This is a genomic window from Streptomyces sp. V4I2, from assembly GCF_030817655.1.
Lineage (GTDB): Bacteria > Actinomycetota > Actinomycetes > Streptomycetales > Streptomycetaceae > Streptomyces > Streptomyces plumbiresistens.
Genome location: NZ_JAUSZM010000003.1, coordinates 4,806,151 through 5,033,162, shown reverse-complemented (window position 1 = coordinate 5,033,162; position 227,012 = coordinate 4,806,151). Strand labels below are relative to the sequence as shown.

The 227,012-nt window shown below is 70.1% G+C and carries 203 protein-coding genes, 1 tRNA gene and 18 pseudogenes (2 of these 222 only partly in view); 114 read left to right on the top strand and 108 right to left on the bottom strand.

The genetic code is table 11. The annotated features are described in order from the left end of the window. The 5 genes from QFZ76_RS23655 to QFZ76_RS23635 form a co-directional block, all read left to right on the top strand. A protein-coding gene (locus QFZ76_RS23655) for a biotin carboxylase N-terminal domain-containing protein (RefSeq protein ID WP_307675628.1) crosses the window boundary here: on the top strand, nt 1-414 show its 3' portion. It extends 1,428 nt beyond the left edge of the window; only the last 414 of its 1,842 coding nucleotides appear in the window; the start codon falls outside the window, past its left edge; it ends in the stop codon at nt 412-414. A 106-nt stretch (nt 415-520) separates the two neighbouring features. Continuing rightward, nucleotides 521-1,687: an acyl-CoA dehydrogenase family protein gene (locus QFZ76_RS23650; RefSeq protein ID WP_307675627.1), complete on the top strand. Its 1,167-nt coding sequence runs from the start codon at nt 521-523 to the stop codon at nt 1,685-1,687. A gap of 57 nt (nt 1,688-1,744) precedes the next feature. Next, entirely contained in the window at nt 1,745-3,313 is a 1,569-nt protein-coding gene (locus QFZ76_RS23645; protein ID WP_307675626.1) for a 4-coumarate--CoA ligase family protein, read from the top strand. After that, nucleotides 3,310-4,053, top strand: a complete 744-nt coding sequence (locus QFZ76_RS23640) for an enoyl-CoA hydratase family protein (RefSeq protein WP_307675625.1) — start codon at nt 3,310-3,312, stop codon at nt 4,051-4,053. Before QFZ76_RS23645 ends, QFZ76_RS23640 begins: the two co-directional genes overlap by 4 nt. Beyond that, nucleotides 4,041-4,661: a TetR/AcrR family transcriptional regulator gene (locus QFZ76_RS23635; protein WP_307675624.1), complete on the top strand. Its 621-nt coding sequence runs from the start codon at nt 4,041-4,043 to the stop codon at nt 4,659-4,661. The genes QFZ76_RS23640 and QFZ76_RS23635 overlap by 13 nt, the downstream gene beginning before the upstream one ends. A gap of 68 nt (nt 4,662-4,729) precedes the next feature. On the opposite strand, the gene pdxH is transcribed toward QFZ76_RS23635, so the two are convergent. Further along, entirely contained in the window at nt 4,730-5,359 is a 630-nt protein-coding gene (gene pdxH, locus QFZ76_RS23630; RefSeq protein WP_307680109.1) for a pyridoxamine 5'-phosphate oxidase, read from the bottom strand. Nucleotides 5,360-5,700: 341 nt separating this feature from the next. Here pdxH and QFZ76_RS23625 point away from each other — a divergent pair, with 341 nt between their 5' ends. The 3 genes from QFZ76_RS23625 (at nt 5,701) to QFZ76_RS23615 (ending at nt 9,147) form a co-directional block, all read left to right on the top strand. Beyond that, on the top strand, nt 5,701-6,801 hold the full coding sequence (locus tag QFZ76_RS23625) for a citrate synthase 2 (RefSeq protein WP_266437786.1): 1,101 nt from the start codon (nt 5,701-5,703) through the stop codon (nt 6,799-6,801). A gap of 323 nt (nt 6,802-7,124) precedes the next feature. Next, entirely contained in the window at nt 7,125-7,577 is a 453-nt protein-coding gene (locus tag QFZ76_RS23620) for a GNAT family N-acetyltransferase (RefSeq protein ID WP_307680108.1), read from the top strand. A 151-nt stretch (nt 7,578-7,728) separates the two neighbouring features. Then, the gene (locus QFZ76_RS23615) at nt 7,729-9,147 is read left to right on the top strand and encodes a PAS domain-containing protein (protein ID WP_307675623.1); all 1,419 of its coding nucleotides are present in this window, start codon (nt 7,729-7,731) and stop codon (nt 9,145-9,147) included. A 76-nt stretch (nt 9,148-9,223) separates the two neighbouring features. Here QFZ76_RS23615 and QFZ76_RS23610 read toward each other — a convergent pair whose 3' ends face one another. Next, nucleotides 9,224-9,979: an SIS domain-containing protein gene (locus QFZ76_RS23610; RefSeq protein WP_307675622.1), complete on the bottom strand. Its 756-nt coding sequence runs from the start codon at nt 9,977-9,979 to the stop codon at nt 9,224-9,226. Nucleotides 9,980-10,218: 239 nt separating this feature from the next. On the opposite strand from QFZ76_RS23610, the gene QFZ76_RS23605 reads away from it, so the two are divergent. Together QFZ76_RS23605 and QFZ76_RS23600 are read left to right on the top strand one after the other, a co-directional pair. After that, nucleotides 10,219-10,911 (top strand): metal-dependent transcriptional regulator, encoded by a 693-nt coding sequence (locus tag QFZ76_RS23605; protein ID WP_266437798.1) that lies wholly within the window; start codon nt 10,219-10,221, stop codon nt 10,909-10,911. A 626-nt stretch (nt 10,912-11,537) separates the two neighbouring features. Then, nucleotides 11,538-12,473, top strand: coding sequence for an alpha/beta fold hydrolase (locus tag QFZ76_RS23600; RefSeq protein WP_307675621.1), 936 nt, complete (start codon nt 11,538-11,540; stop codon nt 12,471-12,473). A 260-nt stretch (nt 12,474-12,733) separates the two neighbouring features. Here the strand turns inward: QFZ76_RS23600 and QFZ76_RS23595 are convergent, their stop codons facing one another. The 3 genes from QFZ76_RS23595 to QFZ76_RS23585 all read right to left on the bottom strand — a co-directional run bounded on the left by QFZ76_RS23595 (nt 12,734) and on the right by QFZ76_RS23585 (nt 15,900). Further along, nucleotides 12,734-14,332 (bottom strand): transporter, encoded by a 1,599-nt coding sequence (locus QFZ76_RS23595; protein ID WP_307675620.1) that lies wholly within the window; start codon nt 14,330-14,332, stop codon nt 12,734-12,736. Then, nucleotides 14,329-15,123: an ABC transporter ATP-binding protein gene (locus QFZ76_RS23590; protein ID WP_307675619.1), complete on the bottom strand. Its 795-nt coding sequence runs from the start codon at nt 15,121-15,123 to the stop codon at nt 14,329-14,331. The genes QFZ76_RS23595 and QFZ76_RS23590 overlap by 4 nt, the downstream gene beginning before the upstream one ends. A 114-nt stretch (nt 15,124-15,237) precedes the next feature. After that, the gene (locus QFZ76_RS23585) at nt 15,238-15,900 is read right to left on the bottom strand and encodes a bifunctional DNA primase/polymerase (protein ID WP_307675618.1); all 663 of its coding nucleotides are present in this window, start codon (nt 15,898-15,900) and stop codon (nt 15,238-15,240) included. A 284-nt stretch (nt 15,901-16,184) separates the two neighbouring features. Between QFZ76_RS23585 and QFZ76_RS23580 the strand changes: the two genes are divergently transcribed. Together QFZ76_RS23580 and QFZ76_RS23575 are read left to right on the top strand one after the other, a co-directional pair. Continuing rightward, the gene (locus tag QFZ76_RS23580) at nt 16,185-17,570 is read left to right on the top strand and encodes a transcriptional regulator (RefSeq protein WP_307675617.1); all 1,386 of its coding nucleotides are present in this window, start codon (nt 16,185-16,187) and stop codon (nt 17,568-17,570) included. 224 nt (nt 17,571-17,794) lie between these two features. Further along, complete coding sequence (locus QFZ76_RS23575) at nt 17,795-19,876, top strand: hypothetical protein (RefSeq protein ID WP_307675616.1); 2,082 nt, start codon at nt 17,795-17,797, stop codon at nt 19,874-19,876. A 13-nt stretch (nt 19,877-19,889) separates the two neighbouring features. Here QFZ76_RS23575 and QFZ76_RS23570 read toward each other — a convergent pair whose 3' ends face one another. Further along, nucleotides 19,890-21,197, bottom strand: coding sequence for an ABC transporter substrate-binding protein (locus QFZ76_RS23570; protein WP_307675615.1), 1,308 nt, complete (start codon nt 21,195-21,197; stop codon nt 19,890-19,892). Between the two features lie 117 nt (nt 21,198-21,314). Here QFZ76_RS23570 and QFZ76_RS23565 point away from each other — a divergent pair, with 117 nt between their 5' ends. Further along, nucleotides 21,315-21,815, top strand: a complete 501-nt coding sequence (locus tag QFZ76_RS23565) for a hypothetical protein (RefSeq protein ID WP_307675614.1) — start codon at nt 21,315-21,317, stop codon at nt 21,813-21,815. A 47-nt stretch (nt 21,816-21,862) separates the two neighbouring features. Further along, a complete protein-coding gene (purU, locus tag QFZ76_RS23560) occupies nt 21,863-22,744 on the top strand; it encodes a formyltetrahydrofolate deformylase (protein ID WP_307675613.1) in 882 nt (293 codons plus the stop codon). Between the two features lie 164 nt (nt 22,745-22,908). On the opposite strand, the gene QFZ76_RS23555 is transcribed toward purU, so the two are convergent. Both QFZ76_RS23555 and QFZ76_RS23550 read right to left on the bottom strand, forming a co-directional pair. Then, nucleotides 22,909-24,333 (bottom strand): maleylpyruvate isomerase N-terminal domain-containing protein, encoded by a 1,425-nt coding sequence (locus QFZ76_RS23555; RefSeq protein ID WP_307675612.1) that lies wholly within the window; start codon nt 24,331-24,333, stop codon nt 22,909-22,911. Further along, nucleotides 24,330-24,911: a sigma-70 family RNA polymerase sigma factor gene (locus QFZ76_RS23550; RefSeq protein ID WP_307675611.1), complete on the bottom strand. Its 582-nt coding sequence runs from the start codon at nt 24,909-24,911 to the stop codon at nt 24,330-24,332. Before QFZ76_RS23550 ends, QFZ76_RS23555 begins: the two co-directional genes overlap by 4 nt. 362 nt (nt 24,912-25,273) lie before the next feature. Between QFZ76_RS23550 and QFZ76_RS23545 the strand changes: the two genes are divergently transcribed. After that, nucleotides 25,274-25,654: an STAS domain-containing protein gene (locus QFZ76_RS23545; RefSeq protein WP_307675610.1), complete on the top strand. Its 381-nt coding sequence runs from the start codon at nt 25,274-25,276 to the stop codon at nt 25,652-25,654. Between the two features lie 150 nt (nt 25,655-25,804). Continuing rightward, the gene (locus tag QFZ76_RS23540) at nt 25,805-26,317 is read left to right on the top strand and encodes an EF-hand domain-containing protein (RefSeq protein WP_307675609.1); all 513 of its coding nucleotides are present in this window, start codon (nt 25,805-25,807) and stop codon (nt 26,315-26,317) included. Between the two features lie 27 nt (nt 26,318-26,344). On the opposite strand, the gene QFZ76_RS23535 is transcribed toward QFZ76_RS23540, so the two are convergent. Next, nucleotides 26,345-27,853: a class I adenylate-forming enzyme family protein gene (locus QFZ76_RS23535; protein WP_307675608.1), complete on the bottom strand. Its 1,509-nt coding sequence runs from the start codon at nt 27,851-27,853 to the stop codon at nt 26,345-26,347. A 143-nt stretch (nt 27,854-27,996) separates the two neighbouring features. Here QFZ76_RS23535 and QFZ76_RS23530 point away from each other — a divergent pair, with 143 nt between their 5' ends. From QFZ76_RS23530 to QFZ76_RS23520, 3 genes are all read left to right on the top strand, one after another. Beyond that, nucleotides 27,997-29,151 (top strand): acyl-CoA dehydrogenase, encoded by a 1,155-nt coding sequence (locus tag QFZ76_RS23530; RefSeq protein WP_307675607.1) that lies wholly within the window; start codon nt 27,997-27,999, stop codon nt 29,149-29,151. 1 nt (nt 29,152) lies between these two features. Beyond that, nucleotides 29,153-30,016: an acyl-CoA dehydrogenase family protein gene (locus QFZ76_RS23525; RefSeq protein WP_307675606.1), complete on the top strand. Its 864-nt coding sequence runs from the start codon at nt 29,153-29,155 to the stop codon at nt 30,014-30,016. A gap of 517 nt (nt 30,017-30,533) precedes the next feature. Next, entirely contained in the window at nt 30,534-30,995 is a 462-nt protein-coding gene (locus tag QFZ76_RS23520) for an ATP-binding protein (RefSeq protein ID WP_307680107.1), read from the top strand. Nucleotides 30,996-31,457: 462 nt separating this feature from the next. Here QFZ76_RS23520 and QFZ76_RS23515 read toward each other — a convergent pair whose 3' ends face one another. After that, a complete protein-coding gene (locus tag QFZ76_RS23515) occupies nt 31,458-32,384 on the bottom strand; it encodes a cyclase family protein (protein ID WP_307675605.1) in 927 nt (308 codons plus the stop codon). Nucleotides 32,385-32,467: 83 nt separating this feature from the next. On the opposite strand from QFZ76_RS23515, the gene QFZ76_RS23510 reads away from it, so the two are divergent. The 4 genes from QFZ76_RS23510 (at nt 32,468) to QFZ76_RS23495 (ending at nt 37,097) form a co-directional block, all read left to right on the top strand. Next, nucleotides 32,468-33,382, top strand: coding sequence for an SDR family NAD(P)-dependent oxidoreductase (locus QFZ76_RS23510; protein ID WP_307675604.1), 915 nt, complete (start codon nt 32,468-32,470; stop codon nt 33,380-33,382). 105 nt (nt 33,383-33,487) lie between these two features. After that, nucleotides 33,488-34,654, top strand: coding sequence for an acyl-CoA dehydrogenase family protein (locus QFZ76_RS23505; protein WP_307675603.1), 1,167 nt, complete (start codon nt 33,488-33,490; stop codon nt 34,652-34,654). Next, nucleotides 34,654-35,703, top strand: coding sequence for a Zn-dependent alcohol dehydrogenase (locus QFZ76_RS23500; RefSeq protein WP_307675602.1), 1,050 nt, complete (start codon nt 34,654-34,656; stop codon nt 35,701-35,703). The genes QFZ76_RS23505 and QFZ76_RS23500 overlap by 1 nt, the downstream gene beginning before the upstream one ends. A gap of 107 nt (nt 35,704-35,810) precedes the next feature. Beyond that, entirely contained in the window at nt 35,811-37,097 is a 1,287-nt protein-coding gene (locus QFZ76_RS23495; RefSeq protein WP_307675601.1) for an MFS transporter, read from the top strand. Here the strand turns inward: QFZ76_RS23495 and QFZ76_RS23490 are convergent. Next, a complete protein-coding gene (locus QFZ76_RS23490) occupies nt 36,981-38,024 on the bottom strand; it encodes a GlxA family transcriptional regulator (protein ID WP_307675600.1) in 1,044 nt (347 codons plus the stop codon). The genes QFZ76_RS23495 and QFZ76_RS23490 overlap by 117 nt on opposite strands. 71 nt (nt 38,025-38,095) lie before the next feature. Here QFZ76_RS23490 and QFZ76_RS23485 point away from each other — a divergent pair, with 71 nt between their 5' ends. Together QFZ76_RS23485 and QFZ76_RS23480 are read left to right on the top strand one after the other, a co-directional pair. Next, on the top strand, nt 38,096-39,397 hold the full coding sequence (locus QFZ76_RS23485; protein ID WP_307675599.1) for an MFS transporter: 1,302 nt from the start codon (nt 38,096-38,098) through the stop codon (nt 39,395-39,397). Nucleotides 39,398-39,475: 78 nt separating this feature from the next. Continuing rightward, a pseudogene (locus tag QFZ76_RS23480) lies at nt 39,476-40,036 on the top strand (methyltransferase); the annotation flags it as partial. A gap of 10 nt (nt 40,037-40,046) precedes the next feature. On the opposite strand, the gene QFZ76_RS23475 reads toward QFZ76_RS23480, so the two are convergent. The 7 genes and pseudogenes from QFZ76_RS23475 to QFZ76_RS23445 all read right to left on the bottom strand — a co-directional run bounded on the left by QFZ76_RS23475 (nt 40,047) and on the right by QFZ76_RS23445 (nt 48,632). After that, the gene (locus QFZ76_RS23475) at nt 40,047-40,685 is read right to left on the bottom strand and encodes a flavin reductase family protein (protein WP_307680106.1); all 639 of its coding nucleotides are present in this window, start codon (nt 40,683-40,685) and stop codon (nt 40,047-40,049) included. A 47-nt stretch (nt 40,686-40,732) separates the two neighbouring features. Further along, complete coding sequence (locus QFZ76_RS23470) at nt 40,733-41,572, bottom strand: enoyl-CoA hydratase/isomerase family protein (protein WP_307675598.1); 840 nt, start codon at nt 41,570-41,572, stop codon at nt 40,733-40,735. A 7-nt stretch (nt 41,573-41,579) separates the two neighbouring features. Further along, nucleotides 41,580-43,805, bottom strand: coding sequence for an acetate--CoA ligase family protein (locus QFZ76_RS23465; protein ID WP_307675597.1), 2,226 nt, complete (start codon nt 43,803-43,805; stop codon nt 41,580-41,582). Nucleotides 43,806-43,909: 104 nt separating this feature from the next. After that, nucleotides 43,910-45,400 carry an FAD-dependent oxidoreductase gene (locus tag QFZ76_RS23460; RefSeq protein WP_307675596.1) on the bottom strand — a complete coding sequence of 497 codons (1,491 nt, stop codon included), beginning with the start codon at nt 45,398-45,400 and terminating at the stop codon, nt 43,910-43,912. 209 nt (nt 45,401-45,609) lie between these two features. Next, nucleotides 45,610-46,836 (bottom strand): NAD(P)/FAD-dependent oxidoreductase, encoded by a 1,227-nt coding sequence (locus tag QFZ76_RS23455; RefSeq protein ID WP_307675595.1) that lies wholly within the window; start codon nt 46,834-46,836, stop codon nt 45,610-45,612. A 67-nt stretch (nt 46,837-46,903) separates the two neighbouring features. Then, a pseudogene (locus tag QFZ76_RS23450) lies at nt 46,904-47,747 on the bottom strand (Tat pathway signal sequence domain protein); the annotation flags it as partial. Nucleotides 47,748-48,254: 507 nt separating this feature from the next. After that, a complete protein-coding gene (locus QFZ76_RS23445) occupies nt 48,255-48,632 on the bottom strand; it encodes a hypothetical protein (protein WP_307675594.1) in 378 nt (125 codons plus the stop codon). A 126-nt stretch (nt 48,633-48,758) separates the two neighbouring features. Here QFZ76_RS23445 and QFZ76_RS23440 point away from each other — a divergent pair, with 126 nt between their 5' ends. The 4 genes from QFZ76_RS23440 to QFZ76_RS23425 all read left to right on the top strand — a co-directional run bounded on the left by QFZ76_RS23440 (nt 48,759) and on the right by QFZ76_RS23425 (nt 51,505). Next, complete coding sequence (locus QFZ76_RS23440; protein WP_266437873.1) at nt 48,759-49,208, top strand: DoxX family membrane protein; 450 nt, start codon at nt 48,759-48,761, stop codon at nt 49,206-49,208. Further along, nucleotides 49,205-49,600: a Zn-ribbon domain-containing OB-fold protein gene (locus QFZ76_RS23435; RefSeq protein WP_307675593.1), complete on the top strand. Its 396-nt coding sequence runs from the start codon at nt 49,205-49,207 to the stop codon at nt 49,598-49,600. Before QFZ76_RS23440 ends, QFZ76_RS23435 begins: the two co-directional genes overlap by 4 nt. A gap of 269 nt (nt 49,601-49,869) precedes the next feature. Further along, the gene (locus tag QFZ76_RS23430) at nt 49,870-50,487 is read left to right on the top strand and encodes a GNAT family N-acetyltransferase (RefSeq protein ID WP_307675592.1); all 618 of its coding nucleotides are present in this window, start codon (nt 49,870-49,872) and stop codon (nt 50,485-50,487) included. A 61-nt stretch (nt 50,488-50,548) separates the two neighbouring features. Beyond that, complete coding sequence (locus QFZ76_RS23425) at nt 50,549-51,505, top strand: GNAT family N-acetyltransferase (RefSeq protein WP_307675591.1); 957 nt, start codon at nt 50,549-50,551, stop codon at nt 51,503-51,505. A gap of 36 nt (nt 51,506-51,541) precedes the next feature. Here QFZ76_RS23425 and QFZ76_RS23420 read toward each other — a convergent pair whose 3' ends face one another. The 3 genes from QFZ76_RS23420 to QFZ76_RS23410 all read right to left on the bottom strand — a co-directional run bounded on the left by QFZ76_RS23420 (nt 51,542) and on the right by QFZ76_RS23410 (nt 53,941). Then, nucleotides 51,542-52,207, bottom strand: a complete 666-nt coding sequence (locus tag QFZ76_RS23420) for a pyridoxal 5'-phosphate synthase (protein WP_307675590.1) — start codon at nt 52,205-52,207, stop codon at nt 51,542-51,544. Nucleotides 52,208-52,232: 25 nt separating this feature from the next. Further along, nucleotides 52,233-52,658: a pyridoxamine 5'-phosphate oxidase family protein gene (locus QFZ76_RS23415; protein ID WP_307675589.1), complete on the bottom strand. Its 426-nt coding sequence runs from the start codon at nt 52,656-52,658 to the stop codon at nt 52,233-52,235. A gap of 104 nt (nt 52,659-52,762) precedes the next feature. Then, nucleotides 52,763-53,941: an acetyl-CoA acetyltransferase gene (locus QFZ76_RS23410; RefSeq protein ID WP_307675588.1), complete on the bottom strand. Its 1,179-nt coding sequence runs from the start codon at nt 53,939-53,941 to the stop codon at nt 52,763-52,765. 156 nt (nt 53,942-54,097) lie between these two features. On the opposite strand from QFZ76_RS23410, the gene QFZ76_RS23405 reads away from it, so the two are divergent. Together QFZ76_RS23405 and QFZ76_RS23400 are read left to right on the top strand one after the other, a co-directional pair. Further along, nucleotides 54,098-55,282 (top strand): acyl-CoA dehydrogenase family protein, encoded by a 1,185-nt coding sequence (locus QFZ76_RS23405; RefSeq protein WP_307675587.1) that lies wholly within the window; start codon nt 54,098-54,100, stop codon nt 55,280-55,282. Continuing rightward, nucleotides 55,279-55,785: a nitroreductase family deazaflavin-dependent oxidoreductase gene (locus QFZ76_RS23400; protein ID WP_307675586.1), complete on the top strand. Its 507-nt coding sequence runs from the start codon at nt 55,279-55,281 to the stop codon at nt 55,783-55,785. The genes QFZ76_RS23405 and QFZ76_RS23400 overlap by 4 nt, the downstream gene beginning before the upstream one ends. Before the next feature lie 22 nt (nt 55,786-55,807). On the opposite strand, the gene QFZ76_RS23395 is transcribed toward QFZ76_RS23400, so the two are convergent. Continuing rightward, a complete protein-coding gene (locus QFZ76_RS23395; RefSeq protein ID WP_373464343.1) occupies nt 55,808-55,969 on the bottom strand; it encodes a hypothetical protein in 162 nt (53 codons plus the stop codon). Between the two features lie 122 nt (nt 55,970-56,091). After that, nucleotides 56,092-56,740: pseudogene (locus QFZ76_RS23390) on the bottom strand (TetR family transcriptional regulator). A 122-nt stretch (nt 56,741-56,862) separates the two neighbouring features. Here QFZ76_RS23390 and QFZ76_RS23385 point away from each other — a divergent pair. From QFZ76_RS23385 to QFZ76_RS23375, 3 genes are all read left to right on the top strand, one after another. Continuing rightward, nucleotides 56,863-57,615: a VOC family protein gene (locus QFZ76_RS23385; RefSeq protein ID WP_307675585.1), complete on the top strand. Its 753-nt coding sequence runs from the start codon at nt 56,863-56,865 to the stop codon at nt 57,613-57,615. Between the two features lie 154 nt (nt 57,616-57,769). Further along, complete coding sequence (locus tag QFZ76_RS23380; protein WP_307675584.1) at nt 57,770-60,139, top strand: PQQ-binding-like beta-propeller repeat protein; 2,370 nt, start codon at nt 57,770-57,772, stop codon at nt 60,137-60,139. Between the two features lie 47 nt (nt 60,140-60,186). After that, entirely contained in the window at nt 60,187-60,729 is a 543-nt protein-coding gene (locus tag QFZ76_RS23375) for a hypothetical protein (RefSeq protein ID WP_307675583.1), read from the top strand. Nucleotides 60,730-60,756: 27 nt separating this feature from the next. Here QFZ76_RS23375 and QFZ76_RS23370 read toward each other — a convergent pair whose 3' ends face one another. The 3 genes from QFZ76_RS23370 to QFZ76_RS23360 all read right to left on the bottom strand — a co-directional run bounded on the left by QFZ76_RS23370 (nt 60,757) and on the right by QFZ76_RS23360 (nt 63,208). Continuing rightward, nucleotides 60,757-61,548 (bottom strand): enoyl-CoA hydratase/isomerase family protein, encoded by a 792-nt coding sequence (locus tag QFZ76_RS23370; RefSeq protein ID WP_307675582.1) that lies wholly within the window; start codon nt 61,546-61,548, stop codon nt 60,757-60,759. Beyond that, the gene (locus QFZ76_RS23365) at nt 61,527-61,946 is read right to left on the bottom strand and encodes a Zn-ribbon domain-containing OB-fold protein (protein ID WP_307675581.1); all 420 of its coding nucleotides are present in this window, start codon (nt 61,944-61,946) and stop codon (nt 61,527-61,529) included. Before QFZ76_RS23365 ends, QFZ76_RS23370 begins: the two co-directional genes overlap by 22 nt. 80 nt (nt 61,947-62,026) lie before the next feature. Beyond that, nucleotides 62,027-63,208, bottom strand: a complete 1,182-nt coding sequence (locus QFZ76_RS23360; protein ID WP_307675580.1) for a lipid-transfer protein — start codon at nt 63,206-63,208, stop codon at nt 62,027-62,029. Nucleotides 63,209-63,304: 96 nt separating this feature from the next. On the opposite strand from QFZ76_RS23360, the gene QFZ76_RS23355 reads away from it, so the two are divergent. After that, the gene (locus QFZ76_RS23355; RefSeq protein ID WP_307675579.1) at nt 63,305-64,924 is read left to right on the top strand and encodes a FadD3 family acyl-CoA ligase; all 1,620 of its coding nucleotides are present in this window, start codon (nt 63,305-63,307) and stop codon (nt 64,922-64,924) included. A 107-nt stretch (nt 64,925-65,031) separates the two neighbouring features. Next, nucleotides 65,032-65,925, top strand: a pseudogene (locus tag QFZ76_RS51835) (alpha/beta fold hydrolase). Between the two features lie 1,056 nt (nt 65,926-66,981). Here the strand turns inward: QFZ76_RS51835 and QFZ76_RS23340 are convergent. From QFZ76_RS23340 to QFZ76_RS23330, 3 genes and pseudogenes are all read right to left on the bottom strand, one after another. Then, entirely contained in the window at nt 66,982-67,326 is a 345-nt protein-coding gene (locus QFZ76_RS23340) for a hypothetical protein (protein ID WP_307675576.1), read from the bottom strand. Nucleotides 67,327-68,045: 719 nt separating this feature from the next. Next, nucleotides 68,046-68,249 carry a DUF397 domain-containing protein gene (locus QFZ76_RS23335; protein ID WP_307675575.1) on the bottom strand — a complete coding sequence of 68 codons (204 nt, stop codon included), beginning with the start codon at nt 68,247-68,249 and terminating at the stop codon, nt 68,046-68,048. Then, nucleotides 68,230-69,082, bottom strand: a pseudogene (locus tag QFZ76_RS23330) (helix-turn-helix domain-containing protein). The gene QFZ76_RS23335 and the pseudogene QFZ76_RS23330 overlap by 20 nt, the downstream one beginning before the upstream one ends. A gap of 116 nt (nt 69,083-69,198) precedes the next feature. Here QFZ76_RS23330 and QFZ76_RS23325 point away from each other — a divergent pair. From QFZ76_RS23325 to QFZ76_RS23315, 3 genes are read left to right on the top strand one after another with little or no spacing between them, the layout of a single operon-like run. Then, the gene (locus QFZ76_RS23325) at nt 69,199-69,813 is read left to right on the top strand and encodes an ATP-binding protein (protein WP_307675574.1); all 615 of its coding nucleotides are present in this window, start codon (nt 69,199-69,201) and stop codon (nt 69,811-69,813) included. Between the two features lie 32 nt (nt 69,814-69,845). After that, nucleotides 69,846-70,082 carry a hypothetical protein gene (locus QFZ76_RS23320; protein ID WP_307675573.1) on the top strand — a complete coding sequence of 79 codons (237 nt, stop codon included), beginning with the start codon at nt 69,846-69,848 and terminating at the stop codon, nt 70,080-70,082. After that, nucleotides 70,079-70,450, top strand: a complete 372-nt coding sequence (locus tag QFZ76_RS23315; RefSeq protein ID WP_307675572.1) for a fic family toxin-antitoxin system, toxin component — start codon at nt 70,079-70,081, stop codon at nt 70,448-70,450. Before QFZ76_RS23320 ends, QFZ76_RS23315 begins: the two co-directional genes overlap by 4 nt. 123 nt (nt 70,451-70,573) lie before the next feature. Here the strand turns inward: QFZ76_RS23315 and QFZ76_RS23310 are convergent, their stop codons facing one another. From QFZ76_RS23310 to QFZ76_RS23300, 3 genes are all read right to left on the bottom strand, one after another. After that, nucleotides 70,574-70,747, bottom strand: a complete 174-nt coding sequence (locus QFZ76_RS23310) for a hypothetical protein (protein ID WP_307675571.1) — start codon at nt 70,745-70,747, stop codon at nt 70,574-70,576. 189 nt (nt 70,748-70,936) lie between these two features. Beyond that, complete coding sequence (locus tag QFZ76_RS23305) at nt 70,937-71,122, bottom strand: hypothetical protein (protein ID WP_307675570.1); 186 nt, start codon at nt 71,120-71,122, stop codon at nt 70,937-70,939. Between the two features lie 202 nt (nt 71,123-71,324). Then, nucleotides 71,325-74,285: a BTAD domain-containing putative transcriptional regulator gene (locus tag QFZ76_RS23300; protein WP_307675569.1), complete on the bottom strand. Its 2,961-nt coding sequence runs from the start codon at nt 74,283-74,285 to the stop codon at nt 71,325-71,327. Nucleotides 74,286-74,503: 218 nt separating this feature from the next. Between QFZ76_RS23300 and QFZ76_RS23295 the strand changes: the two genes are divergently transcribed. The 7 genes from QFZ76_RS23295 to QFZ76_RS51830 all read left to right on the top strand — a co-directional run bounded on the left by QFZ76_RS23295 (nt 74,504) and on the right by QFZ76_RS51830 (nt 82,656). Further along, nucleotides 74,504-75,742, top strand: coding sequence for an amidohydrolase family protein (locus QFZ76_RS23295; protein WP_307675568.1), 1,239 nt, complete (start codon nt 74,504-74,506; stop codon nt 75,740-75,742). After that, the gene (locus QFZ76_RS23290; protein ID WP_307675567.1) at nt 75,739-76,653 is read left to right on the top strand and encodes a TIGR03619 family F420-dependent LLM class oxidoreductase; all 915 of its coding nucleotides are present in this window, start codon (nt 75,739-75,741) and stop codon (nt 76,651-76,653) included. The genes QFZ76_RS23295 and QFZ76_RS23290 overlap by 4 nt, the downstream gene beginning before the upstream one ends. 13 nt (nt 76,654-76,666) lie before the next feature. Next, the gene (locus QFZ76_RS23285; RefSeq protein ID WP_307675566.1) at nt 76,667-77,413 is read left to right on the top strand and encodes an SDR family NAD(P)-dependent oxidoreductase; all 747 of its coding nucleotides are present in this window, start codon (nt 76,667-76,669) and stop codon (nt 77,411-77,413) included. Between the two features lie 134 nt (nt 77,414-77,547). Further along, complete coding sequence (locus QFZ76_RS23280) at nt 77,548-78,666, top strand: LLM class flavin-dependent oxidoreductase (RefSeq protein WP_373464342.1); 1,119 nt, start codon at nt 77,548-77,550, stop codon at nt 78,664-78,666. A 120-nt stretch (nt 78,667-78,786) separates the two neighbouring features. Further along, nucleotides 78,787-80,517: an amidohydrolase family protein gene (locus QFZ76_RS23275; protein WP_307675564.1), complete on the top strand. Its 1,731-nt coding sequence runs from the start codon at nt 78,787-78,789 to the stop codon at nt 80,515-80,517. After that, entirely contained in the window at nt 80,514-81,968 is a 1,455-nt protein-coding gene (locus tag QFZ76_RS23270) for an aldehyde dehydrogenase family protein (RefSeq protein ID WP_307675563.1), read from the top strand. The genes QFZ76_RS23275 and QFZ76_RS23270 overlap by 4 nt, the downstream gene beginning before the upstream one ends. Then, nucleotides 81,928-82,656, top strand: coding sequence for an ATP-binding protein (locus tag QFZ76_RS51830; RefSeq protein ID WP_373464341.1), 729 nt, complete (start codon nt 81,928-81,930; stop codon nt 82,654-82,656). The genes QFZ76_RS23270 and QFZ76_RS51830 overlap by 41 nt, the downstream gene beginning before the upstream one ends. On the opposite strand, the gene QFZ76_RS23265 is transcribed toward QFZ76_RS51830, so the two are convergent. Beyond that, the gene (locus QFZ76_RS23265) at nt 82,589-82,984 is read right to left on the bottom strand and encodes a nitroreductase/quinone reductase family protein (RefSeq protein WP_307675562.1); all 396 of its coding nucleotides are present in this window, start codon (nt 82,982-82,984) and stop codon (nt 82,589-82,591) included. The genes QFZ76_RS51830 and QFZ76_RS23265 overlap by 68 nt on opposite strands. A gap of 104 nt (nt 82,985-83,088) precedes the next feature. On the opposite strand from QFZ76_RS23265, the gene QFZ76_RS23260 reads away from it, so the two are divergent. From QFZ76_RS23260 to tnpB, 3 genes are all read left to right on the top strand, one after another. Further along, the gene (locus tag QFZ76_RS23260) at nt 83,089-83,937 is read left to right on the top strand and encodes an endonuclease/exonuclease/phosphatase family protein (protein ID WP_307675561.1); all 849 of its coding nucleotides are present in this window, start codon (nt 83,089-83,091) and stop codon (nt 83,935-83,937) included. A 219-nt stretch (nt 83,938-84,156) separates the two neighbouring features. Beyond that, the gene (locus tag QFZ76_RS23255) at nt 84,157-84,309 is read left to right on the top strand and encodes a hypothetical protein (protein ID WP_307675560.1); all 153 of its coding nucleotides are present in this window, start codon (nt 84,157-84,159) and stop codon (nt 84,307-84,309) included. A 231-nt stretch (nt 84,310-84,540) separates the two neighbouring features. Further along, entirely contained in the window at nt 84,541-85,989 is a 1,449-nt protein-coding gene (tnpB, locus tag QFZ76_RS23250) for an IS607 family element RNA-guided endonuclease TnpB (RefSeq protein WP_307675559.1), read from the top strand. A 96-nt stretch (nt 85,990-86,085) separates the two neighbouring features. On the opposite strand, the gene QFZ76_RS23245 is transcribed toward tnpB, so the two are convergent. Then, a complete protein-coding gene (locus QFZ76_RS23245; RefSeq protein ID WP_307675558.1) occupies nt 86,086-86,295 on the bottom strand; it encodes a hypothetical protein in 210 nt (69 codons plus the stop codon). A gap of 72 nt (nt 86,296-86,367) precedes the next feature. Between QFZ76_RS23245 and QFZ76_RS23240 the strand changes: the two genes are divergently transcribed. After that, nucleotides 86,368-86,865, top strand: a complete 498-nt coding sequence (locus tag QFZ76_RS23240) for a protease inhibitor I42 family protein (protein WP_307675557.1) — start codon at nt 86,368-86,370, stop codon at nt 86,863-86,865. 13 nt (nt 86,866-86,878) lie between these two features. Continuing rightward, nucleotides 86,879-87,307 carry a hypothetical protein gene (locus tag QFZ76_RS23235; protein ID WP_307675556.1) on the top strand — a complete coding sequence of 143 codons (429 nt, stop codon included), beginning with the start codon at nt 86,879-86,881 and terminating at the stop codon, nt 87,305-87,307. Nucleotides 87,308-87,321: 14 nt separating this feature from the next. On the opposite strand, the gene QFZ76_RS23230 is transcribed toward QFZ76_RS23235, so the two are convergent. Further along, nucleotides 87,322-88,854 (bottom strand): CehA/McbA family metallohydrolase, encoded by a 1,533-nt coding sequence (locus tag QFZ76_RS23230; RefSeq protein WP_307675555.1) that lies wholly within the window; start codon nt 88,852-88,854, stop codon nt 87,322-87,324. Between the two features lie 156 nt (nt 88,855-89,010). On the opposite strand from QFZ76_RS23230, the gene QFZ76_RS23225 reads away from it, so the two are divergent. From QFZ76_RS23225 to QFZ76_RS23210, 4 genes and pseudogenes are all read left to right on the top strand, one after another. Then, nucleotides 89,011-89,889, top strand: a complete 879-nt coding sequence (locus tag QFZ76_RS23225; RefSeq protein ID WP_307675554.1) for an LLM class F420-dependent oxidoreductase — start codon at nt 89,011-89,013, stop codon at nt 89,887-89,889. Nucleotides 89,890-89,958: 69 nt separating this feature from the next. Further along, on the top strand, nt 89,959-92,544 hold the full coding sequence (locus tag QFZ76_RS23220; RefSeq protein ID WP_307675553.1) for a bifunctional FO biosynthesis protein CofGH: 2,586 nt from the start codon (nt 89,959-89,961) through the stop codon (nt 92,542-92,544). Between the two features lie 71 nt (nt 92,545-92,615). Then, nucleotides 92,616-92,801: pseudogene (locus tag QFZ76_RS23215) on the top strand (DUF4231 domain-containing protein); the annotation flags it as partial. An 8-nt stretch (nt 92,802-92,809) separates the two neighbouring features. After that, a complete protein-coding gene (locus QFZ76_RS23210) occupies nt 92,810-93,376 on the top strand; it encodes a hypothetical protein (RefSeq protein WP_266437980.1) in 567 nt (188 codons plus the stop codon). Here QFZ76_RS23210 and QFZ76_RS23205 read toward each other — a convergent pair. The 3 genes from QFZ76_RS23205 to QFZ76_RS23195 form a co-directional block, all read right to left on the bottom strand. Continuing rightward, nucleotides 93,369-93,881 carry a DUF2165 domain-containing protein gene (locus tag QFZ76_RS23205; RefSeq protein ID WP_307675552.1) on the bottom strand — a complete coding sequence of 171 codons (513 nt, stop codon included), beginning with the start codon at nt 93,879-93,881 and terminating at the stop codon, nt 93,369-93,371. The two genes, QFZ76_RS23210 and QFZ76_RS23205, sit on opposite strands and share 8 nt — an antisense overlap. 117 nt (nt 93,882-93,998) lie before the next feature. Beyond that, nucleotides 93,999-94,352 (bottom strand): hypothetical protein, encoded by a 354-nt coding sequence (locus QFZ76_RS23200; RefSeq protein WP_307675551.1) that lies wholly within the window; start codon nt 94,350-94,352, stop codon nt 93,999-94,001. Beyond that, entirely contained in the window at nt 94,349-94,810 is a 462-nt protein-coding gene (locus QFZ76_RS23195; RefSeq protein WP_307675550.1) for a prevent-host-death family protein, read from the bottom strand. The genes QFZ76_RS23200 and QFZ76_RS23195 overlap by 4 nt, the downstream gene beginning before the upstream one ends. A gap of 108 nt (nt 94,811-94,918) precedes the next feature. Between QFZ76_RS23195 and QFZ76_RS23190 the strand changes: the two genes are divergently transcribed. After that, a complete protein-coding gene (locus tag QFZ76_RS23190) occupies nt 94,919-97,642 on the top strand; it encodes a tetratricopeptide repeat protein (protein WP_307675549.1) in 2,724 nt (907 codons plus the stop codon). Between the two features lie 3 nt (nt 97,643-97,645). Here the strand turns inward: QFZ76_RS23190 and QFZ76_RS23185 are convergent, their stop codons facing one another. Beyond that, on the bottom strand, nt 97,646-97,831 hold the full coding sequence (locus QFZ76_RS23185) for a DUF397 domain-containing protein (RefSeq protein ID WP_307675548.1): 186 nt from the start codon (nt 97,829-97,831) through the stop codon (nt 97,646-97,648). Beyond that, nucleotides 97,828-98,640: a helix-turn-helix transcriptional regulator gene (locus QFZ76_RS23180; RefSeq protein WP_307675547.1), complete on the bottom strand. Its 813-nt coding sequence runs from the start codon at nt 98,638-98,640 to the stop codon at nt 97,828-97,830. Before QFZ76_RS23180 ends, QFZ76_RS23185 begins: the two co-directional genes overlap by 4 nt. 116 nt (nt 98,641-98,756) lie before the next feature. On the opposite strand from QFZ76_RS23180, the gene QFZ76_RS23175 reads away from it, so the two are divergent. From QFZ76_RS23175 to QFZ76_RS23160, 3 genes are all read left to right on the top strand, one after another. After that, complete coding sequence (locus QFZ76_RS23175) at nt 98,757-99,188, top strand: ATP-binding protein (protein ID WP_307675546.1); 432 nt, start codon at nt 98,757-98,759, stop codon at nt 99,186-99,188. A 299-nt stretch (nt 99,189-99,487) separates the two neighbouring features. Continuing rightward, nucleotides 99,488-99,835 (top strand): DUF6247 family protein, encoded by a 348-nt coding sequence (locus QFZ76_RS23165; protein ID WP_307675545.1) that lies wholly within the window; start codon nt 99,488-99,490, stop codon nt 99,833-99,835. 164 nt (nt 99,836-99,999) lie between these two features. Continuing rightward, nucleotides 100,000-101,115, top strand: a complete 1,116-nt coding sequence (locus tag QFZ76_RS23160) for an ADP-ribosylglycohydrolase family protein (RefSeq protein WP_307675544.1) — start codon at nt 100,000-100,002, stop codon at nt 101,113-101,115. Between the two features lie 2 nt (nt 101,116-101,117). On the opposite strand, the gene QFZ76_RS23155 is transcribed toward QFZ76_RS23160, so the two are convergent. Together QFZ76_RS23155 and QFZ76_RS23150 are read right to left on the bottom strand one after the other, a co-directional pair. Beyond that, the gene (locus QFZ76_RS23155; RefSeq protein ID WP_307675543.1) at nt 101,118-102,695 is read right to left on the bottom strand and encodes a sodium:solute symporter family protein; all 1,578 of its coding nucleotides are present in this window, start codon (nt 102,693-102,695) and stop codon (nt 101,118-101,120) included. Nucleotides 102,696-102,856: 161 nt separating this feature from the next. Then, nucleotides 102,857-103,642 carry an SDR family oxidoreductase gene (locus tag QFZ76_RS23150; protein ID WP_307675542.1) on the bottom strand — a complete coding sequence of 262 codons (786 nt, stop codon included), beginning with the start codon at nt 103,640-103,642 and terminating at the stop codon, nt 102,857-102,859. 93 nt (nt 103,643-103,735) lie between these two features. Between QFZ76_RS23150 and QFZ76_RS23145 the strand changes: the two genes are divergently transcribed. Both QFZ76_RS23145 and QFZ76_RS23140 read left to right on the top strand, forming a co-directional pair. Then, complete coding sequence (locus QFZ76_RS23145; protein ID WP_307675541.1) at nt 103,736-104,575, top strand: hypothetical protein; 840 nt, start codon at nt 103,736-103,738, stop codon at nt 104,573-104,575. A 184-nt stretch (nt 104,576-104,759) separates the two neighbouring features. Further along, entirely contained in the window at nt 104,760-105,980 is a 1,221-nt protein-coding gene (locus QFZ76_RS23140) for a transposase (RefSeq protein ID WP_307675540.1), read from the top strand. Nucleotides 105,981-106,014: 34 nt separating this feature from the next. Here QFZ76_RS23140 and QFZ76_RS23135 read toward each other — a convergent pair whose 3' ends face one another. Together QFZ76_RS23135 and QFZ76_RS23130 are read right to left on the bottom strand one after the other, a co-directional pair. Beyond that, on the bottom strand, nt 106,015-107,916 hold the full coding sequence (locus QFZ76_RS23135) for an MFS transporter (RefSeq protein ID WP_307675539.1): 1,902 nt from the start codon (nt 107,914-107,916) through the stop codon (nt 106,015-106,017). 151 nt (nt 107,917-108,067) lie between these two features. Continuing rightward, a complete protein-coding gene (locus QFZ76_RS23130) occupies nt 108,068-111,052 on the bottom strand; it encodes a D-alanyl-D-alanine carboxypeptidase (RefSeq protein WP_307675538.1) in 2,985 nt (994 codons plus the stop codon). Between the two features lie 228 nt (nt 111,053-111,280). Here QFZ76_RS23130 and QFZ76_RS23125 point away from each other — a divergent pair, with 228 nt between their 5' ends. The 3 genes from QFZ76_RS23125 to QFZ76_RS23115 all read left to right on the top strand — a co-directional run bounded on the left by QFZ76_RS23125 (nt 111,281) and on the right by QFZ76_RS23115 (nt 113,605). Next, entirely contained in the window at nt 111,281-112,036 is a 756-nt protein-coding gene (locus QFZ76_RS23125) for a GPP34 family phosphoprotein (RefSeq protein WP_266438006.1), read from the top strand. A gap of 298 nt (nt 112,037-112,334) precedes the next feature. Next, nucleotides 112,335-113,192 carry a helix-turn-helix transcriptional regulator gene (locus tag QFZ76_RS23120; RefSeq protein WP_053747518.1) on the top strand — a complete coding sequence of 286 codons (858 nt, stop codon included), beginning with the start codon at nt 112,335-112,337 and terminating at the stop codon, nt 113,190-113,192. 221 nt (nt 113,193-113,413) lie between these two features. After that, nucleotides 113,414-113,605, top strand: a complete 192-nt coding sequence (locus QFZ76_RS23115) for a DUF397 domain-containing protein (protein ID WP_217243132.1) — start codon at nt 113,414-113,416, stop codon at nt 113,603-113,605. Between the two features lie 147 nt (nt 113,606-113,752). Here QFZ76_RS23115 and QFZ76_RS23110 read toward each other — a convergent pair whose 3' ends face one another. Both QFZ76_RS23110 and QFZ76_RS23105 read right to left on the bottom strand, forming a co-directional pair. Beyond that, nucleotides 113,753-114,619, bottom strand: coding sequence for a MerR family transcriptional regulator (locus QFZ76_RS23110; RefSeq protein ID WP_307675537.1), 867 nt, complete (start codon nt 114,617-114,619; stop codon nt 113,753-113,755). Nucleotides 114,620-114,709: 90 nt separating this feature from the next. Beyond that, on the bottom strand, nt 114,710-115,222 hold the full coding sequence (locus tag QFZ76_RS23105) for a glutathione peroxidase (RefSeq protein WP_307675536.1): 513 nt from the start codon (nt 115,220-115,222) through the stop codon (nt 114,710-114,712). 94 nt (nt 115,223-115,316) lie between these two features. Here QFZ76_RS23105 and QFZ76_RS23100 point away from each other — a divergent pair, with 94 nt between their 5' ends. The 6 genes from QFZ76_RS23100 (at nt 115,317) to QFZ76_RS23075 (ending at nt 122,424) form a co-directional block, all read left to right on the top strand. Continuing rightward, entirely contained in the window at nt 115,317-116,096 is a 780-nt protein-coding gene (locus QFZ76_RS23100) for a hypothetical protein (protein WP_307675535.1), read from the top strand. A gap of 144 nt (nt 116,097-116,240) precedes the next feature. Continuing rightward, nucleotides 116,241-117,386 carry a GNAT family N-acetyltransferase gene (locus QFZ76_RS23095; protein WP_307675534.1) on the top strand — a complete coding sequence of 382 codons (1,146 nt, stop codon included), beginning with the start codon at nt 116,241-116,243 and terminating at the stop codon, nt 117,384-117,386. Between the two features lie 137 nt (nt 117,387-117,523). Further along, nucleotides 117,524-118,726, top strand: coding sequence for a DegT/DnrJ/EryC1/StrS family aminotransferase (locus QFZ76_RS23090; protein WP_373464340.1), 1,203 nt, complete (start codon nt 117,524-117,526; stop codon nt 118,724-118,726). Between the two features lie 328 nt (nt 118,727-119,054). Beyond that, complete coding sequence (locus QFZ76_RS23085; RefSeq protein ID WP_307675532.1) at nt 119,055-119,498, top strand: helix-turn-helix transcriptional regulator; 444 nt, start codon at nt 119,055-119,057, stop codon at nt 119,496-119,498. Between the two features lie 10 nt (nt 119,499-119,508). After that, nucleotides 119,509-119,922: a VOC family protein gene (locus QFZ76_RS23080; RefSeq protein ID WP_307675531.1), complete on the top strand. Its 414-nt coding sequence runs from the start codon at nt 119,509-119,511 to the stop codon at nt 119,920-119,922. 108 nt (nt 119,923-120,030) lie between these two features. Next, a complete protein-coding gene (locus QFZ76_RS23075) occupies nt 120,031-122,424 on the top strand; it encodes an excinuclease ABC subunit UvrA (RefSeq protein WP_307675530.1) in 2,394 nt (797 codons plus the stop codon). 92 nt (nt 122,425-122,516) lie between these two features. On the opposite strand, the pseudogene QFZ76_RS23070 reads toward QFZ76_RS23075, so the two are convergent. Together QFZ76_RS23070 and QFZ76_RS23065 are read right to left on the bottom strand one after the other, a co-directional pair. After that, nucleotides 122,517-122,714 (bottom strand): annotated as a pseudogene (locus QFZ76_RS23070) (1,4-beta-xylanase); the annotation flags it as partial. A gap of 40 nt (nt 122,715-122,754) precedes the next feature. After that, nucleotides 122,755-122,979 (bottom strand): cold-shock protein, encoded by a 225-nt coding sequence (locus QFZ76_RS23065; RefSeq protein WP_307675529.1) that lies wholly within the window; start codon nt 122,977-122,979, stop codon nt 122,755-122,757. 994 nt (nt 122,980-123,973) lie between these two features. Here QFZ76_RS23065 and QFZ76_RS23060 point away from each other — a divergent pair. From QFZ76_RS23060 to QFZ76_RS23035, 6 genes are all read left to right on the top strand, one after another. Beyond that, nucleotides 123,974-125,197, top strand: coding sequence for an ice-binding family protein (locus QFZ76_RS23060; RefSeq protein ID WP_307675528.1), 1,224 nt, complete (start codon nt 123,974-123,976; stop codon nt 125,195-125,197). A gap of 95 nt (nt 125,198-125,292) precedes the next feature. After that, a complete protein-coding gene (locus QFZ76_RS23055) occupies nt 125,293-126,066 on the top strand; it encodes a DUF5819 family protein (protein ID WP_307675527.1) in 774 nt (257 codons plus the stop codon). Further along, nucleotides 126,056-127,171: an HTTM domain-containing protein gene (locus QFZ76_RS23050; RefSeq protein ID WP_373464339.1), complete on the top strand. Its 1,116-nt coding sequence runs from the start codon at nt 126,056-126,058 to the stop codon at nt 127,169-127,171. Before QFZ76_RS23055 ends, QFZ76_RS23050 begins: the two co-directional genes overlap by 11 nt. A gap of 718 nt (nt 127,172-127,889) precedes the next feature. Further along, the gene (locus QFZ76_RS23045; RefSeq protein WP_307675526.1) at nt 127,890-128,168 is read left to right on the top strand and encodes a hypothetical protein; all 279 of its coding nucleotides are present in this window, start codon (nt 127,890-127,892) and stop codon (nt 128,166-128,168) included. A gap of 32 nt (nt 128,169-128,200) precedes the next feature. Continuing rightward, a complete protein-coding gene (locus tag QFZ76_RS23040; protein ID WP_307675525.1) occupies nt 128,201-128,563 on the top strand; it encodes an ANTAR domain-containing protein in 363 nt (120 codons plus the stop codon). Nucleotides 128,564-128,664: 101 nt separating this feature from the next. Next, on the top strand, nt 128,665-129,015 hold the full coding sequence (locus QFZ76_RS23035) for an ANTAR domain-containing protein (protein ID WP_307675524.1): 351 nt from the start codon (nt 128,665-128,667) through the stop codon (nt 129,013-129,015). Between the two features lie 21 nt (nt 129,016-129,036). Here QFZ76_RS23035 and QFZ76_RS23030 read toward each other — a convergent pair whose 3' ends face one another. Further along, nucleotides 129,037-129,681 (bottom strand): hypothetical protein, encoded by a 645-nt coding sequence (locus QFZ76_RS23030; protein WP_307675523.1) that lies wholly within the window; start codon nt 129,679-129,681, stop codon nt 129,037-129,039. 414 nt (nt 129,682-130,095) lie between these two features. On the opposite strand from QFZ76_RS23030, the gene QFZ76_RS23025 reads away from it, so the two are divergent. Beyond that, a complete protein-coding gene (locus QFZ76_RS23025) occupies nt 130,096-130,914 on the top strand; it encodes a SigB/SigF/SigG family RNA polymerase sigma factor (protein ID WP_307675522.1) in 819 nt (272 codons plus the stop codon). Between the two features lie 92 nt (nt 130,915-131,006). Here the strand turns inward: QFZ76_RS23025 and QFZ76_RS23020 are convergent, their stop codons facing one another. The 4 genes from QFZ76_RS23020 to QFZ76_RS23005 form a co-directional block, all read right to left on the bottom strand. Continuing rightward, nucleotides 131,007-131,723 (bottom strand): GAF and ANTAR domain-containing protein, encoded by a 717-nt coding sequence (locus QFZ76_RS23020; protein WP_307675521.1) that lies wholly within the window; start codon nt 131,721-131,723, stop codon nt 131,007-131,009. Nucleotides 131,724-131,802: 79 nt separating this feature from the next. After that, the gene (locus tag QFZ76_RS23015) at nt 131,803-132,564 is read right to left on the bottom strand and encodes a GAF and ANTAR domain-containing protein (RefSeq protein WP_307675520.1); all 762 of its coding nucleotides are present in this window, start codon (nt 132,562-132,564) and stop codon (nt 131,803-131,805) included. Between the two features lie 205 nt (nt 132,565-132,769). Beyond that, the gene (locus QFZ76_RS23010) at nt 132,770-132,952 is read right to left on the bottom strand and encodes a hypothetical protein (RefSeq protein ID WP_266438053.1); all 183 of its coding nucleotides are present in this window, start codon (nt 132,950-132,952) and stop codon (nt 132,770-132,772) included. Nucleotides 132,953-133,105: 153 nt separating this feature from the next. Continuing rightward, entirely contained in the window at nt 133,106-135,478 is a 2,373-nt protein-coding gene (locus QFZ76_RS23005) for a hypothetical protein (RefSeq protein ID WP_307675519.1), read from the bottom strand. Between the two features lie 95 nt (nt 135,479-135,573). Between QFZ76_RS23005 and QFZ76_RS23000 the strand changes: the two genes are divergently transcribed. The 3 genes and pseudogenes from QFZ76_RS23000 to QFZ76_RS22990 all read left to right on the top strand — a co-directional run bounded on the left by QFZ76_RS23000 (nt 135,574) and on the right by QFZ76_RS22990 (nt 136,908). Beyond that, a complete protein-coding gene (locus QFZ76_RS23000; RefSeq protein ID WP_307675518.1) occupies nt 135,574-135,996 on the top strand; it encodes a WXG100 family type VII secretion target in 423 nt (140 codons plus the stop codon). A gap of 164 nt (nt 135,997-136,160) precedes the next feature. Beyond that, nucleotides 136,161-136,469 (top strand): annotated as a pseudogene (locus tag QFZ76_RS22995) (GNAT family N-acetyltransferase); the annotation flags it as partial. A 4-nt stretch (nt 136,470-136,473) separates the two neighbouring features. Further along, nucleotides 136,474-136,908 carry an alpha/beta hydrolase gene (locus QFZ76_RS22990; RefSeq protein ID WP_373464338.1) on the top strand — a complete coding sequence of 145 codons (435 nt, stop codon included), beginning with the start codon at nt 136,474-136,476 and terminating at the stop codon, nt 136,906-136,908. 96 nt (nt 136,909-137,004) lie between these two features. On the opposite strand, the gene QFZ76_RS22985 is transcribed toward QFZ76_RS22990, so the two are convergent. From QFZ76_RS22985 to QFZ76_RS22940, 10 genes and pseudogenes are all read right to left on the bottom strand, one after another. Further along, nucleotides 137,005-137,490 carry a hypothetical protein gene (locus QFZ76_RS22985; protein ID WP_307675516.1) on the bottom strand — a complete coding sequence of 162 codons (486 nt, stop codon included), beginning with the start codon at nt 137,488-137,490 and terminating at the stop codon, nt 137,005-137,007. 30 nt (nt 137,491-137,520) lie between these two features. Next, complete coding sequence (locus tag QFZ76_RS22980) at nt 137,521-137,988, bottom strand: SHOCT domain-containing protein (RefSeq protein WP_307675515.1); 468 nt, start codon at nt 137,986-137,988, stop codon at nt 137,521-137,523. 174 nt (nt 137,989-138,162) lie between these two features. Next, entirely contained in the window at nt 138,163-138,609 is a 447-nt protein-coding gene (locus QFZ76_RS22975; RefSeq protein WP_307675514.1) for a hypothetical protein, read from the bottom strand. A 421-nt stretch (nt 138,610-139,030) separates the two neighbouring features. Next, a pseudogene (locus tag QFZ76_RS22970) lies at nt 139,031-139,675 on the bottom strand (hypothetical protein); the annotation flags it as partial. A gap of 3 nt (nt 139,676-139,678) precedes the next feature. Beyond that, nucleotides 139,679-139,876, bottom strand: coding sequence for a hypothetical protein (locus QFZ76_RS22965; protein WP_266438090.1), 198 nt, complete (start codon nt 139,874-139,876; stop codon nt 139,679-139,681). Between the two features lie 153 nt (nt 139,877-140,029). Next, the gene (locus QFZ76_RS22960; protein ID WP_307675513.1) at nt 140,030-141,658 is read right to left on the bottom strand and encodes an MFS transporter; all 1,629 of its coding nucleotides are present in this window, start codon (nt 141,656-141,658) and stop codon (nt 140,030-140,032) included. A 110-nt stretch (nt 141,659-141,768) separates the two neighbouring features. After that, complete coding sequence (locus QFZ76_RS22955) at nt 141,769-142,263, bottom strand: hypothetical protein (protein ID WP_307675512.1); 495 nt, start codon at nt 142,261-142,263, stop codon at nt 141,769-141,771. A gap of 254 nt (nt 142,264-142,517) precedes the next feature. Further along, nucleotides 142,518-145,208 carry a LuxR C-terminal-related transcriptional regulator gene (locus tag QFZ76_RS22950; protein ID WP_373464337.1) on the bottom strand — a complete coding sequence of 897 codons (2,691 nt, stop codon included), beginning with the start codon at nt 145,206-145,208 and terminating at the stop codon, nt 142,518-142,520. A gap of 149 nt (nt 145,209-145,357) precedes the next feature. Next, a complete protein-coding gene (locus QFZ76_RS22945) occupies nt 145,358-146,794 on the bottom strand; it encodes a DUF2252 domain-containing protein (protein ID WP_307675511.1) in 1,437 nt (478 codons plus the stop codon). Between the two features lie 36 nt (nt 146,795-146,830). After that, on the bottom strand, nt 146,831-147,157 hold the full coding sequence (locus QFZ76_RS22940) for a carboxymuconolactone decarboxylase family protein (RefSeq protein WP_307675510.1): 327 nt from the start codon (nt 147,155-147,157) through the stop codon (nt 146,831-146,833). Between the two features lie 319 nt (nt 147,158-147,476). On the opposite strand from QFZ76_RS22940, the gene QFZ76_RS22935 reads away from it, so the two are divergent. Further along, a complete protein-coding gene (locus QFZ76_RS22935; protein ID WP_307675509.1) occupies nt 147,477-147,845 on the top strand; it encodes an amphi-Trp domain-containing protein in 369 nt (122 codons plus the stop codon). A gap of 359 nt (nt 147,846-148,204) precedes the next feature. Here QFZ76_RS22935 and QFZ76_RS51825 read toward each other — a convergent pair. Next, nucleotides 148,205-148,312: pseudogene (locus QFZ76_RS51825) on the bottom strand (4'-phosphopantetheinyl transferase superfamily protein); the annotation flags it as partial. Nucleotides 148,313-148,555: 243 nt separating this feature from the next. After that, nucleotides 148,556-148,702 (bottom strand): hypothetical protein, encoded by a 147-nt coding sequence (locus QFZ76_RS22930; protein WP_307675508.1) that lies wholly within the window; start codon nt 148,700-148,702, stop codon nt 148,556-148,558. 204 nt (nt 148,703-148,906) lie between these two features. Between QFZ76_RS22930 and QFZ76_RS22925 the strand changes: the two genes are divergently transcribed. Next, nucleotides 148,907-149,278 carry a hypothetical protein gene (locus QFZ76_RS22925; protein WP_307675507.1) on the top strand — a complete coding sequence of 124 codons (372 nt, stop codon included), beginning with the start codon at nt 148,907-148,909 and terminating at the stop codon, nt 149,276-149,278. Between the two features lie 397 nt (nt 149,279-149,675). Here the strand turns inward: QFZ76_RS22925 and QFZ76_RS22920 are convergent, their stop codons facing one another. Both QFZ76_RS22920 and QFZ76_RS22915 read right to left on the bottom strand, forming a co-directional pair. After that, nucleotides 149,676-150,242: a Uma2 family endonuclease gene (locus QFZ76_RS22920; RefSeq protein ID WP_307675506.1), complete on the bottom strand. Its 567-nt coding sequence runs from the start codon at nt 150,240-150,242 to the stop codon at nt 149,676-149,678. Nucleotides 150,243-150,911: 669 nt separating this feature from the next. After that, the gene (locus tag QFZ76_RS22915) at nt 150,912-151,295 is read right to left on the bottom strand and encodes a hypothetical protein (RefSeq protein ID WP_307675505.1); all 384 of its coding nucleotides are present in this window, start codon (nt 151,293-151,295) and stop codon (nt 150,912-150,914) included. A gap of 266 nt (nt 151,296-151,561) precedes the next feature. Between QFZ76_RS22915 and QFZ76_RS22910 the strand changes: the two genes are divergently transcribed. Both QFZ76_RS22910 and QFZ76_RS22905 read left to right on the top strand, forming a co-directional pair. Further along, nucleotides 151,562-152,338, top strand: coding sequence for an aminoglycoside phosphotransferase family protein (locus tag QFZ76_RS22910; RefSeq protein WP_307675504.1), 777 nt, complete (start codon nt 151,562-151,564; stop codon nt 152,336-152,338). A 121-nt stretch (nt 152,339-152,459) separates the two neighbouring features. Then, complete coding sequence (locus QFZ76_RS22905; protein WP_307675503.1) at nt 152,460-154,046, top strand: oxidoreductase; 1,587 nt, start codon at nt 152,460-152,462, stop codon at nt 154,044-154,046. Between the two features lie 136 nt (nt 154,047-154,182). On the opposite strand, the gene QFZ76_RS22900 is transcribed toward QFZ76_RS22905, so the two are convergent. From QFZ76_RS22900 to QFZ76_RS22885, 4 genes are all read right to left on the bottom strand, one after another. Then, nucleotides 154,183-154,258, bottom strand: a tRNA-Arg gene (locus tag QFZ76_RS22900). Nucleotides 154,259-154,468: 210 nt separating this feature from the next. Then, nucleotides 154,469-155,959, bottom strand: coding sequence for a hypothetical protein (locus QFZ76_RS22895; RefSeq protein ID WP_307675502.1), 1,491 nt, complete (start codon nt 155,957-155,959; stop codon nt 154,469-154,471). Further along, nucleotides 155,959-156,882 (bottom strand): hypothetical protein, encoded by a 924-nt coding sequence (locus QFZ76_RS22890; protein WP_307675501.1) that lies wholly within the window; start codon nt 156,880-156,882, stop codon nt 155,959-155,961. The genes QFZ76_RS22895 and QFZ76_RS22890 overlap by 1 nt, the downstream gene beginning before the upstream one ends. Before the next feature lie 244 nt (nt 156,883-157,126). Then, nucleotides 157,127-158,191, bottom strand: coding sequence for a hypothetical protein (locus QFZ76_RS22885; protein ID WP_307675500.1), 1,065 nt, complete (start codon nt 158,189-158,191; stop codon nt 157,127-157,129). 458 nt (nt 158,192-158,649) lie between these two features. On the opposite strand from QFZ76_RS22885, the gene QFZ76_RS22880 reads away from it, so the two are divergent. Further along, entirely contained in the window at nt 158,650-159,018 is a 369-nt protein-coding gene (locus tag QFZ76_RS22880; RefSeq protein ID WP_307675499.1) for a helix-turn-helix transcriptional regulator, read from the top strand. Nucleotides 159,019-159,029: 11 nt separating this feature from the next. On the opposite strand, the pseudogene QFZ76_RS22875 reads toward QFZ76_RS22880, so the two are convergent. Both QFZ76_RS22875 and QFZ76_RS22870 read right to left on the bottom strand, forming a co-directional pair. Beyond that, nucleotides 159,030-159,166 (bottom strand): annotated as a pseudogene (locus QFZ76_RS22875) (DNA-binding response regulator); the annotation flags it as partial. Nucleotides 159,167-159,194: 28 nt separating this feature from the next. Further along, entirely contained in the window at nt 159,195-159,809 is a 615-nt protein-coding gene (locus QFZ76_RS22870) for a transposase (RefSeq protein ID WP_307675498.1), read from the bottom strand. Between QFZ76_RS22870 and QFZ76_RS22865 the strand changes: the two genes are divergently transcribed. After that, on the top strand, nt 159,801-161,387 hold the full coding sequence (locus QFZ76_RS22865) for an alpha-L-fucosidase (protein ID WP_307675497.1): 1,587 nt from the start codon (nt 159,801-159,803) through the stop codon (nt 161,385-161,387). The genes QFZ76_RS22870 and QFZ76_RS22865 overlap by 9 nt on opposite strands. A 77-nt stretch (nt 161,388-161,464) precedes the next feature. Here QFZ76_RS22865 and QFZ76_RS22860 read toward each other — a convergent pair whose 3' ends face one another. After that, complete coding sequence (locus QFZ76_RS22860) at nt 161,465-161,686, bottom strand: hypothetical protein (RefSeq protein WP_307675496.1); 222 nt, start codon at nt 161,684-161,686, stop codon at nt 161,465-161,467. A 703-nt stretch (nt 161,687-162,389) separates the two neighbouring features. Between QFZ76_RS22860 and QFZ76_RS22855 the strand changes: the two genes are divergently transcribed. The 3 genes from QFZ76_RS22855 to QFZ76_RS22845 all read left to right on the top strand — a co-directional run bounded on the left by QFZ76_RS22855 (nt 162,390) and on the right by QFZ76_RS22845 (nt 167,962). Further along, on the top strand, nt 162,390-164,342 hold the full coding sequence (locus QFZ76_RS22855) for an alpha-L-fucosidase (RefSeq protein WP_307675495.1): 1,953 nt from the start codon (nt 162,390-162,392) through the stop codon (nt 164,340-164,342). Nucleotides 164,343-164,796: 454 nt separating this feature from the next. Continuing rightward, nucleotides 164,797-166,437 (top strand): GDSL-type esterase/lipase family protein, encoded by a 1,641-nt coding sequence (locus tag QFZ76_RS22850; protein WP_307675494.1) that lies wholly within the window; start codon nt 164,797-164,799, stop codon nt 166,435-166,437. Between the two features lie 154 nt (nt 166,438-166,591). Continuing rightward, the gene (locus tag QFZ76_RS22845) at nt 166,592-167,962 is read left to right on the top strand and encodes a glycoside hydrolase family 43 protein (protein ID WP_307675493.1); all 1,371 of its coding nucleotides are present in this window, start codon (nt 166,592-166,594) and stop codon (nt 167,960-167,962) included. 286 nt (nt 167,963-168,248) lie between these two features. Here QFZ76_RS22845 and QFZ76_RS22840 read toward each other — a convergent pair whose 3' ends face one another. The 12 genes and pseudogenes from QFZ76_RS22840 to QFZ76_RS51810 form a co-directional block, all read right to left on the bottom strand. After that, nucleotides 168,249-168,671, bottom strand: a complete 423-nt coding sequence (locus QFZ76_RS22840) for a hypothetical protein (protein ID WP_307675492.1) — start codon at nt 168,669-168,671, stop codon at nt 168,249-168,251. A gap of 89 nt (nt 168,672-168,760) precedes the next feature. Continuing rightward, on the bottom strand, nt 168,761-169,012 hold the full coding sequence (locus tag QFZ76_RS22835; RefSeq protein ID WP_307675491.1) for an IS3 family transposase: 252 nt from the start codon (nt 169,010-169,012) through the stop codon (nt 168,761-168,763). Next, a complete protein-coding gene (locus QFZ76_RS22830; protein ID WP_307675490.1) occupies nt 169,009-170,121 on the bottom strand; it encodes an IS110 family transposase in 1,113 nt (370 codons plus the stop codon). The genes QFZ76_RS22835 and QFZ76_RS22830 overlap by 4 nt, the downstream gene beginning before the upstream one ends. Before the next feature lie 186 nt (nt 170,122-170,307). Then, nucleotides 170,308-170,898 (bottom strand): annotated as a pseudogene (locus QFZ76_RS22825) (IS3 family transposase); the annotation flags it as partial. 128 nt (nt 170,899-171,026) lie between these two features. Then, nucleotides 171,027-171,326 (bottom strand): transposase, encoded by a 300-nt coding sequence (locus tag QFZ76_RS22820; RefSeq protein ID WP_307675489.1) that lies wholly within the window; start codon nt 171,324-171,326, stop codon nt 171,027-171,029. A 203-nt stretch (nt 171,327-171,529) separates the two neighbouring features. Further along, nucleotides 171,530-171,736: pseudogene (locus QFZ76_RS22810) on the bottom strand (XRE family transcriptional regulator); the annotation flags it as partial. Nucleotides 171,737-171,916: 180 nt separating this feature from the next. After that, on the bottom strand, nt 171,917-173,056 hold the full coding sequence (locus QFZ76_RS22805; protein WP_307675488.1) for an ABC transporter substrate-binding protein: 1,140 nt from the start codon (nt 173,054-173,056) through the stop codon (nt 171,917-171,919). Nucleotides 173,057-173,174: 118 nt separating this feature from the next. Then, a complete protein-coding gene (locus tag QFZ76_RS22800) occupies nt 173,175-173,354 on the bottom strand; it encodes a hypothetical protein (protein WP_280883510.1) in 180 nt (59 codons plus the stop codon). Nucleotides 173,355-174,128: 774 nt separating this feature from the next. Next, nucleotides 174,129-177,254, bottom strand: coding sequence for a S8 family serine peptidase (locus tag QFZ76_RS22795; RefSeq protein WP_307675487.1), 3,126 nt, complete (start codon nt 177,252-177,254; stop codon nt 174,129-174,131). Nucleotides 177,255-177,469: 215 nt separating this feature from the next. Beyond that, nucleotides 177,470-177,607: a hypothetical protein gene (locus QFZ76_RS51820; RefSeq protein ID WP_373464583.1), complete on the bottom strand. Its 138-nt coding sequence runs from the start codon at nt 177,605-177,607 to the stop codon at nt 177,470-177,472. A 49-nt stretch (nt 177,608-177,656) separates the two neighbouring features. Continuing rightward, a pseudogene (locus QFZ76_RS51815) lies at nt 177,657-177,923 on the bottom strand (transposase); the annotation flags it as partial. A gap of 50 nt (nt 177,924-177,973) precedes the next feature. Continuing rightward, nucleotides 177,974-178,456 carry an IS5 family transposase gene (locus tag QFZ76_RS51810; protein ID WP_373464336.1) on the bottom strand — a complete coding sequence of 161 codons (483 nt, stop codon included), beginning with the start codon at nt 178,454-178,456 and terminating at the stop codon, nt 177,974-177,976. Nucleotides 178,457-178,603: 147 nt separating this feature from the next. Here QFZ76_RS51810 and QFZ76_RS22785 point away from each other — a divergent pair, with 147 nt between their 5' ends. Next, a complete protein-coding gene (locus tag QFZ76_RS22785) occupies nt 178,604-178,846 on the top strand; it encodes a hypothetical protein (protein WP_307675486.1) in 243 nt (80 codons plus the stop codon). Between the two features lie 94 nt (nt 178,847-178,940). Here QFZ76_RS22785 and QFZ76_RS22780 read toward each other — a convergent pair whose 3' ends face one another. Genes QFZ76_RS22780 through QFZ76_RS22740 form a run of 9 tightly spaced genes read right to left on the bottom strand, consistent with a single transcriptional unit; the run spans nt 178,941 to nt 187,004 of the window. Then, nucleotides 178,941-179,603, bottom strand: a complete 663-nt coding sequence (locus tag QFZ76_RS22780; protein ID WP_307675485.1) for an LUD domain-containing protein — start codon at nt 179,601-179,603, stop codon at nt 178,941-178,943. Further along, complete coding sequence (locus QFZ76_RS22775) at nt 179,600-181,132, bottom strand: LutB/LldF family L-lactate oxidation iron-sulfur protein (RefSeq protein WP_307675484.1); 1,533 nt, start codon at nt 181,130-181,132, stop codon at nt 179,600-179,602. The genes QFZ76_RS22780 and QFZ76_RS22775 overlap by 4 nt, the downstream gene beginning before the upstream one ends. Continuing rightward, a complete protein-coding gene (locus QFZ76_RS22770) occupies nt 181,129-181,869 on the bottom strand; it encodes a (Fe-S)-binding protein (RefSeq protein ID WP_307675483.1) in 741 nt (246 codons plus the stop codon). The genes QFZ76_RS22775 and QFZ76_RS22770 overlap by 4 nt, the downstream gene beginning before the upstream one ends. Next, complete coding sequence (locus QFZ76_RS22765; protein ID WP_307675482.1) at nt 181,860-182,738, bottom strand: amidohydrolase; 879 nt, start codon at nt 182,736-182,738, stop codon at nt 181,860-181,862. Before QFZ76_RS22765 ends, QFZ76_RS22770 begins: the two co-directional genes overlap by 10 nt. Before the next feature lie 5 nt (nt 182,739-182,743). Next, nucleotides 182,744-183,055 carry an L-rhamnose mutarotase gene (locus QFZ76_RS22760; RefSeq protein ID WP_307675481.1) on the bottom strand — a complete coding sequence of 104 codons (312 nt, stop codon included), beginning with the start codon at nt 183,053-183,055 and terminating at the stop codon, nt 182,744-182,746. After that, a complete protein-coding gene (locus QFZ76_RS22755; RefSeq protein ID WP_307675480.1) occupies nt 183,052-184,050 on the bottom strand; it encodes an aldo/keto reductase in 999 nt (332 codons plus the stop codon). Before QFZ76_RS22755 ends, QFZ76_RS22760 begins: the two co-directional genes overlap by 4 nt. Then, nucleotides 184,047-184,805, bottom strand: a complete 759-nt coding sequence (locus QFZ76_RS22750; protein WP_307675479.1) for an SDR family NAD(P)-dependent oxidoreductase — start codon at nt 184,803-184,805, stop codon at nt 184,047-184,049. The genes QFZ76_RS22755 and QFZ76_RS22750 overlap by 4 nt, the downstream gene beginning before the upstream one ends. After that, on the bottom strand, nt 184,802-186,139 hold the full coding sequence (locus tag QFZ76_RS22745) for an enolase C-terminal domain-like protein (protein WP_307675478.1): 1,338 nt from the start codon (nt 186,137-186,139) through the stop codon (nt 184,802-184,804). The genes QFZ76_RS22750 and QFZ76_RS22745 overlap by 4 nt, the downstream gene beginning before the upstream one ends. Before the next feature lie 13 nt (nt 186,140-186,152). Further along, nucleotides 186,153-187,004: a fumarylacetoacetate hydrolase family protein gene (locus QFZ76_RS22740; protein WP_307675477.1), complete on the bottom strand. Its 852-nt coding sequence runs from the start codon at nt 187,002-187,004 to the stop codon at nt 186,153-186,155. 840 nt (nt 187,005-187,844) lie between these two features. Here QFZ76_RS22740 and QFZ76_RS22735 point away from each other — a divergent pair. From QFZ76_RS22735 to QFZ76_RS22715, 5 genes are all read left to right on the top strand, one after another. Continuing rightward, nucleotides 187,845-188,900 (top strand): sugar ABC transporter substrate-binding protein, encoded by a 1,056-nt coding sequence (locus tag QFZ76_RS22735; RefSeq protein ID WP_307675476.1) that lies wholly within the window; start codon nt 187,845-187,847, stop codon nt 188,898-188,900. Between the two features lie 98 nt (nt 188,901-188,998). Next, nucleotides 188,999-190,591, top strand: a complete 1,593-nt coding sequence (locus QFZ76_RS22730) for a sugar ABC transporter ATP-binding protein (RefSeq protein ID WP_307675475.1) — start codon at nt 188,999-189,001, stop codon at nt 190,589-190,591. 2 nt (nt 190,592-190,593) lie between these two features. Further along, complete coding sequence (locus QFZ76_RS22725) at nt 190,594-191,637, top strand: ABC transporter permease (RefSeq protein WP_307675474.1); 1,044 nt, start codon at nt 190,594-190,596, stop codon at nt 191,635-191,637. Between the two features lie 83 nt (nt 191,638-191,720). Next, nucleotides 191,721-192,425, top strand: coding sequence for a FadR/GntR family transcriptional regulator (locus tag QFZ76_RS22720; protein ID WP_307680103.1), 705 nt, complete (start codon nt 191,721-191,723; stop codon nt 192,423-192,425). A 375-nt stretch (nt 192,426-192,800) separates the two neighbouring features. After that, entirely contained in the window at nt 192,801-195,806 is a 3,006-nt protein-coding gene (locus QFZ76_RS22715) for a hypothetical protein (protein ID WP_307675473.1), read from the top strand. A 770-nt stretch (nt 195,807-196,576) separates the two neighbouring features. Here the strand turns inward: QFZ76_RS22715 and QFZ76_RS22710 are convergent. Then, on the bottom strand, nt 196,577-197,584 hold the full coding sequence (locus QFZ76_RS22710) for a LacI family DNA-binding transcriptional regulator (protein WP_307675472.1): 1,008 nt from the start codon (nt 197,582-197,584) through the stop codon (nt 196,577-196,579). Between the two features lie 355 nt (nt 197,585-197,939). Here QFZ76_RS22710 and QFZ76_RS22705 point away from each other — a divergent pair, with 355 nt between their 5' ends. The 11 genes and pseudogenes from QFZ76_RS22705 (at nt 197,940) to QFZ76_RS22660 (ending at nt 210,033) form a co-directional block, all read left to right on the top strand. Next, on the top strand, nt 197,940-199,208 hold the full coding sequence (locus QFZ76_RS22705; protein WP_307675471.1) for an ABC transporter substrate-binding protein: 1,269 nt from the start codon (nt 197,940-197,942) through the stop codon (nt 199,206-199,208). An 86-nt stretch (nt 199,209-199,294) separates the two neighbouring features. Further along, nucleotides 199,295-200,167, top strand: a complete 873-nt coding sequence (locus tag QFZ76_RS22700) for a carbohydrate ABC transporter permease (RefSeq protein WP_307675470.1) — start codon at nt 199,295-199,297, stop codon at nt 200,165-200,167. A gap of 34 nt (nt 200,168-200,201) precedes the next feature. Continuing rightward, the gene (locus tag QFZ76_RS22695; RefSeq protein ID WP_307675469.1) at nt 200,202-201,143 is read left to right on the top strand and encodes a carbohydrate ABC transporter permease; all 942 of its coding nucleotides are present in this window, start codon (nt 200,202-200,204) and stop codon (nt 201,141-201,143) included. A 40-nt stretch (nt 201,144-201,183) separates the two neighbouring features. Beyond that, a complete protein-coding gene (locus QFZ76_RS22690) occupies nt 201,184-202,041 on the top strand; it encodes a glycoside hydrolase family 43 protein (RefSeq protein ID WP_307675468.1) in 858 nt (285 codons plus the stop codon). A gap of 109 nt (nt 202,042-202,150) precedes the next feature. Then, complete coding sequence (locus QFZ76_RS22685; protein WP_307675467.1) at nt 202,151-204,625, top strand: carbohydrate binding domain-containing protein; 2,475 nt, start codon at nt 202,151-202,153, stop codon at nt 204,623-204,625. 244 nt (nt 204,626-204,869) lie between these two features. After that, nucleotides 204,870-206,195, top strand: a complete 1,326-nt coding sequence (locus tag QFZ76_RS22680; RefSeq protein ID WP_307675466.1) for an alpha-L-fucosidase — start codon at nt 204,870-204,872, stop codon at nt 206,193-206,195. A 29-nt stretch (nt 206,196-206,224) separates the two neighbouring features. Next, nucleotides 206,225-206,722 (top strand): annotated as a pseudogene (locus tag QFZ76_RS51805) (TIM-barrel domain-containing protein); the annotation flags it as partial. Nucleotides 206,723-206,847: 125 nt separating this feature from the next. Then, a complete protein-coding gene (locus QFZ76_RS51800) occupies nt 206,848-207,003 on the top strand; it encodes a hypothetical protein (protein WP_373464533.1) in 156 nt (51 codons plus the stop codon). 76 nt (nt 207,004-207,079) lie between these two features. After that, complete coding sequence (locus QFZ76_RS22670) at nt 207,080-208,219, top strand: IS5 family transposase (protein ID WP_307675464.1); 1,140 nt, start codon at nt 207,080-207,082, stop codon at nt 208,217-208,219. Nucleotides 208,220-208,436: 217 nt separating this feature from the next. After that, nucleotides 208,437-208,973 (top strand): helix-turn-helix domain-containing protein, encoded by a 537-nt coding sequence (locus tag QFZ76_RS22665; protein ID WP_307675463.1) that lies wholly within the window; start codon nt 208,437-208,439, stop codon nt 208,971-208,973. Nucleotides 208,974-209,049: 76 nt separating this feature from the next. Continuing rightward, entirely contained in the window at nt 209,050-210,033 is a 984-nt protein-coding gene (locus QFZ76_RS22660) for a helix-turn-helix domain-containing protein (protein WP_307675462.1), read from the top strand. Here QFZ76_RS22660 and QFZ76_RS22655 read toward each other — a convergent pair. The 3 genes from QFZ76_RS22655 to QFZ76_RS22645 form a co-directional block, all read right to left on the bottom strand. Further along, nucleotides 210,012-211,265 (bottom strand): acyl-CoA dehydrogenase family protein, encoded by a 1,254-nt coding sequence (locus tag QFZ76_RS22655; RefSeq protein WP_307675461.1) that lies wholly within the window; start codon nt 211,263-211,265, stop codon nt 210,012-210,014. The two genes, QFZ76_RS22660 and QFZ76_RS22655, sit on opposite strands and share 22 nt — an antisense overlap. A gap of 181 nt (nt 211,266-211,446) precedes the next feature. Next, nucleotides 211,447-211,728 carry an aldehyde dehydrogenase family protein gene (locus tag QFZ76_RS22650; RefSeq protein WP_307675460.1) on the bottom strand — a complete coding sequence of 94 codons (282 nt, stop codon included), beginning with the start codon at nt 211,726-211,728 and terminating at the stop codon, nt 211,447-211,449. A 221-nt stretch (nt 211,729-211,949) separates the two neighbouring features. Next, nucleotides 211,950-212,174, bottom strand: a complete 225-nt coding sequence (locus tag QFZ76_RS22645; protein WP_307675459.1) for a hypothetical protein — start codon at nt 212,172-212,174, stop codon at nt 211,950-211,952. 121 nt (nt 212,175-212,295) lie between these two features. Between QFZ76_RS22645 and QFZ76_RS22640 the strand changes: the two genes are divergently transcribed. Further along, a protein-coding gene (locus tag QFZ76_RS22640; RefSeq protein ID WP_373464335.1) for an IS5 family transposase occupies nt 212,296-213,281 on the top strand; the annotation gives its coding sequence in 2 pieces (ribosomal slippage) (nt 212,296-212,703 and nt 212,706-213,281; 984 coding nt in all). 140 nt (nt 213,282-213,421) lie between these two features. Here the strand turns inward: QFZ76_RS22640 and QFZ76_RS22635 are convergent. Together QFZ76_RS22635 and QFZ76_RS22630 are read right to left on the bottom strand one after the other, a co-directional pair. Beyond that, on the bottom strand, nt 213,422-213,790 hold the full coding sequence (locus tag QFZ76_RS22635) for a hypothetical protein (protein WP_307675458.1): 369 nt from the start codon (nt 213,788-213,790) through the stop codon (nt 213,422-213,424). Between the two features lie 112 nt (nt 213,791-213,902). Beyond that, nucleotides 213,903-215,549, bottom strand: coding sequence for a ricin-type beta-trefoil lectin domain protein (locus QFZ76_RS22630; RefSeq protein WP_307675457.1), 1,647 nt, complete (start codon nt 215,547-215,549; stop codon nt 213,903-213,905). 625 nt (nt 215,550-216,174) lie between these two features. On the opposite strand from QFZ76_RS22630, the gene QFZ76_RS22625 reads away from it, so the two are divergent. After that, entirely contained in the window at nt 216,175-216,480 is a 306-nt protein-coding gene (locus QFZ76_RS22625) for a winged helix-turn-helix transcriptional regulator (protein ID WP_307675456.1), read from the top strand. A gap of 41 nt (nt 216,481-216,521) precedes the next feature. Here the strand turns inward: QFZ76_RS22625 and QFZ76_RS22620 are convergent, their stop codons facing one another. Beyond that, on the bottom strand, nt 216,522-217,301 hold the full coding sequence (locus QFZ76_RS22620; RefSeq protein ID WP_307675455.1) for a radical SAM protein: 780 nt from the start codon (nt 217,299-217,301) through the stop codon (nt 216,522-216,524). Nucleotides 217,302-217,818: 517 nt separating this feature from the next. On the opposite strand from QFZ76_RS22620, the gene QFZ76_RS22615 reads away from it, so the two are divergent. Next, nucleotides 217,819-218,133 (top strand): tetratricopeptide repeat protein, encoded by a 315-nt coding sequence (locus QFZ76_RS22615; protein WP_307675454.1) that lies wholly within the window; start codon nt 217,819-217,821, stop codon nt 218,131-218,133. Between the two features lie 115 nt (nt 218,134-218,248). Here QFZ76_RS22615 and QFZ76_RS22610 read toward each other — a convergent pair. Continuing rightward, nucleotides 218,249-218,716, bottom strand: a pseudogene (locus QFZ76_RS22610) (transposase); the annotation flags it as partial. Between the two features lie 351 nt (nt 218,717-219,067). Between QFZ76_RS22610 and QFZ76_RS22605 the strand changes: the two are divergent. Continuing rightward, nucleotides 219,068-219,271 carry a hypothetical protein gene (locus QFZ76_RS22605; RefSeq protein ID WP_373464334.1) on the top strand — a complete coding sequence of 68 codons (204 nt, stop codon included), beginning with the start codon at nt 219,068-219,070 and terminating at the stop codon, nt 219,269-219,271. 353 nt (nt 219,272-219,624) lie between these two features. Here QFZ76_RS22605 and QFZ76_RS22600 read toward each other — a convergent pair whose 3' ends face one another. Then, a complete protein-coding gene (locus tag QFZ76_RS22600) occupies nt 219,625-221,055 on the bottom strand; it encodes a family 43 glycosylhydrolase (RefSeq protein ID WP_373464532.1) in 1,431 nt (476 codons plus the stop codon). A 418-nt stretch (nt 221,056-221,473) separates the two neighbouring features. Here QFZ76_RS22600 and QFZ76_RS22595 point away from each other — a divergent pair, with 418 nt between their 5' ends. Continuing rightward, the gene (locus QFZ76_RS22595) at nt 221,474-221,746 is read left to right on the top strand and encodes a hypothetical protein (protein ID WP_307675452.1); all 273 of its coding nucleotides are present in this window, start codon (nt 221,474-221,476) and stop codon (nt 221,744-221,746) included. A 164-nt stretch (nt 221,747-221,910) separates the two neighbouring features. On the opposite strand, the gene QFZ76_RS22590 is transcribed toward QFZ76_RS22595, so the two are convergent. Further along, nucleotides 221,911-222,354 carry a hypothetical protein gene (locus QFZ76_RS22590; RefSeq protein WP_307675451.1) on the bottom strand — a complete coding sequence of 148 codons (444 nt, stop codon included), beginning with the start codon at nt 222,352-222,354 and terminating at the stop codon, nt 221,911-221,913. A gap of 296 nt (nt 222,355-222,650) precedes the next feature. On the opposite strand from QFZ76_RS22590, the pseudogene QFZ76_RS22585 reads away from it, so the two are divergent. Continuing rightward, nucleotides 222,651-222,794, top strand: a pseudogene (locus QFZ76_RS22585) (PQQ-binding-like beta-propeller repeat protein); the annotation flags it as partial. A 158-nt stretch (nt 222,795-222,952) separates the two neighbouring features. On the opposite strand, the gene QFZ76_RS22580 reads toward QFZ76_RS22585, so the two are convergent. Both QFZ76_RS22580 and QFZ76_RS51795 read right to left on the bottom strand, forming a co-directional pair. Then, on the bottom strand, nt 222,953-223,297 hold the full coding sequence (locus QFZ76_RS22580; RefSeq protein ID WP_307675449.1) for a hypothetical protein: 345 nt from the start codon (nt 223,295-223,297) through the stop codon (nt 222,953-222,955). Then, complete coding sequence (locus QFZ76_RS51795; protein ID WP_373464531.1) at nt 223,294-223,413, bottom strand: winged helix-turn-helix domain-containing protein; 120 nt, start codon at nt 223,411-223,413, stop codon at nt 223,294-223,296. Before QFZ76_RS51795 ends, QFZ76_RS22580 begins: the two co-directional genes overlap by 4 nt. 433 nt (nt 223,414-223,846) lie before the next feature. On the opposite strand from QFZ76_RS51795, the gene QFZ76_RS22575 reads away from it, so the two are divergent. Beyond that, the gene (locus QFZ76_RS22575; RefSeq protein ID WP_307675448.1) at nt 223,847-225,289 is read left to right on the top strand and encodes a non-reducing end alpha-L-arabinofuranosidase family hydrolase; all 1,443 of its coding nucleotides are present in this window, start codon (nt 223,847-223,849) and stop codon (nt 225,287-225,289) included. A 239-nt stretch (nt 225,290-225,528) separates the two neighbouring features. Here QFZ76_RS22575 and QFZ76_RS22570 read toward each other — a convergent pair. Continuing rightward, nucleotides 225,529-226,694, bottom strand: a protein-coding gene (locus QFZ76_RS22570) for an IS3 family transposase (RefSeq protein WP_307675447.1) whose coding sequence is annotated in 2 segments (ribosomal slippage) — nt 225,529-226,430 and nt 226,430-226,694 — 1,167 coding nt in all. Because the reading frame shifts where the segments join, the coding sequence is not laid out codon by codon here. A gap of 62 nt (nt 226,695-226,756) precedes the next feature. Here QFZ76_RS22570 and QFZ76_RS22565 point away from each other — a divergent pair. After that, nucleotides 226,757-227,012 (top strand): annotated as a pseudogene (locus tag QFZ76_RS22565) (IS701 family transposase) (its annotated part continues 326 nt past the right edge of the window); the annotation flags it as partial.

Below are 227,012 nucleotides of genomic sequence, written 5' to 3'. Positions count from 1 at the left end.
CGGCACACCCGGGCGGGCCTGGAGGCGGACGGGGTACGGGTCGTCCACGCCGACGCGCGTCTCGTCGTACTCGAAGTGGACGGCGTACAGCGCAGGTTCGAGGTCGCGCGGTACGGCGACGAGCTGCACGTCAACGCCACCCGACTCACCGCCCTGCCCCGCTTCCCCGACCCGACGACCCAGCACGCGCCGGGCTCCCTCCTGGCCCCCATGCCGGGCACGGTCGTCAGGGTCGCCGAGGGGGCGGTCGTAGGGGCGACCGTGCAGGCCGGAGAGCCGCTGTTGTGGCTGGAGGCGATGAAGATGGAGCACAAGGTCGTGGCGCCACGGACAGGGACGCTGGCTGCCTTGCAGGCCGTTCCCGGTCAGCAGGTAACGGTGGGCCTATTGCTGGCGGTAGTCCGGGACACCTAGGGGCGCGGGGCTGCATCGAATATGCGGCTCCGCCGCGTGAGCGCGACCAGCCACAACCAGCCCGCACCCGCCAAACGGCAGAACCCCCCTCCCCCTGAGGAGCCGCATGACCACCCTCATCGAATCCGAGGAACACCAGGCCCTACGAGAAGCAGTAGCCGCCCTCGGCAAGCGCTACGGCCGCGACTACATCGCCACCGTCATCGCCGAAAACCGCCACCCCCAGGAACTCTGGCTGGAGGCAGCCAAGCTGGGCTACCTCGGCGTCAACCTGCCGGAGGCATACGGAGGTGGAGGCGGCGGCATCGCCGAACTCTCCATCGTCCTCGAAGAACTCGGCGCAGCCGGCTGCCCCCTCCTCATGATGGTCGTCTCCCCGGCGATCTGCGGCACAGTGATCGCCCGCTTCGGAACAGAGGCTCAGAAGCTCACATGGCTGCCGGCGCTGGCGTCCGGCACCCGCACCATGGCCTTCGGCATCACAGAACCCGACGCCGGCTCCAACAGCCACCGCATCACCACCACCGCCCGCCGCGACCCGGACACCGGAGACTGGCTCCTCACCGGCCGCAAAGTCTTCATCTCAGGCGTCGACATCGCCGACGCCACCCTCATAGTCGGCCGCACGGAAGACTCCCGCACCGGCCGCCTCAAGCCCTGCCTCTTCATCGTCCCCCGCGACACACCCGGCTTCACCCGCCACCGCATCGACATGGAACTCACCGCCGCGGAGAAGCAGTTCGAGCTCACCCTCGACGACGTACGCCTCCCCGCGGACGCCCTCGTGGGCGACGAGGACGCCGGCCTCCTGCAGCTCTTCGCCGGCCTCAACCCCGAACGCATCATGACGGCCGCCTTCGCGATCGGCATGGGCCGCTACGCGCTCACGCAGGCGATCACGTACGCCCGCGACCGCACCGTCTGGAGCACCCCCATCGGCGCCCACCAGGCCGTCGCCCACCCCCTCGCCCAGGCCCACATCGACCTCGAACTGGCCCGCCTGATGATGCAGAAGGCGGCCCACCTCTACGACGCGGGAGACGACGCGGGCGCAGGCGAGGCCGCCAACATGGCCAAGTACGCGGCAGGAGAGGCCTGCGTGAAGGCCGTCGACCAAGCGGTCCACACGCTCGGCGGAAACGGCCTCACCCGCGAATTCGGGCTCGGTTCGTTGATAACGGCCGCCCGCGTGGCTCGTATTGCTCCGGTGAGCCGGGAGATGATTCTCAACTACGTCTCCCACCAGACCCTGGGCCTGCCCAAGTCGTACTGACCGGCAGCGACCGGCAGCGACCGGCAGCGACCGGCACGTGTCGCGCGAGGAGGAACCATGTTCCGCAGCGAGTACGCAGACGTCCCGCCCGTAGAACTCCCCATCCACGAAGCGGTGCTCGGCCGGGCCGCCGAGTTCGGTGACGCGCCCGCCCTGATCGACGGCAACGACGGCACCACACTCACCTACAGCCAGCTCGACCACTTCCACCGGCGGATCGCCGCCGCCCTCGCCGAGACGGGCGTCAGCAAGGGCGACGTCCTCGCCCTGCACAGCCCCAACACGATCGCCTTCCCGACCGCGTTCTACGCCGCCACGCGCGCGGGGGCGTCCGTCACGACCGTGCACCCGCTCGCCACACCGGAGGAGTTCGCCAAGCAGCTCACCGACTCCGCGGCCCGCTGGATCGTCACCGTGTCCCCCCTCCTGGAGACCGCCCGCAGGGCCGCCGAACTCGCCGGCGGCGTCCGCGAGATCTTCGTCTGCGACAGCGCACCAGGACACCGCTCGCTCCTCGACATGCTGGCGTCGACGGCCCCCGAACCGCAGCTCGACATCGACCCCGCCGAGGACGTGGCGGCCCTCCCGTACTCGTCGGGCACGACCGGCATGCCCAAGGGCGTGATGCTCACGCACCGCCAGATCGCCACCAACCTCGCCCAGCTCGAACCCACCATGGGCGCCGGCCCCGGCGACCGCATCCTCGCCGTCCTGCCCTTCTTCCACATCTACGGCCTCACCGCCCTCATGAACGGGCCCCTGCGCACCGGCGCCACCGTCGTCGTCCTGCCCCGCTTCGACCTCGAGACCTTCCTCGCGGCCATCCAGAACCACCGCATCACCGGCCTGTACGTCGCCCCGCCGATCGTCCTCGCCCTCGCCAAGCACCCCGCGGTCGCCCAGTACGACCTGTCGTCCCTGCGGTACATCATCAGCGCCGCCGCCCCCCTGGACGCCAAGCTCGCCGCCGCCTGCTCGCAACGGCTCGGCCTGCCGCCCGTCGGGCAGGCCTACGGCATGACCGAACTCTCCCCGGGCACCCACGTCGTCCCCCTCGACGCCATGAACGAGGCGCCCCCAGGGACCGTCGGCAAGCTCATCGCCGGCACCGAGATGCGGATCGTCTCCCTCGACGACCCCGACAAGGACCTCGGCATCGACGAGTCCGGCGAGATCCTCATCCGCGGCCCCCAGGTCATGAAGGGCTACCTCGGCCGCCCCGACGCCACCGCCCAGATGATCGACCCCGACGGCTGGCTGCACACCGGGGACGTCGGCCACGTCGACGCAGGAGGCTGGCTGTTCGTCGTCGACCGCGTCAAGGAACTCATCAAATACAAGGGCTTCCAGGTCGCCCCCGCCGAACTCGAAGCCCTCCTCCTCACCCACCCCGGCATCGCCGACGCCGCCGTCATCGGCGCCTACAACGACGACGGCAACGAGGTCCCGCACGCCTACGTGGTCCGCCAGCCGACCGCCACCGACCTCTCCGAAGGCGAGGTCATGATGTACGTCGCCGAACACGTCGCCCCCTACAAGCGCGTCCGCCACGTCACCTTCATCGACGGCGTCCCGCGCGCCGCCTCCGGCAAGATCCTGCGCCGACAACTCAGGGAGCGGACGTGACCGCCCTGGTCCACCCCACGCACGAACGCGGCATCACCACCCTCACCCTCGACTCGCCGCACAACCGCAACGCCCTGTCCGCCTCTCTCGTGCACGAACTCACCGACGCCCTGAAACGAGCCGGCAAGGACGACGACGTACGCGCCGTCGTCCTCACCCACACCGGCACCACCTTCAGCGCGGGCGCCGACCTGCGCGAACCGCCCCAGCCCAAGGCCCTCGTCGCCCTGCTGAGGCAGATCGTCAAACTCCGCAAACCCGTCGTGGCCCGCGTCACCGGCCACGTACGGGCCGGCGGCCTCGGCCTGCTCGGCGCCTGCGACATCGCCGCCGCCTCCGACACCGCCACCTTCGCCTTCACCGAAGTCCGCATCGGAGTCGCCCCCGCGCTGATCTCCCTCCCCCTCCTGCACCGCGTCGACCCCCGCGCCCTCGCCCGCTACTACCTCACCGGCGAGACCTTCGACGCCACCGAGGCCGCCCGCATCGGCCTCCTCTCGGCCGCCGGCGACCACACCGACGTCGACGAGGTCCTCGCCCCCGTCCTCGACGGACTGCGGCGAGCCGCCCCACGCGCCCTCGCCGAGACGAAACGGCTGCTCACGGCTAAGGTGCTGGAGGCCTTCGACCTGGACGCGGGCGAACTCGCCAGGCTCTCCGCCCGCCTGTTCGCCGCGGCCGACGCCCGCGAGGGCATGACGGCCTTCCTCGAACGACGGGATCCCACATGGGTGGTGTGAACACGGTCGACCGTGCACCCGGCGACCGCGTCCCCAAGCAGGACCGCAGCCGGGCCACCCGACAGCGCCTCCTGGCAGCCGCCGTGGCCTGCCTCGCCGAACACGGCTGGGCGGGCTCCACGGTCGCCGTCGTCGCCGAACGCGCCGGAGTCTCCCGCGGCGCCGCCCAACACCACTTCCCGACCCGCGAGGACCTCTTCACCGCCGCCGTCGAATACGTCGCCGAGGAACGCTCCACGGCCCTGCGCGCACTGTTCCCCGAGGGCACGGCCGCGGACGACCGCCGGGCCGTCGTAACAGCCCTCGTCGACCTCTACACCGGCCCCCTGTTCCGCGCCGCACTCCACCTGTGGGTCGCCGCGTCGAACGAGGACCAACTACGGCCACGGGTGACGGAACTGGAAGCCCGCGTCGGCCGCGAGACCCACCGGATCGCGGTGGACCTCCTGGGCGCCGACGAGTCCCGGCCGGGCGTACGCGAGACGGTCCAGGGCCTGCTCGACATGGCCCGGGGACTGGGACTGGCGAACCTGCTGACCGACGACACCGGGCGCCGGGAGCGGGTCGTGACGCAGTGGGCGAGCCTGCTGGACGCGGCGCTGGACTGAGGCGTTGTCAGTGGTGCCGACTGCTGTGGATCTGTCGGCCCCCGGCTCGCGGCCCTCCGCCTCCGCCCTCAGGGACTCAGCCGCTCCACCCGCCAGCTCCCGTCCGCCTCCGCCACGTACCGCAGCCGGTCGTGCAACCGGTTCTCGCGGCCCTGCCAGAACTCCACCGCCTGCGGAGCCACCCGGAACCCGCCCCAGTTCGGCGGCACCGGCACCTGCTCGCCCTCCGGATACCGCGCGGCCAGCTCCGCGTACGTCGCGTCCAGGTCCGTGCGGTCCGCGATCACCGAGGACTGCGCGCTCGCCCACGCACCGAGCTGGGAGCCGTGCGGGCGGCTGCGGAAGTACGCGGCGGTCTCGTCACGCCCGGTACGCCGCGCCACGCCCGTGACGATGACCTGGCGGGCCATCGCATGCCACGGGAACAGCAGCGAGACGTACGGGTTCTCCGCCAGCTCACCGGCCTTGCGGGATCCGTAGTTCGTGTAGAAGACGAAGCCCTGCTCGTCGAAGTGCTTCAGCAGCACCGTGCGGGAACTGGGCCGGCCCTCGGCATCCGCCGTGGAGACGATCATGGCGTTCGGCTCGAAAAGACGCCCCTCGATCGCGGCCTCCTTGAACCACCGCGCGAACTGCTCGACGGGCGTCGCGGCCAGGTCGGCCTCGGCGAGCCCCTCGGCGCGGTACTGCTTACGCATGGAGGCGGGATCGAGGGCGGCGTCTCGGTCGGTCACGCCGTCATCCTGCCGTATGAGGGAGCCACGGTGGGCACGGTGGTCTCCATCACTGCGTGGCACTCAGTGCCGCGATCCCTCCCCAAGGATGGCACTCGGGGATATCGTGCTGATGCCGTTCCGGTTGGATGACCGCCGACCGCACGGGGCATCACAGAGATACCGCCCAGGACCGCGAGTTCTCGGAGACGAACCGCGGAGCCATGGAACGGACGCACACCCACCGCCTGACACGACGTGGTAGCCGCACCCCACAACAGCCGCAGTACAACTCATCCGTCGCACACATCACGAGGAGCCGCCTGATGTCCGACTTCGTACCCGGACTCGAAGGAGTCGTCGCGTTCGAGACGGAGATCGCCGAACCCGACAAGGAAGGCGGCGCACTCCGGTACCGGGGCGTCGACATCGAGGACCTCGTCGGGCACGTCTCGTTCGGCAACGTCTGGGGGCTGCTCGTCGACGGCGCCTTCAACCCCGGCCTGCCGCCCGCCGAGCCGTTCCCGATCCCCGTGCACTCCGGCGACATCCGCGTCGACGTCCAGTCCGCACTCGCCATGCTCGCACCGGTCTGGGGCCTCAAACCCCTCCTCGACATCGACGAGGAACGCGCCCGCGAGGACCTCGCCCGAGCCGCCGTCATGGCCCTCTCCTACGTCGCCCAGTCCGCGCGCGGCCAGGGCCGGGCCATGGTCCCGCAACGGGAGATCGACAAGGCACAGTCCGTCGTCGAACGCTTCATGATCCGCTGGCGCGGCGAGCCCGACCCCAAGCACGTGGCCGCGGTCGACGCGTACTGGACCTCAGCGGCCGAACACGGCATGAACGCCTCCACCTTCACGGCCCGCGTCATCGCCTCGACAGGCGCCGACGTCGCAGCCGCGCTGTCCGGCGCCGTGGGAGCCATGTCCGGCCCGCTGCACGGCGGCGCCCCCTCCCGCGTCCTCGGCATGATCGAGGAGATCGAACGCACCGGCGACGCCGAGGCCTACGTCAAGCGGGCCCTCGACAAGGGCGAACGCCTGATGGGCTTCGGCCACCGCGTCTACCGCGCCGAAGACCCGCGCGCCCGCGTCCTGCGCCGCACCGCCCGCGAACTCGGCGCCCCACGCTTCGAGATCGCCGAAGCCCTGGAAAAGGCGGCCCTGGCGGAACTGCACGCCCGCCGCCCCGACCGGGTCCTCGCCACGAACGTCGAGTTCTGGGCCGCCATCGTCCTCGACTTCGCCGAGGTCCCCGCCCACATGTTCACCTCGATGTTCACCTGCGCCCGCACGGCGGGTTGGTCGGCCCACATCCTGGAACAAAAGCGCACCGGCCGCCTGGTCCGCCCCTCCGCCCGCTACATCGGCCCCGGCACCCGCGACCCGCGCGAGATCGAGGGCTACGGCGACATCGTGCGCTGAGCAGCTCCGAGAACGCAGACGACCCGCGAGCTCGGGTCTCTCCGCCTGAGCGGAGAAGCCGGCCGGACGTACCGGCGAGCTCGCGGGTCGGGTGACTGCATTTGGATTGGGCCGGCTGCGTGTATCTCGCACACGCTGGTCCGGCACCGCACTCGGTGTGGTGACGGGCCGCTAGCCCGCAGCCACCTCACGCGTCCGGTTCTCATACATCTGCCGAACCACCTCCCTTCTCGTGTAGCCCACACACTAAGAACCGCTCGACGCGCGATCAACCAGTTTTTTCGGAAAGAATCGGGTCCCTGGCGCGGAGGGGAGCGGTAGTGGTGACTGACCTGCGGATACAGCCGGTCGACGGAGACGTCATGCTCGAGCAGTGGCGGCATGTGCACAACGTGATCGTGCCGCCCGCTGCGATGGGGCTCGATGAGGTGCGGGAGCGCAGCGGGCGCTATCGGCTGGAGAACGCGTATCTCGGGGATGTGCTCGTCGGGTGTTCGACCGTGCGGCCGCCGGAGGGGGAAGAGGGCGTGGCGACCGTCATCGCGCGCGTGCTGCCCGAGTTTCGGGGGCGTGGGTTTGGGGGCGCGGTGTATGAGAAGGGGCTCGAGTGTGCGCGTGGGCTGGGGGCTCGGGTGATCGAGACGTGTGTGCTGGCCGTCAATGAGGACGGGCTGCGGTTTGCCCTGGGGCGTGGGTTTGTCGAGGTGGAGCGGTATGTGCTGGAGGGGGAGACTGAGGTGTGGGTGGATCTGAGGCTTGCGCCGGTTGAGGCGTAGGACCGGCGTACTCCTCGGATTTCCGGCGCACAACGATTCCTTCAATCTTGTGGGAACTCGGTGTGTGCTGCGTCACGTTCCAGTTAGATGATTGCTAGTGAGCGAACCGACGTGCCGTACGTGCGGACGCGGCAGCCTGCAGGGGGTCCAGGTGAGTGCTTCCCGGCGTAGTGGGACCACCGACGAGATCGGGCCGGACGAGCCCGAGCGGGACGGTCCGGAGGGTTCGGACGGCTCCGACGGCTCGGATCTGCTGGCCGCGCTGCTCGACGGGATGGACGCGGCGTTGTGCGCGTTCGACGCGGACGGAGTGGTGACCCACTGGAATCGCGAGGCCGAGCGGATTCTCGGCTGGACCGCGGACGAGGCAGTGGGCCGGCACGGATTTGCCGGCTGGGCCGTGCGCGCCGCCGACGCCGAGGAGGTGGAGGGGCGGCTGCTGTCCGCGATGCACGCTCCCGGGCGGCAGGTGCACGAGTTCGCGTTGCTGACGAAGGACGGCGGGCGGGTGCTCGTACGGACGCAGTCGGCGGCCGTGCGCGGGCCGGACGGGAAGCCCGCGGGGTTGTACTGCGCCTTCAGCGAGGTGCACGCGCAGATCGATCTGGAGCGGTCCATCGCGCTGAGCGAGGCGTTGTTCGAGGACGCGAGCTGGGGTGTCGTGCTCGTCGACGCCGATCTGCGGCCGGCCGTCGTCAACGCGCATGCGGCGCGGGCGCTGGGTGTCGGGCGTACGTCGGTGCTGGGGCGGCCTCTCGGGGATCTGCTCGCTCAGGGTGTCGAGGAACTCGAGAGTGCGCTCACGCATGTGCTGGCGGAGGGTGCGCCGCCGGCGCCCGCCGAGATCTGGGTGAGCGTGCGTACGCCGGACGGTGAGCAGCGGCGCTGCTGGCGCTGTGGGTTCGTGCGGCTGGCGTCGCCGCTCGCAGAGGAGCCCGTGCCGTTGGGCGTGGGCTGGCTGTTCCAGGACGTGACGGAGGCCAAGCAGGGCGAGCAGGAGGCGTCGCTGCTGCGGTTCCGTACGAACCAGTTGCACCGGGCGGCCCGGGCTGCCGCGGAGTGTGAGGACCCGCGGGAGGCGGCCGCCGTCCACCTGGACTTCGCGCTCGCCGGGTTCGCGGACCATGCGCTGATCGACCGGGTCGCGGGTGGTGCGGTGGCGGACGGGGTGGCGACGGACTCCGTACGGCTGGTGCGGGTCGCGGCGACGCCCTCCGGGGCGCCGGGGCCGAGTCTGCTGACCGGGCGGGCGGGGCTGCCGGTGCGGTACGCGGAGGGGCATCCGGCGTTGCAGTGCGTGGAGCGGATCGGGTCGGTGCGGGCGAGTGTGGGGGCCGCCGTGCGGGCGGAGGAGGCCCAGGAGTGGGCTGAGGCTCGGCAGTGGCCCTCGGACGCGGTGCACGCGCTGTGTGCGGTGCTGCGGAGCCGGGGGCGGACGTTCGGGGTGGTGACGTTTCTGCGGGGGGCCGGGCGGAGTCAGTTCGAGCGGCAGGACGCGGTGTACGCGGAGGATGTGGCGGTTCGGATCGGGTCCGCGTTGGATTTGGCGGAGGTGTTGGGGCGCGAGTAGAGCCGCCGCGTTCACCCGTGCCGCCCGTGCCACCCGTGCCGCCCATGGGGCCCAGGTCTTCAAGGCACTGTCGGTCCTAATGCCGGTAGAAGATCCGCTCCCCGTACTTCTCGAACACCTGCCCGTTCCATTCATGGCCGCCGTCCACGTTCCCCGACCGCAGGAGCGGCGGCTCGATGCCCCGGTCGGCCAGGCTTGCCGCCGCGGTGGCCATGACGGCCTGGAGGATGGCGGACGTGACGACCGTGGAGGCCGGGGCGAAGGGGGCGGGGATGGTGTCGAGGGTGAGTTCCGCGTCGCCGGTGGCGATCTTCGAGTCGAGGACGATGTCGCAGTGGTCCTTGAGGTAGGTGCCGGAGTGGTGCCGGGACGTCGTCTCGGTGGCGTAGGCCACCGATGTCACGCCGATGACCTTCAGGCCCAGGTCGCGGGCGTGCAGGGCCATCTCGACGGGGAGGGCGTTGCGGCCGGAGAGGGAGATGATCACGAGGGCGTCGCCGGCGCGGGCCGGGGAGCAGTCGAGGACGGCGCTCGCGAGGCCGTCGACGCGCTCCAGGGCGGAGCCGAGCGTGGCGGGCATGACGTCGACGCCGACGACACCGGGGACGGCCAGCAGGTTCATCAGGGCGAGGCCGCCGGCGCGGTAGACGACGTCCTGCGCGGCGAGGGAGGAGTGACCGGCGCCGAAGGCGAAGAGCCGGCCGCCGGAGGCGACGGTGTCGGCGAGGAGCAGGCCGGCCGCCTCGATGTTGCCGGCCTCCTCGTCCTGGACCCGCCGGAGCAGGCCGATCGCGGCGTCGAAGAACTGACCGGCCGGCTTGCTGTCGCTCATGCGGGCCCCTTCGGAGCGTCGGAGTCTGTGTAGCGTCGGCGTCTGTGCCGCGGATCACGGTGCGGTCTGGACCAGTGGGATGTCAATACGGCCGCTGCGAACCGTGCGAACCGCCCTGTAACCGCTTGGTTTCAACGGCGCGGCACGCTTGTCAGTGGTATCCGGCAGAATTGATGCCAGGGCCAGCGCACAAGCCGGGAAGCTGTCGTGCTTCCGGCAGATCTCATCAAGGGGCACGTATGTCCGGACTGATCGACACCACGGAGATGTATCTCCGCACCATCCTCGAGCTGGAGGAGGAAGGTGTGGTCCCCATGCGCGCCCGGATCGCCGAGCGGCTCGATCAGAGCGGGCCGACGGTCAGCCAGACGGTGGCGCGGATGGAGCGTGACGGCCTCGTGTCCGTCGCCAGCGACCGCCACCTGGAGTTCACGGATGAGGGTCGCCGGCTCGCCACGCGCGTGATGCGCAAGCACCGGCTCGCTGAGTGCCTGCTCGTCGACGTGATCGGTCTGGAGTGGGAGCAGGTGCACGCGGAGGCGTGTCGCTGGGAGCACGTGATGAGCGAGGCCGTCGAGCGGCGGGTGCTCGAGCTGCTGCGCCACCCCACCGAGTCGCCGTACGGCAACCCGATCCCGGGCCTGGAGGAGCTGGGCGAGAAGGACGGCGCCGACCCGTTCCTGGACGAGGGCATGGTGTCGCTCGCCGATCTCGACCCGGGCATCGAGGGCAAGACGGTCGTGGTGCGCCGGATCGGCGAGCCGATCCAGACGGACGCGCAGTTGATGTACACGCTGCGCCGGGCGGGCGTGCAGCCCGGTTCGGTGGTGAGCGTGACGGAGTCGGCGGGCGGCGTGCTGGTGGGCAGTGGCGGCGAGGCGGCGGAGCTGGAGGCGGACGTGGCGTCGCACGTGTTCGTGGCCAAGCGCTGAGTAGTTGCTGGGCGGTTCGGCGGTACGACCGACTCCGGCGGCCACCGTCTCAACTGCCGAGATCGCTGGGGCAGTTGTGGTCTGTCGCAGGCCTCTCGGCGATCTCGTCGAATCCAAGATTCACTGTGCCGAATCGCAGCGCTCGGACGCTTCCCGTGCGAGGCTGTCGCGTGAGGCATATGACCTGAGGGTTCTTGGCCGCGGTCCGGCAGCGATGCCGTGTCCGGCCGGGGAGGGGGCGGGAAGATGTGCCGCAGTCGTGTGGATGGCCCCGGCGCCTTGCGGCGCCGGGGCCTGTCCTCCCCTGTGCTGACCCGGAGCCCCGAGCTCTCAGGGTCATCCCCTTCGGACCGTTTTCCCCGAGCGGTCCGCCTCCCGCTGAAGATCTCCCCTCGGCGGCGCCGATCATTCCTTGAGTGTGGTCACTCGAACGAGGGGTGTTGTCGGCGAGTGCGGCATTTTCGAATAGGTATTCGATAGTCTGCGGTGACGCATCACGTGGAACCTGCGCTTCAGGGGTGTGGGGCAGGTACGAAATACACGTCAGGCAGGACGCGGTTCACAGGACCCGCCGCCTAGAGCGGGAGCGAGCGGTCCGAGCGGAGCTAGGGGGGTGCCAGGACCAAATGGCGCGACGCATCGACGTGACCGGGGCGGGCGGCGTACGGCTCGCCGCCTGGGAGTTCGGCGACCCTCCCAAGACCGACCCGGCGAAAGACGTACAGAAACAGGCCGTACCGAAGCAGGGCGTGCCCCCGCAGTCCGGGCCCGGGGAGGCCGAGCGGGTTCCCGGCGTGTTGTTATTGCACGGCCTGATGGGTCGTGCCTCGCACTGGGCGTCCACCGCCCGCTGGCTCTCCGAGCGGCACCGAGCCGTCGCCCTCGACCAGCGCGGCCACGGCCAGAGCGACAAGCCCCCACCAGCGTCCTACACGCGTGAGGCGTACGTCGAGGACGCCGAGGCGGCTCTGGAACAGCTCGGGCTCGGGCCGGCCGTCCTGATCGGCCACGCGATGGGAGCCCTGACCGCCTGGCAGCTCGCCGCCAAGCGCCCCGACCTGGTCCGCGGGGTGATCATCTGCGACATGCGGGCCTCCGCGCTCGGCGCCGCCTCGCAGCGCGAGTGGGAGGACTGGTTCAAGGCCTGGCCCATGCCCTTCGCCACGCTCGCCGACGTCCGTAAGTGGTTCGGCGAGGACGATCCCTGGGTGGAGCGCCCGAACGCGGCCCGCGGCGAGTTCTACGCCGAGGTCATGCAGGAGTCCCCCGACGGCTGGCGCCCCGTCTTCGAGCCGGAGCAGATGCTCGAGTCCCGCGAGACCTGGGTGTACGACGCCCACTGGGAGGAGCTCGCGCAGGTGCAGTGTTCCGCCCTGGTCGTCCGCGGTCTCGACGGGGAGCTGGGCCGCGCCGAGGCCCAGGAGATGGTCCGCGTGCTGCCCCGCGGCCAGTACGCGGAGGTGGCCGACGCCGGCCACCTCGTGCACTACGACCAGCCGGACGCCTGGCGGGGCGCGGTGGAGCCGTTCCTGGACACGGTCCTCGCGGACGTCACCGGCTGAAACCGGCCCCAGGGCCTCGCCCCAGGACCGGGCCCCAAGGCCCGGCGGGCCGGCGGCTACGGCGGTGGGGGTCTGCGCGGTGTGCCGAGTGCGGGTGCTCGGGGGCTGGTCGCGCAGTTCCCCGCGCCCCTGAGGGTGCGGCCGATGCCAGTCTGTCGGGCACCGCCCAAGGGCCCGCCCAAGGGTCCCGCCCCCGGCTCCGCCCAAGCCCCGCCTCCGCCCCCGGGCTCCGCCAAAGCCCCGCCTCCGCCCCGCCAAGCTCACCCCTTGCTGACCGCCGTAAGAATCTCCGGCAGCTGTCGAGCCGTGCGCGGGGCGGCCATTCGCAGCCCCGCCACCGTGATCGCCGTCCCGTAGACCGCCCCCACCGGCAGCAGCAGCCAGCTCCACTTGTCGCCGCCCTCGCTGACGTTCAGCCAGATCGTGCCGGCGATGACGGGGGCGCACAGCAGGGCCGACGAGACCATGCCGCCGAGGATGGCCATGAAGGCGAGCCCGGACTGCCCGGGGGCCACGTTCTTGTAGCCCTCCTGCGGGATGGAGTACGGGAAGCGCGCGGACGTCCACGCCCCGGTCGCCAGCATCGCCCCGAGCAGCGCGAAGGACAGCCCGAGCACCTCGGGCAGCTTCGGCCAGTCGCCCAGCAGCGCGGTCGTCAGGACGGTCACGAGGGTGGCGTACGGCAGGGTGATCACCAGCAGGGCCAGCGCGCGGGCGCGCAGCTCGACGTAGGCGTCCCGGGTCGAGGAGATCGTCATCGCGACCATCCAGAACGCGGAGGTGTCCTGCCCGAACTGGTTGTACATCTGCACGCCGAGCATCCCGGCGGCGAAGCAGGCGAAGTAGATCGAGCCGCTGCCCTGCAAGGCGTTGAACACCGGCACGATCAGGCCGATGGCCAGGGACGTCACCCAGGCGGCCTTGGTCTTCGGGTCGCGCCACACATAGCGCAGGCTGCGTTCCATGACCGTGCCGGTGCGGCCGGCGGGCAGCAGCCGGGACAGGCCGGTGGAGGTCCGCTCGCGGGCGCCGGAGTCGGTGGCCTGGAGTGTGGAGCCGTCCGGCGCGGTCATCAGCCGGGTCAGATGCCGCGACCACCAGGCGATCAGTGCCACCAGGGCGGCGGCGGTCAGGGCGAGCTGGAGGACGGCGATGCCGTACGACCCCTCGCTCGCGGAGTCCGCCGCCCCGATCGCCGACGCGGGCGGCACCCACTTCAGCACGTCGGCCGGACCGTCCAGCTGGCCAAGGCCGCTCGAACCCAGCCGCTGCGCACCGAAGTTGACGACCTGCGCGCCGATCGCGATGACCAGCCCGCTCAGCACCGCCAGATCCCGGCCCTTGCGGCTGGTCAGCAGCCGGAGGTTGGCGGCGGCGACGGCCCGTGCGAGCGCCACGCAGACAAGGAGCGCGAGGACGACACCGACGACGCCGACGACGTACGCCACACCCCCGTGCGCGACCGACACGACGGCCCCGGCGAGCATGCACAGCGTGAACAGCGGTCCGATGCCGACCAGAGAGGCCGCGAGCAGCGCCCGGACCAGTGGACGGGGCCGCAGCGGCAGCATCACCAGGCGGGTGGGGTCGAGGGTCTCGTCGCCGCCGGGGAAGAACAGCGGCATCACCGCCCAGCCCGCCGCCAGCACCGCGACCAGCAGCACCACCACGGAGGCGGCGTGTTCGTGCCCGCGCAGCGCGATCAGGCCGAGCAGCTGCACCGCGGAGACGAGGAGCACGGCGACGACCGAGGCGACGTAGGCGGCCCGCCGGCCACTGGACTGCCGCAGCCCGTTGCGCAGCAGGGACAGCTTCAGCCGTACGACGACAGGAGTGATGGAGACCGCGGTGCCGCTCATCGGGTCGCCCCGCCGCCCAGCCAGTCGAGGTGGGAGCCGGTGTCGCGGGCGTTCGCGCCGACGAGTTCCAGGAACGCCTGTTGCAGGGTGGGAGCGTCGCCGCGGACCTCGGCGAGCGTGCCCTGGGCGCGGATGCGGCCCGCGGCCAGCACCGCCACCCAGTCGCACAGCGACTCGACGAGCTCCATGACGTGGGAGGAGAAGACGACGGTCGCGCCGGAGGCGGTGTAGCGCTCCAGCACGCCCCGGATGGTCTGCGCGGACACCGGGTCGACGCCCTCGAACGGCTCGTCAAGAAAGAGCACTTCGGGGTTGTGGAGCAGCGCGGCCGCGAGCCCGATCTTCTTGCGCATGCCGGTCGAGTAGTCGACGACGAGCTTGTGCTGCGCGCCGGCCAGGTCAAGGACGTCGAGGAGCTGGGTGACCCGCTTGTCGACCTCGGCACCGGGCAGCCCGCGCAACCGCCCCGAGTAGGCGAGCAGTTCGCGCCCCGACAGCCGCTCGAACAGCCGCAGTCCCTCCGGCAGCACCCCGATCCGCGCCTTCACCTCCACCGGATCCCGCCAGACGTCATGCCCGACGACCTCGACGGACCCCTGGTCGGGCCGCAGCAACCCGGTGATTATGGAGAGAGTGGTGGTCTTCCCGGCACCGTTGGGCCCGACGAGCCCGATGAATTTCCCGGCGGGCAGATCCAGATCGATCCCGGCCACGGCGACCTGCTGCCCGAACCGCTTCCAGAGCCCCCGCACACGTACGGCCGCTGCACCCGTCTCTGCTCCCGACGTCATGGATGCACCCTACGGTGGAGCAAGGCCGCCAAGGGGCGCGGGACTGTGCCTGATATGCATATGCGGCTCCGCCGCGCAGGCGCGAGCAACCACCAACGACCTGTGGCCGCGAAACTACCGATCCCGCCCACACGCATAGGCGAGCGGCGAGATCAGCTCCTCCGCATCGGGAAGCCACCGGTTGGCGGGGGTGGGCCGACAGGCCCACTGCACGGCCCCCCGCGTCCCGAACCGGCTGGGCGGCCCCGCCACGTACGCACCTTCACCGAGCGCCGTCAGATCGAGCGAGGACGGTGACCAACCGAGCTTCCGTACAAGCTCGGGCACCTTCACGGAGGCACCGGGCAGCACGAAGAACTGCATCCGCCGGTCAGGAGTGAGGGTCACCGGACCCAGCGTCAGTTCCATCCGCTCCATGCGCGCCAGCGCGAGAAACCCCGCGGTCTCGGGCACGTCGATCGCGTCGAACGTACGCCCCGTCGGCAACAGAATCGACGCCGTCGGCTGCTTCTGCCACATCCGGCGCGCAACGGTCGCACTGCCGGTCGCCTGCGTCTCCCAGTCCGCCCGCGCCGGGTGCGCTCCGGGCACGGCGCACGCGGCGTCGCCGCACGAGCAGCGCTGCACCCCGTCGACGGCTTCCAGCCAGGTGCCGGGGAAGACGTCCCAGTGGCGCTCCTCGGCGTAGCGTACGGCTGTGTCCAGCAGCGATTCCCCGCGCTGCCTCGGAATCTGAACGGCTTCGGTGCCCGCGATCGTCTCTTCCACGCTGAACACAACTCCCGCGTCCACCTGGAGTTACGGGCGTCGCGCGCGCGGGGGAGGAGCATCCGTTCCGCATCTGGGGCGCATGGATGCATGTGTGGGGGCGCGCAGGAGGAAGCAGGGCGTGAGCTGGGTAGCCAGGTGTGGGGGCGGCACCCGCCTTTACCCCGGCAATCCTCGCATGTCTCGCATTTTCGCTGTGTCGGCGGGGCATTGATCTTCACGGCCGGATCTTTTCGGTGGAAGACACGTCAACTCGGTGCGTGGGCAGGCACCGCAGCCACAGGGGGTACGCCATGGCCGCAAGGCCTCTCGTCGCGCGGCAGCCGAACGAACGGCTGCAGGCGCTCATCCAGGAAGCGGGTTGCTCCAACGCGGGGCTCGCCCGCCGGGTCAACATGTGCGGCGCCGAGCACGGTCTCGACCTGCGGTACGACAAGACGTCCGTGGCGCGCTGGCTGCGCGGACAGCAGCCACGCGGCCGCGCCCCGGCGATCATCGCGGAGGCGCTGGGCCGCAAACTCGGCCGTACGGTCACGATCGACGAGATCGGCATGGCCAACGGCAAGAACCTCGCCTCGGGCGTGGGCCTCCAGTTCTCGCCGACGGTACTGGGAGCCATCGAGCAGGTGTGTGAGCTGTGGCGCAGTGACGTGGGCCGCCGGGACTTCCTGTCCGGCTCCTCCGTCGCCGCGTCCGCGCTGGTCGAACCGAGCCGCGACTGGCTGATCTCCTCGCCCGACGCGCAGGTGGCGCGTTCGGCGGGGCCACGGGTGGGGCAGTCCGACGTGGCGGCCGTGGGCGCGATGACCCAGGCGCTGTGCGACCTGGACCACCAGTACGGCAGCGGGCACGTACGCCCGGTCGTCGTGCACTACCTCAACAGTGTCGTGTCCGGGCTGCTGGCAGGCTCCTACCGGGAGGCGGTCGGCCGCGACCTGTTCGCCGCCGTGGCCCGGCTCACCGAACTCGCCGGCTACATGGCCGTCGACACCGGCCAGCCCGGCCTCGCCCAGCGCTACTACATCCAGGCCCTGCGGCTCGCGCAGGCGGCCGGCGACCGTGGCTACGGCGGGTACGTTCTCGCCGCCTCCATGAGCCACCTCGCCGCGCAGCTCGGAAACCCGCGTGAGATCGCGCAGTTGGCGCGGGCGGCGCAGGAGGGGGCGCGCGGGCGCGTGACTCCGCGCGCGGAGTCGATGTTCTGCGCGGCGGTGGCACGCGGGCACGCGTTGATGGGCGACGCGCGGGCGGCCCAGGTGGCGTCCGGGCGGGCGGTGAGCGCGCTGGAGCAGGCCGACCCGGCCGCCGGGGACGACCCGGCGTGGATCGCCCACTTCGACGAGGCCTACCTCGCCGACGAGTTGGCGCACTGCCACCGGGACCTGGGACAGGCCGAGGCGGCGGCGCGGTGCGCGCAGGAGTCGCTGGACGGGCACCCCGGGTCGCGGGCCCGCCGCAGGGCCATCGGCTATGTGCTGCTGGCCTCCGCGCAGGTGCAGCAGCGGGAGATCGAGCAGGCCTGCAACACCGGCATGAAAGCAGTGGAGTTGCTGGAGACCCTCCGCTCCAACCGGGGCGCCGAGTACCTCGACGACTTCCAGCAGCGGCTGGAGCCGTACCGGGACGAGGCAGTGGTAAGGGAGTTCGGGGCGCGCCTCGACCTCCAGGCGGCGGCCTGAAAGCGCGGGGTACGAGGGCGTGAACGGCAGGGAAACGAAGGCGCCGGAGGCGGAGAGGGGTCATATATAGCGGATGGGGGACCGGTTCTGTCACCGTGCGCATGGTGATCTGTTACCGCGGTCACAGGGACGCAGGTCACGTCATGAGCTGCGTGGCACCCGGCTCGGGGGACCCGGTAGCGTGAGCCGACGATTCCGAAGTTCCCCCATTCGTAGGAGTCCCGGTGACGCAGAGTGGACAGGGCGAGGAGCCCTCGCCGCGCGAGGCGCGCGAAGGCATCGTGCTGCCCTCCGACGGCGGGGAACCCCTGCTGCCGGGAATGACGGGCGGGTACGGCGGAAACGGCGAACACGGCGGCGGGCAGAGCGGCTACGGCGGCGGGCAGGGCGGACAGAGCGGACAGAGCGGCTACGGCGGTTCGCAGACCGGCGCCGGACACCACGCGCCGACGCCCGGCGAGGCTTCCGGTCCGGCCGGCGGTCAGGCCTGGGGCACGCCGTGGGGCCCCGAGCAGCACCAGGCCCCGGCCCCGCCGCCGGGCCAGGGCTGGAGCACGCCCGACCAGTCGTGGGGCGCCCCCGAACAGCCCTGGGGCGCACAGGGCGGCACGCCGCAGGGCACCCAGGGGTACGGCGCTGACGCGTACGGCTCTCCCACGCCGCCGCCGGGCCAGTACGGCTCGGCGGGCGCCGACGCCTACGGTTCTCCGGGCGGGGGGACGCCTCAGTCGTCCGCCGGCGCCTACGGTTCTTCGCCTGCTGGGCATGGTGGCGGTCAGGGTGCTTCCCCGTCGGCCGACGCCTATGGTTCTTCGGCCGGGGGCACGCCTCAGTCGTCCGCCGGCGCCTACGGTTCTTCGGCCTCGGGGACGGCTCAGCCGCCCGCCGGCGCCTACGGCTCCGACGCGTACGGCTCTCCTGCCGCCGCGGCATCCCTGCCGCACGCCGACTCTTACGGCCCTCCCGCCGCCGGGTCGCCTCTCCCGCCCGCACAGGGTGCCTCCGCGCCGCCCGCCGACCCGTACGGCTCTCCCGGTGCCTCCGCGCCCCTGCCGCCCGCAGGGCAGGGCTCCCCGAGCCCCGCCCTCCCGGCGCCGGGGCACGGCATGCCCAACGCCCCCCTCCCGCCCGTCCTGCACGGTGGCGGCGGTCATGCCGCCCCTCTGCCGCCTGCCGACGAAGGCGCCACCCAGTACCTCCCGCCCGTCCCGGCCGCCGCCGACGAGGGGGCGACGCAGTACATCCCGCCGGTGGGCCCCGGGGCGTTGCCGCCCGAGGTGCCTGCCGAGTCGTCCGGCGAGTCGACGCAGTTCCTGGGCCGCGCCGCGCAGGGCGGCGGCAGCCACCGCGCCGGAGCGGGACCTCAGCACGCCGCCGGTCCGATGCCGTCCGCCGGTCCGATGCCGCCCGCTTCCGGCCCCGACGCCGAGGCCACGCAGTACATAGCGCCCGTGCCCGGACAGACGGGCGGGGACCGGCAGCCGCCCGCCGAGTTCGACAACCTCTTCCGCAGCGGGCCCGGCGGCGCGGCCCCGGCCGGGGCGACCCAGCAGCTCCCGCGTTTCGAGCAGCCCGGCGCCCAGCCGCCGTACGGGCAGTCCGCGCAGCCGCCCTACGCCGGTCCGCCCCAGGCCGCTGCGTACGACGACGGAGGCGACGGCGGCCGGCGAGGCGGCCGTTCCGGCTCCAGGGTGCCGCTGATCGCCGCCGTCGGGATCGGCATCGCCGTCCTCGGTATCGGCGCGGGTGCGCTGCTCGCCGGTGGCGGGAGCGACGACCAGACCGACAAGAACCAGACCGTCTCCGCGACGGCCCCCGCGACCGACGCGTCGGCCTCGCCGTCGGCGGACCCGGCCAAGGAACAGGCCGTCGCGCTGGACAAGCTGCTGGCGGACAGCGGAGACAGCCGTACCACGGTGATCAACGCGGTGGCCAGTGTGAGGACGTGCAAGAGCCTCGGCCAGGCCGCCAAGGACCTGCGGGCCGCGGCCCAGCAGCGCACCGACCTCGTCACCCGGCTCTCCGGCCTCGCGGTCGACAAGCTGCCCGCCAACGCTCAGTTGACCGACGCCCTCACCAAGGCGTGGAAGGCGTCCGCGGCGGCCGACAACCACTACGCGGCCTGGGCGGACCAGGCGGCCGGCAAGAAGGGCTGCAAGAAGGGCCAGGCGGTCGTGACCGGCCAGACCCAGGCCGGCAACCGGGCGAGCGGCACGGCCAGCACCGAGAAGACCAGGGCCGCCCGGCTGTGGAACGCGATCGCGAAGACGTACGGCCTGACGGAGCGCCAACCGACCCAGCTGTGAACCGGACCCGCGGTCAGTTCAGGTCGGCGTTCTTCAACGTGTTCGTCACGTCGGTGAAGCCCTTCTTCGCCGACACCAGCCGCCCGTTCCGTACGACCTGCAGGGTCACGTCGGTGTTGACCAGGCGTGGGAAGCCGACGGAGGCGAGTTCGGCCTGGAACTCCCAGCGGAGTGTCGGCGTCAGACCGTCGGTGTCGACCTCGAGCCCGTCGTCCAGGGCCCGGCGCACGGCGTCGGCCCTGATCTCTCCGTCGCCCAGGGACTCGACGGCCGCCTTGAACGCCGTGTAGGCGATCCAGGTCGTCTGCACACCGGCGTCCGCGGGGTCGATCCGGTTGTCGCCGAAGGCCTTCTCGCTGATGACCTTCTTCATGGTGTCCCAGCGCGGATCGGTCTCCACGGGGTACCAGCCGGTGATGTACGACCCCTCGTACGGCCCGGACTGTCCGCCGGAGGCGTCGATCACCGTCTGGTCGACGCTGCCGAGGACCGTGCCGGTGCGTACCCCCGGGTAGTCCTCGCGGGCGCGGCGGAAGGAGTCCATGAAGGTGCCGGTGCGGTCGCCGATCGAGGGGACCACGCACCCGTTCTTCTCGGGGTCGGTGGTGATGCTCTCCAGCGCCTCTTCCGACTTCTCCGAGTACTCGGTGGCGTCCTCGGCCGCCCGCAGGTCCTCCGCGGCCTCGTGGCCGCCCGCCGTCAGACCGGAGTCGAGCAGCACCGGCAGTTCGTCGCCGGCGATGGTGTCGGGCCGGATGAGGGCCACGGGTCCGCAGTTCGGGGCGAGGGCCTTGCCGAGGCCGGCCAGGAGGGTGGGGGCGCCGCCGTTCACGGGGTAGGACAGGGGGCTGGTGAACTCGTCGGTGGTGACGCCGTAGCCGCCTATGTAGGGGATGCCCTCGCCCTCCAGGGGCGGGAAGAAGGAGTCGCTGTGCTGGCTGTAGGAGCCGACGACCGCGACGACGCCCTCCTTGACCGCGCGCCGGGCGCACTTCGCCGCGGCCACGCTGTCGTTGCGGTCGTTGCAGGTCAGGACGGTGAGCTTGCGGCCGTTGATGCCGCCCTTGGCGTTGATCCAGCGGGCGTAGGCCTGCGCGAAGGCGGGCATGCCGGGTTTGTTGGTGGCGTCGGTGTTCTGCGGTGCCCAGGTCATCACCTTGATCGGGTCGTCCCCGGAGCCCTCCGTGGCACCGGGGACGACCCCGCAACCGGCCGTCAGTGACGCGCACGCCACCAGGGCCCCCGAGGCGAGGGCGGTGGCTCTGCCCGGCCGGGTGAACATGGGGAGGAAGGTGCTGCGGATGGGTCGCCTGCCGCTCATGGGCACACACACTTCCGTCACACCGCTAACCTGGGCGTGACCCTTGGTTGTGCGACGGTGACGCGCAGGTGAACAGCGGGGTGGAGTGAGGCCCCCGAGGGGGAGAACGTACGATCGATGACCGTGCAAGGTTCGGAGAACTCTTCCCGTCACGGCCGTCGCTCGTCCACCATGGGCGGCATGCCACAGAACGACATGCCGTGGTGGCGCTGGCGCAGCAATGTGCGCTCCGCGCTGCACATGCTCTCCGATCCGGTCTTCCAGCAGAACGTCTGGCTGGCCGGCGTCGACGGGTACGGGGACGTCACCGACGCCGTGTACCGCCTGGTCGAGGACACCTGGCTGGACAACTGGTCCGCCGAGAAGTACGTCGGCACGATCTTCCGGGACTCCCAGGAGGCGGCCCTCGTCGACACCGCCGTCCTGCGCGTGCTGCGGATCATGCACCAGGTCGGGCCGGACGCCCCGGTCTCCGTCTACGTCGAGCACGAGGGCTGGCCGGACGCGGTGCGGGCGGCGCGGGACGCGCACGTCCGGATGGCGGCGGCCGACGGGGAGGACCCGGACACACCGCCGAGCACGCTCGAGGTACTGCGGATCCTGACCCGGTCTGCGTAGCGAGACGGCGGGACGGCCCCGGCGCCGGATATGCGACCCTGTGCTGCATGAACGCGCAGTCCAGCCGAGCCGCCGCTCCCACCGACCAGTACGTCCTCACCCTCTCCTGCCCCGACAAGCAGGGCATCGTGCACGCCGTGTCGAGCTACCTCTTCATGACCGGCTGCAACATCGAGGACAGTCAGCAGTTCGGCGACCACGACACCGGACTGTTCTTCATGCGGGTCCACTTCTCGGCGGAGGCGCCGGTGACCGTGGACAAACTGCGGGCGAGCTTCGCGGCGATCGGTGACGCCTTCCACATGGACTGGCAGATCAACGGGGCCGACGACAAGATGCGCATCGTGCTGATGGTCAGCAAGTTCGGGCACTGCCTGAACGACCTGCTCTTCCGCACCCGGATCGGCGCGCTGCCGGTGGAGATCGCCGCCGTGGTGTCCAACCACACGGACTTCGCCGAACTCGTGGGGTCGTACGACATCCCCTTCCACCACATCCCGGTGACGAAGGACACGAAGGCGGAGGCCGAGGCGCGGCTGCTCGAGCTCGTGCGCGAGGAGAACGTCGAGCTGGTCGTCCTCGCCCGCTACATGCAGGTGCTCTCCGACGACCTGTGCAAGCAGCTCAACGGCCGGATCATCAACATCCACCACTCCTTCCTGCCGAGCTTCAAGGGCGCGAAGCCGTACCACCAGGCGCACGCGCGCGGGGTGAAGCTGATCGGCGCGACCGCGCACTATGTGACGGCGGATCTGGACGAGGGGCCGATCATCGAGCAGGAGGTCGAGCGGGTGGGACACGACGTGACGCCGGACCAGCTCGTCGCGATCGGGCGCGATGTGGAGTGCCAGGCGCTGGCGCGGGCCGTGAAGTGGCATGCGGAGCGGCGGATTCTGCTGAACGGGCGGCGGACGGTCGTGTTCGCCTAGGAGCTCGGGGGGTTCTGTTGTCGGGCGGCTGCGGGTAGTCGTGGGCTGGTCGCGCAGTACCCCGCGCCCCTTAAGTACGTGCAGTGGACGCCCCTACAGGGGCGCGGGAACTGCGCGACCAGCCCCCACGCACCCGCACCCGCCAGCGAATCCACAACCCGCCCCTACATTCGGCTCAAGCTCGCCGCCGCGAACAGTACGTCCCTGATCGCCTCCCGATCACCCAGCTGCCCCGCCGCCGCCTCCGTCGGAGACACATGGCCCGCGGCCAGGCGGCAGAACTCCACGCCGTCCAGGGCGACATGGGCGATCTCGTGGTCGGCGGAGCCGATCGCGGCGGGGGAGTCCAGCGGGATCAGCCACTCGCCGCCGCCGTGGCCCTCGATTTCGAGGCGCAGGGTGCGGCCGGGCTCGCCGGCCGGTACGAGGTGTCGGCCGTGGGCCGGTGAAGCGAGCCCGGTCCGGCGGCGTACCGCCAGTGCGGTGGGCAGCATGCGGGCCGCGAGGTCGATCATGCGGTTGAGGTGGCGCGGGGAGGGCGGGCCGTACGGGTAGTCCACCGCGTCGGCGATGTCCTCCGCGTGCACCCAGCACTCGAAGGCGCGGTCCAGCATCGCGTCGTGCAGCGGCAGCTCGAAGACGCCGTACGGGACGGCCAGCCGGCCGGCGCCGCCGCCGGTGAAGGACACCGTGCGCACCAGGTCGTGGCTCTGTTCCCGCCAGGGCACGCGCACCGACCGGGTCGGCGGGAAGTGCGAGGCCCGCCAGTACGCCTCGGTCCGCGCGGTCGGTGTCGGTGCTTCGGCGGTGACCTCGCCCAGCGGGTCGTCGAGACCGAGGGCGATCGCGACCAGCCCGTCGACGGTGAGCAGGTGGGCGATGACCCCGGCGACGGTGGTACGACGGCTCGTCGCCTCGTCGGCCTCGAACCAGCGCAGCCGCACGGGCCGGTGCCATTCGGCGTCGCCAATGTCCTGGAGCAGGGCGTCCAGGCGGGCCGTCTCGGCGTCGTACGGCGTCGCCCAGGCGGGCACCGGGATGCGTGGCGGGCGCCGGTCGAGGCAGCTCTCCAGGACGCGGGTGCGCAGGCCGGGGTCCAGGTCGAGGCTCTCCGGGCGTTGCAGGAGGCCGACCGCCTCGCGCAGGCGCAGGGCCTCGTCCGCGCAACTGCCGCAGTCGCCGAGGTGGTCCTCGACGGCCAGCGTCTCCTCCGCCGAGCAGGCGGCGAGTGCCCACGCCCCGAGGAGCGCCTTCAGGACGTGGTGCTCCAGGACGAGCGGCGGGGCGGGCGGGGGCGGCTCCTCCGGTGCGGGCAGCGGGCGGTCGCCGTCCTCGACGGAGGAGCGGGGCATGGGTATGCGGGGTGACCGGCCGGGGTCGGGGCCGGGGGTGGGGCCGTTGCCGGGACCGTCGCCGGAGCCGCCGTACCCGCCCCGGTCGTGGCTGTTGTCGGCGTCCATGTCGTCGTCGGGCTTGCGGGAGCCGTCGTACTCCTCCTGGCCCTCCTCGCCTTCCTGCCCGGTCTCTCCCTCGTCCCCGTCAGGCTCGTCCTGCTCGTCGTGCGCCTCGAACCGGCCCGCTCCGCTCATGCCGCACCCCCGTATCCGGGTGGCGAGCCGGGTGTTCCGGCGTCGTGGGCGGTGGAGAGGAGTTGCAGGCCGAGGCGGAGCCGGCGGCGGGCCTCGTCCTCGGTGACGTCGAGGTCGGCGGCGGTCTGGCGATAGTCGCGGCGCTGGAAGTAGGCGAGCTCCAGGGCGGCGCGCAGGGGCGCGGGCATGGACTGCACGATGTAGTCGGCGCGGGCGGCGACCGAGGCGTGGCGGACCTTGCGCTCCAGGTCCTCGGTGGTGCCGTGGCCCTCCTGGGTCAGCGCGGCGGTCTCGGTGGCGCGCAGCCGCTGCACGGCGAGGCGGTGGGTCAGGGTGGCGACCCAGGTGCGCAGGGGGCCCTGCTTGGGGTCGTAGGCGTCGGGGTTTTCCCAGACGTGGGCGAAGACCTCGCGGGTGATGCCGTCGGCGGCGCGTTCGTCGCCGAGGACGCGGTGGGCGAGGCCGTGCACGAGGGAGGCGAAACGGTCGTAGAGCTCGCCGAGGGCGGCCGCCTCACCGCGTGCGAGCCGCTGCTGCATCTTGCGGTCCCAGCGGGGCGGTGCGTCCTTCTTCGCCATGCGGCCCCCTCAGCCTGCCCGTGTCCCGGCATGTGTTCCGGCATGTGTCCCTGTCAAGCCTGCGCCCACCGTCTCCTTGAATGTAGTCGGCACCTCGGACCGTGCACGCCCCTTTGTTCCATTGCGCGCCCCCTGGGGGCCGCGAGGTGGTAGTGGATCTCGACGCGTACGGTCCTCGAATGCGGCGCCTACCCACACACCGCGCGATCAGACCTGATCGAACAGGATCGAATGCGGCGGAAACAAGCCTATTTTGAATTGTTTCCGTTTTCGGGCCCGCGTTTCAGGGAACGGCCGCTGGGCAGCCGCGCTGCAAGGAAGCGTAAGAACAGCTTCCGTTTGCTTTCCGGCGAGCGAAGGGCATGGTGGTGGCGTTCAATGTGACCGGTGGTGGGCAGGGCGAGTGGGCCGTGCTCAGGGTGTCGGGCGAGCTGGATCTGGTGACGTCGCCGGTGCTGCGTCAGCGGGTGCACGACGTGATCGCCGAGGGCGGTCACAGCATCGTCCTCGACCTCTCCGAGGTCTTCTTCTGCGACTCCAGCGGCGTCGGCGTCCTCATAGCCTCCCGCCGCCTCATGCGCTCCTGCCAGGGCCGGCTCCGCCTGATCCTCCCGGCCCACGGCGCGGAGGACGGCTCGCACGTCAACCGGGTCCTCGGCGCACTGGGCGTCCGCCGCCTCTTCGACGTCCATCCGGACCTTGAGTCGGCCGTGGCCGAGGAGGCCGACCCGCTCTCGGCGTGAGCCCCGGCAGGCTGTCGCTCTGAAACACCGTTGTCCCGGAATTCCCCCGGTCTTGGCACAAGCGTCGCTTTTCCGCGCCCGGAGGGCCTGCCGCGTCGTACGCTCCGTGCCAGAGCAACCCCGACCTCACGTAAGGCGGCACGACACGACATGGTCAGCAGCGAGTACGAGCGCAGGATCGCCGCCCGGTTCGCCACCTTCGACCAGGACGGCAACGGCTACATCGACCGCGCGGACTTCAACGTGGCGGCCAAGGCGCTGCTCACGGAGTTCGGCACGGCGGCCCGGTCCGACAAGGGGCAGGCCCTGTATCTCGGTGCCGAGGCGTTCTGGCAGGGCATGGCCGGCATAGCGGACCGCGACGGCGACCAGCGCATCACCCGGGAGGAGTTCGTGGGCGGCGCGGTCAAGCGCCTGCGCGACAACCCCGAGGGCTTCGCCGAGATCGCCCGGCCCTTCCTGCACGCGGCGCTCGCCGTCGCCGACCCGGACGGGGACGGCGCGGCCACCGTCGAGGACACCGCGCGCGTGCTCGGCATCCTGGGCGTCCCCCAGGAGGTCGCCCGGGCCGCCGCGACCGCGCTCGACACGGACGGCGACGGCAGGATCGGCGAGACCGAGATCGTGACGGCCTTCGCGCGGTACTTCACCGTCCCCGAGTGACCGCGGCCGCACGCCTGTGAAGGGCCCTCATCCCACCGTGCCCGCATAGCGCTCCCGCAGCTTGTACTTGAGCACCTTCCGCAGTGTCTCGCCGCGCGGAAGGGCGTCCACGACCTCCAGCCGCTCCGGCAGCTTGTGTGTCGACAGTCCTTCCGCACGCAGGTACGAGGTCACCGCCGCCAGGGTCAACTTCTCGGCGCCGGGCGGCTGTTCCACCACCGCGCACACCAGCTCCCCGCGCTCCGCGTCCGGCAGGCCGATGACGGCCACGTCCCCGACGCCCGGATGCCGGTGCAGCAGGTCCTCGATCTCCTTCGCCGAGACGTTCTCGCCCTTGCGGATGATGACGTCCTTGAGCCGGCCGGTGAGGACCAGATGGCCGGTGCCGGTCAGCCGCCCGAGGTCCCCGGTGCGCAGGAACCCCTCCTCGTCGAAGGCCTCGGCGGTCTGCGCCGGGTCCAGGTAGCGCCGGCACACGGCCTCGCCCCGCAACCGCACCTCCCCGTCCACGATCCGTATCTCCATCCCCTCGGGCGGCCGCCCCTCCGTCGTCGCCAGCATCTCGGCCGTGTCGTCGGGCGCTCCCATCGTGATCATCGGCACCTCGGTCATGCCGTACCCGTGGGTCAGCTGCACGCCCATCTCCCGTACGACGGCGTGGTACAGCTCCGGCGGCCTGGGCGCCCCGCCGCCCGCGAGCAGCCGCAGGGACGGAACGACCGGGACGCCCGGCTGCTTGCGCTGCTCGGCGAGGAACATCGAGTAGAACGCCGTCGATCCGCCCGCGATCGTCACCCCGTGCCTGCGACAGCCCTCCAGCGCGTCCGGCAGCGCGAACTGCTCGAACATCACCGCCGGGAAGCCGTACAGGAGCAGCATCACCAGGTAGTCCGGGCCGCCGATATGGGCGTACGGGAAGGCGATCGAGCCGACGTCGGACGCGGTGGGCCGCAGCGCGTGGGCGAGGCAGGAGCCGCCCGCGATCAGGGAACGGTCCGTGTGCAGCACGCCCTTGGGGGACGAGGTGGTGCCCGAGGTCCAGTAGATCCAGCGGACCGAGGTGCCCTCGGCGGGCGGCGCGGGCAGGACGGACGGGTCGCCGTCGGGCAGGCGGTCGTACGCCTCGATGATCCCCTTGGCACCGAGCCGCCGTGCCATCTCCGTGTGGTCGAAACCGCGCCACTCGCCCGGCACCGCGAAGTACTCCGCCTTCGACTCGCGCAGCGCGAAGGCGACCTCGCGGTCCCGGTAGAACGGGATGACCGGGCTCTGTACGGCGCCCAGGCGGGCCAGCGCGAAGGACAGCAGGGCCGTCTCGATGCGGGTGGGCAACTGCCAGGCGACGACCGTGCCGGGGCGTACGCCGAGGTCGTACAGGCCCGCTGCGACCCGCTCGGCCCGGTTGCGCAGCTCTCCGAAGCTCAGCGCGCGCTCCTCCTGGAGGAGGACCGGACGGTCGGGGGTGAGGTCGGCGCGGCGGGTGACCAGGTCCCAGAGGGTGCGGGCGGAGCTGAGCGCGCGGGCGGTGTCGTTCACAACGGCCCCCTGTGTAGCTGACGGACAGTCAGATGGTGGGCAGAGCGTAGGGCCGGGCGCCTTGTCGGTCCAGGGGTGCGGGGCTAGCCTTCCCGGGAGCCAGATCTGATGGAACGTCAGATACATGCCTTAGGGGGCTGCTCGTGGATCTCGCGTACTCGCCCGAAGAGGAGGAGTTCCGGGCGCGGTTGAGGGAGTGGCTGGCGAAGGCGCTGCCCACGCTGCCGCCGAAGCCGTCGCCCGACGACTGGCCCGGGCGCCGCGCCTACGACCTCGGCTGGCAGCGCATGCTCCACGACGCCGGGTACGCCGGTCTGCACTGGCCCGTCGACGCGGGCGGCCAGGGCGCCACCCCGACCCGGCAGCTGATCTTCCTGGAGGAGACCGAGAACGCCGGCGCACCCTATGTGGGCGCCAACTTCGTCGGACTGCTGCACGCCGGACCGACGATCGCCGCCGAAGGGACGCCCGGGCAGCGGGCACGCTGGCTGCCGCCCGTGCTGCGCGGCGAGGAGGTCTGGTGCCAGGGCTTCAGCGAACCGGACGCCGGGAGCGACCTCGCGGCGCTGCGCACGCGCGCGTGCCGGGACGGCGACGACTACGTGGTGACCGGCTCCAAGATCTGGACCTCGCACGCCGAAGTCGCCGACTGGTGCGAACTGCTGGTCCGGACCGACCCGGACGCGCCCAAGCACCGGGGCATCACCTGGCTCGCCCTGCCGATGGACGCCCCGGGCATCACCGTACGGCCGCTCAGAACGCTCGCCGGGTCCGCGGAGTTCGCCGAGGTGTTCCTCGACGAGGTGCGGGTGCCGGTCGCCAACCGGGTCGGCGACGAGAACGACGGCTGGCGCGTGACCATGGTGACGCTGTCCTTCGAACGCGGCACGGCCTTCGTGGGCGAGGTGGTCGCCTGTCGCCGCGTGCTGGGCGAACTCGCCCGGACGGCACGCGAGAACGGGCGCTGGGACGATCCGGTGCTCCGGCGGCGGCTGGGCCGGCTCAATGCCGAGTTCCGCGCCCTGTGGCGGCTGACGCAGTGGAACGTGAGCGAGGCGGAGGCGAGCGGCGGCGTACCGGGCGTGGGCGGCTCGGTCTTCAAGCTGCGGTACTCGCACGCCCGCCAGGAGCTGTACGACGCCGCCGCCGACGTCCTCGGCCCCGACTGTCTCGACCTGGACCGGGAGTGGACCCTCGACCGGCTGTCCTCGCTGTCCTACACCATCGCGGCCGGGACCTCGCAGATCCAGCGGAACATCGTGGCCGAGCGGATCCTCGGGCTGCCGAAGGGACGATGACATGCGCTTCCGGCTGACCGAGGACCAGCGGGCCTTGCGGGACGGCGTACGAGGGCTGCTGACACGCCGCTTCGACCGCGAGGCGCTGTGGGCGGCCGTAGCGGCGCCGGGACTGGACCGCGTCCTGTGGCGGGAGCTCGGCGCGGCCGGGTTCTTCGCGCTGCGGCTGCCGGAGGCCGACGGCGGCGTCGGACTCGGGCTTCCCGAGGCGGTGTTGGCCTTCGAGGAGGCGGGCCGGGTGCTGCTGCCCGGGCCGCTGGTGGCCACGCATCTCGCGGCGGGGGCCGTGCCGGGGGCGGCGACCGGGGAGACGGTCGTGGCCGCCGTCGACGGAGGGCTGGTGGAGTGGCTGGCGGAGGCGGACGTCGTACGAGGGGAGGCTGCCGGTGCCGTACCGCTGCGGTCGGTGGATCCGCTGACGCCGCTGCACCGGGTGGCCGCGGTGGGCTCGCCGGACTCGGTCGCCGTCCTCCTCACCGCGGCGGAGCAGCTGGGCACCGCCACGCGCGCGTGCGAGCTGGCCGTGCAACACGCCCGGACCCGTGAGCAGTTCGGGCAGCCGATCGGGGCCTTCCAGGCGGTCAAGCATCTGTGCGCCGAGATGCTGGTGCGGGCGGAGACGGCCCGGGCCGCGGTGTACGCGGCGGCCGTTACCACCGACCCGGTGGACATCGCGGCGGCCCGGCTGCTCGCCGACGAGGCCGCCGTGCACGGCACCCGGGACTGCCTCCAGGTACACGGAGGGATGGGGTTCACCTGGGAGAGCGAGGTTCACCTGCATCTGAAACGTGCCTGGGTGCGGTCCCAGCGTGGCAGTGCGAACACGGAGAGTGAGGAAATCCTCGCGGCCGATCTGGCGGGCTGAAGGGCGGAAAGGCGAGTGTGCTGGGATATCGCCGGGGCCGCCCGGACGGATGTCGCGGATTGTGGCATACCGGAATCACGGAGCGTTGATATCGGGTTGTGTCCTAGGTGTGACTCGTCACGTCCCGGAGTCGGAGTGCCGCTCCGGTACCTTGTGTGAGATGCGAATGGTTCCGAGCACGAGCCATGCCGGAGTTGCCTTGGAGGCGGCTCCGGATCCGGCGGTGCGCGCCGCTGTTCGCAGGGCAGAAAGGCCGTCGGCCTCTGCTTGTTCGACTTCCCCCGACGAGCGTCGCACAGTATCCCGCACGGGTACTCCTTCGCGCTGGAATATGCCCGAAGCGCTTGTTGGGGTGACTGTACGTCAACCATGCTGTCTCATAAGGGATTCACGTTCCGTGACCCCGGCTTTGGCCATTGTTGTGGCCACGCAAAAAATGGCTACGATCGTGGCCCTCGTGAGGCGCGAGGCTATGTGTCCGCCGGTTCGGATGGTGTGAGCGGTGCAGGTGCTTCAAGTGCAGCTGGAGATCCGGCCCGACCCCGCCGAGGTGGGGCGAGCCCGAAGGTGGGCCCGCTCGCGCCTTGCCGGGTCCGGCATAGGGGACGACGAGTCGCTCGCGGAGACCCTGATCCTGCTCGTCTCCGAACTCGTCACCAACGCCGTGGTCCACACCGGCTGTCCGGCCGTGCTGCGACTGTCCCTGCCGCCCGTCGAGGCGGAGTCGGCCACCGTACGCCTCGAGGTGGCCGACCGCAGCGACCGCGCCCCGGTGCCGCGCTGCGTGGACGGTGACCAGACGGGTGGCCGGGGCCTCGCCCTCGTCGACGGACTCGCCGACCGCTGGGGCTGGAGTCCGGAAGGTGCCGGCAAGCGCATCTGGTGCGAACTGGACCGGTGTTCAGGGCCCGAGGAGGGCGCGACGACCTACGGGGACGGCGCTTCGGCGTACGAGGGGCTGGCCTTCGAGGCGGTGTGAACCGGCGCACGGTGGACTCGGGTCCCGTGAAAATGCCGGTGGTCCGGCGCGCGGTCGCAGAAAGCGCTGTCGTCCCTTTGTGGGCGGTCAATCCGTGCGCCGGACGTGCTTCTGTGCGCGGCCACGGCAAAACGGGTGTAAGTGATAAATCCCCGAACAGGTGTTGACGCCGCGTGACCGTTTGAACACGCTTGTGGTCAGCGATTCGCCGTGAGGGGACGACGAGGGGTTCGGTGACGGGAGCCCTCGCCGAGTGCGGGTCGTGATTCGGCGTCGGTTCTTTCAGGGCCAGGAGGGATCGATGGGGGTCCCCCCGCTCGAGCGAAGTCGAGAGTGGGGGAGGGCGCGCCGGAGTCGGATGGCGGCGCGGTGCCGTGCTCGGGGCGGGCAGTGGTGCGTCGCCGTCCGACGGTCATTGGAGGCATGCGGCCTGGCGGCCTGGCGGCCTGGGGCCTTGGCGGATCAGAGGATCGCGACGGGTGCCACCGGGGTTCCCGTGGCGCCGACGAAGGGTTCGGGCATCGCTGACAACAGGAACGCGTAGCGACTTTCTTGTCCACAGGCTGTGGACAACTCTTCGAGATTCCAGTTCTGGCCCTGAATCATCCCCACTTCCACCAGATCGAGCGCGTGTACGGGCAGCCACAGATCCTCGATCTCGGGCGGAAAGACCTCGAAGGTGAGGGTGTCGTTGGCGACCGCGGCGACATCGCGCGCGTGGAACCACTCCGGGGTACGGATCGACAGGCCGGGCGACGGATGGCTGTACGCGTGCTTGTCGCCCGCGAGATACACCTGCATCTGCCCGGTCCGGACGAGCACGATGTCACCGGCACGCACGCGCGTGCCCGCGAGTTCCTCGGCGGCCTCCAGGTCCTCGGGAGTGACGGCGTACCCACCGTCGAGGCGGTCCTTGTGGCGGGCCCGGGCCACGTCGAGCAGCACCCCGCGCGAGACGATGTGCCGTGCCTTGTCGATGCCGCTGAACTCCGCCCCGCCGTGCGGCGTGACGGTGCCGGCCGGGCGGCCGTTGTAGAGCCGGCCCGAGTGCGAGACGTGGGTGAGCGCGTCCCAGTGGGTGGCGGCCTGCAGGCCCATGGTCACGGCGTCGTCGCTGCACGCCACCGTGCCCGGCCCGAAGATCTCCTGGTTGATCTGCACCATGGCGTGCAGGGGATTGACCCGGCCCGGCATCAGTCCGGTCTGCACGCCGTCGTGTTGGAGGGGGAGGGCCAGAGGTACCCGGCGACCGCTCCGTACGCAGGTCGCGGCCTCGCGGACGACCTCGTCGGTGATCAGGTTGAGGGTGCCGATCTCGTCGTCGGCCCCCCAACGGCCCCAGTTGTTCACGCGCTTGGCGATGTCGTGGAACTCGGCCGGCAGCGACATCCGTCCTCCCTGGGGCTTGTCTCCGACTGTCTCACGGGTCATAAAATCTAACGGTCCGTCAGAAACCGCGGGAAGGGGCCGGCGTGGGGAACTTCTTGGCAGGCAGGGTGATCGCCGTGACGGGCGCCGGGCGGGGCATCGGCCGGGCGGTCGCGCTGGGCGCGGCGGCCGAGGGGGCGCGGGTCGTCGTCAACGACTACGGCGTCTCGATGGACGGCGGCTCGCCGACGAGCGAGATCGCCGAGTCCGTGGTCAAGGAGATCGCGGCGGCGGGCGGCGACGCGGTCGCCGTGGCCGACGACATCTCCACGATGGCGGGCGGGCAGCGGGTCGTCGACGTGGCGCTGGCCTCGTACGGGCGGCTCGACGGGGTCGTGTGCGTCGCCGGGATCCTGCGCGAACGGATGCTGTTCAACATGACCGAGGAGGAGTGGGACCCGGTCATCGCCACTCATCTCAAGGGCACCTTCACGGTGTTCCGGGCGGCTTCCGCGGTGATGCGGCAGCAGCGGGCGGGGACCTTGATCGGCTTCACCAGCGGCAACCACCAGGGCTCGGTGTCGCAGGCCAACTACAGCGCCGCGAAGGGCGGGATCATCTCGCTGGTGCGGAGCGCCGCGCTCGGCTTGAACAAGTACGGGGTGACCGCCAATGCGGTGGCGCCCGTGGCTCGTACGCGGATGTCGGCGAACGTGCCCATGGAGCTGGCGGAGATCGGTGAGCCGGAGGATGTCGCCGCGTTGGTCGTCTACCTGCTGTCGGAGAAGGCCCGGGAGCAGGAGATCACGGGGCAGGTGTACACGATCGCCGGGCCGAAGATCGCGGTGTGGGCGCAGCCGAGGGAGTTGCGGGCCGCGTATGCCTCCGGCGGGTGGACGCCGGAGACGATCGCGGAGTTCTTGCCGGGGTCGGTGGGGGTGGATCCGATGCCGATGCTTGCGCGGGTGGCGGAGATGTCACGGGCCGCCGCGCGGGGGGACAGGCCGAACGCCCAATAACTCGGGAGGTTCTGGCGGATGGCGGCTGCGGGTTGTCTGTGGCTTGTCGCGCAGTTCCCCGCGCCCCTGGGGAGTCGGACTCGCCGGGGTTGAGAGGAGAGGTCCGTGGACTTTGGTTTCAGCGGCGAGGATGAGGCCTTCCGGGCGGAGGCGAGGGAGTGGCTTGCGGCGCATGTCGATGGGTCACTCGATCGTCGTACCTGGGAGCGGACCCTCGGCAAGGCCGGTTGGATCGGGCTCGGGTGGGCCGAGGGCGGGTACGGCAACCGGACCGCCGGGCTTACCCAGCAGGTTGTCTGGGCCGAGGAGTACGCCCGCTCGGGTGCGCCTCCGCGCTCCGGGCACATCGGGGAGAACCTGCTCGCCCCGACCCTTCTCGCGCACGGCACCGAGGAGCAGCGGTCCCGGTTTCTGCCCCCGGTCGCGGCCGGGGAGGAACTCTGGTGTCAGGGGTACAGCGAGCCCGGGGCGGGGTCGGATCTGGCCGGGGTGCGTACGAAGGCCGAGCGGTGCTCGGACGGGACGTACCGGATCACCGGGCAGAAGATCTGGACGTCTCTCGCCCACGAGGCGGACTGGTGCTTCGTGCTCGCCCGCACGGAGCCGGGGTCCAGGCGTCATCACGGGCTCACCTTCCTGCTCGTGCCCATGGAGCAGCCCGGGCGGATCGAGGTGCGGCCCATCCGGCAGCTGACGGGGACGAGCGACTTCAACGAGGTCTTCTTCGACGGGGCACGCGCGCGCGTGGAGCACGTTGTCGGGGGTGAGGGCGGGGGCTGGGGCGTTGCGATGAGTCTGCTCGGGTTCGAGCGGGGCGTCTCGACACTTGCTCAACAGATCGGGTTCGCCAAGGAGTTGGCGCGGGTGGTGCGGGCGGCCGTCGAGTCCGGGGCGGTGCGTGATGCCGTCGTACGGGAGCGGCTGGTGCGGCTGTGGGCCGAGTTGCGGGTGATGCGCTGGAACGCCCTGCGCACGCTGGGGAGTTCGGGTGCGGGTCATGCCGGGGCGCCCAGTGTGGCCAAGCTGCTGTGGGGCGGCTGGCATCAGCGGCTCGGGGAGCTGGCGATGCTGGTGCGGGGCGCCGGCGGGGCGGTCGGGCCGGCGGAGTGGTCGGCTTCGGCGTCGTACGAACTCGACGCGTTCCAGCACCTGTTCCTGTTCTCGCGGGCCGACACGATCTACGGCGGCTCCGACCAGATCCAGCGCACGATCATCGCCGAGCGCGTGCTCGGTCTGCCGAGGGAACCCAAGGGCCGACAGGGGGCCGCGTGATGCGAGGCGTGCTGTTCGACGGGACGCGGATCGAGGTCGTGGACGATCTCGACGTACGGGATCCGGGGCCCGGGGAGGTGCTGGTGGCGATCTCGGCGGCGGGGTTGTGCCACAGCGATCTGTCCGTGGTGGACGGGACCATACCTTTCCCCGTTCCTGTGGTGCTCGGCCATGAGGGGGCGGGGGTGGTCGAGGCAGTCGGGGCCGGTGTCACACATGTGGCGCCCGGGGATCACGTGGCGCTGTCGACGCTCGCCAACTGCGGTGCGTGCGCCGAGTGCGACCGGGGGCGGCCGACGATGTGCCGACGGGCGATCGGGCGGCCGGGGCAGCCGTTCACGCGGGGCGGGCGGCCCGTGTTCCAGTTCGCCTCCAACTCCGCCTTCGCGGAGCGGACCGTGGTGAAGGCCGTGCAGGCGGTGCGTATCCCGAAGGACATCCCGTCGCCGTCCGCGGCGCTCATCGGGTGCGGGGTGCTGACCGGCGTGGGCGCCGTGCTCAACCGGGCCAAGGTGGACCGCGGGGACAGCGTGCTGGTGATCGGCACGGGCGGGATCGGGCTGAACGTCCTCCAGGGCGCGCGGATCGCGGGCGCCCTGCGGATCGTCGCGGTGGACGCGAACCCGGCGAAGGAGGACGTGGCGCGGAGGTTCGGGGCGACCCACTTCCTCACCTCGACGGAGGGGGTGCGGGACGTTCTGCCGACGGGGGCGGACCATGCTTTCGAGTGCGTGGGGCGGGTGGAACTGATCCGGCAGGCGATCGATCTGCTGGACCGTCATGGCCAGGCGGTGCTGCTCGGCGTGCCTCCGGCGACGGCCGAGGCGTCCTTCCTCGTCTCGTCCATGTACCTGGACAAGTCGATCCTGGGCTGCCGCTACGGGTCCTCGCGGCCGCAGCGGGACATCGCGCTGTACGCCGAGCTGTACCGGGAAGGACGGCTGCTGCTCGACGAGTTGGTGACGGAGACGTACCCCGTCGAGGACTTCGAGAAGGCGGCGGCGGACGCGGAGGCGGGGCGGGTGGCTCGGGGGGTGCTGACTTTCTGAGCGTGTCCTGAGCCTGTTCTGGGCATGCGTCGGGGGCATGTCAGGGGTTTTCCACAGGTGCCGGAAATCCCTGGGGTGTTGTCAGTCCCGGCCTTTAGCGTCGTTTCATGAGCTACCGCGACGTCGCCTCCCAACAGGTCCTGATCTGGTCCTGCACCACCGTCGGCGCCCGCATGCCCGTGGCCATGGCGCCGCTGGCCCTGGTCTTCCTGGTGCGCGAACGCCCCGGCGGCTACTCGCTGGGCGCGATCCTAGCGGCGGCCTACGTTCTCGGCGAGATCGCCGGCGCTCCCGTCCTCGGGATGCGGCTGCGCCCCGACCGTGCCCGCGCCCACCTGGCCGTCGGCCTCGCGGTCGGTGCCGTCGCCTTCGCCGGGCTCGGGGTGGTCCCCGACGCGCATCCGACGGTCCTCGCCGGGCTCGCCCTTGTCGCCGGTGCCGCCCCGGCCGCTGCCACCGGTGGCCTGCGCACGCTGCTCACCGTGCTCGTCCCGGAGCGTGCGACGGCGCAGGCGCTGTCCGTCGAGTCGATACTGACGGCCGGGATCTGGGCCGTCTCCCCGGCCGCGGTCGCCGGCCTCGCCCTCGGTGTCGCACCGCCCGTCCCGCTGCTCCTCGGCGCCGCCCTGATGGCGTCGTCGGTCGCGGGCCTGTGGCTCCTGCCGGCCGGGTGGGGCGCGGACGACACGGGCGGCGCGGACCGGACGGGCGTGTCGCAGCTCCGGCTCCTGGCCGGCGCCTGGCCGGTGTACGTCATGGGCGCGGCCAGTCTGGCCCTGCTCGGTCTGGCCGAACTCGTGCTGCCGGCCCTGCTCGAACAGCGCGGCGTCGGCGTCGGCTGGACCGGTCCGCTGCTCACCGGGACGGCGGTGGGCGGGGGCCTGGGTGCCTTCGTCCACGGTCTGCGGTCCTGGCCCGGGCGGCTGCGCACCCGCAGCGTGGTGCTGATGGCCGGCACGTCGGCCTGTGTGGCCCTGGCGGCGCTGACGCCGGACCCGGCCGGGATCGCCGCCGCGCTGGTCGTCGGCGGCACCCTCCAGTCCTGCGCGATGCTCACCCGCAACCTGTCCCTGCGCGAGGCCCTCCCGCCGAGCGCCCTGGCCGCGGGGTACTCGGTGATGTACGCGGCCGCGGGCGCGGGCTACGCGGCGACGGGCTCCCTCGCCGGTGGCCTCCTCAAGGTGGCGGCACCCTCCACGGCCATCCTGGCCGGCGTGGGCCTCACCGTGGTGCTGACGGCGGTCGGCTGGTGGGGCGAGGTGCGCCGCGCCGGCCGTTCACCGAAGGCTGCCGACACCGCCGTGGCCCTCGGGCACGCCGATGCCGGTCCCGCCGCTCCCGGCGCGGAAGGTGCGGCGATACGCGGTGGGGGTGACACCGAGGGCCGCCTGTAGGTGCTGGCGCATCGACTGGGCGGTGCCGAAGCCCGCGTCCCGGGCGACCTGGTCGATGGAGAGGTCGGTGGACTCCAGGAGGTGCCGGGCCCGTTCCACCCGCTGTTGGGTGAGCCACTGGCCGGGGCTGATGCCGACCTCCTCGCGGAAGCGGCGCGTGAAGGTGCGTACGGACATGGCTTCCTGCTCGGCCATGTCCCGCAGCTGGATCGGCTCGTGGAGGCGGCCCAGCGCCCAGGCGCGGGCGGCGGTCGTGGTCGCCAGCTGCGGGTCGGCCACGGGGCGGTGGATGTACTGCGCCTGCCCGCCGTCGCGGTGCGGCGGTACGACGGTGCGGCGGGCCACCTCGTTGGCGACCGCCGTGCCGTGGTCGCGGCGCACCATGTGCAGGCACAGGTCGATTCCGGCCGCGACGCCCGCCGAGGTCAGGATGTCGCCGTCGTCGATGAACAGGACGTCCGCGTCGACCTTGATGCGCGGGAAGAGGCGCTGGAGGTGCTCGGCCTCGGCCCAGTGCGTGGTGGCGGGCCGGCCGTCGAGGAGGCCGGCGGCGGCCAGGACGTAGACGCCGGTGCAGATGGAGGCGAGGCGGGTGCCGGGGCGGATGTGGGCGAGTGCGGCGGCCAGTTCGTCGGTCAGCACACCCTCCTCGAAGACCGGGCCGAGTTCGTACGACGCCGGGATGATCACGGTGTCGGCGGTGGCCAGGATCTCCGGGCCGTGGGCGACCTGGATGGCGAAGTCGGCGTCGGTCTCGACGGGGCCGGGCGGGCGGACCGAGCAGGTGACGACCTCGTACAGGTGCCGGCGCCCGGCGTCCTTGGGGCGGCCGAAGATGCGGTGCGGGATGCCCAGCTCGAAGGGGAGCAGGCCGTCGAGGGCGAGGACGACGACGCGGTGGGGACGGAAGCCCTGAGCCGTTTCCATGGCCCGATCATAGCGAATGATGTCCTTCGGGCCACTCGATCGGAGGGCGGCCGGAAAGGAAGCTCTATGTCGTGACCCAGACAACCGAAGCCGCCGTAGAGGCGGCACGCGCCGGAAAGTCGTCCCGCATCCACAGGGCGTGGTTCGTCGCGGCCGTGACCTTCGTGACGATCATCGGCGCCGCCGCCTTCCGTTCCCTGCCCGGCCTGCTCTTCGAGCCGCTGAACGAGGACTTCGGCTGGTCGCGCGGCACGGTCGGCGCGGCGGTCTCCGTCAACCTCGCGCTGTACGGGCTCACCGCGCCCTTCGCGGCCGCGCTGATGGACCGCTTCGGCATCCGCCGGGTCGTCGCCGTGGCCCTGACGATCATCTCGATCGGGTCCGGCCTGACCGTGTGGATGACGGCGGCCTGGCAGCTGCTGCTGTGCTGGGGTCTGCTGGTCGGCCTGGGCTCCGGCTCGATGGCGCTGGCCTTCGCGGCGACGGTCACCAACCGCTGGTTCACCGAACGCCGCGGCCTGGTCACCGGCATCCTCACCGCCGCCTCGGCCTCCGGCCAGCTGATCTTCCTGCCGGTGCTGTCCTGGATGGTCGAGACGCACAGCTGGCGCCCGGCGGCCGTCACGGTGTCGCTGGCGGCCCTCGCGGTCGTCCCCTTCGTGTGGCTGCTGCTGCGCGACCACCCGGCCGACGTGGGCCTGAAGCCGTACGGCGCCAAGGAGTTCGTGCCGAAGCCGGAGCCGGTCCCCGGAGCCGCCCGGCGTGCGGTCACCGTGCTGTGGAAGGCCGCCCGCACCGGCCCCTTCTGGCTGCTGGCCGGTACCTTCGCGATCTGCGGCGCCTCCACCAACGGCCTGATCCAGACCCACTTCGTGCCCGCCGCCCACGACCACCACATGCCCGTCACGGCGGCGGCCTCGCTGCTCGCGGTCATCGGCGTGTTCGACGTCGTCGGCACGATCGCCTCCGGCTGGTTCACCGACCGCTTCGAACCGCGCCGGCTGCTCGCGGTGTACTACGCGCTCAGGGGCATCTCGCTGCTCTTCCTCCCGATGCTGCTGGCCCCGTCGGTCCACCCGCCGATGCTCTTCTTCATCGTCTTCTACGGCCTCGACTGGGTCGCCACCGTCCCGCCCACCGTGGCCCTGTGCCGGGAGCACTTCGGCGACGACAGCGCGATCGTCTTCGGCTGGGTCCTCGCCTCCCACCAGGTCGGCGCCGCGCTCGTGGCCTTCCTCGGGGGCGTCGTACGGGACGTCTTCGGCGAGTACGACATGGTCTGGTACGCGTCGGGTGCGCTGTGCGCGGCGGCGGCGCTGATGGCGCTGGTGATCCGGCGGCCGGTGGTGGCTCCTGCGGGGGTGGCGGTCTAGGGCCGCTCCGCTAGCCTGATTTCCGTGCTCTTCGTGCCCCTGCACGTTCGATCACGAGGAGTACTCCCTTCGTGTCCGCCCCTGCCCACGTCCCGTATCGCCTTCGACCTGGGTACGGGAACCGGGGTGCTCGCAGCAGTCTTGGCCCGCCGGGGTGTCGGCCGGCTCGTGGCGACCGACATCAGTCCGCGCGCCCTGGTCTGCGCGCGGGACAACCTCGGACGGCTGGGCCTCGCCGAGCGGGTCCGCGTCGAAGGGCCCGCGCTGTACCCCGACGGGCGTGCCGACCTGGTCGTGTGCAACCCGCCCTGGATTCCCGCCCGGCCCGCCTCCGAGCTGGACCTCGGCGTCTACGACGCGGGCGGCGGCATGCTCCACGGCTTCCTCGCCTCACTCGCCGGCCACCTGGAACCCGCGGGCGAGGGCTGGTTGGTCCTGTCCGACCTGGCCGAACGCCTGGGCCTGCGCACCCGCGCCGACCTGCTCGCCGAGATCGAGGCGGCGGGTCTTCGGGTGCGGGACCGGCTCGACACCAGGCCGCGACACCCGCGGTCCCATGACACCGGCGATCCGCTGCACGCCGCACGCGCGGCGGAGGTCACGTCGCTCTGGCGGCTGGGGGTGGCTGAGGGGTCGTAGGGAGACGGAGTCATCGGGGCGGTCGGCGGGCGTCCCGATGGCTGTCGTCGAGCCGGGCGAAGCGTCCCTTGTGGAACAGCAGGGGCGACTCGTCCTCGTCGGCCTCCCCCAGCGCCTCCACCCGCCCCACCACGATCAGGTGATCGCCGCCCGTGTGCACCGCGTGGATCGTGCAGTCGATCCACGCGAGCGCGCCCGTGAGGCGCGGGGAGCCGGAGGCGGGGGCCGTGTCGTGGGCGACGCCCGCGAACTTGTCCGCGCCGCTGACCGCGAAGCCGCGGCAGAGCTCGCCCTGGTGGGCGGCCAGGACGTTGACGCAGAAGACGCCGGCGCGGGCGATGCGCGGCCACGTCGTGGACGTACGGCCGACCATGAAGGCGACGAGCGGCGGGTCGAGGGAGAGGGCGGAGAAGGACTGGCAGGCGAAGCCGGCGGGAGTGGTTTCGCCGTCGGCGGCGGGTGCGGTGACCACGGTCACGCCGGTCGCGAAGTTCCCCAGGACGCGCCGGAACTCGGACTGGCCGACCGGTGGCCGCTCGTCCTCGCCGACGCAGCGCAGGTCCGGGCGTGGCAGCGGTTCCACGGGTTCGGGGCGGGGCCCGGACCTGAGGTAGCGGACGGCTGCGGCGGCCATTCCTGCGTGTCCCATCATGTCCACCATTGAAGCTGACGGGCCGTCAGATAGGAAGAGAAGGGTCAGCGGCCCTTGTACTCGGGGTTCCGCCGTTCCACGAAGCTGCGAACCCCCTCCCGCGCGTCCTGGGTCGTCATGTTGATCTCCTGCGCGGCGGCCTCCGCGGCGAAGGCGGTCGTGCGGTCGGTGTCCAGCGAGGCGTTGACCAGCTGCTTGGTGAGGGCCAGGGCGCGGGTGGGGCCGGTGGCCAGGCGTTCGGCCCACTCGCGGGCCGTCTTGTCCAACTCCCCGTCCGCCACGACCCGGTTGACCAGGCCGAGGCGTTCCGCTTCCGGCGCGGTCAGCGCGTCGCCGAAGAACATCAGCTCCTTCGCGCGCTGCGGGCCGACGAGGCGGGGGAGGAGGTAGGCGCCGCCGCCGTCCGGGACCAGCCCGCGCCGTACGAACACCTCGATGAACCTGGCGGACTCCGCGGCGAGTACGAGGTCGCAGGCGAACGCGAGATGCGCGCCGAGGCCGGCGGCCGTGCCGTTCACGGCGGCGATCACCGGTTTCTCGCAGTCGAGGACGGCGGCGACCAGGCGCTGGGCGCCGAGACGGATGGTGCGGGCCACGTCACCGGCGACGCGGTCCTCCGTCGGCGGGCCGCCGCGCAGATCCGCGCCCGCACAGAAGCCACGGCCGGTTCCGGTGATCACCACGGCCCGTACGGCCGGGTCGGCGGAGGCCTCCGACAGCAGCTGGATGATGCGTTCGCGCTGGTCAGGGGTGATGGCGTTGAGGGCTTCGGGGCGGTTGAGGGTGATGCGGCAGACCTGATTGTCAGTGGCGTGCTGTACCAATGACTCAGCGGATTTTTCCGTCTCAGGGGCATTCGCGTAGGTACGGGGGGAATCAGACATGTTCATCTCAGCTGCACACCACCAGCGCGTCCAGCGCCACCGCACCCTGCCCGCGCGGCAGCACCATCAGCGGGTTGATGTCGAGCTCCGCGAGCTGGTCCCCGAGTTCCAACGCCATGCGCTGTACACGCAGGACGACTTCGACGAGCGCGTCCAGGTCCGCCGGGGGGCGCCCTCGGACCCCGTCGAGGAGGGCCCGCCCGCGGAGTTCGTCGCACATGTCCCGCGCCTGCCTCTCGCCGAAGGGCGGCACGCGTACGGCCACGTCCCGCAGCACCTCGACGAGCACGCCGCCGAGCCCGACCGTCACCGTCGGCCCGAAGAGCTGGTCGTGCGTGACGCCGACGACCATCTCGACGCCCCGCTCGACCATCTGGCAGACGAGGACACCGTCCAGGGAGACGTCCTCGTAGCGGGCGATGTCGGTCAACTCCCGGTAGGCGTCCCGGACCTGGCTGGCCGAGGTAAGACCGATCTTCACCAGGCCGAGCTCGGTCTTGTGGGCGATCCGCGCGCCGGACGCCTTCATCACCACCGGGTAGCCCACCAGCCCGGCCGCGCGCACGGCCGCCGCCGCGCTGGTCACCAACTGTTCGCGCGGTACGCGGATGCCGTACGCCCGCAGCAGCTGCTTCGCCGCGTGCTCGCTCAGCTGCTGTCCCGGGCGCATCAGCTCGCGCGCCTTGCGGAAGGACGGCGAGGGGGTGCGGGGCGCCGAGTCGAAGGGGGAGCGGTAGCCGGTCACGAAGCGGTGGTGGTCGAGGTGGGCGCGGACGGCGGTGAGGCAGTTCGCGACCGTGCGGAAGGTGGCCACCCGGGACGAGCCGAGCAGCACCTCGCGGTACGCCGGCTCGGTGCCGACCGGCGACCCCCACACCACGCACACCAGCTTGTCCGTCCGCTCGGCGGCGTCCACCAGGTCCTGGACGAGCTTGTCGCTCAGCGGCGGGAAGGGCCCGGTGATCGGGCAGATCAGGACGCCGACCTCAGGGTCGTCGAGCAGCGCGTCGATGATCTTCCGGCCGCGCGCGTCGCCGACCGGGTGCCCGCCGTTGTCGACGGGGTTGGCCACGTTCAGGTACTCGGGTATCCACTGGTGCAGCTCGGCCTGCTTGGCGTCCGACAGCTCCGGCAGCCGCAGCCCGGCCTCGGTCGCCAGATCGGCGACGTGCGCGCCCGTGCCGCCCGAGATCGAATAGACGACGACTCCGTCGGCCCGGGGCGGCCGGGCGCGGGCCAACAGGGCGGCGGTGTCCTGGAGTTCGTCGAGACCGTCCACCCGGATCACTCCGTACTGCCGCATCGCCGCGTCCACCACCGTGTCGGCGCCGGTCAGCTTGCCGGTGTGTGAGGCGGCCGTGCGGGCGCCGGTCTCGGTGCGGCCCACCTTGACCGCGACGACCGGCACCCCGCGCCGGGCGGCCCGGTCGGCGGCGAGCAGGAAGGAGCGGCCGTCCTTCAAGCCCTCGACGTAGCAGGCGATGGCGCCGACCTCGGGCCGCTCGGCGAAGTAGGAGAGGAAGTCGGCGGTCTCCAGATCGGCCTCGTTCCCGGTGGGCGCCCAGTGGGAGAGGCGGATGCCGAGCTCCTGGAGGGCGAAGACGGGGCGGCCCTGGTGGCCGGACTGGGTGATCAACGCGATCGCGGGCCCGTCGAGGTCGTCCCGGAAGTGCTCGAAGGCGTTGAGGTTGGTGTTGGGGCCGAGGAGTCGTATCCCGGACCGGGTCACGGCCGCGGCGAGACGGGCCTGGGCCGCCGCGCCCTCCTCGCCGGTCTCCGCGAACCCGGATGCGAAGACGACCGCGAACTTCACCTTGGCCTCGGCGAGTTCCTCGATCACGGGAAGGGGGTCGGCGACCAGCAGGACGGCGAGATCGATCTGCTCGGGCAGATCGGAGACGGAAGGGGAGCAGGGGATGCCGAAGACGGCCGGGCGGGTCGGGTGCACGGGGTGCAGTCGGGCGCCGACGCGCTCGGACCAGGCGAGGAGTTGGCGGGTGACGCCGGTGTTGGGCCGCCCCTCCGTGTCCGAGGCGCCGATCACGGCGACGGACTCGGGGTGGAAGAAGCGGTCCAGATCGGGGACGTCGCAGTACAGCGGCCGTCCGCTGACGTCGAGATCGTCGACCTCGGCCGGCCGGCCGTGGACGGCGGGGCCGGGTTGCTCGCCACAGGCGATGACCCGGGCCCCGCGGGAGTCGGTGGTGAGGGTGCCGTGGGTTGATCCAAGCATCGGTCCGCCCGCTCCTGTGTGACAGCACAAATAACTGACGCAGTGTCAGATTACAGAACTGACGCAGTGTCAGGAACGGGCGTGCACGCAAAGAAGCGCGATGCCTACAGCGCGGCCAGTACCTCCCTCGCCACCCGCTCGCCCGACCGCACGGCTCCGTCCATGAAGCCCATCCAGTAGGTGGAGGTCTCCGTCCCGGCCCAGTGGATGCCGCCGACGGGCTCCCGCAGGGCCGGGCCGTACTGGGTCAGGACACCGGGCGCGGCGATGGAGACGGGGCCGCCGCGGGTGTAGGCCTCGTTGTTCCAGCGTTGCAGGACGAAGGAGGAAGGGGAGGCGGCTTTCTCGCCGAAGTACGTCACGTAGTCCTTCAGCACGGCCGCCCGGACCGCCGCCTCGCTCGCCGAGTCCAGCGCCCGCATCTCGTCGGCCTCGATGAACCCCATCAGCGCGCCGTAGGAGGCGTCGGGCGGGGAGTTGTCGAAGGTCGAGCTGACCACGCCGGTGTCGCTGACGACCTGGCCGTTGAGGCCGTCGGCACGCCAGAAAGGAGTGTCGTAGACGGCGATCGCCTTGCCGACCGAGGCCATCGGCAGACGCTGGGTGAGCTGGTCGCGGCCGGCGGGCAGCAGGGGGTCGTACGCGATGCGGGCGGCGAGGGGCGGGGGTACGGCGACGACGACGCGGTCGGCGGTGACCGTCGTACCGTCCGCGGTCACCACGTACCGGCCGCCGGACCGTGCGATGGAGCGGACCGGGGCGCTGAGCACCAGTCGGTCGCCCAGTGTGGCGGCGAGTCTGGCCGGCACCAGCTGGGAGCCGCCGACGAAGCGCAGTTCCTGGGCGCCGTTCGCGGTCTCGGTGAGGCGTTCCAGGGTGCCGGGGTTCGACGCGTTGCCGGCGGTGGCGATATAGGAGACGACGAACAGGAGGGAGAGCTCACGGGGTTCGGCCGAGAAGATCGAGGTGCAGGCCACGTCGAGGAGGAACTTGGCGGACGGCACGACGGCGTTGGCGCGCAGCCAGGTCTCGAAGGTCTGCCGGTCCCACTCCGCTGCCTTCGCGGCGGTCCAGGGGGCTTCGACCGGTATCTGCTTCGCCATGTCGTTCAGCGAGGCCTGCACGATCGCCGCGTTGGCGAGACCGGCCACGTCCACGGGCGGGACGGCGCCGAGCAGTCCGTCGGTGGCGTAGGCCGTCTTCTTGCCGTCCTTGTAGAGGAGGTTCTTGCCGGTGTTGTAGGTGGGGAAGGTCGCCACGCCCAGGGAGTCGGCGAGCGCCTTGATGCGGTCCTGGGTGGGGCCGATGAACTCGCCGCCGCCCTCGGTGACACCGCCGTTGCCCAGCGGAAGGTTCACCACCCGGCCGCCGACGCGGTCACGGGCCTCCAGGACGGCCACCGTCCTTCCGGCCGCGACCAGGTCACGGGCCGCGGTGAGTCCGGCGAGGCCGGCGCCGACGACGGCGACGTCCACATCACGGCCGGCCGCGGACGCCGTGCCGGCGGTGGTGGTCAGGGTGACGGCACCGGCGGTCGCGGCGGCGCCGCCGAGCAGGGTGCGGCGGGAGAGCTGTCTTTCACGTGCCACGTGCATCCTCCGTCGTAGCGAGAGGTTGGTGGAGCCGGAAAGTGAGCAGGGCTCACATTCTGGTCACGTGCGTCACACGCGTGGCGTGAAACGGCTCTCCCCGCGCGTACGCGCGGCACATCTGACCCGTACGCAACTGGAGGTATACGTAAGCGAGTTGACGTCTTCTACGCCACCATCTACGTCACCTTCAACGTCACGCTCGATGTCACCCTCTAGTTCACCGGGAGCCGGGACACCCGTCCTGCCCCGTCCTTGGCGACGGCCTTCGCGATCTTCTGCGCGTCGATGGCCAGTTCGCGGAGCATGCCGCTGATGGGGTTGGTGAAGCCGGTGAAGAAGAGGCCGGGGGCGTTGTCCGGGGTACGGGCGCCGTGCACGACCGGCTTGCCGCGGGCGTCCAGCACGTCGAGGTGGCCGACCAGGTTCTCCAGAGCGCGGGCGTAACCGGTGGCCGCGATCATCGCGTCCGGCTCGACGCGGGTGCCGTCGGCGAGGACGACCTTGCCGTCCTCGAAGCCCTCGACCGCGGCCACGACCTCGACCGCGCCCTTGCGGACGGCGTCGATCAGGCCGACGTCCTGCACGGGGACCGAGCCCTCGTGGACGCGGGAGTAGAGGCCGGTGTCGGGGCGGGGCAGACCGTGCGCGGAGAGGTCGGGCACGCTGAGCTTGCCGACCGGTCCCGCGAGCCGGTCGACGAGGGACACCGGCAGACGCCGTACGAGCACGCCCGTGTACTGGGCGGCCCAGCCGGCGGTCGAGCGGCGCAGGATGTGCGGGGCGGTGCGGACGGAGAGGCGTACCCGCGAGGCGCCGCCCTCCACCAGGTCGACGGCGATCTCGGCGCCGGTGTTGCCGATGCCGACGACGAGGACGTCACGGCCGGCGAAGGGCTCGGGGTTGCGGTAGTCGCCGGCGTGCAGGAGCTCGCCCTTGTAGGTGTCGCGTCCCGGCCAGTCGGGCACGTGGGGCGTGTGGTTGTAGCCGGTGGCGACGACCACCGCGGCGCCGGTCAACTCCCGGCCGCCGGTGGCGTGCAGCAGCCAGCCGGTGCCGTCGGGGGAGCGCTCGATCCGGGAGACCTCGACGCCGGTGACGATCTCCAGCTCGTGGTACTCGGCGTACTTCTCCAGGTACCGCACCACGTTGTCCCGGGAGACCCAGCGCCCGAACCGGCGCGGCATCGCGAGACCGGGCAGGCTCGAAAGCCGCCGCGTGGTGTGCAGGTGCAGCCGGTCATAGTGGCGCCGCCAGGATGCCCCGACGCTGTCGGACCTCTCCAGCACGACGGCGCGCAGGCCCTGGGCGCGCAGTGCGTACGCGGCGGCGAGTCCGCCCGGGCCGCCGCCGATGACGTACACGGGGCGGTCTGCGGGTTCCGCGTGCTTCGGCTCCGCCGGGGTCGCGGAGGCGGGTGAGGACGCTGTGGAGTCGGCCATGTGCGCGAGCGTAATCACGCACCGGGTTGATGGGTCTCGGTCAAGACCGGAATTGGTTGCGGATCGATCACGGCTGTAGGAGGGATGGGTGGGGCCTGTGACGTAGGGCGCCTGGTTGTGCGGGACTCGCGGTGGCGGTGGCGGTGGCGGTGGCGGCGATGTTGGCGGAGACGGTCAGCGAGGTGTCGCTGTCCTTCGTGCCGAGGCGGATCCACCAGTGCTTCGAGCGGCCGGAGTTCTTCTTCGCGAGGTGGTACATCGGGTTCATCAGGTTCAGCATCTCGGGGATGTCGCTGTCGAGACGCTTGCCGGTGACACCGGTGGTGTCGTTCTTGAGGCCGTACGCCGTGAAGTGGCGGGCCTCGGTGGTGTCCTTGCCGAACTCGTTGTTCTCGGGGGCGGACAGGTCGAAGGTGTCGAAGGCCGGGGCGTCCTTCTTGCGGGCACCGACGTGGGTGAGGAAGTCGGCCCAGGTGAAGGTCGCCTTGCCGCCGGACCAGGTGAGGAAGGTGTTCGCGGCGAGGTGGGTCGCGCGGTCGGAGTCCGACAGACCGGCGAGGTACGTGGTCGCCGACGGCTCCAGGTACTGCTTGACCAGGTACTCGTCGTAGTTGCGGGCCGTGAGGGTGCCGAAGCCGTTCAGGCCGCGCAGCTTCAGGGCGGCCTGGTACTCGGCGAACTGGGACCGGAGCTCCTTGGAGACGGCCTGGTCGACCTGCTTGCCGGTGCTGAGCTCGTTGGTGCCCCAGTTCCACTCGTAGGCGCCGTCGGCGTGCTCCAGGTCGGTGATCGGGGCACCAGGCGCCGGTCGCGAAGATCGCGTCGGAGGCGTCGGCCGCGCCGAGCTCCTCGAGGTACTTGGCGTAGATCTTGCTGTCGCCGGAGGCGCCGAGCAGGGACGGCAGGGCGCCGGCCAGGTCGTCGGAACCGCGCCCTCCATCAGGTTGCCGCCAGCGACGGCCTTCTCGTTCAGCAACCGGTACCCGGAGTCCGCGTCCAGAACATCGCTGGCGAGTTCCTGCGCCATGACTCGCAGGCTCTCCATGCTGGGCCCGGTCCCGTCCGGGGCGGTGGCCAGCTCCAACATGTGCCGGTGCGCGACCAGGCTCCGCGCGTCGTAGGCGGGGTTGGCCTGCACCATCCGCTCTAGGACCGTGTCGATGCGGCTTGGAGGGGCCGGATGCGGTAGGAGGAAGCGTCCATGGGCGAAGGCTAGGCCGCCGACCTACCGGTCTGGCAGGAATCAGAGAGCGCCGTACCCGAACCAGCGGCCGGCGCGCGCTGTCGCGGGTGCACGGGGCGGTGTCGCCCGCGCACCGAGGTGGAGCATGGCGATACCGGGTCTGCGCCGTGGGGATTGCCACCCGGCGCGGGGGGCCTGAACGACCTGGCCACGCCCGCAGCCTGCCCGGCTGCGATCAGCTGCGAGAGCCCAGCGGGGCCCTCTCACCCCGAGGTTCGGACCCCACCGTGACGGCACACGGCCACGCCGCGCCCGAAAGGCCTGAAACCACAGGCACACACAGAGTTTCCGAGACGCTCTGGTAGGCCTCGTCGACCGGGATGGCGACGTATGTGACGGCCTTCCAGAAGTGGTAGACCACCGCCTTGTCGTTGCCGTCCGCGTCGGTGATCGTCTTCGTCAGCTGGGTGTAGGCGTCCTTGTCGAAGATGGGGGAGCCGGAGCCGGAGCCGGAGGACGTGGACGTCGTCGAGTCGGTTGGGTCGCTCGCCGCCTGAGCGGTGAGGGCGATGCCGCCGACTGCCGCGACGCTCGCGGTCGCTCCGATCCCCATGACGACGGACCTGCGCTTGACTGCCCTGTGCTTCATCGAGGACGCACAGGTTGAGGGGGAGTGCACAGGCTGCTCCCCGGCCACGAGGGGTTTCCGGAGGCCGATATCTGACGTACCGTCAGATCCATGGACTCGATCTGGCTCACTGGTGCGCAGTGGCTGGCCGTGCTGCGCATAGGGCTCGGGCTGTGGTGGCTCGAGAGCTGGCGGCACAAGGACAAGAAGACCTGGTTCGAGGGCGCAGGCATCGCCTGGGCCGCGGACGTGGCGGCCAAGCACCGCTGGAACGCGGTGCGCAGCGGCTTCGACGTCGTCGTCACGCCGTACCCGAGGACCATGGCGTACGTCGTCGTGTACGCGGAACTCGCCCTCGGCCTCGGGCTGATCCTCGGGTTCCTGACCCCGGTCGCCCTGGTCGGCGGACTGCTGCTCAACCTGCTCTACCTCGTGCTGATGATCCACGACTGGGCCGAGCAGGGGCAGAACTCGATGATGGCGCTGATCTCGGTGGTGGCCCTGTTCGGCATGTCGTGGCAGACGTGGTCGGTGGACAGCGCGCTGGGGTTGTTCCCGTGAGCGCGCGTTTCGACCTCCTCGAGGCGGACGCCTTCACCCGGACCTACTGGGACGCGGCGGCGCAGGGGCAGTTGCTGATCCGGCGCTGCGGGGCGTGCGGGCGGGCCCACCACTACCCGCGCGAGTTCTGCCCGCACTGCTGGAGCGAGGACGTGAGCTGGGAGCGGGCGAGCGGCCGGGCCACGCTCTACACCTGGTCCGTCGTCCACCGCAACGACCTGCCACCCTTCGCCGGCCGCACGCCGTACGTCGCCGCGGTCGTCGACCTCGCCGAGGGGCCGCGGATGATGACGGAGATCGTGGAGTGCGCGTTGCCTGACCGGCTGCGGGCGGGGATGGGGCTGGAGGTCGCCTTTCGGGAGGGGGTGCCGGTGTTTCGGGTGGGTGGGTGAGGCGGGGAGCGGCTTCGTGGGTTGCGGCGGGGTGGGTTAGGGCGGGGCGGCCTTGCGGGGTTCCGTCCGGTGGTGACGGCGGCTGGCGCCGGTTTCACGGGCTCCGGCCGGGCGGTGAGGGGGGTGGTGGGTTTCGGCGGGTGGGTAGGGCAGGGCGGGCTTCCGGCCGGCGGTGAGGGCGGCGAACCCGGCTTCGCGGGCTCCGGCCGCGCGGTCAGGAAAAGAGAAACCGGCTTCGGCGGGCGAGGCCGACCCGCTTCAATGGCCGGATGCCCCACGTCGACGCCCAGCACGGGAACCCCACCCTCACCCCCACCCACCCCTTCCCCGACCTGCTCGCCCCCGGCATACGTCTGCGTCCCTGGGACCCCCGGTCCGAAGCCGATGTCGCGGCCTGGCTGCGCGGTACGACCGACCCGGAGTTCCGGCGCTGGAACACACCGCTCAGGCCGGTCACCGACCTCGAAGGCGCCCGCGAGTCGCTGCGCTCCAGGGCGGTGCAGGTGGTGGAGGGGACCTCGGTGTCGTACTGCGTGACGGACGCCGGCACCGGTACGCCGCTGGGCCACATCGGCATCAACGCGATCGAGCAGGACCTGCGCCTCGCCCGCGTCGGCTACTGGACCCTCCCCGAGGCACGCGGCCGCCACGTCGCCACCCGCGCCCTCGCCCTCACCACCCGCTGGGCCTTCACGAACCTCGGCCTCCACCGCATCGAACTCGGCCACGCCCTCGGCCACGACGCCTCCTGCCGGGTCGCCGAGCATTGCGGGTTCCGGTACGAGGGAACGCTGCGGGGCGCGATGTTCGAGGCGGGCCGGAAGGACGCCTTCCGGGACGTACACCTGCACGCACGCCTGGCGACGGACCCGGAGCCGGAGGTATAGCCGGGGCCAGCTTGCGGGAAACTCACGGGAGTTGGCCGTCGGACGGCGAGACCATGAAGGCATGCGCCCCGACGACCGGCACCGCGCCGAAACCGAAACCGACCGCCCCAGCGCCGCAGGCACCTGGTACCGCACCGAAACCGAAACCGACCGCCCCAGCGCCGCAGGCACCTGGCACCGCACCGAAGACCTCGACGCCTTCCTCGCCCGCGCCGGAGCCTTCCTGCACTCCCGCCCCGACCTGCACACCGTCACCCTGACGGTGACCGAGGGACTCCGCACTCGCGGCCCGCACGCATACGGCGACGAGCGGCCCGTCTTCGGCCTGCTGGAGCGGGACGGGGCCGTACGGGCCACCTACTTCCAGACCCCTCCGTACGGGCTGAACCTCACCGCCCTCACCACCGAAGGCGCCGACTCCCTCGCCGCCCACCTGAACGGACTCGGCCGGCCGCTCCCCGGCATCGGCGCGGACCGCGAGACCGCCGCCGCCTTTGCCGCGGCCTGGCAGGCCCGCACGGGCGCCACCGCCACCCTCCGGCAGCGCCAACGGCTGTACAGGCTCGGTACGTTGACCGTGCCGGAGCCGGCCGCGGAGGGTCGGGCGCGGGTCGCCGGAGAAGCCGACCGGACACAACTGGTGCGCTGGTACGGCGAGTTCGTCGCGTCGATCGGTGAGCACGCCGCCACGGACGCCGACTCCTGGGCCGACGCCCGCATCGCGTACGGCGGCATCACCTTCTGGGAGACCCCGGACGGCACCCCCGTCTCCATGGCCGGCGTCACCCCGCAGGTCGCCGGACAGGTCCGGGTCGCTCCCGTCTACACCCCCGCCCACCTGCGCGGACGCGGTTATGCCGGTGCCGTCACCGCCGAGGTCAGCCGGGCGGCACGGGACGCGGGCGCCGAAGAGGTGCTGCTCTTCACGGACCTGGCCAACCCGACGAGCAACGCGCTGTACCAGCGGATCGGGTACCGGCCGGTGGCCGACTTCGCGGTGTACGGGTTCTCCGGGTAAGGCCATCTCCCGGCAGTGCCGGCGGGGCTACGGCCGTCAGGGCCAGAGCAGTTCCTTCGCCCAGCCGGCCTCCCCGCGCCGGTACACCAGCCGGACGTGCTGCCGTCGTCCGTCCCCCTGGAAGAACTCCACCTCGTCCGGGCGGAGGCGGTAGAGCGTCCAGGTAGGGACCGGGGCACCGGGGTCCTGCTGGGCGCGGTCCCAGGCGGCCGCCGAGACGCGGGCCAGTTCGTCGAGGGAGTCGAGGGGCTCGCTCTGCCGCCCGGTGAGGGCCGCCGCGAGCGCCCCCGTCGAGCGGGCGTGCAGATCCGCCTGCCCCTCCTCGGACGGGGCGGCCGTGACCGGTCCCCGCACCCGCACCTGACGGCCCAGGACCGGCCAGTAGAACCCGAGGGCCGCATACGGGCGGTCGGCCAGCTGGGCCCCCTTCCTGCTGCTCACGTGGGTCGCGAAGGACCAGCCGTCCGGGTCGGCGCCGTGCAGCATCACGATCCGTACGTCCGGCCGGCCCTCCGCGTCCGACGTCGCGAGGGACATGGTGTGCGGCTCGGTCTGCCCGGCCGCCACCGCCTCGGCGAACCAGGTGGTGAAGAGGGGGAGGGGGGCCTCGGGGGCGGTGGTCGGGTCGAAGGCCGGCAGTGAGGTGACCTCCGGGTCCCACACCCGTAGTGACCTCAGCAGCTCATGAAGATCCGTTCCCATCCCCCGATTGTCACGCCTGCGAGCCTCAGACCGTCCCGAGGTCCGACGACACCCACCGCTCGGGCCGCATCCGGATCACGACCTGCTCGCCGTGCTCCTTCCAGGCGGTGTCGACGTACCCGTCCACCTTGTCGGCCGGGAGGTAGCGCGCGGAGATCTCCCGGAGCTGCTCGATCGTGGCGGGGGTCGTGTCGATGACCGGTCCCTCGACCGAGACGTACCGGATGGTGGGTTCCAGCCGGTCGACCATGAGCGTGAAACGGCCCGCCGTGCGGATCAGTTCGTTCTTGCGGGAGTCGAGTGCCGTCATGATCCACACCGTGCCGTCGGACTCGTACTGGTACCAGATCGGCACGGTCAGCGGAGCGCGTCCCGCTCCCGCGTCGACCGCCAGCGCGGCGATGTGCGGCTCGGCCAGGAACTGTTCACGTTCTTCGCGGGTCAGGGCCATGCGGACTCCTCCAGCGGCTCGGGCGTCATCGTCTTCTGTCAGAGCGCAACGCCGAACGGCGAGGCCTGTGTTCCCGCCCGACACGGCCGAGCAACCGGACCTCTCTACGGGCGCGTCCGCCCCAACACCACCGTCCCCGACGAGCAGAACCACCCGCCCGTCCCCGAGGCCACCGCAAGCTCCGGCAGGCGCCCCCCGTCCTTGCGCACCTGGCGGCCCTCCGCCTCCCCGCGCAGCTGCCGCACCGCCTCCACCAGCAGGAACAACCCCCGCATCCCGGGATGTTGGGCCGACAGCCCGCCCCCGTCCGTGTTCACCGGCAGCTCCCCGCCCTCGACCCTCAGCCGCCCCTTCTCCACGAACGCCCCGCCTTCGCCCTTCCCGCAGAACCCGAGGTCCTCGAGCGTCACCAGCGTCATGTAGGTGAAGGCGTCGTAGATCTCCGCGAAGTCGATCTCGTCGGGCCGAACTCCCGCCCGTTCAAAGGCGATCCGTCCGCTCACCGCCGCCGGGGACACCGTGAAGTCGGCCCACTCGGACATGGCCGCATGCGAGATGTGCTCGCCGGTGCCGAGGATCCACACCGGTGCGGTACGGCAGTCCCGCGCGTACTCCTCGGCCGCGAGCAGCACCGCCGCCCCGCCGTCGGAGCGCAGGCAGCAGTGGAGTTTGGTGAAGGGGTCCGCGATCACCGGGCCGGACAGCACGTCGTCGACCGTGATCGGGTCGCGGAACATCGCCTCGGGGTTGAGGGCGGCGTTCGCCCTCGCCTGCACCGCCACCTCTGCCAACTGCTCGATGGTCGTGCCGTGTTCGATCATGTGGCGGCGGGCCGCCATGGCGTACTTGGCGATCAGTGTGTGGCCGTACGGGACCTCGAACTGGAGCGGGCCACGGGAGCCGAAGGAGAGGTTCCCGGTCCGTCGTCCCGCCTTGATGTCCGCGCGGGCCGTCGAGCCGTAGACCAGCAACACCGCGTTCGCGTGGCCGGCGGCGATCGCGTCCGCCGCGTGCGCCGCCATGACCTCCCAGGTCGAGCCGCCCACCGACGTCGAGTCGACCCAGGTGGGACGCAGGCCCAGGTACTCGGCGACCTCGACGGGCGCGAGGGTGCCGGTGCCGGCCGACGCGAAGCCGTCGACCACCTCTCTGTCGAGTCCCGCGTCGGCGAGGGCGCGGCGGGCGGCCTGGGCGTGCAGGGTGTACGGGGTCGCGTCGTCCACGCGGCCGCAGTCGGAGAGGGAGACCCCGACGACCGCGACGTTCCGGGAACCCGTCCTCATGAATCCGGCCTCCTCATGAATCCGGCCTCCTCGTTCCTCGTGAATCTGACGGTACATCAGATACGGCGATGCGCGGCAGGTGTCACGGGGCTGGGCATCCCGTCCTCCCGGTCCTAATATGACGGCCCGTCAGATATGGATGAACGGGGGCGCCTCATGGACGCCGGTTTCACCGCCGAGCAGGACGAGATCCGCCGTACCCTCCGCGAGCTGTTGCGGAAGCGCTGTGGGCCGGCCGAACTGCGGGCCGCCGTCGACACCGCCGCCGGACACGACCCCGCCCTGTGGACCGCCCTCGCCGAGCAGCTCGGGCTGCCCGGCCTGGCCCTCCCCGAGGCGTACGGCGGTGTCGGCTGCTCGGTGACCGAACTCGCCCTCGCCTGCGAGGAGACGGGCCGCTTCCTCGCCCCCTCACCGCTGCTCGCCACCACCGCCCTCGCCGCCCCGCTGATCCTCGCCCTGGGGACCGACACCCAGCGCGCCGAACTGCTCCCGCGGATCGCCGACGGCACCCTCACCGCGGCCCTCGCCGTCCCCGGCACCCACCTCGCCACCGCCCTCACCCTCACCGGCGACAACGACGGCGACTGGGCGGGCGGCGGCCGGGCCGGGGGAGTGCAGGCCAGGCGGGTGGGGGACGGCTGGCGGCTGTACGGGCAGGCCGACCAGGTGCTCGACGGGCACAGCGCGGGTCTGCTGCTGGTCGCCGCGCACGCGGGCGGGTTCGCTCGCTCGCGGACGCTGCTCTTCCTCGTGCGCGGGGACGCGGACGGGCTCGTGCGGGCCCGGCAGACCGCCCTCGACGTGACCCGGCCGCAGGCACGTGTCCAACTACGGGATACAGAAGCCGAGTTGCTGGGCAGCGAGGAAGCGGACGTCCTCACCGCGCTCGGCCGCCTCGGCGACAGCGCCGCCGCCGTGCTCGCGGGCGAGGCCGTCGGGGCCGCCGACCAGGTGCTGGGTCTGACCGTCGAGTACGTGCGGCGGCGCGAGCAGTTCGGGCGGCCCGTCGGGTCCTTCCAGGCGGTGAAGCACCGGCTGGCCGACGTGTACGTACAGGTGCAGGCGGCGCGCTCGGCGGCGTACTACGCGGCCTGGGCCGCCGCGCACGGAGAACAGGCCGGCGCTCTCGCCCTCGCGCAGGCCCTGGAGGCCCTGCGCTCCGCGTCCGCCGAGGGCATCCAGCTGCACGGTGGCATCGGTTTCACCTGGGAACACGAGGGTCACCTGTACTTCAAGCGCGCCTGCGGCGACGAGCTGCTGTTCGGGCCGGTGCACCGGCTGCGGGCGCACGCCGCCGGCGCGGCGCACCTTTTCGAGAGCGCGGAGGTGACGGTGTGATCGGTGTGCGAGTGGTCCAGAAGGTGTCGTCGACGCGGGGCTTCGCCAAGGTGGCGCCCCATGTGATCCCCGCGCTCGACCGTGCCGTACACCGGCTGACCCGCGGCCGGTTCCTGCTCAGCGCCCAGCTCCTGCCGGGCGTGATCCTCACCTCGACCGGCGCGAGAAGCGCCCTTCCCCGGCGTACGCCGCTGGCCTGCATGCCGGAGACGGGCACGGAGTCGGGCGCGGAGTCGGGCACGGAGCCGGGCGGCGAGAGCTGGATCCTGATCGGCTCCAACTTCGGCCGGACCGGCCACCCCGCCTGGACCGCCAACCTCCTCGCCCACCCGGAGGCGACCGTCAGCTGGAAGGGGCACGACATCCCCGTCACGGCCCGGCTGCTGGAGGGGGAGGAGCGGACGGCCGCCTGGAAGGCGGTGCTGGCCTTCTGGCCGCCGTACGCCACGTACCAGGCACGGGTGGAACGGGAGATACGGCTCTTCAGGATCGTACGAAGGTGAGTCGAGTCCCCGGAGGCAGGTCTCAGAGCGTCGCCAGCCGCTGCACCAGCACGAACGCCCCGATCCCCAGCATCGCCGCCCCCGACGCCCGCGTGACCGCGCGGGCCGTGAGGCCGACCGTCAGGTAGACGGCGGCGCAGCACACCATGTGGAGCAGGCCCAGTACGGCGGTCTGCGCGGGCACGAACGCCGCAGGCGGTAGTCCACCCGAGTGAACTACCGCCTGCCAGACAGGACTTGGACCGCGCAAAAAAGACGTGGGTTATGACGTGGGCTATGACGTGGGGTGAGGCATGGGTATGTGGATTACCTCGTCGGCTTCTTGCCGGTCACGCCGAGGTGCACCAACAGCGCGAGGTTCGGCTTGAGTTCGGCCGGCTTCACGCCCCAGGTCTGGAAGCCCTTCTGGTGCGAGGCGACGGCCGCGAGCATCGCGACGATGGAACCCGCCACGGCGGCCGGATTCACCTCCTTGTCGACCCTGCCCTTGGACTGGAGTTCGGCGACCGCGTCCGAGAGGGAGTTGTTCACGGAGTTCAGGATCTTCATACGGAGTTTGTAGAACCGCTTGTCGCCCTCGGCGGCCCCGAGATCGACGACTCTGAGGATCGCGTCGTTGCGGCGCCAGAACTCCAGGAAGCCGTCGACGAGTTCCTGGGCGGTCTGCCAGCCGGCCTTGCCGACCCAGGAGCGGCCGGCGACCAGCTCGGTCAACTCGGCGCCCTCGGCGGCCATTTGCTCGGCGATCTCCAGGACGGCGCCTTCGACGTCCGGGAAGTACTGGTAGAAGGTCGCGGGTGAAGTCCCCGCCTTCCGGGCGACATCGATGACTTTGACGTCCCGGTAAGGGGAGGAGCTGAGCATCTCGCTGAGGCAGTCGAGCCAGCTTCTGCCGGGTCGCCTGCCCACGCCGGCCGGCCACGCGGCCGTCGACGGTACGCACTTGTCCTGTCATGTCGTCAGCTTACCGAGGGGTGATCGGAGCGCGATTCGGCCGACTGCAAATGGGTCGCCCGGGCGGGATGGGGCGGGTGTGCCTGGTCTGCGGGGTGCGGGCGACGCCGTTACTTTGGCGGCATGGCCGAAAACAGGGCATCCGGGTACGGAGAGGACGTCTACGGAGAGGGCGTCCCCTGCTGGGTGGACGCACAGCTCCCCGACGTCGCGGCGGGGAAGCGGTTCTACGGTGAGCTCTTCGGGTGGACCTTCGAGGAGTCGTACGGGGGGTCCACGTGGGCGCTGGCGGACGGCGAACCGGTGGCCGCGCTCGCCCGCAAGGCGGACGGCCGGATGCCCACCGTCTGGACGGTGTACTTCGCCACCCCGGACGTCGAGGGACTCGCCGACCGGGTCTGGGCGGCCGGCGGGCAGGTCGTCACCGCGCCCCTGCCGGTCGGTGACCTGGGCACGGCCGCGCTGGTCACCGATCCCGAGGGCGCCGTCTTCGGCCTCTGGGAGCCGGGCACGCACCGCGGCTTCGGCAGGCGGCACGAGCCGGGCACCTTCGTCTGGGCCGAGCTGTACACCCGGGACACCGAGACCGCCAACACCTTCTACGGCGGCCTCTTCCACGACGCCCTCTTCGGGCCGGGCGCCCACCCCGACTTCGGCCGCGCCCCCGTCTCCGACGTCTTCCCGGCGGAGATGCCGTCCCACTTCCTGGTCCACTTCCGTGTCGAGGACTGCGCGGCCGCCCTCGGGACGGTGAACCGGCTGGGCGGGCGCATCCAGGCACCGCCCTTCGAGACCTCGTACGGGCGGGTAGCCGTGGTCACCGACAATCAGGGGGCGTCGTTCGCGCTGCTGGAGCGATGGAAAACAGTGCTTTGATGTGAGACACCCCATTTGTCTCCTGGTTCGCAACCAGCGCCCGGGCCAGGAAGAATCGGGGTGCGTGCCGCCATGGCGGTGCGGTGGTGAGACGCTGCACGGGGTCGCGTACACATGTGGCATGACGCGGCCCGTACGGGGAGGTGGCAGGCAAGTGGTGGATCAGCTGACGCAGCACGATCCGCGGCGCATCGGGCCGTTCGAGGTGCTGGGACGGCTGGGTGCCGGCGGTATGGGGCTGGTCTATCTCGCGCGCTCGGCTTCCGGCCGGCGCGTGGCGATCAAGACGGTCCGTACGGAACTCGCCGAGGACCAGCTCTTCCGGGTCCGCTTCACCCGCGAGGTGGAGGCGGCCCGGGCGGTCTCGGGCTTCTACACGGCGGCCGTGGTCGACGCCGACCCGCGTGCGGCGGTGCCGTGGCTGGCCACCGCGTACGTGCCCGCGCCCTCGCTCGAGGAGATAGTGAACGAATGCGGGCCGATGCCGGCCCAGGCGGTGCGCTGGCTGGCGGCGGGTGTCGCCGAGGCGCTGCAGTCGATCCACGGCGCCGGGCTGGTCCACCGTGACCTGAAGCCGTCGAACGTCCTGGTGGTCGAGGACGGCCCGCGGGTCATCGACTTCGGTATCGCGTCCGGCGTATCGAACACACGTTTGACGATGACGAACGTCGCCGTGGGCACCCCCGCCTACATGTCCCCGGAGCAGGCCAAGGACTCCCGCAGCGTGACCGGCGCGAGCGACGTCTTCTCGCTCGGCTCCATGCTGGTCTTCGCCGCCACGGGCCATCCGCCCTTCCACGGCGCCAACCCCGTCGAGACCGTCTTCATGCTGCTCCGCGAGGGCCCGGACCTCGAAGGCCTCCCGGACGAGCTGCGCCCCCTCATCGAGTCCTGTATGCAGATGGAGGCCACGGCCCGCCCCAACCCGGCCGACCTCCAGGCGCAGCTGGCCCCCCACCTCTTCGGCTCCGGCTCCGACGACAGCGGTACGGCGTCGGCCTGGCTGCCCGAGCGGGCGGTGGCCCTGATCGAGGCGCGCCGCGGCGGACGGCCGCCGGTGAAGCAGACCCAGAGCGGCGGACGAAGCGGCGGCGGACGGGTCGCTCCCATCCCGCCCCCGCCGTCCCGTGACCCCGTGGTCCCGGGGCCGGTCCCGGGCCCCGTGTCCGTCGCCGCCGCCCCCGACACCGGCCCCGTGCGCCTGGCCGGCGCCCAGGTCCCCATCGGGCCCGGCCCGCGCGTCGCCGACGCCCGCGCCGCCGCCGTCAAGGCGCCCCCTCCGGAGGCCGGCCTGGTCGCCTCCTGGTCCAGGCCCCGCCCCGGCGTCAACGGCACAGACCCTGCCGTAGGCCCTGCCGTGACCGCCGCGCCTCCCGCGCCCGCGGAGACCGCGGCCGGCTGGCGCCCCTGGCGCTTCCGCATGTCGAACGATGTCTGGGGCACCCCCTCCGTCGCCGGCGACCTCGTCTACGTCACCTCCTTCGAGGTCCACGCCCTGGACGTGGCCACCGGCCGCCGGCGCTTCAAGACGCGGGACGTGGCCTGGTCGATGGCGGTCGCGGACGGCCGTATCCACGCCTCCGACGGACCCACCCTGTTCGCCCTCGACGCCCGCGAGGGCGGCGACCTGTGGCGGCTGTCCACGGACGCCTGGGTGTACTCCCTCAAGGCCGACCGCGGCACCGTGATCACCGGGACGCGCGGCGGCGGCGTCCAGGCCTGGGAGGCCTCCGGCGGCCAGAAGCTGTGGGAGCTCACCGGCTGCCAGACCGACTTCGAGTCCCCGGAGGCCGGACCCACCCTGCACGAGGGCACGGTGTACCTCTGGCACGACGCCCGCCTGCGCGCCCTGGACGCCCGCACGGGCGACGAGCGCTGGTCGTACCCCATCGGCGACACGGCCTCCTGCGGCGGCGTGCCGGTCCGGGTGGCCCAGGCGCACGACGGCAACGTCTACGTCTCCGCCGGCTCGCGGGTCCTCGCGCTCGACGCGGCGAGCGGCCACGTCCGCTGGCACTTCGAGGCCCCGGCCGTCTTCCTCTGCGCGCCCACCTTCGTGCCCGGCCCCGCGGTCGCGGGCGGCGGCGTGTACCTCGCCGACTACCTCGGCACGGTCTACGCCCTCGACGCCACCGACGGCCGCGACCGCTGGCGCATCGCCACCGAGGCCCGCTCCTCCGTCGACTCGGTGCTGGTGGCCGGCGGACACGTCCACGTGGGCAGCGGCAAGGGCCTCTACACCCTCGACGCGGTCACCGGCACGCCCAAGTGGCGCTTCCAGGCGGGCGGCGACATCGTCGGCGCACCGGCGGTGGCGGAGGGCCGGATCCACTTCGGCTCCACCGACCACCTGCTGTACACCCTCAAGGCCGACGACGGCCGCCTCCGCTGGAAACTCGCGACGGGCGGCGAGATCACCGGCTCCCCGGTCGTCAAGGACGGGGTCGTGTACGCGTGCAGCAAGGACCGGTGCGTGTACGCGCTGGACGCGGAGAAGGGGACGGGGACGGCGAGAACCAGCTGAGCCGGAGCGGTGACATGACCGTGACAGACGTTGCATAGAGTGACGGCATGCAACTACGGGGAAGCAGGCTCAAGTTCACAGCGGTGGCGGTACTGGTGGTGCTGTCGCTCACCGGGTTCTCTTCGGGACGCGGTCACGGCAGCAGTAGCAGCGGCGGCAGCAGCAGCAGCGACGGCGGGGGCTGCAGCAGCTCCGGCCAGGACCACGACAGTTCGTCGTCGTCGACGTCGGGCGGCGGCACGTACCGCGACTACGACGATGACGACGATGACGACTACGGAAGCAGCGGCAGCTCCTCCGGGGGGAGCACCTCCACGGCCCCGGCGGACGCCGAGGTCGAGCTGGTGAGCTGCGTGACGGAGGCCGACGCGTACGCCACGGTCGAGGTCACCAACCCGAACTCCGTGGGCCACTACTTCACCGTCACCGTCAGGTTCCTCGACGCCGATTCCCAGCAGGTCGACGTGCAGAGCGTGGACGAGTTCGTCGCCGCGAACGACAAGGCGAAGGTGCAGGTGCCCCTGGACAACCCAGGACTGGCAGCTGAAGTCGTCAAGTGCGACCCGGACTTGTTCGCGTCGGCCGACTGACTGACGGGCTGACGGGCTGACGGGCGCTCAACGCGACCGGAACCTCCCGCTCTGCCGGTTGGCGAACAGCTCGGCCTGGCGGTCGGCGGGCAGGTTCCCCAGCGTGACGAGGTGCGGCGCCTGCGCGAACCCCTGCGCACGCGCCGCCTCCTTCGCCGCCCACAGCGCACGGACCGTCCCCTGCGTGGCCTCGGCCGGATACCCGGCGATGACCGCCGCGGCGGCGGTCGCGGCCTCCAACGCCCCGCCCGCCTCGGTGAGTTCGGAGACCAGCCCGAGGTCGTAGGCCCGTTGCGCGGAGATCCGCTCCGCCGTGCCCATCAGCATCATCCGCGCGACCTCCCCGAACGGCATCCGCTGCGCCATCAGCACCGACTCGTACGCGCTGACCATGCCGTACGTGGTGTGCGGATCGAAGAAGGTGGCCGTCGCGTCCGCCACCAGGAAGTCGCTCTCGCCGAGCAGATAGAAGGCCCCGCCGCACGCCATCCCCTGCACGGCGGCCACCACGGGCTTCCAGAGATCGTTCGCCTTCGGCCCGATCGTGAGCAGCGGATCGTCCTGCATGTACGGCGAGTTCGGCTGCGGTACCACGGCGTCCCGGTCGATCCCGGTACTGAACGCCCGCCCGCCGGCGCCGGTGAGGACGACGGCCCGTACGGAGTCGTCGAACCTCAACCCCCGCCACACCTCCCGGAGTTGTCCGGCCATGGCGAGGTCGATGGCGTTGAGTCGGCCCGGCCGGTCGAGGGTGACGACGGCGACGGCGGTGTCCTTGTCGGTCTCGACGCGCACGCTCACGGCCGCTCCAGGACCCATTGGGGCAGCCCGGTCGTCCCGTCGTGGGCGAAGCGGGCCTTGGCGCCGATGCGGATGGCGTGCGGATCAAGGGAGTTGAGAGAGTCCCCGGGCTCGCTGACCAGGTTGCCGACGAGCCGGATGTGCGGCGCCTCGGCGAGCTCGACGACGACGACGTTGTACGGCGACAGCGCCGCGTACTCCGGCAGCAGCGGCGGATGCGGCACGACGTACGACCAGACGCGCCCCTGCCCGGACATCGCCCGCCATTCACTGCCGAAGGACTGGCAGCGCGGACAGCACGGGCGGGGCGGGAAGCGGAGCTCGCCGCAGTCGGCGCAGGCCTGGACGCGCAGCTCACCCTGGGCGGCGTAGTGCCAGAAGGGGGCGCTGTCGGGGTCGGTGACGGGGGTCAGCATGGCGGCTCCATGGGTCGGCTCCTGTGTCGGTTCCTCAGCAGTCAGTTCCTCAGCGGTCAGTTCCCCAGCTGTCAGTTCTGTCAGTTCCTCAGCAGCAGGGCGGAGGTGGGGACGCCCTCACCCGCGGTGACGAGGCAGGTGGCGGCGCCCGGAACCTGTGCCGTACTGGTCCCCCGGAGCTGTTTCACGCCTTCGTTGATGAGGTTGAAGCCATGGACGTACGCCTCGGAGAGCCCGCCGCCCCCGGTGTTGAGGGGCAGCAGCCCGCCGATCTCCAGCGCGCCCCCCTCGGTGAAGGCACCCCCTTCCCCCCGTCCGCAGAAGCCGTAGCCCTCCAGGGAGAGCGGGACGAGGGGCGTGAACGCGTCGTAGATCTGGGCGACGTCGACCTCCTGGGGCGTGACGTCGGCGTGCTTCCACAGGTGCCGGGCGGCGGTCCAGGCGGGGCCGGTGAGGGGGTCGTCGTTCCAGTAGTTGACCATGCCGTGGTGCTGGGCGGGGAGGCCTTGGGCCGCGGAGTGGACGTAGACGGGTCTGCGGCGGCAGTCCCGGGCCCGCTCCCGGCTGACGATCACGCAGGCCAGCGCCCCGTCCGTCTCCAGGCAGTTGTCGAAGAGGCAGAGGGGCTCGCTGATCCAGCGGGACGTCATGTACATCTCGCGGGTGAGGGGACGGTCGTACATGATCGCGGCGGGGTTCTGGTTGGCCCGGTTCCGGCAGGCGAGGGCGACGTTGAAGAGGTGATCGCGGGTGGCGCCGTACTCGTGCATGTAGCGGCGGGCGAGCATGGCGATCTCGTCGGCGGGGCGGAGCAGGCCGAAGGGGCGGGTCCACTGGGCGGGGGTGGGGAGTTGGGTGACGGTGTTCTTCCACGGCCGGGGCCCCGACCCCCGCTTCCGTGAACGCCAGGCGACTCCGACCGTGGCCTGCCCGGTGGCGATGGCGGCGGCGAGGTGCGCGACGGTGGCGCAGGATCCCCCGCCGCCGTAGGGGATCCGGCTGAAGAAGGTGAGGTCTCCGAAGCCGACGGCCTTGGCCAGCTCGACCTCGTCCGTCTCCTCCATCGTGTAGGAGGCGAGGGCGTCGACCTCGCCGGGCGCGATGCCGGCGTCGTCGAGGGCGGAGAGGACGGCCCGGCAGGCGAGGGTCCGCTCGTCCTCGTCGAGCCGCTTGGCGAAGGCGGTCTGGCCTATGCCGACGATGGCGGTGGCGTCCTTGAGGCCTGCTCCTGTTGTTCCTGTTTTTCCTGCTGCTCCGGCCATGCTGGGGGTTACCTCCGCAGCTCACTGGGCGGCTGACAGTCCGTCAGGCTACAGCTAATCTGACGGGTAGTCAGCTAATCGGACTGGAGGCCTGCTGTGCGCGGTGACTTGGAGTGGGAAAGCATCCCCGGGCTGGTCAGGTCGGCGGCCGAGCGGTACGCGGACGTCGAGGCGGTGGTGGAGGGCCGTACGCGGATCTCCTACGGCGAGTTGGGCGCCCGCGTGGAACGCGCGGCGGCGGCGTGCGTCGCGAACGGGGTGGCGGCGGGCGACCGGGTCGCGATCTGGGCGCCGAACACCCTCGACTGGATCGTCTCCGCACTGGGCGCGGTGTCGGCGGGCGCGGTACTGGTGCCGTTGAACACCCGCTTCAAGGGGACCGAGGCGGCGGACGTACTGCACCGCAGCGGCGCACGCCTGCTGTTCGTGACGGGAACGTTCCTGGGAACCTCGTACGTGGCGTCGCTGCGGCGCGCGGTGGGCGAGGGGGTGGGTCCCGGTCCGCTGCCGGGGCTGCCGGCCCTGGAACAGGTGGTGGTCCTCTCCGACGACGCACCGGCCGACTTCCGCACCTGGAAGGACTTCCTGGCGAGCGGGGACGCGGTGGGGGCAGCGGAGGTACGGGCGCGGTCCTCGGCCGTCCCCGGCTCGGCGCCCTCGGACATCGTCTACACGTCCGGTACGACGGGCCGCCCCAAGGGCGCCGTGATCACCCACGCGCAGACACTGCGGGCGTACGAGGTGTGGAGCGACCTCGCGGGGCTGCGGCAGGGCGACCGCTACCTGATCGTGAACCCCTTCTTCCACACCTTCGGCTACAAGGCGGGCGTGATCGCCTGCCTGATGCGGGGCGCGACGATGATCCCGCAGCCGGTCTTCACCATCGACACGGTGCTGGCGAACATCGCGGCGGAGCGGGTGTCGGTCCTGCCGGGCCCGCCCACGCTCCACCAGTCGCTGCTCGACCACCCGGCGCGGGACGCCCACGACCTGTCGGCGCTGCGGTTGGTGGTGACGGGTGCGGCGGTGGTGCCGCTGCGGCTGGTCGAACGCCTGCGGGGCGAACTGGGCGTGGACACGGTCCTGACCGCCTACGGCCTCTCCGAGGCGACCGGCATCGTCACCATGTGCCGCCGCGGCGACGACCCGTCGGTGATCGCATCGACGTCCGGGCGGGCGATACCGGGGGCCCAGGTGCGGGTGGTGGACGCGGGCGGTCGGGAAGTGGAGACCGGCGTCCCCGGCGAGGTACTGGTCCGCGGCTTCAACGTCATGCGGGGCTACTACGAGGACGAGGCGGCCACGGCGGAGGCGGTCGGTGCGGAGGGGTGGCTGCGTACGGGCGACGTGGGCGTCCTGGACGCCGCCGGCAACCTCCGCATCACCGACCGCCTGAAGGACATGTTCATCGTCGGCGGCTTCAACGCCTACCCGGCCGAGATCGAGCAACTGCTCGGCCTCCACCCGGACGTGGCGGACGTGGCGGTCATCGGCGTCCCGGATCCCCGGCTGGGCGAGGTCGGCAAGGCGTACGTGGTCCGGCGGGCGGGGGCCCTGCTGACCGGGGACGACCTGATCGCCTGGGCGCGACGGGAGATGGCGAACTACAAGGTGCCGAGGTCGGTGGAGTTCGTGGGGGAACTGCCTCGGAACGCCGGGGGGAAGGTGGTGAAGGGGGAGTTGCGGGGGCGGGCTGGGCGTTACTCGGTGGGGTGATCAGTGAGGGCTTCTCTCCGCATGGGGCAAGGGCGTGGAGCAGCATCACGCCGAGAAGCGCTACCGGAGCCACATCGCCGAGTTGCACATGAGGAAGTAGAGATTGGATGAGTGCGAGGGAGCCCGGCGCGGAGACTGGACGTGCCCGCACGGTTCTGGTGGACGGCGCCCGGACGGCCTGCTGGGAGTCGGGGCCGTCCGACGGTGAGCCGGTCCTGCTCCTGCACGGCTACCCCGCGAACCACCGCAGCCGGCGCCACCAGATCCCGGCACTGGCCCGCGAGTGCCGGGTGATCGCGCCGGACCTCCTCGGTTGGGGCCGTTCTGAGCGCCCACTGCACCTGCGCTTCGACTACGACACCGAAGTGGCCCGCGTCGGCCGGCTCCTGGATGCGCTCGGCATCGAGACCGTGCACCTGGCCGGCCACGACTAGGGTGGCTTCCTCTCCCTCGGCTTCACCGAGACCCACCCCGACCGCGTCCGCCGACTGACCCTGCAACAGCCGCGCGCAGTCCACCTTCGTCTTCGTCCTCCACTGGACGGCCGTCTTCGGCCTGCCCAGTCTGGCCGGACGGACGCCCGTGCTCCGGACCCTGCTGGCGCGACTCCCCTCGTCGGCATCCACCGCCGCGCGCTCGGTTCCCTCGTCCGACACGGCATCATCGACGACGAGCTCCTGGAAAGCTACGTCGGCTGGATGGGCACGCCCGAGGGCCGCCGCCGGCTGGTCCACTTCTCCAGTGAGTACCGCGTCGCGGTCCGTCCCGAGTTGCGCCGGAGGCCGGGCGGGATCGCCTGCCCGACCGCGATCATCTGGGGCGGGACGACGCCTACCTGCGCCCCGAGATCGCCACGGAACTGGCCGAGCGCATCCGCGCACGCCGAACTGACGATGCTCGACGAGGCCGGCCACTGGGTGATGGACGAACACCCGGCCGAGGTCACCACAGCACTCCAACGGCTCCTTGCCCGGGACCCTCTGAGCGCGGCCCGGGCTTGAGGTGGGTGGGTTGGTGTGAACGCCGGTTTGGGGAGTGACCGTGGGGGCCGCCCGCTTCTTTGCCAGTGTCGTGCTTCCGCGAGCCGAGTCAAGGGCGCTGCGTTCCGCTGCGCTCCACTCCGCGTCGCCTCCGGCGATCGGCCTCCGGCCGACCCTTGACACGCCTCGCTCCAGCACGGGGAAGAAGCGAGCGGGCGGCCCGGAAAGGCGGGTGGCCAGGTCGGCAGCCCTCTCGGGTAGGTCGAGTGGTGGCCCGGCGTCCGGGGACGCGCTCGCGCCTCGCCAGCACGCCGGGCCGGCTCAGCGGCAATCGGTGAGTGGGGGGGGCGGAGCGCGCTGGCCGGGCGGGGGCACGCCGGGACGGTTCAGCGTCTCGCGGTGAGTGGGGGTGCGGCGCGGTGGCTGGGACTGGCGCTCGTGTCTGCTCAGCGGCGCTCGGCCCGCCCGTGGCCGGAGGCGCACCGGCCGGGTGGCGGCACGCCGGGTCGGTCGGCGGCTTGCGGTGAGTGAGGGGTTCGGAGCGGGGTCCGCCCCCTTCGAGTCACCTGAGCGTCGGACGCTCCCCCAGTAATTGGCAGATCTGTTCCACCCACCGGGACCGCCGACCTGGGCTTTTCCCCTCCAAGGTGGAACAGATCTGCCAATTACCGAACCCTGACAAGTTCGGACCGGTTTGGGCCGCCGTGGTGGGTCAGCCCCGGCTAGCCGTCGGCCGCCTGGCCGGCCCAGCGTGCCGCCGCCCGGCCTGCCTGGCCGGCCGGTGCGCCCGCGCCCCACTCACCGATTGCCGCTGAGCCGGCCCGGCGTGCTGGCGAGGCGCGAGCGCGTCCCCGGACGCCGGGCCACCACTCGACCTACCCGAGAGGGCTGCCGACCTGGCCACCCGCCTTTCCGGGCCGCCCGCTCGCTTCTTCCCCGTGCTGGAGCGAGGCGTGTCAAGGGTCGGCCGGAGGCCGATCGCCGGAGGCGACGCGGAGTGGAGCGCAGCGGAACGCAGCGCCCTTGACTCGGCTCGCGGAAGCACGACACTGGCAAAGAAGCGGGCGGCCCCCACGGTCACTTGAAGTCGCCGGGGTGCCCAACGCCCTCCATAGAGCGGCCAAGTGCCGGGCCAGCCACGGCCACGCTCAGGGCGGAGCGGATCTCCTGGATCATCTGCGCCGGGTGGTGGAAGACGACCTCGGCGGTGTAGCGGAGCAGGGTGCGTACCTCGGGGCAGCGGAGGACCTGGTTGAAGCGGGAGACATCCCGTCGGTGGGCTTCGCGAGAGCCGTGGTAGGCGTAGCCCTCGATCTCGACCGCCACTCCCTCCCGCCGGAAGAGGAAGTCGAGGAACCGGCGACCGCCGCCGGGGACGCGGAGCTCGACCTGGGACTCGGGGAGCAGGTCGGCGTCGAGCATGCGGAGGCGGGCGACCGTTTCCGCCGGTGAGCCGGAGAGCGGCGGTCGGCCAGGCGGAGCCAGTCCCGAGCGCGGGCTGCCCCTTGGAGAGGGGGTTGGAGGGCGATGGCCAGCGCGGCCGGGGTGGTGAGCGGCGGGCGGCGTACGCCCGCGACGGTGCGGTGGCCGAGCGCGGACTCGACGGCTACCAGGGCGCCGTCCCTCGGCCCGGCTCGCAGGAGGTCGGCGACGGTGCGGGGGACGTCCGTGACGCGCAGCCCCGAGCACTGCACGACGTCGACTGCGGCGAGGGGCATCCGGTGGATCCGTACGTCCGTGAGGCTCTGCCGGATGCTGAGGCCCGGGTCGGTGAACTCGAGGGCCGGGGGTTTTCGGACCTCCCCACCCACGTCCAGGGTCTCGATCTGCCAGAGCCAGGCAGCCGAGCGATGGCTCACGGCCAGCCTCGGCCTGAGGAGTTGGGCAGCCTTCAGCCGTACGGCCAGATCGATCCTCCGCCCCGGCTCGGCCCAGGCGCCGCTCCGGACCCGGGTCCACCCTTCCGAATCCAGCCTCCGAAAGAGGGGAACCCGAGACCACCCGGCCCCCAGCGCCCGCGAGGTGAGCAACACGCCTCCCTCGACCAGCGCCCCCAACTCGGCTCGCTCCATCCGCTCCACGCGTCCACTGTCCCGGAGGAGCCGCCTGCCTGCTCGCCCCTGTGGATAACCCGGTGGAGGTCAGCGCTTCACGGACGCGAGGAAGGTGGTCCAGGCCGAGGCCCCGAAGAGGAGTACGGGGCCTTCGCCGGCCCGCTTCGAGTCGCGGACCGGGATGGTGGTGGGGAGGTTGGGGGCGACCTCGACGCAATCACCGCCGGTGCCGTTGCTGTAGCTGCTCTTGCGCCAGCGGGCGGCGCTGAAGTCATTCTCGTGACTTGCCATGTCGATAGTCCTCTGCCGCAGCCTCGATCATCGCAAGGGACGCCTCAGGCGGCATTGCGACGGCCCTGAGCAGATCGTACGACTCCCGGTACTGCTTCACGAGCGCCGGATAATCGACGAGTTGGCCGCTGTGCAGGCTCTCGGTGTACACGACAGGAGGGGCGTCCGCGAAGGTCATGAACTTGGTCATGCCCATCATGAAGGGGTGAGCGGCGGAGGTTTCCGGGACGATCTGCAGAATCGAGTGCGTGCTCGTGATCATCCCCGCGATGTGCTCCAGCAGCTCCGCCATCTCCACAGGAGGAAGAGCGGCTCGGCGGATCAGGGATTCGTCGAGGATGGCCCAGAACTTGGGCGGGTTCTCCGAGGTGAAGAGCTTGGCCCGCCCCATCCGGGCACACACCTTCTCCTCGACTTCCCCCGTCCGAGGCTCGCGGCATGGCCGCTCGTACGATCGCCCGCGTGTAGGGCGCCGTCTGCAACAGACCGGGGACGAGCATCGGAGCCCACTCCTCGATCGTCTCCGCATGACGCTCCATCTCCGCCACGTCCGCGAAGTACTCCGCATGCCCCGACTGCCGGGCCCTGCGGGCGTCTTCACAGCGCCGCTCGAAAAACCCGTCCGTCTTCAGCACCTTGTCGACGTGCTGGGCGAGATCCAGGGGCATCCGGCGCTCACCGCGCTCGATCTGGCTCAGAAAGGGGATGCCGTGGAAGCTCCCTTCCGCCAACTGTTCGAGCGTCAGACCCGCCAGCTCCCTCTGGTAGCGCAACTCGGCGCCGTAGAAGGACGGGACGTTCGCCGACGCGTCGGGATCCTTCCGTGGGGGCACAACTCACCACCGTCTCTTTCCAGTTGCATTGCGCAACGTGAACCTCTTTTACGGTACGCAACGTCACGCCACTGTGTGAGTGATTCGTCACAGAGCGCACAGGAAGGCGCCGCCCCATGCAAGACCCTCAGTCCCCTGCCGCCGACGTGGACCACTGCGTGACCGACCTCCGCACCGCCCTCGCCGCCCACGGCATCACGCTCCCCTCCCTCCGCGCCGACCTGCCGAGCTTCGCGGGTACGTACTCGCCCCCGGCCGGGCTCATCGCGCTCGGCAACTGCAACACCGCGACGGCGCGGAGGCTCACGGCCGTACTCAGGGGAGGTGGCTGGACGCCGAGCCCGGTTCTCCTCGACCTCGACCTCCTTGCCGTCCCCGGGGCGGTGCCGGACCTGCGCCGCACCGTGCGCCGACACCTGGCCGCACCGTGCGCCGACGTTCAGCTCTGCGTCACGGAGCTGGTCGCCAACGTCATCCGGCACGTGGGAGACGGCGCCCCGATCCGAGTACGGGTGCTCCGTGCGGACGCCGGCCGGATTCGCGTAGAGGTCACCGACCCTGACCCATGTGCCCTCCCCGTACTCCGGCACGCCACGGACGACGACGAGGCCGGACGGGGTCTGGCTCTGCTCGACGCCGTCGCGTTTCGGTGGGGCGTGGAGCCTTGGGCGGCGGGCAAGACGGTGTGGTGTGAGCTGGCGGTCGAGGTAGGCCCTGATATCAGGAGGTAGCGGCGCCTGGTATCAGCTGGTACCTTCCGGTCATGGCCAAGACGCAGATCAACATCCGGATGGACGACGAGACTGCTGAGATGGCGCGGCAGGCCGCTGAGACCCGGCGCATACCGGTCAACGAGTACGTCGAGCAGCTCATCCGGAACGACAACGAGCAGGTGCGTGCCGTCTTTATGGCCACCGCGCAGCAGACGCTCGACGAGTTCGCCGATCTCTTCGACGAGATCGAGGGGGAGCAGGGGGAGCAGGGGGAGTCCCGTACGTGAATCTCAACGTCGACCTCGCCTGGATTCTGGAAGTCGCGCAGCGGGCGGGCCAGGAGGACCCTGCCGTTGACGACTACGGTGTTCCTCTCGCGGCCGTCGAGCGGCATCGGGCCGTGCTTGTCGGGCAGGAGGTCTATCAGGGACCGTACGTCAAGGCAGCGGCCCTCGCCCACTCACTCGGCCGTATGCGCTGGCTGGAGCGCTCCAACACCCGGGTGGCCATCGTGGTGGCCCACGCGTATCTCGTCGCTGCCGGTGCTCCGGCCAAGCTCGACCAGCAGAGGGTCTTGGCGCTCGCGAACGAGTTGAAGAGGGAGACTTGTACGGTCCGTAGCGTGGCAGAGGTGCTCAGGTCGTGGGCCGTTTAGGGGGTCTTCGAAGTTGAGTGGTGCGCGGAGGCGCTCAATTTCGGAGACCCGGTTTAGCGGCGGTACGGCGAAGGGGCCGAGCCTGGGCTCGGCTCGGCCCCCTGGTGAGCGCCGGGTTTCCGATCAGGTGGCGTGGATGTCGTCCGTGCTGACCTCGTTGCTCGTGGCGTGGATGTCGTTCGTCGTAACCGGCGTGTCCGTGGCGTGAATGTCACCGGCGAATGCGGGAGCGGAGGTGCCGATCGTGGCTGCGGCCGCGATCGCGACGGTGACGAGGACCTTCTTGGCGCGGGTCATTCCAGCTCCTGTTGAAGAAGAGGCTTTCGAACAACATGTGAAGCTAGCGGCAGGGGGGGGCGCTCGTTCGAGAGGAACGAACGCTTCCCGCCAGAGATTGGCCTGAACCGCGTGCGACAGACGCATATCGGCCGCGACGGCTCCCCCTCCGCGCCGCCGCGGCCGATGTCCCCCGTCGAATCAGAGCTGTCAGGCCTTCTCGTCGGAGATGTGGGTGTCCAGCGGGGTGACAGTGCCGCTGGAGATATGGGTGTCGAGAGGCTTGACGTCGTCCAGGTCCGCTTCCTCGCCGGAGATGTGCGTGTCCTGGGGCTTGATGTGGTCGTCTTCCCCGCCGGAGATGTGCGTGTCCTCGGGCTTGATCTTGTCGCTCATGATGTGGATCTCTCTCTGAGGCCTGCGTCCATTCATGGGAAGCCCGCCCGGGAACTCCCCCGTGGGTTGCCGGACGGGCTTCCTGAGGCCGTACACCGTATCCGTACGGCCCTTTACCAAGCCGTCTGACCCCCGAGGCGACGGGTTGGTAGCAGCAGAATGACGTGCGGCGATAAACGAACGATGAACGCTCGATCAGAGCTCAGGACGCCACCGGGCTGAGGAGCGCGCGAACCTCGGTTGCCTCGGCGGAGCCCAGCGTTTCGTAGATGGTCAGGGCTTCGCGCCAGCAGGCGTGGGCCCGGTCGGGCTGGCCGAGCATGAGGAGGGCCTTACCCAGCACGGTGAGCACCGTTCCCCGGCGCCACTCTCCGCCGATACCTCGTAGGGCGATGGCTTGTTCGGCGTGGGCGGCGGCGAGTGGTGGGCGGTTCGCTGCCAGGTGAACCTCCGCGATGCGGAAGTGCGTGACGCCTGCCCAGAGTGGTTGGCGGTTCTCCCGGAAGACGGCCAGGGCTGCCGTGAGTTGTTCAAGAGCTTCGTCGTACCGGGCGGCGACAGTGAGCGCGAGACCGAGGGCGTATCTGCCGTTGGCGAGGCGCAGCGCCGATCCGAGGCTGTCGTATATCTCAATGCCCTGCTCAACGAGAGAGATGGCCGTGCTCGTTTTGCCCAGGGCCAGGTGTACACGAGACAGATTGCACAGTGCGCTGGCCTCTCCCGGCGCATTCGCGTCCTCCCGGAAGTTGTCCAGAGCAATACTCAAGTAGGTGTCGGCATCTTCGAGTTCGGACTGGTAGAAGGCGATGACGCCGCGCTCCAGAGGCGCGTTGCACTTGGACCACGGATCCTCGGAAGAATCCAGCGCCATCGCCTTGCTCGCTTCGATGCCCGCTTCCTCGAAGCGCCCGGCGCGCACGTGTACCTGTGCCAGGGCCGTTCGCGCTTGAGCCTCGACGTGTGCGTCACCGAGTTCCTGGGCGGCCTGGCACAGGGCGGTGGCTGCCCGCTCGTAGGCAAGTGAACTGGCACCGGACTCCGAGAGGTCCTTCGCCACGAGCAGAAGACTGGCGGCACGCCGAAGCGTAGGGACACGCAATGAATGTTGGACGCAGGCCAGGAGGCATCCGGCCTCGGCGAAGAGCCAGTCCAGAGCCGACTCCCGGATGTCGAATGCCAGTCCCTCGTGGATGGTGGTGGCAATGTGATCCACCAGCCGATCCGCCGGCCGCTCGATCGCGTAAACCCCCGCCGCAGTGGCCAAGTAGAAGTCCAGCAACCGAGAAAGCGCCGCCTCCCGCTCGCCCGGTGGCTGCTCGTCGCGCTCCGCGCACGCACGCGCGTAGAGCCGCACCAGGTCGTGGTACCGGTACCGGCCGGGAGCCGCGGACTCCAGCAGGGAGGTGTCGACCAGCGACTCCAGCACGTCCTCGGTGTCCTCCACCGGCAGGTCCAGCACCGCCGCGGCCGCCGCCACCGACATGTCCGGTCCGTCCGCCAGCCCCAGCAGCCGGAACGCCCGTGCCTGCGCCGGCTCGAGCTGTCCGTACCCCAGCTCGAAGGTCGCCTTCACCGCCAGGTCGCCGGCCTGCAGCTCGTCCAGCCGCCGCCGCTCGTCCGCCAGCTTCGCCGCCAGGACGGACACCGTCCAGGTACGACGGGCCGCGAGCCGCGACGCCGCGATGCGGATCGCCAGCGGGAGGAAACCGCACGCGGCCACGACGTCCAGCGCGGCCTCCCGCTCGGAGGCCACCCGTTCCTCGCCCACGATCTTCGTGAACAGGGACAGTGCCTCGTCGGGGGACATGACGTCCAGGTCGATCAGATGGGCCCCCGCCAGGTCCACCATCCGCACCCGGGAGGTCACCAGCGCCGCGCAGCCCTCGGTGCCCGGCAGCAGGGGACGCACCTGTGCCGCGTCCCGTGCGTTGTCCAGCAGGACGAGGACGCGGCGGCCGTCCAGGACCGAGCGGTACAGGGCCGCACGTTCCTCCAGGGAGTCCGGGATCGCCGAATCGGCCGTGCCCAGGGCCCGCAGGAACGCCCCCAGGACCGTCTCCGGTTCCGCCGCCCGGGAGCCCGCGCCCTGGAGATCGACGTACAACTGGCCGTCGGGGAAGGCCGACCGTGCCTGGTGGGCCACGTGCACCGCCAGGGTCGTCTTTCCCACGCCCCCGATCCCCGCCAGCGCCGAGACCGCCATCACCCGGCCCTCCGCCGAGGCCAGTACCTCGCCCAGCTCGGAGACGAAGGAGGCACGTCCGGTGAAGTCCGGGACGGTGGCGGGCAGCTGGGCCGGGCGGACCGCCGCCGCGGCCGGCTCGGCCTTGGGGGCCGACGGTTCCACCAGGTCCGGGTCCGCCTGCAGGATGCGCTGCTGGAGTTCCTTCAGCCCCGGGCGGGGGTCCACGCCCAGTTCGTCGGCCAGCAGGCGGCGCGTGTCCGCGTAGACGGCGAGGGCCTCCGCCTGGCGTCCGCTGCGGTACAGCGCCAGCATCAGCAGTTCGCGCAGGCGCTCGCGCAGGGGGTGCGCCGCCGTCAGGGCCGTCAGTTCGGAGACCGCCTCCGCGTGGCAGCCCTGCTCCAGGTCCATGTCGAGGCGGGATTCCAGGAGTTGCAGGCGCCACTCCTCCAACCGCACCCGCTGCGCCTCCGCGTACGGGCCCGGCACCCCGGCCAGCGCCTCCCCGTCCCACAGGGCGAGCGCGCGGCCCAGGACGTCACGGGCGTGGCACAGGTCGCCTGCGTTCTTCGCCTTCTCCGCCTCGGTCGCCAGGTCCTGCACGACCGTGAGGTCCAGCGCGCCGTCGCTCAGTCCGCGGATCGCGTAGCCGCCGGACTCGCTCGCGAGGACGCCCGGATCCAGCACCTTCCGGAGCCTCGACGCGTACGTCCGCAGCGCCGCCAGCGCCTGGGACGGGGGCTCCTCGCCCCACAGGGCGTCGATCAGCTCGGCCGCGGTCGCCGTGCGGCCCTCGCGCAGGAGCAGGGCGGCGAGCAGGGCGCGTTGCTGGGGGGATCCGGTGGTCAGCGGCTCCTCGCCGCGCCAGGCGCGCACCGGACCGAGCACACCGAAGCGCAGAGCCGCCGACCCCGTGGAGGAGTCGGGACGCCTCTGCTCCGGTACGCGCGGTACCTCGGGCACCTGCGGTACACCGTCCATCGCCGTCCCCCTAGAAACGTGAGCAACGACGCCAGTTTGCCTTGCTCATGGCAGATGCGTCAGCTGTGGAGAGCCCGATCACAGGGAGGCGCGCGGGATATCACAAGCTCCTCACGCTCTCTTCGCACACTTCCGGACAGGAACCGTCCCGACCGGGCTCCCAGCGCGACCTCGCAGCCATAGCTGACGGACCGTCAGATCAGCGCTACCGTGCCCCCATGGAGACCAACTCGGCGCACTCGGCGCTCCCACTGATCATCTCCGTCGACGACCACACCGTTGAGCCCCCGACCGTCTGGCAGGACCGGCTCCCGAAGAAGTACCTCGACATCGGTCCCCGTACGGTCCGCGCCCCCCTGAAGGAGATGTCCTTCCTCGGCGGCCGCTTCAAGCCCGTCATGGGTCGGCCCGGCGACGACGGCCCGCTCGGCGACTGGTGGATCTACGAGGACCTGCACCGCCCCCTCACCCGCCTCGACACCGCCGTCGGCTACAGCAGGGACGAGATCAAGCTCGAGGTCATCACGTACGAGCAGATGCGGCCGGGCTCGTACGACGTCCCCGCCCGGCTCGCCGACATGGACGTCAACCACGTCCAGTCCGCCGTCTGCTTCCCGACCTTCCCCCGCTTCTGCGGCCAGACCTTCACGGAGGCGAAGGACCACGAGCTCGGTCTGCTGTGTGTCCAGGCCTACAACGACTGGATGGTGGAGGAGTGGTGCGGACCGGAGGCGCAGGGGCGCCTCATACCGCTCACCCTCATCCCCCTCTGGGACGCCGAGTTGGCGGCTGCGGAAGTCCGCCGCAACGCCGCCCGCGGCGTCCGTGCCGTCGCCTTCTCCGAGATACCCCCGCACCTCGGGCTGCCGTCCGTCCACACCGACGACTGGGACCCCTTCCTCGCCGCCTGCGACGAGACCGGCACCGTCGTCGCCATGCACATCGGCTCCAGCAGCCGGATGCCCTCCACCTCCGCCGACGCCCCGCCCGCCGTCGGCTCCACCATCACCTTCGCCAACTGCTGTTTCTCGATGGTCGACTGGCTGATGAGCGGCAAGTTCGAGCGCTTCCCGAACCTCAAGATCATGTACGCCGAGGGGCAGATCGGCTGGATCCCCTACATCCTCGAACGCGCCGACGTCGTCTGGGAGGAGAACCGCGGCTGGGGCGGCGTCGCCGACAAGGTCCACCGGCCGCCGTCCGAACTCTTCGCCGAGCACGTCTACGGCTGCTTCTTCGACGACGCCTTCGGGCTGCGGAACCTGGACGCCATCGGGGTGGGAAACGTCCTGTACGAGACCGACTACCCCCACTCCGACTCCACCTGGCCGAAGTCGCGTGAGGTCGGCGAGGCGCAGATGGGGCACCTGGACGCCGAGGTCGTGGAGCGGATCGTGCGGGGCAACGCGATCGAGTTGCTGGGACTGACTCCCGACGGTCTGTGGAGCGGTGCATGAAGTACGGCATCCAGCTCCCCGTCCAGTCCCAGTCCACGATCTACGCCGAACCCTGGGAGGCCGCCGCCGGGCCCGACGACCTCCTCGACCTCGCCCGCACCGCCGACCGCGCCGGCTTCGACTACGTCGCCTGCTGCGACCACGTCGCCGTCCCGCGCCGGCTCGCGTCCGCCATGAGCACGGTCTGGTACGACCCGGTCGCCACCCTCGCCTTCCTGGCCGCCGCGACCGAGCGGGTACGGCTGCTCAGTCACGTCGCCGTCGTCGGCCTGCGGCATCCGCTGCTCACGGCCAAGCAGTACGCCACCCTCGACCATCTGAGCGGCGGGCGGCTGGTCCTCGGGGTCGGGGCCGGGCATGTGGAGGAGGAGTTCGAGGCGCTCGGCGTGGACTTCCGGCAGCGGGGCGCCGTGCTCGACGAGTCGATCGAGGCGCTCAGGAAGACCCTCGGGCCGGACGAGTTCCCCGAACACCACGGCAAGCTCTACGACTTCCAGGACCTCGGCCAGCGTCCCAGACCCGCCCAGACCCGCGTACCCCTGTGGGTCGGCGGCTCCTCGCCCGCGGCCGTACGCCGGGCCGCCCTCAAGGGCGACGGCTGGCTCCCGCAGGGCGACCCGCGCGAACGGCTGCCCGCGCAGATCGAGCGGATCAGGAACCTGCGCGAAGAGGCCGCCGTCACGGACCCCTTCACCATCGGCGCCATCGCCGAGCCGCTCTACGTCGGCACCCCCGCCTGGGACGTCGGGCGCCGCACCCTCACCGGCCCGACCGCCGCACTCGCCGAGTCCCTGCGCGCCTACCGCGCGATGGGCGTCCACCAGATCCAGGTCAGGTTCCGCAGCCGGAGCCGCACCGAACTCACCGACCAGATCGCCGCGTTCGGCGCCGAGATCGCACCGTACCTCTGAAACAGGAGACCGCATGGGCAAGCTGGACGGACGTGTCGTCATCGTCACCGGGGCGGCGCGCGGGCAGGGAGAGCAGGAGGCTCGGCTGTTCCGGGAGGAGGGCGCCGAGGTCGTCGTGGCGGACGTACTCGACGAGCAGGGGCAGGGCCTCGCGAAGGAGATCGGGGCGCTGTACGTGCACCTCGACGTGGGGCGGGAGGAGGAGTGGGCGGCCGCCGTCGATGCCGTGGTGGAGGCGTACGGCCGTGTCGACGGGCTCGTCAACAACGCGGGGATCCTCCGCTTCAACACCCTTCTCGACACACCCCTCGACGAGTTCATGCAGATCGTCAAGGTCAACCAGGTCGGCTGCTTCCTCGGCATCAAGGCGGTGGCGCCCCGGATGTCCGACGGGGGCACGATCGTCAACACCGCCTCCTACACCGGCGTGACCGGCATGGCGGCGGTGGGCGCGTACGCGGCGACCAAGCACGCGATCGTCGGGCTCACGCGGGTGGCCGCACTGGAGCTGGCGGACCGGGGGATACGGGTCAACGCCATGTGCCCGGGAGCCATCGACACGGCGATGAGCAATCCGGATGCCGCCCCCGAGGGAGCGACGGACGCGCTGTACCGCAAGCTCGTGCCGCTCGGGCGGATCGGGCGGCCGGAGGAGGTGGCGCGGCTCGCGCTCTTCCTCACGTCCGAGGACTCCTCCTACATCACGGGGCAGCCGTTCGTGATCGACGGGGGGTGGCTGGCGGGTGTGTCGATCGTCTGAGGCCCCCAGCTGACTGGCCGTCAGCTATTGACGGTGCATGCGCCCGGTGCCACAGTCGGCCCACGGGCGAATCTGACGACTCGTCAGAAACCTCAGGAACCTCTCGGAAACTGAACTGGGGACGGTGAACCTCCTTGGAATTCGGGCTCTTTGTACAGGGATACGTGGGCAAGCGCGCCGAGACCGACCCGCTGGCCGAACACAAGGCGCTGATGGAGGAGACCGAGTACGTCATCCAGGCGGACAGGTCCGGCTTCAAGTACGCCTGGGCGTCAGAGCACCACTTCCTGGAGGAGTACTCGCACCTCTCCGCCAACGACGTCTTCCTCGGCTACCTCGCACACGCCACCGAGCGCATCCACCTCGGCTCCGGGATCTTCAACCCGCTCGCCCAGGTCAACCACCCCGTGAAGGTCGCCGAGAAGGTCGCCATGCTCGACCATCTCACCGAGAACCGCTTCGAGTTCGGCAGCGGACGCGGGGCCGGCTCGCACGAGATCCTCGGCTTCCTCCCCGGCATCACCGACATGAACTACACGAAGGAGATCTGGGAGGAGACCATCGCCGAGTTCCCCAAGATGTGGCTCCAGGACGAGTACGCCGGCTTCCAGGGCAAGCACTGGCAGCTCCCGCCGAGGAAGATCCTGCCGAAGCCGTACGGGAAGTCCCACCCCGCCATGTGGTACGCCGCCGGCTCGCCGCCCTCGTACGCCATGGCCGCCCGCAAGGGCCTCGGGGTGCTCGGCTTCAGCGTGCAGAAGGTCTCCGACATGGAGTGGGTGCTCGAGCAGTACAAGAACGCGATCGTGGACGCCGAGCCGATCGGGGACTTCGTCAACGACAACGTGATGGTGACGACGACGGCGATCTGCGCGCCGACGCACGCCGAGGCGATCGAGATCGCGGTGCGGGGTGGGCTGCACTATCTGCCGTCGCTGGTGTTCCGGTACCACGACACGTTTCCTCGTCCCGAGGGGTTCCCGGTGTGGCCGGAGACCCTGCCCGAGTACACCGCGGAGTTCGTCGAGGTGCTCATCGAGGAGGAGCTGCTGATCTGCGGGGATCCCGATGAGGTGGTCCGGCAGTGCAAGCGGTGGGAGCAGGCGGGGGCGGATCAGTTGAGCTTCGGGCTGCCGGTGGGGGTGCCGAAGGAGGAGACGTTGCAGACGATTCGGCTGATCGGGGAGCACGTGATTCCGAAGATCGATACGGATCCGGTGCATCGGACGTCTCGGTTCCGGGCTGCCTCGTGATCGCCGTTGCGGGCTGCGGGCGGTTCGTGGCTGGTCGCGCCCACGCGGCGGAGCCGCATATGTCACAGCCCCGCGCCCCTAGGTAAGGACACCGGCCCGGAGTTCGAGGAGGCAAGGTCCATGCTTGATCACGTCATCAAAGGCGCGACCGTCGTCGACGGGACGGGCGCCCCCGCGTTCACTGCCGACGTCGGTATACGAGAGGGCCGTATTGCCGCCGTCGGACGGATCTCCGAAGAAGCCCGGACCACCGAGGACGCCGCCGGCCTCGTCCTCGCCCCCGGCTTCGTCGACCCGCACACCCACTACGACGCCCAGCTGTTCTGGGACCCGTACGCGACCCCCTCCCTCAATCACGGTGTCACCACGGTCGCCGCCGGCAACTGCGGCTTCACCCTCGCCCCGCTGAACCCGGCTCGCCCCGAGGACGCCGACTACACCCGACGGATGATGTCCAAGGTGGAGGGGATGTCCCTGGTCGCGCTGGAGGAGGGGGCGCCCTGGAGCTGGCACGGCTTCGGGGAGTATCTGGACGCGCTGGAGGGGCGGATCGCCGTCAACGCGGGGTTCATGGTGGGGCATTGCGCGTTGCGGCGGCACGTGATGGGCCCGGACGCGATCGGCGGACAGCCGAACGAGGAGCAGCTCGCGGCAATGATCCGGTTGCTTCACGAGGCCATGGACGCCGGTGCGTGGGGCCTGTCCACCACCCAGTCTTCTACCCACTCCGACGGCGACGGCAAGCCGGTCGCCTCCCGGCACGCCCTGCCCGCCGAGCTGCTGGCGCTGTCGCGGGCGGTCGGTGAGCACGAGGGCACGCAGATCGAGGCGATCGTCGCGGGCTGTCTCGACCAGTTCAGCGACGCGGAGATCGACCTGCTCGTGGAGATGAGCGCGGCGGCCGGGCGGCCCCTGAACTGGAACGTCCTCACCGTCGACGCGTCCGTCCCCGAGCGGGTGCCCAGGCAGCTCCTCGCGAGCGAGCAGGCGCGCAAGGCTGGCGGCAGGGTCGTCGCGCTGACCATGCCGATCCTCACGCCGATGAACATGTCCCTGGGCACGTTCTGCGCGCTGAACCTGATCCCGGGGTGGGGTCCGATCCTCGGCCTGCCCGTCCCGGAACGGATCGAGCGACTGCGTGACCCGTCCGTCCGGGCCGGGATGCTGGAGCGGGCCGGTTCCAAGGAGGCGGGCGTCTTCCGGCGGCTGACGCACTTCGGGCGGTACGTCATCGGCGACACGTACAGCGAGGCGAACCGGGGTCTGAGCGGGCGAGTGGTCGCGGACATCGCGGCGGAACGCGGCCAGGACCCGTTCCAGTGCCTCGTCGAGATCTGCGCCGCCGACGAACTGCGTACGGTGCTGTGGCCCATGCCCACCGACAACGACCCGGCGTCCTGGTCGCTGCGCGCCGAGACCTGGCAGCACGAGGACGTGCTGCTCGGCGGGTCGGACGCGGGCGCGCATCTGGACCGGATGTGCGGGGCCCCGTACACGACCCGCTTCATCGGGGACTGTCTGCGCGGCCGGAAGCTCGTGAGCCTGGAGCAGGCGGTGAAGATGCTGACGGACGACCCGGCGCGGCTGTTCGGGCTGCGGGAGCGGGGGCAGCTGCGGGAGGGCTGGCATGCGGACCTCGTCCTCTTCGACCCGGAACGGATCGCCGCGGGCACGGCCACCCTGGTGCACGACCTGCCGGGTGACAGCCCCCGGCTGGACTCCAAGGCCATCGGGATACGGGCCGTGTGGGTCAACGGGGTCGAGGCGATCCGGGACGACGCGGTGAGCGGGGCGGTGCCCGGGAAGGTGCTGCGGTCCGGGCGGGACACGCGGACGGTGGCGACCAGGTGACTGCTGAGGGACAGCGGCTGTTCGTCGGCGGTGCCTGGATCGAGCCGGACGGCGGTCACTACGAGGTCGTCGACCCGGCGACCGAGGAGACCGTCGGCCGGGCGCCGGAGGCCTCGCGGGATCAGGTGCGCGCGGCCTGTGCCGCGGCCCGCGAGGCCTTCGGGCCGTGGTCGTGTACGGCGCCGGAGGAACGGGCGGCGATCCTCGCGCGGGCCGCGGGGATCATCGGCGGAAACCTGGAGTCGTACGCCGACCTCGCCCGGGCGGAGACCGGGGCGACCACGGCGACGGCCCGGCGGATGCAGGTCGGGGTAGCGGCCGCCCGCTTCCGGCGGTACGCGCGCGTGGAGCCCGCCGAGTGGGCGATCCCGCCGCAGATCAACGAGGCCGGCCCGATGGGGCGGGCAGCGGTGATGGGCGCGCTGGCCGTACGGCAGCCGGTCGGGGTAGTCACCTGCATCACCTCGTACAACAACCCCTGGGCGAACCCGGCGGGCAAGGTCGCCCCGGCGCTGGCGATGGGCAACACGGTGGTGGTGAAGCCGGCCCCGCAGGACCCGCTGTCGGTCTACCGGATGGCGGAGGCGCTGGAGGCGGCCGGGGTGCCGCGCGGGGTGGTGAACGTCGTCTCGGGCCGGTCGGTGGAGGTGGGGGAGGAAGCCGTCTCGTCCCCCGACGTCGACATGGTGAGCTTCACGGGCTCGACGGCGGTCGGGCAACGCATCGCCGAGGTGTGCGGTCGGGGGATGAAGCGGCAGCTGATGGAGCTGGGCGGGAAGGGCGCGGCGCTCGTCTTCGACGACGCGGACGTCGGCTCGGCCGTCGCCGGGATCGGGACGACCTTCTCCTTCTACAGCGGGCAGATCTGCACGGCGCCGACGCGGGTGCTTGCACAGAGCGGGGTGTATGACCGGCTGGTCGAGCAACTGGCCGCATATGTCGGGCGGTTGAAGGTGGGGGACCCGCGGGAGCCGGATACGGTCGTCGGCCCGGTGATCTCGTCGGGACACCGGGACCGGGTGGAGTCGTACGTCGAACTGGGCCGGAAGGAGGGGGCGGTGGTGGTGACGGGCGGCGAACGGCCGCCGCTGGAGCGGGGTTTCTACGTGGCCCCCACTCTCCTCGCCGACTGCACCAACGACATGCGGGTGGCCCGCGAGGAGATCTTCGGCCCGGTGGTCGTGGTCGTCCCCTTCGACGAGGAGGACGAGGGCGTGGCGATGGCCAACGACACCGACTACGGCCTCATCGACTACGTCTGGTCGGCGGACGTCGCCCGAGCCTTCCGGGTGGCGCGGCGACTGCGGGCCGGCGGGGTCGGCGTGAACACGGTCGGGCGGAACATGGAGGCACCGTTCGGGGGGTTCAAGAGGAGCGGGGTGGGGCGGGACGTGGGGTCGTACGCGCTGCATGCGTACAGCGAGGTGCAGGCGATCGTCTGGCCGGGGTGAGGGGAGGGCCACTCTGCTCACACGACCGACGTGCGGACGGAAGGATCTCGGACCCCCGTACGTCATCTGCGGTCCCTATCGTCATGCTCAGGCGCCTCGTCTCGGAGCGCACCGTGGGAGGCCATGGCCAGGGCCCCGGCGCCACCCGTCTCTCCTCAGTGATCGGAGACTTCCGATGGCGACGTTATCCCCACCCTGGGCCTACACCCTCGACCTTCCGCGCGATGCCCGCGCGCCAGGTGTCGCCCGCGCCACTCTGCGCACGGTCCTGGCCGTCCATGGCCTCGCCCGGCTCACCCCCACCGCCGAGCTGCTGGTATCGGAGCTGCTGACCAACGCCCACCGGCACACGAGCGGCCCCTACGCCCTCCGTATCCGCTCCGTCGGGCCCGGTCGGCTGCGGGTCGCCGTCTGGGACTCCGACTCCCGCCTGCCGCCCGGGTTCGGCGGCGGTGGCGGTGGTGCTCCAGCCTCCGTACCGGCGGAGGACGCCGAGGGCGGTCGTGGGCTGCAGATCGTGCGGGCTTGCGCCGATACGTGGGGCGGATACGCGCTGGGCGATGGGCACGGCGGGAAACTGCTGTGGGCCGAGTGCGGGTCCGCGACCGTGTCCTCGTTGTTCAGACCGTCAGATCCACCCGCACCGTCAACAGTCCGGTCCCCAGCACTCGTACCCCCGCACTGTTGAGCCGCGGCAGGCTGCGTAGACGGGCCACCGGGTCGTCGTCGGGCAGGAGGTGAGCCGTTCCGGTGTGCCAGCGGCCCCGGATCCGTACCCGCACGCGTGGATCGGCCTTGATGTTGCGGACGTACTGGGAACGCTCGCCGAACTCCGAGACCAGCCAGAAGGAGTCGCCGACGCGACGGCCGCCCACCGGGGTGCGGCGGGGCAGGCCGGAGACGCGGCCCGTGGTCTCCAGGACCGTCTGGAGGGGGAGGCGGCGCAGGATCGGGTTGCCGACGCGGCGTTGGAAGGTCGTGGCGGCGCGGAACCTGAGGTCGGCGAGTCGGGGCATCGGCGGTGGGCTCCTTGTGAAGCAGTCGCAAGGGATGGGCGGAACGTTCGAACGGCTGCTTCAATGGTCCCCGACGCCGCGGGATGCGAGGACGGTGGCTGCGGATGAGGGTCGTGACCTGGAACCTGTGGTGGCGCTTCGGCCCCTGGGAAGCGCGGCAGAAGGCGATCCTCGCCGTGTTACGGGACCTGCGCCCCGATGTCGTCGGGCTGCAGGAGGTGTGGGCCGCGGACGGGGAGAACCAGGCCGAGTGGCTCGCCGACGAGCTGGGCCTGCACTGGACGTGGGCGCCGTCCCCGTCGCCCGAACGCTGGCGGCGCCGCATCGGGGACCCCACCGTCGACATCGGCAACGCGGTCCTCAGCCGCTGGCCAGTGGTCGACCAGGAGGTGCTGGAGCTGCCCGCACCGGCCGCCCTCGCCGACGGCCGCACCGCCCTGTACGCCCGCCTGGCCACCCCCGCCTACGATGTCCCCTTCTTCACCACCCACCTCACCTCGGCCCCGTACGCCTCCGCGGTGCGCTGCCGCCAGGTCACCGCGCTCGCGGAACTGGTCGCCCGGCACCGGGGCGGCACCCCCTTCCCGCCCGTCGTCACGGGGGACTTCAACGCCTGGCCGGACTCGGACGCCGTCCGCCTGTTCGGCGGTTACAAGACCGAGCCGGCCGTACCCGGCCAAGTCCTCTACGACGCCTGGGAGTACGCCGACCCGGCCGCCCCCTCCGCCACCTGGACACCCGAAAACCCGCACACGGCACGGGTGTTGGAGCCCCCCGTCCGCATCGACTACATCCACGTCGGCCCGCCCGGCCCGGTCGGCGAGGGTCACGTCCGGCACGTACGGCGGGCGGGCGACGGGCCTGTGGACGGGGTGTGGGCCTCCGACCATGCGGCGGTGGTGGCTGACCTGGCGGATGTGGCGGACCTCGGGGGCGAGACCAGCGTTCCTTGACGGAGGGCAGGGAAACGGGCGCGCGCGGTCCAGGCGCCGGGGCTGCTGTCGGGCGCCACCCCGCGGCCCAACTCCAGTGGCTCCGTGGGCGAGCGCCACCCGCGTCGCGTGGATGCTGTGGGAGCCGTGTGCGCGGCGTGTGATCAGGCGGCGAGGGCGCCTGGGCCCCGTGTTACGGTCCCGCGGGCGTGATCATGTGAACGGGGGACGGGGCCGGCGATGGCAGGGGTTTTTCGGCGGATCGACGAGTCCGCGACCGAGCGTGCCGAGCGGCTGGCGGGGCTGAGCGAGCGCATGCTGAAGGCGGGGAGCAAGAACGATCTGCTGGATCTGATCGACCTGGCGTTCGCGGAGGCTCCGCCGGAGGGCTGACGGCTGCTGAGCAATCCGTCAGTGCGTCTCAGTCTCTCTCGGCTTGTGTCGTGATGGCGTGAAGCTCTCCGACTGGGACGGTTCGTCATGGCGTGCCCTGCCTGGTAGGGGCCCGGGTCTTTGCCTCCTCGGACGAAAACAGGCGTTCCCTCATCGAATGCGTGACCTTTGCGGGTGGGTGCTCGTTGGGTGCGGTGAGGGAATCTTCAAAACGGGGGGTGAGACTGTCGAGTGAGCGGGAAGTTCCGGCCGCAGCCCGGTTTCGTGGTGCAGGCGTTCAAGCTCGCCCTCGACCCGAATGCCGGGCAGGAGCGGGCGCTGCGCTCGCACTGCGGTGCCGCGCGCGCCGCCTACAACTGGGCCGTGTCCTGGGTGACCGCCGCGTGGTGGCAGCGCAAGGCCGAAGCCACCTACGGCATCGGCGAAGAGGAGTTGACGCCGTGGCGGCCGTGGTCGCTGCCCGCGCTGCGCAAGGAGTTCAACCGGATCAAGACCACCGAGGCGAGATTCGCCGACTGGTGGCAGGAGAACTCCAAGGAGGCCTACAGCACCGGCCTCGCGAACGCGGCCGCTGCGTTCGACAACTACGCCAAGTCCAAGCAGGGCAACCGCAAGGGGTGCCGGGTGGGTGTCCCGCGCCGGAAGCCGAAGCGGAAGGCCCGCCTGGCCTGCCGGTTCACCACTGGCACAATCCGTATCGAACCCGACGGCCGGCACATCACCCTGCCCCGGCTGGGCACGATCCGCACCCACGAACCCACCGTCAAGCTCCTGGCCCGCGTCCAGTCCGGCACGGCGCGCATCCTGTCCGCAGCCGTCCGGCACGAGCGCGGGCGCTGGTTCGTCTCCTTCCAGGTCGAGACCGACCGGGAGATCACCCGCGTTGCCCGCCCGGATGCGGCGGTCGGGATCGACTTGGGTGTGAAACACCTGGCGGTCCTGGCCGACAGCTCCGGCGAGATCCGCTACGAGCCGAACCCGAAGCACCTGGACGGCGCCCTCAAGCTGCTGCGGTTCCATTCCCGCCGAGCCTCCCGGCGGCAGGGACCGGATCGCAGGACCGGCCGGAAGCCGTCGAAGCGGTGGGAGAAGGCCAACGCCGAGCGCAACAGGATCCACCACCGGGTGGCGAACCTGCGCACCGACGCACTGCACAAGCTCACCACCCGCGTACGCGCCGAGTACGGCACCGTCGTGGTCGAAGACCTCAACGTCGCCGGAATGCTCCGCAACAAGCGACTCGCCCGCCGCGTGGCCGATGCCGGGTTCGGGGAGATCCGGCGTCAGCTCACCTACAAGGGCCGACGAAACGCCTGCCCCACCATCGTGGCCAACCGCTGGTACCCCTCCTCCAAGACCTGCTCGAACTGCGGCGCGACGAAAGCCAAGCTGCCGCTGCACGTGAGAGTCTTCGACTGCGACGAGTGCCCGCTTGTGATGGACCGGGACGAGAACGCAGCCCGCAATCTGGTCGCCCTCGCGGCGGCCTGCACCACTGGTACCGGAGTGGCCGGAGACCAGGACACGCCCCGCGTGTCGAAGCCTCGTGGAGCCGACCGTAAGACCCGCCGCCAACGCCCCAGCCGCAAGGCCAGGGCGGGGCGGGCAGGTGGCGCAATCCCGCAGCAGCGGACAGAAGCGAGAGACCGTACTCAAACCGAAGCACTCACGCTTTGGTGAAGTGACGGACCTTCCGGGCAGTAATGCCCGGATTGCTGAGATTCCCTGAGGATCGAAGCAACGGAAGATCCGTACCGCGATCGACTCCAGGGCCTGCTACGCGTCGGAGCTGCTGGGCGGCGCCGTCTCCGCGGAGGCGATCAACTCGTACGTCGCGGCCTGGACGGCCGAGGCCCGCACGATCGAGGACGCGCTGCACGAGCTCGCCGACAAGCTGCGCCTCGCCAAGGGGGCGTACTCCGGCAGCGACGGCCTCGTCCAGACCCAGGTCAGCAGCGTGAGCGTGGCCGGGAGCGAGATGACCACGATGCCGACCTTCGCCGAGCGGCCCTCGGTTCTGTCCCAGTACTGAAGTACTGAGGGACAAGGAAGCGAACAGTGAACTCAACGATGCGTACGGCGTCCACCTCCCGGAGCTGGGCGGTGGCGGTCGCCGCGGTCGCGCTCCTCGCCCTCGCCACGGGCTGCGGAACGGGCACCGACGACTCCGGCGAGCCCGCCAGGCCGGCCGAGCCCGTCAGCCATCCCACCCAGGACCGCAGCATCTCCGCCGGGGTCGGCGAGCGCTTCACGCTCACCGTCGAGGAGAACGCCTCCACCCGCGAGCACTGGTACCTGGGTGATCCCGGGCCCGACACCTCGGTGGTCCGCAGCCGGGGTGAGAAGAGCGCCTCGGACTCCGGCGACGAGCCGGTGCCCGGCGCCGGCAGCGATCTCACCTTCACCTTCGAGGCCACCGGCAAGGGCAGCACCGAGATCGTGCTGATGCACTGCACGTTCGCCACCACCTGCGAGGGCGACGACACCGGGACCCCCTCTTCGACGCCGACCCCGACCGGGCCCGAGCGGGTCACCTACACCGTCACCGTCAGCTGAGCCGAGGCCCGCGATGAACACGCCCCCCGACCACCCGTCCCACACCGACGACGAACTGGCCGAGTTCGACGTCACCGTGCTCCTGCGCTACGGCCTCACCGCCGCCCCCGGCCCCCGCCGCACCGCCCTCTTCGGCGACGGCGCCGCGGCCGCCGCCGTGATCCTCGACCGCCTCGGCACCCAGCCGCGCTCGGTGGCCTTCCTCGCCGAGGTGGTCCGGGCCGGAGGCCTGGCGTACACGGCGGAGCTGCCCGAGCCGTTGCCGCGCCCCGAGGCGGCAGCGGTCGTACGCGACTGGCTGGAGGCCGCCACGCAGCCAGTGCCGCGGCAGGCAATGGCGGGCGGTGCCCCCGCCGACGAGGCGGCGGCCCGCTGGCTGGGAGCCGTCGCGACGATCATCGAGGTGAAGCAGCTGACGAGGGCGCGCGCCAGGCAGAACTGAAGCGCACCCGGTGGCTAGAATCGCCCCAGGAAGATCGGGTTCGTGAACGCCGCCAGCGCCCCCGGCAGCGGCCCCGCCGCCGCCTCGTGCCGCACCTCCGCCCGGACGTACGCCGCGTAAGCAGGGGTCGTACGCCACTCGACGACCCCCGAACCGGCCACCGGCAGCGGCGCGCTGGTGAACAGCACGCCCTGGTCGGTGACGAGGCGGACCGTGCAGCGCGGGGCGCCCGTGACCTCCAGGCGGACCGTCACCGGCGTGTCCCCGGCCGCCTCCAGCCGCTCGCCGATGCCCGCGTGCTGGCCGCGACCGCCCGAGGCCGTGAACGCGAGGGACACGCTCTTCGACTCGGCGACGTACGAACGCCCCGCGCGGATGCCCTCCTGGATGGCCTCGCGGGTCAGGTCGTCGGCGAGGACGACCGTCTGGGGGAGGCCGATCACGTCCGGGTCCCGGTGGGCGTCGCTGTTGCCCATCGCCGGGATCCACTCCCGGCCGCCGCCCCGCACGGACGCCACCAGCATGCTGTCCCAGTCGGCGAGCGAGACCTCGTCGTCGGGGGTGTACGGCCCGTTCCACACCTCCACCGCGTCCGCCTCGCCGAAGCCGAACTTCCAGTTGCAGCCGATGCAGGTGGCGTGCGGGTGGGCCGGGACGACCAGGCCGCCGGCGCGGCGGATCTGCCGGGCGAAGCGGCCGAAGCGGTTATCGCGGGCCCGGTAGCGCCAGTCGACGAAGGTGCCGGGGTCGGTGCCGAGGGCCACCACGTGGCCGTTCCTCGTGGTGACCTCCTCGCCCAGCATGATCAGCAGGTCCTCGCCCGCCTCGGGCGCCCAATGGGCGTGCGCGGCATGGGTGTTGTGCTCCGAGGAGTTGATGAAGTCCAGGCCGGCGGCCCGCGCCAGCGCCGCGATCTCGGCGGGGGTGCGGCGGCCGTCGGAGTACCAGGAGTGCAGATGGCAGTCCCCGCGGTACCAGTCGCGGCCCCGGCCCTTGGCGCGCGAGGGCGGGTACGCCGGCCGGACGGCCGCGCCCGGCTCGCCGTAGGTCAGCGTGATCGTGATCTCGTACGACAGTCCCTGCGGGGAGACCGTGTACGGGCCGAGCGCGATGTGCCAGGTGCCCTCCCGCACCGGGCCCGCGAGGTACCCCGGCGTCGCGTCGTCCGCGCGGAGGAAGAACTCCGTCCGCGCGCCGCCCGACCAGCCCCGGAAGCCCCTTCCGCCCAGTTCCGTACCGCGCTCGTCGAAGATGCCGATGTCGAGGGCGTTGCCCGCGGTGCCGGCCGGGACGGACGGGCGGTCGTAGGTGTAGGCGACCCTGATCTCGCGTACGCCGGAGGGGACTTCGACGGGCACGTACACGAAGTCGGGGGAGCCGGTGGGCAGGGTGCCGCGGAGCGTCCGGGTCTCCTGGTCCCCGTCTGCCGCCCCGGCCGCTGAGGCGAAGGTCACGCTTCCCAACGTAAGCGCGGCGGCGGCTCCCGTCACGAAGAGTGCGCGTCTTCCGATGCTGTGGTGGACGTTGTCGTCGTTGGCGTCACACATGCCCCAACCGTGCCGCACGCGCGTGAACGGCCGTGGAAAGACAGGGGAATTGGTGCCCCGGGGTGAAGACCCACGCAAAGACCCACATCAAACCCCACGTAAAGATGCCGACCGGTCGGTATGGACAGATGGGCGCGAAGTCGGTACAGATGAGCCATGCGTATCTCCGTGACGATCTTCCTCACCGACGAGACGATCACCCCGACCCGGCTCGCCCGCGAGCTGGAGCAGCGCGGGTTCGCCGGGCTGTACCTGCCCGAGCACACGCACATCCCCGTCGAGCGGACCAGCCCGTACCCGGCGGGCGGCGAGCTGCCGCCCGAGTACGGCCGCACCCTCGACCCCTTCGTCGCCCTCGGCCAGGCCGCGGCGGTCACCGAGCGGCTCGGCCTGGGCACCGGCATCACGCTGGTCGCCCAGCACGACCCGATCGACCTCGCCAAGCAGGTCGCGAGCGTCGACCACCTCTCCGGCGGCCGCCTCACCCTCGGCCTCGGCTTCGGCTGGAACGTCGAGGAGGCCGCCGACCACGGCGTCGAGTGGCGCACCCGGCGCGAGCTCGTCCGGGACCGGATGGCGCTGATGCGGGCGCTGTGGAGCGAGGAGCCGACGGCGTACGAGGGGGAGTTCGGCAGCGTCCGGGCGAGCTTCGCGTACCCCAAACCCGTACAGAAGCCGCGCGGCCCGGTGGTCGGTCCGCGCACGCTGGTCGGCGGGGCGGCCGGGCCGAAACTCTTCGCGCACATCTGCGAGTACGCCGACGGGTGGCTGCCGATCGGCGGCCGCGGCCTGTCGGAGTCGCTGCCCGTGCTGCGCGCCGCCTGGGCGGACGCGGGCCGCGACCCGGCGGCCCTCCAGATCGTCCCGTACGCCGTCCACCCCTCGCCGGGCAAGCTGGCGCACTACGCCGAGCTGGGCATCGAGGAGGTCGTGGTGCAGCTGCCGCCGGCCGGGGAGGCGGAGGTGCTGGGCGTCCTGGACGACTGTGCCCGTTATCTTCCCGCCGTCGGTGACGCCGCCCGTGACACCGTGTAACGCCGGGTGGGCGGGGACGAATCGGACGGTTCCTGACTGCACTGATCACGTCGCTCGTATGCTCGAAGGATGACGACTTCCGCGACCCCCGGAACCGGCCCCACCGAGAACTCCATGCGTCGCGCCCTCAAACGCGCTCGGGACGGCGTCGCCCTCGACGCCGCCGAGGCCGCGGTGCTGCTCCAGGCCCGAGGTGAGGCCCTGGAGGACCTCACCGCGTCCGCCGCCCGCGTGCGGGACGCGGGCTTGGAGGCGGCGGGCCGCCCCGGCGTCATCACCTACTCCAAGAGTGTCTTCATCCCCCTCACCCGGCTGTGCCGGGACAAGTGCCACTACTGCACCTTCGTCACCGTCCCCGGCAAGCTGCGCCGCGAGGGGCACGGGATGTTCATGTCCCCGGACGAGGTCCTCGACGTGGCCCGCCGCGGCGCCGCCCTCGGCTGCAAGGAAGCCCTGATCACCCTCGGCGACAAGCCCGAGGACCGGTGGCCGGAGGCGCGCGAATGGCTCGACGCGCACGGCTACGACGACACGATCGCGTACGTCCGCGCCATCTCCATCCGCATCCTGGAGGAGACGGGCCTGCTGCCGCACCTCAACCCCGGCGTGCTGTCCTGGACGGACTTCCAGCGCCTCAAGCCCGTCGCCCCGTCCATGGGCATGATGCTGGAGACGACCGCCGAGCGGCTCTGGTCCGAGCCCGGCGGCCCGCACTACGGCTCCCCGGACAAGGAGCCCGCCGTACGGCTGCGGGTGCTCGAGGACGCCGGCCGTTCCTCCGTCCCCTTCACGTCCGGCATCCTCATAGGGATCGGCGAGACGTACGAGGAGCGGGCGGAGTCGCTGTTCGCGCTGCGGAAGGTGTCCCGGGCCTATCACTCGATCCAGGAACTGATCATCCAGAACTTCCGCGCCAAGCCGGACACCGCGATGCGCGGCATGCCGGACGCGGAACTGGACGAGCTCGTCGCCACGGTGGCGGTCGCCCGGCACATCATGGGCCCGTCGGCCTGTCTCCAGGCCCCGCCGAACCTCGTGGACTCCGAGTACGAGCGGCTGATCGGCGCCGGCATCGACGACTGGGGCGGGGTGTCCCCGCTGACCATCGACCACGTCAACCCGGAACGCCCCTGGCCCCAGATCGAGGAACTGTCCGAGAGGTCGGCCGCCGTCGGCTTCGAACTGCGCGAACGCCTGTGCGTGTACCCCGAGTTCGTGCAGCGCGGCGAGCCCTGGCTGGACCCGCGGCTGCGCCCGCACGTACGGGCGCTCGCGGACCCGGAGACCGGCCTCGCCCGCCCGGACGCCGTCGTCGAGGGGCACCCGTGGCAGGAGCCGGAGGAGGCGTTCACCGCGTCCGGCCGTACGGATCTCCATGTGTCGATCGACACCGAGGGCCGTACGTCCGACCGCCGCGACGACTTCGACGAGGTGTACGGCGACTGGGCCGCCCTGCGCGAGGCGGCCGTCCCCGGCATGGTGCCGGAGCGCATCGACACGGACGTACGCGCGGCGCTGGCGACGGCGGCGGACGACCCGACCCGCCTCACCGACGAGGAGGCCCTCGCCCTGCTGCACGCGGACGGCCCGGCGCTGGACGCGCTCACCCGCATCGCCGACGACGTCCGCAAGTCGATGGTCGGCGACGACGTCACCTACATCGTCACGCGGAACATCAACTTCACCAACGTCTGCTACACCGGCTGCCGCTTCTGCGCCTTCGCCCAGCGCCGCACGGACGCCGACGCCTACACCCTCTCCCTGGACCAGGTCGCCGACCGCGCCCAACAGGCCTGGGAGGTGGGCGCGGTGGAGGTCTGCATGCAGGGCGGCATCCATCCCGACCTGCCCGGGACGGCGTACTTCGACATCGCGAAGGCGGTCAAGACCCGCGTCCCCGGCATGCACGTGCACGCCTTCTCCCCGATGGAGGTCGTGAACGGCGCGACGCGCACGGGCATGTCCATCCGCGAGTGGCTCACGGCCGCGAAGGAGGCCGGCCTCGACTCCATCCCCGGCACGGCCGCCGAGATCCTCGACGACGAGGTCCGCTGGATCCTCACCAAGGGCAAGCTGCCGACGGCCACCTGGATCGAGGTCGTCAGCACGGCCCACGAGCTGGGCATCCGCTCGTCCTCGACGATGATGTACGGCCACGTGGACCAGCCGAGGCACTGGCTGGGGCACCTGCGCACGCTGGCCGGCATCCAGCAAAGGACGGGCGGCTTCACGGAGTTCGTCACCCTCCCCTTCATCCACACGAACGCGCCGGTGTATTTGGCCGGCATCGCCCGCCCCGGCCCGACCATGCGGGACAACCGGGCGGTGACGGCGATGGCCCGTCTGCTGCTCCACCCGCACATCCCCAACATCCAGACCAGCTGGGTGAAGCTGGGCACCGAGGGCGCGGCCGAGATGCTCCGCTCCGGCGCGAACGACCTCGGCGGCACCCTCATGGAGGAGACCATCTCCCGCATGGCGGGCTCCTCCTACGGCTCGTACAAGTCCGTCAAGGACCTGATCGAGGTGGCGGAGGCGGCCGGCCGCCCGTCGAAGCCGCGGACGACCCTGTACGGGGAGGTCTCCGAGGAACGGCAGCGGGCGGCGGCAGTGTCGGACGGGCATCTGCCGGAGTTGTTGCCGGTGTTGGACTGACCCGGGCTCCGGCCGGACGGTAGGAAGGGCCGGTCGGGCGCCCTGATCCGGCGGCGAGGGGGACGAAGCGTCCGGAGCAGGCCTGGTACGACGGGCGGGCGCTGGCCGAGTCCACGAAGACGCTCGCCTGGCGGTACGCGGTGGGCGGGGCCCCGTTCCCGGGGGGCGGGGTGAGGTGGGATCCGGCGTCGACGGGCTCACAGTACGATGATCGGACCCTCGATACGGGGGTCGCACAGCTGTCTGTCCGTCGCTGAGGAGATGCGTGCCCGTGCCTGCCCGACGGCTTCCCTCGTGGGTCTGGGTGACCGGCCTGACGGTGGGCGCGGTTGTGGCGGTCTCCGTCCTGGCCGTGGAGGCGGACAAGGGGCCGCACCCGACCGCCACGGCCGCCCGACCGACCGCTTCGGCGGGCGTCCAGCCCACGCCCACCAAGTCCGCGGCGCCGGCCGCGGTGCCGGACGGCTCCGGCACCGGGCGGCGCATCGTCTACTCCCTGGGGCAGAAGCGGGTCTGGCTGGTCGACGCGAGCGACGCGTCCCGCCGTACCTTCGCGGTCTGGCCGGGCACGGTCGATCCCGGCCCGGGCACCTACACGGTCGGTACCCGCACGGACGCGACGACGGGCTCGGACGGCGTGCAGATCGAGCACATCGTCTACTTCGCCACCGCGTCCGGCGTCAACATCGCCTTCTCCAGTGCCGTGGACGGCTCCTCGCCGCCCCCGCCGGCCGCCGGTGTCCAGACGGGCGGCATCCGCATGAAGACGGCCGACGGGGACGCGCTGTGGACGTTCGGGGAGACGGGGACGACGGTCGTGGTGGTCAGCTAGCGGAGCGGGTGCCCGCGTCCCCGAGCGGCAGGTTCACCACCAGCAGCACGACCCCGCTGAACACGAACGCCCGCGTCGCCGCGTCCAGCCCGTTCCAGTCCCCGGACTGCCACATCGAGAACCACTCACCGCCGATCGCGATGAACCCGGCACCGAACAGCAGCATGACCATCAGCAGGCCGTACGTCGAGATCCGCCGGGCACCCGCGTGATCCCTCCGCACCCACAGCCACGTCCCGTACAGCAGGACGAGCGCGGCGACCGTCTCCCACACGATGATCGCGACATAGGCCGCGTCCTGAAGTCCCTTGCTGGTGATGGCTCTCCACATCAGGTCGTCGTCCTTGAACGTCGTATCCATGGCGAGCACATGCTGCACGAACTGCTGATTGGTTCCGAAGTCGGTGATGTTCCCGAAGGCGACGAGCGCCATGTAGAGGGCGACGGAGGCGGTGAGGAGGGTGGCGGTGAGGGAGAGAGCGCTGCGTGAGGTTGTAGTGGCCATGGCGGCCATCTTTCCTGCCCGATGCGGGATCCCGGTACCGATTGAGCCAGACTGGTGCCGGACGGGATTCGCGAGTGAGGACGCCGAACTGGCCTTGTACCACGCGTACTTGGGGAACTACTCGGTGTCCTTGGGGTGACGGGTGGACGCGTACACGAGATGGACCGTGCGCCGCGCTTCGTCGACGAGGTAACGCACGCGACCGCCTGCCGTCACCTCGTACTCCCACTGCGGATACTCCTGGCCGCCGAGGTTGCCCGCGGCCAGACGACCGCGCAGCCGATGCTGACGGTCCGGATCCGCTAGGGACAGAGGGTCGCTGCGCAGTGCCTCGAAGTAGCGCCGTGTGTTCCCCGGAGCCTCCGCACCCAGCTCGCCCCATCCCTTCGCCGCCTCGTTCGTCGCGAACCGCAGGCGCCATTCCTCGCCCACCGGCGGCGGGGAGACGTCGTCGCCACGCTTCGGGCTCACGGGGCGGTCACCTCGCCGTGGTCCTCGTCCGGCAGCCGACGGTTGAGCTGCGCGGTGAGCTCGGGGTTGGCGAGGACACGTGCCGTCGCGCGCCATTCGACGACGACCCGGTGGAGATTGCCATGGACGTCCAGCTGGGCCGCGTCGTGCGTAGCCTCGATGAGCTCGGCCACGAACTGCTTCAACTCGTCCGCCGACAGATGACGGACCCACGGGAAGACCGAGGGGAGCGCGCGCACTATGGCCCGCTCACCGGCATCGCTGCGGACGAGGGCGGCGAGAAGACGCGCCGTGATGTCCGCCGTCTCCTCGCGCTGCTGATCGTGGCGTGCGGTCGTCAGATAGAGGTCCTCGCCGTCCCGGCGGGTGATGTGCACACGCTGAATCCGGTCAAGCGTATCGGCGACACGCTTCGAATTCTTCGAGAGCTCGGAGAAGGCGACAGTGGGAGTGGACATGATCCGACGGTACTTCGGAACGTATTCCGAAGTCAATCGAGGGGGTGCTGACTGGGTGCTCAAGCCTCTGCCAGACTTCAGGGCGGACGTGTTACGGGGGTGGGACGGATGGGATCGACGCGGCCGTCGATGCAGGAGCTGATCCGGCAGCGCAGGCGGGCCGGGTTTGTGGGGCGGAGCGACGAGCGGGCCGTGTTCCGGCGGAACCTCGACCTGGCGCCGGAGGACGAGCGTCATCGATTCCTGTTCCACGTGCACGGCAATGCGGGCGTCGGGAAAACCTTCCTGTTGAGGGAGTGGGAGCAACTCGCCAGGGAGAAGGGGGCGCTCACCGCTTACGTCGACGAGAGCGTCGGGAGCGTGCCGGAAGCGATGGCGGCGATCAGTCGTCAACTCGGCGGTCAAGGCCACAAGTTCAAGGAGCTGGAGCGGTTGCTCGCCGCGCACCGGGAGCGGCGGCACGAGGCGGAGGCGGCCGCCGTCGCCACGCTTGAACCGGAACCGGAGGGGCCGTCCGTAGGCAGCATGGCGGTGGCGCGGGCTGGGCTGGCTGGGCTGGGGATGGTGCCGGGAGTGGGCGCATTCGTAGGTGCTCTCGACGCTGCTCAACTCGCCCAGGGAGCAGACCGGTTGCGAGCCGGCCTGAGCACACGCTTCCGGAGCCAGGAGGATGTGCAGTTGGTCCTGTCCCCGGAGCGCGTGCTCACACCGGTGCTGCTGAGCGAACTGTCCGACGCGGCGGCCGCGGCACCGTGGATCGTCCTGTTCTTCGACACGTACGAGCGGACGGGACCGTTCCTCGACGGGTGGCTCCACGAGGTGATGACGAGCGACCTGCATGGCACCCTGCCTGCAACGGTCGTCTTGGTGACGGCGGGCCAACGCCCCTTCGACACCGCCCGCTGGGGCGCCTTCGCGGACTTCATGACGGACGTACCGCTCGGCCCGTTCACGGAGGCGGAGGCGCGGGGGCTGCTGGCGGCCAAAGGAGTCGTGTCCGAGCCCGTCGTGGAGGAGGTGCTGCGCCTTACGGGCGGACTGCCGGTGCTGGTCTCGACGCTTGCCGAGGCGCGGCCCGCCGACCCCGAGGACGTCGGGGATCCGAGCGCGGACGCCGTGGAGAGGTTCCTCAAGTGGGAGCGGGATCCGGTACGGAGGGCGGTTGCGCTCGCGTGTGCGCTGCCTCGGCGGATGGACGTGGACGTGTTCAGGGTCGTCGTGGACTGCCCGGCCGAGCAACTCGACGAGCTGTACGGATGGTTGAGGGGCATCCCCTTCGTCAGCGAGCGGGGTGAGGGGGCGCAGTACCACGACGTCGTACGGGCTCCGATGCTCCGTTTGCAGCGACTGCGCTCGCCACGGGACTGGACCGGGCGGCACATACGACTTGCCGAGGCGTTCGGCCGATGGCGTGCCGAAGCCGAAGCGGAACTGGCACCGGACGAGTTGTGGAGAGACGAAGGGTGGCGGGAGATACGGCTCGCCGAGTTGTACCACCTGCTGTGCGCGAGGCCCCGGAGCGTGCCGCCGACCGTGTTGAGGGAACTCGTGGACGCGTGTGGCGGGGGCGAGGTGGTGGTGCGGCGGTGGGCGCAGGCACTGACGCAGGCGGGGGAGGACGCGGATGCGGAGAGGGCCAAGGGCTGGGGCAGTGAGGTACTCGCGGCACTGGATCGGGGCGGAGTCATCAACGTTCTGGGAGTGCTCCTGGCGAAGGGCCGCCTCGACGCACGGGGACGAGCCAAGGCACACGGACTGCGGGGCGCCGAGTTCGGCAGTGTCGGCGATCACGCGACAGCGTTGACCCAGTTCGATCGAGCCGTCGAACTCGATCCGGAATCGGCGCCGGCGTACGAGGGCAGGGCGGTCGCTCGGGCGCACCTGGGCGACTACGCCGGGGCTATCACTGATCTTGACCGGGCCGACGGCCTGGCCCCGGGCAAGGCCAGGACCCTCAGTCTGCGCGGGGACTACCGCCGAGTGATGGGGGACTTCGTATTGGCTGTGAGAGATCTGGACAGGGTGGTCGAACTCGATCCGACGAGAGAGACGGCGTGGGCTTCCCGAGGAGTAGCCCGGCACATGCTTGGTGACACCGGCGCAGCTGTCTCGGATCTCGACCGGGCCCTGGAGTTGGATTCGGGCTATGTCTGGGCTTTGGTGCGCAGGGCGCGCGTCTGGCGGTCGCGCGGCGATCAGGAGCGGCGCCTTGCCGATCTGGACCGTGCCGTCGCCCTGGGGCCCGATGCGCCCTGGGTGCTCTGCGAGCGAGGTGACGCCCTCTCTGGCGCCGGCCGTCAGGAGCGCGCCCTCGCCGACTACGACCGGGCCATCGCCCTCGACGGCGAGTACGCCTCGGCCTACGCAAGTCGCGGTGCATGCCGAGCGGGTATGGGGAATCCGGCCGAGGCACTCACTGACCTGGACCGTGCCCTCGAAATCGACCCGGAGTACGTATGGGCGTTCTGGCAGCGAGCGAGGGTGCACCACGCACTCGGTTCACGCGATCGGGCGTCCGCTGATATCCAACGGGCTCTGGAAATCGACCCTGATCACTGGATGGCACAACGCATTCGCTTCCGCATCGAGGCGCGACGCCTGTTGAATGATGAGACGTGGAGCCACCTCGCCCGGCTCAGGGATTGGCTGGAGGCGACGCTCTCGGAACCGAATGACCCCGACCGCGTGCCGACGGCGTTGGGGTTCCCGGACGAGATGGCCGAAGAGCTCGAAACTTACCTCGACCTCCCGGCCGCCGACCGAGCCGACATCGCCCAGCGCCTCACCGACCTCATAAATGGGCGTGACGACTTTCTTGATGCCTTCAACTGACGCTCAGCGCCCCGCGTACGCCACGAACTCAGTCCAGGCGCCGTCCGCGAACGCGAGACGTGCGCCTTCGCTGTTCTTGGAGTCGCGTACGAGGACGGCCGCGTCGGCGGGGGCTATGGCGACCTCGACGCACTCAGGGCCGTCGTTGCTGCTGTAGCTGCTCTTGAACCACTCCGGCGTGGTGGTCATGTCTCTTCTCCCATGACTTTCTCGATGAAGGCCAGCGACTCCCGGGGCGAGAGGGCCTGCGCCCGGATCATTCCATAGCGCATATCCAGGATCTGGGCTTCTCGTGGATCACTGAACACGCGGTTGTACAGCTGGCCCTCGGAGTGCCCCAGCGTCTTGCCGTCCCGGAGTTTCAGCACCTGGAGCGGACCGCCCAGGCCCGCGTGGTCGTCGCGGTCCGTGGTCATCACCTGAACCTCCACGTGCCGCAACTTGCTGATCTCCAACAGGTGTTCGAGCTGTTGTCGCAGCACCATTCTGCCCCCGATGGGCCGCCGTAGCGTCACCTCCTCCAGCACGAAGGTGAGCAGCGGCGCGGGCACGCGCTCGAAGATCCGCTGTCGTGCCACCCGTGCGGCGACGTAGCGATCGATCTCGTCCTCCGTGTACGCGGGCCGCCGCCTCCCGTACAACGCGCGTGCGTACTCCGGTGTCTGGAGCAGACCGTGCATGTTGTGGTTGGCGTAGGCACCGAGCTCGACGGCCTCATCCTCCAACTTCGCCAGATCCCGCACCTTCTTCGGATACCGCGCCCGCTCCACGTCCTCCTTCATCGCGGAGAGCTTTCCGCCCGCCCCGAGCACCTCGTCGGCCTTGTCCAGGAAGTCGGGCTTCGGGACCCGCCGCCCGCGCTCCACCGACGAGACCATCTCCTCGCCGTACCCGATAGCCGCACCGAGTTCCGACTGTCGTAGCCCCGCCGCCTCCCGCCACACCTTGACCTGACGGCCGACCGTCTTGAGTACGGCCGCGGCCTCCTCGTCCTCCACGCCACCACCCACCTCTCGCGTACGAGCCGTACGACTCCGGACAGCACCCGGACAGTCGCGCTCCGTACTGACGTCAGTGCTGTTCAGGGTAGGCGGAAGCGACCACGCTGAGTGACGTGAACCAGGAAATCACTCAAGCCGCAATCGCAGTGCGGCACTTCACGCTGCTGCTGTCCGCGACGCGTCGGGGCGCCCGCCTCGCCCGTCTGCTCACGGAACGTCAACTCGCGGACTGGCGCGAGCCGTCCGAGGCCGCCGAGCACATCGTGGCCGAGCTGGCGTCGAACGCCGTCCTCCATGGGCGTGTTCCGGGACGGGACTTCCGGCTGAGGCTGAAGCTGTACGCCGACGGCACCCTCCGCATCGAGGTGACCGACGCCAGGGGCGACCGGCTCCCGCAGACCTCGGACCCGGTCGACGACGACGTGGAATCGGGCCGTGGGCTACGGATCGTCGCGGCATACGCGGACCGTTGGGGTGTCGACGAGGGGCCGGGCCCCTGCAAGACGGTCTGGGCCGAACTGACCCCGGATCGCACGGACCGGTGACTCGGCCGGGCCCGACGCCAAAGACGAAGAACCGGCCGGCTTCCTGGCCCACCGACTCGCCGCCCTCCTGCCGCCGCCCTTCGACACCGGTCCGGAGCCCACCCGCTCCGACCCCTTCCAGAACTGCGACGGCTGCGACCGGGCGTTCCGAGCCCCGCGCCCAGGCCGGTGCCGCGCCCGGCGGCCGTGGCGGCATAGGAAGTCCGGAAGCGACCCCCGTGACAAGCGCTGCCCGAGCACCGCGCCACCAACTCCGCCGGTACCGTACGAGAACCGAGTCACCCGCACCGGAGGCCACCGTGAGCGCCCAGACCGACGGCCCGTACGGACCGCTGATCCCCACGCCCGAACTGACCCCGGCCGCGCTGCGGGCGGCGGTCACGCGCATCGCCCCGAGCCGCGTTCCGGCTCTCACGCAGCACCTCTTCGAAGCCACCGCGAACGCGCAGCAGACACAGAGCCTCGCGCCTCTGCGGGCCTTCGTGCACTCGTGGGCCGTGTTCGTGGCGATCGAACGGCATCCGGAGCGTGCCGCGCGGCTGCGTGAGCTGGAGCGCATCGTGGACGCAGGAGAGCAGGACCCGGCGGAGGCCATGGCGCAGATCCGCGCGATCCGGGAGACTGCCGAGGCGGAGGCAGGCCTGTGAGGGACTGGGCATGGACCCTCCGCATTGCGACCTGGTACGGCTGAAACCGGCCACGACCACCCCACCCACTCCAGGCATACCGAATCGCCCCCTGAACCGACCGTCCCCGTTCGATTACAGTGCTGAGCCGTCGTACGTACGCACGGGTGCCCTGGGAGGTCTTGGTGAGTGCGACAACCGGGGCTGTCTGGGGCCGGGCCGAGCAGCAGGACTTCCGTGGCCGGGTGCGCGGCACGCTGCTCGGTGCTGCCCTCGGAGACGCCCTCGGCGCGCCCGTGGACGGGCTCGGGCTGGCGGAGATCCGGGAGGAGTACGGGGCGGAGGGGCTGCTCGATCTCGGGTTCGGGTACGGGCGGCGCGGCGCGGTCAGTCACCTCACGCAGCTCACCCTGTTCACCGTCGACGGGCTGATACGCGCCCAGGTGCGCCGCGACACCGGGGCCTGGCATCCGCCCACCGACGTGCACCGGGCGTATCTGCGCTGGTTCGCCACCCAGCGCGACTGGGGGCCCGACGAGCGGCGCAAGGACGACGGGTGGCTCGCGCGGGAGGAGTGGCTGTATGCGAGGAGGGATCCCCCCCGGTCCCTGCTGCTCGGGCTCGGCGACGACACCATGGGGACCCTGGACTCGCCCAAGAACGCCGGTGAGGCCGGTCCGGAGGCTGCCGCCCGGTCCGCGCCCTTCGGGCTGCTGGTGGGCTGGGAGCCGCAGCTCGTCGTACAGCTCGCCGTGGAGTGTGCCGCGCAGACCCACGGGCATCCCACCGCGTGCCTGGCCGCCGGCGCGTACGCCGTGATCGTGCACTCGCTCGCCCGCAGCGAGAGTCTCGACGGAGCCGTGCAGCGGGCGCTCGCGCTGCTCGCCGTCCGGCCCGGGCACCAGCCCGTGTCGGACGGGCTGCAGCACGCGCTGGGCGCCGTACGGCAGGGGATGCCGGATGCCGCCCGGGTCGAGGAGCTTATCGGGAACGGTACGGCGGAGGGGCTGCTGTCCGCCGCCGTGTACTGCGCGCTCGTGGGGGAGGACGTACGGCACGGTCTGTGTCTCGCGGTCAACCACGACGGGCCGTCCGCCGCCGCGGGCGCGCTCACCGGCGGCCTGCTCGGCGCCCTGCACGGCGAGACGGCCCTCCCGCCGGCCTGGCTGGCCGAGCTGGAGGGCCGTCCCACTCTGCTGGAACTGGCGGACGACTTCGCGATGGAGATGACCCAGGGGCCCGCACTGCACGGCCCGGCCGGGTCGTCTCCCGGGTGGCTCGCCCGCTATCCGCGGGCGTGACCTCAGTCCTTGACCGGTGCCGGCACCACCTTGTCCATGGGATCCGCCGGCGTCGGGATCGCCGCGGCGCCGGCGGTCCCGTCCCCGTCCGTGTTGATCGTCTCGATGATCGCGAGGCGTTCCGGGGTGTCCTCCGGCTTGAGGAAGCCGATGAGGATGTAGAGGACCAGGGAGACGGCCAGCGGGATCGACACCTGGTACTGGAGCGGGACGCCGCCGTCGACGTTCCAGTTGATCGGGTAGTTGACCAGCCAGAAGGCGAGCAGACCCATGGACCAGCTGGTGAGCGCGGCCGTCGGGCCCGAGCGGCGGAACGGTCGGAGCAGGCCGAGCATCATCGGGATGGCCATCGGGCCCATCAGGCCGGCGACCCACTTGATGACGACGGTGATGATGTCCTTGAAGGCGGGGGAGTTGACCTGGGTGGCCGCCGCCATCGACAGACCGAGGAAGACGACCGTCGCGAGCCGCGCCGCGATCAGCCCCGAGCGCTGGCTCCAGCTCCGGGCCCGGGTCGAGATCACCGGCGCCACGTCCCGGGTGAAGACGGCGGCGATCGCGTTGGCGTCGGAGGAGCACATGGCCATGGTGTGGGAGAAGAAGCCGACGATGACCAGGCCCAACAGGCCGTGCGGCAGGAGCTGTTCGGTCATCAGGCCGTAGGAGTCGGAGCCGTCCGGCTTCTGGGACTCCACCAGCAGCGGCGACATCCACATGGGGTAGAAGAGGACCAGGGGCCAGACCAGCCAGAGAACCGCCGACAGCCTCGCCGAGCGCTCGGCCTCGCGGGGGCTGGAGGTGGCCATGTAGCGCTGGGCCTGGTTGAGCATGCCGCCGTTGTACTCGAAGAGCTTGATGAAGAGGAAGGCCAGCAGGAACACCGCGCCGTAGTCGGCGACCAGCGGCTTCTCGTGGCCCTGCAGCGCCGGCTGGTCCCAGGCGTCGATGAATCCGATGTTCCTGTCACCGAGTTCCATGACCACGGCGACGAACATCGCGACCCCGGCGAGGAGTTGGATGACGAACTGGCCCAGCTCGGTCAGCGCGTCCGCCCACAGGCCGCCGATCGTGCAGTAGACCGCCGTGATGGTGCCGGTGATGAGGATGCCCTGGTTGAGCGAGATACCGGTGAAGACCGACAGCAGGGTCGCGATCGCCGCCCACTTCGCGCCGACGTCGACGATCTTCAGCAGCATGCCGGACCAGGCCAGGGCCTGCTGGGTCTTGAGGTCGTAGCGGTTCTTCAGGTACTCCAGCGGCGAGGCGACATGGAGTCGCGAACGCAGCCGGTTGATGCGCGGGGCGAACAGCTTCGAGCCGATGGCGATGCCGAGCGCGATGGGGAAGGACCAGGTCACGAAGGACGTCACGCCGTAGGTGTAGGCGATGCCCGCGTACCCGGTGAACATCACCGCGCTGTAGCCCGACATGTGGTGGGAGATGCCGGAGAGCCACCAGGGCATCTTGCCGCCGGCCGTGAAGAAGTCGCTGACGTTGTCCACCCGCTTGTGCGACCAGACGCCGATTGCGACCATCACGCCGAAGTAGCCGATGAGCACGGCCCAGTCGAGACTGTTCATGTGCCCCCTTCCAGGGTCCGTGGCCAGGGTCAGGCATGTGAACAATGGGTTCGGTGGCATGCCCACGGCAAGCAAGCGGATGGTCAAGAGCACGTAAAAATGTTCTGAGAGCTGTTCCTGATTTACGTATATGAACCCGAGGTTGGCTGAAAAGGATCAGGTCAGCGCATCAGCTCCCCCGCGTTCACCAGCAGCGACTGCCCCGTGATCGCCCGCGACCGGTCCGAGGCCAGAAACACCGCCGCGTCCGCCACGTCCGCGTCCGAGGCGAGCTCGGGCAACGCCATCCGGCCACTCAGCCGCTCCAGCACCTCCGCCTCCGGCACGCCCTCCGTCTGCGCCGTGAACTGGACGTACGCCCGCACCGGCGGACCCCACATCCAGCCCGGCAGCACCGTGTTGACCCGGATGCGGTACGGCCCGAGCTCCCGCGCCAGCGAGTACATCGCGCTGGTCAGCGCCCCCTTCGACGCCGCGTACGCCGCCTGCCGCACCTGCGACGGAGCCGCCACCGCCGACTGCGTACCGATGAACACCACCGACCCCCCGCCCGTTTTCAGCCCCGGCAGACAGGCCCGCGTCATCCGCAGCGTCCCCAGCAGGTTCACGTCGATGACGGACTGCCAGGTCGTGAAGTCGGCGTCCTCCAGGCCGCCGAAGTAGCTGTCCCAGGCCGCCACATGGACCACCGCGTCGATCCGCCCGAACCGCTCCCGTGCCAGCTCCGCCAGCGCCCCGCACTGCCCCTCGTCGGTGACGTCGGTCGCCCGGTACGCCGTGTGCGCCCCGTCCGGATCGATTTCGGCCGCGCTCTTGGCGAGGTTCACCTCCGTCCGCGCCCCCAGCACCGCGTTCCCGCCGTCCCGTACGACGGCCGCCGCGACCTGACGGCCGAGCCCGGCCCCGACTCCCGACACGACGACGGTCTTGCCCGAGAGCAGTGACATGAGGTCCTCCCCGACTCTGGCGGATTATCTGACGGAGCGTCAGAGTATGGGCGACCGCAGGAGGACGGAAGGGACGACGGAAGGGGAATGCCCATGTCCGAGGACACCCGCAGCGAGACGTACGCCGACCTGGCCGCCGTGGGGCCGTACGGAGTCCGCCCCGGCCACGCGCTGATCACCATGGTCGAACCGCACCCGGGCCACGAGTACGCCTACAACCGCTGGTACGAGGACGACCACTACTACGCCGGTGCGATGGCCATGCCCTGGATGTACGCCGGCCGCCGCTGGGTGGCGACCCGCGACCTCCAACTCCTGCGCCGCCCCGAGAAGTCGGCGATCACCGAGCCGGTCACCGCCGGCTGCTACCTCTCCACGTACTGGATCACCGACGGCCGCTACGACGACCACATGCGCTGGACCGTCGCCATCAACAAGCGCCTCAACCGCGACGGCCGCGTCTACCGGGACCGTACGCACGTCTTCACGGCGTTCCAGGACCACGAGGCGACGGTGTACCGGGACGGAGCGGCGGGCCCGAGGGACTTCCACGCCCTCGACCACCCCTACGCCGGCCTGGTCCTCCAGGTCGTCGACGCCGAGTCCGCCGAGCAGCGGGCGGAGCTGCTGGAGTGGCTGGTCTCCCGGCACCTCCCGAAGCGGGTGGGGGGCTCGCCCTCGGCCCTGGTGACCGTCTTCCGGCCGACCCCGCTGCCCGGCGACCGCATGACGTACGTCAAGCAGGTCGAGGGCGTCGACACCCGCCTGACCCTGCTGTGGTTCCTGGAGACGGACCCGAGGGAATGCTGGGAGGCGTACTTCGCAGGGCTGGAGGAGACGGTGGGGGAGTCGGGCCTGGGGAGGGTGGAGCTGCTGGCGCCTTTCGTCCCGACGGTTCCGGGGACGGACAAGTACGTGGACCAGCTGCGCTGACCTCAAGCCCCACTCCGACCCACGGTCACCTATCGCCGAAATGATGCGAACGCGTGTGCCTGTGATCACTGATCGGGGTGATCGCTGTGGGATCTGGGGGCGTGTGTGCGGCTGTCGTACGTATGGTCCCTCGGAGGGTTCGGGACGGCACAGTGTCCCGGCCGGGGAACCGTGCGGGGGCGGGATGGCGCAGGTGGGGGTGGCTGCGGAGGGCGGGCATGCCCGGTACACCTACCGGCTGCGCGTGTCGTCCGCCGCCCGCACCGCCCTGGCGGCGGAGTGGGACCGATGTCGGTGGGTGTGGAACGAGTGCGTCGCCAAGTCCCAGGCCGTATACCTGCACAACAAGGCCGCAGGTCAGAAGGCCACGTGCGGCCCGGCTCAGCTCGACAGGATGCTGACCGAGGCCCGCGCCCGTACGCCGTGGCTGCGTGAGGGCTCGTCGGTTCCCCAGCAGCAGGTCATCCGTGACTTCGGCCGCTCCCGCGCCAAAGCGCACAAGGACATCCACGAGCGCCTGCCCATGGCGCGCCGGGCCGGGATGCCCACGTACAAGACGAAGCGCGAGGCGCTGCCGAGCCTCAACTACACGCGGCGCGGTTTCCGGTTGAAGGACGGCCGGCTGCACCTGGCGGGCGGCATCGTCGTGGCGGTGGTGTGGTCGCGGGCCCTTCCGGCTGAGCCGTCCTCGGTGCGCGTGTACCAGGACAGCCTCGGGCACTGGTACTGCTCTTTCGTCGTCCCCGCCCAGGTCCAGCCCTTGCCGCAGACCGGCTACGCACTCGGCGTCGACTGGGGCGTGAAGGAGACCGCGACCACCACGTCCGACACGCACGACCTGCCACATCCCGAGCACGGCAGGAAGGCCCAGACCAAGGTGACGCGGTACGACCGGATGATGGCCCGCCGCAAGCCGAAGAAGGGCCGACCCGGATCGAAGGGCTACCGCGAAGCGAAGAAACTGCGGGCCAAGGCATACAAAAAGGTCGCCAGGCAGCGTGAGGACACCGGCCGCAAGTGGGCCAAGAAGGTGGTCCGTGACCACGACGCCATCGCTGTCGAGGACTTCCGCCCGAAGTTCCTGGCCAAGACCACCATGGCCCGCAAGGCCGCCGACGCCGCCATCGGCGCCACCAAGGCCGCTCTGATCGAGATGGGCCGCAAGCACGGGCGGGACATCCGCCTCGTACACCCCGCGCACACCACAATGGACTGCGCGCACTGCGATGCGAGAGCCAAGCACGCACTGCCGCTGGGTGAGCGCACCTACACCTGCACCGCGTGCGGAACCGTGTCCCCACGGGACAAGAACTCCGCACGCGTGATGCTCGTCCGGGCTGGTCTCAACCCGGCTGGTGCTGATGGCGGAAGACCTCCTGGAGCGCTGCTCCAGAAGGCGGCCTGAGCCAGGAATCCCCTCCCTTCAGGGAGGGGAGGATTCAATTCAACTCGTCGGGGCACGGCGTCCCCCGCGGCACCGTATAAGGCGCGGCAAGCCGGTACTCTCCCGCTCGCGGGGCGATCAACATCGTCCACTTGTCGCCCTCCGCGTCCTCCTCCGTCTCCATCAGGCAGCCGTTGACGTTGTCGTACGTCTTCGGCGTCCCGTCGGCCCGGTCCTTGGAGGCGTCCGTCTCCTGCGGCGGCTTCAGCTTGTTGCCCTCGGCGTCGACGATGCTCAGCCACGGCGAGTACGGGATCCGGATGAGAATCCGCCCCGCCTTCTTCACCTGCATGGTCATCTCGCCCTGCGCGGCCCGCTCGACCACGGCGTTCGGCTCGGCCAGCGGCGCCGGGTCGGTCACCCGGAACAGCTGCCAGTTGGCGTCGCCCCAGATCTGCTTCAGATACGGCATGCCCCGCTGCACCAGCTGCCGCTCGCGCTCGCCTCCGTCGCCGTCCGGCGTGTCCTTCGGCAGGACCACGAAGTGCACGGCCCAGCGCCCCAGCCATTCGTGGTAGTTCGCCGAGTTGAGGGTGTCGTCGTAGAAGAGCGGGTTGCGTTCCATGTCGGCCTGGCGGTTCCAGCCACGGGCCAGGTTGACGTACGGGGCGAGCGCGGAGGCCTCGCGGTGAGAGGCGGCCGGTACGACCTCCACCCGGCCCTTCTCGGCGCCGACCTCCTGGAGTTCGTTCACGAGCGGCGCCAGCTCACGCGCCCAGGACGCCGTCGGGGTCGTATGGACGACGTCGTCGACCGACTTGAAGCCGATCCACGTGGTGAAGCCGGCGAAGGCCACCACGATGGCGTACCACTTGCGGGTGCGCGGCACCGCGAACGGCAGCGCGGCCACCAGGGCCACCCCCGCGAACAGCATCGCGAGCCGCGAGATGTTGGAGCCGATCTGCGAGCTGACCAGCCACACCAGGACGATCGAGAGGGCGTACACCCCGGCCGTGAGCCGGACCGTCTTCCACTCGCGCGGGACGAGGAAGAGCACGAAGAGGGCGTACAGCAGCGGCAGGATCACCGAGCCGATCTTCATCGGCTGGGTACCGGCGAAGGGGAACAGCCAGGCGGACACCGCCACGACCGCCGAGGGCGCCAGACCCAGCGCCCAGGCGCCCGGCCGGCGCTTCTGCAGGAACAGCGCCGCCGCCACGAGCCCCACGAACAGGCCCGCCACCGGCGACGCCATGGTCGCGAGCGCGGCCAGCGGGGCCGCGCACAGGGCCTTCGCCCAGCGTTTGTAGCGCCAGCGGTACGGCCAGCAGAACACGACGGCGACCGCGCCCAGCGCGAACATCGTGCCGAGCCCGAACGTCACCCGCCCCGACGCCGCGTTGCACAGGAACGCGAACACGCCCGCGAGCGAGGCCCACAAGGGGTTCTTCACCGAGCGGCTGCGGATGAGGACCATCGTCAGCAGTCCGGCCGAGATCGTCCCCGCGATCATCATCGTCGTACGGACACCGAGAACCGACATCAGATACGGCGACACCACGCTGTACGACACCGGGTGCATCCCGCCGTACCAGGCCAGGTTGTACGCCGAGTCCGGATGCCGGCCGACGAACTCGGCCCACGCGTCCTGCGCCGCGAGGTCGCCGCCACTGTTGGCGAATGTGAAGAACCAGACGACGTGCAGGGCGCCGGAGAGGGCGGTGACGGAAAGGACGGGGTGGCGCAGGAGGCGCTCGCGGAGGGCGAGGAAGGCGGTTCTGAACCTGGAACCGAACCTGGAGCTGGGACCGAATCTCGAACTGAACCCGGATCCGACCGTGGAGGGTCTACGGCCGTGCTCGTGATCCTCCGTGTCCGGTGCGGGCTCGCGTATTCGCGGGCCGGCTCCCGGGCCCGGATCGGTGTCGTCGGTGCGTGTCGGCTCCGCTGTGGCCACCTGAAGGCACTCCCCGTGGTGTCCCGTCTTCTGTTCTCGGCCGCGTCCCGTGAGCGACCTGCCCCGATTCGTGACGCTAGCACGCACACCGCCGACCGGAACCCGGGCGGGCGCCGGTCGGCGGCGTATGCGGCGCACTTATGGGACCGGATCAGCCGACACGCGTCAGCTTGTCCGTGTAGGCCGGCTCGACGAGGTCCCGTTGCAGGGCGACCGGGACCTTGACCGCACCGTTGGACCCGTCACCGACGGTGAGTGTGCCGACCTTGGTGCCGGCCTTCGCGGTGTGGGGCAGGTCGTCGGCGTCGAAGGACAGCCGCACCTTGAACCCGGCCCAGCCGACCGCGGTGACGTCCTTGGTGAGGACCACCGGCGTCTGCCCGCCGAGCCCGTCGTCCACGTACCCGACGACGTCGCCCTTCTTCAGGATCTTCGCCGAGACGAGCTCGTCCTGGGCGGCCAGCATCGCGGTCTTGCTGACGTCGTTGACGGTCTGGATGATCGGCGCCTTGTGCTGGCCGAGGATCGCACCCACCAGGGTGACGGTCTCGCCGCCGACCTCCTTGCGGGCCGCGAAGAGGAGATTGCCGCCGGCCTTGGTGGTGGTGCCCGTCTTGATGCCGATGGCACCGTTGTAGGGGACGAGATAGTTGTAGTTGTACCACTTCTGCCCGGACGGATCGATCCACTGGCCCATGGACGTGATCTCCATCAGGGCGGGCATCTTCACCAGCTCGTTGCCGAGCCTCACCTGGTCCTCGGCGGTGGAGACGGTGGTCTCCTTCAGGCCGGAGGCGTCGGTGTAGGTGGTGTTCTTCATGCCGAGGTCCTTGGCGGCGTCGTTCATCTTCTTGATGAAGTCCGCCTCATTGCCCGCGTCCCAACGGGCCAGCAGACGCGCGATGTTGTTCGCGGACGGGATCATGATGGCCGTGATGGCCTGCCGCAGGGTGAGGTTGTCGCCCGCCTTGACGGTGTTGAGGGTGGACTCGCCGTCCTTGTCGTAGCCGCCCTCCTTCTCGGCGGTGGCGTCGACGGGGATGTTCGGCCCCTCCGCGCCCGACTTCAGCGGGTGGTCCTTCAGCACGATGTACGCCGTCATGGCCTTGGCCACGGACCCGATGGCGACCGGCGTCTGCTTGCCGAAGTCGCCCATCGTGCCGATGCCGTTGACGTCCATCCAGCCCTGGCCCTCGCTCGGCCAGGGCAGGCTCGCCCTGCTGCCCTCGAAGGTGTACGACTCGTCGGCGGTCAGCGTCAGTGCGGGGCTCGGCAGCGGTCGTACGGCCTGCACGATCGCAAACACGACCGCCAGCAGCAGCACCAGCGGGGTCCAGATCTTGACCCGCCGCACGATCGTGCGGACCGGGGTCTCCGGAGGCGGCGGCGTGTTCGTCAGCTCCGCCAGCAGATCCAACGGCGGCCTCGGCGGCAACGGCTGCTGAGTCGTCCGCTCCGGACCCACCTGAGGGACGGAAGACGTGGCGTCGGCGGACGGCTTGGCCTTCGGCTCCTGCGTCACCTGCGGAAGCGCGCTGGTGGCATCGGGCGCCTTCGGCGCCGGCCTGCGCGTCGCCGGGTCCTCCAGCGGCTTCAGCGCCACGAACTTGCTGGTCCGCTCGGCGGGCGACTCGGTCTTGTCCCCGGCCGGCTTCGCGGCATCGCCGAGCTTCAGCGTGGTCGTCGGCTGATCCACGGCGGGCGCGGAGGGCCGTACGGCCTTGAAGACGGCGGTGGGCTGGTCCACGGGGGGCTTGGCGTCGCCGGGCGACTCGTCGCCCTTCTTCGGAGTACCGGTATCGGTGCCGCTGTCGGGGGCGTCGGCGTCGTCGCCCGCACCCGTGTCGGCCGTCCGGTCGTCGTCGGCGGTGTTCGCTTCCGCATCGGCCTCGTCCTGCGCAGGCTCCCGCGCGGCGTCCTCGGCGTCCCCGGCGTCCCCGGCCTCCGCCGTCTCGTCCGCCGACGCCACCCACGCCGCGACGGCGTCCCGCAGCCGGACGTCACCCGTCGCACCGACCTCGCCGGAAGCGCCGTCCTCGACCTCAGCGGCGGCACCCTCCGCATCCTGCCCGGCCTCTTCGGCGTCGCCGCTATCGGCCTGCGGCGCCACGGCCCTCTTGGCGGCTTCCTCAGCCGTCCCGGCCTCGGTGGTGTCCTGAGCGGGTTCGTCGGCCTTCGGCTTCCCGCTGTCGGCCTGCGGCTCTGTGGCGTCCTGTGCGGCGTCTTCGGCCTCTTCGGCGTCGGTGCTGTCGGTCTGCGGTTCTAGGGCGTCCTTGGCGGGCTCTTCGGTCGTCCCGGCCTCGGTGGTGTCCTGCGTGGCTTTGTCGGCCTGGGGCTTCGCGGTGTCAGCGTCCGCCTCGGTGGCGCCGTGAGCGGGTTCGTCGGCCTTCGGCTTCCCGCTGTCGGCCTGCGGCTCTGTGGCGTCCTGTGCGGCGTCTTCGGCCTCTTCGGCGTCGGAGCTGCCGGCCGGCGGCCCCACGGCCCCCTTGGCGGCCTCTTCGGCCGTCCCGGCCTCGGTGGTGTCCTGCGTGGCTTTGTCGGCCTGGGGCTTCGCGGCGTCAGCGTCCGCCTCGGTGGCGCCGTGAGCGGGTTCGTCGGCCTGCGGCTTCCCGCTGTCGGCCTGCGGCTCTGTGGCGTCCTGTGCGGCCTGCCCCGCGTCCTCGGCGTCGGAGCTGCCGGCCTGCGGCCCCACGGCCCCCTTGGCGGCCTCCTCGGCCGTCCCGGCCTCCGTGGCGTCCTGCGCGGCCTCTTCGGCCCCCGGTTCCCCGGCGTCAGCCTTCGCCCCTCCGGCGTCGGCCTTCGGCTCCGCGGCGTCCGGAGCAGCCCCCTCCGCCACCCCGGCGTCAGCCTCCGGCTCCGCGGCGTCCGTGGCGGCCTCCTCGGCGTTCTCCGCCTCCGCGGTGAGTTCCCGTACCGAGAACACCCTCGTCGCCGTGTCGACGCCGCCACGGACCGTGGAGGCGGCGCCGGAGGACTCCCGGGCCACCGCGAGGCGCGGGTCGCGCTTCTCGGTGGGGTCGGGGGACTCCGTCCTGGCCTCGGGAACCGGGCCCGCGCTCCCCGACGTCGGTTCTGCCGACGACTCGCGCTGCTTCGACCTGTCGGGGGACTCGCCCGCCACCGATGCCTCCTCCATGCGCCGGACACCACCCGTGTCCGTGCGCCTATCGAACCGTGAACCGCCGCCCGGAACACCGCTCTGCCGCAGTGTCCGAACCATGTACCAGTGTCCTGTGTGTGGGCTTGCCCGGGACGGTAGACGAGAACGACATACCTACCGGTTCCCTTACAAACAGGTCACGCACCCTCGACAGACCAATGTGAGAGGGGTCACCCTGTCATTCATCCACGCGGGGAGGCATGGATGGGCATGAGCCGCAGAACACTTCCGGAGGAGCTTCTGCTTCTGGCGCTGGACCCGGCCACGGGTACCACCGCACAGCCGCAGTCGCTCGACCTTGGTCTGGCCGGAGCGCAGCTAGTGGAGCTGGCGCTGGCCGGACGGATAGCCCCAGACGGGGATCGTATCGCCGTGGTGTCCCCACGGCCGACTGGAGATCCAACACTGGACTGCGCGTTGGAGTTGCTGCGAAGGCGTGGCGCTCCGGTACGTGCGATCCACTGGATCGGCGGGCCGCGTCTCGGGCTGCGCCAGACCTACCTCTCGCATCTGGAGCGGTGCGGCATGGTGCATGCCGTGGCGGGCCAGATGTGCGGAGTGCTGCCGACGACTCGCTACCAGGCGAGTCAGACCGAGATCAGCCGGGAGATCAGAACCCGACTGGACTCCGCGATCCGCACCGGCGTACCGCCGGACCCGCGGACCGCGGCGCTCGCCGCACTGGCGCACGCGGTCGGCCTCGGCAAGCACCTGTATCCGGGGAACGAGGGACGCTCGTCCCGATCCCGGCTGCGGGACCTGATCAGGCACGACCCCATGGGCGGCCTCGTGGCGCACGCCGTGATGGACGTCCAGAACGGCGCGGCTGCCCAGCCGCGTCGCAGCCCGGCACCGGCCGGCCGTCAGGCCGCCCCCGGAGCCAGGCCCGCACCGGAGCCCGCCCGCGGCGTTCCGATGCAACCGCGCCGAGGATCGATGACGCGCGTCGTGGCCCACTGAGCCGCAGTTCCACGACACCAGGGCACCAAGGGCACCAGGGCACCACACAGCATGACCCGCACCACCGAGCGCCGCACCGCAGTCCCCAAGACCGGTACGGGAGCCGCTGGGTCCGCGCGGGGCGACGGAACCGTACGTCCGGACGACGACTCGGTTCCGCCGCCCCGCGCGGACGTGTGTGCGGGGCCCGCGCATATCCACCGTTTCCCAGCGGTAGTACGCGCCTTGGTGGCAGTCTGCTCAACAGCAGATACGCAAAGTGGCAAGTATGAGGCACGCAGCCGGAGGTGCACGTCCCGTGGCGTCCAATGTCAATCCCACCGTCAGGCGGCGCCGGCTGGGCCAGGAGCTGCGCCGGCTCCGCGAGCTCAAGGGCATGACGGCCGAGGAGGTCGCCGAGCGACTGCTGGTCTCGCAGTCGAAGATCAGCCGGCTGGAGAACGGCCGGCGCAGCATCAGCCAGCGCGACGTCCGTGATCTGTGCGGGGTGTACGAGGTCGAGGACCAGCGCATCGTCGAGTCGCTGATGCAGATGGCCAAGGACTCCCGGCAGCAGGGCTGGTGGCATGCCTTCGGGGACATCCCGTACAGCGTGTACATCGGCCTGGAGACCGACGCCGAGTCGCTGCGCGTCTACGAACCCCAGATCATCACCGGGCTGTTGCAGACCCGCGCCTATGCCGAGGCCATCATCAGGGGCGGCTCGCCCGAGACTTCGGACACCGAGATCGACAAGCGCGTGCAAGTGCGGATGCGGCGGCAGGATCGTATCGCCGCCGAAGGGGAGCCGCTGCGGCTGTGGGTGGTCCTGGACGAGGCGTCGCTGCGCCGGGTCGTCGGGAGCCGGCCGGTGATGCGCGAACAGCTGGAGCACCTCGCGGAGATGTCCCAGCGCCCGCACATCACCGTGCAGGTCCTGCCCTTCGAGGTCGGCGCGCATCCCGGCATCAACGGCCAGTACTCCATCCTGGAGTTCGCCGACGCGGCCGACTCGAGCGTGGTGTACATCGAGGGCGTCACCAGCGACCTCTACCTGGAGAAGGCCCACGACGTGCAGAAGTACACGGTGATGTACGAACACTTGAGGGCGCAGGCGCTGAACGTCGACCAGTCGACCCGGCTCATCGAGGACGTGGCCAAGGAGTACGCCCGCTGAGCCCCGGGAAGGCCCATGCGGGTCCCCGAATCGGGCCCCTGGGAGCGAAAGGCCGGATGTTACACCCCGGCCGGGCCTCACTGGAAGAATCCCCTGGAATATGCCATCCGGAAGAGTGAACGACTGCTCCAGAAGGGGATGTGAGCGAGTAGCGTCGATCACGCCAACGATCAGCAAAGGTTGGCGGAAACCGAACTGCGCAACTGGCTTACGGAGCAAAAATGGCAATTCTTCAGGGCGCCACGGACTCGTGGACGAAGTCCTCGTACTCCAACAACAACGGCGCCTGTGTCGAGGTCAAGTCGCCCACCGTCGCGGAGCTGGACGTCCGCGACTCCAAGGTCACCGACGGGCCGACCCTGGCCTTCCCCACCGAGGCGTGGAACGCGTTCGTGGCCTCGGTCAAGGCGTAGGGAGAGGGTCTTTCTGATCCTCATCCCCAGCCGAGCGCACCACCGACAACTGCACAAGCACCACTGTAAGAGCCCTCTCGACCAGCTCGCCGTCCTTGCCGAGGGGGCTCGGCTTGTGCCCGGAAGCGGGCCGGCCCGACCCGGAGTTCAGCGCACCGGGAACGCCACGTCGCACACCGGGTCCTCGGCGCCCGCCGCGTCCCACTCGGCGAAGTAGATCTCCCGGCACGGTCCGTCGTACTCCAGACCCTCCCGCTCCATCCACGCCTCCACCGCCTCGAACGCGGCCAGGATCTGCGGATGCGCCACCTGCGCCTTGGAGATCCGCGTGTAGGCGAGCCGCCGGGCCGGCTCCACCCGGACCCCGGCCTCCCAGCGCCGCCCCTGCCCGGCCGCCCACGCCCGCGCAGCCGCCTCGTCGGCGACCGGCACGCAGGACTCGGCCGGGCCGTCGCTCTCCATCGACACCTCGGAGTGGTAGACGACGAACGGCGCCGCCGTCACACCCCCGCACTCCCGGGCCGCCGCCTCCAGCCGCCCCAGCGACGCGCCGATCCAGGCCGGCAGTTCGTCCGCCAGTGTGTGCCGGGTCTCGGTGATCACCACCTGCGCCGGTACGTCCACCGTCTCGACCTCGAACTTCCCGTACAACTCGGAGCTCCTCCCCGACAGTCGTCCACGGAGGTACTCGACGAGCGTCCGCTGCCCGGCCACCCGCGCCTCTACGTCCGCCCAGTACGCGGCGAGCCGGTCGGCGCCCTCGGTTCCCGCCGCCTCGACCACCTCGGCGATCCGCGCGAGCGGCATGTCGAGTCGGCGCAGCATGGCCACGAGCCGGGCGCGTTCGACCTGGCCCGCGCGGTAGTAGCGGTAGCCGCTGACCTCGTCGACGTGTGCCGGTGCCAGCAGTCCGAGCCGGTCGTAGAGCCGCAGGGCCTTGGCCGACAGCCGGGCCCGCGCGGCGAACGCGCCGATGGTGAGCAGTCCTTCGTCCACCACGTCATCCTCCGTCACCGGACGGCTCTTCCGCCCGGTGACGAGGACGCTCGACCCTGCCCCAGGGGCAAGGTCAACCAGGCCCCGGGGAAGCCCTGGGCAAGGAGGTCAGCCGGCCAGCTGTGCCTCGATGGCCGCGACGACCTCGGGCGCCTCCGGCTCGGTCTGGGGGGAGAAGCGGGCGACGACCTTGCCGTCGCGGCCGACGAGGAACTTCTCGAAGTTCCAGCGGATGTCCCCGCTGTGCCCCTCGGCGTCGGCGAAGCCGGTCAGGCGCTCGTACAGCGGGTGCCGGCCCTCCCCGTTGACCTCGACCTTCTCGGTCATCGGGAAGCTCACGCCGTAGGTCGCCGAGCAGAACTCGGCGATCTCCTCGGCGCTGCCGGGCTCCTGTCCGAGGAACTGGTTGCAGGGCACGCCGAGCACGGTGAGGCCGCGCTCCGCGTACTGCTCGTGGAGCCGCTCCAGGCCGGTGTACTGCGGGGTCAGCCCGCACTTGGAGGCCACATTCACCACGAGCACGGCCCGGCCGGCGTACTGGGCGAGGTCCGCGGAGCCGCCCTGGAGGGCACCGATCTCGGTGTCGAGGGGGGAAACGCCATTGCTGTCCACAGTCGTCATGAGCGGATGCTAGCCCGGCCGGGTGACGGCCCGGCCACCGGTGCGGAAGGAACCGTTCGGGCCGCCGCCCTCGTGCCCGTACAGGGGTGTTGGCATGGGGAGGACCAGGGGTCCCGAGGGCAAGGCCGCGTTACGGCACCTGGGCGCGCGGCGCCTGAGCCTGCGGGCGGTACGGCTGCTGATCGGTGCGGGACTCGTCCTGCTGTCCTGGCCGCTCGCGACGCCGCTGGTCGACGAGTACCGGGCGCAGGAGGCGTACCGGAGTGCTTCCGCGTGCCCGGCCGGAGAGGTCCGTACGGCCTCGGGCGCGGACTGTCTGGTGCCCGGCACCGGCACGGTCACGGACAAGGAGACCGAGGAGTCCTGCAGCACGGACAGCTACGGCGTGGAGGACTGCTCCACGTACCGCGGGCTGCGCGCGGACCTGCGGGTCCACGGTGACGCGCGGACCGAGTGGATCCACGTGGGACAGGACATGTACCGGCACGTCGAACGCGGAGACCGGGCCGAGGTGATCCTCTGGCGGGACGAGGTCGTGCGCGTCACCGTCGGCGACCGCGTGGAGAGGATCGACCCGGGCTTCGGCCTCGACGCCCTGCGGTGGGAGTCGTTCGGGCTCCTGCTGGGCTCCTGGCTCGCCCCGGGGGCCGCCCTGCTGGTGGTGTTCGGCCGTCGGCGGCTGTTCGGCTGTACCACCCTCGGGCTCCTCCTGATCACGTATCTCTTCACGGGCCTCTTCGCCTTCCTGGCGCTCGACAGCGCGCTGTTCGGACCGGGCGAGTGGTGGCGGACCCCGCTGCTGGTCGTGTTCGCCGTGCTGCCCGCCGCCTTCATCGTGGCCGTTGTGAAAGAGGTGCTGGAGGAGAACGCGTAGGGCGTTTCCGGCCCGATCTATACCTGATCATTACGACCGCCACCCTTGACAGTCTGCGTACTGTTTCGCGACTTTTGATCCTTGGGGCAGGACGCGGCAACGCGTCATGGGGGAACACAGGGGAATACAGGGGGGCGGTCGCCCGTGCGAGCCACGAGCAAGGCCGAGGCGGACATCACGATCCACAGACCCGAGGAGCTGAGCACCGAGCTCCGCGGAGCCTGGCACCGGGCGATGGACGAGTCGCCCGAATACGCGAACCCGTTCCTGGCACCGGAGTTCGCCGCCGGGGTCGGCACGCACCGCGGCGGGGCGGCCCGGGTGGCCGTGCTGCACGAGCACGGGGAGCCGGTCGGCTTCCTCCCGTACGAGCGGGGCGCCTTCGGTGTCGGCCGGGCCATCGGTCTCGGCCTCTCCGACTGCCAGGCCCTCGTGCACCGCCCCGGTGTCACCTGGGACGCCCAGGAACTGCTGCGGGCCTGCGGGCTGTCCGTCCTGGAGTTCGACCACCTCGTCGAGGAACAGAAGCCCTTCGGCGACTACGTGACGGGCACCTTCGCCTCGCCGGTCGTCGACCTCGAGGACAGCGGCGACAGCGACTACGCCCAGTGGCTGCGGGCCGCGTACCCGGGGCTGGCCAAGACGACGCTGAAGAAGGAACGCCGGCTGACCCGCAACGTGGGCGAGATGCGGTTCGTCCACGACGAGCGCGACCCGCGGATGCTGCGCCGGCTCATGGAGTGGAAGTCCGCGCAGTACCGCCGGACGGGCCGGATGGACCGGTTCGCGCGCCCGTGGATCGTCAATCTGGTGGAGCACCTCTTCCGCGTCCGCGAGGACCACTTCACCGGCGTGCTCTCCGTGGTGTACGCGGGGGACCGGCCGGTGGCCGCGCACTTCGGGCCGCGCTCGCGCACCGTCTTCGCGGCCTGGTTCACCGCGTACGACCCCGACCTCCACTACTACTCGCCCGGCCTGATCATGCACCTGCGGATGGCCGAGGCGGCCGGGCGGGACGGCGTGCGGCTCATGGACATGGGGCGCGGCGACAAGGAGTACAAGGACTGGCTCAAGACCCGTGAACTGCGCGTGGGCGAGGGGTTCGCGACCCGTCCGCACCCGGTCGCGGCGGCCCACCGGCTGTGGCGCAGACCGGTGCGCGGCCTGCGCAACACGGTCCTGGCCCATCCCACGCTGCGGGAGCCGGCCGACCGGCTCCTGAAGACGGTCGGCGGGCTGCGTACGTCGGCCGGCCCGGCGGCGGGCAGAGCGGCTCCGCGCGCGCACTGAGCGGACCGCTCAGCCTTTCCCTTCCCTTCGCGACTCCTCAAAGACTCTTCTGTGGCTCTCTGAGGCTCTTCGATGGCTCCTCGACGGCTCTTCAGGAAGAGGTGACGATGCCGTACGGATCGCGGCTCGCTGCGACGATGACACGGCGACTCGGACGCGAATGCGTCTACACGCCCTCGGCGCGGCTGGCCCTCTATCTGGCGCTGCGGCGCTGGTGCCGGCCCGGCGGCCGGGTGCTGATGTCGCCGGTGAACGACGACGTGATCCTCTTCGTCGTCCTGGCGGCCGGACTGCGCCCGGTACAGGCCCCGGTGTCGGCCTGGGACGGCAACATCGACCCGGCCGCCGTACCGGAGGCCACCTGGCGGAACGTGGACGCGGTGCTGACCACGAACCTGTACGGGGTACCCGACCGGGTCGGCGAACTACGCCTGCGCTGCGACGAGTTGGGCATCCCGCTGATCGAGGACGCGGCCCACGCGATCGGCACGCACGTCGACGGACAGCCGATCGGCACCTTCGGCAGGGCGGCGGCCTTCAGCCTCTCCAAGCACGTGGCGGCGATGGCGGGCGGCTTCCTCGTCGTCGAGGACGCCCGCACCCGGCGCGAGCTGGAGCTCCTGCGCGACGACCTGCTCGAACCGACCCGTCTGCGCGCCGACCTGGCCGCGACCCTGCGCCCCCTGGCCCGCTCGGCCGTCCGCACCCTCCGCCTGGTCCGCCCGGCATGGCGGACGATGCAGCGCCTCGGCCTCCTCGAACGCGACGACTTCCGCATGGCCCTGCACGCCCCGCGCCTGACCGCCTCCGCACTGCGGGCGCCGAACCTGACCGCGTACGAACCATGGGTCCGCGTCGACCTGCACGACTTCCGCACCCGTCACGGGGCCCTGGTCCGAGGCCAGTTGGCCCTGCGCATGGCCCGGCTCGACACCGACCTCGCCCATCGCAGGGCCGGTGTCACCTTCCTCTCGGGTACGCCCTGGGCCTCCCCGGCCCTGCGCGACCGGGCCGCCCACAACGGCCCGTTCCCCCTCTTCCGCGCGCCGCTCCTGGTCGACAACCGGGACGCCCTCGTGGAGCGCCTCGTGAACCACGGCATCGTCTGCGGCTACATCTACGATCCCCCGCTCGACGACTACGCCGGCGCGGAGTTCGTGGAGCCGTCCCCCGACCCGGCTCCCGCCCGCTGGTTCGCCTCCCACGTCCTCCCGGCGGACCCTCTCCTCGCGCACCGGATCACCGGCGCCCTCACCAAGGAACGGGCCACGACGGCCCGTCCGCTGGCCCCGGCCCCGGTCTCCGACACGAGGAGGCCGCCGACGCCGCTGGGGCAGTGAGCCCGCGTTCGTCGGGACGGCGAGGCGGTCAGGAACTGGACTGTTCATTCGCCGCCCTGTCGAAGGTGCCCACCCGGGTGATACGGCAGGCCAATTCTGGTGGCCCCAGTGGCCCGCGCGCTGGTGGACCTCATCGCACGACTCGTGCCGCCGGGTGCCGAACGCGATCAGTTGAGGCAGCAATTCAGGGTCGGCCTGCTGAAAGAGCCGGAAAACGAGCAGCGGTACAAAACGGCGTACTGGACCAAGGGCATGGCCGACAGCGCCGAGCGGAGCGGGACGCCACCGGCGCTAGGCAACGCCGTCGCGCCGTGGCACGATTTCGCGGGTGACCAGCAGACCCGACGCGACGCAGCACCTGCGCGACCTCGCGCGGCTGCGTCGCGTCCGCGACCGGATCGACCGGGAGTACGCGCAGCCGCTGGACGTCGAGGCACTCGCCCGCGGCGCGCACATGTCGGCCGGGCACCTCAGCCGCGAGTTCCGGCGCGCCTACGGAGAATCGCCGTACGGCTATCTCATGACCCGGCGCATCGAGCGCGCGATGGCGCTGCTGCGGCGTGGGGACCTCAGCGTCACCGAGGTCTGCTTCGAGGTCGGCTGCTCCTCGCTGGGCACCTTCAGCACCCGCTTCACCGAACTGGTCGGGATGCCGCCCAGCGTCTACCGGCGCGAGGCGGCACGCGCGACGGCGGGCATGCCGTCCTGCGTGGCGAAACAAGTGACCAGGCCGATCAGGAATCGAGAAGCGCCGACCGCGAGCCCCGCCTAGCGTGACAGCCATGGACATCACCATTCATACGAGCTCCCTTCCGCACGACGACCCGGAGGCCGCCCTGGCCTTCTACCGCGACGCCCTCGGCTTCGAGGTCCGCAGCGACGTCGGACAGGGCACGATGCGCTGGATCACGGTCGGCCCCGTCGGCCAGCCCGACACGTCCATCCTCCTGGCACCGCCGGCCGCCGACCCCGGCATCACCGACGACGAGCGCCGCACCATCGCCGAGATGATGGCCAAGGGCACCTACGGCTGGATCCTGCTGGCCACCCGGGACCTCGACGGCGTCTTCGAGCGGGTGCAGGCCGCCGACAGCGCCGAGGTCGTCCAGGAGCCCACCAAGCAGCCGTACGGCATCCGCGACTGCGCTTTCCGCGATCCCGCGGGCAACCTGATCCGCATCCAGGAGCTGACCTGAGCCGTCCGGCGTCTCAGCCGTGACCCGCACCCACACGCCACGGGCCGAAGCGGCGTGGCTGCCGGGGTTTCCCGCGACGTGCGGACCCGACCGACAGATGGAGAGACGATGAGCAGGGCCACGAGGACGAACACGCAGTCGCCTGCGCCGCACGTTGCCGACAGCCACGACCTGATCCGCGTGCACGGCGCGCGCGAGAACAACCTCAAGGACGTCAGCATCGAGATCCCGAAGCGCCGGCTGACGGTGTTCACCGGCGTCTCCGGTTCGGGCAAGAGCTCGCTCGTGTTCAACACGATCGCCGCCGAGTCGCAGCGGCTGATCAACGAGACCTACAGCGCCTTCGTGCAGGGCTTCATGCCGACGCTGGCGCGGCCCGAGGTCGACGTACTCGACGGACTGACGACCGCGATCACCGTCGACCAGCAGCGGATGGGCGCCGACCCCCGCTCCACCGTCGGCACCGTCACCGACGCCAACGCGATGCTGCGCATCCTCTTCAGCCGGCTCGGCAAGCCGTACATCGGCCCGCCCAGCGCGTACTCCTTCAACACCGCCTCGGTCCGGGCCAGCGGTGCGATCACCGTCGAGCGCGGCAACAAGACCAAGGCGCAGAAGGCGACCTTCAACCGCACCGGCGGCATGTGCCCGCGCTGCGAGGGCCGGGGCGCGGTCTCCGACATCGACCTCACCCAGCTCTACGACGACTCCAAGTCGCTCGCCGAGGGCGCGTTCACCATCCCCGGCTGGAAGTCGGACAGCCAGTGGACCGTGGGCCTCTACGCCCAGTCGGGCCTCCTCGACCCGAACAAGCCGATCCGCGGGTTCACCAAGAAGGAGATGCACGACTTCCTCTACGGCGAGCCGAGGAAGGTGAAGGTCAACGGCATCAACCTCACCTACGAAGGACTGATCCCCAAGATCCAGAAGTCGTTCCTGTCCAAGGACAAGGAGGCGATGCAGCCGCACATCCGGGCGTTCGTGGAGCGGGCGGTCACCTTCACCACCTGCCCCGAGTGCGACGGCACCCGGCTCAGCGAGGGCGCCCGGTCCTCGAAGATCAAGAAGGTCAGCATCGCCGACGCGTGCGCGATGGAGATCCGCGACCTGGCCGAATGGGTCCGCGGCCTCGACGAGCCGTCGGTGGCACCGCTGCTCACCGCACTGATCGGAACCCTCGACTCGTTCGTGGAGATCGGTCTCGGCTACCTCTCGCTGGAGCGGCCGGCGGGCACGCTGTCGGGCGGCGAGGCCCAGCGCGTCAAGATGGTCCGCCACCTCGGCTCCTCGCTCACCGACACCACCTACGTCTTCGACGAGCCGACCATCGGCCTGCACCCCCATGACATCCAGCGGATGAACGACCTGCTGCTGCGGCTGCGGGACAAGGGCAACACCGTGCTCGTCGTGGAGCACAAGCCGGAGGCGATCGCGATCGCCGACCATGTCGTCGACCTCGGCCCCGGCGCCGGTACGGCGGGCGGCACCGTCTGCTTCGAGGGGACCGTCGAGGGGCTGCGGGCCAGCGGCACCGTCACCGGCCGCCACCTCGACGACCGGGCCACCCTCAAGGAGACGGTGCGCAAGTCCACCGGCGCGCTGGAGATCCGCGGCGCGACGCGGCACAACCTGCAGGGCGTCGACGTGGACATCCCGCTCGGTGTGCTCTGCGTGGTCACCGGCGTGGCGGGCTCCGGCAAGAGCTCCCTCGTCCACGGGTCGATCCCGGCCGGCGCGGGTGTGGTGTCGGTCGACCAGGCGGCGATCAAGGGCTCCCGACGCAGCAACCCGGCGACGTACACCGGACTGCTCGACCCGATCCGCAAGGCGTTCGCGAAGGTCAACGGCGTCAAGCCGGCGCTGTTCAGCGCCAACTCCGAGGGCGCCTGCCCCACCTGCAACGGCGCCGGTGTCATCTACACCGACCTGGCGATGATGGCCGGCGTCGCCACCACCTGCGAGGACTGCGAGGGCAAGCGGTTCCAGGCGGCGGTCCTGGACTACCACCTCGGCGGCCGCGACATCAGCGAGGTGCTCGCGATGTCGGTGACCGAGGCCGAGGAGTTCTTCGGCACCGGCGAGGCACGCACGCCGGCCGCGCACGCCATCCTCGAGCGGCTCGCCGACGTCGGGCTCGGCTACCTCAGCCTCGGCCAGCCGCTCACCACGCTGTCCGGCGGCGAGCGGCAGCGGCTCAAGCTGGCCACCCACATGGCCGAGAAAGGCGGCATCTACATCCTCGACGAGCCGACCACCGGCCTCCACCTCGCCGACGTCGAGCACCTGCTCGGCCTGCTCGACCGGATCGTCGACTCCGGCAAGTCGGTCATCGTCGTCGAACACCACCAGGCGGTCATGGCCCACGCCGACTGGATCATCGACCTCGGCCCCGGCGCCGGCCACGACGGCGGCCGCATCGTCTTCGAGGGCACACCCGCCGACCTGGTCGACAGCCGCTCGACGCTGACCGGGGAGCACTTGGCGGCGTACGTCGGCGCCTGACGGAGTTCTTCGGGACGGGTGGCGCGGCGGCAAGGACCCGCCGCGCCACAGGTGGCCAGCGGTCAGCTGGTGCTGCAGGAGACGGTCGGCCAGGTCCAGTTGCTGGAGCCGGAGACCGCGACCTTGAGGCTGTAGCGGTCGCTCCACTGCTGCCCGGCGGACAGGGAGGCCGTGCATCCGCTTCCGGTGCCGCCACCGCCGCCGGTGGTGCCGCCCACCGTGATGTTGGAGTTGCCGCTGCTCTGGTATCCCTCGGTCGCCATGATCATGTAGTAGTCGAAGCTGCCGAGGGATGTGAACGTGCGACATCGTTGATGTCAGGTGTGGGTGTCAGGCAGGCCGAGGCACGATGCTCACCGCGCGGTAGTCGTAGCCGTCCTGTTCGAAGCCGGGGGCTTCCCATGTGAGATCGACCTGCTGCCCGGGCGACAGTGTGCGGAAGCCGGTTGTCCGGATGTCGGAGAAGTGGCCGAAGCAGCCGCCGGGAGTCTCGGGCGAGTCGAGCACGCCCCACCCTTCCTCGTCGCTCCACTCGCGGACAGTCGCAGTCACCATGGGAGGGACCCTACGGGTTCTCTCTGTGCCGGCATGTGATGCACCGGCGGTGCGGCCCGGCTGTCAGAGGCTGCCCGTACGCTACGCAGCGTTGGGTCGGTCTGCTGTCGCGATACGGCGAGAGCGCGACCAAGGGGGGTGGCTCAGAAGAGATCCCCGAGCCACGTCGGTCCAGGACCTCGTGCAGCTTCGACACCACCCCCCCTCCAACGTGGTTGAGCCACGGACGCCGGAACCGGCTCCCTCGGCACCAGCCCATGAGATGCCGGGCGGCGGCGCGCAGGTTCTGAGGGTCTTCTCCAGGCGCGTTCTCGCCGTTGATCGCATCGGCCGGCTGCTGTACGAAGAACTCCCGCGCGCGGCACACGCACTGAAGCGACGCAGGTGAGGTCCGACGACAACGACTCCGGCGCAAACACGCCGGAGTCGCCCTTCCGGGCGGTTGCACGTGAGAGTGAACCGACCCACAGTCAATATTACCGCGGACAGCGCTGTTCGGGTATATCCCGAGCGACGCATCGCCGCGCGCTTTCCTTCGGCCTGCCAGTCACCGAACACCGTGACGTGCCGACTTGGCTGTGCCGGGTGCGTCGCGCGCGGCCTGTCTATCGCGACCATGCCCTCGCCCATCAGATAAGCGCAGGTGGCGGCCGGATCCTCGTCGAAAATCCCAAGATCGCGAAGTGGCCTCGCTTCGGGCGGCACCCAGCGGAATGGCCACCTCCTGTGCGGGGCATACGTGATCTTCTCGTGGTGTTTCTCCGGTACCGCCGACTGCGCCGGGCGGACGCCCCCGGCGACAATTGCGATTTTGGGGCCACCCGGCCCATTAGGCATTCCTGTGAATTTTGCTGCCTATTCAGTAATTCCGGAGAACCGGCTCCGGGAAATCATCGACCGTCACACTCCTCAGTAATATGCCAACGCCAGAAACAGGCGATTCTGTGTGACCGGGAACCGCCAAGACCATCCGCAAAAAGGAGTTGGCCCCTCGATGACGCTGAATATCTCCGACGCGCCGGTAAGGCGCACCATGTCGGTGTGGATCGCGGCGGTAACGGCGGTGGTGATCGCCGCTGTGGTCCTCGCGATGACGCCGACGCGCGCAAACGCCCTCGCCACACCCGTGGACCTGGAAACGGCGGGCAGCTTCGCGGTGCTGGCCGGCTCCGCGGTCACCAACACCGGTCCCTCGGTGATCACCGGGAACCTCGGAGTGCACCCGGGATCGGCAGTCTCCGGCTTCCCGCCGGGCATTGTGCTCGGGGCCCAGCACCGCGCGAACGCAGTCGCGGCGCAAGCCAAGACGGACCTGGTCGCGGCGTACAACGACGCAGCCGGACAGGCCACTGATGCGGCCCTTCCGCCGGACGCTGGTGGCCTGACACTGGTGCCGGGCGTCTACACCGCACCCTCCACCCTCGGGCTCACCGGCACCCTCACCCTGGACGCCGAGGGCGACCCCAACGCCGTCTGGGTGTTCCAGGTCGGTTCGGGTCTGACGACGGCAACCAACAGCCAGGTGAGCCTCATCAACGGGGCCTCGCCGTGCAACGTGTTCTGGCAGGTCGGCAGTTCGGCCACGCTCGGTACCGGCACGGACTTCGTAGGCACCATCATGGCAATGACCTCGATCAGTGCCACCACGGGAGCGTCCATCGACGGCCGGGCGCTGGCCCGCAACGGCGCGGTGACGCTGGACACCAACAGGATCGACCGGGGTACGTGCGCCGCCGGCGGTACCGTCGGCGGTCTGGTCTCGGGTGGTGTGATCGCCGGTGCCACGACAGGTGACACCACGGCGGGCACCACGGGCGGCACCACGGGCAGCACCACGGTCGGCGTCATCGCCGGTGTGCCGACGGGCGGCGGGACCGGTGGCGGCCAGGGTGGCGTCCTGACGACGGGTGGAACCACCGGCGGCGTGCTGGGTGGCCTGGTCGCGGGCGCCACTACGGGCGGCGTGAATGGCGGCGTGAACGGTGGCGTGAACGGTGGCGTGATCGGTGGCGTGAACGGTGGCGTGATCGGTGGCGTGATCGGTGGAAACGGCGACCACGACCACGAGGAGAAGCCCGGCAAGCCCGGCGACCATGATCACAACGACAAGCCCGATGAGCACGACGGACATGCGGGACAGCCCGGCAAACCCGGCAAGCCCGACAAGCCCGAGGGCTACGGCAGCGATCACGACGATCACCACAAGAAGGCTGCCTAGCTCCAAGTGAGCAAGCAGGGCGAGCGGCGCGCGACGGATCGTGGTCGATTCCGTCGCGCGCCGCTGGCGAAGTCGGCGAAGTCTCGGGAGAGGTCATGCGAGAAGCCAGGGTGGAAAGGCCGGGTGGGGCCGTGCTGGGTGGCGCTGAAGCGGTGGACGTCGACGGACCGGACCGGACCGGCACTCCGCCGACAGGACAGCAGGACCGGGGAGGGGAAGCCCTCGCGTTCCATGGGTCTTCGAAGCCTCCACCCAGCATCCTGAAGGCAGGGACGAGCGTCGCTGTGGTCCTTTGTCTGGCCACCGCCCTGGTCCATGTTCTCCTCGTGTTTCTGCACGTGGCGCCTCCGAACCCCCTCTCCCAGCAGTACAGCCGGCAGGTCGGTGCGTGGGTCTTCCCCTTGTTCGAGCAGAACTGGCGGCTCTTCGCGCCGGATCCGGACTCGGTCAACCGGCAGATCTCGGCGAGGACCATGCACACCACCCCGGACGGCACCGCGCAGGTGAGCGGCTGGTTCGATCTGACCGCCGTCGACAACTCCGCGGTGAAGCACAACGCCTTCCCGAGCCACACGGCACAGAACATGCTGCGGCGGGCATGGAGTTCGTACCTCGAAACCCACGGTGGTGACGACCAGCCACGCTCGCAGCGGGCGCTGATGGTGCAGCAGTACCTGACCAACATCGCGGCCGATCGCATCGCCGCCCATCGCGGTGGCAGCTTCGAGTCCGTCCAGCTGCGGGTGGTCACTGTGCCCATCGCGGCGCCCGCCGCGGCAGGCGTCCCCGGCCCGTCCGCTGCTGCTGCTCCGAAGTCTGCTGAAACGCGGTATCTGCCCTGGTGGAAGGTGGCCTCCCATGGAAACTGAGCAGGCACAGACACGGTGCGGGCGTACTCCCGAGCCGGCGGACGCGGGCATGTCGCGCCGCGTACCGGAGGGGATCGGTGCGTTGCTCGTCGTCCTGACCGAGCGGCCGGTCTCGCTGTACGCCGCGGCCGTGCTGCGGATCGGGTACGGGCTGCTCTATCTCGCCTTCCTGCTGCGCGAGTTTCCGCACCGCGACGAGATCTGGGGGCCTGGTTCACCGTGGACGCCCGAGCTGGCCACGCAGCTGTTCGGGCAGACGGGGTGGGCCAGCCTCCTCACCCTGTCCGACAGCCGGGCGTACTTCGAGGTCTGTTACGCGACAGCTCTCGTCACGTCCGCGCTGTTCATGCTGGGCTGGCGGACCCGAGCGGTGTCCGTGCTGTTCGCGATCATGGTGGCGTCGTTCCACGCCAGGGCGATCTTCATGACCGACGGAGGCGACAACCTCGTCCTCCTGATGGCCATGTACCTCGTCTTCACGGCATGCGGCCGACGCTGGTCCCTGGATGCGCGCAGAACCCGTCTCCGAGCCTCCGCAGGCGAAGCCACGCCTCCGCCGGCGGGCCGGGCCGCGGCCGGGCTCCACGATTCCCGCCGGACCCTGACGTCCGTGCTGCACAACTGCGGCATGTTCGTCATCGCGGCCCAGGTCTGCTTCCTCTACGGGTCCGCGGGCCTCTACAAGGTGCAGGGCGGCTCCTGGGGCAACGGCACCGCCCTCCACTACGTCCTGAACCTCGACCTGTTCCGGCCCTGGCCCGAACTCTCTCTCATGGCGGACGAGCACGACGTACTGCTCGCCATCGCCTGCTACCTGACAGTGCTGCTGCAGGTCGCCTTCCCGTTCGTCCTGTTCGGGCGGCTCAAGTACCCGGTCCTGACCATGCTGCTGGGCATGCACCTGGGCATCGCCGTCCTCATGGGGCTGCCGCTCTTCTCCGGCGTGATGATCATCGCGGACGCCGTGTTCCTGCCGGACCGCTTCTACCGGTCGCTGGGACGACTGTGGCGGCGCACGAGCAGGCGGGACACCTGGAAGACGGGGGATCCGCCTCGCGGAGAGCCGCCACTCGTGCCGACGCAGCCCGCACCGTCCAGTCACTGAAGGCCCTGCCGTCCGGGCTGCGGCGACATGATCCGTGATTCCCGGTGCTGCCCGAGCGTGAGCCGTAGTCCCTCTGCCTGTGTTTCGGCGGCCTGTGAGGGCGTCCGTCAGGAGGGCGTCCGTGTCGGGCTCTCGCGGTGTGTGAGCGGATGGGATGCGAGGTGCCCGCAGGACGTGCGAAGAGGCTTCGGGCTTCGGCCATGGCGTCCCGCGTTCCTCGAGCGACAAGGGCTGCTCCGCGAGGGAGCCGTGCCGTTCCACGCGCTCGCCGCCGAAGCGCCGCTTCAACGCGCCACCGCCCCGCGCCTGCGATCACGACGGGGAACATTGGTCGCGCACCGACCGGGGCGTTCGCGGTGAGCGCCTGAAAGCGCCCATGGCCTTGTCGCCGGCCTGCTTCAGGATTCCGGAGACCCGGTCGGTCCCTTACCTGCGACCGCGGCTGTACCGACCGCCACCACGGCGGCGGCCACCGCTGCGCCCGCGCTTGGCGAAACCGACGATCCAGACGGCCACTCGGCATCCTCCCTTGTCAACGCAGTGTCGGCACGGACGAGTTCGGGGAGCTGGGCAGAGGCTGCCGGATGTCAAGTAGCCATCGCCCGGCAGGACGGGCTTACGTCGCGCTGTATCCGCAGCCCCCGGGCAGGACTACGCTGTGGGGTGAGGCCCCAGTCCCCGGTATCGATGCTGTGTCCCGCTCCCGGGGAGGCCCACCGTGTTCGTCCTGCTTCTCATCCTCATCGTGGCCCTGTTCGGCTTCGGCTTCCTCAACCCCATCTGGTGGGTGGCCGCGGCAGTGCTGGTCTACGGCGTCACCCGCTACGGCCGCGACCGTGGCGGAGGCCGGAGCCGTGGCGGCAGTTCCGACCTCGGGGACTACCGGGGCTACCAGGAGCGCCGGAATCGTCAGGAACGCTGGGACCGCCGCTACAGCCGTCAGCACCGGGCGCGCTGGAGGCGCGAGGACCGTCGGGACCGTGAACACCGCAGGTGACCTGTGAAGTGGTCCGTTGAGAGGTGTATGCCATGCAACGCACGACCGTGATCCAACAGGAGTGGTGGGATCTCCGGGCCGAGCCCACGTGGGGGAACACGCCGGCGGGGCAGGACGTCGTCGCCCTGCGCGCCGAGAACGACCAGCTGCGGCGGGCGCTGGCCGGCCGTGCGGTGATCGACCAGGCCCGCGGCATGGTGATGGTCCTGACCCCCTGCCGCCGCGGGGCGGCCAAGAAGCTGCTGGTGGATGTCTCACGGCAGTGCGACGCCAGACTTCCGGAGGTGGCCGCGGCCGTGGTCGCCGCCTGGGAGGGCAAGCCGCTCCCGGCACACGTGCAGCGGGCGCTGCGTCGTACGCTGCGGCGATTTCACGCGGAAAGGGAGAGGCCGTGATGCACGCCGCCGACCACCTATGGACAGGATGACTGCCCTGTGAGGTACGCACGATGCACCAGGTGACCACGCCCCGTGAAGAACAGCGATTGTTGAGAACCGTGCCTGCGACGGGGGACGCGGATCTGCTGGCCGAGGTCGTCGAACTGCGCGCCAAGAACGAGCAGTTGGCGCGGGCGCTGGCGAGCCGAGCGGTGATCGACCAGGCGCGCGGCATGGTGATGGCCCTCGCGCCGTGTTCCAGCGAGAGGGCCTGGGACGTGCTGGTGGAGGTGTCGCAGCACTGCAACATCAAGCTCCGGGACGTGGCTGCGGCTCTGGTCGTCACGACGAATGACCGGACGCTTCCGGAGCCGGTACAGCGGGAGCTGCGCCGAGCGCTGCGGGGCCTTCATCTGGCGGACCGCACATCGACGGAGGTCGCAACGAGGCACCGCCGCGACCCTCCGTGACTCCCGTTCCGGCGGGGGCGGCTACTCGGGCCGTTGGGTCCGGGCGTTGTGGGCAAGGCCGTCCGGATGCTCCGTCGTGCGCTCTCCGAGGGGCAGCAGCACCACGCACAGGACGGTCGGTGCGCGGAGGACTCGCCCCGCCTCCTGCCAGCCCCAGGTCTCGAACACGGCACGGGCCTGACGGTCGGACTGATCCACCAAGGTGACGCCGAGCGAAGCCTGATGGTCGGAGAGCAGGCGCTCCTGCAGGCGGCGGGCGAGCCCGTGAGCGTGCTCGTGCGGATGGACGAGGGTCTCGGTGATGGCGAACACATGGCCGGAGGCGGTCAGTTGCTCGAGGTTCTGTGGCAGAGGTCCCTCGAACTCCTGCCACCAGGAGCCGTCGCGCGGCACGGGGAATCCGAGGACACAGCCGGTCAGGGACTGCGCCTCGGCGACCAGCATGTCGAATCCCGGCTGTTGGACGTCGTGTGCCAGACGGCGCAGGAACTCCTGCCGATCCTGGAATTCCTGACCGGCCGGGGTGGCGGAGGACTCCACGTAGAGATCCGCCAGGTCCTCTCGCATCCCCTCTGCCTGCCATCGGTTCAGTCGGCGCAGCCGCACCGTGTCCATGGCGGTCGGCTTGGAGCCTTCGGGTTCGTGGGGTTGCCGCGGAGTCTGCATGGGGCGCCTCGTTTCAGGAGACCGGAAACGTGCGGGAGTGCCATCGTGGCCGATGGGCGGTGCGGCGCCTGGGTCTGGGACGTCGTTCAGCAGCATAGCCCCGGATCGGCGCCACGCCGGGGCCCGTCGGGGACACGGGGGCACTGGGGCGTCGGCGGATGAACGGTGCGGTGCCGACGGCGCGGATGGCGGCCGGGGCACCGCCCGCACGCGTTGCTCTCGCCCGCATGTCGACCGTGAGCAGCCGCAGTTGCGTGGCCCAGTTCCTGTTTGGAAGCGGGCTGCCCGGGCACTCACCCGGTGTGCTTCAGACCGGAGGCACGCCCGTGGGGGCAGCTGTCGCTGCTCCCCAGTGTGCTGCGGTCTGCCGGCTCCCACGGTGAGCGACGCCAGCGACCGGGGAGACACGTGCCCATGCCTTACGCACGCGCACAGAGCCCACGAAGCACGCACCCCTATGACGACGCTCCGGACACCGATGCCGCGTTCCGCCGTATCACCGCTCTCCCGGACGGCCCGGAGAAGTCCGCGCTGCGGCAGGAGGTGGTGTGCGCCTGGGCGCCGATGGCCGTACGGCTCGCCGGGCGCTTCCGCCATCGCGGCGAGTCCTTCGAAGACCTCAAGCAGGTCGCCCAACTCGGCCTGGTCAAGGCAGTGACCCGCTTCGACCCGGACCACGGAACCGCCTTCCCGAGTTTTGCCGTACCGACGATCCTCGGCGAGGTGAAACGCCACTTCCGGGACCATCTGTGGGGCGTACATGTGCCGCGACGCGTACAGGAGCTGCGCGGCCGGGTCCGTACCGCCGGCCATGAGTGCGCTTCGCTCTACGGCCGTGAACCCTCCGTTCACGAGATCGCCGCGCACACCGGCCTCACCGAGGCGGAGGTACGGCTGGGGGAGGGGGCGATGGAGAGCTTCACCACGCAGTCCCTGGACGCCGGACCCGGCCGCTCCGAGCACAGTCACCCACTGACCGACACTCTCGGTGGCACGGAGCCCGGCTTCGACCTGATCGTCAACCGTCAGGCACTCCGCCCGCTGCTGCGGGCACTGCCCGAACGCGAACGACAGATCCTCTACATGAGGTTCTTCTGCGAGATGACGCAGGATCGGATCGCCCTGCAGCTCGGTCTCTCGCAGATGCACGTCTCCCGTCTGATCACCCGCACCTGTGCGCGCCTGCGCGACCAGGTGATGGCCGAGGCACACGACGGCAGGAGGGCGGTGTGACGACGTCCCGGTGCACGGGCGGCGCCGGACTGGCCGGGCCGGGGCCCGACGGCCTCGCTCGGCGCTGGGGGCTGGGGGCTGTGTGGCGTACGTCAGGACCCCAGACCGGCGAGGGGTTCGGAGTCGTCGATGAAGGAGCGGGCCACGTCGACCAGGCGCCGGTTGTGGGCGCGGGCGTAGCCGCGCAGCGCGGTGAACGCCTGCTCCATGTCGATGCCCTGGCGTTCGGCGAGCTTCCCCTTCGCCTGTTCGATCAGTACCCGGCTGTTCAACGCCATCTGCAACTGTTCGTTGAGCACCGTGCCGCGGTGGACGGTGCGTTGTTGCAACAGGCTGATGGTGGCGACGTCGGCCAGGGCCTGGGCGACGGGCGTGTAGGCCGGATCGAACGGGCCGGGAGTGGTGCGGAAGAGATTCAGGGCGCCGACGACCTCGTCCCGCAGACGCATGGGCAGGGCCTGGACCGCCCCGAACCCGCCGCGCTGGGCCGCCACCGCGAAGCGCGGCCAGCGGGCGGTCTCCGTACCGAGATCGGGGACGATCACCGGTGTGCCGGTGCGGCAGCACTCAAGGCAGGGGCCTTCGTCGTTCTGGAGCTGGAAGAGCTCCAGCAGGCGCACCTGTTCGTCCGAGGCGGCCATGACGCGGAGTTTGCCGTCCCGGTCGGCGAGCAGCACCCCCGCGGCGCTCGCGTCGAGCATGCCGACGCAGCGGTCGGTCAGCAGGCGCAGGAAGTCGATGAGGTCGAAGTCGGCGACCAGATTGTCGGCCAGCTCGACGAAGGTCTTGGCCAGAAGCTGTTGATCCATCGTGGGCACCCTCGATTGAGACCGGTCCCGGCCTGAACGGGCGGGAAATGCGGCGCGTTCGGCGGTCGGCAGTCATGCGTCAGGTTCTCTCATCTTCCTCGTTCGGCTCCGCGTCCGGAGAGAAACGGACTCGGCGGGCCACCACGTCGGCGGCCACGTCGGCGAGCCGGCGGCCCCTCATATACGCGTAGGCACGAAGTCTGACGAAGGCTTCTTCGATGCCGACTCCGAGCTGGGCGGTGAGCATGCCGCTGGCCTGGTCGATCTCCGCGCGGTACGCGCCCAGGTCCTCGAAGCTCTGGTCCGGCATCGGACCGCCGGTCGGCGCGCCCGTCTCGTCGATCCTCGTGTCGAGCAGGACCAACGTCGCGAGGTCGGCGAACGCCAGTGCGTCGGCCAGTTCCTCGGCGTCCAGCGCGGTCGGCACGTTGGCATACAGGTCCAGGACTCCAGGGCTGATCGCCCCCAGCTGCAGGGGGAGCGCGAAGACCGCGCGGGCTCCGGCTTCCAGGGCCGCGTCGGCGAACACCGTCCAGCGGTTCTGCAGGTCACGGGTGAGCAGATCGGGTGTCAGGACGGCCGAGCCGTGCAGGAAGGCATCCACGCAGGGCCCTTCGCCCAGGGTGAGCTGGAGCTCTTCCAGTTGCTCGCTGATGGCGTCGGTGCTGCACAACGGATGGCTCGGCGCGGACCGGTACATCGCCGACAGCCCGGCCCCGCCGACCGGCAGCGCGGCCACGGCCGCGGTGCACACGTCCACCACACCGACCCGCGCACCACGCCGGACCGCCTGCTCGGCCACCAGCATCCGAACGCGGGACGACCGCCTGTCAGTCCCCACCCGGGCCACCCCTTCCAGGCGTTGTGACGAGGCCGTCCGTCCTGGCCGCGGTTCGTTCCCCGGTGGGCCGTACCAGCGCACGGAACGTGGTCGGTCAGCAGCCGCTCCGGCAGACGACGGGCCAGACGCCGGTGCTGCGGGTGCGGCCGGACCATGACGTCACCGAACGCGAAGGCGCTGCCAAGCCCTGAGTTGGGTTCCCTGCTCAGCGGCGACGTCCACTTCCCCGGGGGGACCGGCCGGCCCCTACGCCGGCCATGTGCACGGCGAGGAAAGCAAGGCCGACGAACATGAGACTCGTCGGACTGAAGATCGTATCTGTCGACGTCTCCGTGACGCGGATGATGAAGGCGATGACGAAGAGCGCGCCCGCCACGAATGCCAGCATCTGTCTTCTCCTGCCGATGGACGGTGAATCACCGGTGAACCCGGTGGCTGCGCCGCTATCAGCTGGCTTCCCCGTACGGTGCCGATCAGTCGTGCGAATCCGGTGCCAGGTGGTGATGTCGGCGGGAAGGCTCGGTAGTCGGCACCTTCTCGATCAGCTCTCCGGCTGCCGCGCCAGATAGTCCTTGAGGCGTGCGTGCCGGAACTCGTAGAAGGGCCCTGTCTCTCGCAGTACGTCCCGTTCGCGGGCGTCCTCGAGGAAGCGCATCGCCCTCAGCGGGAGGACACGCAGCACCCACAGCTGCACGAACACGACCATGGTCCGCCAGCTGTTGGACACGGTGAGGCCGGCCGCGGTCCCGGTCACGACACCGACCACCACTCCGGTGATGAGCCCGACCGGTATCGCGACCCCGAGAGGATCGTGCCGGGCGGTGGCAAGGGCATCGGTGAGCCCGGCCGCGAACCCCATGGCGAGTCCGAAGACGACGCCCGTGGAGAGGCTGTGTCTCCGGTCCTCGTTCCAGGCGGACTTCGGGCCCACGGGGGAGTCGGCGTTCGGCGCGATCCGGGCGAAGCCGTCGAGGAGGCCGAACGCGAGGACGTAGGCGATGCCGATGGCCAGGCCGACGACGAGCCCGCGCCGCGTGCCCTGGGCGAGGCCGAGCGGGATACCGCCCGCCAGACCGGCCGGGAGCCCGGTGGCGAGCCCGGCCGGGAGTCCCACCACCAGTCGGCCCAGGAAACGCTTCAGGGGCGATGCCTGTGACCTCGTGGTGGCCTCGGGAGGAGTCAGGTCCAGCAGGCCGGCGGCGAAACCGGTCCCGATCCCGGCTGTCAGGGCAGCCACCGGCGCCGCGATCACAGCCACGACCGGTCCGGATGCGGGGCCGACGGTCAGCGCCACCGCGCTCCCGACCGCGAGCCCGGACATCAACCCCATCCCGGCGTTGAAGCCTGCCCTCTCGGAGCCTCGAAGCAGATTGACATGCGCGGCGCGCCGTTCGGTGACGATTCCGGTGGCGAGCCCGAGCACCGCACCGGCCACCGCGGCCGGAAACACCCCGATGACCGTCCGCTCGCCGAGTTCGTTGGTGAACCGGCCCACGAGAGCGGCGATCAGCCCCGCGGCGAGACCGCCGCCGGCTATCCCCGCGAGGATCCGCCAGGCGGCGGAGGCCCACTCGTGCATGCGCCACCACGCCAGTTCCTGTGCCTCGTCGCCGGTCATCCGCTTGGCGATGCGGCCGAGCCAGCGCTGCGCCTGGTCCAGGGTGTACGGGGTGGAGGCGTTGGGGCGGTCGGGAGGGTACGCCCGGTGCAGGATCTGCTTGAGGAGACGGTCGTGGATGTCCTCGGGAGTTCTGAACCGCCCGGGCGTGAGCAACTCCTCCACCAGCGCGGGGAATCCGTCGATCTCGCCATGGGGGAACGCGTCCCGCAACAGGGTCAGCATCAGAGGCGTACGGAGGGCCCGTGCCAGTACACCGTCGGGCTCTTCTCGGACGCGCTCGGCGAGCGGCTGCCGGAGGTGCAAGTGGATTCCATCGGGCTGCCAGGCTGAGAGACAGTCCGCCGCCACCGCGGCCGGCACGGGTTGGAGTTCGAGTACGGCGGCCCTGGACAGTCGCCGCATCCGCGCCGCTTGCGTGAACTGCTCGTTCCTGCTGAAGATCACCAGCCGGATGTTCTCGCTCAGATCGCGCAGGGCGAGCAGCGCCGCGTCCCGCTGCTCGGGGTCGATGTCGTCGAAGCCGTCGAGGAACAGCGCGATGCGCCGCTCGCAGACCAACTGTGCTGGAGTCCGCGTGCTCAAGGAGGGCGCACGCAGGGCTTTGAAGTCACTGACGAGCCGGTCGGCGAGCCAGTCCTGCACCCTCTGACTCTTCGGGTTCCAGCCCTTCGGAGTGAGCAGCACCGGAACCGGCACCCGCTCGCGCTCCCGCTCGTCCTCGATGCCCTGGCGCTCCTGAACGGCTTTCAGAACGGTGAGAACGGCGGCTGCGGACTTGCCCGATCCGGGCTCACCGAGCACGACCACTCGACCGCTTCTCACCCCGGCGTAGACGTTGAACAGCTCGCCGAGACCGCCTTCTGCCAGCATGGCCGGTGAGGCGGGCTCGGCGTTCGGCAGAACCGCGAAGCGCGGCGAACCCACACCATGTTCGGGGCGCATGAGGTCCTCGGGTCGTCCGAAAACCCGGTGGCGTGACCACATCCAGCGGACCGGCACGGGCTCGTGCTCGACCAGATTCCGAGCGCGCTGCCGCTGATCGTAAAGCTCGACGGCCTCCCTCGCGAGGGCGTCCGCCGCCTGCGCCGACGTCCTCGGCGAGTCGTCGGCAGTGCCGGAACCGTCCATCAGGAGGGCCCAGATCCCCAGCACCAGCGAACCCAGCAGCTCCGCCGCGGCACCGCTGACCAGGGCAACCAGTTTCTCGCTGTCGACGAAGGCGAGGATGACGGAGAATCCGGCCGCGACGAGCAGCGCGAATGCTCCCGACGCCGCCCTCCGTCTGCGACTCAAACCACGGAAAGGGGACGGCATATGACGGAGTGTGACAAGGTCCCGGCAATGCCGCCACCACTTTCGGACAGCCGCTGACGGGCGTACGGGCCCCCATGGGCGTATGTGGCGCGGGCGCGGGCCAGGAGGGCGGCGTCGATCTGAGGGTGTCGGGCCAGGACCTCACCAAACTGGCCGATGACCTCGACGACATGCAGGACTACCTGGACAAGCAGATCAAGCGAATGGACGCGATCGTCGACCGCATCGAGGCGGGTTGGCGAGGACCGGCGGCGACGGCGTACCGCGGGTTCCACCGGGCGGCGGCCGAGGACGCCGTGCGCATCCGTGAGGTGATCCGGCACCTCGAGCAGGCAGTACGCCTGAGCCGTGACGGCTTCACGGAACGGGAACTGGACGTGATGGCCCAACTGCGGGCGATCGCCGTGGACATCGACACCGAGGTCGACAAGCTCTCGACACCGAACCCGGAGGCCACCGGGCCCGTCCCTCCACGCAGCAGCCTCGATTCCTTCTGACGGCCTCTTCAAGAGTGCCTCCGAGAGCCCCTGCGGCAACCGCGACGACATCTGTGAAACGGGGAACCATGCCGACCGGAAGCGCGGACGACGACCGCATAACCTGCGGCATGAACGCCAAGGCGTACGACGTCACCAGCATCGGCCGTACCGGATCCCCGGGGCTGGACCGTTCTCGACGACACGGCTCAGACCCCGGAGCGCGAGACGTAGTCGATCTCCACGGAGCCATCGGCTACCTGTTCCTGCCGGAGACGTGGGGATACGGGTACGCCGCCGAGGCATGCACAGCGGCACTCGACTGGTTCGCCGACGAGCTTCCCGGCGAGCCGGTGGTGCTCTTCACCCAGACCGCCAACGCCCGCTCGATACGTCTCGCGGCGAAGCTGGGGTTCGCTGGGGCAGAGCGGTTCGAGGCCTACGGCGCCGAGCAGTGGCTCGGCATGTGGTCCCCGGTCACGCCGTCCGATTGAGCGCGTGCCCGACAGCGCGGATCCTCAACTTGGACCGGTCCCAGCTGCTCGATCTTTCCGCACCGGCAGCAACTCTGAACTGAGCGTGCAAGACACGTACATCTGCCTGCTGGACCGCGAGCCTGTTGTGATCGGCCATTCCTTCGGTGGCCTCATCACCCAGATGATCGCGGGGCGGGGCCTTTCGGCGGCATCCGTGGCGATCGATCCGGCGCCCTTCCGCGGGGTGCTTCCGCTGCCGGTCTCCTCCCTGCGCGCCGCGCGGCCGGTGCTCGGCAATCCGGCGAACTTCCACCGGGCCGTCCCCCTCATCTACGACCAGTTCCGGTATGCCTTCGCCAATACGGTCAGCGAAGAGGAGGCCAGTACAAGAAGCAGGCACGCAACGAGGCCGCCGTCACCGAAATCACGGAGCTGCCCGGCCGCGGCCACGCGTTGACGATCGACAGCGGCTGGCGCGAGGTCGCCGACACGGCCCTGGCCTTCGTGAGACACTTCGCCGCCCTGAGCGGCGGCTACGTCATGTGACCAGTGCTCACACCCTGTGCGACGGGCGCTGTTCGGACGGTTGGCGCTCTTCGGACAACGGGCGCTCCTCGGACAGGTCGAAGAGGTTGCCGCGCTGGACGACGCACAGGGCCCAGATGATGAAGCCCGAGATCGTGATCATCACTACGGCCCAGACGGGGTAGTACGGGAGGGAGAGGAAGTTGGCGATGATCACGAGTCCGGCGATGGCCACGCCGGCGACGCGCGCCCACGCCGCGGTCTGGAGCAGCCCGATGCTGACGATCACGGCGACCGCGCCCAGAGCGAGGTGCATCCAGCCCCAGCCGGTCAGATCCCACTCGAACACGTAATTGCGCGTCGTGACGAAGATGTCGTCCTCGGCGATGGCCATGATGCCCCGGAAGATGTCGAGCAGGCCGACAAGGAAGAGCATCACGGCCGCGAAGGCCGTCAGGCCGGTTGCCCATTCCTGCTTCGCCGTGTGTGCCGGCCGGGTGTGTGTCGCGGTCATCTTGCGCCTCGATTCATGGTGTGCGGATGCTCAGCGACCGGGGGTGCGGGCGGCGGAGCCGACGTGCTCCGCCGGGCCGTGCCCGGTCAGGACCAGTTCCTTGGCCCTGCGGAACTCCTCGTCCGTGATGTCACCGCGGGCGCGGATCTCGGACAGCTTGCTGAGTTCGTCGGCGCTGCTGGGCCGGCCCGTGCCGCCCGCGGCCTCCTTGATGTGGGCGTCGAAGGCTTCCTGCTGTGCTCGGGCCTGCGCTATTTCCCGGCGGCCCATGTTCTTGCCGCGGGCGATCACGTAGACGAAGACGCCCAGGAAGGGCAGCAGGATGGTGAACACCAGCCAGCCGGTTTTCGCCCACCCGCTCAGCGCGTCGTCGCGGAAGATGTCGCCGACGATACGGAAGAGCAGGACGAACCACATGATCCACAGGAAGAACAGGAGCATGCTCCAGAAGACGCTCAGCAAGGGGTAGTCGTACGCCAGGTACGTCTGCGCGCTCATGTCTTTTCTCCCATGTCTGTTCTCCGTCCCGGGCGCTCGCCCGGCCGCCTTGCGTGCTGTCTGTCCTCAGCGTGGGCACGGCCGGGGGTGGGTGGCCTCACCCGACGCGGGTGAGCCTGCGGGCGGGCCGGCGCTCGGTGGGCACTCGACGGATGCGCTCCCGCGCGGCAGGAATCAGGGTTCGGGCCGCGTACGGCGGGGGACGGCGGCTGTCCGGTACCAGTCGGAGGAGGCGACGTACTGGCCGAGGGCGAGGCCCGAGACGGCCACCAGGAACACGGCGATCAACCAGGAGAGGAACGTGAAGACGGGCCCCAGCTGACCGAACTCCTGGAGGCTGCGCTCCATGGCCGTGGGCACGAACAGGCCGGCGGCCCAGCTCAGCACGACCGTACCCGTGCCGGCCAGCAGGGCTCCCGGCAGCAGGTTCCGCCGGCCGATCCTGCCGCCCAGCAGCAGGTGCTGGGACCACCACCACCACAGCATCGTCGCCGACAGCAGCGACAGCACCCCTCCGATCACCGCGCCGCCGCCGAACCCGCTGCGCAGCGGTGCCTGGACCAGGAGGACGCCCAGCCAGACGAGCAGCCAGAGCAGCCAGCGCCAGGCCGCGGCCCGCACGGTGTCCGGGGCAGGTGCCAGGACCGCTCGCAGACCGCCTGAAGCGCCCGGCTGAAGGCCGTGGCGGACACGAGAGTCACCACCACGCCCACAGCTCCGGCGGCGTCCCGTGGTGTGCCGGTGGCGGTGAAGGCACGGCGTACCTCGTCGAGCGTGTCACCGCGCACCCCCAGAACCGCACGGAGGGAGTCGGCCAGCAGGTCCTGCACCCCTCGGGGAGCGAACGCCGCGACGGTCATCAGCAGCGGGAGCGCGGTGATGAAGGCCTGCGCGGCCAGTCTTACGGAGCCCTCCACGATGTTGAGCGCGGACAGGCGGGGAGCAGCCGGGCCACCGGACCGGACCGCAGGCTCGCCAGGGCCCGCACCACCGCCGTGTGCCTGTGGGAGGCCGGGGCAGGGCCGGGTTTCCTGGCCATGGCTCACGGGGCCGCCGCCCGGTCCTCGTGCCCGGCGGTCGGGCCCGCGGCGGCCGCGAGGATCGCCAGGACGACCAGGGCGATGCCCAGCACGAGCGCCACCGCTCCGACCGTGGGGTGGTTCCAGAGCACCAGCGCCAGCGCTCCGGCCGCGATGACGGCACCGGTGGTCCATGCCCGGTGGTCCGCCAGCCGGCGTCCGGTGGACCCGGTGTGCACTCCGGCGCGGCCCAGCCTCCGGCCGGCGGCCGTCGTGCCCCTGTCCGCCGCCGTGCGGACGGCACGGGCGGGACGTCCGGGACCGTACAGGTACGCGACCAGTGCCGTGATCACCGGGACGACCAGCAGGGTGCGCGTGCTGTCGCGCAGGAACCGGACGAACGTGTCGTAGATCGCCGCGGCCGCGTCGGTGGGCAGCGCCGTGGGCGGGACCGAGTCCAGATACACCCGTCTGACCACGGCCGGCGCGACGAGCAGCACCACCATCATCACGCCGACACCCGTCACGGTGATCATCAACATCACCCGGCGGGCCGGAGCGGTCCACACGGCGAGCGCGGCGAGCGCGGCGAGCACGACGGTCAGGATGGGCAGCCAGGTGCCGAGGATGTCCAGCAGCCGCATCGTGTCCTGCGCCTTGCCCAGTTCCCGTCACTCCGGCAGCTGCCGCATCTCCATGACACGCAGTCCCAGTGACTGGCAGCGTGCCAGCAGCCCGTACAGGTGTGCTTCGTCCACGACGGGGCCGAAGAGGATGGTCTGGCCGGACATCACGACGTGGCCCAGCTCCGGGAAGGCTTTGGCCAGCGTTTCCGACAGGTGTCCCTCGACTCGGATCTCGTAGCGCACGAGCTGTCCTCCCGTGGACTGCCTGGGGCTGCCTGGGACTGCCTGGTACAGGCGGACGGCACTGCTCCCTACGACCGTGCGCCTCCGTGTTCCTTCGGGCCTCACCCGGTACAGGTGACCCGTGGCCCGGCGACGTCGATCACCCCGCTGGACTCAGCGCCTCGATCCGGTCACCCCGGCCGGAGCATCCGCGTCCGGCTGCCGCGGACGGCCGTCCCGGCCGGTCGGCAGGTGGGGAGTGACCAGGAAACTGGCGAGGGCGATGCCGCCGGTGGCCAGGATCGCCGCCTTCAGGCCGTTCAACTGCGCGGAGGCGTAGGAGTCCGTGACGGCCTCGACCTCGGACGGCGGCAGCCCGGCACGCTCGGCCGCCGAGCGCACCTGATCGGTGGGGACGAAGGTGACTCCGGCCTCGAGGGAGACGCCGACCTGCTCGCGGGTCCCCTCGGACAGCTGCGGGTTGTCCTCCACCTGCGTGGTGAAGGCGTGGGCCAGGGCACCGATGAGGATCGACCCGATGAGCGCGGTGCCCAGCGCCGAGCCCAGGTTCTGTGCCGTGAACTGGAGTCCTCCGGCCTCACTGCGTTCCTCCTCGTCCACGCTGGACTGGACGACGTTGCCCAGCTGCGAGGCGAGCAGGCCGACACCCACGCCCAGCAGGGCCATGGCTCCGGCGAACTGGGCGTCGTCGATGACCGGGTCGATGGTGGCCAGCAGCCACACGATGGCCGCCGTCAGGGTCAGCAGGGCCAGCCGGACCACCTGGCGCGGCCCCATCAACCGACCCAGCAAGGTCCCGCACAGGGAGGTCACGAGCATGGTGGCGGACACCGGGAGCAGGCGAAGCCCCGTCTCGAAGGCGTCGAACCCCTGAACCACCTGCAAGTACAGCGGGATGGTGAAGAACAGCCCCAGCAGGATGAGGTTCTGGCTCAGCAGCGTCATCAGGCCGGACCGCAGCACGGGCTTGCGCAGGAGGGAGAGGTGTACGAGTGGGTCGGCCCCCTGGTGCTCCCGACGCCGCTCCCACCACCGGAAGACGGCCAGGACGGCCAGCCCCATGCCGACGACGAACAGCGTCGGGGCGAAGCCGAAGACGGTGAAGGGAGGGTTGCGGGGCTGCACCCATCCCCAGGTGCTGCTCTGCAGCACCCCGAGCACGCCCAGTCCCAGTCCGGCTGCCGAGAGAACGGCACCGACGCCGTCCAGCCGGGGGCGCGGGCCGGTCCGGGGGGACTCCGCGATCACCCGGCGGCACAGCAGGACGGCCACGACGACCACGACCTCGCCGGCGAAGACCAGCCGCCAGGTCAGGTACGTCGTCACCCAGCCGCCCAGCAGCGGGCCGACCGCGATCCCGGCGCCGGCGAGCCCGCCGATGACCGCGTAGGCGATGGCTCGGTCCTTCCCGCGGTACGACTCCGCGACGAGGGCGGCCATGGCCGGCAGCACCATGGCGGCGCCCAGTCCCTCGATGACGGACCAGCCCAGCGTGAGGACCCCCAGCGTGGGTGCCGCGGCGGTCAGGGCCGACCCCACGCCGTAGACGGCCAGCCCCACAAGGAACATGCGGCGACGCCCCAGGATGTCCCCGAACCTGCCGCCGATGATCATGAACGCCGCCATGACCAGCGCGTACAGCGTGATGACGGCCTGGATGGCGGTGACCTCCGTGTCGAAGTCCTCGACCAGCTGACTGATGGACACGTTCATGACCGAGGTGTCCAGGACCATCAGGAACTGGGCCGTACCGAGGACGATCAGAGCCCGCCAGTGCTTCACGCTGTCCACCTCGCCGAGTCGGCCCGATACGCCGGCGGAGTCGGCCGGGCAATGGGCCGACGCACGCGTCTGAGTTCCTCCCATCCCATCCGAAGCGCGCGCCTCGTGCCTCACCCGCCACGGGGGAAGGGCTGCGCCGCGGTGGCTCGCTGCCGGCGTCGGTCGTCACCGATCCCGGGCACCTTCCCGAACTCCTCGCCGACTTCGCCGTCCGCCGTGTCGGGCCGGCCGTGCCCGAAGCAATCGCCTCGCTTCGGCAAGACCACCCCAGGGCCGGCGAGGCGGAGCTCCGGGCCCGGGTGGTCGCTCGCGGCCGTCGGGCCGTTGTGTCGGAGGGCTCCCTCGTGGACGGCCCGTTCCTCGTGCTCATTCCCGTCGCCTTCTGCGCGGCACTGCTCCGCCAGGCACGTACGATCCTGGAACTGGTCACCCTCGACGGCCGCGACCCCACGGCGAGCGCCCGCGCCGCCGAACTCCTCGTCCTCCAGGGCGTGTACGAGGACACCCGGCAGGCGCAGGACGCCGCTCGCCCGCCCCGGACGCGCCGCAGGCGCACCCGCCCGCTGGAAGCGATGGGTGGCCCTTTGGGGCGTCACCCTGCGCATGGCCCACCTCCTCGGCATTCTCGCGCCGGCCGACGAGAGCCAGGACGCGGGCCGACGCGTACGGCGGGTCGCCGTCCAGGGCGACCTTCCTCACCGGCCTGCGCATTGCCGAGAGCCGCTGGCCGGTCCTCGGCATCACCCTGGCGACGGCGTCCGCCGGGGTCGGCGCGCTCCGGTACTGGCGCCGCCACCGGCGCCGTTGACCGTTCTTCAGGTCTTCAGGTCTTCAGGAGGACGCTCTCACCGACGCGCGTTCACAGCAGCCGGAGGTCACGGGCGCGGCGCACGGCGTCGCCCCGCCGGTTCACCGCCAGCTTCCGGTAGACGCTCTTGAGGTGGGTCTTCACCGTGTTCACCGACACGTAGAGGTCGGCGGCGACCTCCTCCGTCGACATCATCCGGGCCAGCCGCTCCAGGACGTCGCGCTCGCGTCCGCTCAGCTCCACCGCGACGAGCGGCGGGGACAGCGACGACTTCGGCCGAGGTTGCTCACCGTGTCGCGGCAGGCCGGGTGTGAGCCAGTCCGCTGCGAGCTCGTGGAGCGGAGGCGTGGCCAGCAGGGGCCGGATCCACGCTCCCGCATCGAGGAACGGACGCCGCAGCCGCTCCCGCCGGGCGTCGAGGAGCGCATGCGCCACGAGCTTGCGGGCGGTGGCGGTGTCTCCCGCCTGCTCCGCGGCCTGCGCCCTCACCAGCGCTGCCCTCACGGTCACCGCCGGACCGGCCCGGCCCCCGGTGCGGATGCTGTCGAGCAGGTCGATGGCTGCCCCGGCACGGCCTGCGGCGACGTGGATCGCCGCGGCCTCCACAGCACACGCCGGCTGGTCGCCGGACACGCCCTGGAGCACCTCGACGGCTTCGTCCGGCCGTCCTTCGGCCAGGTGGGCGGCGGAGGCGACGAGCGCTTCATAGCCCGCCGCCCAGGGTGAGGCCACGGCGGCGGCGACGGCCGGGTCCGCCGCCTCGACAGCGGCTCGTGCCTTGCCCCTGACCAACAGGAGGCGAGCTGTGGCGAGCGCTCGTCCCGCCGCCATCACCGGATCGCGCGTTCCCGACGGGAGCCGGGCCGTCTCGTCGAGGAGGGCGTGGGCCCGGGCCAGCTCATGGCGGTCGACAGCCACGGCGGCCAGGACCAGCTGCCCGATGCCGGAGGCGGACGGCCGGGGCAGGCCGGCCCGCTCCGCCTCGGGCACCGCCGCCAGGGCCTTGCGCTCCGCCCGGCCGGGCCAGCCGTTCAGATAGTCGAGCAGGGCGAGGTGCTCCATCGAGTCCTCCCGTGGCAGCACGGTGGAGGCCCCGCCGGGAGCGCCGGCCGCCGCGGTCAGGGCGGCGCGCGCGTCCTCGAACCGCCCGGCCCACAGGCGGGCCGAGCCCAGATGGGTCAGCAGGAGAGCAGTGAGTTCGGGATGCTTGTCCAGGAGGTGTGCCGGGACCTCCTGCCGCAGTTCATCGGCCCTTTCGGCGGCTCTTTCGGCCCGTGGGGTACATCCGGTCAGCCGGGCGGCCAGTGCCTCGAGCAGCGCACAGCTCAGCCGGGCGGCCGCCGGTTCGCGCGCGTCGTCGGCCAGCTGCTCCTCGGCGTGGCGCAGGCGGGCCAGTCCTCGGTCGAGGTCGTACCAGGACAGGTCGCGGGCCGCGCGTACGAGGTCCGCCGCGGGGCTCCTGGCCTCGGGGCCCATGGGGGAGAACAACTCGGTCAGATCACCCGAGCCCAGGCCGGTGAAGAGCTGCCCGATCGCCAGGTCGTCGACGAGGGCGCCGGCGGTGAAATCCCAGTCGCCCGCGGTGGCCCCGTGGGCGAGTGTCTCCGGCAGGAATCCGGAACGACGCAGCCACCGCGCGGCCCGCCGGTGGAGTTCCGGATCGAGGCCGGGCAGGCGCTCGCGCAGATGGGCCCGGAGTATCTCCCCGAACAGCGGGTGGAGTTGGTACCAGGAGTGCCCGAGGTGCTCGACGAACGCGTTGTCGCGGTGCAGCCCGGCGAGAATGGGCCCGGCATCGGTCCGCAGGGTCAGCGCGTTGGCCAGATCGGGACAGAAACGCTCCAGGACGCTGACCCGCAGCAGGAGGCCCTGGGTCTCCTCCGGCTGTCCCTTGAGGACCTCGGCCAGCAGGAAGTCCGCGACCGTACTGCGGTCCGCCTCGAATTCCTTCAGGTAGAGCTCCGGGTCGGCGCTCTCCAGAGCGGCCAGGGCGGACAGGCGCAAGCCGGCGGCCCAGCCCCGGGTGCGGTCCACCAGGGCGCCCGCGGCGTGGACCGGAAGGCTCAGACCGTGCAGCTCAAGGAGGGCGACGGCCTCTTCCGGCGTGAAGGCCAGCTCGGCGGCGCGGATCTCCGTCAGCTCGCCGGCCGCCCGGTAACGGTGCAGCGGCAGCAGTGGTTCGGTGCGGGTGGCGAGGACGAGGCGCAGGCCACGCCCGGCGTGGTGCAGGACGAAGCCCAGCTGCTCCGTGATCTCCGGATCGGTCACGCGGTCGTACTCGTCGAGTACGAGGATCACGGGTTGGTCGCGGTCGTTCAGCTCGGCGGCGAGCGTCGCCAGCAGCCTCTGGTCCACCCCGGTGGCGTCCGCGGGGACCCCGACCGCGTCGGATGCCGGTGCGCCGCAGGTGCGCAGGGCCTGAAGGACGTATGCCCAGAACACTCCGGGACGCCGGTCCCCCACTTCGACGGTGAGCCAGGCGACCGGTGGCGGCAGTCCGGCGGCCCAGTCGGCGGCGAGCAGGGTTTTGCCGGCCCCGGCCGCCCCGTTGACCAGTGTCAACGGCGTCCCGCGAGCCTGGTCGAGGTGGTCGACGAGCCGCTGCCGCCGCAGGAACGTGGCGGGCCTCGCCGGGAGGGCGAACCGGGTGCGCAGGAACGGGTCTCCCTGGGGATCGGCGCACGGGACGGCCGGAATGATCGGAACGGTCGGTCCTTGGGCGTTCTCGTGGGTCTCGGTCACGGCACTCGCCACCCCTGTCCGCCAGGTCACGTCACGGGTGGCGCTCCCTCCTCCAGCTTCCCAGTCAGTCTCTTCGCCCCGGCGCGCGGCGGTGATCGTCGCCCACAACACCCCGTTGCCCTTCGGCGGGCCGGGTGCCCTCTCTCAGGTCAGGCTGCCGGCAGCTCCTCCGCGGGGAGCCGGCCCGCGCGCACCGCGTCGACCAGGGCCTGGTGGTCACGCTCGTTCTGGTCGGCGTATGCCTCCGCGAAGGTGATGAGTGCGCGGTCGAACGAGTCGCCGCCGCCCAGGTATGCGGCGATCGCGATGCGGTCGCCGGACCGCGCGTGCGCACGAGCCAGCGTGACCCCGCACAGTTCGCCGAACGCCTGCATGTCCTTCGGCCGCATCCGCTCCGGCACGGCGATGCCCTTCCAGTCGCGCAGCTGCCGGACGTAGAAGTCGCGCTGCCTGCCGTCGATCCCGTCCACCCGCTCCCAGCCGAGGAAGATGTCGCTCGCGGCCTGCATCAAGCGCTGGCCCGAGACCACCCGCTCGCCCTGGTTGGGGTAGCGGCTGGAGCCGACGTGTGCGGCGAGCACGGAGGCGTCGGCTTCCTTGGCCTGGAGGAAGAGCGGGTCCTGGTCGTCCCGGCCGAGGAGAAGGAAGATCCAGCACCGGGTTCCGACGCTGCCGACGCCGACCACCTTGCGGGCGACGTCGGCCAGCCGGTAGTCCGCCAGGAGCGTGCGCCGGTCGGAAGCGAGAGTGCGGCCGTACCGCTCGATCAGACCGCGGAACTGATGCTCCAGCGCGCTGCGTTCGACGTCCGGCAGCAGGTCGCCGGCCGGGACGAGCAGCGGGGGATCCGCCGCGATCCTGGGCCGGCCGTCGACCGACTCCGTGAGCTTGTCGAAAGCCTGGAGGCTGTCGCGGGTGCGGGCCTTGGCCATGGCGCGGGCCAGGTTCTTCTGACCACGTTTCGTTCCGTGGAGTCGGCCTGCGAGCAGGGACTCGAGGAGGTCCGCGTCGATCTTCGCGTACCAGACGTCGAGGTTGCCCGTGCCCGCGAAGCGGATCATCGCCTCGCGGTACGAACGGACCGTCGAGCTCACGATGCGGGCGCGCTCGGCGTCGTCGAAGCCGTTCGCCCGGCCCGCGATGACCAGACTCGCCGACAGCCGCTTGACGTCCCACTCCCACGGCCCCGGCAGCGTCTCGTCGAAGTCGTTGATGTCGAACACCAACTGCCGCTCAGGCGAGGCGAGCAGACGGAAGTTCAGCAGGTGCGCGTCTCCGCACAGCTGGGCCGTGAGTCCCGAGGTCGGACTGTCGGCCAGGTCGGACGCCATGATCGCGGCGGCGCCCCGGTAGAAGCGGAACGGGGACTCCATCATCCGGCCGTAGCGGATCGGGACGAGTTCGGGTACCCGTGCCGCGGACTGCGCCTCCAGGATCGCCAGCGGGTCCGGCCGGTCGGAAGAGGGCCTGTACACGGCGTGCCCCGACCGCGGCGAGCGGCGCCGCGCCTCCTTGCCGAGAGCCGCGCGATCCTCGGGCGTGGTGTGAGGTGCCGCGCGCATGGCCGTGGTCGCGTTCTGGGACATCACGGACGCTCCTGTCTGGCGCGTGGGCGGCCGCTCTCAGCCCTGGGATCCGATCTCGGCATCGGCGACGGCGATGGCGATACCGAACGCCGTGGCGATGTTGCCCGCTGCCGTCATGACGCGTGCGGTGCCCACGATGGGTGCGATGGCGACGAGGACGTCCTGCAGTTGTTCGGCGGTCAGACCGGCCTTCATCGCGGGGTCGATATGGGCCGCGTAGGAGATGGGCGGGGCGTCCGCGGCGGCGAGTGCCGCGATGCGCGTGAGGATGAGCAGGTCCGGGGCCAGCCCGCATCGCTCGATCGAGTCGACCGTCATGGCGGCGAGGGTGTCCAGGACAGGGGTGCCGGATGCAGTGGACATGTCGTATGCCCTCCTGGTGAGTTTCGAGCCCGAGGGATATCCCGAGGGACATCCCGAGGGACATATGGGGCAGGAGGGACCCGGTTCCGCGAGTGTGAGCCCCCTCAACCGTAGAACCCATCCGGGCCGCGCGCATGGCGCGCCATCCCGACATGCGCCGCGAACCCGGGAGGACGAGATTGGAGGTAGCCCGACCGGCCGGACGCGAACGCGCGGTCGCGGGGCCGTTCGACACGAAGGAGCCGGCGATGGCCAGTCAGGCGAGGCTGGCCTCGGGCTGCGGCCCGCGACAAAGGCCGTCTCCGGATCGGAGACACCCATGAAGGACCTCAAGTTCGAGCAGAAGCGCTCGCTGTCACGCTTCGAGGCGGCTGACCAGCTCACGGCACTCGCGGCCGCGCTGCGGGAGGGCGGGGAGGCCGAGCTGGAACTCGACCCCGGAACGCTGAGCCTGCAGATCCCCGACGACCTTCGTGGCGAGATGGAGGTCGAGATCGGTGACGGGGAGATCGAGCTGGAGATCGAGTTCAAGTGGCCGACCACATCGACCCGGACAGCGTCGTCGCGGACGACCGCAAGCACGGAGGAGGCCACGACGCGCAAGAGCGTGCCCGCAAAGTCGGGGCGCAGCGGTACGAGCACCAACAGGAGCAAAGGCGGGAAGCGGTCCGTCGCGACAAAGTCCTGAGCCCGCATCCGGCAGATCACGTCGGTCACGCACCGCTTGCGGCCGTAGCGGTCGGTCAGAGTGCAGCGGTCTTCAGGTACGCCAGGTTTTCTCCGGTGCGGCCCGGCCTCCTCGGGGACATCACCTGCCCCGGTCCGTTCTCCCGACGGATACCGCTCAGGTCCAGTCACTCCCCAGATGGGCATGCCTGACCGAGATCCCGGGTGCCGCCGGCCCCGCGACGGCCAGCGCCGCCAGACAGCCGTCCGGCACCGGTACATCGCGCATCGCGCATCGCGCACCGACCAGGCGCCCCGGATCTGGCCGGACGGATCGCGGACGACGCCGTCGTCGGTGAGCACCGGCAGGCCCAGGCCCAGGCCCTGGGTGAGGCGCGCGCCCGCGGCTTTGACCACGGCCTCCTTGCGGGTCCACAGCCGCAGGAAACGTTGGGCGCGTTCCGTGGGTCCGGCGGCCGCAGTTGCCAATGATGTCCCCGCTGCAGGCGCAGTTCCTCGGGAGGAACATCGAGATATCCGGCCAGAATCAGCCGCAATGCTCCATGCGCGATGACGAAACGCCTGCGGTCGGCCTCGAAACGACAGCGTCCGCCGCGCTCGGCCCCACGCCCCGACAGAATCCGGGACAGCGCCGCCACCGCGGCCGGCGGCCCGTCCAGACGTCCACCCTGGGCTCCTCCACGGCAGAGCCGCCGTCTGTCCCGGTCCTTCTCATGTGGGCGCAGGTCGGCCGACGCGGTCGACGAACCTGACCGCGGCCAGGTGGCGGGCGGGCTCGTCGGCGGTCCGCAGGCCGGTGCGCATCGCCAGATTCCATGGTTTGCTGCGCTCGGGACAGGCCGGGGCATCGTTGGTCATGCGGCGCACCCTAACTGGGTGACCACTCCCGGGGGTCTGGCGTAGTCGCGGTTCGGGCCGATCTGGGCGCCGACAGCCGGCGTGGACCCCCAACGGGATCGGCCCCGCGACGCAGCGAGCCAGATGCCGGAAGGTCCTCACCCGAGACCCGCGCCATCCGTCCACAACCTCCCGGGACAGAGCGACCAGCGGCAAGATGGCCCCATGACAAAGCTTTCCGTACGGTCGGTCCGTCTTGCCTCCTCCGGTTCGGTGCTGTCGTTGTGGTCACAGGACTCCGTGTTGTCGATCGGCTCAGTGGGATCGGTGCTGTCCGTGGGGTCCGTCGGTTCGGCCTTGTCCGTCGGTTCGATCGGAAGTGCCCTGTCGGTCGGCTCGATCGGTTCCTCCCTGTCGCTGATCTCAACCGGTTCGTGGCTGAGTACGGGATCGTTGTTTTCCGCGCAGTCGAGGTGGTCGGTGCTGTCCTGGCGTTCCTCCCGAGGTTTCCTGGCCGCGGGGGCGGTAGGGGCAGCGACGGGAGGCGCCCTGCTGTTGGCCCAGATGCTGCACAAGGCCGAAACCGGTACCCAATAACCCTGGTCAGGCCCAGGATGACAACGGCAAGGTCACTGGCACCTGCGAGACGGGAACCGGCTTTCGAGCAGTACCGGCAGGCATGGCGCAGCGCAGCCGCCGCGGGACCGGACAACCTGCTCAGAGGGCGCGCTCCGGTCGTCAGTGACCGCCCTCGTTGATGTCAGCCTTGACGTCGAAGGCCCCGGACCATGATCGGTCCGGAGCCTTTTGGCTGGTGCCCCGGCAGGATTCGAACCTGCGACACCCGTTGCCTGGCATTGCTATGTGGTGCCGTTCTTCCTGGTCGGCTTCGCGTGGCAGACCGATCGCTCCTCCTCGTGGCGCTCCGATCCGGACCGTCCGCTCACGCATCGCTCACGCGCGGAGGCTCGCACTGGTGACGCTTGAGCGCGAGTCAGAGCCGACCGAGGTCGATCTCCACGGTGAAGGGAGCGGAAACCTTGACGACACCGGTGAACATGTCGCCGGTCCGGTAACTGTTTGTCGCCGGGTCGAGGACGTAGGTGTAGATCAGCGGAACGCCGGTGGCGGCCTGCTCGATCCGCCAGTAGAACGCGATACCAGCCTTGGCGTACTGGTCCACTTTCACGATCCGGTCAGTGGTCTCCGACCCTGGCGAGACGACCTCGGCCACCAACAGCACATGCTCGGGGCGAGTGGGTGTGACGTCGATGGTGTCGGCCCGATAGATCACGACGTCTGGGCGGCGGTTGGTGAGTGGCACGTCCTGGAGGCGGACATCGAAGTCCGTGTCGGCGTTCCAGTCCGGTCCGGCCGCGGCATCCAGCGCGTTCGCCAGGATCCGGGCGAGGCGGTTGTGCCGCTTGGACGCACTGGGACTCACGACGACCATCCCGTCCACGATCTCGATCCCCGCGCACTGCTCCTCGGACCAGGAGTCGTACTGTTCCGCAGTGATCTGCTCATGCATCCACGCAGGGGCCATCGTCTCGGCAGTCATGACGCTCCTCCCGGACACCCGTGGGGCGGGCCTGATCCCGCTGTAATCAGCGTACTGTCCCTGTGGGACCCGGGAGTGCCGGACAAATCATTCCTCCGGCGGCGGCGTCCGCCACCACGAGGGTGGCCACTGTGGACCGACACCAACCTGGATGCGGGCTCATCACCGTCGCCAAGCAACTCGTCGTTGACGGCTGGGAGGTGTAGGAGGACGACCCCAAGACCCACGCCGACGCGCGGACCATCGCTTTCGACTCCGACACGGTCAAGGCCCTCAAGCGGCATCGCGCCCAGCAGGACAAGGACCGTTAGGAATGGGGGAGCGCCTGGGCGGAAACGGGTCGCGTCTTCACCAAGGAGAACGGCGAGATGCTCAACCCCGTCACTGTCACGCGGCGGTTCGTCGAACTGCATGAGGAGATCGGCCTCCCACCCGTCCGGCTCCACGATCTCCGCCACGGCACGCGACGCTGGCCCACGCGGCCGCCGACCTGAAGGACATCCAGGAGACTGCCCGAGGCGGCTCTGGCGATCGCCGAGGCTGTAGCCCGGCTCGTACCTCGGGCTCGTGCCGTCCCCGAAAAAGCCGCTTCCGCAGCGGCGGGCGAGCGAGACAAGGCGGAAGTGTCCGTGCCGGATGACGCTGATCCGGCGGGCGGCATTCGGGAGATCAACTCCCCGTCCGCTCACGCAAACGGCCCCGGACCAGAAGCCCGAGGCCGCCTCCGTCAGAGGCGCTGGAGCCCTCCGCCGACCTCCGCTGACCGGGCCACAGATCGTCATAGGCGGCGTTCATGAACTCGACCTGCGCCCTGTGCAGTACGGCCCTGTCGGCGCCTTCGCCGCGAGCCGCCTCGGTCAGGCGGGCGGTAAAGCGGTAGGCGGCACCGCGCAGTGGCTCGGTCCTGGCAGCGAGATCGATCTCCGCATGCGCGAGCCACATGTCCTCCACGAGTTCAGTGATCGCATTGTCTGCGCCACCGCTACCTCCGTGTGGAAGGGCCGACGTGGCCTTCTGCACCCGGAACGCGATGTCCAGGAACTTCAGGATCACGACCTTGAGCTCAGAGCGGTGCGCGGTTGACTGCTGGGCCTCCAACTGGCGCGAACTCGCCCGCGACGCCAAGTACTGCCCGAAGAGCGTCCCGACCGCACCCAACGCGACACCTGCCAAAGACAGCACAGCCGGTCCCAGAGAGTCCCAAGATCCCATGGCCCCGAGTCTCTCAACAGCCCTATGCCGGTGGCCAATTACGCGGCGTCGAGCAGCACACCACGCAATAATCCGCATGCCGCGCGTCCGGGCTGTTGGATAGCGGCGTGCCGGTGACGAACGAAGACGTGTTGCAGGATCACGCTCACCGACAGGTCGTGCGCATCGGCGACACCGTCCGCAGGCCCGCTCAACCCTGGACGCAGACCGTGCACGCGTTGCTGCGCCATCTTGAAGCGGTGGGCTTCCCTTATGCCCCGAGGGCTCTGGGATTCGACGAGGAAGGCCGCGAGGTTCTCAGCTACATCGAGGGGGAGTCGGGGCCGCTGGGGTGGGCCAAGGTCGTCCAGGACGAAGGCTTGACTGCCTTCGCCCGGCTGCTGCGCGACTACCACGACGCAATTGCTGACTTCGTCCCGCCCGACGAGGCCGCCTGGGCGGTCGGCTCGGTCACGCCCGCCGACGGTGAAGTGATCTCCCACGGCGACTTCGGCCCATGGAACGTGGTCTGGCAGGGCCACCGGCCTGTGGGCATCATCGACTGGGACTTCGCCCGCCCAGCAGCACGTTTGCATGACGTTGCCTACGCCCTGCAGTACGTCGCGCCGTTCCGGGACGATGCCGAGTGCCTGCGATGGCTGCACTTCGCGCAGCCGCCCAACCGCCGCCGGCGCCTGGAAGAGTTCTGCACCGCCTACGGCCTCTCCTCCACCGACGGCATCGTCGACGCCGTCATCGCCGAGCAGCAGGCGAACGCCGAAAGAGTGCGCCGTCTCGGCGGCCTCGGCCACGAACCCCAGGCTACGTGGGTGGCTGAGGGATACCTGCGGGACCTCGAACACAAGGTGGCATGGAGCCGAGCGCACCGGCACCTGTTCGAGTAACGGCTTGCCCCGCTCCGCCCACCGCCTCACCCGGGTCGCCGAGGCGCCGCCCGTGGCGGCCACAACCCGGACTTCGAAAGGGCTTGTCCGGTACATCGCCGCACCAGGAAGATCGTCGATCGTGCACCTCAACGAACTCAACGCTCTCGAACGGCGGTTGTGGGACTCCTTCTCTCAAGGACGCACCGTCGACGTCCTCGAAGACCCGGCATCGGCGGAAGTGGTGGTCCGGGCCGACGTCATTGCGGCGCTGTTGCTGGGCGCCGGCGTTGATCACGCTCCGGGGGACCGCCCTGCACTGCGCCTGACCGGTGCACGTATCACAAGCCGCCTGGATCTCCGGTTCACCGAGATCGCCGTGCCTGTCGTCCTGACCGACTGCCGCTTCGACGAAGCGCCCTATCTGCAGGGCGCTCGGACCCGCGAGTTGGTCATGACCGGCTGCGGTCTACCCGGTCTCGTCGCCGAAACTGCGCAGATCGACGCCCGGCTGGTGCTCTCTCGCTGCCACATGACGGGGCCTCTGGTGCTCACCCGCACCCAGATCAACGGCGATCTGGACCTTCGTGACACTGTGATCACGTTCCCCGACGGCGAGGCGATATCCGCCGTCCACGCCCAGGTGGGCGGCGATGTGTTGTGCACCAACCTGGCTGTCGAGGGGCGCTTCCGGCTGTCCGGAGCGTCCATCGACGGCGAGTGCGATCTGGAGGGCGCTTCGCTACGCGACCCCGGCGGTCACGCCCTGGACGCCTACCACGTCCAGATCACCGAGGACTTCACCTTCCACCCGGGGTTCAGCGCCGAGGGTCGGATCATCCTCTCCGGTGCCACGGTCGGGGCAGCCATCGGCTTCTGCGGGGCCCGGCTGAGCAACCCCGGCGACACCGCCCTGGAAGCGGTCGATGTCATGGTCAGCCGCAACTTCGACCTCGGCCGCGGCCTCACCGTCGACGGCGGCATCAAACTCGACGGCACGCGCATCGGTACGGAACTCAGCTTCCGCGACGCCAGCCTGGCCCACGCCGACGGCACCGCTCTGTCCCTGCGTGCGACCCAGGCCCGGGAAACTGACCTGCGCACCCAGCGGCCGATCGATGGCGTGGTGGACGCACGTAACGCCCGACTGGGGACGCTATACGACGCCCCAGGCACCTGGCCCGCCGACCTCCGGCTGGCCGAGACGACGTACGACGCCCTCGCGTTCCCGCTGCCGGCCGCCGAGCGAGTCCGATGGATCCGGCGCACCAGCGGCGGCTACCTCCCACAGCCGTATGAGCAACTCGCAGCGGCTTACCGGAAGCTCGGGCACGAAGACGAAGCCCGTACGGTGCTCCTCGCCAAACAGCGCCACCGCCTTACCACCCTCTCCCCGCACACCCGCGCCTGGGGTCATGTCCAGGACGCAGCCGTCGGCTACGGCTACCGGCCGCTCCGCGCAGGTCTGTGGCTGGTGGCACTGCTCATCTGCGGCGCGCTGTTCTTCGGCCTGTATCCCCCCGCCCCGCTCGAAGCCGGCAAGGCACCGGAGTTCAACGCCATCTTCTACGCACTCGATCTGCTGGTGCCGATCATCACGTTCGGGCAGGAAGGCGCCTTCGCGCCACGCGGCACCGGGCAATGGCTGGCCTATGGACTGATCGCGGCCGGATGGATCCTGGCCACCACGGTCACCGCCGGTATATCCCGCGCGATCAGCCGCCAGTGACCGATCTCCGCCACGGCACCGCCACCGGCTGCTCTGGAGACGCCCTGGCCGCCAGGACCGCCCATGTCCATGTCAGACCTGGACGTCACTGGACGCAAAAAGGCCACCTACCAAGATCGATAGGTGGCCTTTCGCCTGGTGCCCCCGGCAGGATTCGAACCTGCGACACCCGCTTTAGGAGAGCGGTGCTCTATCCCCTGAGCTACGAAGGCGGGGATGTGTGGTCAAAGGTGTTGGAAATCCACCCGAAGTGGGGCGATCTCCGCCCCTTGGGGCCCGAACATCCACAGGGTGCCTCCGTTGAAGTGGGGCACCGCCCACAGTCTAGCGGGTGCCAGCAGCGCGCCGGGGCGTCACACGGCACCGTCGAGCGACTGGCGGCCGACCGAGGCTGTGCTGGGGCGCGTGGTCGGGCCGTGCGTCTATCTCGTCCGCTTGGTGATCCCGAGGGCCACGGAGTTCTTGGCCCAGGCGTAGCCGATGTAGACCAGTAGGGCGCCATCGGCCCCGTATGCAGGGATGCGGCGGAGGCGATGCGTTTCGTCCAGCGTGGAGAATGTCGATTCGCTGTCCTGGCGGAATCCGATGAGGCGTTTTCCGGCCTCCGTTTCCGGTGGAATGATTCTAAGATGTTCGGTCCTGTTGAACCTCGGACGCTTCGTCCTCGGATCAAGTGCTTGATCCTCGCGAGTTTCATACACTGGAATCCGTTCTGTGTGCGGTCCGTATCGACAGGGGATCTCCAGGACGTGGTAAAAGCGACTCTCGTTTCCTTCCCTGAATTCGACGTCCTTGACGGGGATCGGGCTGTAGAGGGTCTTGCCCTCCACGGTGAGCAACCGATCACATGCGCGCCCTTCAGCCGCGTAGACATCGTGGGTGCATCCTGCGGATGGATATCGATACTTATTCAGGGGTTGCGGCTTGAGTCCGTCGTATTGGCGCGTGAAGACCGTAAAGCCAGTCCTGATCAGTGGAGAGCGATGCTTACCTCGCCAGGCTTTGTCGTAGACAATGGTGTGGTTTCCTGGAGCACGCGCGCGTATCTCCTTGGCCAGACGGACTGCGACCCGAGCTTCTTCCTGACGGTCTGGATCCAGCATTTCGGACTGGTGTCGCGCCGTGTCTACGCTGAGGATCACGCGACTGTGTGGTGAGCATTCGTCGCGGACCGAGAACGAGACAATTTTATTGCCGTAGATTTCTCGGTCCCCGCCTTCCAGTTGCATCGTGGCGTCCGGGTCGACCCTGTGACGTTTCAGTTTCCCGGTCTTCTTGTCTATGGTGAATTCTTCAGTCTGATCCGAGGCCGGTTTTGCGACGGTACCGTCACCGGTGATGACTTGGCTGCGATGCGGACGCACCAGGGTGCCTCGTCTCTTCTCTGCGAGTAATCCCTGTGTGAGTGCTTGGTTTATCCAGGCGTCGCGGCTGGCCTCTCGAAGCTCTTGTAGCACGTCCAGCATCTTGGGTCTGAAATCGTGCCAGTGATGCCGTTGGGGGCCAAGTTCGGGGAGGGCGTCCGCCGCGGCGTCACCCCGAAACTCTCGTATGCCTTCGCGGACGGTCTTCCATACGTACTCTTCCTGGAAGCTGGCGCAGGCCATCTCAGCGGTGTCGAATATGGAGATCGCGGCGAGAAAGATCATGTAAATGAAGGGAGGGTACGAGGGGCGACGACCCCAGGTTCCCGGCGTGCGCGCAGGGAAGACCTTGTCGGCCACGTCGTACAGATCGGGATTGGCGACAAGAAGTCGAAGGCGTTCCAGTTCGGTCAGGGACCGGGCGGAAGGACCGGGTGGTTCTGGGCAGCTGAGGCTGAAGATGTCTCTGGGCACCGGGCCCATGACGTAGTCCGGTTTCCGCTTGTTCTTGGACTTGGAGGCGGAGGTACGCCGCTTCGGCGCCCCCATCAGATTTCCTCCTCTGCTGGATGCCAGTCGTAGCCGGCGAGCTTGGCGGCACGGTCCAGCGAGGCGAGACCGAGACGCAGTGCTACCTCGGCGATCTGGCCGGTCTCCGTAAGGATCTTGGCGGCCAGCCAGCTGGAGACGTCACCGGGCGCCGCGGACTGGCCTTCGGGAGCGATACCACTGGCGCGCACGACCTCGCCGAAGGTGGTGCAGGTGCTGGCCTGCAGCCGGTAAGCGGGAGCGGTGCCGTTCGTGGTGAGTGTTTCGGGGTGTTCCGAACCGGACTGGCGCTGGACGTAGTCAGCGCGCAGTCGGAGGACTTCCCGGTTCCATGGGTCGTCGAGCGGGCAGTAGCGGGCGGTGATGCGCCGCGCGCCTACAGCCCAGACTCGCTCGTTGGCGAGGTCGAGATCGGTGGCTCCGGTCAGGCCGATCTCGCCGGTGTGAAGGCCGCACAACAGCAGCCCGAGTACTGCAGCATGCCTGGTCTGAGGCATCCCTCGTTCGGCGTAAAAACGGAGTTGATCGATGTCGGCGTCCGTCAGAACGCCGACGGGCCGCGGTTGCGAGCGGGGGATCGGAGGGCAGTCCAGTAGAGGTGCGCGAGTAGTCAGTCCGAGCCGCCGGGCTTCGGCGAAGAGGGCGTCGACCGATGACCGGCGGACCCGGCGGGTACTGTCCGCCGGGCAAGTGACCAGCTGGCCTTGTCGGTTGTGCCCGGGTGCGTCGATGAAGGCCTGGGCGACGATGTCGGTGACGTCGTCGAGGCGTTCGAAGCCGAGGGCGCGGGTGAACCGGAGAAGTCTTTCGGCATTGGTGATGTAGGAGTCTGCCGTCTGAGGACTGAGAGTCCCGTGGGTGACCTTCTCCAGCCATTTCCGGGCGACCTGTTGTAGGGCCGACCGCAGAGTGACCCTACTCACGACGACCTCCCCCTGGGACGGACCGATTGGCCCCCTGGGGCGGGAGCGTGAGCTGGGGAATCAGCGAAACGTATGGGGTACGGCGCGCTGGCGCGCTACCGTAACTGGTGGCTCTCGCTCTGCGTGAGGGCACGCCAAAGCCCCCTTCCTCGCGGTTTGCGCCGCGACGAGGTTGATGGGGTGACGGTGGCGGGTCCGGAGAGGCGTGATCCTTAGCCGGGGAGTCGCATCTCCGGACCCGAACTCATGCTTGGGGGTTCGACTGGCGGCTCCTCATCGAGGGGATGAACGCGGACATCTCCCTACTGGACGCGTAGACATTGAGCCAGGTCGTCAGGCTCACTCGCCCCAGGTCCGCCAGGTGATAAGGCTGATCGAGCTCGACGCTCGGAGCGCCCGTGTCGGCCCGGGCGCGTGTCTCGGCGAGGATGCTCAGTACCCCGTGGAGCTGCTGATGCAATCTCCTGGCCTCGTCCGGCGTCATGTGGCGGACATACCTGAGCCAGAGCGGGTCAGCGAGGAGCTCGGTCGGGTCGTCCCTGTAGACCGGGGCTGTGTCTTCGTCCACCTCGTCCCCGGAGTCGCGGAGAGACTCCCCGGCGGAGGGGCCTTGACGGTCCTCTGAACCGAGGCTTCCCTCAACGGGAGGTTCTTCCGTTTGAGATTTGTCCTCGCCGCGGCGAGGTGACGAACTGTTGCTCTGTGAAGTGTCTGGGCCGTCTTCCTGGTATGCCTCCTCGTCCCCTGGCCGGGGGGAACTGGAGCGTTCCTCGGGAGGACGCGGTGTCATGTCTTCGTGCCAGCTTACGAACCCGTCGGGCTCCTCGATCAGAAGCCCGGACAGGATCATGAACTCCATGAGCTTGTCGACTGACCGGCGGTGCGTGGCGCCGCCCCCGACCAGCATCATGAAGCGGGCGTGCAAGCCGTCACGCAGTCCAGGGCCTGGGGCGAGCCTGTTCCGTGCGCTCTTGGTGAACCAGGTCTGGTTGCATGCCTTGCGCAGTGCGGCTTTGCCGCGTTCAGGATCCTTCGCCCATGACTCCGCCACGTGTGTCGCTGTCCGGGTGGCGCTGTACATCCCCCTGCCCGGGGCCTTCGTGACGAGACCGCAGTATTCGAAGAAGGCCATCGTGAGCCCGACGCGCCCGGGGTCCAAACCGAGCTTCACCTTGACGTCGTGCACCGAGAACGGCTGCGGCAGGATGCCGACCGTGCAGGCGACAGCGAGCTGCTCCGACGCGACCATTCGGTTCGTGGGCAGTTCCCGCAAGGGCGCGGTTTTCGCAGTAGATCCCTGACCCGGCATCGCCCCTCCTGTGGCCGCTGCGCACAGACGGGCGCCTGGGCAGCGTAAGGCACGCCAGCGCAATGGTGCAGGGGAATCGATGACATTGCAGTGCAGCCCAACTCGCGATTCCTGAAGGGGTGTTGCTCCCCGCACGGCGCACCGGCTGACCCCATGGCACCGAACCTGCGTCGTGGCGGACAATCCCGCAGGTGAGTTGCCCTGTCGGAAGCTGGTAGCAGCGATTGCCGGGTCGGCGCGGCAAGTCTTACGCGTCGCACCGCGACGATTCCGGAGGGGCCCCTGCACCGCAGGCGCCCCTCCAGGCATTCCGGGAGGCGCAGCGCCCCGATCGCCGGTCTGGTTCATATGAGCCTTCCTTGGGGATCACACTCCGTTACTTGCTATACAAGTAGCATTACGGGGTGGGGGGCGCATCCGGAGTGCGCCTCGGTCACACTTATGCCGTGCCTGGAGGAATGAGACGTGCCAAGAAGCCAAGCAGTTTCGTCGTCAGCGGCGACTGGCCGCACGCTGTGATGGAGCCACATCGCGGTGCCCTCGTCGCGCAGGCCATAGCCCGCAAACTCGCAGAGGCGATGGCGGAGCAGGGGATCAGTGCCAACGCCCTCGCCAAGAAGAGCGGTGTCAATCGACAGGTCATCGCCAATGTGCTCAACGGCACCGTCTGGCCCGACATGCTGACGGTCGTGGACCTGGAGGGTGCCCTGAACGTTCTACTGTGGCCCGATCACACGCAGTGGAGGATTCCAGAGCCGGGCCAGTCGAGTGATCATGTCGCCTTGGAGGAGGGGCCTGCTCGGTCGAGTCGCGATGGGGGCGGCTGACTGAGCTTCCACAGTTCGGCGGTCTTGCGGACGACTTCACTCCCGTGGGCGGCCTCGCCTACCACGTCGAACTCGGGCACGGCCTCCAGCGGCACGCGAAGTCGAAGCGCTGGAGATCCTGGTCGTCGACGATAGGCACCGTGGTCATGCCGCACTGCCTCGGTTCACCAGACGCCTCAGGCTGTCTCGCCGTCGCGCTGAGGCAGACGCTGGAGGCTTGGCTGGCCGATGCAGAGGAATCGCGCAGACGCGTCGTGGCATAGCGGCCGCAGTCCGTCGAGGTCGGTGAAGCGCAACTGGGCACCGGGGTGCGGGCGTTCTGCGATCTTCTCCTTGGCGTGGGCCCAGAGCAGCTCGACGGGGTTCAACTCCGGTGCGTAGGAGGGAAGCTGGACGATGGTGAGCCAGTCCTGTTGCTGTGCGTACTGCTTCACGTGCTTGCTGATGTGGCTGGAGTAGTTGTCCCAGATGACGGTGACCGGGCCGTCCAGGCGGCGGTGCAGCAGGGCCAGGAAGCGCGGGAAGTCCTTCTTCGTGCAGCCGCCCGACGGCTTGATCGCATAGATCATCCGGGACTCCTCGCCGTCCTTGAAGCAGACCCACGCGACCATGCTGATCTTGCCGTTGTGCTTCCCGGACAGCCGTAGCACCGGTGTCTGCCCGGCCTTGCCCCAGGTGCGGCGGACCGGCCCGTTCAGCCAGGCTCCGGCCTCGTCCTCGAAGCAGACCCACCCGCCTGCGGCGGTGACCTGCGCGGATGGGAAGCCGCCGGCCACGTCTCCGTGCGCCATGCGGCAATCGCCTACGTCACGGACGCCACGAGTCAGCAGTTCACCGCCGACGCCTACGACCCGGCGGCCTGGGCGCAGCTGGCCAAGGACTTCGGCGCGAAGTACGTCACGCTGACCACCCGTCACCACGACGGCTTCGCCCTGTGGCCGCTGAACCACCCGAGCAGCTGGAACTCCGGGCAGGCGCCGCTCAGCCGGGACTTCGTCAAGGACTACGTCGCCGCCGTGCGGGCGGCTGGCCTGAAGGTGGGCCTGTACTACTCGCCGATCAACTGGCGCTACCCCGGCTACTACGACGTCTACGGCACCAACTGCGCGACCAACCCCTGGGGTTACACCACCGACCCCGCGCACAAGGAGAACGCGCGGATCATGAAGACCGAGGTGTACGAGTCGATCAAGGAACTCGTCACCCAGTACGGCACCATCGACGACCTGTGGTGGGATGGCGGCTGGCTGGCGGAGAAGGGCTCCGACGCGGACGCCGCGTTCTTCTGGGAGCCCGGCCAGTACCGGGACCCCGCCAACCAGTGGCCGGTCGACTCCGTCTACGGCGAGACCGACGCCAGTGGCAAGCCGCTGGGCCTGATGGGCATGGTGCGCAAGCACCAGCCCGACATCGTCGCCAATCCGCGCTCCGGCTGGATGGGCGACTACGGGAACGAGGAGGGCTCCTCGGTGCCGAGCGGGGCCATCCGTTCCGGCAAGTTGGTCGAGAAGGTCTTCACCGTCGGCAGCACGTGGGGCTACAACTCCGACGGCAAGGTGATGGGTTACGGCACCGCCATGAGCCTGCTGGTCAACTCGTGGGTGCGCAACATGACGGTGATGGTCAACGTCGGCCCGGACCGGCACGGCACGGTGCCCTCCGGGCAGGCCGCCCTGCTGCGCCAGATCGGCGCCTTCATGACCGCCTGTGGCCAGTCCGTCTACGGCACGCGCGGCGGCCCCTGGCATCCGGTGGACGGCCAGTACGGCTTCACCTCCAAGGACAGCACCTTCTACGTCCACCTGCTGCCCGGCTACAGCGGCACCACCTTCACCACGCCCTCGATCGGCGACGCGCAGGTCACCCGGGTCTTCGACGTACGCTCCGGAAACAGCCTGTCCTACACCGTCAGCGACGGCAAGATCGCCATCACCGGCATCGACCGCACCAGCCACCCCCAGGACAGCGTCGTCGGCGTCACGCTGGACCGCACCGTGCAGCCCTCCGACATCGCCGTCGGCAAGACGGCCACCGCCAGCAGCGAGGAAACCACCAAGGGGAACACCGCCGCCAAGGCCGTCGACGGCTCCACTGCCACCCGCTGGTGCGCGGCCAACGGCAACACCGGCCACTGGCTCAAGGTTGACCTCGGCTCCACCCGCTCCCTGACCGGCACCCGCATCGCCTGGGAGCTCGACAACACCAACTACCGGTACAAGATCGAGGGCTCCACCGACAACACCACCTGGACCCTCCTCGCCGACCGCACCGCCACCACCAGCACCAGCCAGGTCCAGGTCGCCCAGTTCCGTGCCCAGGCACGGTACGTGCGCGTCACCGTCACCGGGACGCCTGAGAGCGGCCTCTGAAAATGAAGAAACCTTCACATGGCATCGCCGGGCGGTGGGGGGTCTGGGCGGCACCCAGGCGCGTCGCGGCCCGCCATTCAGGCGGTGAGGACGTCCCGGAGTTCCCGTACGGCGCGTTCGTGGTGGTGCTGGGCGGGGATCGCTTCGTGCAGGTCCAGGGCGCGGCGGCGGACCAGGCCGGTGCGGTAGCTGTCTGGCAGCGCGGTCAGGGCTGCGACCGTGCGACGGCACGCTTGCTCGGTGTCGCCGTCGTGATGGGAGCAGGCGGTGGCGTCGATGTGCAGCAGGGTGCGCGTCATGGTGCTGGTCGGCGCGGACAGCTCGAAGGCGCGCTCCTGGCTGATTGGGCGAGGCGGGTGTCCGCGAGCGTGGTGAACGCGTGGCTGAGGTGGACGTGATGCTTCTGCTCGCCGTACGTCAGCCACGTGTCCGACCGCTCACCCTCGGGGAGCCGGTCCATGAGGGCGTCGGCGGCCTCGAGCGCGGCGCGGGACCTCTTCGCTCCGTCAAGACCTCCTATGTATCGCGACTTCAGCCCTGGAGAGGCGAACTCATCGGTTCGGCAGTGATCTTCGGTTTGATCTGGCAATTTCTGTCGAACACCTAGACAGATCGCTGATTTGTAACCGTTAATACATCCGATGTTCCTTCGCCGAAACATACGCGGTGCGCAAAGCCTGTCAGGACACCGTGCGCTGTCCTCCGAGCTGCCGGGGAGAAGGCCTTGTCGGAGTCGATCACCCACCGAAGAGTCGCTCGTCGGCATGGCGGTCACCGACGGCAGGCTTCGCCCTTGCGTCCAGGGCCCCGCCCCGAAAGGAAGAGCCGCAGCCCGTCGGTCCGCCTCCCGGGCCGGCCCGCACGTCGCTCCGCCCGACAGCGCCCGCGACTGGCAGGGCGGCCCCGCCGCCTGCCCCCCGGCACACCACTGCACCCGGCCAGCCCGGAATATCCCCGCACATCGTCACCGCAAGCAATGCCATCGATCCACAGGAGTGGAACATGTCCTCGTCCAGAATGAATCGCCGTACGTTTCTCGGTGCGGCGGGGGCGGCGACCGCCGCGACCGCCCTGCCGCTGGTCCCCGGTTTCTCCGGCCTGCTGGCGCAGGCATCGGCCGCGGACGCGCAGACCAACCTGGGCAAGATGGTCGATATGCGGTTCGGCATGTTCAACCACTTCAGCCTGGGCACCTTCACCAACGAGGAGTGGGCGCAACCCAACCAGAGCCCCACCCGCTTCGCCCCGCCGAGTGTCAACTGCGCGCAGTGGGCCGACGCCGCGGCCGCCGCGAAGATGAGCTATGGCTTCCTGACCACCCGGCACCACGACGGCTTCGCCCTGTGGCCGAGCGCGCACGGCACCCAGAACGTCGCGAACAGCTCGTACAAGCACGACGTCGTCCAGGCGTACTGCGACGCCTTCCGCGCGAAAGGGCTGAAGGTCGGGCTGTACTACTCGGTCTGGGACCGCACGTTCGGCGTCGAGGCGTGGGAGAGCCGGCACAAGGTGTCCGGGCTTCAGATCACCGACGCCATCCAGCCCAGCCACATGACCTTCGTCCTGGGTCAGATCCGCGAACTGCTCACCAACTACGGCACCATAGACATGTTCATGACTGACGGTTACGCATGGCAGATGGGGCAGCAGGCGGTCTCCTACCAGGCGATCCGTTCGCTGGTGAAGGATCTGCAGCCGGACTGCGTCATGATCGACCTCGGCGGACTGATGGAGCCTTTCCTCGGCGACGCGATCTTCTTCGAGGAGCCGCTGGGGATAACGGCGCCTGCGGGCAACACCTACGCCGGTATGCAGGGGCAGACCATCAGCAACGGCTGGTTCTGGCACCCCTCCACCCCGACCGAGGGCCTCATGAGCAGGGCGGCGATCCTGTCGCATCTGGCCGACCTGGAACCGAAGTACACCTCCTTCATCCTCAACTGCCCGCCCAACCGCAACGGCCTGCTGGACACCAACGTCGTCAACCGGATCGCCGAGGTCGGCGCGGCATGGAGCCCCAACACCTCCAGGCCGCCGCTGCCCACCCAGCTGCTGCGCGCCGAGCACCCCGTCACACCGGTCAACGCGTACGCCACCGGCTTCCACACCGGCGAGGGCCCGCTCAACGCCATCGACGGACTCAGCGACGTACGCTACGAGACCTGCTGGTCGACCTGGGGACTGCCGGCGCCGCTGCCGCACTCCATCACCATCGACCTCGGCGGTGTGTGGAGCAACGTCTCCACCCTGGAGTATCTGCCCAAGCAGTGGGCCCGGAACGACTCCACCGACGGCGACATCACCTCCTACACCATCCTCACCAGCACCGACGGGGTCACCTTCACCCAGGTCGCCACCGGCACCTGGGCCGGCAACAAGAAGACCAAGCTGGTCGAGTGGCCCAACCGGAACGTGGGCTTCGTACGGCTCCAGGTCAACGCGGCCACTGGCGGCTACGCCAACATCAGCGGCGTCAGGATCGGTGGCCGGTCGCTCAAGCCGGCGCTGGTGTCCACCACGCTGCCCGGTGACGGCACCGTCTACCGGCTGGTCAACCGAAACAGCGGCCAGGCGGCCGACGTGGTGAACAGGCTCACCACCAACGGCACCAAAATCCAGCAGTGGCCCTGGCTCGGCCAGACGAACCAGAAGTGGACCTTCATCAAGACCGGCGACGGCTACTACAAGATCAAGGGCGTGGGCAGCGGCAAGCTCCTGGAGATCCAGGGCCTCTCCCGCGCGGACGGCGGCACCGCCGGCATCTGGGGAGACGCCAGCGCCCCCCAGCAGCACTGGGCCGTCACACCCACCGGTGACGGGCACTACCTCCTGATCAACCGCTACAGCGGGCTCTCGCTCGCCGTGGACGAGGCCAGCACCGCCAACGCAGCCGCCGTCGAGCAGCAGCCCTACGCGGGCCGCACCGAGCAACAGTGGCAGATCATCCCCTCCTGATCCCACCCTCCGGCCCGCGCCTCCTCGGCCTGAGCGAGGGGCAGCGGTGGCGGTCCCCTGCGGGCGCGAGGCGCCTGGGCACCTAGTGCCCCCCAGAACGCGTGCCTGATTCCATCATTCCTCCGAGCACGTCACCATCAACGTCCGGCTGAACTTCACGGGTTTCGCCCAAGCCCCACTCCTGCCGTACGTCAACGCCGCTCTCACGCCGTCCGCGCACACGGCTTCCCCGCACTCGGCGACATGACCGGCGCCACCGTCCACCTCGCCGGCTCCTGGGCCGCCGACTCGGCCTCCGCCGACGGGGCCGCGCTGGTCCAGTAGACCTGCGGAAGCCGGCTCGACCAGCAGTTCACGCTGCGGAGCGTCACCTCCGGAACGCCCCAGCCCCCTCGACCCGCACGTCTCCACGAAGAAGACGCGCACGTCCCCACCCAGCAAAGAAGGGCCGCACATGCACACCTACCGAAGACTTGCCGCCAGACTCACGGCCACGGCATCCGCCACCTGTCTGGCCGCTGTCGGACTCGCCCTCGTCCCGGCGGCAGACGCCTCGGCCGCGGGCGCGCCGCAGGGCGGCCACGTCTACGCGCTGACAGCGGCGCACAGCGGCAAGAACGCCGCCGTGCTGTCGGACTCCCTGGCCAACCGCGCCGCAGTCGTGCAGAAGACCGCCTCCGGCGGCCCCGGCCAGCTGTGGGAGGCGGTCGACCACGGCGACGGCACCTTCTCGCTGGTCAACATCAACAGCGGCAAGTGCATGGACGTCCAGAACGGGTCCATGAACGCGGGGGCCGCGATCATCCAGTGGCCCTGCACCGGCGCCGGCAACCAGAGCTGGACCTTCAGCGGTTCGGAGATCGTCTCCGCCCGCAGCGGCCTGTGCCTGGACGTCTCCGGCGGCTCCACCGCGGAGGACCGCGCGCTCATCCAGTACACCTGCAACGGCCAGACCAATCAGCAGTGGAGCCTGACCGAGCGCCCGCGCTCGGCGACCTGGGGCCCGGCCATGGTCAGCGGCGGCCAGACCTTCACCCAGCAGACCATCCGGATGGTCGTCCACAACAACACCTCCGGCGCGGGGCTGCGCATCCGGCTGTCCAACCTGCGCAGCACGACCGCCCTCTCGGTCGGTGCCGTCACGGTGGCCGTCCAGTCCAGCGGCGCCACCGCGGCCGCGGGCACCACGCACACCGTCACCTTCGGCCGGTCGGCCACGCCGACCATCCCCGCGGGGCAGGAACTGACCAGCGACGTCATCCCGATGCCGGTCGTCGCGGAGCAGAACCTGCTGGTGAGCGTCTACCTCCCGGGCACCACCGGCGCCTCCACCTACCACAACGACGCCCACCAGACCTCCTACCTGTCCGCCGCGAGCACCGGCAACCACGCCGCCGAGGAGGCCGCGACGAACTTCACCACCACCACGGCCCGCTGGTTCTACGTCGCCGGACTCGACGTCGTGTCACCCACGGCCAAGGGAACCGTCGTGGCCATCGGCGACTCCATCACCGACGGCTCCAGCGCCACCGACAACACCAACCAGCGCTGGCCCGACTACCTCGCCCGGCGGCTGCAGGCCGAGTCCGGTGGCCAGCGCCTCGGCGTGGTCGACGCGGGCATCAGCGGCAACCGCGTGGTCACCGACAGCCCGTCCGCGCCGCAGGGCATCGCGGCCAGGACCCGGTTCTCCCACGACGTCCTGACCCAGCCGGGCGTGAAGAACGCCATCGTGCTGGAGGGCATCAACGACATCAACAACACCACCACCCCCACCCCCGCCGACCAGATCATCGCCGGCTACCAGACCATGATCGACCAGGCGCACCAGGCCGGTGTCCGAATCATCGGCGGGACGATCCTGCCGCACTCCTCGCAGACCGCCGCCAAGGCCGCCATCCGCGCCCAGGTCAACGACTGGATCCGCACCAGCGGCGCCTTCGACGCGGTGATCGACTTCGACGCGGCGCTCCGGGACCCGGCCAACCCGGCGCGCTTGCTCCCCGCCTACGACAGCGGCGACCATCTGCACCCCAACAGCGCCGGCATGCAGGCCATCGCCAACGCCGTGGACCTCGCGCTGCTCACCTCCTGAGCGGTGCCCACCTCCCGGACGGCGTAGTTCCGTCCGGTGCCCCCTCTTCCCGTACGGGGCACCGGACGGAACGGCCTCGAAGTTGCGCACATATCCGATATTTCGAACATACCCAAACCTCTGGGCAGTTCACGCAGAAATGGGACAAGCAGCGTTGGACAGAACCCTCAGGGCGGTCCTCGCCCTCCTCACCTCGGTGGCCGCCCTGCTGGGCCTCACCACTGCCCTCGGCGGCACGGCCGGAGCCGCGGCCCCGCCCGCCGGGCAGGCGACGCGGTACACGATGACCGCGTTCACCAACAACAGCGAGTCGAACATGTACGTGTACGACTCGCCTGACGCCACCGCGTTCACCCTGCGAAAGGGCCCGGCCTACGTTCCGCCGTCCGGGATGATCCGGGATCCCAGCATCTTCAAGCACACCGACGGCTTCTACTACCTCACCTACACCACTCGTACCTGGTCCGCGCTGAGCACCACAATCGGCTTCGTCCGCTCCACCGACCGCCTCAACTGGACCTTCCTGTACGACTACACGGTCCCGATCAGCGGCCTGGCCCGCGCCTGGGCGCCGGAGTGGTTCGTCGACACCGACGCCAGCGTCAACATCATCCTGTCGGCGTCCACGACCGCTGGTGGCGAGTTCACCTTCAAGCCGTACAAGCTCACCGCCACCAACTCCGCGCTCACGGCCTGGAGCACCCCCACCGCGCTGAGCGGTATCAGCCCCAACTACATCGACACCTTCATCGTCAAGATCGGCTCCACCTACCACGCGTTCACCAAGAACGAGACGACGAAGTACATCGAGTACGCCACCGCCTCCAACCTCACCGGTCCGTACACCTTCCAGAAGACCGGCAACTGGACGGGCTTCGGCGACTACGTGGAGGGCCCCGCGCTCGTCCAGCTCGACAACGGCGGCTGGCGGATCTACTACGACGGTTACCGCGCCACCAAGTACTGGTACAGCGACAGCTACGACAACTTCGCCACCTGGTCCGCGCCCACCGAACTGCCCGGCCTGAGCGGCACCGTCCGCCACCTGACCGTGCTCAAGGAGACCGTGTCCGGCGGCGCCACCCTGCCGACCAACACGACCCGTTCGCTCCAGTCCGTCAACTTCACCGGCCGCTACGGCGTCGTCCGCTCCGACAGCCTCGCCTACGCCGACCCGGTGACCTCCTCCAGCACCACCGCCGTCAAGCAGAGCGCCACCTGGACGATCGTCCCAGGCCTGGCCGACGCGAACTGCTACTCCTTCCGCGACACCTCCGGCCGCTACCTGCGCCACTGGGACTTCCGCCTCCGGTTCGACACGAGCAACGGAACGGACATCTTCAAGAAGGACGCCACGTACTGCGCCCGACCGGGTACGACCTCCGGCTCCGTCCGCCTCGAGTCGTACAACTACCCCGGCCGCTATATCCGGCACTACAACTACGCGCTACGCGTGGACCCGTACCAGGCCACGGACACCTTCCGCGCCGACAGTTCCTTCACGGCGGTGAACCCCTGGGCCTGACCAGATCGCCTTCCGCAGGCTCTGAATGACGAGAATCCCACCCGTACCCGGGCGGGACCCTCCTGCTTCTCGCCGGTCGCCGCGTCGGGAGCGCCGTACGCGGTGCTTCGGCCACCCGGCGCCCCTGCTGGTACGCGCCGACGGCACGATCGCCTGGCCCGAGCCTTCCTCCTTCCCCAGGCGCGTGGTCAGGCCGAGCGCGCTGCTCCATTAACCGACCGAAGTCGGAGGTCGGAAGTGTGTTCAATCTCAGTTCGGCCCAATAGCTTCGGCGCGCCGCCGTTGCTCAGGTGCGCTGAGCAGCGTGGATGGCAGTGTCGGCGTGGCGGTCGTCTATCACTTCGTAGTAGAAGCGGGCGCCGTGCGGCTGGGCGCGGAGTGCGGAGGCGACGGTGGCGGCGGCGTGCCCGGTCAGGGTGATCAGCCAGTCCCGGATGCTGTTGCGCGGGTCCCACCGGTCCCAGTGGCCGTCCCAGTCGCACATCCCTTGGACCGCGGCGTCGAGCATGAGCCACTGCTCCTCCTCCGCCGCGAGGCGAGCGACCTTGAGGAACCACCAGATGGCTCGGGTGGCCTCTTCCTGGTTGGCGGCCCAGTCGCCCCCGTCGCCAGCTGCGTGTCCGGTCAGTGCCTTGAGGACCCCTGCCGTCTGCTGAGGATTGGCGAGCAGTGCCGTCTCTACCGCGCGGACGTCGAGCCTGGTGACCACGTCCAGGTAGAGCTCGTAGGAGTCAGGCTGGTCGGCGGCCAGGGTGAGGAGCTGGATGAAGTGTCCCCGTGATCTTGGACACTCGTTCGTTACGCCGCGAGGGCGTGTTGATGCCGCTGTCTGGTCTCGGCCGGTGTGAGGTAGCCGAAGATCTTGTGCTTGCGCAGGCGGCGGCGGTTGTAGAAGGTCTCGATGAAGGTGAAGACCTCGGCGCGGGCGGTGGCCCGGTCGGGCCAGGTCCGGGTTCCGATCTCTTCCTTGAGCAGGGCCCAGAAACTCTCCGCTGCGGCGTTGATGCCCCTATGGATGTCAAGCGGCGTCTCGGGCCCTATGGATGTCAAGCGGCGTCTCGGGCTGGTTTCGTGGGGTGTGCCGCGGTGTTTGCGGGGGCGATATGCCGGTAGATCTCTCGTGCCACGTACCGTTTGAGGCAGCGGATGATCTCGCGTTTGGTCTTGCCCTCCGCGAGGCGTCGCTGCAGGTAGTCCTGGGAAGGGCCTGCCCAGCGCAGGCGGCTGAGGACGATCCGGTAGAGGGCGGCGTTGGCCTGGCGGTCGCCGCCGCGGTTGAGTCTGCGGCGCTGGGTCTTGCCGGAGGATGCCTCGACCGGGCTGGTGCCGCACAGGGCGGCGAAGGATGCCTCGCTGTCGAGGCGTTCGGGGTTGTCACCGGCCGAGATGAGCAGGGCTGCTGCGGTGTCCGGGCCGACGCCGTGGACGTCGAGCAGGCCCGGAGTTCTTGCTCGGATCGCTTCTGTTATCCGCTTGTTGAGGTCGTTGATCTCCTCGGTCAGGTGCTGGATGCGGCGGGCCAGCAGTCTCAAGGTGTGCCGCGCGGCCCCTGCCGGCCCGGAGACTTCCGACTGCGCGAGTAGAGCGCACTGTTGGAATAGTTTCGGGTTGCTCAGCCCTGCCAGGGACTCGCGAAGTTCGGCATCGGTGCAGACCAGAACGCTCTTGAGCTGGTTGATGGCCTGGGTCCTGGACTTGATCGCGGACCCCTTCGCCAGCTTGAACAGCCGCAGCATCTCCACTGGGCCGTCACTCGTCTTCGCTGCGGCGGTGGCGCGACCGGACAGCACGGCGCGGGCGGCGGCTTCGGCATCGACGGCGTCGGTTTTGCCGTGGCGCCGCCGGGCGGCCTTGTCGGGCTGGTTGACCTCGGTCACCTCGATGCCCTCGGCCCGCAGGTGTCGCGTCAAGGCTGCGCCGTAGGAGCCGGTGCACTCGACCCCGGCTCGCCGCAGCCTGCCGAACGAGAGTGCCCAGGACAGAAGTTGACGATATCCCTCGGCGGTCGCCGGGAAGCTGCGGCCGTCCAGAACGGCGCCGAGCGTGGTGATGACGGCCGCGGCGTGGACGTCTTTGTGGGTGTCAACACCGAGCAGGATGTCCTCCTCGGCTTCGGCTGGGACGTGACATGGGGCCGTGGGCTGCGTGATCCTGGTCAAGGCCGCTGGTCTCCTGATCGCCTCGGGTGCCGGTGGCCGTCGCCGGGCCGGGGCGGTCAAGACTGTGACGGTGCCTGTCGCGAAGGCCCCTATCGGGACACGTCCCCTGCCCGGCGGCAGCGAGTACCGCTCCAGGCAGTGGCCGACAGATCAACGCCAAGGCAACAACGCCAGTCGAAACACGGGTCAGGCCACCGCCCGGAACGGCACCCGATCATCCTCACAGTCGAAACACGATCCAGTGCGTCCGCAGCTTTGTCGCAGCCCGAACTTCCGTATTCGCTCCCGGAATTGGGTCGATGTGTATTCGCTGCCGCGATCGCTGTGGATCACGCATCCGGGCTCCAGGCCGCCTCGGCCGTGGGCCATGTCGAGGGCGTCGACGACGAGCTCGGCGCGGTGGTGGTCGGCCATGGCGTAGCCGACGATCTCGCGGGTGGCCAGGTCCAGCCAGCAGGCGAGGTAGAGCCAGCCCTCGACGGTGGGCAGGTAGGTGATGTCGCCGACCAGCCGGGTGCCGGGACGCTCGGCGTGGAAGTCGCGGCCGATCAGGTCCGGGGCCGGCTTCGCCTTCGCGTCCGGCCGGGTCAGCGAGCGGTGCTTGCGGCGGGTGACGCCGCGGATGTTGCGCTCGCGCATGACGCGGGCGTTGCGCTTGCGGTTCACCCGCCGGCCCAGGCGGCGTAGTTCGGCGTGGATGCGCGGGACGCCGTAGGTACGACGGGAGGCGATGTGGAGCACAGTGATCTCGTGGGCGAGCGCGTCGTCGGCCGCCTGGCGCTCTCGGCGGGCGGCCTCGCCCTCGCGTCAGGCGTAGTAGGAGGAGCGGGTCACGTGCAGCACCCGGCACAGCAGCACGATCGGGTAGTTCGCCTTCTCCGCGTGGATCAACCGGTACAACGTGGTCACCGGTCGCTCTCCTTCACGAAGAAGGCCGTCGCTTTTTTCAGGATCTCGATCGTCTGCTGCTGTTCGCGGTTCTCTCTGCGCAGCCGGCGCAGTTCCTCACGCTCCGCGCTGGTCAGGTCGCCCGGGGAGCCCTCGCCCTGGTCGGCCTTCGCCCGGCGGTACCAGCCGCGCGGGGACTCGGAGCTGATGCCCAGTTCCCGGGCGACGGCCGTGACCGCCTTGCCCGAGGAGTCGACGAGCGCGATCGCGTCCCGCTTGAACTCCTCGGTGTACCGCTTCGTGTACTTGCTTCCCACCTGGTGCTACTTCCTCTGGAACCTCAAGATCCCAGTCTCCAGGTGTCCACGATCAAGGGGAAGCTTCACTGTCGAGTGCCACCCTGAACTGGCTCGCCGACCTGATACGCGGCCACCTCAAGAATCTCGGCTCGCGGTGGCGCGTCCTACCCGCAGGGAAGATCGCCACCATCGTGCTGGCAGTGCTGCGCTGTGACCAGCGGAGTGTCGAAGACGATGCCGCCCGTGGTCGCCGCCTTCTGCCGCGCCTTGTCTCGGATCTGCGGCTGCCACCGCTTCTTCACCTCGCGCTCCTGGCGCGCGGCGAGGTCCGGACGCGGCTTCCTGATCTGGTCTTTGACGTACCGCTCCACAGTGCGGTGAGAGATCCGCAGCATCTGGGCAACCGCCCTGGTGCCCTTGAGCTGGGGGGCGTGGGCGATTAACTCGTCGATGGCCAGCGGGGTCGCTGGAACCAGGACCCCGCACGTGGTGAGCGCGAGCTATGGCCGGCGTACGGCGCGCCCGCGTCGCTGCTGGCTGTAATCCGACCACGCCGATGTGACAACCCAAGGCCGTCGAGCCCGCCACGTACGGGACCTGATGGAGGGTCAGGCGCCCGGGTGCAGACCGGGCCAGCCGGGCGTCGGGTCGCCCTTGACCTCGCCGAAGTAGAGGGCGAAGGTCTGCTTCAGCCGCTCGACCTGGGCCCGGTCCTCCATGAAGCGGGGGAACCCGTCCAGGTTGGCGTTCGGGTACTCCCAGATCGGCTTGAGGCCGGTGGGGGGCGCGATGTCCGTGCGTACCGACCAGCTGTTGGAGGTCTGGCGCTCGGTAGACAGCTGCCAGTTGAGGTAGAGCTTGGCCGCCGTGGGGTTGGCGGCCTGCTTCAGGATCGCGATCCGCTGTCCCCACGCCATGAACGGGTGCCCGTCGGTCATCATCCAGCGGGTCGGGGTGGTGGCGAGCGGGTTGCCGCCCGCGCCGACGCCGATGATCTTCTCCTTGTTGGCGACGGCAGCGCCGGGGGAGAAGGTGCCGCGGGCGAACTGCGGCTGCTGGGCGGCGAAGTCGGCCACCCAGTCCCAGCCGTAGGTCTCGGCATAGAGGGCGAAGAGGTAGAGCACCGCGTCGTCGTCGTGCGGGTAGGAGGAGGCGATGGCGTCCTTCCAACGCGGGTCGACCAGGTCCAGCGGCGTCTGCGGCGCGTCGGCGCCGGCCGCGGCCACGTCGTACAGGTAGCTGAAGGCGATGACCATGCCGGCCACCCAGGCACCGTCCGCGTCCCTGAACTTCTTGTGGAGCTTGCTGAAGCCGGCGGGCTTGTAGTGCAGCAGCCGTCCCTGGCGCTTCCAGCGGGTGAAGTCGTGCAGCGTCTGCAACTGCACCAGGTCGGGGACCAGGGTGTCGGTCGCGAACTGGTTGTCCACGCGGACGTCGTGGTACTTGCTGTAGTCCACGATGAGGTTGAGGTCGATCTGGGGGAACCGCTGGCGGAAGGCGGTCCGGGCGCCGGCGCCGCTGCCCGAGTTGGCGAGGTCGCCGCCCGCGTAGATCACGAGCTTGCCGCCTTCTGCGATGGCGGCCTGGTACAGCTCGTCGAGGGTCCTGGTCTCCTCCGCGCCGGCGCCGTGCGCGGCTGTGGTCGGGGCGGCCGCGGCGGGGGACGCGGTGGCGCCGAGCGCGCCGAGGCCGAGCGCGGCGCCTGCTCCGGTGGCGAGGAGGTGCCGTCGACTGGGAAGGCTGGTCACTTGGGTAACCCTTTCTGCGTGGGGGCAGGGGTGTTCCCGGTGTACGGGCGGCGGACCGCCGCGGCCGGGAGGGTGGGAGCGGAAGCAGCGAAGCCGGTGGTCTCGTACGGTCCGCGCCTCAGACCGGCGCTGAGCTTGCCGGGGTCGAGGATGTCGGAGGCGAGCCGGTGGCCGTCGGCGGGGTGAGGCCGGTGTCGGTCAGCAGCGCCTCCTGCTCGCTGTTGACGAGGGTGGCGGTCCTGTTCTTGCTGCCGACCGGAACGTCCAGATCGAGGCCGGTGAATTCGAGTGTGCTCATCAGGACTCTTCGCTGTTCCATCGAGGATGGGGCCCGCTGACGCGAGCCATTCATCTGACAAGACGGTATCTGACACATCAGATGTTTTGGCCATGGGGGCACTCGGTGTGATGCGAGTCGCACTGGGGCTGCTGGTGCGGCCACCGCTGGCCGGGTGGGTGGTGCCGTGGCGTGAAGTCCATGGGGCGCCAGTGGAGAGCCGAGCGGAGTTGAGAGAGAGCCTGCGGAGGACCGGGCAGACGGTGGTGTCCAGGCAGCCGTACTCATGCTGGTCTCCGCCGTGGCGGTCTCAGCCGTATCCAGGCGGGGCAGCAAGACGGTGTCGAGGAAGAGCAGCAGAAAAGTCGAGCACGGCGCCAGCGCGAGCCTCGACGGCGGCCGCGCCCGTGGTCTCGGGTGCTCCTCGACCACGCCGACCGGATCCTGGCCGCCGCGCGGGGGCCGAGAGCGCCCTCGCGACGGTCAAAGGAACGGTCAGCGCCACTGCCACCCTCGCCGCGTTGCCATCGACCGTCGCCCAGATCGCGGCCCCGGCATTGTTCTCGCCCTGTCCCGCCGCACCACGTGTACTACCTCCCGCTCCACCTTCTCTACCGGCATTGCTACTTGTGGAGGTGGAGGTGGCCGGCCCCGGGCGATGGGGTGCCCTGCCATCCCGTCGGGGGAATCGGCGGAGTCTGCGCTTCAGGAGCATGCGAACCGCCCACGACCTCAAGGGAGTTCGCGGGCGGTCTGTCCGGATCAGTGGAGCTACGGAGCTACGGAGCTGTGGAGTTACGGCGTCACGGTCAGCGGTGTGCGGCCCACCGTCGTCGAGCCGTCGCCGAACTCCACAACCCCGACGTACCGTTCGCCGCGTACGGCGTCCGGCCAGGTGACCGTCAGTTCGGGGCGGTCGCCCGCGGTGACCTGCTGGGAGGGCGGGGTGACCGAGGGGCGTACCGCTGGGGCGCCCTGGCCCACCTCTGAGCTCCACAGGGTGTACTGCTGGCTGGTCGTGCCGGCCGGGAGTCTGTACTGGAGGACGTAGACGTCGTAGTCGCCGGGCGGCAGGTCGGTGTGTTCGTCGGAGCCGGCGTCGGGGCGGCCGATCTGGTTGCCGGCGGTGTCGAAGACGTAGAGGTCGATGTCGCTGCCGGGAAGGTGGTCGGCGGCGGTGATGGCCACGCGGGTGAAGGCGGCGCCTTCGGGGACGTGGACGCGGTGCTTCACGACCGCGTCGTTGGTGTGCGGGCTCTCCGGGAAGTCGGACTTGTCCGTGCCGGTCAGGGTGCCTGTCGTCTTCGTGGCGGTGTACAGGGCCGCTTTCGCCGTCAGTTCGCCCGTCCAGCCGACTCCGGCGGTCAGCTTCACCGAGTCCTGGCCGGTGGCCGTGACCTCGTTCGGCGCCGCGAACCGTGTGGGGCGCAGGGCGATCGGGCTGGTGACGCGGTGGCGGGCGTGGGCGTCGCTCAGGGTGAGGGAGCCGTAGGACCAGGTGTCGTAGGCGGCGTCCATACGTTCGAACTCAACCGTGTACGAGGCCGACTCGCCCGGCGCCAGGGTCAGCCGCTTCGGGGTGACCCTGGCGCGGAAGCCGGGCGGGGTGTGGAGCGTGGCCTTGTACGTGGCCGTCTTGGAGGACACATTGGTGACCTTGCGGGTTACCGTCTGGTGGCCGTAGAGGTCGCCCACCGAGATCGACGGGTAGTTGAGGTCACTGGGGTCGAGCGGCGTGGCCGTCGCGCAGGGGTCCTCGCCGTTCTCCGCCGCCGGGGAGATGCCGATGGCGCAGAGGTACGCGGTCCAGTCGGCGGACGTGGAGTCGTAGACCAGACCGGGGTCGGCGGCGCGGGTGACGCGGGGGATGCCGGAGCCGTAGTCGAGCGGCGTGGCGGAGTCGGCGTCCTGGCGGCCTACGGGGCCGCCCTTCTCGTCCTTCGTCGTCGCCGTGGTCATCAGCGCCGACTTGACCTCCATCGGCGACCAGCCGGGGTGGAGCTGCTTGAGCAGGGCCGCGAGGCCCGCGATGTGCGGCGACGCCATCGACGTACCGGACATGAAGCCGAAGGAGCCCGCGTAGCCGCTCAGGCCTCCCGGCACCGTGCCCGCCGGGACGGCCTCGCCGGGGGCGGCGATGTCCGGCTTGAGCAGGTCGCCGTGGCTGTGGTCGTCGGGGCCGCCGGAGGAGAAGGAGGTGACGTCCCGGGCGGTGGTCTTGTGGCTTTGGCTGGGGAGGAACCCGGCGGTCGCGTTCTCGGTGGCCGCGTACTCCTTCACCGTCGGCGAGTTCTCCTTGCTCACCTGGAACAGGGGGATGGCGAGGGTGGTGGCGAAGAAGTCCATGCCGCTGGTCGGCGTGTGGGTGAGGACGATCGCTCTGCCGCCCGCCGACTTGACCTCGGTGGCCTTCACCCCGACGAAGAGGTTGCCGCCCCGGTCGCAGACCACGATCTTGTCCTTGGTCCGCGCCGGGTCGAGCGTGCCCGGCGCGCACAGCGCGGCCTGCTCGGCGTCGGCGTCCGACTTGCGCACGTCGGCGGCGTTGACCAGCGAGGTCGAGGGGACGCCCGCGTTCAGGCTGCGATTGGTGATGCGGCGGCCGTCACCCAGGGTGATTGAGGCGGTGTATTCGGTGCCGTGCGTCGACGCGGCGACCGTCGTCAACCAGGGGGCGGTGATCTGGACGGTGCCCGGGCCGCTGTTGCCGGCCGAGACAGCGACGAACACGCCCGCCTTGGCCGCGTTGAACAAGGCCTCCTTGACGGTCGGGTGGGTGATGTCCCCGGCTATGGAGTAGTTGATGACGTCCACGCCGTCCGCGACGGCCCGGTCGATCGCGGCCACGGTGTCCACGCCCCAGCAGTTCGTGCTCCAGCAGGCCTTGTAGTACGCCAGCCGCGCGGCCGGCGCGACCCCGCTGAGCTTTCCGCTGGTGCCGGTGCCCGGGATCGACGCCTCGACGCCGTGGTTCCCGGCGGCTGTCGTACCGGTGTGCGTGCCGTGGCTGTCCCGGTCCAGTGGCGAGGCCACGTCGTCGGGGGTGGGCGCGGCCACGCCCTTGCGGAACCACTGGGCGCCGATCACCTTGTTGTTGCAGGTGACGCGGTTGGCGGGGTCGGGGTCGGTGCCCTCGTCGCACGTGCCGTGCCACTTCTTGGCGATGGCCTCGGCGTCGGGGCGCGGCTCCGGAAGCGGGGCGAGCATCGGGTTCGACGGGTCGAAGCCGGTGTCCACGATGCCGACGATCATTCCCTCACCGGCGTGCTCGGGCCCGCCGGACTTCGACCACAGCCCCTTGCCGCCGGAGAGACCCAGCATGGCGGGGAGGTCGGGGAGCGAGCCGGAAGAGGTGGTTTTCCCTGTGCCGGATGCGTCGGACGCGGGTGATTCCGGGGCCCGGTCCGGGGTGGTTCCGGCTCGACCCGCAGCCTCCGCCGCAGGGCCGTGGTCCGGCGTCGGAGAGCCGGCGGAGCCCGGGGAATTAACCGTCGGTCGGCTTGCCGTGCTGAGGGTAACCGCGGCGACCCCCGGCGTCGCCGCCAGCTTCGACGCCTGCCGGCCAGTCAGCTTCGCGGCGAAGCCGCTGAGCGTGAAGTCGTAGTCGTAGAGCGCCTTGACGCCGGGTACGGCGTCGAGGACCTCGTCGCGGCGGTCGTCCAGGTGGCGTCGATAGGCGTCGACCGCGCCGGAGTCGGGGTCGAGCCGGTTGCCGGACTTAGGTGCCGTCCGCTTCAGGCGGGGCAGTTCGCCCTCGTAGGCGGCGACGGGTGCGTCGGTGAGCGTCACGACGTACATTCCGGGGCCGAAACTCCCGTCGCTCTGCGTCAAGTCCGGGGCGGAGTCGGTGTCGGCGGCGTAGACGGCGGGAGCGGTGACGGCGGTCAGCGTCAGGGCTCCGGCGAGGAGCGGCGCCAGCAAGGTGACGAGGCTGCCTCGATGGCCGATGCGCAGGGACTGTGATCCCGCAGGCCGTCAGTCCAGTTCGATGATCAACCGTCCGCCGTTCTACAGGTCATCCGCGAACTGCAGACGCTCCTCGTCCTCTGGGCCGGCACCTGCCCCACCTACCACCGCGATATACCCACCCAATACGAACCTGCCCAAGCCCTACTAGGCCCTGTCTGGAATTCGAATCACGAGTGTGGTGCGATGCTGCGGAGCCAGAGCATCGCACCACACAGGTGCAGTCCGGCCTCGTAGCTCTCCGGGGTCTTGTCGTACCGGGTAGCGATACCGCGCCAGTTCCGCAGCCGGTTGATGCACCGTTCCACGGTGTTGCGCTCTTTGTAGAGTGTCGCGTCGTGCGAGACTGGCCGCCCGCCGGCCCTGCCACCGCTTCTTGCGGTTCGCAGCCTGGTCGGCCTTCTCCGGGATCACGGCTCGGATCCCGCGTTGTCGCAGGTAGCGGCGGTTGCGTCGGGACGAGTACGCCTTGTCCGCGGCCACTGCATCCGGCCGGGTCCGCGGGCGCCCGACCGGGCCGCGCACTTTCACCCGTTCCAGGACCGGGGCGAACTGCGGACTGTCGCCGGCCTGCCCGGGCGTGAGGACGAACGCAAGCGGGCGACAGCGTCGGTCGTCCGCCACATGGATCTTGCTCGTCAGTCCGCCCCGGGAACGCCCCAGCTCGGCGGCTTTCAAGCGGGCCCGGTGTCGTCGGTGGACCCGTCGCCGCTCGACGCGCGCCTCGTCCTCGGCCTGTCCGTCCTGCGTTCTTTGCTCCTTGTCCTCGCCCCCTTTTCGGCCTCGACGGCCATTTCCAAGGCCGCCAACTGCTCGGGGTCCAGGGCCATCCCGGCGGCGTGGTGGTGGGCCCGGGCGGTCGCAGAGTCCACGCTGACCAGGCCCAGATCAGCCTGGCCGCGGGCAGCGGCCTCGGCGATCACTGTGTGCATCAGGTCCTGGAAGACGCCACGCGTCGCCCAGATCCGGAAGCGGTCGTACGCGCTCTGCCAGGGCCCGAACTCGGTCGGCAGGTCACGCCAGGGGCTACCGGTCCGGAACCGCCACATCACCGCGTTGAAATGTTTCCGCAGGTCGGGGATGGGCCCAACCGCGGCAATCGGGAGATGGGGCTCGATCAGGGCCCACTGCTCATCGGTGAGATCGCCTCGCGCCATGACTGACGGCCTATCAAGACCGAGCCCCCGCGCGCAGGCGATCTACCGAACTCCTGATCCGAGCTCCAGACAGGACCTAGGACGGCCAGGACGGCTACACCCCTACGCCCCCGGCTCCCGCGCATCCACAACCCCGGCGCCCTGCCGATGCGACCCGACGAACCCGGGACCCCGCTGATCGCCTCCGGCCGCGTCCTGGACGGCCACGGCCGCCCGCTCGTCAGCATCCCCAGCAGCCAGTTGAAGAGATTCTGTGATCAGGGGTGGCGGTTCGCCGACGGCGAGATCGCGTTCCTCGGCGCATCCAGCGTCATGATCGAACGCTATCGCTACCGCGGAGCACGTATCCCGACTCCGTGGACCATCGACTCGGCAGCCGGAACCGGCTGACCGCAGGGCAAGACGCGTGGAGAGCCGGATGCGTGGAGACACGCACGTCCGGTTCGGGTCGGCGGCTCGGGGAAACGGAATGGCGGCAACGTCGTCACCGCGCCCCGAGCCGACCGCACAGGGACAAGTCCTCGATCACCACGATGTCCAGCGTCCGCGGCCCGTGCACCCCTTCCACACGCTCCAGTTCGATGTCACTGGTGGCCGAGGGGCCGGAGACGAGGGTCAGAGGCCGCAGCGGATCGAGACGGCCGAGCGCCTCGGGCACGTCACCGGCGATCTGGCTCGACCGCACCACGCAGACATGCTGGTCCGGAAGCAGGGTCAGCGCCCGGCGGCCCTGGCCGGGGCCGCTGTCGAGCACCACCGTGCCCGTGACGGCGATGGCGCCGGCGGCGGTGGTGACCACCGCGTCCGCCGCGTCGAGTTGCCCGATACTCAGCGGTGGGACGTCCGCCAGCCGGGCCCAGTCACCAGGAGGCAGCAGGTCCTCGGGGAACCCCGGCGGGACCACCAGCGAGCGCGCTCCGGCCCGCGCAAGCGCGCGAGCGACAGCGGCGGCGGCCTCGCCCTCGGGCACGCGGACGACTGTGGCGCGGTAGTCGGCGGCTCGTTCGGCGAACAGCCCGACGACGTCCGGTCCGGCGTGGTCGGCGCCAGAACCCGGCGGCGCCGGGACAGCGTCGGGGGTCCCGGAGCGTGGCACGTCGCTCAGAGCGCCGCGAATGCTCCGCAGTACGGTGTCACGGCCGTTCATCGCCGCTCGCCTTCCTCTGTCGTACGGCTGTTTTCTCCAGGGCGACCGCGCGTGCGGCTTCCCTGTGGCGTGTCGCCGTCCCCTCTCGTACGGCGCCACCAGGCGCGCAGCGATTCCCGGGCCGGCGCGGGTGTGTCACGCGTTCCGGACCAGCGGGCGAACGGGCCGGGGAGGGCACCGATCCGTCCGTCGCGGGCCACCAGTCGGGCACCGAAGGCGCCGAGTCGCTGGGCTGCCGCCAGCCGCCGGGGCGAGGCCAGGACCGCGCCCGCGGCCTTCATCGCCAGCGCCTCCGGGGTGGGCAGCAGCCGGGCCGCGCGCTTCGCCTCGACCGCCTCGGCCCGCAGATGGACCAGCACCTCCGGAATGTTGATCTTCACCGGACAGGCGTCGTAGCAGGCCCCGCACAGCGTCGAGGCGAACGGCAGCGAGGCCGCCTGCTCGATGCCGACGAGCTGAGGGGTCAGTACCGCACCGATGGGACCGGGATACACCGAGCCGTAGGCGTGGCCGCCGGTGCGCTCGTACACCGGGCACACGTTCAGGCAGGCCGAGCAGCGGATGCAGGACAGCGCCTGGCGGCCCACCTCGTCGGCCAGGGTCGCGGTGCGGCCGTTGTCGAGGAGCACGAGGTGGAAGTACTGGGGCCCGTCGTCCTCGGTGACGCCGGTCCACAGCGAGGTGTAGGGGTTCATCCGCTCGCCCGTGGAGGAGCGTGGCAGCAGCTGGAGGAAGACGTCCAGGTCGGTGAAGGACGGCAGGACCTTCTCGATGCCCATGACGGTGATCAGTGTCTCCGGCAGGGTCAGGCACATCCGGCCGTTTCCCTCCGACTCGACGACGACCACGGTGCCGGTGTCCGCGGCGGCGAAGTTGGCGCCGGAGACGGCCACCTTGGCTCGCAGGAACTTCTCCCGCAGGTGCAGGCGGGCGGCTTCGGCGAGGTCGCGCGGATCGTCGGTGAGGCCCTCGGGGGCAGGCTTTCCCCAGGCGCCCATCTCCCGCTGGAAGATCTCCCGGATCTCGGAGCGGCCCCGGTGGATGGCCGGGACGAGGATGTGTGAGGGCCGGTCGTTGCCCAATTGGACGATGAGTTCGGCCAGATCGGTCTCGTACGCGCGGATCCCGGCCTCGGCGAGAGCCTCGTTGAGACCGATCTCCTGGGTGGCCATCGACTTGACCTTCACGACCTCGCTCTCCCCGGTGGCCTGAACCAGGTTGGTGACGATGCGGTTGGCCTCGGCGGCGTCGGCCGCCCAGTGGACGGTGCCGCCCGCGGCCGTCACCGCCTGCTCCAGACGCAGGAGATGCTGGTCCAGGTGCCGCAGGGTGCTCCGCTTGACGGCGGCAGCCCTCTCCCGCAGTTCCTCCCAGTCTTCGAGTTCGGCGGCGACGGCCAGACGCTTGTCGCGGATGGTGCCGGTCGCCCGGCGCAGGTTCGCCCGCTGTCGGGTGTCGGCCAGCGCGGTACGGGCCGCGTCGGGGAAGGCGGGAGCGCCGAGCCAGATGACGTTGTCGGCGCCGCTCATCGGACGCCTCCTTCCGTGGCGGCCAGGATTTCGGCCAGGTGCAGGGTTCCCACGCCGGTGCGCAGGCGGGACAGGCCGCCGCCGACATGGGTCAGACAGGAGTTGTCGCCCGCGCACAGGTACTCGGCGCCGGTGTCCAGCACGTGGCGCATCTTGTCGGCCAGCATGGCGTTCGACACGTCGGGGTTCTTCAGTGCGAAGGTGCCGCCGAAGCCGCAGCAGGACTCGGCGTCGGGCAGTTCGACCAGGTCGATGCCCTTGACGGCGCGCAGCAGTCGCAGCGGGCGGTCGCCGACCCTCAGCATGCGCAGCGAGTGGCAGGTGGGGTGGTAGGTGACACGGTGCGGGAAGTACGCGCCGACGTCGGTGACGCCGAGTACGTCGACCAGGAACTCCGACAACTCGTGGACCCGCGGCGCCACGCGTCCGACAGCCTCGCTGAGAGCGGCGTCTCCGTACTGGTCGGCCACCACAGCGTGGTAATCACGCACCATCCCCGCGCAGGATCCGGAGGGGGTGACGACGGCGTCGTACTCCTCGAAGACCTCGGCGAAGCGGCGCACCATGGGCAGGGTCTCGGGCCGGTAGCCGGTGTTGAAGTGCATCTGGCCGCAGCAGGTCTGTGCCTGGGGAAACTCCACGGTGTGGCCCAGCCGTTCCAGCAGTGTGATCACCGCCCGGCCGGTGCTCGGGAACATCGTGTCGTTGAAGCAGGTGATGAAGAGGGCTATGCGCATGGGGAGTTCCTGTGGAGGGGCAGGCCGTAGGTGCGTACGGCGGTGCCGGCGAGCACCTTCTGCCGTTCGGCGGGGTTGAGCCCGGCCGTCAGATCACCGGCGGTCTGGACGACTTCGGCATAGGTGGCGGCCGGCCGGCACACGGGCCGGTCGGAGCCGAACATCAGCCGCTCGGGACCGAAGGCGTCCAGCACGGTGTCGGCGTAGGGCTTGAGGTCGTCCACGCTCCAGAACCGGTCGGCCTCGGTGACCATGCCGGAGAGTTTGCAGACCGCGTTGGGCAGGGAGGCGAGCAGCCGGACCGCGTCCGCCCAGGGCTGGAGTTCACCGGAGGCGATGGGCGGTTTGCCGAGGTGGTCGAGGACGAAGGTGCAGCCGGGCAGGCGCCGGGCGGCCTCGACGGCAGCCGCCGGCTGATGGGGCTTCACCAGCAGGTCGTACACGAGCCCCGCCTCGGCGACCGCGGCCAGGCCGTTCCGCACGTCCGGGCTGAGCAGCCAGCCCGGATCGGGCTCGCCCTGGACCTGATGGCGGATGCTCACCAGGTGCTCGCCCCCTGGCGGTTCCCGGAGTCCGGCGAGGGCATCGGCGACACCGGGGGCGGTCAGGTCCGTCCAGCCGACGACTCCGGCCACCAACTCGCTCCGCGCGGCCAACGCCGGCAACTCAGGCGTCTCCTCCGGGACGGTGGCCGTCTGCACCAGCACGGTGGCGGTGACTCCTCCGGCCCGTGCCTCGGGTTCCAGGTCGGCGAGGGTGAAGTCGCGGCGCAGGGGCGTGAGTTCCTCACCGGTGATCCAGTCCTGGTCGCGCACGGACAGGTCCCACACATGGTGGTGGGCGTCGACGACGCCGGGGCCGGCACCCATGCCGGTCACAGCTCCCACACCACAGGCGGGGAGGCGTCGGCGCCGTCCGCCGAGTAGTCGTGGACGACCTCCAGCAGGTCGGTCATCCGGGCCTGCCAGGCGATGTTGACCGGGAGCTTCTCCAGCTCCGCGATCATCGCCGGGTAGTCATCCACCTCCAGGAGGTGGAACAGGTCGGTGCGGCTGCGCCAGATCGTCCACTGGCTCACTCCGGCGGCGCGGATGGCGGTGGTGAGTTCCTCGGGGACCTCGCGGTGTGCCGCCTCGTACTCCTCGACGCGGTCCGCGCGGACCGTGGTGTGCAGGGCGATCCTCACGACGGCTCCTTCGCCGGCAGAGGGACAGGCACCTCGGCGGGCAGGAGTCCTTCGGCGCGCAGGTCGTCCCAGACGGCGGTGGGCACGGACCGCCGTAGCAGTGCGACGGTGTCGTGCACCTCGTCGGCGGAGCGGGCGCCGGTCAGGACGCTCACCACGGCCGGATGGCCGAACGGGAAGCGCAGGGCGGCGGCACGCAGCGGGACGCCGTGGCGTTCGGTGACGGCCTTCAGTCGCAGCGCCCGGGCCAGGACGGGCTCCGGGACGGGCGCGTAGTCGTACGTGGCACTCGGCCGCGGGTCGGTCAGGAGGCCCGAGTTGAAGACCCCGCCGACGAGCACACTCCTGCCCCGGGCGGCGGCTTCGGGCAGCACCTCGGCGAGACCCTGCTGCTCCAGGAGGGTGTAGCGGCCGGCCAGCAGGACGGCGTCGACATCCGTTTCGCGCAGGAAGCGGGCGAGCAGGGCGGTCTGGTTCATGCCGACGCCGATGGCCCCCACGACGCCTTCGCCGCGCAGCCGCTCCAATGCCGGGTAGGCCTCGCCGAGAGCCTGATCGGTGTGGTCGTCGGGGTCGTGCAGCAGGGCGATGTCGACGCGGTCCAGGCCGAGCCGCTCCAGGCTGGCCTCCAGGGAGCGCAGGACACCGTCGGCGCTGAAGTCCCATACCCGGTGATGGGTCGCGGGGACGGCGAAGCCGCCTGCGAGGTCGTCGCCGTCGGTCTGCTGCGGCACCAGCAGCCGGCCGACCTTGGTGGAGACGGTGTACGTCTCCCGGGGGCGGCCGCGCAGCGCGGTACCGAGGCGCCGCTCGGACAGGCCGAGTCCGTAGTGCGGGGCGGTGTCGAAGGTGCGGATGCCCACGTCCCAGGCGGCGTTCACCGCGGCGGCGGCGGCCTCGTCGGTGACCGGGCGGTACAGGTTGCCGATGCCCGCCGCGCCGAAGGCGAGTTCCGTGACCCGGACACCACTCGTGCCCAGCGTCGTGGTTCTCATGAGCCGGCCGCCGGGCGCAGCCGAAGACCTTGCATGCCGCCGTCGACGGCGAGTGCGGTGCCGGTGACACTGGCGGCGGCGGGGCTCGCCAGGTAGACGATGGCGGCCGCGACCTCGTCCGCCGTGACCAGTCGGCCCATGGGCTGGCGGGCGTTCAGGGCAGCCCGCTCGGCGTCCGGGTCGTCGGCGGCGTCCAGCAGTCGGCCGACCCAGGGGGTGTCGGCGGTGCCGGGGTTGACGCAGTTGACGCGGATGCCCTCGCGGACGTGGTCGGCGGCCATGGCCAGGGTCAGCGAGAGCACGGCGCCCTTGCTGGCGGAGTACAGGGCGCGTTGCGGCAGTCCGGCGGTGGCGGCGATGGAGCAGGTGTTGACCACGGCCGCGTTCGGCGAGCGGCGCAGATACGGCAGGGCGGCGCGGGTGGTGCGGACGATCCCCAGGACATTGATGTCCAGGACGCCGTGCCACAGCTCGTCCGGGTTGTCCTCCACGGTGCCGGCCGCGCCGATGCCCGCGTTGTTCACGAGGATGTCGAGGCCGCCCATCTCGGTGGCCGCCTCCGCCACGGCGGTCCGCACCGACGCGTCGTCACTGACGTCGGCCTTGAAGCCGAGCAGAGGAGGCTGCGCTGCTGACGGGTCGAGGTCGAGTACGGCGACCCGGGCGCCCTGCGCGGCCAGTGTCCGGGCCGTGGCCAGCCCGATGCCGGAGGCGCCGCCGGTGACGAGGGCCCTGAGTCCTGACAGCCCGGTCATGCGATCTGCTCCTGTCCGGCGAGGTCGGCGGCCCAGAAGGCGCCGTCCGGGTAGCGGTACTCGGCGATGGACGTCGTGTGCATGGTGGCGGAGAAGCCGGGCGCGAGCGGCGCGGCGTAGTGGCCGTCGGCGATCGCCACAGGGTCGGTGAAGTGCTCGTGGAGGTGGTCGACGTACTCGATGACGCGGTCCTCGGTGGTGCCGGACAGGGCGAGGTAGTCGAACATCGACAGGTGCTGGACGAGTTCGCACAGTCCTACTCCCCCGGCGTGCGGGCACACCGGTACGCCGAACTTGGCGGCGAGCAGCAGGATCGCCAGGTTCTCGTTGACGCCGCCCACTCGCGCGGCGTCGATCTGCAGGACGTCGATGGAGCCGGCCTGCAGCAGTTGCTTGAAGACGATGCGGTTCTGCACGTGTTCGCCGGTGGCGACCTTCACGGGTGAGACGCCCCGGCGTACGGCCGCGTGGCCGAGGATGTCGTCGGGGCTGGTGGGTTCCTCGATCCAGTACGGGTCGAAGGCGGCGAGCGCGTTGGTCCAGTCGATGGCCTCGTCGATGTTCCAGCGCTGGTTGGCGTCTATGGCGATCCGGATGCCGTCGCCGACGGCAGCTCGGGCAGCGCGCATCCGGCGGATGTCGTCGTCCAGGTCGGCGCCGACCTTGAGCTTGATCTGGGTGAAGCCGTCGGCGACGGCCTGCTTCGCGAGCCGGGTGAGCTTCTCGTCGGAGTAGCCGAGCCAGCCGGGCGAGGTGGTGTAGCCGGGGTAGCCGTGCTCCAGCAGCACAGCCTCGCGCTCCGCCAGTCCGACACGCCCCTCGGTGAGCAGACGGACGGCCTCCTCAGGGGTGAGGGCGTCGGCGATGTAGCGGAAGTCGACCTGGGACGCCAGCCACTCAGGATCGGCATGGGCGAGCAACCGCCACAGTGGCTGGCCCTGCCGCTTGGCGGCCAGGTCCCATACGGCGTTGACGACGGCGCCGATCGCCATGTGCATCACGCCCTTCTCGGGCCCGAGCCAGCGCAGCTGGCTGTCCCCGATCAGGTCCCGGTTCAGCGAGCCGGGGTCGGCGCACAGCTCGTCGACGGAGCGGCCGAGCAGATGAGGACGCAGGGCGTTGACCGCGGCGACCTGCACGTCGTTGCCGCGTCCGATGGTGAAGGTGAAGCCATGGCCCTCGAGCCCGTCGCCGGCGTCGGTGCGCAGCACCACATAGGCGGCGGAGTAGTCGGGATCCGGATTCATCGCATCCGAGCCGTCCAGCTCACGCGAGGTGGGGAACCGGATGTCGTAGGTGTCGACAGCGACGATCCGGGCGGAGATTGCGGACAAGGGGAGCTGCCTTTCAGGCTTGGGCGAAGGTCTGGCGCTGGTCGCCGAGTCCGTCGATGGCGAGGTCGACCGTGTCACCGGCACGGAGATAGGGGGTGCCGGGCAGACCGAGGGCCACGCCCGCGGGCGTACCGGTGTTGATCACGTCACCCGGTTCCAGGACCATGTACTGGCTCAGGTACGACACGATGCGGTCGACAGGGAAGATCATGTCGCGGGTGTGTCCCTGCTGCCGCTTCACGCCGTTGACACTCAGGTGCAGTGCGAGGTCCTGCGGGTCACCGATCTCGTCGGCGGTGACCAGCCACGGGCCGAGCGGGTTGAAGGTCTCGCATGACTTGCCCAGGTCCCACTGCGGGGAGTACTCCAGCTGGAACTCACGCTCCGAGACGTCATGACTGACGGCATAGCCCGCGATCACCGCACGGGCGGCCTCCGGTCCGTCCAGGTAACGCGCCCGGCGACCGATGACGACCGCGAGTTCCACCTCCCAGTCGGTCTTGACGGAACCGCGCGGGATCAACACCTCGTCGTACGGGCCGACGACGGTGCCCGGGTCCTTCATGAAGACCACCGGACGCGGAGGTATCGCGGCGCCGGTCTCGCCCGCGTGGTCGCGGTAGTTCAGCCCGACGCAGACGATCTTGCCGGGACGGGCCACGGGCGCGCCGATCCGCAGGCCGGCGGGGTCCAGCTCCGGCAACGACCTCTCCGCGACGGCGGCACGCAGCCGCTCCAGTCCCCCGGAGCCCAGGAACGTGCCGTCGATGTCGGCGGTGACAGGAGATGCGTCGAGCAGTCGGCCGTCTTCGGTGCGGACGGCAGGCCGCTCCTCGCCGGGAGCTCCGAGTCGTAGCAGTTTCAACGGGAACAGCTCCTTGCCGTGGGTTCGGTGGGTGACGACCGGCCGCACCGGACGGCGGGCCGCCCCCGGCGCCCGGGTCTAGCGGGCGGGGCGTAGGGAGAAGACGCGCCCACGTCACCGAGTCATCGGATGTCTGGCGCACGGTGACTGTAGATGGCAGAAGCCCGAGTGGCAATGCAGTCCTCGGAGGTTTGGCCTCTTCTCCATGTGACACAAGGGACAACATCCCAACTTTTCCCATCAATGATCACCGGGTGGCGGCACGGCCTCCGATGAATCTGTCCCACTCTCACTCGAAGCTCCCCCGCCGCGGCGGCCCAGTACGGCCCGGAGAAGGTGTGGTGGTCGAGGTCGCCTTTCTGCATGTCGGGACCGGCCGGCGACCCGGGCACCGGGATCAAGGGCGGGCTGCGGGGCGACGTTGCCGAATCGTAAGACGCTGTCGCCACGCAGTGACCTCGCACAAAAACCGCAGGTCAACGGCGTCAGCGTGGAGTCAGGAGAGCTTGCGGACCCGCTCTGTCGCCCTAGGCCCGCGAAGCCGCGCGACTCAAGGGCGGAAGACTCTTGTCAATCCCGGCAACCTCGCCGTAACGTCCTCACCGCCTGGTATACATCGGAGGACTCAACGGCTTCCCGTTGATGCCGTCACCGCCTCGGGCATCGGCCTCACCCATCCACACCCATCCCCTGGGAAGCAGGGTCCCGCTACAGCCGCCCTCCGGCCCCGCTCCTTTCGGCGACCTCACTCCTTTCCCGCTCCCCCCGCGGGAAGAAGCCGCCGCCCCGTCCCACCGTCGCCCTGCGGCTCCCTGCCCGGGCTAAGGAGAGAACACGGTCATGAAGCTCGCTCGTACCCGCTCCACCGCCGCAGCCGCCACCGCCGTCCTCGCGGTGCTGGCCCTCGCCACCGCCTGCAACCGGGAGAGCACGGCCTCCACCCAGACCTCGGGCGGCGACAAGCCGGCCATCGGCATCGACCTGCCCCGTTCGGACTCCGACTTCTGGAACTCCTACGCGGACTACGTGAAGAAGGACATCGACAAGGACGGCATCAAGGCACTGCCGCTGAGCAACTCGCAGAACGACGTCACCAAGCTGGTCGCCAACGTCCAGGTCTTCGAGAACACCGGGGCCAAGGCCGTGGTCATGGCGCCCCAGGACACCGGCGCCATCGCCTCCACCCTCGACGCCCTCGCGGCGAAGAAGATCCCGGTCGTGAGCGTCGACACCAGACCCGACAAGGGCGATGTCTACATGGTCGTACGCGCCGACAACAGGGCCTACGGCACCAAGGCGTGCGAGTTCCTCGGCAAGCAGCTGGGCGGCACGGGCAAGGTGGCAGAACTCCAGGGCGCCCTGGACTCCATCAACGGACGCGACCGCTCCGAAGCGTTCGCCGCGTGCATGAAGGAGAAGTTCCCGAAGATCACTGTCTTCGAGCTGCCCACCGACTGGAAGGGCGACGTCGCCTCCGCCAAGCTGCAGAGCCTGCTCGCCCAGCACCCCGACCTCAACGGCATCTACATGCAGGCCGGCGGCGTCTTCCTGCAACCGACCCTGGCGCTGCTGCAGCAGAAGGGCCTGCTCAAGCCGGCCGGCGAGAAGGGCCACATCAGCATCGTCTCCAACGACGGCATCCCGCAGGAGTTCGACGCGATCCGCAAGGGCCAGATCGACGCCACCATCTCCCAGCCCGCCGACCTCTACGCCAAGTACGCGCTCTTCTACGCGCAGGCCGCGGCCGAGGGCAAGACGTTCAAGCCGGGTGCGACGGACCACGGCTCCACCATCATCAAGCTCCCCAACGGCCTGGAAGACCAGCTGCCCGCGCCCCTGGTGACCAAGAAGACCGTGGACGACACGTCCCTGTGGGGCAACAACATCAGCCGGTGACCGACCGGCCGACGGCTGAGCGGAGGGACGGGCAGGATCTCGTCCCTCCGCCTCGCTCGACACATCCCCCGTACTCGTACACAAGGACGGTATCCACCATGGCGGACACCGCGACCGCCCCGGCGAACGGCACGCGCGGCCAGGCCCCGGTGGCCGAGGCGACCGGTATCAGCAAACGATTCGGCGCCACCGTCGCGCTGCGCGACGCCCGCATCACCATCGCCCCGGGCGAGTCGCACGCCTTGGTCGGACGCAACGGCGCGGGCAAGTCCACGCTCGTGTCCATCCTCACCGGCCGCCAGCAGCCGGACACCGGGTCGCTGCGCTTCTCGGGCGAAACGGCACCCGCTTTCGGCGACACCGACGCCTGGCGCTCCCGCGTCGCCTGCGTCTACCAGCGGTCCACGATCATCCAAGAGCTGAGCGTGGCGGAGAACCTCTTCCTGGACCGGCAGAGCCCCGCCGCACTGCGGCCCATCCGCTGGAAGCAGCTACGGCAGCGGGCCGAACAGCTCCTCGGCGAGTACGGCGTGGACATCGACCCCACCGCCCGGGCCCGGGACCTCACGGTCGAGCAGCGCCAGTTCATCGAGATCGCCCGGGCGCTGTCCTTCGGCGCCCGTTTCATCATCCTCGACGAGCCGACCGCGAAGCTGGACGCCCGCGGCATAGCGCGTCTCTTCGACAAGCTCCGCGATCTCCAGCGGCAGGGTGTCGCCTTCCTGTTCATCTCCCACCATCTGCAGGAGGTCTACGACCTCTGCGCCACGGTCACCGTCTACCGGGACGCGGCCCATATCCTGACCGCGCCCGTGGCCGAACTCGGCCACCAGGCCCTGGTGGAAGCCATGACCGGTGAGACGGCTTCCGCGGCGGCCGCGGCCGGCTCCGCGTCCGTGCGGCCCGACGCCGAGGAGCTGCTGACGATCGAGGGCCTGACCCTGTCCGACGCCTGCCGGGACCTGTCCCTGTCCGTGCGAGCGGGCGAAGTGGTGGGGCTGGCCGGTGCCGCCGCCAGCGGAAACGTGCAGTTGGGCGAGACCGTCGCAGGTCTGCATCGCCCCGACGCCGGCCGGATCTCGGTGGGCGGCCATGAGGTCCGTAGCGGCAGTGTGCCGAGGGCGCTCGCCGCGGGGGTCGGGCTGGTCCCCGAGGACCGCCACCTCCAGGGCCTGGTCAACAACCGCAGTGTCGCGGAGAACGCGACACTGACGGTCACCGACCAGCTTGGGCCGTTCGGCACCGTGCTGCCCTCACGCACCAGGTCCTTCGCCCAGCGCATGATCCAGGGCCTCGACATCAAGACGCCGGGGGCCGCGACCCCGGTCTCCGCCCTGTCCGGCGGCAACCAGCAGAAGGTCGTCGTCGCCCGCGCGCTGGCCACCGACCCGCAGGTCCTGGTGGCCATCCGGCCCACCAACGGGGTCGACGTCAAGTCCAAGGAGTTCCTCCTCGGCCGGATCCGCCAGGTCGCCGACGGCGGGAAGGCGGCCCTGATCGTCTCCGACGAGCTGGACGACCTCAAGGTGTGCGACCGCGTGATCGTCATGTTCCACGGGCGGGTGGTCGCGGAGTTCGACCGCGGCTGGAAGGACGAACACCTGGTCGCTGCCATGGAAGGCGTGTCGGGAACGCCAACCGCATCCCCCACCGAACAGACCGACGCCTCGCGACACGAGCACGGAAGGTAGCCATGTCCGCCACCACAGACGTCACCGAAGCCACCGTGGCGGAGAAGCAGCCCGCCACCGAGACCGCCCCCCGCCGCGGCCTCCACCTCGGCAGATTCCGAGAACTGTCGCTCGTCCCCGCCATCCTGGTGCTGGGCCTGATCGGGTTCATCGTCTCGCCGGCCTTCCTCACCGCCGACAACCTCATCGGCGTGGCCCAGCAGTCCACGGAGCTGAGCCTCCTGGTCCTCGCCACCGCGCTGATCCTGATCTGCGGGCGGATGGACCTGTCGCTGGAGTCCACGATCGGTGTCGCCCCCGTCATCGCCGTGTGGCTGGTGCTGCCCAGCACCGGAGGACGCTTCACCGGGCTCGGGCTGTTCCCCGAGTGGACGGCGATACCGCTGTGCCTGCTCGTCGGAGCACTGATCGGCGCCGTCAACGGCTTCCTCATCCTCAAGCTCCGCCTGAACGGGTTCATCGTCACCCTCGGCGGCCTCACCATGCTGCGCGGCCTCCAGGTGGCGCTGTCCGAGGGCCAGTCCATCGTGGACCTGCCCTCCTCCTTCACCTACCTCGGCAAGACAGCCTGGCTGGGCGTGCCGGCAGCCATCTGGATCTGCGCACTGCTGTTCGCACTCGGCAGCAGCGCCCTGGCCTGGCTGCGCCACGGGCGGGCGCTCTACGCGATCGGCGGCAACTCCGAGGCCGCCCGCACCGCCGGCATCCGCGTCGACCGGATCGTATGGATCGTCCTCATCCTCGGCAGCGTGCTCGCCGCGTTCGCCGGCATCCTCTACAGCGGCCACTACGGCTCCATCTCCGCCACCCAGGGCAGCGGCTGGATCTTCCAGGTCTTCGCCGCGACCGTCATCGGCGGGGTCAGCCTCAACGGCGGCAAGGGGTCCGTGTTCGGCGCCCTCACCGGTGTCCTGACCCTGCAACTCGTCGTCAACGTCATGACCCTGGCGGGCGTGCCGCCGCTGTGGAACCAGTTCCTCAACGGGGCCATCATCATCGTCGCGCTGATCATCTCCCGCTTCGCCTCCGGCGAGAAGCAGGAGTAGACGCCATGCGACGCGGCTCCCCCCGGACCCCGCCAGGGCTCGCGCGGAGCCGCCCCTGTCCGCCCGGCATGAAAGGCACCCCCATGGCGCTGACCGACGAGGCGATGGACCAGATCAAGGCCATGATCGTGCGGGGTGATCTCGCCCCGGGCTCCCGCCTGCCCAGGGAGGACGACCTCGCGGACCAGCTCGGCCTGTCCCGCAACTCGCTGCGCGAGGCGGTCCGGGCGCTGACCGCCATGCGGATCCTCGTGGCCCGGCAGGGCGACGGTACCTATGTGTCGAGCCTGGAACCCCACCTGCTCCTCGAAACGCTGTCCTTCGCCGCCGACGTCTCCCAGGGGCGGACCGCCCTGCAACTGCTCCAGGTGCGCCGACTCCTGGAACCGCAGGCGACCGGGCTGTCCGCGGCCCTGCTGACCCCCGAGGACCTCCAGGCGCTGCGCGGCATACTCGACCAGTGCCGGGCCGCGGCCACCGTCGAGGAATTCGTCGCCCACGACATCGAGTTCCATCTGCGGATCGTGGAAGCGGTCGGCAACCCGGTCCTCTCCATGTTGCTGCGGGTGCTCTCCACCCGTACCCAGCGGGTGCGGATCGTGCGGGGCAGTCAGATCCAGCAGGCTCTGGAAAACGCGCACCACGAGCACGAGGAAATCTTCCGTGCCCTCCGGACACGGGACGCACTCCTCGCTGTCTCCGCCGCTACGGTCCATGTCGCCGCCGTCGAGCAGTGGCTGGCGAGGAGCCTCGGTGCGGACAAAGCTCCCCAGGGCCCCGATGGGTGAGACGTCGGAGCTCCCCGAGAACCTGCTGCCGGACAGACCACGGACTGCCGCAGCCACGCCTGCCCCTGCCGGGAGAAGGAAGCCGCCGCCCGCGTCGGGCCGGGGGCCTTGCCCGGGCTTCGGCGGCGGGACGACGCGCCCGTCGTGCGCCCCGCAGACCCCCGCCCGGACCCCGCCGGGGTACCGGCACACCAGAGAGTGGTGTCCGGGCTTTCGGATTCCTTCCCTCGCTGTTCCGTATGGCCGCCGAAAGTCCCCCGACCCTTGTGGCCCTCAGCTCTTGCCCGCCCCCGACCAGTCATAGCCAGCACATGACGTTCAACCCCTGTCGCGTCCTCCAACGGGTCGCAACCGCACTCTCCTGAAGGAGCATCAATGCTGCTGTTCCGCCGCAGATCCGTCCGCGGTATCGGCACGGTAGGCGCCGTGCTGATCGCCGCGCTCGCGGTCGCGATCCCCCCAGCGTCCGCCGCCACGCCGACCCTGCTGTACGCGTCGCCCACCGGCTCGGGCACCGCCTGCACGCTCAGCGCGCCCTGCAGCCTGGACGGCGCCAAGAGCAAGGTGCGGGACCTGGTCTCCGGGATGGCCGCCGACATCGACGTCTCTCTCCGCGGAGGCACCTACCGGCTGTCGGAGGCGTTCACCCTCGGGCCCTCGGACTCCGGAAAGAACGGCTACAAGGTCGTCTACGCCGCCTATCCGGGCGAGAAGCCGGTATTCAACGGCGCCCGGAAGGTCACCGGGTTCTCGGTGTACGACAGCGCCAAGAACATCTACCGCGCCTCGGTGCCGGTCGGCACGCAGAGCCGCCAGCTGTTCGTCGACGGGGTGCGCGCCCAGCGGGCCCGCGGCCCGCTCAACCCGGGAGGCTTCACCCTCAGCGGGTCCAGCTTCACCACCAGCGACACCTCCTACGCGTCGTTCACCAACACATCCTCGGTCGAGGTCGCGTACGACAAGGACTGGAAGCACATGAGGTGCCCGCTGGCGAGCATCACCGTGCCCAGCGGTGGTGGGTCCAGCCTGAACGTCGCCCCTGCCTGCTTCGTGAACAACAACACCTCGGTGGTCAACCGGGGCTTCCCCTTCAACGGTGCCGGCCTGCCCAAGCTGGGCGGCGTCACCTGGGTGGAGAACGCCTACCAGCTGCTCGACCAGAAGGGCGAGTTCTATCTGGACAGTGCGGCCGGCTACGTCTACTACATGCCGCGCACGGGTGAGGATCTCAGCACCGCGGACGTGGAACTTCCCGTCCTGGAGAAGCTGGTGGACGCGAGCGGAACCCCAGGACACCTGACCCCGGTCAACGACAGCGACCCGGGCGTCACCTACACCGGCGCCTGGACCACCTCCACCGGCCGCCCCTACGGTGACCTTTACGCCGACGTGCACGCCACCACCGCCAACGGCGACTCGGTGAGCTACACCTTCACCGGCACCGGCCTGGACGTACTCTCCGAGGTCAACACCGACGGGGGCGGCATCGACGTCTACGTCGACGGCACCAAGACCCAGAGCGTGACCGCGGCCGGCTCCACCAGGCTCGCCCAGCAGGTCGTCGCCTCCGTGTCCGGCCTGACCAAGGGCCAGCACACCGTCAAGCTGGTCAAGACCGGTGGCACCTACATGGTGATCGACGGCTTCACCGTCATCCCCGACACCATGGCCCCGGTCCACGACATCACCTTCCAGGGCCTCACCTTCGCCTACACCACCTGGAAGCTGCCCTCCACCGTCGGCTACATCGACAACCAGGCCGGCGTGCTCTGGGACGCCGACACCCAGGCCCCGCTCCGCATCCCGGCGGCCGTCCAGATCCACCGTGGCTCCCGCATCGGCTTCACCGGCAACGAGATCACCCACACCGGCGGCAACGGCGTCGACCTGGCCGACGGTACGCAGAACACCGCGGTCACCGGCAACTACATCCACGACACCTCCGGCGGCGGCGTCTACGCCGGCGAGGTCGACGACTACTACCTCACCGACACCGCCCGGATGACCACCGGCGACACCATCTCGCAGAACTGGATCGAACACGTCGCCCTGGACTACCGCGACGCGGTCGGCATCTGGGGTGGCTACACCCGCGATCTGACCATCGCGAACAACGACATCGGCCACACTCCGTACTCCGGGATATCGCTCGGCTGGGGCTGGGGCTACGCCTCCCCATGCAGCATGCAGTCGGCCCAGGGCCTGACCACCTGCCGTCACGGCACGATCTACGCCGGTCACAACCAGATCCTGAACAACCACGTCCACGACGTGATGAACGTGCTGCACGACGGCGGCCCGATCTACACCAACGGCGGCCAGGGCAACGGCGACGGCTCCGCCACCTCCGTGACCTCGGGCAACCTGCTGGAGGTGACCAACCACACCAACCAGGTGCTCTACCACGACGAGGGCAGCTCCTACTGGAACACCCACGACAACGTCGTGCGCCTCGGAGGGGGCAACTGGGTCGGCATGTGGACGCCGACCATCCACGACAACAACATCCACGACAACTACGCCGACCGCTCGCATTACGACAACCGGGGCACCAACATCACCCTGGTCCAGTCGACGATCGTCTCCGGCGGCGCCTGGCCCGCCGCGGCCCGGGCGATCATCGCCGCGGCCGGACCGACAGCCGCGTACCAGCCGCTCACCGGCCTGGTCGACGACGACGACACGGCGATCAGCTACACCGGTTCCTGGAGCGCCAGCGGTTACCGGGGCCTCGGCGACCTCCACGACGCCCTGCACGCCACCGCGGCCAACGGCGACAGCGCCACCCTGACCTTCACCGGCACCGGGGTCTCCGTGATCGGGGAGAAGAACAGTGACCAGGGCCAGATCGAGGTCTTCGTCGACGGCACCTCCAAGGGCCAGTTCGACACCTCCGCCACCACCCGCCAGGCGCAGCAGACCGTCTACGGCGTGAGCGGTCTGACCGCAGGCAGCCACACCATCCAGGTCGTGAAGCGCAGCGGCTCCTTCGCCACTGTGGACGGCTTCGAGGTCACCGGCGTGTACAACGACACCGCCTCCGCCATCACCTACACCGGACCGTCCTGGAGGGCCTACACTAACCGCGGCCTCGGCGACTACCAGGACGACGTCCATGCCGCCACGGTCAACGGCGACTCGGTCACGGTCACCTTCACCGGCACCGGAATCGACCTGGTCACCGAGACGAACTCCGACGAAGGCACGGTCGCGGTCTCGCTTGACGGAGCCTCACAGAGCACCGTCAACGCCAACGCCGCCAGCCGCCACGTCCAACAGACCGTCTACACCGTGAGCGGTCTGGTCCAAGGGCGACACAGCCTCACCCTCACCAAGACCGGAGGCTCTTACCTTGTGATCGACCGGTTCGACGTGCGGTGACCCACCGCGGCTCCCCGCTCCCGGCGGGTTCCGGATTCGTCGGGAGCGGGGTGGTCGGACCGCACTCACAAGACGCACCACGATGCCTCAAGCGCGTCTGGGTACCGGTCTCGACGCACACATAGTCCAGGCCGGTAACGAGGCGATCCCACGTTCGTCGCTGCTGTATGTCCGAGCGTGACCTAGGCGTCCCGCTCATGATGCTGTTGGTGATCCTTGTCCCGGCGGTTCTGCACGAGGATGTCCAGGACGTTGCCGTCCTGGTCGACGGCCCGCCACCGGTTCTCCAGCCACTTTCCGGAGGTCGTGGCCGGGGTCGTGCATCTGCCGGACGCGACCGCGCTGGACGGCGTTATGTGACCTGTATGGGTGTCTCACACCCAGAGTGTCTCGGGCGGCGCACCCTCGTAAACGAGAGGCGCAGATGCCCGCCCGGCCCGCCACCGAACGCGACGAAGACGCGATCACCGCATGGCGGGATGTGACCTGGCAGGAGGTGAATCCTCCGGGCGGCGACCGGTGCGTTCATCTGCTTCGAAGACGAAGCGGCCGTGACCGGCCGTCCGCCCAAGGGCCGCACCTGGGGCCGGCGCGGCAACTTCCTACGCGTGGGGCGCCCTTCGCCCACGAGCCCGGACGAGCCCTTCGTTCCCGATGCCACGGCCGGGTGACAGTTTGGAGCGGAGTGCCGTCACCCGTTCGCGGACGCCCTTCAGGCGCCGCCCTCACGCCCTGCCTGGTTCGCGGCGAGCCGGTGCGGCATCGCAGGGTCACGCCGTGCCGCCGCCGGGGGGGGCGGTGGAGTTGCGCACCACGAGTTCGGTGCCCACCTCCATGTGCTCCATGAGTAGCCTCTGCCCGTCGATGAGGGACAGCAGCGCGCGGGCGGCCTTCTGGCCCATGTCGTGCAGCGGCTGACGCACGGTGGTCAGGCCGGGGAAGCTCTGCGCCGCCTGTGGGAGGTCGTCGAAGCCGACGACCGAGAGGTCGGCGGGCACGCTGAGGCCGCGCGCCCGTGCGGCGTCGACGGCGCCGAGCGCCAGCAGATCGGCGCCGGCGACGATCGCCGTCGGCTGGTGATCGGCGATCAGGCGCATGGCGGCGCGGAAGCCGCTGGCATAGGAGAAGTCGCACGAGTCGACGAGCCGTTCGTCGACGTCCAGCCCGGCGAGCCGCATCGCGTCCTGGAAGCCCTGGAAGCGGATGGACGTGCTCTCGAGTTCGTCCAGGCCGCGGAGGTAGGCGATCCGGGTGTGCCCCAGGTCGATCAGGTGCTGGGTGCCCAGGCGCATGCCGTGGTAGTTGTCGACGCTGAGACGGGGCAGCGGTACGTCCATGCGCCGCGGGTCGATGATGACGCAGGGCACGGTCTGCCGACGCAGCAGCGCGACCGTCTCGTCCTCCAGGACCGGCGCGATCATGAGCATCCCGTCGACGAGGCCACGTCCCAGGAACTCGATCCGGTCCTTCTCCCGCACCGCGTCGTGGTAGGTGGCGTTGACGAGCAGCTCCTGTTCGGCACTGGCCAGCTCGTCGGCGACGCCGCGCAGGATCTCCAGCCCGTACTGGCTGGTCAGGTCCAGCGCTATCAGTCCGACGAGCCCGCTGCGTCCGCCCTTGAGGTTGCGGGCCGCGACATTCGGCCGGTATCCGAGCCGGCCGGCCACCTCCAGGACGCGGCGCCGGGTGTCCTCGGAGGCCCCCGGCTTGCCGTTCATGACGTTGGACACCGTCATCGCGGAGACGCCGGCCTCCTCAGCCACCTGCGCGATGGTCACCCGCCCTGCCACCCCTTGCCCCCCTCTGTCCGCCGACCGCTGTCGGGCTCCCAACCCGCTTCCCGAGTCTGGCTACTGTAACGATAAGGCTGGCTGATCGTCAACAAAACCCAGCCTGCACGCCTGGCAGACCGGCGATTTGGACCATCAGGTCGAGCACGGAAAGTTACGTATAGATGTCATCCAAGTTTTGCGTTACAGTCCCGGCCATCGGCGAGTACCGTTCGCCGCATTCCGGGTCGACCGGCCCTTTGCGGACATGTCAAAACTGCACCCACACGGAAGCAGGCTGACCGGTCCCCATCCTTCTGATCATGACGAGTCGGTTCTTCACCGACGATGAGTGAGGTGTGCAATGAAGCATTCCGGGAGATCTCTCGCGGTCGCCACCACGGTCGCCGCCCTGGCGATGTCGCTGGCCGCGTGCGGAGGCGGGTCGTCCGGCGCATCCAAGGACGGCAAAGTGACCATCCACGTGCAGGCGTGGAAGGGCGGCGGCGCGGAGCCGGCGAACGTCGCGGAGATCAACAAGGCGTTCGAGAAGACCCACCCGAAGATCAAGGTCGACTTCGAGTACATCACGGCCGGCGACACCTACACGCAGAAGCTCCAGACCGAACTGCTGGGCGGCAAAGCCGGCGACGTCATCATGGCCGACACGGACAAGATGGGGAAGTGGGGTGCCTCCGGCTACCTCGCCGACCTGTCCAAGGAGGCCTGGGCGAGCCGTATAGCACCGGACGCCAAGCAGTTCACGCAGGCGGACGGCAAGACGCTCGCCATGCCGATGGAGCTGATCGGCATCGGCCTGTACGCCAACATGGACCTGCTGAAGAAGGCCGGCATCACCGAAGTGCCCGCCGACTGGCCGACGTTCCTGAACGACCTCGCCAAGGTCAAGAAGGCCGGCATCAACCCCATCGCACTGCCCGACAAGTCCGGCTGGACCGGCGAGTCCGTCTTCCAGGCGAGCGGCTCGACCCTCGTCTACCAGAAGAACAAGCAGTGGGACGCCGACTTCCTCGGCGGCAAGACCGGCTTCGACCCGGACTGGAAGGCGCCGCTGCAGCAGTTGAAGACCCTTGAGGACAAGGGGTACGTCAACTGGAAGAACGAACTCGGCGTCGACGACTGGTCCCAGGGCCCGCAGGACTTCAGCGCCGGCAAGAGCGCCTTCTGGTACCAAGGCGCGTGGCAGGTCTCCAACGTCAAGAAGGCCGGCTTCCCGGTCTCCTTCGCACCGTGGCCGGGCGGCGCCGCCGGCACCAAGCCCAACGGCATGGTCTTCTCCGGCACGATGTGGGCGGTCAACTCCCAGTCCCAGCAGGCCGACGCGGCACGCGAATACGTGAAGTTCTGGTCGCAGAGCCAGAACCTGGCCAAGTATCTCGAGGCCGAGCACGCGGAGTCGCCGTTCACCGGTGGCACGACCCCGGAGAGCCCCGAGACGACGGCCTTCACCACGGCCTTCACGGAAGGCCGTTACCGGATCATGCCGTCCAACACCTGGTACGGCAGCGCGGCCGAGACCGCGACCGGCTCCAAGATCCAGGCGTACCTGCTGGGCAAGGCGTCCGCCGCTCAGACCCTGAAGGACATCCAGGCCGCGGCGTCCGCCAAGTAACCCATCCCGAAGCCGGCCGTGGTGAGGGGCGGTAGGCGGCTCCTGACGCCCCCGCCACGGCCCACCCGGGCAAGAGGAGGACCCCCGTGTTTCACCGCCGGCGCGCCACCATGGCCGCTTTCCTGCTCCCGGCGATCACCGTGTACGGCGTGTTCATGCTGTATCCGCTGGCCCGCGGCATCTATCTGAGCATGACCGACAGCCTCGGCGGACCGATCGCCGACTTCGTCGGCACGGACAACTACCGTGCCATGGCCGACGACCCGAAGGTCACGGCGGCCCTGTGGCACACCGTGCTGTACGCGGCGGTCGTCGTGGTCGCGCAGAACGGTCTCGGGCTGCTCTTCGCGAGCATGCTGTTCCGCCGCCCCAAGGTCCGCAAGGGGCTCAGCGTCGTGCTGCTCACGCCGACGCTGATCTCCCCGGTGATGGCCGCCTTCATCTGGTCGTACCTGCTCGCCCCGAGCGGCGGCATCAACGCGCTCCTCAACCTGGTGGGCCTGCACAGCATCACCCATGTGTGGCTCGGCGACACCTCCACCGCGCTGTACGCGGTGGCCGCCGTCAACATCTGGATGTTCACCGGCTACTCCTGCGCGATCTTCCTCGCCAGTTATATGAGCATGCCTGCCGAACTGCTGGAGGCGGCCGCCCTGGACGGCGCGCGCGGCTGGCGCCGCTTCGTCAGCATCGAGTGGCCGCTGCTCGCTCCCGCACTCACCGTCAACGTGACGCTCAGCCTCATCGGCTCCCTGAAGGTCTTCGAGTTCCCCCTCGTGCTGACCAACGGCGGCCCGGCCGACGCCACGGACACGCTGACCCTGCTCGTGTACCGCAACGTCTTCGGCGGCGGGAAGTTCGCCTACGGCGTCGCGCTGTCAGTCGTGCTCCTCGTGACCGTGGTCGTCCTGTCCAGCGCCACCTCCTCCCTGCTCCGCCTCCGCGAGCGCCGTATCTGACGGGGTCGCCCCCAGGAACTGACGGATCGCCACCATGACTTCCAACATCTCCGCGCCCCCGACCGGACCCCGGCCCCCCGCGCACGCCCGCAGGAGCTCGGACCGGCCATCACCTCGCCCCCGTAGGACACCGTCCGGACCGCCGCGCATCACGCTGCGCCGCCTGACCGGCGGCCTCGGCACCGTCCTGCTGTGCCTGGGCACCGTCCTGTTCGTCCTGCCGTTCCTCTTCACGGTCGTGACCTCGCTGCGCACCGCGGCGGACGTGGCCCGCTCCCCGCTCGGCATCCCGCACTCGCTGACCCTGAAGAACTTCGCGGACGCGTTCAGCCAGATCCACTACGGCCCCAGCACCCTCAACACCCTGCTCATCACCGGACTGTCATGCGTGGCCATCACCATGATCGGCTCGCTCGCCGCCTATCCGCTGGCCCGGATCACCCAGCACTGGTCCACCACCGTGTACCGGCTGTTCATCCTCGGTACGTCCGTTCCTGTGTTCGTCGTCGTAGCGCCGCTGTACCTGCTGATGCGCGACCTCAACCTGCTGGACACCTACGCGGGCGTGGTGTTCATCTACACGGCCCTGAACCTCCCGGTCGCGGTGTTCTTCTACACCAGCTTCATCCGCTCGATCCCGGGCGACCTGGAGGAGGCGGCCGCGCTCGACGGCTGCGGCGCCCTGCGCACGTTCTTCACGATCATCCTGCCGCTGCTCCGGCCGGTCACCAGCACCCTGCTGACGTTCATCTCCCTGCAGATCTGGAACGACCTGCTCGTTCCGCTGGTGTTCCTGCAGGACCCCGGCAAGCGGACGGTCATGGTGAACGCCTACTCCTTCATCGACCCGCACACCGTGCAGCCGACCACCCTGTTCCCGGCCGCCCTGCTCGGAGTGCTTCCGCTGCTGGTCATCTTCGTCTTCTTGCAGCGCCAGGTGGTCGCCGGCATGTCCGCCGGCGCGGTCAAGTCGTGAACCACCTTCGCTCCGACGTTCCGGAAGGACCCTCCCACCGATGTACGTGGTCTCCTACTTCACCAGCGCCGACGAGGCCCTGCACCTGGCCTACAGCCACGATGGCGAGGAGTTCAGGACGGTGAACGGCGGCCGGCCCGTTCTGCGGGGCACGGTCGGCACCGGCCGGCTGCGGGACCCGTTCATCGGGGTGGGCCCCGACGGCCTGTTCCATCTGCTGGCCACCGACGGCTGGACGAGCCCCTCCATCGTCCACGCCACCTCGACGGACCTCCGCACCTGGTCGGAGCAGCGACTCATCCCGGTCATGGCCGGTGTGCAGGGGGCTCACAACGCCTGGGCTCCGGAGTTCTTCCTGGACCGCGCAACGGGGCTGTACCACCTCATCTGGTCGTCGGTCGTCGAGGCGGGCAGCACGGCCGAGGGTCGCAACTTCGAGTACGTCAGCCAGGACCACCGCATCTGGCACTGCACCACCGAGGACTTCAGGACGTTCTCGGACCCGGCGGTCTTCTTCGACCCGGGTCACTCGGTCATCGACGCCACCGTGCACGAGCTGGCCGAGGGCGGATTCCTCATGGCCTTCAAGGACGAACGCGGCACCAACGACCCCGCCACCGCCCACAAGGACATCAATGTGACCACGTTCGACACCCCCGGCGGTCCGTACTCCGCCCCCACGGGGCCGGTCACCCCCTCACTCGTGGAAGGACCGTGTCTCTTCCGCCGCGGAGACGAGTGGGTCATGATCTTCGACCATTTCCTGGAGGGGAGGTACGGGGCGGTCCGCAGCAAGGACGGCGTGGACTGGGAGCCCGCCCCCTTCGCGCCACCGCCTGGCATGCGCCACGCCTCCGTCCTCGCCACGTCCCTCCCGACATCACTGTCAGCAACCTGAGCGTCGCCACGGATTCCGGGCGGGCCGCTTCGGTGCCCGCCCGGCGTAGGAAGATCCGCGTCGCAGCCCGCGGCGCGGAGGACACCGTCACCCAGCAAGGAGCGTCGCAATGAAGCGTCGCAGAGCAAACCGCCCGATACGCCGGGCATCCCGCGTCCTCACCCTGCTCGCCACCCTGGCGGGCGTCCTCGTGCTGCCCGCCCAGGCCGCCATGGCCGCAGGCACCACGTACTACGTGAACTGCTCGGCCGCCTCCAACGGCAACGGCACCCAGGCCAGCCCCTGGAACTCCGTCACCAGCGTCAACAACACCACCTTCGGCGCGGGCGACAGCATCCTCTTCGCCGCCGGCACCACCTGCACCGGCCAGCTCACCCCCCAGGGCTCGGGCACCTCCGGCAGCCCCGTCACCATGGGCGCCTACGGCACCGGCGCCAAGCCGGTCATCAACGCGAACGGCGCCACCGGCCCCGTCATCCACCTCCTCAACCAGCAGTACTGGGAGATCGGCGGCCTGGAACTCACCAACCCCGCGGCCTCCCCGGACTACCGCTCCGGCGTCTTCGCCGAGAACAGCTCCGGCGGGATCCTGCACCACATCCGGGTGCACGACATGTACATCCACAACATCAGCGGCTGGCCGGGCGGCTGGTACTCCACCAACGCCGGCGTCGGCGTCCAGACCGACCACACCACCCCCGTCTCCACCTTCGACGACGTCGTCGTCGAGAACAACACCTTCGACCACGTCGACCGCATCGCCGTCGCCGTCACCCCGGACGGGGGCGGCCAGGGCACCGGCCTGACCACGGGCACGGTCATCCGCGGCAACACGATGACCTACGACGGCGCCGACGACGTCCTCGTGGTCAAGGGCAGTGGCGCCCTCATCGAGAACAACAAGGCCGGCCACGGCGGGCTGAAGAGCACCTGCCCGCCCTCGGGCCAGATCTGCAACCGAGCGTCCGCGGGCATCTGGGTGGCAGGCAGTCAGGACAGCGTGATCCAGGGCAACGAGGTGTACTGCCACGCCAACTTCCAGGACGGCCAGGCGTACGACGTCGACTGGGGCAACCACAACACCACGATCCAGTACAACTACAGCCACCAGAACCTCGGTGGCTTCCTGCTGTTGATGCCGGCCTCCTCCTCCAGCCCCAACGAGCCCACCGCGACCGTGCCCAGCGACGGCACGGTGGTGCGCTACAACGTCAGCGAGAACGACGGCTCCAACTCGGGTTGCCCGGAGTCCGGTACCTCCAACCACACCGACTCCCTCATCGACATGCCCGGCAACATCCCGAACAAGAGCGGCAGCAGCGGCATGGCCCCGCTGTTCTACAACAACACGTTCTACGTCAGGGACGGCCTGGGCACGTGGATCACGGGTGGCCGCGGCAGGACCAGCGTCTCCGGGGCCTGGTCCTTCGAGAACAACGCGGTCTTCAACTACGGCTCGGGCGGCTACCTCGCCACCGGCGCAGGCTCCGTCTACTCGAACAACCTCTTCTACGGCCGGCACCCCTCCTCCGAGCCCGCAGACGCCGCGAAGGTCGTCACCGACCCCGAGTTCCGCAACCCGGGCAACGCGAACACCAACTCCCCGTACGCGGGAATGGACGCCTACCAGGTCCACCCCTCTTCCCCCGTAGTCCGGGCAGGGGCGGTCATCAGCAACAACGGCGGCCAGGACGCCTTCGGCAACCCGGTCTCCGCCACGGCCGCGCCCAACATCGGCGCCTACAACGGCACCGGCGGCAACCTCGTGGCCAACGCCGGCTTCGAGACGGGCTCGCTCAGCCCGTGGACCCTCAGCGGCAGCGGATCCTCCGTGGTCACCTCGAACGCCCGCACCGGCACTCACTCCCTGCAGACCGGAGCCTCCGGCAGCGGCGCCAACCAGAACCTGACCGGGCTGGCCCCCAACACCACCTACCTGCTCACCGGCTGGGCCAAGGTGGCCAACGCCGGGGAGACTCTCGCCATCGGCGTCAAGAACTACGGCGGCACCGAGACCTTCACCAACGTCGCCACAACCTCGTACTCCGAGGCCGCCGTTCTGTTCACCACCGGCTCCACCAACACCACGGCCACGCTGTACTGCTGGAAGAACTCCGGCGGCACCGCTGCAGGGAACTGCGACGACATCGCGGTGGAACGCGTGTCCACCCCTGCAAACCTCCTGACGAACGCCGGCTTCGAATCCGGCTCGCTCAGCCCGTGGACCCTCAGCGGCAGCGGATCCTCCGTGGTCACCTCGAACGCCCGCACCGGCACTCACTCCCTGCAGACCGGAGCCTCCAGCAGCGGCGTGGACCAGGCCACCGGCGGTCTGTCGTCCAGCGCCACCTACCTGCTGACCGGCTGGGCCAAGGCCGCAGGCGGCAGCGAGCAGGTCGCCGTCGGCGTGAAGAACTTCGGCGGCACCGAAAGCTTCTCGAATACCACCGGTACCGCCTACGCCCAGCAGCCGATCTTCCTCACCACGGGAAGCGGCAACACCTCCGCCACCGTCTACTGCTACAAGAACTCCGGCACCTCCGCCGGATACTGCGACGACTACACGCTGATCAAACTCTCCTGACCGTCACCGGCTCACCAGGAAAACCCCCTCCCTCGGGCGGGCCGGCCCGCCCGAGGACTCCTCGGCAATAGGGCCTCCCAGGCGCTGTCGAGGACTGCTTGCTGAACGGGAAGCGCCGAGAGGTTCGCACACACCCGCAATACCTCCAACCTGTCGATGTCCCAGGTCGCCGCATCCGGCGCCTCCTCGCCCCCAGTGTTCACGGTTCCTCGCCTAACAAATCCGATGTATCGGAGTTTCAAGCATGAACGAGTTCCCTCTGAGCGGTCGGCTGGTCCCTGAGTGGTTCACCGACGCCAAATTCGGCGTCTTCATCCACTGGGGCGCGTACTCGGTGCCGGCCTGGGCCGAGCCCATCGGCGCACTCGGCGACGGCGACCCCGATGTGTGGTTCAAGCACAACCCGTACGCCGAGTGGTACTGGAACACCATCCAGATCGAGGGCAGCCCCGCCCAGGAACACCATCGCACCATGCACGGCGGACGCCCCTACGACGAGTTCCTCGACGCCTGGAAGGCCGAGCTCTTCGACCCCGCGGACTGGGTGGAGCTGTTCGCCCGGGCGGGTGCGCGCTACGTCGTCCCCACGACCAAGCACCACGATGGGATAGCCCTGTGGGACGCACCGGGCACCGGCACCCGCAACACCCTCCACCGCGGTCCACGCCGCGACCTGATCGCCGACCTCGCCGACGCCATCCGGGCCCGCGACCTGCGGTTCGGCGTGTACTACTCCGGCGGCATCGACTGGTACGCCGGACGCCGGGACCCCGTTCTCCACGAGGACCGGATGGACGATGGGAGGCCCCATGAGGCCGCCTACGCCGCCTACGCGCACCGGCAGGTCCTCGACCTGATCGAGCGGTATCACCCCGCGGTGCTGTGGAACGACATGGGCTGGCCCCGAGCGGGCCGGGCCGAACTGCCGGCGTTGTTCTCGCACTACTACGCCACCGTGCCGGAAGGCGTGGTGAACGACCGCTGGGACAGCGCCCACGCCGACTACCTCACCAGCGAGTACGAGCTGGACCGGGCCAACGAGGGTGCAGCCTGCTGGGAGAACACCCGGGGAATCGGATTCTCCTTCGGCTACAACCAAGTGGAAGGCCCCGAGCACATGCTGGATCCGGCAGGCGCCGTCCGCCTGCTGGTCGACGTCGTCTCACGCGGCGGGAACCTGCTGCTCAACGTCGGTCCGAAGGCCGACGGCACCCTCCCGCAGGAGCAACGCGCCGTTCTGGAGGGCATGGCGTCATGGATGGCCTGCCACTCCGAGGCCGTGCACGCCACCAGGCCACTGGAACCAGGTTCCGCCGACCCGCAGGACGGCGGCCCCTGGGTGCGTTGGACCCGCGACGAGCGCCACGTCTACGCCTTCGTGGCCGACGTTCCTGACGGGGCCGGCGGGCATATCGTGCTGAAGGCGCGTCCGGGCCTGCTGGATCCGGATACGGCAGAACGCCTGGACGGCCAACCCGTCAAGGCGGAATCGGGACCGGAGGGCGTCCACGTCACGTCCGGCGGTCTCGACACGCCGCTGCCCACCGCGATCCGCTTCGCCGCACGGTGACCGACCGCTGACCCGGTCGTTCGCTGGGCGTGGGCAACTTCTGGCTGGACGCCTGCGAACCCGACCTGAGCCCGGAGGCCGCCGAACGCGCCGTCTACGCGGCCGGGCCGGCAGCCGAGGCCGCGAACCTCTACCCCCTGCTGCACCGCCGCGCGGTGGCCGACGGGCTGCGCGCGTCGGGCGACGACCGACCGCTGTCCCTGGTCCGGTCCGCATGCGCGGGTAGCCAGAGGTACGGGGCCGCGCTGTGGTCCGGCGACATCCCGCCCACCTTCGGCTCCCTCGCCCGCCAGATCAGGGCCGGGCTGAACGTCGCCATGAGCGGTATCCCCTGGTGGAACACCGACATCGGCGGCTTCGCCGGCGGTGGCCCGGACGATCCGGGGTACCGCGAGGTGCTGATTCGTTGGTTCCAGTACGGCACCTTCAGCCCCCTCATGCGGCTACATGGCAACCGCCTGCCGCACGACCAGGACTTCTGCACGGAGGCGACCGGCGGCCCGAACGAGGTCTGGTCGTACGGGAAAGTGGCGTACGGCATCCTCCGGGACCACCTGCTGGTGCGCGAGCGCCTGCGCCCATACCTGACGCGGCTGTCCACCAGCGCGCCTGGGACGCGGACGACCAGTTTCTGCTCGAACCCGATGGTCTGGTGGCGCCCGTCTACGAGGCGGGCGCGCGGACCTGCGGTGTGTATCTGCCGTCTGGGGCGCGCTGGCTCGACCCGGCCACCGGACACGTGGTCGAGGGCGGTACCACACTCGACGCGCATGCCCCGCTGGAACGCATCCCCGTCTTCGTCCGCTAGGTCCTGTCTGGAGCTCGGATCAGGAGTTCGGTAGATCGCCTGCGCGCGGGGGCTCGGTCTTGATAGGCCGTCAGTCATGGCGCGAGGCGATCTCACCGATGAGCAGTGGGCCCTGATCGAGCCCCATCTCCCGATTGCCGCGGTTGGGCCCATCCCCGACCTGCGGAAACATTTCAACGCGGTGATGTGGCGGTTCCGGACCGGTAGCCCCTGGCGTGACCTGCCGACCGAGTTCGGGCCCTGGCAGAGCGCGTACGACCGCTTCCGGATCTGGGCGACGCGTGGCGTCTTCCAGGACCTGATGCACACAGTGATCGCCGAGGCCGCTGCCCGCGGCCAGGCTGATCTGGGCCTGGTCAGCGTGGACTCTGCGACCGCCCGGGCCCACCACCACGCCGCCGGGATGGCCCTTGTCACCGCGACGGCTACCGCGCCGATCGGACCGGGCCGCAGGTCCACCAGGTCCGTGCACTGCCATCCTCCGTCGGCGTGGTCCGGCACGTCGAAGACGTCCGTCTCCGGGTCAGGCACGGGCTGCCGGCCTGCGGCACTGGTCGGCCAGCATGTCCGCCAACTGCCTGCCTTCTTTGCACACGGACAGCAGCAGCAACCCGAGGTAGTGCGTCTCCTCGTCCACCTCTCGCCGGGGGAGATCGCCGGGGTGGTGCCGCATCCGGGAGAGGGCCGCAAGGACGCGTCCCGTTACGTCCACCGGAACCCAGAGGTGGTCGATCCGATCACGGACGACGTGCTGGCCGAGGGCGAGGAGGGCGAAGTGGTCTTCACCTCCCTCACCAAGGAAGCCCTGCCGATCATCCGCTACCGCACTCGCGACCTGACCCGCCTGCTGCCCGGGACCGCACGCCCCGCCTTCCGCCGCATCCAGAAGATCACCGGCCGCTGCGACGACATGATCATCCTGCGCGGGGTGAACGTGTTCCCCAGCCAGATCGAGGAGATCGTGCTGCGCACGCCCGGCGTCGCCCCGCACTTCCAGGTACAGCTGACCCGACGCGGCCGGATGGACCACATGACCGTCCGCGTCGAAGCCCGCCCTGGGACGAGGACCGAGCTGCGGGAGACCGCCGCCAAGGCAATCGGGCAGAGCGTCAAGGACGGCGTGGGCGTCACCGTCGACGTGGCGATCGTCGACCCGGAGACCCTGGAACGCTCGCTGGGCAAACTCCGCCGCGTCAAGGATCTGCGTCAGCAGTAACCGCGCCCCTGCGAGAAGAGACGGGTCGGGTGAGCAGAACACCTGCCCCCTTCGCCGTACTCGACGAGGAGGACCGGGCCCCGGACACCACGGCGACCGCCCGGCTGGAGCACGTCGCGGCAGGCGGCTGGCGGCCGCGCTGCTGCGGGACGCGGCGAGCGATCTGGACGCGTGCACCGGTAGCGGAGGTCCGCATCTGGCCGACGCGCTGGTCTCCGTGGTGCTGTCGGCCCTGGCGGAACAGCCGGTCTCCGTCCGCCCCGCCGACGACCTCGCCGAGCGCATCCTCACCTACTGCCTCGGCCGCCTCTCCGATCCCCGCCTCTCGCCCGAGTCGGTGGCACGCGCCCACCACGTCTCGGTGCGCTACCTGCACAAGGTCCTCCAGCAGCGCGGCGTGACGCTCGCTTCCTGGATCCGCGGCCGTCGGCTGGAACGGATCCGGCGCGACCTGGCCGACCCGGCTCTGGCCGATCGCAGCGTCTCCGTGATCGCCGCCCGCTGGGGCCTCCTCGACGCCACCCATCTCAGCCGCACCCTGCGCGCGCGGAGTTCGGGCAGAGCGCGGCCGAAATCCGCACGGCTGCGGGTCGCCGGACCGGTGCCCGGGGCACGGACGGTGCCGCGACGCGCTGACGCCCCGGCGCGCAGTCCTGTCGTGGCAGGCATGACTGCCGGACAGGCTCACCGATGGGCGACGACGCCCGTGAGCGAGGTGGAAACGAGGGTTTACCCGACCCGCGCTCCCCCGTGACGGTCGTGCGGCATCCTGAGGGTCGCGGGTACGGCAGCCGACGCCGCCACCCGCGAGCGGTGGAGGGAGCGGCGGTATGGCGGTGTGGGACATCACCGGGCGGCCTGCTCACGAGCAGTTCGGCTTCTGGCGCGAGGTCATCTGTGAGGCGTTCGTTCCGCTGTCGCCCACGAGGACGAGCCCCGACCCGGGGTTCGCGGGGCAGGTGGAGACCCGGCCGCTCGGGGAGATCAACCGGGCCCGGATCCGGTCCCAGCCGCAACTGACCTCGCACGGGCCGCGTGAGGTCAGCCGGTCGCAGGGTGAGTTCTACTTCGTGAACCTTCAGCTCGCCGGGCGCTGCGCGGTGCGCCAGGGCGCGGCCGAGTCGGTCGTGGGCCCGGGCCAGTTCACCGTGCTCGACACGACTGAGCCGTACTACCTCGACTTCGACGCCGAGTGGCGGATGCTGTCGTTCCGGCTGCCCCGCCCGCAGTTGAGCACGCGGCTGCCCGAGGCGCACAGGGCTGCCGGCCTCGGCCGGAGCATCGACGGAAGCACCGGGGTGGGCAGCGTGGTGACGGCGCTGATGGCGTCACTGTGGCAGCTGGACGACCTGGACGGCTCCACCCCGACGCCGGTGCTCGCCGAGCTTGAGCAGTCCTTCCTGTCAGTGGTGGCCGCGACGCTCGGCGCGAGAACCGCGCATGACGATCAGGACCCGCATGACGTGCACGCGGGAACCCGCACCGCGATCCTGCGGTTCGTGGCCGCCAACCTCGGTGACCCTTCGCTGTCCGTCGCGACCGTGTGCCGCAGGTTCGCCATCTCCCCGCGCCTGCTCCACCGGCTGTTCGAGGGCGAGGAGCGGTCCTTCGCGGGCACGGTCCGGTCATTGCGACTGAACCGCTGCGCGCGGCTGCTCAGGGACCCTCGCGAGACCGCCACGATCACCGATATCGCGGCCCGGCACGGGTACACCGACCCGGCCTCGTTCAGCCGGACGTTCCGGCGGGAGTTCGGGATCTCGCCCAGGGAGATGCGCGAACAGCAGGACGGCTACGGGGCCGTGCCGAGGTAGGTCGACGACGGGTCGTACGTCGGATCGCTGAGCATGGCGTGCAGTTGGCGGCGGCGAACGCCGAGGTTGCCGCCGTCGAACAGCGGGTAGACCAGGGCGTCCTGGAGGATCTCGGCGAGCGGGTTCTCGTGGCTGTAGCTGTCGATGCCGACCACGCGCATCAGGTCGGTGATGACCCGTACCGCCGTCTCCGAGCCGAAGATCTTGGCGTGCAGGGCCAGTTCCGCCGCGGCCGGGCTCTCCGTGTCGAGGGCGTGGCACGCCTTCCAGGACAGGTAACGCACCGCTTCCATCGCCGACTTGGCATCCGCCAGGGCATAGCCGACGGCCTGGTGGTCGATGATCGGCACCGCTCCCGCACGCCGTTCCCGCTTGGCGAAGTCGAGCGCGAACTCGAACGCCGCCCGCATCTTGGCCAGGGCGAAGACGCCGACCAGCGCGGCGGTCGGGATGAAGCTGCCGGCCACGATCTGCCGGCCGGCACCGGGACCGCCGAGGATGTTGCCCCGCGGCACGCGGACATCGCGCAAGGTGATCGCCGGAGTCTGGTGGGCCCGGTGGCCGAGCAGGTCGAGGCTGGTGTCGACCGTGAGTCCCTCGACGGGGCCGGGTACCAGGATCACCGAGAGCGCCTCATCGGGCGGCGCGACCGTGCTCGTACGGCACACCACGGCCATCAGATCCGGGCCTGTGCCGTCCCAGCCGCCGGCGCTCGACACCCACTTCTTCGAGCCATTGATGACCCACTCGTCGCCGTCCAGCACTGCCGTCGTACGGACCCCTTCGGCCGGCGCCGGGGCGTCGTAGTTGGCGCTGCCGCCCGGTTCACTGAACGCGAAGGCGGCGAGGGGTGCTCCTGAGGGTTCGAGGAACCGGCCGAAGTGGTCCCCCAGCTGCTCGGGGCTCCCGGCTGCCATGAGCGGGGTGAGGCCAAGGGTGACCGCGAACAGCGTGAGTGACACGTTCACGTCGACCGCGATGAACTCCTCGGCGATCAAGGCGAAGTCGACCATGCCCTGGCCTTCGCCGCCGGCCGTCGCCGGGAGGATCCTGCGCAGCCAGCCCTCGGCGACCACCTGTTCGTAGATCGGCCGGGTCGCCTTCCAGCGCTCCTCGGGGCTGCTCAGATGCCGGGTGGCGGGGCCGACCTCGGCGAGGACCTTGTGGGCGAAGTCCCGGGCGGATTCCCTGAGTTGCCGCTGCTCGGCCGTGAGGGTGAAATCGATGGCCATGCGGGGTGCCTCCTCGCTCCGACGCCGTCGGGCGACGCGTCGACTCCGGTGTGCCTTGGAGAGCAGGCTGTCAGCGACGAAGCGAGGCGTCTGTGCCGATGACGCCGTATTCCTGTGCACTTCGTGCACGCCGGTCGCCGGGCCCCCACGGGCATCTCTCGCCCGGCGACCGCACGCACGGTCAGGCCAGGCTGGTCCAGATGCTCTTGACCTCCGTGTAGGCCTCGATGGCTTCCCAGCCCATCTCGCGGCCGACGCCGGAGGACTTCATGCCACCCCAGGCCGCCGCGGCGTCCAGGCCCTGCATCATGTTGATCCATACCGTGCCGGCCTTGACCTGCCGGGCCAGCCGGTTGGCGGTGCCGATGTCCCGGGACCAGATCGCGGCGGCGAGCCCGTACTCGGAGTCGTTGGCGAGGCCGACCAGTTCCTCCGGGTCGTCGTACGGCATCACGGACAGCACCGGACCGAAGATAGGACCAGGTTCCCAGGCTCGGCGAGAGCCCAGCACACGGACAGCAGTTTCCGGGTCTCGCCAGCATCCGGGGCACCGAGGCCGGCGCCCGCATCGAGCAGCCGGTCGACGCGTTCCACCTGCTCGAAAGCCAGGACAACAACGGTCTGATCAGTAGTCATGACCGATTAACGACCGAAGCCGCAGGGCGTACCGGAAGGCAGTGGAGCTCACTGGTGGCGGAAGCCGCGGTTGGGGTCGCGGGCCTGCTCAGGGTCGAAGGGGTCGAACCAGTCCTGCGCCGCGAGATTGACCATGCCGAGCGCCTGGTTGACCTGGCTGTCGCTGTCCTCGATGCCGTCGAGGGAATCGTCGAACAGCATCAGGACGTCGTGGTCCTGGAACAGGAGGTCGGAGCAGGCCTGCCAGTCGAAGTCGCGGGAGTGCTCGGGCAAGTCCTCTACGGTCTCGCGTACGCGGCGCGGCCTGTTGCGCGTTAGGTCCTGTCTGGAGCTCGGATCAGGAGTTCGGTAGATCGCCTGCGCGCGGGGGCTCGGTCTTGATAGGCCGTCAGTCATGGCGCGAGGCGATCTCACCGATGAGCAGTGGGCCCTGATCGAGCCCCATCTCCCGATTGCCGCGGTTGGGCCCATCCCCGACCTGCGGAAACATTTCAACGCGGTGATGTGGCGGTTCCGGACCGGTAGCCCCTGGCGTGACCTGCCGACCGAGTTCGGGCCCTGGCAGAGCGCGTACGACCGCTTCCGGATCTGGGCGACGCGTGGCGTCTTCCAGGACCTGATGCACACAGTGATCGCCGAGGCCGCTGCCCGCGGCCAGGCTGATCTGGGCCTGGTCAGCGTGGACTCTGCGACCGCCCGGGCCCACCACCACGCCGCCGGGATGGCCCTGGACCCCGAGCAGTTGGCGGCCTTGGAAATGGCCGTCGAGGCCGAAAAGGGGGCGAGGACAAGGAGCAAAGAACGCAGGACGGACAGGCCGAGGACGAGGCGCGCGTCGAGCGGCGACGGGTCCACCGACGACACCGGGCCCGCTTGAAAGCCGCCGAGCTGGGGCGTTCCCGGGGCGGACTGACGAGCAAGATCCATGTGGCGGACGACCGACGCTGTCGCCCGCTTGCGTTCGTCCTCACGCCCGGGCAGGCCGGCGACAGTCCGCAGTTCGCCCCGGTCCTGGAACGGGTGAAAGTGCGCGGCCCGGTCGGGCGCCCGCGGACCCGGCCGGATGCAGTGGCCGCGGACAAGGCGTACTCGTCCCGACGCAACCGCCGCTACCTGCGACAACGCGGGATCCGAGCCGTGATCCCGGAGAAGGCCGACCAGGCTGCGAACCGCAAGAAGCGTGGCAGGGCCGGCGGGCGGCCAGTCTCGCACGACGCGACACTCTACAAAGAGCGCAACACCGTGGAACGGTGCATCAACCGGCTGCGGAACTGGCGCGGTATCGCTACCCGGTACGACAAGACCCCGGAGAGCTACGAGGCCGGACTGCACCTGTGTGGTGCGATGCTCTGGCTCCGCAGCATCGCACCACACTCGTGATTCGAATTCCAGACAGGGCCTAGGGCGCAGCCGTCGCACCTCACCTGCAGTGACTCCTCACCCTTCCCGCCCTCCTCGGCGACCGGTGACGCGTCCGTGCACAAGAAGATCCGTGCCCAAAGGACAGCAGAGCGATGCAGTCAGAGCACCCCCAGCAGGGGGCACGGCCGCATCTCTATCCCTACGGCGTTTTCGGAGAGGCTCGCGGAGGTGACGATCACGGCGAACGAACACCGACTCCCGGATTGCCTCGCGGGGAAGGGCTCCGCCCGAAGTGCGAACATCCGGGTACGCCTCTTCATCGGACCGTAGGCGCCGAGGCAGACCATGAGACGCCACTCCATCCCGACGGCGTTGGCCGGCGCGTCGACTTGGGTGACCGTGGCACCGCTGCTCAGCCGCCTTTTCCTACCGGCACCTTGAGGCGGCAAGGGTGTGCGTGTGATCAGCTCGCCGTCCACGGCGGGCTCCATGATGGCCTTGAGGAGCCGGTATGCCTTGGCCGTCATCGTCGGCAGCAGTTGCCCGCAGGCGCACGGATGACGGGCCGTTCCGTCCGGTGCCCCGTACGGGAAGAGGGGGCACCGGACGGAACCACGCCGTCCGGGAGGTGGGCACCGCTCAGGAGGTGAGCAGCGCGAGGTCCACGGCGTTGGCGATGGCCTGCATGCCCGCGCTGTTGGGGTGCAGATGGTCGCCGCTGTCGTAGGCGGGGAGCAGCTGCGCCGGGTTGGCCGGGTCCCGGAGTGCCGCGTCGAAGTCGATCACCGCGTCGAAGGCGCCGCTGGTGCGGATCCAGTCGTTGACCTGGGCGCGGATGGCGGCCTTGGCGGCGGTCTGCGTGGAGTTCGGCAGGATGGTCCCACCGATGATTCGGACACCGGCCTGGTGCGCCTGGTTGATCATGGTCTGGTAGCCGGCGATGATCCGGTCGGCGGGGGTGGGGGTGGCGGTGTTGTTGATGTCGTTGATGCCCTCCAGCACGATGGCGTTCTTCACGCCCGGCTGGGTCAGGACGTCGTGGGAGAACCGGGTCACGGCCGCGATGCCCTGCTGCGCGGACGGGCTGTCGGTGACCACCCGGTTGCCGCCGATGCCCGCGTTGACCACGCCGAGGCGCTGACCGCCGGACTCGGCCTGCAGCCGCCGGGCGAGGTAGTCGGGCCAGCGCTGGTTGGCGTTGTCGGTGCCGCTGGAGCCTTCGGTGATGGAGTCGCCGAAGGCCACGACGGTTCCCTTGGCCGTGGGTGACACGACGTCGAGTCCCGCGACGTAGAACCAGTGGTTCGTGGTGGCGGTGAAGTTCGTCGCGGCCTCCTCGGCCGCGTGGTTGCCGGTGCCCGCGGCGGACAGATAGGAGGTCTGGTAGGCGGCGTAGTGGTAGGTCGAGGCGCCGGTGGTGCCCGGGAGGTAGACGCTCACCAGCAGGTTCTGCTCCGCGACGACCGGCATCGGGATGACGTCGCTGGTCAGTTCCTGCCCCGCGGGGATGGTCGGCGTGGCCGACCGGCCGAAGGTGACGGCGTGTGTGGTGCCCGCGGCCGCGGTGGCGCCGCTGGACTGGACCGCCACCGTGACGGCACCGACCGAGAGGGCGGTCGTGCTGCGCAGGTTGGACAGCCGGATGCGCAGCCCCGCGCCGGAGGTGTTGTTGTGGACGACCATCCGGATGGTCTGCTCGGTGAAGGTCTGGCCGCCTCTGACCATGGCCGGGCCCCAGGTCGCCGAGCGCAGGCGCTCGGTCAGGCTCCACTGCTGGTTGGCGTTGGCCGTGGTCTTGCAGGTGTACTGGATGATCCGGTGGTCCTCCGTGGTGGAGTTGTCGGAGACGTCCAGGCACAGGCCGCTGCGGGGGGAGACGATCGCCGAGCCGCTGAAGGTCCAGCGCTGGCTGTTGGCGCCGGTGCAGGTCCCCTGGATGATCGCGGCCCCCGCGTTCATGGAGCCGTTCTGGATGTCCATGCACTTGCCGCTGTTGATGTTGACCAGCGAGAAGGTGCCGTCGCCGTGGTCGACCGCCTCCCACAGCTGGCCGGGGCCGCCGGAAGCGGTCTTCTGCACGACCGCCGCGCCGTCGGCCAGGGAGTCCCCCAGCACGGCCACGTACTTGCCGCTGTTGGCCGCCGTCAGGGTGTAGACGTGGCCGCCCTGCGGCGCGCCCGCGGCCGAGGCGTTTTCCGCCGGGACGAGGGCGAGTCCGGCGGCGGCCAGACCGGTGGTGGATGCCGTGGCCGTGAGTCTGGCGGAGAGTCTTCGGGAGGTGTGCATGTGCGGTCCTTCTTTGCTGGGTGGGGACGTGCGGCTCTTCCGCGGGGGACATGCGCGCCTTCTTCGTGGAAACGTGCGGGTGGAGGGGGCTGGGGGGCTCAGGAGGTGACGCTCCGCAGCGTGAACTGCTGGCTGAGCCGTCCCGCCAGGTGAACTGAACCCCCTGAGTGAGGCGCCCGGCACAAGCGATACGGCGCGCTGGGCAGCAGGTCTTCCATTCGATACCGGGCCCCGGACGCGACGGCGAAGCCCGCCGTGAGTAACCGCCATGCCGACGAGCGCCCCGTCGGCGGGTGATCGACTCTGACAAGGCCTTCTCCTGGCAGTTCGCAGGACAGCACACGCTGCCATGACAGGCCTTGAACACTGCTGTGTTCAGCGGAGCAACATCGGATGTATTAACAGGCACTAGTCCGCGATCTGTCTAGGGCCTCGAAGAAAATTGCCAGACCAGCCCCGATGTCGCAACTGACAGACGCGTTCGAGTGCCGGACTGAGTGACTCGATTCATGGGGTCTATTTGCCTTGACAGGTCGAGTGAAGAGGGCGGCTGGGCCCTGCGGATACCGACCCCGGCCGTGCCACCGAGATTTGCGGGCGGATGAGGGCTGTTGATGAGACACGCGTGGTAGCTCACATAAACGGCGAGCTGGTCGTATGGGACGCCGCGGGCCGCCTCGCATTCGAGCGGCTGCAGAACCGGCTCGCCCAGCGTGGTGCCGGGGCGGCGCAGGAGTGGCCGGCCCACTTCGTCGCGTTCGATCTGCTGCGCCTGTCCGGGACGGACACCACCTCTTGGCCGTATGCGGAGATCCCGCCGCGCGTCGAGTACGCACTGCCCCGTCTCGGTGAGGAGCTGCGCAAGGTCCTGGAGGCCATGGGGGCGTGGGCCATGGCGGTGCCGGATCCCGAGTCCGTCGTCACGGCCTGAGGTACGTCTGGAACGGCCCCCGAACACAGTCATGGCCATGGTCACACCGAGGATGCGAGCCTCTGCCGCAGGGTGTCGTTGTCGTCGTGGTGGACGACCTCCTCGAAGCGCAGCCGCAGCCCGTGCTTGTCGAGCAGCTCCGCCACGATCGCGTCGAGGTGTTCGCGGTGCTCCTTCGTCCGCGCCTGGAGGTATGCCGCGCGGGCGTCCTCGGGCTCGTCGGCAAGTACCTCGTCCATCCGCTCGCGGATGTACCGCTTGAGGTTGATGTGCTCCATGAACACCTCACTGACTCCCGCTTCGACGAGCTGCGCGAAAAGGTCGTCCAGACGCTCGGGATGGGTGGCGAAGTGGGGCAGGAGCGGGCCGACGAAGGCGTAGGTGGGGATGCCGGCCTCGTTCAGTTCGGCCAGGGTGCGCAGGCGGCGGGAGGCGAGCGGGGCGCGGACCTCCAGCCAGCGGCTGACTTTGTCGTCCGTGGTGGTCACGGTCATGCCGACCTCGGCGCGGGGCAGGCTGGTGAGCAGGTCGATGTCGCCGGTGACGACGGGCGACTTGGTCAGGATGCGCACCAGGCCCGGGTACTCGACCGCTTTCAGTTCGCGCAGGATGCCGCGGGTGAGCCGGTACTTCGTCTCGTGGCCCTGGTAGGGGTCGGTGACCGAGCTGAGCAGCATCGTGCCCCGCCGCTTGTCCTGCGGCATCTTCGCCAGCTCCTTGCGGGCGAGTTCGACCGCGTTCTTCTTCACGTACAGGTAGTCGCCCCACTCCTTGACGGACCGGCCGAACTGGCCCGGCGAAGCTGGCGAAGCAGTAGGCACAGCCCAGCACGCAGCCGGTGTAGGGGTTGATGACGTAGTCGTTCGACGGGGTCTTCGACTTCTGGATCAAGGTGTTCGCCTCGATCTCGATCGGCTCCATGGCCGTTTCCTTCCTGCTGTCCCGGCGGTCCGCGTACGAAGGGCCGGGTTCCTCCGCTGTCTGCGGGGCCAGGCTTCAGGCCCCCTGCTGGCCACGGTTGCTGCTGAGCAGCGGCCAGCTAGCGCTTAACTTCGGGGCCAACCAGAAATCAACACACCCCGCTGACCTGGGAGCATCTCGCAGCCGCTGGCCAACCATCGATCAAAGTCACAGCAGTAGAAGCGGCAGATCACAGCCGTGGCCCTGTGGACGCGGGCCCGATCTCGCAGTACGGGACAACAGCGTCAAGAACTTCCGGCGTCGGCCTAAGAAGGTGTCGTACAGAAGTAGTCGGCACCCGGGGCCTTCCGTGCCGGCCTCATACGCGCAGGTCAACGCGTCGCAAGGCGGGCTGCGGCAAGGTACTTGAGGCGTCTCGTGGGGCGCCTTGTACGCCAGTACGGACAAGCCCTCGACTGCTACCGCCAAGCCATAGACCTGTTCCGCGAAGCCGGCGACCGCTACCACGAAGCCACCAGCCTCGCCGACCTCGGCGACACCCAACACACCGCCGCCAGCCCCACCGCCGCCCACGAAGCCTGGAACCAAGCCCTGACCATCTTCAACGAACTCGCCCACCCCAAGGCAGCCCCGCTGCGCGCCAAGCTCCTCCACAACCTCGACTGGTACCCGGCCGACGTTCCCCTCGCACCGCTGGCAGAGAACGGCACCCATTCGTGCGCCTCGGGATGACGCCGGTGCGAGGTTTGGCGAGTCCGTCACTGAGGGTTTTCAGCGTTGCTTTTCCAGCGTGAGGACCGCTGTCTACCTCGTCACCGGCTGGTCAGGCCGCCTGCGGCAGGTAGTACGGGCTGACGTCTCGGCGGGCGGCGGGCTGGGTCTTGCGGCGGGTGAGGCGCCGGCTCATCAGGGTTATCGCCACCCACGTGATCAGGGATTCGCTCATTTCGGGGAGTCGTTCGTGGTCGCGGCAGTGGCGGCGGGCTCGCATGATCCACGACCACGACCGTTCGACCACCCAACGGCGCGGCAGGACGATGAAGCCCTTCGTGCCGGGAGGGCGCTTCACTGTCTTGATGGTGATGTCGAGGTAGGTCTTGGCCCAGATCAGCAGCTTGCCGACGTAGGCGGAATCTGCCCAGACGATGGCAATCTCGGGGTGCGTGAGGGCGTGGCGGAACAGCAGTTCCTTGGCGATGACGCTGTCGTGGACGCCTGCGTTGGTGACCATGACCAGTAGCACCAGGCCCCTGTTGTCGCAGATGAGGTGTCTTTTCCTGCCGTTGATCTTTTTGCCGTTATCCCGGCACCGAGATAACGGCAAACTGATCAACGGCCGCAAGCGCCACCTGATCGTGTTCATGCGCGGCATGCCGCTGACCGTCATGGTGGGTGTTGCCGCCCCGCACGACGCGTTCCCGCCCGTTGGAAGATCGCTGAACCGAGCCTCGACAGGCGCCCCAAAAGAGCGAAAATGCCTTTTTCCTATCGGTCAGGCATACCCTGGAGTGGCGCTGCTCGGGGCGACGTAGTCGGGAGGAACCAGCATGACGGGATCAGCACCAGCAGGGCACTCGCAGGATGGCGTGGAGGCGTCGACGAACAACGGGCTTCATGGCTGCTGGACACATGAGAGCAGCAGGACGTCGCCAGAAGCGGGCTGGCGATGCTGCGGGACTCCTCCGCCTGGATCGACGTCACGCGGCAGAACGGCGTCAGCAGGCTGGTGATGTTCGACGGCCTGACCATGGACGCCCGCTGGAACACCAGCAGCACCGGCACCGAGCAGGCCCGCGCCGACCTCCCCGCGTGCGGCAGCCGCGTCTGGCTGCGCGCCGCCGCCGACGGGCCGCCAAGCGACGACGCGTGAGGCTGATTCCGGCACCCTGATCATCCTGTTCGATCGCCGGAACCCCGCCCGGCGGCTGTGGGCAAGGCGGCAGCCCGGCTCGGCCGGTAGGTTCGGGGCCTTCTCATGATGGCCTCGAGGAGCCGGTATGCCTTGGCCCTCATCGTCGGCAGCAGCTGCCCGCAGGCGCATGGATGACGGGCCGTTCCGTCCGGTGCCCCGTACGCGGAGAGGGGGCACCGGACGGAAAGGGGACCGCCACCGCTGCCCCTCGCAACAGGCCGAGGAGGAGCGAGACGCCGGCCGAGTCGGACGCCCCCCCGCTTGTAGAACGGATGAAGCGGTCCGCAAAGATCACGGGGTGCGCAGGGAGGTCAGGTCGTGGGGACGAGGCGCCACTGCTGGCAGTTGTTGTTCAGCCAGGTCCACAGCCGTACGTCGGTCCCGTCGGCGGTGCCGCAGTTGGCCACGTCGGCGACCTTGCCGCTGTTCTCGTTGACGATGCGCACGTAGTCGCCGGTGTCCGTGTAGACCAGACGCCACTTCTGGCAGTTGTTGTTCAGCCAGGACCACTGCGCGATGTCCGTGCCGTCGGTCGTGGTGCAGTTCGCGGTGTCCGCGACCTTGCCGGTCGCGACGTTGACCAGCCGGCTGGTGTCGTCGCCGAGGTCCTCGACGCGCCACTTCTGGTTGGCGCCGCCGTGGCAGCTCCACTGGAAGATGTTGGCGCCGTCCAAGGTGCTGCCGCCCTCGACGTCCAGGCACTTGCCGCTGTTGCGGTTCACCAGGGTGTACGCGGTCGGGGTCGTCGCCGTCTCGCCCGACGGACCGGGCAGCGTGGTGCCGAGCGCGACCGGGGTGCCGAAGTTCGGCGTGCCGTCCGCGTTCCAGGTGAACTTCTGCGCCCGCGTCGTACGTTCGTTGCCGCAGCCGCTGCTCGCGGAGTTGTTGGCGTGGTAGACGATCCAGTTCTCGGTGCCGTCCGGCGAGGAGAAGAAGCCGTTGTGGCCGGGGCCGTAGACACCGTTCGCGTCATTGCGCTGGAAGACCGGCGTGGACTTCTTCGTCCAGGAAGCGGGGTTCAGCGGGTCGGTACCGGTCAGTTCCAGCTGGCCCAGCTTGTAGTCCGGGGTCATGCAGTAGCTGGCGGAGAAGGTGAGGAAGGTGCGGCCGTTGTGGTAGAGCGGCTCGGGTCCCTCGTTGACCGCGGCCCCCGAGGTCTCCCAGCTCGCGGTGGGGCTGGAGATGACGGTGAAGGTGCTGCTGGCCAGCGTGTACGGGTTGCTCATCGGCGCGATGACCAGGCTCTGCGGACTGCCGTTGATGTAGCCGCTGCCGATCAGGTACAGCTTGTTGTTGTTCTGCAGGACGGTGGCGTCGATGAGCCAGCCGCCGGAGCTGAGGTTGGAGCCGCTGAGCTGGTTCTTGTAGGTGTACGGGCCCATGGGGTCGGTGCCCGCGCTCTCCAGGACGTGGGTGCGCTGGGAGTCGCAGCAGGCGACACCGCTCTGCGCCGCGGAGTAGTACAGGTACCAGTGGCCGTCGAAGAAGTGGATCTCGGGTGCCCAGATGTTGGTGTTACGGGTCGGGGTGGTGTCGCTCCAGATCTGGACGCTGGCGGCGGTGGAGAGTCCGGCCAGGGTCGGCGACTTCCGCATGGTCAGCACACCGGTGAAGGACGTGGTGACCAGGTAGTAGTTGCCGTTGTAGTACTCGAGCCAGGGGTCGGCGCCCTTCTGCGACTTGATCGGGTTGGTGTACGGGCGGCCCTCGGCGGCGGTGGCCGGGGTCGTCGCCGACACCATGGCGATCAGTACGGCGAGCACGCACAGGATCAGGGATCTGTGGCGTCTGGCGGGGGGCTGCTCTGACATCTTTGGCATGCGGGACCGTCCCTGTCCGTAATTTCGAACGTGGTTCGTGAATTCGGTCAGAAGATAAGCGGGGGCCATGGGTCCGTCAACGTTTTCGTCACGCGCGCTTTACCTGCGCGAATCCGTTCCGCGTACCAGGCCGCGACGGAGCCGCTCACCGGCCGGCTCTCACGACAGCCTGATGGAGCAGTCCGGTGTGCTCCTCAAGCACCAGTTTCAAGGCGGGAGTTGAAGGGGTGCGTGCAAGAGGCGTTCATCGACGCCGAGTACATCGCGGAACCGGCGGTGGCCGCCCTCACGGAGGACGGCCACGCCGGACGGTGCTACCGAGCTCGACGGCCCCAGGCTGATGACCTTCGGCGACGCGGTGTTGGACATTGCCCGGGCCGTCGGCCGCGACATCCGTTACGTGCCGCTGACCCCGGAGGCGTACGCCGACGAGCAGCGCGCCCAGGGCGTGCCCGAGGAGTGGGTGCGGTTGTCGGTCGGCCTGTACGAGCATGTCCGCTCCGGCTCTCTCGCCTCCCTCGGTGACGGCGTGCGGCGCTCGCTGGGCCGGGCTCCCCGGGACTTCGCCGACTACGCGCGGGCCGCCGCCCGGCAGGGCGCCTGGACCGGCTGACGGCCGGCGCCCCGGGCTCCCCCCAACCCTCGACTTGTGGCCCACCTCGACCCTGGGGTCAGCCCTGGAGGAGGGCGCGGCCGAGCCAGTCGGAGTGGTCGCGGACGCCGGGCAGGGCAAAGAAGTATCCGCCGCCCTGCGCACCCATCCCCTCAGTGGTGCGGCTACCGGTGCGCACCGGGTGCGGAGCGAACCGCGTGAGCTACCACCAGGCGCTCATCGCGCATCGTCTCCAGGGTGTCGGCGGTGTCCGCGTGGTCGGGGTCCGGGATGACGTTCACCGCGAACCGGATGATGCTGCGGGAGATGCCCAGCACCGCCGTGCTGGGGGAGTTCCGCGCCCAGTCCCGCAGCGCGGACAGCAGAACGCACCCGACCTCGTCCAGCGCTAAGGAGTCCGCACACGGGTCGGCCTCCCCGTCCACGGCCGTGACGGGCCAGACGATGTCCTCGGCCAGCCGCAGCAGGACGAGCGCCAGCTCCGGGTCCGCTTCCGCCCGCCCGGCGACGGGGGCGACGCTGCCCATCTGCAGCGCCTGGAGGTAGTCGAAGCCCCGCTCCACCTGCCCGGGCGTCAGCGGCGTACGGGACGGGATCAGGTACGGCATGGAGGTCTCCTCAACTGTCGGTCGCCGCGGGGATCACGACGACTCCCAGCAGGTTCGGACGGTCGCCCTGTGGACAGAGGCCAGAGCTTTCTCCTGCTCCACCGGATGGGGCGAACCGGACTGCAAGGGCCAAACCCGATCCCCTTGTCCACCGTGGTCGGCCCGACCATGACCCCTTGTCCAGGTCCGCTACCGCCCCGACCACCGCCACGTTTCCCCTTGTCCACGCCCGCTACCGGCCACGGTCAGACCGCGGACAAGGGGGTCCCGTGCACGCTGCTCCCTCGATCACTGCCCGCCTGCGGTGGAAGCTCGCGACGGGCGGGGAGATCACCGGATCCCCGGTGGTCAAGGACGGCGTGGTCTACGCGTGCAGCAAGGACCGCTGGGTGTACGCGCTGGACGCGGAGAAGGGGACGGGGACGGCCCGCACGAGCTGAGGGCGGGGCGCGTGGGCGTCCCGCCCGGGTCCACGGCGTGGAGCGCGGCTCGGGCGCCCGGGTCGACGGGCGCGGGGCGGGTTCCCGCGCCCTACAGCAGGCACCGTTGCAGTACTACTGAACTTTTCGTAAGTCCGGTGGGTGTGGTGGGTGGATGGTCAGGCCGTGCGAGTGAGGAAGGACCATGACAGTTGTGGGTTGCGGTTGATGCGGTGGATGCCTTGCTCGGTGGCGTCGGCGACATCGGCGAGGTGGTCGCGGGCGAGGTTCACGAATTCACCTTTCTTGAGTGAGAACAACTGCAGCTCCACCGGGTTGAGCTCGGGAGCGTAGTCGGGTAATCGCTCCACAGTGAGCCAGTCCTGGCCGGCGACCCACGCCCGCTTCCAGTTCAGCCGGTGCCGCAGCGGGGTCCGACCTCTAGGCGCGTAGGTGCGGCGGACCTGAGGCAGCAAGGGGACGCCTGATTCGTCGAGGAAGACGATCCAGGCACGTGTGCTCACCGCCCCTTTTTGATCCGCGGCCACTCGTGCGCGATCCAGCGGGCGATCTCTGACTCGTCCCTCTCGACCGCCCGCCGCTCAGGCCGCTGCAGACTCCATCCGAGACGGCCGGTCAGCCCAGGTCGAGACCGTCCGGGCCGCGTTGGAGAGAGAAGCCCAAGCCCATGGCGTCGTCCAGCTTGGGCGGACGACCGGTAGCCGCACGCCGCCGCAAGGCCTGGTCGGGCACCGAGTCGAGCCAGAGGCTCGGGTGAGCGACCTGGTCGGGGTCCGTAATGATCACTAAGCCCCGCCCGTACCGCTATCTAATGCTCACGCCGAAGACCCGTACAACCACGGGACTTGAAAGCGCCTGGTTTCAGCCTGCGAACGTTTCTGCCCGCGAATTTTGCGCAAGGTATTGACGTTGATCACCGGAACCTTAGTATCCAGTTGCTCGACACTTCGACCCACGTTCGTCATATCGAACACTCGAGTCGCACCACACCGCCTCCGGACAGCTTCTGACGGGCCAACCGGAGCCGCTTGCTCAAGGATGACGAGGTCCTTATGCGCAGACGTAGTTTCCGTCTCAGACGCCCGTCTGCGGTGCTCGCCGCCGTGGTTGCGGCTCTGGCCGCGTTGGCGGCGCTGCTCGCCGCCGGCCCGGCTCAGGCGGCCACCACCAGTGACGTGCGCGGTGTTGATTCCGGCCGGTGCCTCGATGTGTCGGGCTTCAGCCAGACCGACGGCGCGAACGTGCAGATCTGGGACTGCCACGGTGGAATCAACCAGCAGTGGACGTTGACGGACAGCAGCCAGCTGACCGTGTACGGCAACAAGTGCCTGGACGTCCGGGGCGGCGCCACCACGGCCGGGACCCCGGTGCAGATCTGGACGTGCAACGGCAGTGACAACCAGCAGTGGCGGGTGAACCCCGACGGCACGATCGTCGGCGTGCGGTCCGGGCTGTGCCTGGAAGCCGCGGGCTGGGGCAAGACCAACGGCACAGGAGTGCAGATCTGGTCGTGCCACGGCGGCACCAACCAGAAGTGGACCGGCCTGTCAGGGGCGAACAACGTGTGTGCTCTTCCGTCGACGTACCGCTGGACATCGACCGGCCCGCTGGCGGAGCCGAAGGCGGGGTGGGCCTCGCTCAAGGACTTCACCAGCGTCGTCTACAACGGCAAGCACATCGTCTATGCCACGACGCACAACACCCTCGCCGGTGACGAGGGGCGCTGGGGACTGACGACCTTCAGCCCTTTCACGAACTGGTCCGACATGGCCACCGCAACCCAGAACACGATTCCCTTCGACGGCATCGCGCCGACGCTGTTCTACTTCGCCCCGAAGAACCTCTGGGTGCTTGCCTACAACGGGGGTTGGCCCTACAGCTTCTCCTACCGCACCTCGAGTGACCCCACCAACCCCAATGGCTGGGGCCCGCAGCAGGAGCTGTTCACGGGCACCCTCCCGAAGGGCGGCCCCCTCGACGTGACCCTCATCGGCGACGACACGAACATGTACATGTTCTTCGCCAACGACGAGGGCGACATCTACCGCGCCAGCATGCCCATCGGCAACTTCCCGGGCACCTTCGGCTCGGTCACGAAGATCATGAGCGACACGCCGCTCAACCTGTTCGAGGCGCCGGAGGTCTACAAGGTCCAGGGTCAGAACCAGTACCTCATGATCGTCGAGGCCCAGAACTACACAGGATATGGCCGCTACTTCCGCGCGTTCACCGCCACCAGCCTGGACGGCACGTGGACACCGCAGGCCGGGGCCGACACTGTGACCAGCCCCTTCGCCGGCAGCGCCAGCAGCGGCGCGACGGCCTGGACCAGGGACATCAGCCACGGCGATCTGGTTCGCACCAACCCCGACCAGACCAAGACCATCGACCCCTGCAACCTGCAGTTCCTCTACCAGGGGCGCGACCCCAGCACCGACGGCGGGGACTACGGCCTCCTGCCCTACCGGCCAGGGGTACTGACACTGCAGCGCTAGCCGGTGGCATGACACAGGTCCGGCTCCGGTGTTCCTGACGTTCGCGGGCAACCCACGCACGCCGAACCGGGCCCGGAGCCCGACTGAACCATGCCTCGACACCCCGTCAGGCCCTACCCGCCCGACAACGCCCACTCGTGGCCGGCCAGTGCTTTCACTGCGAGGAGGCCGGGCGGCAAGCACGTCGCATACGTGGACATTGAGCTGCCCCGAGTTTCGTAGAGTCCGGTGATCTTGTTTCAGGCGGACTGCGGGACTCGTTCCTGGCTCTGCCAGAAGTCGCGTTCGTACTCGGCTGGTGGCACGTAGTCGAGCGCGGAGTGCAGGCGTTCTTCGTTGTACCAGGTGATCCACTGGAAGATCGCCCGCTCGACCTGGGCGGGGTCCTTCCAGGGGCCCTGCATCTCGATCAGCTCGGCCTTGAAAGTGCCGTTCAGTGCCTCGGCCATGGCATTGTCGTACGAGTCCGCGACGGAACCGACCGATGCGGAGGCGCCGATGTCCGCGAGCCGGTCGGTGTATCGAATCGACACAATGAGGCCGGAGTCCTTCTTGGTTCTTCGGCGCCACAGCGCCATCTCCAGGGCGTCCAGGGGCAGTTCGGTCCGCATGTGGTCGGCGACCTGCCAGCCGACGATCATCCGCGAGTACACGTCCAGCACGAACGCCACATATGCCCATCCCGACCACGTGCGGACATACGTCATGTCAGCCACCCACAGCTGATCGGGCCGCGCCGCGGTGAAGTTGCGGTCCACCAGGTCCGGCGGACGGGGCGCCGACGGCTCTGGGATCGTGGTGCGGCGCCGTCGGCCACGGATCACGCCCTCCAGACCGCGTTCGGCCATGAGCCGCTCGACGGTGCAGCGGGCCACCTCGACACCCTTGCGCCGCAGCGCGCGGGTGATCCGGCGGGCCCCATACGTGCCGCCGGAGTCGGCGTGGACCTGCTCGATCACCGGCAAGAGCTGTTCGTCGCGGAGCCGGCGGGCCGACTTCGGCCGCTTCTTGCGGGCGAAGTATGTTGACGGCGACAGCTCCAGCACCCGGCAGACGGGATCGACCCCAAGACCGTTCGCACGCAGATGGTCGATCACCTGCTCGGCCTCGTCCGGGGACGGTCGATCTCCTGGGCAAAAAACACCGAGGCGGCTTTGAGGATCTCGTTGGCCCGCCTCAACTCCGCTACTTCTTTGCGGAGTTGTTTGAACTCGTCGTGCTCGGCGGTGGTCAGCCGGTCGTCGCGTTCGCCATGGTCGGCCTCTGCCTGACGGACCCAGCCGCGCAGGGCCTCCTTGTGGATGCCGAGGTCCTTCGCGACGTGCGCGATCGGGCGGCCGGTGGCGCGGACCTCGCGGACCGCCCGCTCACGCAATTCATCGGGGTATTTACGGGGTGCTGGCATGGTGCTGGTGGATCTCCTTCGCCAGGACCGTAACCCTGGCATCAGGGACTCCACAAATCTCCGCTTACGCCACCGGCCGCGGACGCACTCTGATCGACCGCCGTCTGTATCTGCCCACCTCCTGGACGGACGACCGCGACCGCTGCCGACGGGCCGGCATCGACGACCACGTCGCCTTCGAGACGAAGGTGGCCATGGCCAAGGCGATGGTCCGCCGGGCCATCGCCGACAAGGTCCCGTTCAGCTGGGTGACGGCGGACGCCGCCTACGGCTACAGCAAGGGCTGGCGGTTCGAGCTGGAGCAGGCGGACGTCTTCC

Excerpts from the sequence above, each read along its gene's own strand:
- QFZ76_RS23440 (WP_266437873.1), top strand. The coding sequence starts at position 48,759 with ATGGACTCGATCTGGCTCACTGGTGCGCAGTGGCTGGCCGTGCTGCGC.
- QFZ76_RS23325 (WP_307675574.1), top strand. The coding sequence starts at position 69,199 with ATGCAAGACCCTCAGTCCCCTGCCGCCGACGTGGACCACTGCGTGACC.
- QFZ76_RS23125 (WP_266438006.1), top strand. The coding sequence starts at position 111,281 with ATGGGCATGAGCCGCAGAACACTTCCGGAGGAGCTTCTGCTTCTGGCG.
- QFZ76_RS23460 (WP_307675596.1), bottom strand. The coding sequence starts at position 45,400 with ATGCACGTGGCACGTGAAAGACAGCTCTCCCGCCGCACCCTGCTCGGC.
- QFZ76_RS22800 (WP_280883510.1), bottom strand. The coding sequence starts at position 173,354 with ATGAGCACACTCGAATTCACCGGCCTCGATCTGGACGTTCCGGTCGGC.
- QFZ76_RS23080 (WP_307675531.1), top strand. The coding sequence starts at position 119,509 with ATGGACATCACCATTCATACGAGCTCCCTTCCGCACGACGACCCGGAG.
- QFZ76_RS22860 (WP_307675496.1), bottom strand. The coding sequence starts at position 161,686 with ATGACGCGCACCCTGCTGCACATCGACGCCACCGCCTGCTCCCATCAC.
- QFZ76_RS23365 (WP_307675581.1), bottom strand. The coding sequence starts at position 61,946 with ATGCTGACCCCCGTCACCGACCCCGACAGCGCCCCCTTCTGGCACTAC.
- QFZ76_RS22595 (WP_307675452.1), top strand. The coding sequence starts at position 221,474 with ATGACCTTCGGCGACGCGGTGTTGGACATTGCCCGGGCCGTCGGCCGC.
- QFZ76_RS22750 (WP_307675479.1), bottom strand. The coding sequence starts at position 184,805 with ATGACCGGGCTGTCAGGACTCAGGGCCCTCGTCACCGGCGGCGCCTCC.
- QFZ76_RS23610 (WP_307675622.1), bottom strand. The coding sequence starts at position 9,979 with ATGAGCGACAGCAAGCCGGCCGGTCAGTTCTTCGACGCCGCGATCGGC.
- QFZ76_RS51810 (WP_373464336.1), bottom strand. The coding sequence starts at position 178,456 with ATGGCGCGAGGCGATCTCACCGATGAGCAGTGGGCCCTGATCGAGCCC.
- QFZ76_RS23195 (WP_307675550.1), bottom strand. The coding sequence starts at position 94,810 with ATGTCCACTCCCACTGTCGCCTTCTCCGAGCTCTCGAAGAATTCGAAG.
- QFZ76_RS23300 (WP_307675569.1), bottom strand. The coding sequence starts at position 74,285 with ATGGACGGTGTACCGCAGGTGCCCGAGGTACCGCGCGTACCGGAGCAG.
- QFZ76_RS22850 (WP_307675494.1), top strand. The coding sequence starts at position 164,797 with ATGCACACCTACCGAAGACTTGCCGCCAGACTCACGGCCACGGCATCC.
- QFZ76_RS23370 (WP_307675582.1), bottom strand. The coding sequence starts at position 61,548 with ATGGGTCCTGGAGCGGCCGTGAGCGTGCGCGTCGAGACCGACAAGGAC.
- QFZ76_RS22920 (WP_307675506.1), bottom strand. The coding sequence starts at position 150,242 with ATGACTGCCGAGACGATGGCCCCTGCGTGGATGCATGAGCAGATCACT.
- QFZ76_RS23275 (WP_307675564.1), top strand. The coding sequence starts at position 78,787 with ATGCTTGATCACGTCATCAAAGGCGCGACCGTCGTCGACGGGACGGGC.
- QFZ76_RS22630 (WP_307675457.1), bottom strand. The coding sequence starts at position 215,549 with ATGCACACCTCCCGAAGACTCTCCGCCAGACTCACGGCCACGGCATCC.
- QFZ76_RS23255 (WP_307675560.1), top strand. The coding sequence starts at position 84,157 with ATGGCAGGGGTTTTTCGGCGGATCGACGAGTCCGCGACCGAGCGTGCC.
- QFZ76_RS23625 (WP_266437786.1), top strand. The coding sequence starts at position 5,701 with ATGTCCGACTTCGTACCCGGACTCGAAGGAGTCGTCGCGTTCGAGACG.
- QFZ76_RS22680 (WP_307675466.1), top strand. The coding sequence starts at position 204,870 with ATGAACGAGTTCCCTCTGAGCGGTCGGCTGGTCCCTGAGTGGTTCACC.
- QFZ76_RS23140 (WP_307675540.1), top strand. The coding sequence starts at position 104,760 with ATGGCGCAGGTGGGGGTGGCTGCGGAGGGCGGGCATGCCCGGTACACC.
- QFZ76_RS23000 (WP_307675518.1), top strand. The coding sequence starts at position 135,574 with ATGGGCGTATGTGGCGCGGGCGCGGGCCAGGAGGGCGGCGTCGATCTG.
- QFZ76_RS22635 (WP_307675458.1), bottom strand. The coding sequence starts at position 213,790 with ATGACGGCCAAGGCATACCGGCTCCTCAAGGCCATCATGGAGCCCGCC.
- QFZ76_RS22780 (WP_307675485.1), bottom strand. The coding sequence starts at position 179,603 with ATGAACGGCCGTGACACCGTACTGCGGAGCATTCGCGGCGCTCTGAGC.
- QFZ76_RS23470 (WP_307675598.1), bottom strand. The coding sequence starts at position 41,572 with ATGTCTGATTCCCCCCGTACCTACGCGAATGCCCCTGAGACGGAAAAA.
- QFZ76_RS23040 (WP_307675525.1), top strand. The coding sequence starts at position 128,201 with ATGCAACGCACGACCGTGATCCAACAGGAGTGGTGGGATCTCCGGGCC.
- QFZ76_RS22935 (WP_307675509.1), top strand. The coding sequence starts at position 147,477 with ATGAAGGACCTCAAGTTCGAGCAGAAGCGCTCGCTGTCACGCTTCGAG.
- QFZ76_RS23145 (WP_307675541.1), top strand. The coding sequence starts at position 103,736 with ATGTCCGAGGACACCCGCAGCGAGACGTACGCCGACCTGGCCGCCGTG.
- QFZ76_RS22775 (WP_307675484.1), bottom strand. The coding sequence starts at position 181,132 with ATGAGCGGCGCCGACAACGTCATCTGGCTCGGCGCTCCCGCCTTCCCC.
- QFZ76_RS22770 (WP_307675483.1), bottom strand. The coding sequence starts at position 181,869 with ATGCGCATAGCCCTCTTCATCACCTGCTTCAACGACACGATGTTCCCG.
- QFZ76_RS22690 (WP_307675468.1), top strand. The coding sequence starts at position 201,184 with ATGTACGTGGTCTCCTACTTCACCAGCGCCGACGAGGCCCTGCACCTG.
- QFZ76_RS23100 (WP_307675535.1), top strand. The coding sequence starts at position 115,317 with ATGGGGAGGACCAGGGGTCCCGAGGGCAAGGCCGCGTTACGGCACCTG.
- QFZ76_RS23055 (WP_307675527.1), top strand. The coding sequence starts at position 125,293 with ATGCGAGAAGCCAGGGTGGAAAGGCCGGGTGGGGCCGTGCTGGGTGGC.
- QFZ76_RS23645 (WP_307675626.1), top strand. The coding sequence starts at position 1,745 with ATGTTCCGCAGCGAGTACGCAGACGTCCCGCCCGTAGAACTCCCCATC.
- QFZ76_RS22720 (WP_307680103.1), top strand. The coding sequence starts at position 191,721 with ATGGCGCTGACCGACGAGGCGATGGACCAGATCAAGGCCATGATCGTG.
- QFZ76_RS23600 (WP_307675621.1), top strand. The coding sequence starts at position 11,538 with ATGGCGCGACGCATCGACGTGACCGGGGCGGGCGGCGTACGGCTCGCC.
- QFZ76_RS23540 (WP_307675609.1), top strand. The coding sequence starts at position 25,805 with ATGGTCAGCAGCGAGTACGAGCGCAGGATCGCCGCCCGGTTCGCCACC.
- QFZ76_RS23305 (WP_307675570.1), bottom strand. The coding sequence starts at position 71,122 with ATGAGCGACAAGATCAAGCCCGAGGACACGCACATCTCCGGCGGGGAA.
- QFZ76_RS23415 (WP_307675589.1), bottom strand. The coding sequence starts at position 52,658 with ATGGCCCTGACCCGCGAAGAACGTGAACAGTTCCTGGCCGAGCCGCAC.
- QFZ76_RS22980 (WP_307675515.1), bottom strand. The coding sequence starts at position 137,988 with ATGAGCGCGCAGACGTACCTGGCGTACGACTACCCCTTGCTGAGCGTC.
- QFZ76_RS23235 (WP_307675556.1), top strand. The coding sequence starts at position 86,879 with ATGAACACGCCCCCCGACCACCCGTCCCACACCGACGACGAACTGGCC.
- QFZ76_RS23405 (WP_307675587.1), top strand. The coding sequence starts at position 54,098 with ATGGACGCCGGTTTCACCGCCGAGCAGGACGAGATCCGCCGTACCCTC.
- QFZ76_RS23515 (WP_307675605.1), bottom strand. The coding sequence starts at position 32,384 with ATGTCGCTGCCGGCCGAGTTCCACGACATCGCCAAGCGCGTGAACAAC.
- QFZ76_RS22670 (WP_307675464.1), top strand. The coding sequence starts at position 207,080 with ATGGCGCGAGGCGATCTCACCGATGAGCAGTGGGCCCTGATCGAGCCC.
- QFZ76_RS23335 (WP_307675575.1), bottom strand. The coding sequence starts at position 68,249 with ATGGCAAGTCACGAGAATGACTTCAGCGCCGCCCGCTGGCGCAAGAGC.
- QFZ76_RS23340 (WP_307675576.1), bottom strand. The coding sequence starts at position 67,326 with ATGCTCGACGCCGACCTGCTCCCCGAGTCCCAGGTCGAGCTCCGCGTC.
- QFZ76_RS23445 (WP_307675594.1), bottom strand. The coding sequence starts at position 48,632 with ATGGGGATCGGAGCGACCGCGAGCGTCGCGGCAGTCGGCGGCATCGCC.
- QFZ76_RS23550 (WP_307675611.1), bottom strand. The coding sequence starts at position 24,911 with ATGGCGAAGAAGGACGCACCGCCCCGCTGGGACCGCAAGATGCAGCAG.
- QFZ76_RS23545 (WP_307675610.1), top strand. The coding sequence starts at position 25,274 with ATGGTGGTGGCGTTCAATGTGACCGGTGGTGGGCAGGGCGAGTGGGCC.
- QFZ76_RS22705 (WP_307675471.1), top strand. The coding sequence starts at position 197,940 with ATGAAGCATTCCGGGAGATCTCTCGCGGTCGCCACCACGGTCGCCGCC.
- QFZ76_RS23185 (WP_307675548.1), bottom strand. The coding sequence starts at position 97,831 with ATGACCACCACGCCGGAGTGGTTCAAGAGCAGCTACAGCAGCAACGAC.
- QFZ76_RS23385 (WP_307675585.1), top strand. The coding sequence starts at position 56,863 with ATGGCCGAAAACAGGGCATCCGGGTACGGAGAGGACGTCTACGGAGAG.
- QFZ76_RS23155 (WP_307675543.1), bottom strand. The coding sequence starts at position 102,695 with ATGAACAGTCTCGACTGGGCCGTGCTCATCGGCTACTTCGGCGTGATG.
- QFZ76_RS23230 (WP_307675555.1), bottom strand. The coding sequence starts at position 88,854 with ATGTGTGACGCCAACGACGACAACGTCCACCACAGCATCGGAAGACGC.
- QFZ76_RS22575 (WP_307675448.1), top strand. The coding sequence starts at position 223,847 with ATGCGCAGACGTAGTTTCCGTCTCAGACGCCCGTCTGCGGTGCTCGCC.
- QFZ76_RS22855 (WP_307675495.1), top strand. The coding sequence starts at position 162,390 with ATGTCCTCGTCCAGAATGAATCGCCGTACGTTTCTCGGTGCGGCGGGG.
- QFZ76_RS22605 (WP_373464334.1), top strand. The coding sequence starts at position 219,068 with ATGCTGCGGGACTCCTCCGCCTGGATCGACGTCACGCGGCAGAACGGC.
- QFZ76_RS23635 (WP_307675624.1), top strand. The coding sequence starts at position 4,041 with ATGGGTGGTGTGAACACGGTCGACCGTGCACCCGGCGACCGCGTCCCC.
- QFZ76_RS22695 (WP_307675469.1), top strand. The coding sequence starts at position 200,202 with ATGACTTCCAACATCTCCGCGCCCCCGACCGGACCCCGGCCCCCCGCG.
- QFZ76_RS23320 (WP_307675573.1), top strand. The coding sequence starts at position 69,846 with ATGGCCAAGACGCAGATCAACATCCGGATGGACGACGAGACTGCTGAG.
- pdxH (WP_307680109.1), bottom strand. The coding sequence starts at position 5,359 with ATGCGTAAGCAGTACCGCGCCGAGGGGCTCGCCGAGGCCGACCTGGCC.
- QFZ76_RS23425 (WP_307675591.1), top strand. The coding sequence starts at position 50,549 with ATGCGCCCCGACGACCGGCACCGCGCCGAAACCGAAACCGACCGCCCC.
- QFZ76_RS23260 (WP_307675561.1), top strand. The coding sequence starts at position 83,089 with ATGAGGGTCGTGACCTGGAACCTGTGGTGGCGCTTCGGCCCCTGGGAA.
- QFZ76_RS22715 (WP_307675473.1), top strand. The coding sequence starts at position 192,801 with ATGCTGCTGTTCCGCCGCAGATCCGTCCGCGGTATCGGCACGGTAGGC.
- QFZ76_RS23605 (WP_266437798.1), top strand. The coding sequence starts at position 10,219 with ATGTCCGGACTGATCGACACCACGGAGATGTATCTCCGCACCATCCTC.
- QFZ76_RS23020 (WP_307675521.1), bottom strand. The coding sequence starts at position 131,723 with ATGGATCAACAGCTTCTGGCCAAGACCTTCGTCGAGCTGGCCGACAAT.
- QFZ76_RS23590 (WP_307675619.1), bottom strand. The coding sequence starts at position 15,123 with ATGACGTCGGGAGCAGAGACGGGTGCAGCGGCCGTACGTGTGCGGGGG.
- QFZ76_RS23190 (WP_307675549.1), top strand. The coding sequence starts at position 94,919 with ATGGGATCGACGCGGCCGTCGATGCAGGAGCTGATCCGGCAGCGCAGG.
- QFZ76_RS23565 (WP_307675614.1), top strand. The coding sequence starts at position 21,315 with ATGACCGTGCAAGGTTCGGAGAACTCTTCCCGTCACGGCCGTCGCTCG.
- QFZ76_RS23310 (WP_307675571.1), bottom strand. The coding sequence starts at position 70,747 with ATGACCCGCGCCAAGAAGGTCCTCGTCACCGTCGCGATCGCGGCCGCA.
- QFZ76_RS23265 (WP_307675562.1), bottom strand. The coding sequence starts at position 82,984 with ATGCCCCGACTCGCCGACCTCAGGTTCCGCGCCGCCACGACCTTCCAA.
- QFZ76_RS22895 (WP_307675502.1), bottom strand. The coding sequence starts at position 155,959 with ATGGGGGCGCCGAAGCGGCGTACCTCCGCCTCCAAGTCCAAGAACAAG.
- QFZ76_RS22945 (WP_307675511.1), bottom strand. The coding sequence starts at position 146,794 with ATGTCCCAGAACGCGACCACGGCCATGCGCGCGGCACCTCACACCACG.
- QFZ76_RS22940 (WP_307675510.1), bottom strand. The coding sequence starts at position 147,157 with ATGTCCACTGCATCCGGCACCCCTGTCCTGGACACCCTCGCCGCCATG.
- QFZ76_RS23225 (WP_307675554.1), top strand. The coding sequence starts at position 89,011 with ATGCGTATCTCCGTGACGATCTTCCTCACCGACGAGACGATCACCCCG.
- QFZ76_RS23410 (WP_307675588.1), bottom strand. The coding sequence starts at position 53,941 with ATGAGGACGGGTTCCCGGAACGTCGCGGTCGTCGGGGTCTCCCTCTCC.
- QFZ76_RS23105 (WP_307675536.1), bottom strand. The coding sequence starts at position 115,222 with ATGACGACTGTGGACAGCAATGGCGTTTCCCCCCTCGACACCGAGATC.
- QFZ76_RS22685 (WP_307675467.1), top strand. The coding sequence starts at position 202,151 with ATGAAGCGTCGCAGAGCAAACCGCCCGATACGCCGGGCATCCCGCGTC.
- QFZ76_RS23375 (WP_307675583.1), top strand. The coding sequence starts at position 60,187 with ATGCAACTACGGGGAAGCAGGCTCAAGTTCACAGCGGTGGCGGTACTG.
- QFZ76_RS23285 (WP_307675566.1), top strand. The coding sequence starts at position 76,667 with ATGGGCAAGCTGGACGGACGTGTCGTCATCGTCACCGGGGCGGCGCGC.
- QFZ76_RS23220 (WP_307675553.1), top strand. The coding sequence starts at position 89,959 with ATGACGACTTCCGCGACCCCCGGAACCGGCCCCACCGAGAACTCCATG.
- QFZ76_RS23060 (WP_307675528.1), top strand. The coding sequence starts at position 123,974 with ATGACGCTGAATATCTCCGACGCGCCGGTAAGGCGCACCATGTCGGTG.
- QFZ76_RS22880 (WP_307675499.1), top strand. The coding sequence starts at position 158,650 with ATGAGACGTGCCAAGAAGCCAAGCAGTTTCGTCGTCAGCGGCGACTGG.
- QFZ76_RS23115 (WP_217243132.1), top strand. The coding sequence starts at position 113,414 with ATGGCAATTCTTCAGGGCGCCACGGACTCGTGGACGAAGTCCTCGTAC.
- QFZ76_RS23010 (WP_266438053.1), bottom strand. The coding sequence starts at position 132,952 with ATGCTGGCATTCGTGGCGGGCGCGCTCTTCGTCATCGCCTTCATCATC.
- QFZ76_RS22885 (WP_307675500.1), bottom strand. The coding sequence starts at position 158,191 with ATGCCGGGTCAGGGATCTACTGCGAAAACCGCGCCCTTGCGGGAACTG.
- QFZ76_RS22590 (WP_307675451.1), bottom strand. The coding sequence starts at position 222,354 with ATGCCGTACCTGATCCCGTCCCGTACGCCGCTGACGCCCGGGCAGGTG.
- QFZ76_RS23420 (WP_307675590.1), bottom strand. The coding sequence starts at position 52,207 with ATGGGAACGGATCTTCATGAGCTGCTGAGGTCACTACGGGTGTGGGAC.
- QFZ76_RS23490 (WP_307675600.1), bottom strand. The coding sequence starts at position 38,024 with ATGGAAACGGCTCAGGGCTTCCGTCCCCACCGCGTCGTCGTCCTCGCC.
- purU (WP_307675613.1), top strand. The coding sequence starts at position 21,863 with ATGAACGCGCAGTCCAGCCGAGCCGCCGCTCCCACCGACCAGTACGTC.
- QFZ76_RS23580 (WP_307675617.1), top strand. The coding sequence starts at position 16,185 with ATGGCCGCAAGGCCTCTCGTCGCGCGGCAGCCGAACGAACGGCTGCAG.
- QFZ76_RS23500 (WP_307675602.1), top strand. The coding sequence starts at position 34,654 with ATGCGAGGCGTGCTGTTCGACGGGACGCGGATCGAGGTCGTGGACGAT.
- QFZ76_RS51830 (WP_373464341.1), top strand. The coding sequence starts at position 81,928 with ATGCGTACAGCGAGGTGCAGGCGATCGTCTGGCCGGGGTGAGGGGAGG.
- QFZ76_RS23360 (WP_307675580.1), bottom strand. The coding sequence starts at position 63,208 with ATGGCCGGAGCAGCAGGAAAAACAGGAACAACAGGAGCAGGCCTCAAG.
- QFZ76_RS23090 (WP_373464340.1), top strand. The coding sequence starts at position 117,524 with ATGACACGGCGACTCGGACGCGAATGCGTCTACACGCCCTCGGCGCGG.
- QFZ76_RS23465 (WP_307675597.1), bottom strand. The coding sequence starts at position 43,805 with ATGCTTGGATCAACCCACGGCACCCTCACCACCGACTCCCGCGGGGCC.
- QFZ76_RS23650 (WP_307675627.1), top strand. The coding sequence starts at position 521 with ATGACCACCCTCATCGAATCCGAGGAACACCAGGCCCTACGAGAAGCA.
- QFZ76_RS23150 (WP_307675542.1), bottom strand. The coding sequence starts at position 103,642 with ATGTCACTGCTCTCGGGCAAGACCGTCGTCGTGTCGGGAGTCGGGGCC.
- QFZ76_RS23595 (WP_307675620.1), bottom strand. The coding sequence starts at position 14,332 with ATGAGCGGCACCGCGGTCTCCATCACTCCTGTCGTCGTACGGCTGAAG.
- QFZ76_RS22955 (WP_307675512.1), bottom strand. The coding sequence starts at position 142,263 with ATGCGCAGGGTGACGCCCCAAAGGGCCACCCATCGCTTCCAGCGGGCG.
- QFZ76_RS23570 (WP_307675615.1), bottom strand. The coding sequence starts at position 21,197 with ATGAGCGGCAGGCGACCCATCCGCAGCACCTTCCTCCCCATGTTCACC.
- QFZ76_RS23075 (WP_307675530.1), top strand. The coding sequence starts at position 120,031 with ATGAGCAGGGCCACGAGGACGAACACGCAGTCGCCTGCGCCGCACGTT.
- QFZ76_RS23050 (WP_373464339.1), top strand. The coding sequence starts at position 126,056 with ATGGAAACTGAGCAGGCACAGACACGGTGCGGGCGTACTCCCGAGCCG.
- QFZ76_RS23290 (WP_307675567.1), top strand. The coding sequence starts at position 75,739 with ATGAAGTACGGCATCCAGCTCCCCGTCCAGTCCCAGTCCACGATCTAC.
- QFZ76_RS22930 (WP_307675508.1), bottom strand. The coding sequence starts at position 148,702 with ATGACCAACGATGCCCCGGCCTGTCCCGAGCGCAGCAAACCATGGAAT.
- QFZ76_RS23205 (WP_307675552.1), bottom strand. The coding sequence starts at position 93,881 with ATGGCCACTACAACCTCACGCAGCGCTCTCTCCCTCACCGCCACCCTC.
- QFZ76_RS23065 (WP_307675529.1), bottom strand. The coding sequence starts at position 122,979 with ATGGTGACTGCGACTGTCCGCGAGTGGAGCGACGAGGAAGGGTGGGGC.
- QFZ76_RS23525 (WP_307675606.1), top strand. The coding sequence starts at position 29,153 with ATGCGCTTCCGGCTGACCGAGGACCAGCGGGCCTTGCGGGACGGCGTA.
- QFZ76_RS22655 (WP_307675461.1), bottom strand. The coding sequence starts at position 211,265 with ATGGCCATCGATTTCACCCTCACGGCCGAGCAGCGGCAACTCAGGGAA.
- QFZ76_RS22660 (WP_307675462.1), top strand. The coding sequence starts at position 209,050 with ATGGCGGTGTGGGACATCACCGGGCGGCCTGCTCACGAGCAGTTCGGC.
- QFZ76_RS22600 (WP_373464532.1), bottom strand. The coding sequence starts at position 221,055 with ATGGTGTCGGCGACGACCCCGGCCACCGCCGCCGAGGGCCGCCCGTAC.
- QFZ76_RS22725 (WP_307675474.1), top strand. The coding sequence starts at position 190,594 with ATGTCCGCCACCACAGACGTCACCGAAGCCACCGTGGCGGAGAAGCAG.
- QFZ76_RS23475 (WP_307680106.1), bottom strand. The coding sequence starts at position 40,685 with ATGGGACACGCAGGAATGGCCGCCGCAGCCGTCCGCTACCTCAGGTCC.
- QFZ76_RS22730 (WP_307675475.1), top strand. The coding sequence starts at position 188,999 with ATGGCGGACACCGCGACCGCCCCGGCGAACGGCACGCGCGGCCAGGCC.
- QFZ76_RS22765 (WP_307675482.1), bottom strand. The coding sequence starts at position 182,738 with ATGGGTGCCGGCCCCGGCGTCGTCGACGCCCACCACCATGTGTGGGAC.
- QFZ76_RS22785 (WP_307675486.1), top strand. The coding sequence starts at position 178,604 with ATGCGACCCGACGAACCCGGGACCCCGCTGATCGCCTCCGGCCGCGTC.
- QFZ76_RS22735 (WP_307675476.1), top strand. The coding sequence starts at position 187,845 with ATGAAGCTCGCTCGTACCCGCTCCACCGCCGCAGCCGCCACCGCCGTC.
- QFZ76_RS23495 (WP_307675601.1), top strand. The coding sequence starts at position 35,811 with ATGAGCTACCGCGACGTCGCCTCCCAACAGGTCCTGATCTGGTCCTGC.
- QFZ76_RS23030 (WP_307675523.1), bottom strand. The coding sequence starts at position 129,681 with ATGCAGACTCCGCGGCAACCCCACGAACCCGAAGGCTCCAAGCCGACC.
- QFZ76_RS22925 (WP_307675507.1), top strand. The coding sequence starts at position 148,907 with ATGACAAAGCTTTCCGTACGGTCGGTCCGTCTTGCCTCCTCCGGTTCG.
- QFZ76_RS23430 (WP_307675592.1), top strand. The coding sequence starts at position 49,870 with ATGCCCCACGTCGACGCCCAGCACGGGAACCCCACCCTCACCCCCACC.
- QFZ76_RS23025 (WP_307675522.1), top strand. The coding sequence starts at position 130,096 with ATGCCTTACGCACGCGCACAGAGCCCACGAAGCACGCACCCCTATGAC.
- QFZ76_RS23295 (WP_307675568.1), top strand. The coding sequence starts at position 74,504 with ATGGAGACCAACTCGGCGCACTCGGCGCTCCCACTGATCATCTCCGTC.
- QFZ76_RS23455 (WP_307675595.1), bottom strand. The coding sequence starts at position 46,836 with ATGGCCGACTCCACAGCGTCCTCACCCGCCTCCGCGACCCCGGCGGAG.
- QFZ76_RS22985 (WP_307675516.1), bottom strand. The coding sequence starts at position 137,490 with ATGACCGCGACACACACCCGGCCGGCACACACGGCGAAGCAGGAATGG.
- QFZ76_RS22755 (WP_307675480.1), bottom strand. The coding sequence starts at position 184,050 with ATGAGAACCACGACGCTGGGCACGAGTGGTGTCCGGGTCACGGAACTC.
- QFZ76_RS22870 (WP_307675498.1), bottom strand. The coding sequence starts at position 159,809 with ATGGCGCACGGAGACGTGGCCGGCGGCTTCCCATCCGCGCAGGTCACC.
- QFZ76_RS23130 (WP_307675538.1), bottom strand. The coding sequence starts at position 111,052 with ATGGAGGAGGCATCGGTGGCGGGCGAGTCCCCCGACAGGTCGAAGCAG.
- QFZ76_RS23555 (WP_307675612.1), bottom strand. The coding sequence starts at position 24,333 with ATGAGCGGAGCGGGCCGGTTCGAGGCGCACGACGAGCAGGACGAGCCT.